The 218,070-nt window shown below is 67.5% G+C and carries 194 protein-coding genes and 3 tRNA genes (1 of these 197 cut by a window edge); 85 read left to right on the forward strand and 112 right to left on the reverse strand.

Annotated features, from left to right (window positions below; translation table 11 throughout):
- The 8 genes from VG561_RS01625 to VG561_RS01660 all read left to right on the forward strand — a co-directional run.
- Window positions 1-586: the 3' portion of an aminotransferase class IV family protein gene (locus VG561_RS01625; protein ID WP_423179312.1), read on the forward strand. Its footprint begins 227 nt before the window's first position; only the last 586 of its 813 coding nucleotides appear in the window; its start codon lies off the left edge, out of view; its stop codon occupies window positions 584-586.
- 99 nt (window positions 587-685) lie between these two features.
- A complete protein-coding gene (gene rpsP, locus VG561_RS01630; protein ID WP_005415733.1) occupies window positions 686-946 on the forward strand; it encodes a 30S ribosomal protein S16 in 261 nt (86 codons plus the stop codon).
- A gap of 44 nt (window positions 947-990) precedes the next feature.
- Window positions 991-1,503, forward strand: coding sequence for a ribosome maturation factor RimM (gene rimM, locus VG561_RS01635; protein ID WP_010483256.1), 513 nt, complete (start codon window positions 991-993; stop codon window positions 1,501-1,503).
- 8 nt (window positions 1,504-1,511) lie between these two features.
- Complete coding sequence (gene trmD, locus VG561_RS01640; RefSeq protein ID WP_329768395.1) at window positions 1,512-2,270, forward strand: tRNA (guanosine(37)-N1)-methyltransferase TrmD; 759 nt, start codon at window positions 1,512-1,514, stop codon at window positions 2,268-2,270.
- A gap of 154 nt (window positions 2,271-2,424) precedes the next feature.
- Window positions 2,425-2,826, forward strand: a complete 402-nt coding sequence (gene rplS, locus VG561_RS01645; protein WP_005415736.1) for a 50S ribosomal protein L19 — start codon at window positions 2,425-2,427, stop codon at window positions 2,824-2,826.
- 82 nt (window positions 2,827-2,908) lie between these two features.
- Window positions 2,909-3,289, forward strand: a complete 381-nt coding sequence (locus VG561_RS01650; RefSeq protein ID WP_032956354.1) for a DUF6404 family protein — start codon at window positions 2,909-2,911, stop codon at window positions 3,287-3,289.
- 79 nt (window positions 3,290-3,368) lie between these two features.
- On the forward strand, window positions 3,369-3,803 hold the full coding sequence (locus VG561_RS01655) for a DUF1801 domain-containing protein (protein ID WP_032956352.1): 435 nt from the start codon (window positions 3,369-3,371) through the stop codon (window positions 3,801-3,803).
- A 38-nt stretch (window positions 3,804-3,841) separates the two neighbouring features.
- Complete coding sequence (locus tag VG561_RS01660; RefSeq protein ID WP_423179313.1) at window positions 3,842-4,249, forward strand: DUF1801 domain-containing protein; 408 nt, start codon at window positions 3,842-3,844, stop codon at window positions 4,247-4,249.
- A gap of 117 nt (window positions 4,250-4,366) precedes the next feature.
- Here VG561_RS01660 and VG561_RS01665 read toward each other — a convergent pair whose 3' ends face one another.
- On the reverse strand, window positions 4,367-5,827 hold the full coding sequence (locus tag VG561_RS01665) for an MATE family efflux transporter (RefSeq protein WP_134808642.1): 1,461 nt from the start codon (window positions 5,825-5,827) through the stop codon (window positions 4,367-4,369).
- A 62-nt stretch (window positions 5,828-5,889) separates the two neighbouring features.
- Here VG561_RS01665 and VG561_RS01670 point away from each other — a divergent pair, with 62 nt between their 5' ends.
- Window positions 5,890-6,129 (forward strand): hypothetical protein, encoded by a 240-nt coding sequence (locus VG561_RS01670; RefSeq protein ID WP_014646407.1) that lies wholly within the window; start codon window positions 5,890-5,892, stop codon window positions 6,127-6,129.
- Between the two features lie 9 nt (window positions 6,130-6,138).
- Window positions 6,139-6,546 carry an RNA-binding S4 domain-containing protein gene (locus tag VG561_RS01675; protein WP_014646408.1) on the forward strand — a complete coding sequence of 136 codons (408 nt, stop codon included), beginning with the start codon at window positions 6,139-6,141 and terminating at the stop codon, window positions 6,544-6,546.
- A gap of 38 nt (window positions 6,547-6,584) precedes the next feature.
- Here the strand turns inward: VG561_RS01675 and VG561_RS01680 are convergent, their stop codons facing one another.
- The 4 genes from VG561_RS01680 to VG561_RS01695 all read right to left on the reverse strand — a co-directional run bounded on the left by VG561_RS01680 (window position 6,585) and on the right by VG561_RS01695 (window position 12,247).
- On the reverse strand, window positions 6,585-7,187 hold the full coding sequence (locus VG561_RS01680; protein ID WP_014646409.1) for a DUF937 domain-containing protein: 603 nt from the start codon (window positions 7,185-7,187) through the stop codon (window positions 6,585-6,587).
- Window positions 7,188-7,295: 108 nt separating this feature from the next.
- Entirely contained in the window at window positions 7,296-8,807 is a 1,512-nt protein-coding gene (locus VG561_RS01685; protein WP_185741883.1) for a catalase, read from the reverse strand.
- 320 nt (window positions 8,808-9,127) lie between these two features.
- Window positions 9,128-11,719, reverse strand: a complete 2,592-nt coding sequence (gene mutS / locus VG561_RS01690; protein ID WP_049441490.1) for a DNA mismatch repair protein MutS — start codon at window positions 11,717-11,719, stop codon at window positions 9,128-9,130.
- A 135-nt stretch (window positions 11,720-11,854) separates the two neighbouring features.
- On the reverse strand, window positions 11,855-12,247 hold the full coding sequence (locus VG561_RS01695; RefSeq protein ID WP_164077463.1) for a barstar family protein: 393 nt from the start codon (window positions 12,245-12,247) through the stop codon (window positions 11,855-11,857).
- A 385-nt stretch (window positions 12,248-12,632) separates the two neighbouring features.
- Between VG561_RS01695 and VG561_RS01700 the strand changes: the two genes are divergently transcribed.
- The 3 genes from VG561_RS01700 (at window position 12,633) to VG561_RS01710 (ending at window position 16,174) form a co-directional block, all read left to right on the forward strand.
- A complete protein-coding gene (locus tag VG561_RS01700) occupies window positions 12,633-12,854 on the forward strand; it encodes a zf-TFIIB domain-containing protein (protein ID WP_423179314.1) in 222 nt (73 codons plus the stop codon).
- A 562-nt stretch (window positions 12,855-13,416) separates the two neighbouring features.
- Complete coding sequence (locus VG561_RS01705) at window positions 13,417-15,639, forward strand: methyl-accepting chemotaxis protein (protein WP_142234430.1); 2,223 nt, start codon at window positions 13,417-13,419, stop codon at window positions 15,637-15,639.
- Window positions 15,640-15,805: 166 nt separating this feature from the next.
- Window positions 15,806-16,174, forward strand: a complete 369-nt coding sequence (locus VG561_RS01710; protein ID WP_014646414.1) for a glycine zipper 2TM domain-containing protein — start codon at window positions 15,806-15,808, stop codon at window positions 16,172-16,174.
- A gap of 129 nt (window positions 16,175-16,303) precedes the next feature.
- Here the strand turns inward: VG561_RS01710 and VG561_RS01715 are convergent, their stop codons facing one another.
- From VG561_RS01715 to VG561_RS01735, 5 genes are all read right to left on the reverse strand, one after another.
- Entirely contained in the window at window positions 16,304-17,431 is a 1,128-nt protein-coding gene (locus VG561_RS01715; protein ID WP_423179315.1) for an ABC transporter permease, read from the reverse strand.
- The gene (locus VG561_RS01720; protein WP_142234431.1) at window positions 17,428-18,615 is read right to left on the reverse strand and encodes an ABC transporter permease; all 1,188 of its coding nucleotides are present in this window, start codon (window positions 18,613-18,615) and stop codon (window positions 17,428-17,430) included. Before VG561_RS01720 ends, VG561_RS01715 begins: the two co-directional genes overlap by 4 nt.
- Window positions 18,600-19,613: an HlyD family secretion protein gene (locus VG561_RS01725; protein WP_423179316.1), complete on the reverse strand. Its 1,014-nt coding sequence runs from the start codon at window positions 19,611-19,613 to the stop codon at window positions 18,600-18,602. The genes VG561_RS01720 and VG561_RS01725 overlap by 16 nt, the downstream gene beginning before the upstream one ends.
- Window positions 19,606-21,006, reverse strand: a complete 1,401-nt coding sequence (locus VG561_RS01730) for a TolC family protein (RefSeq protein WP_423179317.1) — start codon at window positions 21,004-21,006, stop codon at window positions 19,606-19,608. Before VG561_RS01730 ends, VG561_RS01725 begins: the two co-directional genes overlap by 8 nt.
- Window positions 21,007-21,084: 78 nt before the next feature.
- Window positions 21,085-21,978: a LysR family transcriptional regulator ArgP gene (locus VG561_RS01735; protein WP_046429615.1), complete on the reverse strand. Its 894-nt coding sequence runs from the start codon at window positions 21,976-21,978 to the stop codon at window positions 21,085-21,087.
- A 106-nt stretch (window positions 21,979-22,084) separates the two neighbouring features.
- Here VG561_RS01735 and VG561_RS01740 point away from each other — a divergent pair, with 106 nt between their 5' ends.
- Window positions 22,085-22,699 (forward strand): LysE/ArgO family amino acid transporter, encoded by a 615-nt coding sequence (locus VG561_RS01740; RefSeq protein WP_014646420.1) that lies wholly within the window; start codon window positions 22,085-22,087, stop codon window positions 22,697-22,699.
- Here VG561_RS01740 and map (VG561_RS01745) read toward each other — a convergent pair.
- The 15 genes from map (VG561_RS01745) to VG561_RS01815 form a co-directional block, all read right to left on the reverse strand.
- Complete coding sequence (gene map, locus VG561_RS01745; protein ID WP_014646421.1) at window positions 22,696-23,478, reverse strand: type I methionyl aminopeptidase; 783 nt, start codon at window positions 23,476-23,478, stop codon at window positions 22,696-22,698. The genes VG561_RS01740 and map (VG561_RS01745) overlap by 4 nt on opposite strands.
- Before the next feature lie 7 nt (window positions 23,479-23,485).
- Window positions 23,486-23,698, reverse strand: a complete 213-nt coding sequence (locus tag VG561_RS01750; protein WP_014646422.1) for a ParD-like family protein — start codon at window positions 23,696-23,698, stop codon at window positions 23,486-23,488.
- A gap of 68 nt (window positions 23,699-23,766) precedes the next feature.
- Window positions 23,767-24,126 (reverse strand): bleomycin resistance protein, encoded by a 360-nt coding sequence (locus VG561_RS01755; RefSeq protein ID WP_423179318.1) that lies wholly within the window; start codon window positions 24,124-24,126, stop codon window positions 23,767-23,769.
- A 139-nt stretch (window positions 24,127-24,265) separates the two neighbouring features.
- Window positions 24,266-25,150 (reverse strand): arginase family protein, encoded by an 885-nt coding sequence (locus tag VG561_RS01760; RefSeq protein ID WP_032958040.1) that lies wholly within the window; start codon window positions 25,148-25,150, stop codon window positions 24,266-24,268.
- Between the two features lie 3 nt (window positions 25,151-25,153).
- Window positions 25,154-26,218, reverse strand: coding sequence for a GNAT family N-acetyltransferase (locus VG561_RS01765; protein ID WP_053494653.1), 1,065 nt, complete (start codon window positions 26,216-26,218; stop codon window positions 25,154-25,156).
- A gap of 28 nt (window positions 26,219-26,246) precedes the next feature.
- The gene (locus tag VG561_RS01770; RefSeq protein ID WP_111205780.1) at window positions 26,247-27,647 is read right to left on the reverse strand and encodes an aspartate aminotransferase family protein; all 1,401 of its coding nucleotides are present in this window, start codon (window positions 27,645-27,647) and stop codon (window positions 26,247-26,249) included.
- Window positions 27,648-27,711: 64 nt separating this feature from the next.
- Window positions 27,712-28,428: an MtnX-like HAD-IB family phosphatase gene (locus VG561_RS01775; RefSeq protein WP_262093251.1), complete on the reverse strand. Its 717-nt coding sequence runs from the start codon at window positions 28,426-28,428 to the stop codon at window positions 27,712-27,714.
- Between the two features lie 168 nt (window positions 28,429-28,596).
- A complete protein-coding gene (locus VG561_RS01780; protein WP_014646428.1) occupies window positions 28,597-29,805 on the reverse strand; it encodes a DegT/DnrJ/EryC1/StrS family aminotransferase in 1,209 nt (402 codons plus the stop codon).
- Window positions 29,806-29,815: 10 nt separating this feature from the next.
- Window positions 29,816-30,214 carry a DMT family transporter gene (locus tag VG561_RS01785; protein WP_423179319.1) on the reverse strand — a complete coding sequence of 133 codons (399 nt, stop codon included), beginning with the start codon at window positions 30,212-30,214 and terminating at the stop codon, window positions 29,816-29,818.
- Window positions 30,211-30,570, reverse strand: a complete 360-nt coding sequence (locus tag VG561_RS01790) for an EamA family transporter (protein WP_014646430.1) — start codon at window positions 30,568-30,570, stop codon at window positions 30,211-30,213. Before VG561_RS01790 ends, VG561_RS01785 begins: the two co-directional genes overlap by 4 nt.
- Before the next feature lies 1 nt (window position 30,571).
- Entirely contained in the window at window positions 30,572-31,408 is an 837-nt protein-coding gene (locus VG561_RS01795; protein WP_423179320.1) for an alpha/beta hydrolase, read from the reverse strand.
- Between the two features lie 80 nt (window positions 31,409-31,488).
- On the reverse strand, window positions 31,489-32,868 hold the full coding sequence (locus VG561_RS01800) for a sensor histidine kinase (RefSeq protein ID WP_049441505.1): 1,380 nt from the start codon (window positions 32,866-32,868) through the stop codon (window positions 31,489-31,491).
- Window positions 32,865-33,548 carry a response regulator gene (locus VG561_RS01805; protein ID WP_014646433.1) on the reverse strand — a complete coding sequence of 228 codons (684 nt, stop codon included), beginning with the start codon at window positions 33,546-33,548 and terminating at the stop codon, window positions 32,865-32,867. The genes VG561_RS01800 and VG561_RS01805 overlap by 4 nt, the downstream gene beginning before the upstream one ends.
- A 133-nt stretch (window positions 33,549-33,681) precedes the next feature.
- On the reverse strand, window positions 33,682-34,809 hold the full coding sequence (locus tag VG561_RS01810) for a metallophosphoesterase (RefSeq protein WP_197574156.1): 1,128 nt from the start codon (window positions 34,807-34,809) through the stop codon (window positions 33,682-33,684).
- A gap of 73 nt (window positions 34,810-34,882) precedes the next feature.
- Complete coding sequence (locus VG561_RS01815) at window positions 34,883-35,332, reverse strand: winged helix-turn-helix transcriptional regulator (protein WP_126411857.1); 450 nt, start codon at window positions 35,330-35,332, stop codon at window positions 34,883-34,885.
- 89 nt (window positions 35,333-35,421) lie between these two features.
- On the opposite strand from VG561_RS01815, the gene VG561_RS01820 reads away from it, so the two are divergent.
- Entirely contained in the window at window positions 35,422-36,624 is a 1,203-nt protein-coding gene (locus VG561_RS01820) for an MFS transporter (RefSeq protein ID WP_414611939.1), read from the forward strand.
- Between the two features lie 95 nt (window positions 36,625-36,719).
- On the opposite strand, the gene VG561_RS01825 is transcribed toward VG561_RS01820, so the two are convergent.
- The gene (locus VG561_RS01825; protein ID WP_032958025.1) at window positions 36,720-38,135 is read right to left on the reverse strand and encodes a GGDEF domain-containing protein; all 1,416 of its coding nucleotides are present in this window, start codon (window positions 38,133-38,135) and stop codon (window positions 36,720-36,722) included.
- Between the two features lie 286 nt (window positions 38,136-38,421).
- Between VG561_RS01825 and VG561_RS01830 the strand changes: the two genes are divergently transcribed.
- Both VG561_RS01830 and VG561_RS01835 read left to right on the forward strand, forming a co-directional pair.
- The gene (locus VG561_RS01830) at window positions 38,422-40,671 is read left to right on the forward strand and encodes a TonB-dependent siderophore receptor (protein ID WP_197621023.1); all 2,250 of its coding nucleotides are present in this window, start codon (window positions 38,422-38,424) and stop codon (window positions 40,669-40,671) included.
- 183 nt (window positions 40,672-40,854) lie between these two features.
- Complete coding sequence (locus VG561_RS01835; RefSeq protein ID WP_423179321.1) at window positions 40,855-41,835, forward strand: cation diffusion facilitator family transporter; 981 nt, start codon at window positions 40,855-40,857, stop codon at window positions 41,833-41,835.
- Between the two features lie 38 nt (window positions 41,836-41,873).
- Here the strand turns inward: VG561_RS01835 and nfi are convergent, their stop codons facing one another.
- A complete protein-coding gene (gene nfi / locus VG561_RS01840) occupies window positions 41,874-42,548 on the reverse strand; it encodes a deoxyribonuclease V (protein WP_014646440.1) in 675 nt (224 codons plus the stop codon).
- Between the two features lie 93 nt (window positions 42,549-42,641).
- On the opposite strand from nfi, the gene gpmA reads away from it, so the two are divergent.
- Window positions 42,642-43,391 (forward strand): 2,3-diphosphoglycerate-dependent phosphoglycerate mutase, encoded by a 750-nt coding sequence (gene gpmA / locus VG561_RS01845; RefSeq protein WP_014036448.1) that lies wholly within the window; start codon window positions 42,642-42,644, stop codon window positions 43,389-43,391.
- Between the two features lie 111 nt (window positions 43,392-43,502).
- On the opposite strand, the gene VG561_RS01850 is transcribed toward gpmA, so the two are convergent.
- Window positions 43,503-43,964, reverse strand: a complete 462-nt coding sequence (locus VG561_RS01850) for a hypothetical protein (RefSeq protein WP_229653742.1) — start codon at window positions 43,962-43,964, stop codon at window positions 43,503-43,505.
- A 137-nt stretch (window positions 43,965-44,101) separates the two neighbouring features.
- Here VG561_RS01850 and VG561_RS01855 point away from each other — a divergent pair, with 137 nt between their 5' ends.
- Window positions 44,102-46,195 carry a M13 family metallopeptidase gene (locus tag VG561_RS01855; RefSeq protein WP_197604499.1) on the forward strand — a complete coding sequence of 698 codons (2,094 nt, stop codon included), beginning with the start codon at window positions 44,102-44,104 and terminating at the stop codon, window positions 46,193-46,195.
- 200 nt (window positions 46,196-46,395) lie between these two features.
- On the opposite strand, the gene VG561_RS01860 is transcribed toward VG561_RS01855, so the two are convergent.
- From VG561_RS01860 to VG561_RS01875, 4 genes are all read right to left on the reverse strand, one after another.
- Window positions 46,396-47,013: an HD-GYP domain-containing protein gene (locus VG561_RS01860; RefSeq protein WP_014646442.1), complete on the reverse strand. Its 618-nt coding sequence runs from the start codon at window positions 47,011-47,013 to the stop codon at window positions 46,396-46,398.
- A gap of 45 nt (window positions 47,014-47,058) precedes the next feature.
- Window positions 47,059-50,523, reverse strand: coding sequence for a transcription-repair coupling factor (mfd, locus tag VG561_RS01865; RefSeq protein WP_075076202.1), 3,465 nt, complete (start codon window positions 50,521-50,523; stop codon window positions 47,059-47,061).
- 149 nt (window positions 50,524-50,672) lie between these two features.
- On the reverse strand, window positions 50,673-51,218 hold the full coding sequence (locus tag VG561_RS01870; protein ID WP_014646444.1) for a GNAT family N-acetyltransferase: 546 nt from the start codon (window positions 51,216-51,218) through the stop codon (window positions 50,673-50,675).
- A 95-nt stretch (window positions 51,219-51,313) separates the two neighbouring features.
- Entirely contained in the window at window positions 51,314-52,171 is an 858-nt protein-coding gene (locus VG561_RS01875) for a 23S rRNA (adenine(2030)-N(6))-methyltransferase RlmJ (protein ID WP_134967354.1), read from the reverse strand.
- 35 nt (window positions 52,172-52,206) lie between these two features.
- On the opposite strand from VG561_RS01875, the gene creB reads away from it, so the two are divergent.
- The 7 genes from creB (at window position 52,207) to VG561_RS01910 (ending at window position 60,050) form a co-directional block, all read left to right on the forward strand.
- Complete coding sequence (gene creB / locus VG561_RS01880) at window positions 52,207-52,932, forward strand: two-component system response regulator CreB (RefSeq protein ID WP_423179322.1); 726 nt, start codon at window positions 52,207-52,209, stop codon at window positions 52,930-52,932.
- Between the two features lie 3 nt (window positions 52,933-52,935).
- The gene (gene creC, locus VG561_RS01885; protein ID WP_423179323.1) at window positions 52,936-54,396 is read left to right on the forward strand and encodes a two-component system sensor histidine kinase CreC; all 1,461 of its coding nucleotides are present in this window, start codon (window positions 52,936-52,938) and stop codon (window positions 54,394-54,396) included.
- 81 nt (window positions 54,397-54,477) lie between these two features.
- On the forward strand, window positions 54,478-55,797 hold the full coding sequence (gene creD / locus VG561_RS01890; RefSeq protein WP_423179324.1) for a cell envelope integrity protein CreD: 1,320 nt from the start codon (window positions 54,478-54,480) through the stop codon (window positions 55,795-55,797).
- A gap of 10 nt (window positions 55,798-55,807) precedes the next feature.
- Window positions 55,808-56,218 carry a hypothetical protein gene (locus VG561_RS01895; RefSeq protein ID WP_014646449.1) on the forward strand — a complete coding sequence of 137 codons (411 nt, stop codon included), beginning with the start codon at window positions 55,808-55,810 and terminating at the stop codon, window positions 56,216-56,218.
- A 155-nt stretch (window positions 56,219-56,373) separates the two neighbouring features.
- Window positions 56,374-57,966 (forward strand): M20/M25/M40 family metallo-hydrolase, encoded by a 1,593-nt coding sequence (locus VG561_RS01900; protein WP_423179325.1) that lies wholly within the window; start codon window positions 56,374-56,376, stop codon window positions 57,964-57,966.
- A gap of 154 nt (window positions 57,967-58,120) precedes the next feature.
- Window positions 58,121-59,524, forward strand: coding sequence for a glutamate--tRNA ligase (gene gltX / locus VG561_RS01905; RefSeq protein ID WP_197557007.1), 1,404 nt, complete (start codon window positions 58,121-58,123; stop codon window positions 59,522-59,524).
- 34 nt (window positions 59,525-59,558) lie between these two features.
- The gene (locus VG561_RS01910; protein WP_004150412.1) at window positions 59,559-60,050 is read left to right on the forward strand and encodes a Fur family transcriptional regulator; all 492 of its coding nucleotides are present in this window, start codon (window positions 59,559-59,561) and stop codon (window positions 60,048-60,050) included.
- Window positions 60,051-60,161: 111 nt separating this feature from the next.
- Here VG561_RS01910 and VG561_RS01915 read toward each other — a convergent pair whose 3' ends face one another.
- From VG561_RS01915 to VG561_RS01930, 4 genes are all read right to left on the reverse strand, one after another.
- Complete coding sequence (locus tag VG561_RS01915) at window positions 60,162-61,316, reverse strand: HlyD family secretion protein (RefSeq protein ID WP_049420618.1); 1,155 nt, start codon at window positions 61,314-61,316, stop codon at window positions 60,162-60,164.
- Window positions 61,317-61,324: 8 nt separating this feature from the next.
- On the reverse strand, window positions 61,325-62,998 hold the full coding sequence (locus tag VG561_RS01920; protein WP_032956775.1) for an MFS transporter: 1,674 nt from the start codon (window positions 62,996-62,998) through the stop codon (window positions 61,325-61,327).
- Window positions 62,998-63,564, reverse strand: coding sequence for a TetR/AcrR family transcriptional regulator (locus VG561_RS01925; protein ID WP_014646454.1), 567 nt, complete (start codon window positions 63,562-63,564; stop codon window positions 62,998-63,000). Before VG561_RS01925 ends, VG561_RS01920 begins: the two co-directional genes overlap by 1 nt.
- Window positions 63,565-63,763: 199 nt before the next feature.
- Window positions 63,764-65,974 (reverse strand): TonB-dependent receptor, encoded by a 2,211-nt coding sequence (locus VG561_RS01930; RefSeq protein WP_423179326.1) that lies wholly within the window; start codon window positions 65,972-65,974, stop codon window positions 63,764-63,766.
- A 136-nt stretch (window positions 65,975-66,110) separates the two neighbouring features.
- Here VG561_RS01930 and VG561_RS01935 point away from each other — a divergent pair, with 136 nt between their 5' ends.
- A complete protein-coding gene (locus VG561_RS01935; protein WP_008264835.1) occupies window positions 66,111-66,524 on the forward strand; it encodes a MerC domain-containing protein in 414 nt (137 codons plus the stop codon).
- A gap of 110 nt (window positions 66,525-66,634) precedes the next feature.
- Window positions 66,635-66,814, forward strand: a complete 180-nt coding sequence (locus VG561_RS01940; protein ID WP_004150462.1) for a 30S ribosomal protein THX — start codon at window positions 66,635-66,637, stop codon at window positions 66,812-66,814.
- 130 nt (window positions 66,815-66,944) lie between these two features.
- Here the strand turns inward: VG561_RS01940 and VG561_RS01945 are convergent, their stop codons facing one another.
- The 3 genes from VG561_RS01945 to VG561_RS01955 form a co-directional block, all read right to left on the reverse strand.
- Window positions 66,945-68,195, reverse strand: a complete 1,251-nt coding sequence (locus VG561_RS01945; RefSeq protein WP_423179327.1) for an ectonucleotide pyrophosphatase/phosphodiesterase — start codon at window positions 68,193-68,195, stop codon at window positions 66,945-66,947.
- Window positions 68,196-68,299: 104 nt separating this feature from the next.
- Window positions 68,300-68,791, reverse strand: coding sequence for a methylated-DNA--[protein]-cysteine S-methyltransferase (locus tag VG561_RS01950; protein WP_005408696.1), 492 nt, complete (start codon window positions 68,789-68,791; stop codon window positions 68,300-68,302).
- The gene (locus tag VG561_RS01955) at window positions 68,788-70,266 is read right to left on the reverse strand and encodes a DNA-3-methyladenine glycosylase 2 family protein (protein WP_423179328.1); all 1,479 of its coding nucleotides are present in this window, start codon (window positions 70,264-70,266) and stop codon (window positions 68,788-68,790) included. Before VG561_RS01955 ends, VG561_RS01950 begins: the two co-directional genes overlap by 4 nt.
- 471 nt (window positions 70,267-70,737) lie before the next feature.
- Between VG561_RS01955 and VG561_RS01960 the strand changes: the two genes are divergently transcribed.
- The 4 genes from VG561_RS01960 (at window position 70,738) to ubiM (ending at window position 74,164) form a co-directional block, all read left to right on the forward strand.
- Entirely contained in the window at window positions 70,738-71,901 is a 1,164-nt protein-coding gene (locus VG561_RS01960; RefSeq protein WP_423179329.1) for a hypothetical protein, read from the forward strand.
- A 58-nt stretch (window positions 71,902-71,959) separates the two neighbouring features.
- A complete protein-coding gene (locus VG561_RS01965; protein WP_069117380.1) occupies window positions 71,960-72,505 on the forward strand; it encodes a DUF4019 domain-containing protein in 546 nt (181 codons plus the stop codon).
- Window positions 72,506-72,516: 11 nt separating this feature from the next.
- Window positions 72,517-72,906 carry an MAPEG family protein gene (locus tag VG561_RS01970; RefSeq protein WP_046429692.1) on the forward strand — a complete coding sequence of 130 codons (390 nt, stop codon included), beginning with the start codon at window positions 72,517-72,519 and terminating at the stop codon, window positions 72,904-72,906.
- A 79-nt stretch (window positions 72,907-72,985) separates the two neighbouring features.
- The gene (gene ubiM, locus VG561_RS01975; protein ID WP_423179330.1) at window positions 72,986-74,164 is read left to right on the forward strand and encodes a 5-demethoxyubiquinol-8 5-hydroxylase UbiM; all 1,179 of its coding nucleotides are present in this window, start codon (window positions 72,986-72,988) and stop codon (window positions 74,162-74,164) included.
- Between the two features lie 11 nt (window positions 74,165-74,175).
- Here ubiM and VG561_RS01980 read toward each other — a convergent pair whose 3' ends face one another.
- Window positions 74,176-74,397: an RNA-binding S4 domain-containing protein gene (locus tag VG561_RS01980; RefSeq protein ID WP_014036469.1), complete on the reverse strand. Its 222-nt coding sequence runs from the start codon at window positions 74,395-74,397 to the stop codon at window positions 74,176-74,178.
- A gap of 266 nt (window positions 74,398-74,663) precedes the next feature.
- Here VG561_RS01980 and VG561_RS01985 point away from each other — a divergent pair, with 266 nt between their 5' ends.
- The 6 genes from VG561_RS01985 (at window position 74,664) to VG561_RS02010 (ending at window position 84,265) form a co-directional block, all read left to right on the forward strand.
- Window positions 74,664-76,601: a DEAD/DEAH box helicase gene (locus VG561_RS01985; protein ID WP_262093257.1), complete on the forward strand. Its 1,938-nt coding sequence runs from the start codon at window positions 74,664-74,666 to the stop codon at window positions 76,599-76,601.
- A 218-nt stretch (window positions 76,602-76,819) separates the two neighbouring features.
- A complete protein-coding gene (locus VG561_RS01990; RefSeq protein WP_423179331.1) occupies window positions 76,820-79,243 on the forward strand; it encodes a putative bifunctional diguanylate cyclase/phosphodiesterase in 2,424 nt (807 codons plus the stop codon).
- A 109-nt stretch (window positions 79,244-79,352) separates the two neighbouring features.
- The gene (locus VG561_RS01995; protein WP_423179332.1) at window positions 79,353-81,017 is read left to right on the forward strand and encodes a diguanylate cyclase; all 1,665 of its coding nucleotides are present in this window, start codon (window positions 79,353-79,355) and stop codon (window positions 81,015-81,017) included.
- A 34-nt stretch (window positions 81,018-81,051) separates the two neighbouring features.
- On the forward strand, window positions 81,052-81,774 hold the full coding sequence (locus tag VG561_RS02000) for a pseudouridine synthase (RefSeq protein WP_014646467.1): 723 nt from the start codon (window positions 81,052-81,054) through the stop codon (window positions 81,772-81,774).
- A 117-nt stretch (window positions 81,775-81,891) separates the two neighbouring features.
- Window positions 81,892-82,962 carry a sensor domain-containing diguanylate cyclase gene (locus VG561_RS02005; protein ID WP_180835050.1) on the forward strand — a complete coding sequence of 357 codons (1,071 nt, stop codon included), beginning with the start codon at window positions 81,892-81,894 and terminating at the stop codon, window positions 82,960-82,962.
- A 142-nt stretch (window positions 82,963-83,104) separates the two neighbouring features.
- Window positions 83,105-84,265: an AAA family ATPase gene (locus tag VG561_RS02010; protein WP_423179333.1), complete on the forward strand. Its 1,161-nt coding sequence runs from the start codon at window positions 83,105-83,107 to the stop codon at window positions 84,263-84,265.
- Window positions 84,266-84,295: 30 nt separating this feature from the next.
- Here the strand turns inward: VG561_RS02010 and VG561_RS02015 are convergent, their stop codons facing one another.
- The gene (locus VG561_RS02015; RefSeq protein WP_014646470.1) at window positions 84,296-85,243 is read right to left on the reverse strand and encodes a DMT family transporter; all 948 of its coding nucleotides are present in this window, start codon (window positions 85,241-85,243) and stop codon (window positions 84,296-84,298) included.
- Between the two features lie 79 nt (window positions 85,244-85,322).
- Between VG561_RS02015 and VG561_RS02020 the strand changes: the two genes are divergently transcribed.
- Window positions 85,323-85,937, forward strand: a complete 615-nt coding sequence (locus VG561_RS02020; protein ID WP_262093262.1) for a Pr6Pr family membrane protein — start codon at window positions 85,323-85,325, stop codon at window positions 85,935-85,937.
- Here VG561_RS02020 and VG561_RS02025 read toward each other — a convergent pair.
- Together VG561_RS02025 and VG561_RS02030 are read right to left on the reverse strand one after the other, a co-directional pair.
- Window positions 85,858-86,754, reverse strand: coding sequence for a DUF72 domain-containing protein (locus VG561_RS02025; RefSeq protein WP_423179334.1), 897 nt, complete (start codon window positions 86,752-86,754; stop codon window positions 85,858-85,860). The genes VG561_RS02020 and VG561_RS02025 overlap by 80 nt on opposite strands.
- On the reverse strand, window positions 86,730-87,173 hold the full coding sequence (locus tag VG561_RS02030) for a VOC family protein (RefSeq protein WP_014646472.1): 444 nt from the start codon (window positions 87,171-87,173) through the stop codon (window positions 86,730-86,732). Before VG561_RS02030 ends, VG561_RS02025 begins: the two co-directional genes overlap by 25 nt.
- 110 nt (window positions 87,174-87,283) lie before the next feature.
- On the opposite strand from VG561_RS02030, the gene VG561_RS02035 reads away from it, so the two are divergent.
- The 3 genes from VG561_RS02035 to agp all read left to right on the forward strand — a co-directional run bounded on the left by VG561_RS02035 (window position 87,284) and on the right by agp (window position 92,179).
- Window positions 87,284-88,846: a serine hydrolase gene (locus VG561_RS02035; protein ID WP_423179335.1), complete on the forward strand. Its 1,563-nt coding sequence runs from the start codon at window positions 87,284-87,286 to the stop codon at window positions 88,844-88,846.
- Between the two features lie 156 nt (window positions 88,847-89,002).
- Entirely contained in the window at window positions 89,003-90,835 is a 1,833-nt protein-coding gene (smrA, locus tag VG561_RS02040) for a multidrug efflux ABC transporter SmrA (RefSeq protein WP_423179336.1), read from the forward strand.
- Between the two features lie 120 nt (window positions 90,836-90,955).
- The gene (agp, locus tag VG561_RS02045) at window positions 90,956-92,179 is read left to right on the forward strand and encodes a bifunctional glucose-1-phosphatase/inositol phosphatase (RefSeq protein WP_423179337.1); all 1,224 of its coding nucleotides are present in this window, start codon (window positions 90,956-90,958) and stop codon (window positions 92,177-92,179) included.
- A gap of 9 nt (window positions 92,180-92,188) precedes the next feature.
- On the opposite strand, the gene VG561_RS02050 is transcribed toward agp, so the two are convergent.
- Window positions 92,189-93,187: a polysaccharide lyase gene (locus tag VG561_RS02050; RefSeq protein WP_142234453.1), complete on the reverse strand. Its 999-nt coding sequence runs from the start codon at window positions 93,185-93,187 to the stop codon at window positions 92,189-92,191.
- 211 nt (window positions 93,188-93,398) lie between these two features.
- Between VG561_RS02050 and VG561_RS02055 the strand changes: the two genes are divergently transcribed.
- Window positions 93,399-93,635 (forward strand): hypothetical protein, encoded by a 237-nt coding sequence (locus VG561_RS02055; RefSeq protein ID WP_046429698.1) that lies wholly within the window; start codon window positions 93,399-93,401, stop codon window positions 93,633-93,635.
- Window positions 93,636-93,724: 89 nt separating this feature from the next.
- Here VG561_RS02055 and VG561_RS02060 read toward each other — a convergent pair whose 3' ends face one another.
- Window positions 93,725-95,533, reverse strand: a complete 1,809-nt coding sequence (locus tag VG561_RS02060) for a DUF885 domain-containing protein (protein ID WP_032956825.1) — start codon at window positions 95,531-95,533, stop codon at window positions 93,725-93,727.
- Between the two features lie 112 nt (window positions 95,534-95,645).
- On the opposite strand from VG561_RS02060, the gene VG561_RS02065 reads away from it, so the two are divergent.
- Together VG561_RS02065 and VG561_RS02070 are read left to right on the forward strand one after the other, a co-directional pair.
- Entirely contained in the window at window positions 95,646-96,002 is a 357-nt protein-coding gene (locus VG561_RS02065; RefSeq protein ID WP_046429700.1) for a GFA family protein, read from the forward strand.
- The gene (locus VG561_RS02070) at window positions 95,999-96,814 is read left to right on the forward strand and encodes a DUF4349 domain-containing protein (protein ID WP_032956827.1); all 816 of its coding nucleotides are present in this window, start codon (window positions 95,999-96,001) and stop codon (window positions 96,812-96,814) included. Before VG561_RS02065 ends, VG561_RS02070 begins: the two co-directional genes overlap by 4 nt.
- Before the next feature lie 31 nt (window positions 96,815-96,845).
- Here VG561_RS02070 and VG561_RS02075 read toward each other — a convergent pair whose 3' ends face one another.
- Both VG561_RS02075 and VG561_RS02080 read right to left on the reverse strand, forming a co-directional pair.
- Window positions 96,846-97,139 (reverse strand): hypothetical protein, encoded by a 294-nt coding sequence (locus VG561_RS02075; protein WP_423179338.1) that lies wholly within the window; start codon window positions 97,137-97,139, stop codon window positions 96,846-96,848.
- Between the two features lie 68 nt (window positions 97,140-97,207).
- Complete coding sequence (locus VG561_RS02080; RefSeq protein ID WP_014646480.1) at window positions 97,208-98,152, reverse strand: LysR substrate-binding domain-containing protein; 945 nt, start codon at window positions 98,150-98,152, stop codon at window positions 97,208-97,210.
- A gap of 115 nt (window positions 98,153-98,267) precedes the next feature.
- Between VG561_RS02080 and VG561_RS02085 the strand changes: the two genes are divergently transcribed.
- Window positions 98,268-99,140, forward strand: a complete 873-nt coding sequence (locus VG561_RS02085) for a DMT family transporter (RefSeq protein ID WP_014646481.1) — start codon at window positions 98,268-98,270, stop codon at window positions 99,138-99,140.
- Window positions 99,141-99,728: 588 nt separating this feature from the next.
- On the opposite strand, the gene VG561_RS02090 is transcribed toward VG561_RS02085, so the two are convergent.
- Window positions 99,729-100,631: a peptidylprolyl isomerase gene (locus VG561_RS02090; protein ID WP_046429707.1), complete on the reverse strand. Its 903-nt coding sequence runs from the start codon at window positions 100,629-100,631 to the stop codon at window positions 99,729-99,731.
- Between the two features lie 136 nt (window positions 100,632-100,767).
- On the opposite strand from VG561_RS02090, the gene VG561_RS02095 reads away from it, so the two are divergent.
- Together VG561_RS02095 and VG561_RS02100 are read left to right on the forward strand one after the other, a co-directional pair.
- Window positions 100,768-101,133, forward strand: a complete 366-nt coding sequence (locus tag VG561_RS02095) for a PadR family transcriptional regulator (protein WP_046429709.1) — start codon at window positions 100,768-100,770, stop codon at window positions 101,131-101,133.
- On the forward strand, window positions 101,130-102,119 hold the full coding sequence (locus tag VG561_RS02100) for a sensor domain-containing protein (RefSeq protein WP_046429710.1): 990 nt from the start codon (window positions 101,130-101,132) through the stop codon (window positions 102,117-102,119). Before VG561_RS02095 ends, VG561_RS02100 begins: the two co-directional genes overlap by 4 nt.
- A 110-nt stretch (window positions 102,120-102,229) precedes the next feature.
- Here VG561_RS02100 and VG561_RS02105 read toward each other — a convergent pair whose 3' ends face one another.
- Complete coding sequence (locus VG561_RS02105; RefSeq protein WP_014646484.1) at window positions 102,230-103,537, reverse strand: polyhydroxyalkanoate depolymerase; 1,308 nt, start codon at window positions 103,535-103,537, stop codon at window positions 102,230-102,232.
- A gap of 93 nt (window positions 103,538-103,630) precedes the next feature.
- Window positions 103,631-104,221: a class I SAM-dependent DNA methyltransferase gene (locus VG561_RS02110; RefSeq protein ID WP_423179339.1), complete on the reverse strand. Its 591-nt coding sequence runs from the start codon at window positions 104,219-104,221 to the stop codon at window positions 103,631-103,633.
- A 149-nt stretch (window positions 104,222-104,370) separates the two neighbouring features.
- On the opposite strand from VG561_RS02110, the gene VG561_RS02115 reads away from it, so the two are divergent.
- On the forward strand, window positions 104,371-104,826 hold the full coding sequence (locus VG561_RS02115; RefSeq protein WP_014646486.1) for a CopD family protein: 456 nt from the start codon (window positions 104,371-104,373) through the stop codon (window positions 104,824-104,826).
- Window positions 104,827-104,965: 139 nt separating this feature from the next.
- On the opposite strand, the gene VG561_RS02120 is transcribed toward VG561_RS02115, so the two are convergent.
- From VG561_RS02120 to VG561_RS02235, 24 genes are all read right to left on the reverse strand, one after another.
- Window positions 104,966-105,925, reverse strand: coding sequence for an acetyl-CoA carboxylase carboxyltransferase subunit alpha (locus tag VG561_RS02120; protein ID WP_014646487.1), 960 nt, complete (start codon window positions 105,923-105,925; stop codon window positions 104,966-104,968).
- A gap of 113 nt (window positions 105,926-106,038) precedes the next feature.
- A complete protein-coding gene (locus tag VG561_RS02125; RefSeq protein ID WP_014646488.1) occupies window positions 106,039-106,908 on the reverse strand; it encodes a hypothetical protein in 870 nt (289 codons plus the stop codon).
- 64 nt (window positions 106,909-106,972) lie between these two features.
- Complete coding sequence (dnaE, locus tag VG561_RS02130) at window positions 106,973-110,563, reverse strand: DNA polymerase III subunit alpha (protein WP_014646489.1); 3,591 nt, start codon at window positions 110,561-110,563, stop codon at window positions 106,973-106,975.
- Between the two features lie 237 nt (window positions 110,564-110,800).
- Window positions 110,801-111,460 carry a ribonuclease HII gene (locus tag VG561_RS02135; protein ID WP_014646490.1) on the reverse strand — a complete coding sequence of 220 codons (660 nt, stop codon included), beginning with the start codon at window positions 111,458-111,460 and terminating at the stop codon, window positions 110,801-110,803.
- Window positions 111,457-112,659, reverse strand: a complete 1,203-nt coding sequence (lpxB, locus tag VG561_RS02140) for a lipid-A-disaccharide synthase (RefSeq protein ID WP_134967132.1) — start codon at window positions 112,657-112,659, stop codon at window positions 111,457-111,459. The genes VG561_RS02135 and lpxB overlap by 4 nt, the downstream gene beginning before the upstream one ends.
- Window positions 112,660-112,712: 53 nt before the next feature.
- Window positions 112,713-113,504 (reverse strand): acyl-ACP--UDP-N-acetylglucosamine O-acyltransferase, encoded by a 792-nt coding sequence (gene lpxA, locus VG561_RS02145; protein ID WP_014646492.1) that lies wholly within the window; start codon window positions 113,502-113,504, stop codon window positions 112,713-112,715.
- Between the two features lie 16 nt (window positions 113,505-113,520).
- Window positions 113,521-113,979, reverse strand: a complete 459-nt coding sequence (fabZ, locus tag VG561_RS02150; RefSeq protein ID WP_005415845.1) for a 3-hydroxyacyl-ACP dehydratase FabZ — start codon at window positions 113,977-113,979, stop codon at window positions 113,521-113,523.
- Complete coding sequence (lpxD, locus tag VG561_RS02155) at window positions 113,976-114,998, reverse strand: UDP-3-O-(3-hydroxymyristoyl)glucosamine N-acyltransferase (RefSeq protein WP_014646493.1); 1,023 nt, start codon at window positions 114,996-114,998, stop codon at window positions 113,976-113,978. Before lpxD ends, fabZ begins: the two co-directional genes overlap by 4 nt.
- Before the next feature lie 381 nt (window positions 114,999-115,379).
- Window positions 115,380-117,743 (reverse strand): outer membrane protein assembly factor BamA, encoded by a 2,364-nt coding sequence (gene bamA / locus VG561_RS02160; RefSeq protein ID WP_032956838.1) that lies wholly within the window; start codon window positions 117,741-117,743, stop codon window positions 115,380-115,382.
- Window positions 117,744-117,817: 74 nt separating this feature from the next.
- Window positions 117,818-119,176, reverse strand: a complete 1,359-nt coding sequence (gene rseP / locus VG561_RS02165; RefSeq protein ID WP_014646495.1) for an RIP metalloprotease RseP — start codon at window positions 119,174-119,176, stop codon at window positions 117,818-117,820.
- Between the two features lie 55 nt (window positions 119,177-119,231).
- The gene (locus VG561_RS02170) at window positions 119,232-120,422 is read right to left on the reverse strand and encodes a 1-deoxy-D-xylulose-5-phosphate reductoisomerase (protein ID WP_049403801.1); all 1,191 of its coding nucleotides are present in this window, start codon (window positions 120,420-120,422) and stop codon (window positions 119,232-119,234) included.
- A 2-nt stretch (window positions 120,423-120,424) separates the two neighbouring features.
- The gene (locus tag VG561_RS02175; protein WP_014646497.1) at window positions 120,425-121,261 is read right to left on the reverse strand and encodes a phosphatidate cytidylyltransferase; all 837 of its coding nucleotides are present in this window, start codon (window positions 121,259-121,261) and stop codon (window positions 120,425-120,427) included.
- The gene (gene uppS / locus VG561_RS02180; RefSeq protein ID WP_032956844.1) at window positions 121,258-122,025 is read right to left on the reverse strand and encodes a polyprenyl diphosphate synthase; all 768 of its coding nucleotides are present in this window, start codon (window positions 122,023-122,025) and stop codon (window positions 121,258-121,260) included. Before uppS ends, VG561_RS02175 begins: the two co-directional genes overlap by 4 nt.
- A 5-nt stretch (window positions 122,026-122,030) precedes the next feature.
- Window positions 122,031-122,585: a ribosome recycling factor gene (gene frr / locus VG561_RS02185; RefSeq protein ID WP_014646499.1), complete on the reverse strand. Its 555-nt coding sequence runs from the start codon at window positions 122,583-122,585 to the stop codon at window positions 122,031-122,033.
- Window positions 122,586-122,681: 96 nt separating this feature from the next.
- Window positions 122,682-123,410 carry a UMP kinase gene (pyrH, locus tag VG561_RS02190; RefSeq protein WP_075075661.1) on the reverse strand — a complete coding sequence of 243 codons (729 nt, stop codon included), beginning with the start codon at window positions 123,408-123,410 and terminating at the stop codon, window positions 122,682-122,684.
- A 121-nt stretch (window positions 123,411-123,531) separates the two neighbouring features.
- Window positions 123,532-125,070, reverse strand: coding sequence for a sensor domain-containing diguanylate cyclase (locus VG561_RS02195; RefSeq protein ID WP_401730129.1), 1,539 nt, complete (start codon window positions 125,068-125,070; stop codon window positions 123,532-123,534).
- A 258-nt stretch (window positions 125,071-125,328) separates the two neighbouring features.
- Window positions 125,329-126,204: a translation elongation factor Ts gene (gene tsf / locus VG561_RS02200; protein WP_032956847.1), complete on the reverse strand. Its 876-nt coding sequence runs from the start codon at window positions 126,202-126,204 to the stop codon at window positions 125,329-125,331.
- A gap of 125 nt (window positions 126,205-126,329) precedes the next feature.
- Window positions 126,330-127,136: a 30S ribosomal protein S2 gene (rpsB, locus tag VG561_RS02205; RefSeq protein ID WP_005408748.1), complete on the reverse strand. Its 807-nt coding sequence runs from the start codon at window positions 127,134-127,136 to the stop codon at window positions 126,330-126,332.
- A 220-nt stretch (window positions 127,137-127,356) separates the two neighbouring features.
- Window positions 127,357-128,055: a fimbrial biogenesis chaperone gene (locus VG561_RS02210; RefSeq protein ID WP_049403809.1), complete on the reverse strand. Its 699-nt coding sequence runs from the start codon at window positions 128,053-128,055 to the stop codon at window positions 127,357-127,359.
- Window positions 128,055-128,270, reverse strand: coding sequence for a hypothetical protein (locus VG561_RS02215; protein ID WP_041863203.1), 216 nt, complete (start codon window positions 128,268-128,270; stop codon window positions 128,055-128,057). The genes VG561_RS02210 and VG561_RS02215 overlap by 1 nt, the downstream gene beginning before the upstream one ends.
- 152 nt (window positions 128,271-128,422) lie before the next feature.
- Window positions 128,423-129,460 carry a Csu type fimbrial protein gene (locus VG561_RS02220; protein WP_423179340.1) on the reverse strand — a complete coding sequence of 346 codons (1,038 nt, stop codon included), beginning with the start codon at window positions 129,458-129,460 and terminating at the stop codon, window positions 128,423-128,425.
- Window positions 129,457-131,826 carry a fimbria/pilus outer membrane usher protein gene (locus tag VG561_RS02225; protein ID WP_423179341.1) on the reverse strand — a complete coding sequence of 790 codons (2,370 nt, stop codon included), beginning with the start codon at window positions 131,824-131,826 and terminating at the stop codon, window positions 129,457-129,459. Before VG561_RS02225 ends, VG561_RS02220 begins: the two co-directional genes overlap by 4 nt.
- Window positions 131,827-131,833: 7 nt before the next feature.
- Window positions 131,834-132,583: a fimbrial biogenesis chaperone gene (locus VG561_RS02230; RefSeq protein ID WP_049403820.1), complete on the reverse strand. Its 750-nt coding sequence runs from the start codon at window positions 132,581-132,583 to the stop codon at window positions 131,834-131,836.
- Window positions 132,583-133,113, reverse strand: a complete 531-nt coding sequence (locus VG561_RS02235) for a Csu type fimbrial protein (protein WP_032956855.1) — start codon at window positions 133,111-133,113, stop codon at window positions 132,583-132,585. Before VG561_RS02235 ends, VG561_RS02230 begins: the two co-directional genes overlap by 1 nt.
- 230 nt (window positions 133,114-133,343) lie before the next feature.
- On the opposite strand from VG561_RS02235, the gene map (VG561_RS02240) reads away from it, so the two are divergent.
- Genes map (VG561_RS02240) through dapE form a run of 6 tightly spaced genes read left to right on the forward strand, consistent with a single transcriptional unit; the run spans window position 133,344 to window position 140,234 of the window.
- Window positions 133,344-134,129: a type I methionyl aminopeptidase gene (gene map / locus VG561_RS02240; protein ID WP_005412748.1), complete on the forward strand. Its 786-nt coding sequence runs from the start codon at window positions 133,344-133,346 to the stop codon at window positions 134,127-134,129.
- A gap of 2 nt (window positions 134,130-134,131) precedes the next feature.
- Window positions 134,132-136,759: a [protein-PII] uridylyltransferase gene (locus tag VG561_RS02245; protein WP_423179342.1), complete on the forward strand. Its 2,628-nt coding sequence runs from the start codon at window positions 134,132-134,134 to the stop codon at window positions 136,757-136,759.
- Window positions 136,759-137,838: a 2,3,4,5-tetrahydropyridine-2,6-dicarboxylate N-succinyltransferase gene (gene dapD, locus VG561_RS02250; protein WP_049403826.1), complete on the forward strand. Its 1,080-nt coding sequence runs from the start codon at window positions 136,759-136,761 to the stop codon at window positions 137,836-137,838. Before VG561_RS02245 ends, dapD begins: the two co-directional genes overlap by 1 nt.
- Before the next feature lie 2 nt (window positions 137,839-137,840).
- Window positions 137,841-138,707 (forward strand): hypothetical protein, encoded by an 867-nt coding sequence (locus VG561_RS02255; RefSeq protein ID WP_423179343.1) that lies wholly within the window; start codon window positions 137,841-137,843, stop codon window positions 138,705-138,707.
- Window positions 138,708-138,738: 31 nt separating this feature from the next.
- The gene (locus VG561_RS02260; RefSeq protein WP_014646513.1) at window positions 138,739-139,110 is read left to right on the forward strand and encodes an arsenate reductase; all 372 of its coding nucleotides are present in this window, start codon (window positions 138,739-138,741) and stop codon (window positions 139,108-139,110) included.
- The gene (dapE, locus tag VG561_RS02265) at window positions 139,107-140,234 is read left to right on the forward strand and encodes a succinyl-diaminopimelate desuccinylase (protein WP_049403828.1); all 1,128 of its coding nucleotides are present in this window, start codon (window positions 139,107-139,109) and stop codon (window positions 140,232-140,234) included. Before VG561_RS02260 ends, dapE begins: the two co-directional genes overlap by 4 nt.
- Window positions 140,235-140,354: 120 nt before the next feature.
- Here dapE and VG561_RS02270 read toward each other — a convergent pair whose 3' ends face one another.
- Window positions 140,355-141,233, reverse strand: coding sequence for a tetratricopeptide repeat protein (locus tag VG561_RS02270; protein ID WP_423179344.1), 879 nt, complete (start codon window positions 141,231-141,233; stop codon window positions 140,355-140,357).
- A 338-nt stretch (window positions 141,234-141,571) separates the two neighbouring features.
- On the opposite strand from VG561_RS02270, the gene asnB reads away from it, so the two are divergent.
- Together asnB and VG561_RS02280 are read left to right on the forward strand one after the other, a co-directional pair.
- The gene (asnB, locus tag VG561_RS02275) at window positions 141,572-143,263 is read left to right on the forward strand and encodes an asparagine synthase B (protein WP_046429732.1); all 1,692 of its coding nucleotides are present in this window, start codon (window positions 141,572-141,574) and stop codon (window positions 143,261-143,263) included.
- A gap of 101 nt (window positions 143,264-143,364) precedes the next feature.
- The gene (locus VG561_RS02280) at window positions 143,365-144,753 is read left to right on the forward strand and encodes a cation:proton antiporter (protein WP_423179345.1); all 1,389 of its coding nucleotides are present in this window, start codon (window positions 143,365-143,367) and stop codon (window positions 144,751-144,753) included.
- Between the two features lie 82 nt (window positions 144,754-144,835).
- Here the strand turns inward: VG561_RS02280 and VG561_RS02285 are convergent, their stop codons facing one another.
- Entirely contained in the window at window positions 144,836-147,163 is a 2,328-nt protein-coding gene (locus VG561_RS02285) for a penicillin acylase family protein (RefSeq protein ID WP_046429734.1), read from the reverse strand.
- Window positions 147,164-147,287: 124 nt separating this feature from the next.
- Between VG561_RS02285 and bfr the strand changes: the two genes are divergently transcribed.
- Window positions 147,288-147,776 (forward strand): bacterioferritin, encoded by a 489-nt coding sequence (gene bfr / locus VG561_RS02290; protein WP_005408763.1) that lies wholly within the window; start codon window positions 147,288-147,290, stop codon window positions 147,774-147,776.
- Window positions 147,777-148,094: 318 nt separating this feature from the next.
- On the opposite strand, the gene parC is transcribed toward bfr, so the two are convergent.
- Together parC and VG561_RS02300 are read right to left on the reverse strand one after the other, a co-directional pair.
- Window positions 148,095-150,338 carry a DNA topoisomerase IV subunit A gene (gene parC / locus VG561_RS02295; protein ID WP_288494573.1) on the reverse strand — a complete coding sequence of 748 codons (2,244 nt, stop codon included), beginning with the start codon at window positions 150,336-150,338 and terminating at the stop codon, window positions 148,095-148,097.
- Window positions 150,339-150,398: 60 nt separating this feature from the next.
- Window positions 150,399-151,280 carry a helix-turn-helix domain-containing protein gene (locus tag VG561_RS02300; RefSeq protein ID WP_046429737.1) on the reverse strand — a complete coding sequence of 294 codons (882 nt, stop codon included), beginning with the start codon at window positions 151,278-151,280 and terminating at the stop codon, window positions 150,399-150,401.
- 172 nt (window positions 151,281-151,452) lie between these two features.
- Between VG561_RS02300 and emrR the strand changes: the two genes are divergently transcribed.
- Genes emrR through emrB form a run of 4 tightly spaced genes read left to right on the forward strand, consistent with a single transcriptional unit; the run spans window position 151,453 to window position 156,173 of the window.
- A complete protein-coding gene (gene emrR / locus VG561_RS02305) occupies window positions 151,453-151,896 on the forward strand; it encodes a multidrug efflux system transcriptional regulator EmrR (RefSeq protein ID WP_014646521.1) in 444 nt (147 codons plus the stop codon).
- Window positions 151,893-153,386 carry a multidrug efflux transporter outer membrane subunit EmrC gene (gene emrC, locus VG561_RS02310; protein ID WP_046429738.1) on the forward strand — a complete coding sequence of 498 codons (1,494 nt, stop codon included), beginning with the start codon at window positions 151,893-151,895 and terminating at the stop codon, window positions 153,384-153,386. Before emrR ends, emrC begins: the two co-directional genes overlap by 4 nt.
- 11 nt (window positions 153,387-153,397) lie before the next feature.
- Window positions 153,398-154,579: a multidrug efflux MFS transporter periplasmic adaptor subunit EmrA gene (gene emrA / locus VG561_RS02315; RefSeq protein WP_032956867.1), complete on the forward strand. Its 1,182-nt coding sequence runs from the start codon at window positions 153,398-153,400 to the stop codon at window positions 154,577-154,579.
- Window positions 154,580-154,586: 7 nt separating this feature from the next.
- Window positions 154,587-156,173, forward strand: a complete 1,587-nt coding sequence (gene emrB, locus VG561_RS02320; protein WP_005408769.1) for a multidrug efflux MFS transporter permease subunit EmrB — start codon at window positions 154,587-154,589, stop codon at window positions 156,171-156,173.
- A gap of 153 nt (window positions 156,174-156,326) precedes the next feature.
- On the opposite strand, the gene VG561_RS02325 is transcribed toward emrB, so the two are convergent.
- Both VG561_RS02325 and VG561_RS02330 read right to left on the reverse strand, forming a co-directional pair.
- A tRNA-Leu gene (locus VG561_RS02325) sits at window positions 156,327-156,411 on the reverse strand.
- Between the two features lie 50 nt (window positions 156,412-156,461).
- Window positions 156,462-157,361: a LysR family transcriptional regulator gene (locus VG561_RS02330; protein WP_049442196.1), complete on the reverse strand. Its 900-nt coding sequence runs from the start codon at window positions 157,359-157,361 to the stop codon at window positions 156,462-156,464.
- A gap of 98 nt (window positions 157,362-157,459) precedes the next feature.
- On the opposite strand from VG561_RS02330, the gene VG561_RS02335 reads away from it, so the two are divergent.
- The gene (locus tag VG561_RS02335; protein WP_014646526.1) at window positions 157,460-158,206 is read left to right on the forward strand and encodes a sulfite exporter TauE/SafE family protein; all 747 of its coding nucleotides are present in this window, start codon (window positions 157,460-157,462) and stop codon (window positions 158,204-158,206) included.
- A 56-nt stretch (window positions 158,207-158,262) separates the two neighbouring features.
- Here VG561_RS02335 and VG561_RS02340 read toward each other — a convergent pair.
- Window positions 158,263-158,347: transfer RNA gene (locus VG561_RS02340), tRNA-Leu, on the reverse strand.
- 207 nt (window positions 158,348-158,554) lie between these two features.
- Window positions 158,555-158,639: transfer RNA gene (locus tag VG561_RS02345), tRNA-Leu, on the reverse strand.
- 128 nt (window positions 158,640-158,767) lie between these two features.
- On the opposite strand from VG561_RS02345, the gene rnr reads away from it, so the two are divergent.
- The 3 genes from rnr to rlmB all read left to right on the forward strand — a co-directional run bounded on the left by rnr (window position 158,768) and on the right by rlmB (window position 162,615).
- The gene (gene rnr / locus VG561_RS02350; protein WP_049442198.1) at window positions 158,768-161,227 is read left to right on the forward strand and encodes a ribonuclease R; all 2,460 of its coding nucleotides are present in this window, start codon (window positions 158,768-158,770) and stop codon (window positions 161,225-161,227) included.
- An 84-nt stretch (window positions 161,228-161,311) separates the two neighbouring features.
- Window positions 161,312-161,794: a GFA family protein gene (locus VG561_RS02355; RefSeq protein ID WP_126411882.1), complete on the forward strand. Its 483-nt coding sequence runs from the start codon at window positions 161,312-161,314 to the stop codon at window positions 161,792-161,794.
- Between the two features lie 77 nt (window positions 161,795-161,871).
- Complete coding sequence (rlmB, locus tag VG561_RS02360; protein WP_005408775.1) at window positions 161,872-162,615, forward strand: 23S rRNA (guanosine(2251)-2'-O)-methyltransferase RlmB; 744 nt, start codon at window positions 161,872-161,874, stop codon at window positions 162,613-162,615.
- 77 nt (window positions 162,616-162,692) lie between these two features.
- Here rlmB and VG561_RS02365 read toward each other — a convergent pair whose 3' ends face one another.
- From VG561_RS02365 to VG561_RS02375, 3 genes are read right to left on the reverse strand one after another with little or no spacing between them, the layout of a single operon-like run.
- Window positions 162,693-164,132, reverse strand: a complete 1,440-nt coding sequence (locus tag VG561_RS02365; protein WP_164076951.1) for an efflux transporter outer membrane subunit — start codon at window positions 164,130-164,132, stop codon at window positions 162,693-162,695.
- A complete protein-coding gene (locus VG561_RS02370) occupies window positions 164,129-166,087 on the reverse strand; it encodes a MacB family efflux pump subunit (RefSeq protein ID WP_423179346.1) in 1,959 nt (652 codons plus the stop codon). The genes VG561_RS02365 and VG561_RS02370 overlap by 4 nt, the downstream gene beginning before the upstream one ends.
- Window positions 166,084-167,325, reverse strand: a complete 1,242-nt coding sequence (locus tag VG561_RS02375; protein WP_014646531.1) for an efflux RND transporter periplasmic adaptor subunit — start codon at window positions 167,323-167,325, stop codon at window positions 166,084-166,086. Before VG561_RS02375 ends, VG561_RS02370 begins: the two co-directional genes overlap by 4 nt.
- 204 nt (window positions 167,326-167,529) lie before the next feature.
- On the opposite strand from VG561_RS02375, the gene VG561_RS02380 reads away from it, so the two are divergent.
- From VG561_RS02380 to VG561_RS02390, 3 genes are all read left to right on the forward strand, one after another.
- The gene (locus tag VG561_RS02380; RefSeq protein ID WP_041863210.1) at window positions 167,530-168,258 is read left to right on the forward strand and encodes a response regulator; all 729 of its coding nucleotides are present in this window, start codon (window positions 167,530-167,532) and stop codon (window positions 168,256-168,258) included.
- A gap of 6 nt (window positions 168,259-168,264) precedes the next feature.
- The gene (locus VG561_RS02385; RefSeq protein WP_423179347.1) at window positions 168,265-169,674 is read left to right on the forward strand and encodes an ATP-binding protein; all 1,410 of its coding nucleotides are present in this window, start codon (window positions 168,265-168,267) and stop codon (window positions 169,672-169,674) included.
- Between the two features lie 176 nt (window positions 169,675-169,850).
- Entirely contained in the window at window positions 169,851-172,877 is a 3,027-nt protein-coding gene (locus VG561_RS02390) for a two-component regulator propeller domain-containing protein (RefSeq protein ID WP_423179348.1), read from the forward strand.
- A 161-nt stretch (window positions 172,878-173,038) separates the two neighbouring features.
- Here the strand turns inward: VG561_RS02390 and rnt are convergent, their stop codons facing one another.
- From rnt to pstS (VG561_RS02445), 11 genes are all read right to left on the reverse strand, one after another.
- A complete protein-coding gene (rnt, locus tag VG561_RS02395; protein WP_041863214.1) occupies window positions 173,039-173,689 on the reverse strand; it encodes a ribonuclease T in 651 nt (216 codons plus the stop codon).
- A gap of 131 nt (window positions 173,690-173,820) precedes the next feature.
- On the reverse strand, window positions 173,821-174,342 hold the full coding sequence (locus tag VG561_RS02400; RefSeq protein WP_014646534.1) for a DoxX family protein: 522 nt from the start codon (window positions 174,340-174,342) through the stop codon (window positions 173,821-173,823).
- A 24-nt stretch (window positions 174,343-174,366) separates the two neighbouring features.
- Window positions 174,367-175,122 (reverse strand): DNA-binding domain-containing protein, encoded by a 756-nt coding sequence (locus VG561_RS02405; protein WP_014646535.1) that lies wholly within the window; start codon window positions 175,120-175,122, stop codon window positions 174,367-174,369.
- Window positions 175,115-175,990, reverse strand: a complete 876-nt coding sequence (locus tag VG561_RS02410; protein ID WP_032956527.1) for a DUF692 domain-containing protein — start codon at window positions 175,988-175,990, stop codon at window positions 175,115-175,117. Before VG561_RS02410 ends, VG561_RS02405 begins: the two co-directional genes overlap by 8 nt.
- A complete protein-coding gene (locus VG561_RS02415) occupies window positions 175,977-176,330 on the reverse strand; it encodes a hypothetical protein (protein ID WP_014646537.1) in 354 nt (117 codons plus the stop codon). The genes VG561_RS02410 and VG561_RS02415 overlap by 14 nt, the downstream gene beginning before the upstream one ends.
- Window positions 176,331-176,567: 237 nt before the next feature.
- On the reverse strand, window positions 176,568-177,275 hold the full coding sequence (gene phoU / locus VG561_RS02420; protein WP_005408787.1) for a phosphate signaling complex protein PhoU: 708 nt from the start codon (window positions 177,273-177,275) through the stop codon (window positions 176,568-176,570).
- 76 nt (window positions 177,276-177,351) lie between these two features.
- Window positions 177,352-178,182 carry a phosphate ABC transporter ATP-binding protein PstB gene (gene pstB, locus VG561_RS02425; RefSeq protein WP_005408788.1) on the reverse strand — a complete coding sequence of 277 codons (831 nt, stop codon included), beginning with the start codon at window positions 178,180-178,182 and terminating at the stop codon, window positions 177,352-177,354.
- A 19-nt stretch (window positions 178,183-178,201) separates the two neighbouring features.
- Window positions 178,202-179,065, reverse strand: a complete 864-nt coding sequence (gene pstA, locus VG561_RS02430; RefSeq protein WP_014646538.1) for a phosphate ABC transporter permease PstA — start codon at window positions 179,063-179,065, stop codon at window positions 178,202-178,204.
- The gene (gene pstC, locus VG561_RS02435; RefSeq protein ID WP_005412771.1) at window positions 179,065-180,033 is read right to left on the reverse strand and encodes a phosphate ABC transporter permease subunit PstC; all 969 of its coding nucleotides are present in this window, start codon (window positions 180,031-180,033) and stop codon (window positions 179,065-179,067) included. Before pstC ends, pstA begins: the two co-directional genes overlap by 1 nt.
- 79 nt (window positions 180,034-180,112) lie before the next feature.
- Complete coding sequence (gene pstS, locus VG561_RS02440; protein WP_014646539.1) at window positions 180,113-181,201, reverse strand: phosphate ABC transporter substrate-binding protein PstS; 1,089 nt, start codon at window positions 181,199-181,201, stop codon at window positions 180,113-180,115.
- Window positions 181,202-181,616: 415 nt separating this feature from the next.
- The gene (pstS, locus tag VG561_RS02445; RefSeq protein ID WP_423179349.1) at window positions 181,617-182,633 is read right to left on the reverse strand and encodes a phosphate ABC transporter substrate-binding protein PstS; all 1,017 of its coding nucleotides are present in this window, start codon (window positions 182,631-182,633) and stop codon (window positions 181,617-181,619) included.
- Window positions 182,634-183,187: 554 nt separating this feature from the next.
- Here pstS (VG561_RS02445) and VG561_RS02450 point away from each other — a divergent pair.
- Window positions 183,188-184,420 carry a porin gene (locus tag VG561_RS02450; protein WP_014646541.1) on the forward strand — a complete coding sequence of 411 codons (1,233 nt, stop codon included), beginning with the start codon at window positions 183,188-183,190 and terminating at the stop codon, window positions 184,418-184,420.
- An 81-nt stretch (window positions 184,421-184,501) separates the two neighbouring features.
- Here the strand turns inward: VG561_RS02450 and nth are convergent, their stop codons facing one another.
- From nth to VG561_RS02465, 3 genes are read right to left on the reverse strand one after another with little or no spacing between them, the layout of a single operon-like run.
- Window positions 184,502-185,194, reverse strand: a complete 693-nt coding sequence (nth, locus tag VG561_RS02455) for an endonuclease III (protein WP_014646542.1) — start codon at window positions 185,192-185,194, stop codon at window positions 184,502-184,504.
- Window positions 185,194-185,547: a hypothetical protein gene (locus VG561_RS02460; protein WP_262093271.1), complete on the reverse strand. Its 354-nt coding sequence runs from the start codon at window positions 185,545-185,547 to the stop codon at window positions 185,194-185,196. Before VG561_RS02460 ends, nth begins: the two co-directional genes overlap by 1 nt.
- A gap of 4 nt (window positions 185,548-185,551) precedes the next feature.
- On the reverse strand, window positions 185,552-186,334 hold the full coding sequence (locus VG561_RS02465; RefSeq protein ID WP_049407492.1) for an enoyl-CoA hydratase/isomerase family protein: 783 nt from the start codon (window positions 186,332-186,334) through the stop codon (window positions 185,552-185,554).
- Window positions 186,335-186,501: 167 nt separating this feature from the next.
- Between VG561_RS02465 and VG561_RS02470 the strand changes: the two genes are divergently transcribed.
- The 3 genes from VG561_RS02470 (at window position 186,502) to VG561_RS02480 (ending at window position 189,083) form a co-directional block, all read left to right on the forward strand.
- Window positions 186,502-187,203 (forward strand): FKBP-type peptidyl-prolyl cis-trans isomerase N-terminal domain-containing protein, encoded by a 702-nt coding sequence (locus VG561_RS02470; RefSeq protein ID WP_014646545.1) that lies wholly within the window; start codon window positions 186,502-186,504, stop codon window positions 187,201-187,203.
- 177 nt (window positions 187,204-187,380) lie between these two features.
- On the forward strand, window positions 187,381-188,184 hold the full coding sequence (locus VG561_RS02475; RefSeq protein WP_197574663.1) for a CoA pyrophosphatase: 804 nt from the start codon (window positions 187,381-187,383) through the stop codon (window positions 188,182-188,184).
- Window positions 188,181-189,083 carry a sulfurtransferase gene (locus tag VG561_RS02480; RefSeq protein ID WP_046429767.1) on the forward strand — a complete coding sequence of 301 codons (903 nt, stop codon included), beginning with the start codon at window positions 188,181-188,183 and terminating at the stop codon, window positions 189,081-189,083. Before VG561_RS02475 ends, VG561_RS02480 begins: the two co-directional genes overlap by 4 nt.
- Before the next feature lie 268 nt (window positions 189,084-189,351).
- Here VG561_RS02480 and VG561_RS02485 read toward each other — a convergent pair whose 3' ends face one another.
- Window positions 189,352-189,918 carry an N-acetylmuramoyl-L-alanine amidase gene (locus VG561_RS02485; protein WP_014646548.1) on the reverse strand — a complete coding sequence of 189 codons (567 nt, stop codon included), beginning with the start codon at window positions 189,916-189,918 and terminating at the stop codon, window positions 189,352-189,354.
- A gap of 72 nt (window positions 189,919-189,990) precedes the next feature.
- Between VG561_RS02485 and VG561_RS02490 the strand changes: the two genes are divergently transcribed.
- Both VG561_RS02490 and rlmKL read left to right on the forward strand, forming a co-directional pair.
- Window positions 189,991-190,518 (forward strand): alpha/beta hydrolase, encoded by a 528-nt coding sequence (locus VG561_RS02490; RefSeq protein ID WP_032961606.1) that lies wholly within the window; start codon window positions 189,991-189,993, stop codon window positions 190,516-190,518.
- A gap of 145 nt (window positions 190,519-190,663) precedes the next feature.
- The gene (gene rlmKL, locus VG561_RS02495) at window positions 190,664-192,802 is read left to right on the forward strand and encodes a bifunctional 23S rRNA (guanine(2069)-N(7))-methyltransferase RlmK/23S rRNA (guanine(2445)-N(2))-methyltransferase RlmL (protein ID WP_197574665.1); all 2,139 of its coding nucleotides are present in this window, start codon (window positions 190,664-190,666) and stop codon (window positions 192,800-192,802) included.
- Between the two features lie 120 nt (window positions 192,803-192,922).
- On the opposite strand, the gene VG561_RS02500 is transcribed toward rlmKL, so the two are convergent.
- The 6 genes from VG561_RS02500 to VG561_RS02525 form a co-directional block, all read right to left on the reverse strand.
- The gene (locus tag VG561_RS02500) at window positions 192,923-193,252 is read right to left on the reverse strand and encodes a DUF3325 domain-containing protein (RefSeq protein ID WP_046429772.1); all 330 of its coding nucleotides are present in this window, start codon (window positions 193,250-193,252) and stop codon (window positions 192,923-192,925) included.
- The gene (locus VG561_RS02505) at window positions 193,249-194,886 is read right to left on the reverse strand and encodes a PepSY-associated TM helix domain-containing protein (RefSeq protein ID WP_423179350.1); all 1,638 of its coding nucleotides are present in this window, start codon (window positions 194,884-194,886) and stop codon (window positions 193,249-193,251) included. Before VG561_RS02505 ends, VG561_RS02500 begins: the two co-directional genes overlap by 4 nt.
- Entirely contained in the window at window positions 194,883-195,197 is a 315-nt protein-coding gene (locus VG561_RS02510; protein WP_046429774.1) for a DUF3649 domain-containing protein, read from the reverse strand. The genes VG561_RS02505 and VG561_RS02510 overlap by 4 nt, the downstream gene beginning before the upstream one ends.
- A gap of 243 nt (window positions 195,198-195,440) precedes the next feature.
- Window positions 195,441-196,727, reverse strand: coding sequence for a DUF445 domain-containing protein (locus VG561_RS02515; RefSeq protein ID WP_049405926.1), 1,287 nt, complete (start codon window positions 196,725-196,727; stop codon window positions 195,441-195,443).
- Between the two features lie 124 nt (window positions 196,728-196,851).
- On the reverse strand, window positions 196,852-197,730 hold the full coding sequence (locus VG561_RS02520; RefSeq protein ID WP_014646555.1) for a hypothetical protein: 879 nt from the start codon (window positions 197,728-197,730) through the stop codon (window positions 196,852-196,854).
- Window positions 197,731-197,793: 63 nt separating this feature from the next.
- On the reverse strand, window positions 197,794-199,146 hold the full coding sequence (locus tag VG561_RS02525) for an aspartate aminotransferase family protein (protein WP_014646556.1): 1,353 nt from the start codon (window positions 199,144-199,146) through the stop codon (window positions 197,794-197,796).
- A 103-nt stretch (window positions 199,147-199,249) separates the two neighbouring features.
- Here VG561_RS02525 and VG561_RS02530 point away from each other — a divergent pair, with 103 nt between their 5' ends.
- The gene (locus VG561_RS02530) at window positions 199,250-200,746 is read left to right on the forward strand and encodes an aldehyde dehydrogenase (RefSeq protein WP_032961594.1); all 1,497 of its coding nucleotides are present in this window, start codon (window positions 199,250-199,252) and stop codon (window positions 200,744-200,746) included.
- A gap of 200 nt (window positions 200,747-200,946) precedes the next feature.
- On the forward strand, window positions 200,947-202,248 hold the full coding sequence (locus tag VG561_RS02535; RefSeq protein WP_032961593.1) for an MFS transporter: 1,302 nt from the start codon (window positions 200,947-200,949) through the stop codon (window positions 202,246-202,248).
- On the opposite strand, the gene VG561_RS02540 is transcribed toward VG561_RS02535, so the two are convergent.
- The 4 genes from VG561_RS02540 to VG561_RS02555 form a co-directional block, all read right to left on the reverse strand.
- The gene (locus VG561_RS02540) at window positions 202,229-202,690 is read right to left on the reverse strand and encodes a bacteriohemerythrin (RefSeq protein WP_004151683.1); all 462 of its coding nucleotides are present in this window, start codon (window positions 202,688-202,690) and stop codon (window positions 202,229-202,231) included. The genes VG561_RS02535 and VG561_RS02540 overlap by 20 nt on opposite strands.
- An 85-nt stretch (window positions 202,691-202,775) precedes the next feature.
- Window positions 202,776-204,119: a diguanylate cyclase gene (locus VG561_RS02545; RefSeq protein WP_041863220.1), complete on the reverse strand. Its 1,344-nt coding sequence runs from the start codon at window positions 204,117-204,119 to the stop codon at window positions 202,776-202,778.
- A gap of 96 nt (window positions 204,120-204,215) precedes the next feature.
- Window positions 204,216-205,778 (reverse strand): MASE1 domain-containing protein, encoded by a 1,563-nt coding sequence (locus VG561_RS02550; RefSeq protein ID WP_423179351.1) that lies wholly within the window; start codon window positions 205,776-205,778, stop codon window positions 204,216-204,218.
- Between the two features lie 134 nt (window positions 205,779-205,912).
- On the reverse strand, window positions 205,913-206,080 hold the full coding sequence (locus VG561_RS02555) for a hypothetical protein (protein ID WP_157806038.1): 168 nt from the start codon (window positions 206,078-206,080) through the stop codon (window positions 205,913-205,915).
- Window positions 206,081-206,237: 157 nt separating this feature from the next.
- On the opposite strand from VG561_RS02555, the gene VG561_RS02560 reads away from it, so the two are divergent.
- The gene (locus tag VG561_RS02560; RefSeq protein ID WP_049420496.1) at window positions 206,238-206,726 is read left to right on the forward strand and encodes a hypothetical protein; all 489 of its coding nucleotides are present in this window, start codon (window positions 206,238-206,240) and stop codon (window positions 206,724-206,726) included.
- Window positions 206,727-206,884: 158 nt separating this feature from the next.
- On the opposite strand, the gene VG561_RS02565 is transcribed toward VG561_RS02560, so the two are convergent.
- Both VG561_RS02565 and VG561_RS02570 read right to left on the reverse strand, forming a co-directional pair.
- Entirely contained in the window at window positions 206,885-208,477 is a 1,593-nt protein-coding gene (locus tag VG561_RS02565; RefSeq protein WP_046429789.1) for an MASE1 domain-containing protein, read from the reverse strand.
- Between the two features lie 225 nt (window positions 208,478-208,702).
- Complete coding sequence (locus VG561_RS02570; protein ID WP_046429788.1) at window positions 208,703-209,980, reverse strand: NAD(P)/FAD-dependent oxidoreductase; 1,278 nt, start codon at window positions 209,978-209,980, stop codon at window positions 208,703-208,705.
- Between the two features lie 161 nt (window positions 209,981-210,141).
- Between VG561_RS02570 and VG561_RS02575 the strand changes: the two genes are divergently transcribed.
- The 7 genes from VG561_RS02575 (at window position 210,142) to VG561_RS02605 (ending at window position 218,040) form a co-directional block, all read left to right on the forward strand.
- Window positions 210,142-210,903: a gamma-glutamyl-gamma-aminobutyrate hydrolase family protein gene (locus VG561_RS02575; protein WP_014646563.1), complete on the forward strand. Its 762-nt coding sequence runs from the start codon at window positions 210,142-210,144 to the stop codon at window positions 210,901-210,903.
- Entirely contained in the window at window positions 210,900-212,297 is a 1,398-nt protein-coding gene (locus VG561_RS02580) for a glutamine synthetase family protein (protein ID WP_046429791.1), read from the forward strand. Before VG561_RS02575 ends, VG561_RS02580 begins: the two co-directional genes overlap by 4 nt.
- A gap of 91 nt (window positions 212,298-212,388) precedes the next feature.
- Window positions 212,389-213,498 carry a polyamine ABC transporter substrate-binding protein gene (locus VG561_RS02585; protein ID WP_014646565.1) on the forward strand — a complete coding sequence of 370 codons (1,110 nt, stop codon included), beginning with the start codon at window positions 212,389-212,391 and terminating at the stop codon, window positions 213,496-213,498.
- A 189-nt stretch (window positions 213,499-213,687) separates the two neighbouring features.
- Window positions 213,688-214,824 carry an ABC transporter ATP-binding protein gene (locus VG561_RS02590; RefSeq protein WP_014646566.1) on the forward strand — a complete coding sequence of 379 codons (1,137 nt, stop codon included), beginning with the start codon at window positions 213,688-213,690 and terminating at the stop codon, window positions 214,822-214,824.
- Window positions 214,821-215,753 carry an ABC transporter permease subunit gene (locus VG561_RS02595; RefSeq protein WP_014646567.1) on the forward strand — a complete coding sequence of 311 codons (933 nt, stop codon included), beginning with the start codon at window positions 214,821-214,823 and terminating at the stop codon, window positions 215,751-215,753. Before VG561_RS02590 ends, VG561_RS02595 begins: the two co-directional genes overlap by 4 nt.
- A complete protein-coding gene (locus tag VG561_RS02600) occupies window positions 215,750-216,592 on the forward strand; it encodes an ABC transporter permease subunit (protein WP_005415928.1) in 843 nt (280 codons plus the stop codon). The genes VG561_RS02595 and VG561_RS02600 overlap by 4 nt, the downstream gene beginning before the upstream one ends.
- Before the next feature lie 83 nt (window positions 216,593-216,675).
- Entirely contained in the window at window positions 216,676-218,040 is a 1,365-nt protein-coding gene (locus tag VG561_RS02605) for an NAD-dependent succinate-semialdehyde dehydrogenase (protein ID WP_423179352.1), read from the forward strand.
- Window positions 218,041-218,070 lie beyond the last annotated feature (30 nt).

The following is a 218,070-nucleotide window of genomic DNA, read 5'->3' on the forward strand; positions in this document are numbered from 1 at the left end:
CGATGCCTCGCTGCGGGTGACGGTGTACTCGCGCCGCTTCGATTTCCGCAATCCGCTGGCGGCCGTGCCGGTGGACGTGCTGGTGGTAGTTTCAGCGCCGGTGGCCCTGGCCGCGCCCAAGCGCGTGCGCAGCGTGGCCTGGCAGCGCGAAATGCCGCAGATCAAGCATGTGGGCACATTTGGCCTGTTTGCCGAGCGGCGCGCGGCGATGGCGCAAGGATTCGACGATGTGCTGTTCGTAACCGCCGATGGCGACGTGAGTGAAGGGAGCACCTGGAACCTGGCCGTGCACGATGGTGAACGGCTGCTCTGGCCGCAGGCGCCGGCCCTGCGCGGGACCGCCGAAACGTTGCTGAAGCAGCATTGGCCCGGCGCACAGTTGACGCGGCCGTTGGCGCTGGCTGAACTGGACAGTGTGAAGGCCGCTTTTGCCTGCAACGCCAGCGGCCTATGGGCGCTGGACGCCATCGATGGCCACGTGCTGTCTGGCTCGCAGGCCTTGGCTGAACGGGGCAGGGCAGTGCTGGCGGCGGTGCCTTGGGACAGATTGGGGTCAGATCCCTTTTGCGGCGCAAAAGGGTTCTGACCCCGGGCGAGTTCCCCCGGGGTTGGCTCGGCCGGGCTCTGCCGCTATAATCGCCCGCTTACCTCGCCATCCTGGCGACTGGGCAATAGGAAAAACACCATGGTCAAGATTCGACTGACCCGCGGCGGCGCCAAGAAGCGTCCGTTCTACCACATCATCGTCACCGACGTGCGCAGCGCGCGCGACGGCCGCAACATCGAGCGCGTTGGCTTCTACAACCCGGTTGCCCAGGGCGCCGAGAAGCGCATCGAGCTGGACCTGGCCCGCGTTGACCATTGGGTCAAGAACGGCGCCCAGCCGACCGACAAGGTCCGCAACCTGATCAAGGAAGCGACCAAGTCCCAGGCCGCTGCGGCCTGATCCTGACGGGCCACGCTTCGGCGTGGCCCTCTTGGTTGAAGCAGATGAAAGATATCGAGCGCCGCATCCTGCTGGGCAGGGTTGTCGGCGCTTTTGGTGTGCGCGGCGAAATCAAGCTCGAGTCCTGGACCGAGCCACGTTCCGCCATTTTCCGTTACCAGCCGTGGATCGTGCGCAGCCCGTCCGGCGTGGAAACCACGATTGAAGGCGTGCGTGGCCGCGACAGCGGCAAGCACCTGGTCGCCCGTTTCCCCGGCGTCGAGGACCGCGATACCGTCGAAGCGATGCACGGCACCGAGATCTACGTGGCCCGCAGTGCATTGCCGCCACCGAAGCCCGATGAGTACTACTGGGTGGACCTGGAAGGCCTGGACGTGAAGACCACCGAGGGCGTTGCCCTGGGCCAGGTCTCGCACCTGTTCAGCACCGGAGCCAACGACGTGGTGGTGGTCCGCGGTGACCGCGAGCGGATGATTCCGTTCGTGCAGCCGGACTTCGTCAAGTCGGTCGACTTCGAGGCCAACCTGGTCGTGGTCGACTGGGATCCCGAGTTCTGAGCGTGAGCATGCGTTTCGACGTCATCACCCTGTTCCCCGAGTTCCTCGCCCAGTCCGCCGGACTGGGCGTGGTCGGGCGCGCGCAGGAGAAGGGGCTGTTCAGCCTGCACGGCTGGAACCCCCGTGATTACGCCGAAGGCAACTACCGCCGCGTGGACGACCGTCCGTTCGGTGGTGGCCCGGGCATGGTGATGCTGATCGAGCCGCTGCAGGCCTGCCTGCAGGCGATCCGTGAGGCCGATCCGACCCCGGCGCGGGTGATCTACCTCAGCCCGCAGGGGGCGTCGCTGACCCAGGCCAAGGTTCGGGAACTGGCGGCGCTGCCGCGCGTGGTCCTGCTCTGCGGCCGCTACGAGGGCATCGACGAGCGTTTCCTGGAGGCCAATGTCGACGAGGAGATCTCCCTCGGCGACTACGTGCTGTCCGGGGGGGAACTGGGCGCGGCGGTGATCATCGACGCCGTGGCCCGCCTGCAGGACGGTGCCCTGAACGACGCCGAATCGGCGGCGCAGGACAGCTTCGAGGGCGACCTCGGCCTGCTCGACTGCCCGCATTACAGCCAGCCGGCCCAGCACCCGCTGGGTGACGTGCCGGACGTGCTGCGCTCGGGCAACCACGCGGCCATCGCCGCCTGGCGCCGCCAGCAGTCGCTGCTCCGGACCGCCGAGCGGCGCCCGGACCTGCTGGATGAACAGGCACTGGGCAAGGCCGACCGCAAACTGCTGGAGCAGGGCCGTCAGGCCCGGAACCAGAAGGCCAGCCCCTAGCGCAGGGTCGGCTTTATCGGCTATCATGGCCAATTCCCGTCGGCCCTGGTCGGCGCGCGCAGTACCCAAAACAAACGTGCAGCACAGTCCGGTGACTGCATGAGCCTACGTTGTCGATACGACACGCCCACCCGAACAAGAATCGGTGTAACCCATGAGCAAGCTGAACAAGTCCATCGTCGCGGAATTCGAATCCGCCCAGATCACCCGTGAACTGCCGAAGTTCAGCCAGGGCGACACCGTTGTCGTCAACGTGAAGGTGAAGGAAGGCAGCCGCGAGCGCGTGCAGGCCTACGAAGGCGTCGTCATCGCCACCAAGAACGCCGGCCTGAACTCCTCGTTCACCGTCCGCAAGATCTCGCACGGCTACGGCGTCGAGCGCGTTTTCCAGACCCACAGCGCCATCATCGACTCGGTCGAAGTGAAGCGTCGTGGTAAGGTCCGCGCCGGCAAGCTGTACTACCTGCGTGGCCTGGAAGGCAAGGCTGCCCGCATCAAGGAAGACCTGGCTGCCGCTGCTGCCGCCAAGGCTGCCCGTCTGGCCGACAAGGCCTGATAAACAACTTCGGTTGTTGCCGCGACGGCCACCTTCGGGTGGCCGTTTGCGTTTCCGGCATCGCATCGGCCACGATCAGGTGATGAACGACATCAACCTTCGCTATCCGGCCGTGATCCAGTCGGCGTTGCGCTTCCTCGACGGCAAGGGGCTGGCACGCGTGCAATCGGCGCCGTTGCTGCATCGCCTGTTGTGGCGCCTGGGCATCGCACTGCCGCCACCGATCCTGGCCGGCTTTGGCACCAACGCGTTGGTGCAGGGCCTGCTGTTCGGGCTGTTCTGGACCGCGCTGATGTGGCTGATGCTGTGGCAGGGCAGCGAACGTCCGCTGGTGCTGTTGCTGGTGGCCGGTCTGGTGGCCGGCGCGCTGTTCGGCCTTGTGATGGCGGCGCTGATGCGCTCGCTGCGCCGCCACCGCAAGCTGCCGGATTGGCGCCAGTTCCGGGCGCGGCAGGCGGACTGAGCCGATGGCGCACTGCGCCGTGACCGCTGGCTACGGGCCGCGCTAGGCTGCGGTTTCATCCCGATGGACGTGCCGTGCGATGCCTGCCAAGCGAACCGCACCTTCCACCGCGCCCACGCTGTTGTCCGGCGGCAACCCCCGGATCGCCAAGGGCGAGGGCGATGCTCCGGTGCAGGCATACATCGCCGCCATGCCGGACTGGAAACGCCCGGTCGGCGCACAGCTGGATGCGTTGATCGAACGGGCCGTACCCGGCGTGCACAAGGCGGTGAAGTGGAACTCGCCGATGTATGCGGTGGCGCCGGGCGAAGGCTGGTTTCTCAGCTTCCATTGCTTCACCCGCTACATCAAGGTGGCGTTCTTTCGTGGCGCGGTGCTGAAGCCGATGCCGCCCGAGCCGTCCAGGAGTGCCGATACGCGCTACCTGCATATCGCACAGGATGGCGCGCTGGATGAGGCACAGTTCCTCGACTGGGTGCGCCAGGCCGCCGCGTTGCCCGGCGAGCGCATGTAACCCCGACTTTCTCATTCCTTTCCCGACGAGAGCTCCTGATGGCTACGCATGCCCCCAACCCGGCCGATGCCGGAACACCGGCGGCCGAACTGATCGATGCACGCATCGCCGAGCTGGGAGACTGGCGCGGCGAAACGCTGGCACGCGTGCGTGCATTGATCCATGAAGCGCTGCCGGACGTGCAGGAAGCCTGGAAGTGGCGCGGTACACCGGTGTGGGAGCACAACGGCATCCTGTGCACCGGCGAAACCTACAAGCAGGTAGTGAAACTGACCTTCGCCAACGGTGCGGCGCTGGCGGACCCGAAGGGCCTGTTCAACGCCAGCCTGGAGGGCAACACGCGGCGTGCGATCGACATCCATGAAGGTGCGATGCCGGATGCCGCTGCGTTCAAGGCGCTGCTGCGCGCAGCGGCGGCGTTCAATGCGGCGAAAAAGAAACGGTAGAGCCGGCCGCTGGCCGGCTGTTGCGCGATGCTGCTGGAGAGGTGTGAGGTTGCCGGCCAGCGGCCGGCACTACCTTGTCATTGGCCGGTCCATGAGGTTGCCGGCCGGCGGCCGGCACTACCGTGGCGGTGCGGCATCCGGGTCGGCCACCGGCGACGGCGGACAGGCCGGAATCTCCGACGGCGTCGCCAGTTCTTCGGCATGCGAGGGCCTGCCCATCATCTTCGCCTTGCGCCAGCCGCCCCAGCGGTAATACGCCAGCGACAGCAGCATCGACACCAGCGAGCTGACCGGGAAGCTCCACCAGATTGCATCGGCGCCCCAGTACGGCTGCAGCAGTTCGGCGAACGGCACGCGCACGCCCCACAGCGAGCCGGCCAGGATCAGCAGTGGCGGAATCACCGCGCCGGTGGAGCGCACCACGCCGGAGATCACGAAGCTGACGCCGAAGAACAGGAACGAGCCGATCACCACATGGTTGAGGTGGCGGGCGATGTCCAGCGCCTGGCTGGCCGGCGGCAGGAACAGCGCCAGCAGCTGGCGATCGAACACAACCAACGGCAGGATCAGCGCGCCGGTCAGCAGGAAGTTGAACAGCACGCCCTGGCGTGCGGTACCGCGCACGCGGTCCCAGCGCTGCGCACCGACGTTCTGTGCGGCCATCGAAGAACACGCCGCACCGATCGCCATCGCCGGCATCTGCAGGTAGTTCCACAGCTGCAGGGCAGCACCGTAGCCGGCGCCGGTGTCGGTGCCGTACTGGTTGACCATGGTCATCAGCAGGATCACCGACAGCGAAATCAGCACCATCTGCAGGCCCATCGGCACGCCCTTGACCACCAGCGCCTTGAGGATGGTCATGTCGAGCTTGAACAAGCGCAGGTCGGCGCGGCCCAGCCACAGGGTGTGGCGCTTGTGCCGCATGTACAGCAGCAGGCCGGCCAGCGACAACGTCTGCGCGACCAGCGTGGCCCAGGCCGAGCCGGCGATGCCCAGCGCGGGGAAGGGCCCCATCCCGAAGATCAGTACCGGGTTCAGCACGATGTCCAGTGCCACCGATACCATCAGGAAGCGGAACGGCGTGCGCGAATCACCGGCACCGCGCAGGGCGGCGGTGAGGAAGGCGAACGCGTACAGAGTCGGCATCGCCAGGAAGATGATCTGCAGGTAGGCCTCGGCCAATGGCAGCGAGGCGGCCGGCGTGCCCATCGCTGCCAGCAGCGGATGGGCCATGAACCAGCCGGCGATGGCGATGATCACCGACAGGCCGATGAAGAAGGTGGCACTGGTGCCGACCACGCGCCGCGCCTGCGCGATGTCGCGCGCGCCGATCGCCTGTCCGATCAGGATGGTCGAAGCCATGCCGAAGCCGAACACCGAGCCGATAAGGAAGAACATGATGTTGTTGGCGTTCGCGGTGGCGGTCAGTGCCGCCTCACCGAGGAAGCGCCCGACCCAGACCGCATTCACCGAACCGTTCAGCGACTGCGCGATGTTGCCTGCCAGGATCGGCAGGGAAAACAGCAGGAGATTGCGGCCGATCGGGCCGGAGGTCAGGTCAAGCGGCGCTTTGGCCATGGAGTGGTGATCGAATCCCGGGAGGCGCACACTAGCACCAAGCCGGTTTGCGGGATGTGGCAATGCATCAACGACTGCAGGTGAAGTGGAGCCTGGCGCTGGCCTTGATCAGCGTCGTACTGGCCGCATGTTCGACAGGTGACCGGCTGGGCGATACCCAGGTGCGGCCCACCGACCGGCCCGAGTGCCTGGTCGGCAGCCAGCGCCAGGATCTTTCTGCCGGCGTACCCACCCTGATCGGGGGCAGCGGCTGCCGCACCGACCCCGACAACCCGCGTCCCCTGAACAAGCGAACGGAGTAGTCCCTACCGATGACCGAGCTTTCCCCGCTGCCGCCCAGTGTCCGCCTGGACATCTGGCTGTGGGCGGCCCGTTTCTTCAAGACCCGCAGCCTGGCCAAGCAGGCCATCGAGACCGGCAAGGTCAGCGTGGCTGGGCAGCGCCCGAAATCCTCACGCGCGGTGCGCGTCGGCGAGCAGCTGCAGGTGGATCGCGGCGAGGAGCATTTCGAGATCCAGGTGCTGGGGCTGAGCGATCAGCGCGGGCCGGCGCCGGCGGCGCAGCAGCTGTATGCCGAGAGTGAGGCCTCCAGGGCCCGCCGCGCCGAGCAGCGGGCGCTGCGCATCGCCGCACGCGATGGTTTCCAGCCGCCGGAGCACAAGCCGGACAAACGCGCACGGCGGTTGATCCGCGCGCTCGGCGATATCGACGCGTTGTAAGTTGCAGGGCGCCAGACCGGGTCCGGCGCCGCCTTGGCTCAGCGCTTGCCGCCCAGCAGGCTGCCGCCGATCTTCAGCAGATCGCCCACGCCGAGCTGGCCGTCACCGTCCTGGTCCAGCACGCTGCCAAGCAGGCCGCCGGCAAGGCCGCCCTGTTGCTGCACCTGCTGCTTCTCCTGGCCGAGGGCCTGGCTGAGCGAGCCGGCATCGGCCTGGCCACCACCGAGGCGCTGGGCGAGGAAGGCCATCACGATCGGTGCGAGGATCTGCAGCAGCTGGCTGGTACGGCCGCTGTCGAGCTGGGTGGCTTGGGCCAGGCCGGTTTCCACCTTCTGCTGGCTGCCGCCGAAGATGTGGCCGAGGATGCCGGCACCGTCGCTGGCGGCGCCACCGCCACCGCCGCCCAGTACCGAGCCGAGCACGCTGCCCAGGTCCAGGCCGCTGTGGTTGTTCTGCAGTGCGCCGAGCAGCGCCTGTGCGCCCTGCGGCTGCGAGGCGTTGTTGCCCAGCGCGCCCATCAGCACCGGCAGCGCGGCACTGATCGCACCGGAGGCCTGGGTATCGCTGATGCCGAGCTGCTGCGATACCTGCTGCAGCGGGGCGCCCTGCAATTTGGCGAGAAGTTCGTCGGTCAGGCTCATCTGCGGAATCCTTGATTGGGGTTGGGCGTGCAGAAGGTACGACGCAGACCGTTAAAACGGCGACGCCGCCTCACGGGGAGGCGGCGTGGCGTTCACGGGGCAGGGCGATCAGAGCTCAATGTCTTCGGCGCCCGGGGTCGCGGTGGGGAAGTCCGCTTCCGGCTGGGCCGGCTTGAACGGATCGGTCGGCTGGCTGGCCAGCGCCTTCAGCGCCGCGGCAACACCAGCGCCATAGGCCGGGTCGGCCTTGCTGCAGTTGTCGATGTGGCGCTGCTTGATGAAGTCCGGCGCATCGCCCAGGGCACGGGCGGTGTTGGCGAACAGTCGCTCCTTCTGTGCCTGGTTGTAGCTGCGGAACAGCGCACCGGGCTGGCTGAAGTAGTCGGCGTCGTCCTCACGGAAGTTCCAGAAGTCGGCGTCGCCCCGGATCTTCATCGGCGGTTCGCGGTACTGCGGCTGTTCCTGCCACTGGCCGTAGCTGTTGGGCTCGTAGTGCGGCAGGCCGCCGTAGTTGCCGTCCACGCGCATCGCACCGTCGCGGTGGTTGCTGTGCACCGGGCAGCGCGCCGCGTTCACCGGAATCTGGTGGTGGTTCACGCCCAGGCGGTAGCGCTGCGCATCGGAGTAGGCGAACAGGCGCGCCTGCAGCATCTTGTCCGGCGACGGGCCGATACCCGGCACCAGGTTGCTCGGCGCGAACGCTGACTGCTCCACGTCCTGGTACCAGTTGACCGGATTGCGGTTCAGTTCGAACTGGCCCACTTCGATCAGCGGGTAGTCGCTCTTCGGCCACACCTTGGTCAGGTCGAACGGATGGATGCGGTAGGTTTCCGCCTCCAGTTCCGGCATGACCTGGATGAACAGTTTCCACTTCGGGAAGTCGCCCTTCTCGATCGCGGCGAACAGGTCGCGGCCGTGGCTTTCGCGGTCATGGCCGACCAGGATCTGCGCCTGCGCGTCGGTCAGCGATTCGATGCCCTGCTGGCTGACGAAGTGGAACTTCACCCAGAAGCGCTCGCTGTCGGCGTTGGTGAAGCTGTAGGTGTGCGAGCCGAAACCGTGCATGTGGCGGAAGCTGCGCGGAATGCCGCGGTCGCTCATCACCACGGTCACCTGCAGCAGGGCTTCGGGTAGCAGCGTCCAGAAATCCCAGTTGTTGCGTGCGCTGCGCAGGTTGGTATGCGGGTCGCGCTTGACGGCCTTGTTGAGGTCGGCGAACTTGCGCGGGTCGCGCAGGAAGAACACCGGCGTGTTGTTGCCGACCAGGTCCCAATTGCCTTCTTCGGTGTAGAACTTCAGGGCGAAGCCGCGGATGTCACGTTCGGCGTCGGCGGCGCCACGCTCGCCGGCCACCGTGGTGAAGCGGGCGAACATCTCGGTCTGCTTGCCGACCTTCTCGAACAGCTTGGCGCGGGTGTACTTGCTGATGTCGTGAGTGACGGTGAAGGTGCCGAATGCGCCCGAGCCCTTGGCGTGCATGCGGCGCTCGGGAATGATCTCGCGGTTGAGGTTGGCCAGCTTTTCCAGCAGCCACACGTCTTCCATCAGCAGCGGGCCACGCGGGCCGGCGGTCTTGCTGTTCTGGTTGTCCACCACCGGTGCGCCGAAGGCCGTGGTCATCGGCGTGACCGGTTCATCGCCGTGCTTCTGCTTCGGGGTAGTGCTCAGCTCGCGCTGCTGCTGGGCGCCTTCCGCAGGCGACGGCGCGGTGTGATACGGACATTTCGGGCTGTTGTTATCGGACTGGCTCATGGCTGGCTCCTGCGGGTGAAGACGGGATGGAACATCTTCACTCGACTTTAGCTAGGGCCAGATGAAATGAATAATCGAATGATCCGTTCAGTTTGATAGTTTCTGTCAATTGAAACGAAGAATAAGATTTGCCGGATCTTCGATAGGCCTCCCGCGTGGCGGCGGGAAGCCAGGGGTGCGTGCTGCGGTTACAGCAGTGCTTTCAGTCGGTACAGCGCTTCCAGTGCCTGCTTCGGCGTCAGTTCGTCCGGATCGATGGCGGCCAGTGCTTCCTGTGCCTTGTTCGACGGCGCCGCGAACAGGCCGAACTGCTGCGGTGCATCCAATGCCTGCGGCGCCAGCTCGGCGGCATGGCTCTCACCGCCGCGCTGTTCCAGCTCGGCCAGTCGACGGCGCGCCTGCGCCACGGTGGCGCGCGGCAGGCCGGCCAGTGCGGCCACCTGCAGGCCGAAGCTGCGGTTGGCCGGGCCGTCCTTAACGGCGTGCATGAACACCAGCGCTTCACCGTGCTCGACGGCATCCAGGTGCACGTTGGCGATGCCGCTGCGGCCGCCCTCGTGCTGCTCGTCGGCCAGCGCGGTCAGCTCGAAGTAGTGGGTGGCGAACAGCGTGTAGCAGCGGTTCTGGTAGGCCAGGTGGCGGGCCACCGCGTCGGCCAGCGCCAGGCCGTCGTAGGTGGACGTGCCACGGCCGATCTCGTCCATCAGCACCAGCGAATGCGCGGTGGCGTGGTGCAGGATGTAGCTGGTCTCGGCCATCTCGACCATGAAGGTCGACTGCCCGCGGGCGAGGTCGTCACCGGCGCCGATGCGGGTCAGGATGCGGTCGATCGGGCCGATCAGCGCCCGGCTGGCCGGCACGAAGCTGCCGATGTGGGCCAGCAGCACGATCAGCGCGTTCTGCCGCATGTAGGTCGATTTACCACCCATGTTCGGACCGGTGATGACCAGCATGCGGCGGTCCGGATGCAGATCCAGATCGTTGGGTTCGAACGGCTGCTCGCGCACCGCCTCGACCACCGGATGGCGGCCACGCTCGATCTTCAGGCACGGTGCCGTTTCAAGTTCCGGCCGCGACCAGTCCAGCGCCTGCGCGCGTTCGGCGAAGGCGGCCAGCACGTCCAGTTCGCTCAGCGCAGCGGCGCACTGCTTCAACGGTTCCAGCTGTTCGCCGAGGGTGTCCAGCAGCTGCTCGTACAGGTACTTCTCGCGCGACAGCGAACGGTCGCGCGCGGACAGCACCTTGTCCTCGAATGCCTTCAGTTCTTCGGTGATGTAACGCTCGGCATTGGTCAGCGTCTGGCGGCGGGTGTAGTGCACCGGCGCGCGATCGGACTGGCCCTTGCTGATTTCGATGTAGTAGCCGTGCACGCGGTTGTAGCCCACCTTCAGGGTGGGAATGCCGCTGCTCTCGCGCTCGCGCAGTTCCAGGTCAACCAGGAACTGGTCGGCATGGGTGGACAGGCGGCGCAGCTCGTCCAGCTCTTCATCGAAGCCATCGGCCAGCACGCCGCCGTCGCTCAGCTTCAGTGGCGGCATTTCGGCGATGGCGCTGGCCAGCAGCTGTGCGCACGCGTCGTGCTCGCCCAAGGCGGCATGCAGTGCCTGCAGGCGCGGTGAATCCAGCGGCGCCAGCACTTCGCGCACCGCCGGCAGCAGGCCCAGGCCATCGCGCAGGGTGGAGAAATCACGCGGGCGCGCCGAACGCAGTGCGACGCGGGTCAGGATGCGTTCCAGGTCGCCGAGGCGGCGGAACTGTTCGCGGATGTCGGCATCGCTGCCGCGATCGATCAGGGTTTCCACCGCATGGTGGCGCTGCACCAGCACCTCGCGCAGGCGCAGCGGGCGGTGCAGCCACCGGCGCAGCAGGCGCCCGCCCATTGGCGTCACCGTGCTGTCGAGCACGCCCAGCAGGGTATTGCGGGTATCGCCGTCGACGCGCGTATCCAGTTCCAGGTGGCGGCGGGTGGCGGCGTTCATCGCGATCGCCTCGGCGGCGGTTTCCATCGCGATCGAGGTCAGGTGCGGCAGGCGCTGCTTCTGGGTTTCCTCGACATAACCGAGCAGGGCGCCGGCGGCGGCGGTGGCACGTGGCTTGTCATCGATACCGAAGCCGCTCAGATCGTGCAGCTTGAAGAAGTTCAGCAGCTGGCGGCGGCCGCTGTCCGCGTCGAACAGCCACGGCGCACGGCGGCGCACGCCGGTGCGGTGGCGCAGGAAGTCGGGCCAGTTCTCCTCGTCGGGCACCAGCAGCTCGGCCGGCTCCAGTCGGGCCAGTTCGGCTTCCAGCGCGTCGTCGGTCTCGACTTCATTGACCAGGAAGCGGCCACCGGCCAGGTCGGCCCAGGCCAGGCCGTAGCCCTGCTTCGTGCGCGACAGCGCCATCAGCAGGGTGTCGCGGCGTTCGTCCAGCAGCGCTTCGTCGGTGACGGTGCCGGGGGTGACGATGCGCACCACCTTGCGTTCGACCAGGCCCTTGGCCAGCGCCGGGTCGCCGATCTGCTCGCAGATCGCCACCGACTCGCCCAGCGCCACCAACCGCGCCAGGTAGCCTTCATAGGCATGTACCGGCACGCCGGCCATCGGAATCGGCGCGCCGCCGGAGCTGCCACGCTGGGTCAGGGTGATGTCGAGCAGGCGCGCGGCCTTGCGCGCATCGTCGTAGAACAGCTCGTAGAAGTCGCCCATGCGGAAGAACAGCAGCAGGTCCGGATACTCGGACTTGGCTGCGAAGAACTGCTTCATCAGCGGGGTGTGTTCGGCGGACTTTTCTTTGGACATGGGGCTCGTGAATCCGGGGCGTCCGTTCGCGCCGGAGGGCAGCGGCAACGGAGCGGGTACAGGGCCGTCCATGGTAACTGCTGGGGCACAGGGCTGCCGCCACCGGTGGCAGGCGGGTACCGCACAGCAACGAGGTCAGGCCGGGACCAGGGTGATCTGCCGGTGGCTGGCGAAGATATCCATCACGATCTCGAAGTAGGTTGGGCCCTCGCCCTGTTGCAGGGCGTCCAGCTGGCGCGCAATGGTCCGCGTGTTGAAGGTGCCCGGGGCTTCCAGCTTGGACTGCAGCCACTGGCATGTGGTAGTTCGTCCCAGTGCGGCGCGGCTGTGCTCGATATCACTCCAGATCACCGTGGCCCGCTCATGGCCGGCCAACACGCCATGGACGCCATGCAGCAGATCATCCAGGGCGTCCAGGCTTGGCCCGAGCTGCCAGTCCTCGCCGGCCATGAACACGCGGTTGATCTCCGCGTACAGGCTGGGGATGTCGTGAATGGCACAGCCCTCGATCTGCAGGATGAGCGTCATATGTCGACTGTAGCGTTGTTCCCTGTGCGTTGGACATGGCTGAGCGCCGGATGCTTTGGGGACCCATGCTGGGGTTTGGCAAACTTCTTTGCTGAGTCAAGTGCTCGGCACTCCCGTCGTGGCGCGCGCCGGTTTGCAGGGAAGAAAACGACGTGACCCATCGCCAATAGCAGGGCCATCAGCTGGTAGAGAGTTCGCCCGAAGTCTTCTTCTTCATTGATTGGTGCCATCGGCAGCAGGACCCCCTCGGGCGCGTTCAACTTCCACTGTCAGTGATGACTGGCTGGGTGATGGAAATAGATTCTCCTCCTGTATCATCGGCAATAAAGGTCTGGAAAATTGTTTCTGCGATGGTCAGTAACGTTGTATCTGCGTCTCCGGTGAGGTGGGGGGTAGTTTGATCTGTCCCCGTTGCGAGCAGGGTGAGGTGTTGAAAGCTCAAGTAAAGGCGCGCGGCGTTCAGATATTTGTCTGCGACGAGTGCGATGCCGTGTGGTTCTCCTTCGCTGCTATAGGGGTCTCTCCGTTCAGAGACCTTGAGCGGTATCTTGAGGAAATTTCCGTCGCCCCGTCCTGGGAGTCAATTTCCGTGGACAGGCATGAGTAGAAAGTACGCAGTTTCCATGCACTCCTCGATCGTATTGCCTCAGCGCAGCGCGTGGGCCCGTGCAGCATGGGATGACCTTCCCGTCTCCTACTTCCAGAGCGACGAGAATCTCAATGACTGCGGTTTTATTGACTTGAAGGTCAATAAGTGGGAGATCAGTGGCAGTCGATTGTAATGGGGTCTGAACCCCTTCATCAGGGTTGAAATACTCAAGGGTCGGGGCCCTGCGATGGCAGATGCCAGATTGCAGCCCTGACGGTAGTCGCGAAGCAGCGCGTTGTTCCTCTGGACAGAAGGGTGCCGGGATCGATGGGCTTCATCCTCCCCCTCCGTGCATCAAGTGACGGTTTCTGCGGTCACGACTCGCGAGCGCTGCGTGATGACTGCGATTGATGTGCTCGTGCATTGATATGCCCGGCAGGAATAACCACCTCCATTAAGTGTGTCCTTCACACCTGTCTGCATAGTTCCAGAGATTTGGATCGATACAATAATATCGACCCATAAAGTTTCCCCGCGCTGCGCCGCCATCGATCGTACGGCCATGATCAAGGGAATTGAGATGCTCGCCTTACGCAACCTCCGAGTGGGATCCCGGCTGGGTGCCGGGTTTGGATTGCTGCTGCTGTTCATCGTGGCCATCGTTGGCCTGGCGCTGTACGGAAATCACCTGAAGTCCGCCCAGTTCGAGAAAGTGGTGGACGTCAACATGGTGAAGATGCGGCTGTTGAACGACATGCTGGATACCAACAACGCGCTGTTGATGCACCGACGGCTGATGGTGATCAAGCGCGGCGAGGATTTCGACAAGGATTATCAGAAGGCGCAGGAGCTGTCGCAGACCTACGACGGTATCTGGGCCAGGTACATCAGGATTCCGCGCGACGCGACCGGCGATACCCTGGTGGCGAAAATCGACGCGGCACGCAAGGCCACCGACGCCTCCACCCGGCATCTTCACGAGCGCATGAAGGCCGGGGATTTCGACGGCGCGGCCAAGGAACTGCTTGCCGAGCAGGGGCTGGCAACCGCGTGGAACGAAGCGATCTCGACCCTGCTACGGCATCAGGAGACACTGACCGAGCGCAGCCGCGAGGAATACCGTTCAACTGAATCCTGGACCGGCACGCTGTCGATCGTGTTCGGCGTGTTGAGCCTGGTACTGGGCTCGCTAGCCGCCTGGGCCATCACCCGCAGCCTGACCCGCCCGCTGGAAGGCGCGGTGAAGCTGGCCGACGGCATCGCCAATGGGCGGCTGGACAACAGCATTGACGCCTCCGGCAACGATGAGGTCACGCAGCTGCTCAGGTCGATGCAGCGCATGCAGGCGCAGTTGCAGTCGGTGATGGCGGCGCAGGGCGAGTTGGCCCGCCAGCACGATGCGGGCAGCCTCAGCTATCGCATGGACGAGAGTGCCTTCCCTGGTGACTACGGGCGCATGGTGCACGAGACCAACGCGCTGGTCGGCTCACACGTGCAGGTACAGAACCGGCTGATCGAAGTGATGAAGCATTACGCCCGTGGCGACCTGTCGGTGGACATGGATCCGCTGCCGGGCGAGAAGGCGGCGATCACCCAGGCAATGGACGAGACCAAGGCCAGCCTGTCGGCGATCAACAGCGAGATCCGCCGGCTGGCGACGGCCGCGGCGGCGGGCGACTTCAGCCTGCGCGGCGATGAAGATCGCTTCGCCTACGATTTCCGCGACATGGTGGCCGGGCTCAATCGCCTGATGCAGACCACCGACCAGAACCTGGTGCAGGTGTCGAGCCTGCTGCAGGCGATCTCGCGCGGTGACCTCACCGTGCGCATGCAGGGTGACTTCCACGGCGTGTTCGCCCGCATGCGCGATGACTGCAATGCCACCGTCGATCAGCTCAAGCAGATCGTCGGGCGCATCCAGGCCAGCGCGTCCAGCATCAATCTGGCGGCAGGCGAAATCGCCTCGGGCAACACCGATCTGTCGCGGCGCACCGAGCAGCAGGCGGCGAACCTGGAAGAGACGGCGGCGTCGATGGAGGAACTGACCTCCACCGTGAAGCAGAACGCCGAGCACGCCCGCCAGGCCAACCAGCTCGCCATCGGTGCGCACGGTGTCGCCTCGCAGGGCGGCGAGGTGGTCGGCCAGGTGGTCACCACGATGTCGGCCATCGAGGCCTCGTCGAAGAAGATCGCCGAGATCATCTCGGTCATCGATGGCATTGCCTTCCAGACCAACATCCTGGCGTTGAACGCGGCGGTGGAAGCCGCCCGTGCCGGCGAGCAGGGCAGGGGCTTTGCGGTGGTGGCCAGTGAGGTGCGCACGCTGGCACAGCGCTCGGCCGGTGCGGCCAAGGAGATCAAGGGGCTGATCGAGGATTCGGTTGGCAAGGTCGCCGATGGATCGGCGCTGGTCCGACAGGCAGGCACCACGATGGGCGAGATCGTTGCTTCCGTGCAGCGCGTGACCGACATCATGGCCGATATCTCTGCTGCCTCGCAGGAGCAGAGCTCGGGCATCGAACAGGTGAACCAGGCGGTGGTGCAGATGGACGAGACCACGCAGCAGAATGCGGCACTGGTGGAAGAGGCCAGTGCTGCGGCGCGTTCCATGGAGGAGCAGGCGAACCTGCTGGCCGAGGCGGTTTCGGTGTTCCGCACCGGCGCGGTAACGGCGGCTGCAGCCGTGCGTCCGGCCCAGGCTGCGGTGGCCGCGAAGGTCACCCCGGTGCGCAGGGCGGCAACGCTGTCGCCGCGCATCGAGCCGACACTGGCGGCCAATGCCGGGGGGTGGGAAGAGTTCTAGCAGAGGGCAATGCCGGCAGGGAGACGGCGCCCATCACGCTGGCTGATCGTGATGGGTGCGGATTTTCTTCCTGAACGCGCGATGGCCGATGAGGCCGCGGACACGCGCACTTCACTTCCGGTTGCCAGCCGCGGGAGGACACTTGCGCCATACCGGAACCTAGGAGATGGCCATGAAGACCTCGACCCGATTGCTTGTGCTGGGCACCCTGCTGGCGGCTTCGTCGGTGGCCGGCGCGCAGACCTATGGTCCGCGTGATGAAGGACGCCGATTCAACGATGGCAGCCGCGTGGTCTGCAAGAACGTGGAAGTGCAGCGCAACTCGCGCGATCCGAACCGCATCGCCGGTACGGCCACTGGCGCGGTGATCGGCGGCCTGCTGGGCAACCAGGTGGGCGGCGGCAATGGCAAGAAGCTCGCTACCGTGGCCGGTGCTGTTGCCGGTGGTGCGGCGGGCCGCCAGATCCAGGGCAACAGCCAGCAGAAGAACGGCGACCGCGTGGTCGAGCGCCGCTGCGAACGCGTCTATCGCTGATCGATCGCCGACGGCCCCCGTTTTTCCCCTTCCACATCGCAGTACTCGAACGCCGGCCTCGCGCCGGCGTTCTTCATTGCGGGAAAAGGGGACGGAGGGGATTAAGTCGCAATCCCCCCAACCGGCCGCTTACGACTTAATCCCCTCCGTCCCCTTTTTTGCGAGGAGGCGCCAGGTGGCGAGGCTGCCGTAGAGCAGCAGCAGGACGGTGAGGGTGATCAGTTCGTGGCTGACTTCGGCCAGGCTGGCGTCCATCTGGTTCAGGCGCACCATCAGGTTGATGCCGGAGGTGGTCGGCAGCAGCTGCGCCAGCCAGACCAGCGGTTGTGGCGTCATCACCGAGGGCCACGACAGGTTGGCGAGGAAGAACAGCGGGATCGAGGTGGCGATGATGTACTGGAAGGCGCGTTCGCGGGTGCGGAAGAAGCTGCCGACGAACAGGCCGAATGCCACCGTCGCCGCGATGAACAGCGTGCCACCCAGCAGCTGGCCCAGCGGGTTGCCTCCGCGTGGATAGTCCTGCACCCAGGCAGTGAACCCGGCATACCAGAACAGACCGAACAGGCCGATCAGGCCGAAGCCCAGTGCCATGCCGGCCAGGGTCGGCAGGTTGAAGCGCAGGCGCCGGCCGAGCGCGAGGCGGCGGCCGCCGAGCAGGACGCCGATGCCCATCAGCAGCGTCTGGTGCACGATCAGCTCGGCCACGCCGGGAACGATGGCGCTGCCATAGCCTTCCTGCGTGTTGTACAGGGGACGCTGCACAAGCGTGACCGGTGGTGCCTGCGGTGCGCCCATGAAGGCGGCCTGGCCGACCACGGCATCACGCCCGAACGCACCCAGCGCGTCAGCCACGCTGCCCAGCACCCAGCTGGCGCGGCCCAGGTAGGCACCGTTGCCAAGCAGTACCAGCTTGGCCGGGTGGCCGCGCAGGATGTCGCGCTCCAGATTGGCCGGGATCACGACGATCCCTTCGGCATGGCCGGCTTCCAGCTGCCGGCGTGCGCTGTCGACGTCCGCGGGTTGACCGACCACGCGCGCAACGCGCAGTGCGTCGAGCTTGCGCAGCAGCTCGCGGCTGGTCGCGCTGTGGTCTTCGTCCACCACCAGCACCGGCAGGTTGCCGGCCACCTGGTGCCGGTAGGCGGCTGGATAGAAGAACGAGTACAGGATCACCGCCCCGACCATCACCACGATCGCGTAGCGGTCGCAGAGCACTGCCATCAGGGTCTGCCGCAGGCTGCGCCAGAGTGCGCTCATGCGTCGGCCCCTGCGGGCTGTGCGGCGGCAGGTGTGCGCGCAAAGGCGATCAGGCGCAGGCCGCCGACGCCTCCTGCCACCACCGCCATCAACAACAGCGTGGCCAGCGGCCACACCGAAACCTGCAGCGGCGAACCGATGAACTGCTGCTGGGTCTGCAGCTTGATGTAGGCGCTGAGTGGCAGCAGTTGATGCCAGATGCGGGTGAACAGAGGGCCGTCCAGCACCGGGAAGGTGGCGCTGGAGAAGGCCAACGCGGTGCCGATGCTGAGGCCGACTGCGGACAGCGCGGTACCCATGTCGCGGGTGACGCCGACGAAGAACAACGCGTAGGCGGCCGTGGCAAGGTAGAACAGTGGCTGTGCGAGCAGCAGCAGGAGCACGCTGCCGGCCACGCCGTCACCGCGCAGCCAGGCCAGGTAACCGATGCCGAGCGCGCCATACAGCGAGAACAGCAGGATGTATGGCGCGACCTTGCCGGCAATCGCCGGCCATGGCGTGCGGCCCAACGAGGCGGGCAGGGTGCCGTCGCGGATCTCGCGGCCAAGGCTGCCGGCCACTGCAAGTGCCAGTACCAGCGACAATACCGCCGGGAAGATCAACGGCAGCAGGAACAGCTCGTAGCTGCGTGCCGGGTTGTACAGAATGTCCGACTGCACCGCGATGGGTGCCGCGCGCAGCTTGCCCGGGCCGACCTGCAGGCCGATGCGCTCGCGCAGCAGGCGCGCGTTCCAGGCCGAGACCGCGTCGCCGATATCGCGCGACGCGGACTGGCCGGTGGTCATGTAGGTGGCGTTGTAATAGGCGAACACCGTGCCCTGGCGTCCACGCAACGCCTGCCGGGTGACATCGCGCGGCACCAGTACGATGGCGAACACATCCAGCCGACGCAGCTGCGAACGTGCGTCTTCCAGGTCCATCGGCTGGCTGGCGACGCGCACGCCGGGGCTGGCATCGAGCATGCGCAGCAGCAGACGGCTGTCACTGCTGTGGTCGAGGTCGACCACCGCGATCGGGATGTCGCGCATCACCGAAGGCGTGAACATCCACGCCATCACCACCAGCATCAGCAGCGGCAGCACGGTGACCAGCAGCAGGTCGGCGCGGTTGCCGCGCAGCGACTGCAGCTCGCGCCGCCAGCTGGCGGCGAAGCCGCCGCGGCCGGGGCTCAGTGCTGGGGCCATGCGAACAGCACGCTCATGCCGGGGCGGAAGCCCTCGATGCGGCGTACCGGGCGCACCCGCACCTCGAAGCTGCGGACGTCGTAGCCGGACGACTGGCGGGTGGTACGCCAGGTTGCATAGTCGCCGGCCGGATTGATGAAGTAGACCTCGAATTCGCCGTCCAGGCCGAGCGCCGGCACGCTGCCCTGCAGCTTGCTGCCGACCTTCAGGCCCTGCATCTGCGATTCGCGCAGGTTCATGGCGACCCACATGCGGTCGATGTCGACCAGGGTGAACACCGGGTAGCCGGCCGGCACCAGCTCGCCCGGGTCGGCCATGCGCTTGTTGATCTCGCCGGCCACCGGCGCGCGCCCTTCCACTTCGACACGCGCGGCGTTGACTTCGGCCACCGCGCCCTGTGCCTGTTGCACCTGGCCCTGCGCGGCACGCTTGTCCTGCTCGCGCGCGCCGGCCAGGGCCATGTCGTACTGCGCGCGCGCGACACGGGCCAGCTCACGCGAACTGGTGGCCTGGGCATGCGCTTCATCACGCTTCTGCCGGGTCATCACCCCTTCGTTGAACAGGTTCTGCACGCGCTGGTAAGTGGCTTCAGCCAGCGTCGCACCGGCTTCGGCCCGCTTCCAGTTCGCTTCGGCGGCGCGGATGTCTTCGCTGCGTGCGCCTTCGTCGGCCTTGTCGGCCACTGCCTGTGCGGCGGCCAAAGCGCCGTGCGCCTGCTGTTCCTTGGCGGCCACTTCGGGGCTGTCGAGCAGGAACAGCACCTGCCCGGCCTGCACGCGGTCGCCCTCGCGCACCTTCAGTTCGGCCACGCGCGCGGTGATCTTGGCGGCCACGTTGATCGTGTCCGCATCGGCCATGCCCTGGATCTGGTCGGCCGGGCTGCGCCAGGCCAGCCACAGGCCGAGCACCACCACGACCAGCAGCACCACTGCCAGGATCGGTCCCAACCGGCGCTTGCCCGGGGGCGTCGTCGCATCGTCGTGCAGCACATCACTCATGGTCGATCACCTCGTCCGCCCGCCGCCGGAACTCTTCGAAACGGTCCATCTGTCCACTGATCTCCAGCAACTGTGCCAGCGCAATATCGTATTGGTAGGCGGCCTGTGCGCGCTCGACGCGGGCGCCGCCCAGGCCGAGCCGCGCGTCGATCACATCCAGCGAAGTGGCCTGGCCTTCGCGGAACGCCAGCGCCTGCAGGCGCAGGTTTTCCTGCGCCTGGGCGATGCTGCTGTCGAGCAGCACGTACTGCTGGCGTGCGGTTTCCAGCTCGTTCCAGGCCTTGCGCACACCCAGCGCGACCTGGTTCTCGGCCTCGCGCAGGCCCGCTTCGGCCTGGTCCTGCTGCGCACGCGCGGCGCTGATCTGCGCCGGCCGCGAGTTCGGCGACAGGAAGGTGTACTTCAGGCCGATGCCGAACGCCCAGTCCGGATCGGTCAGCATCTCGTCGCGGCGACGGAAGTCGTACTGGCCGAAGGCGAAGATCTGTGGTTTCAGCTTGGCCTGCTGCACGCGCACGCCCTGTTCGGCCTGCGCCACCATCGCCCGCAGGCGCGCGATCTGCGGCTGCCGCGCCTGCGCGGTGCGTTCGAAGCTGGCCACCGGTTCCAGTGGCACGCGCTGCACGAACAGCGGCGACACCGGCTGCACCTCGCCGCCACTGCGCAGCAGCGTGGCCAGTGCGGCCTTCAGCGTGGCCAGGTCGTTCACCGTCTTCTGGTATTCGCGCTCGGCCTTGTCGCGGGCCACGGTGGCCTGCAGGCGCTGCGCGCGGGTGGCGAAGCCCTCGCGTTCCAGCTTCTCTGCGTCGGACAGGTGGCGGTTGAGGCCATCGCGCACATCGCGGCGCACGTCCACCGCCTGCTCGGCCAGGCGCTGGCCGAAATAGGCCTGGGCCAGCTGCACGGTCAGCGATTGGCGTTGTGCTTCGCGCTCGGCGCTGGCCTGTTCGTGGGCGGCACTGGCCGCACGTTGCGCGGCCGGAATCACGCCGCCGGTGTACAGCGGCAGCACTGCAGTCACCACCGGGCGGGTACGCCAGTCGCGTTCGGTGAACGACAGCGGCGAGTCGATGCCAAAGGCCTCGGCCACCGGAGCCAGCGAACCCAGGGGCAGGGTGAGCGTCTTCTGGAACTGCAGCCGGCGCACTTCGCCGGTGATCTCCGGCAGGCGCAGCAGGCGGGTCGCGTCCTGCAGGTCCTGCTTGTTGCGCACGGCGGCGTCGGCAGCGGCCAACGCATCGGAGACCTGCTCCAGGCGTTGCCGTGCCTGTTCCCAGTCCAATGCCGGTGCGTTGCTGGTGGGCTGCGCGGCGGCAGCCAATGGCAGGCAGGCTGCCAGCGCCAGCGCGGCCTTCGCGCGGTGCATCCTTGTACGTCGGCCGATCACGCCCATGCCGTCCCAGTAGTGAAGAAGTGCGCAAACGGTAGTGCGTGCAGCGTGAAGCCCGGGTCTGCGATCATCGGTTTGTTCTCAACGAAGGGTGCCTCTGGCCGCAGTGCGCAGCGCCTGGGTGATGTGCTGCAGCGTGCTTGAGCGCACGGCGGCATGCTGCCAGTACAGCGGCACATCGAGCCAGCGGCGGGGTTCCAGTACCACCACGCGGCCGGCGCGCACGGCGGGCGCGACCAGGGTTTCCGGAGCCATGCCCCAGCCGAGTCCGCAGGCGGCGGCTTCGACGAAACCGGTGGAGGAGGGCAGGTAGTGTAGCGGCGGCTGCAGCCGCGCGCGGGTCAGGCGCCGCACGAAGCGCCACTGCAGTTCATCTTTGCGGTTGAACACCAGCATCGGTGCGTGCGCCAGGGTTGCGGCCTGCATGCCATCGCGGAAGTACTGGCGGGCGAAGCCGGGCGAGGCGATGGCGTGGTAGCGCATCGCGCCGAGCGGGTGCACGTTGCATCCCTTCACCGGTTGGCTTTCGGCGGTGACCGCGCCGAGCACGCTGCCATCGCGCAGCAGCTGCAGGGTGTGGTCCTGGTCGTCCATGCGCAGGTCGAACAGATAGCCGTGGCGCTGGTGCAGGTCGGCGATGGCCGGTACGAACCAGGTATCAAGCGAGTCATCGTTGACCGCCAGGGGGATCGGCGTGCGCGCAGCGTCGCTGCCACGCTCGGGTAGCAGCTCGGCCAATGCCTCGGCCTCCAGCGCCTGCATCGGTCGCACCCGGCGCAGCAGCGCTTCACCCGCGGCAGTCGGCCGGCAGGGTGCCTGGCGCACCACCAGTACCTGCCCGAGCCTGTCCTCCAGGGCCTTGATCCGCTGCGACAGTGCTGACGGGCTGATCGACAGGCGGCGTGCCGCAGCCTCGAAGCTGCCTTCCTCCAGCACCGCGGCAAACGCGGCCAGTTGCGGGTGTACCAGGTCCATGCCGGTGCCTCTTCAGTTTTCCTGCACAGGATAAAGAAAAATCAGTTTGTCTAATCAAGGCGGTTGGCCGCACCCTGCGCGTCCCCTCGCTGCCTGGCCTGTCCCGATGTGGATTGCCGCTACCGCCGCCGGCCTGTTCGCAGGTGCCGGCCTGATCATCGCCATCGGCGCGCAGAATGCCTTCGTGCTGCGCCAGGGCCTGCAGCAGCGCAATGTGGGGACGGTAGTGCTGGCCTGCGCCGGCGCGGATATCGCGCTGATCCTTGCTGGCGTTGGCGGCATGGGCGCGCTGGTGCTGCAGTGGCCGCTGCTGCTGCAGGTGCTGCGCTTCGGTGGTGCGGCCTTCCTGTTCTGGTATGGCCTGCGGGCGGGGCTGCGCGCGTGGCGCGGTGGCAGTGCCCTGGCCGCCGCCGAGGCGCAGGGCGGCAGCGGACGGCAGGTACTGCTGACCTGCCTGGCGTTCACGCTGCTCAACCCGCACGTCTATCTGGATACGGTGGTGCTGCTGGGCAGTCTGTCCACGCGCTACCCCGGTGACCTGCGCTGGGCGTTCGCCGCCGGTGCCTGCGCCGCCAGCGTGGCCTGGTTCTGCACGCTGGGCTATGGCGCGCGCCTGTTGCAGCCGGTGTTCCGCAGGCCGGGCGCCTGGCGGGTGCTGGATGCCGCCGTGGCGGTCTTCATGTCCTGCCTCGCCACGCTGCTGCTGTTGCGCCCGCTCTAGGCCGCGTCCACCGCGCACTGCGGGGTTTCGCCGGGGCGCAGGGTCAGCACGCGCACGCCGCTGCGGGTGACCGCCACGGTGTGCTCGAACTGCGCCGACAGCTTGCCGTCGCGGGTGTAGACCGGCCATTGGTCCGGCTGCTGACGGATGGCCGGCTTGCCCTGGTTGAGCATCGGCTCGATGGTGAACACCATGCCTTCTTCCAGCACCATGCCGGTGTTGGGATGGCCGTAATGCAGGATCTGCGGTTCCTCGTGCATCTGCTGGCCGATGCCATGGCCGCAGTATTCCTTCACCACGCTGTAGCCGTGGCTGCGCGCGTGGCGGGCGATGGCGTGGCCGATATCGCCCAGGCGCGCTCCCGGGCGCACCGCAGCGATGCCTTTCCACATCGCCTGGTAGGTGGCCTGCACCAGCCTGCGCGCGGCGTAGTCGACCTCACCGACCAGGTAGGTGGTGCTGGAGTCGGCGATGTAGCCGTTCTTCTCCAGGGTGATGTCGAGGTTGACGATCTGGCCGTTGCGCAGCACGTCGGTGGTGCTGGGAACGCCGTGGCAGACCACGTTGTCGATCGAGGTGTTGAGCACATACGGGAAGCCGTACTGGCCCTTGCTGGCCGGCCGCGCCTGCAGCTCATCGACGATCATGCGCTCGACGAAGTCGTTGATCTCCATCGTGCTGCGTCCCTGCAGCGGCAGCTGGTCGAGCGCGGCGAACACCTGCGCCAGCAGGCGCCCGGATTCGGCCAGCAACGCGATTTCGTGCGGCTGCTTGATCATCGTCATGTCAGGCCCGCCCGGGCGCCAGCGCCTGCGGCTGCACCCCGGCTGCCCGCAGTTCGCTGGCGACGATGTCCTGGAAGCTCAGCGTGGGGTTCATCTCGCACAGCATGCCGACCCGGATCCAGAAGGTGGCCTGGGCGTTGATCGAACGGCTGGAGACGGTGCAGGCACGGCGCAGCTGGTCGTGCAGGGTGTCATCGATGTTGACGATGCCCATGGGCGGTCCTGGCGGAATGGATATATGAAGCATATATGTTCCGTATATCCGCCTCAAGCCCGCATCGTTCAGTCCACGTGGGTGGCAAAGCGCAGTCGGTTGCCGTCCGGGTCACGCAGGAGCATCTCGCGGCTGCCCCATCCGGTGCCGTGCGGTGGCTGCTCGATCGGTACGTTGGCGGCACTGAAGGCGCGGTGCAGGGCGTCGACGTCTTCAACGATGAAGTACACCGCGCCGCCGACCTCGCAGTCGCCGCTGTGTTCGGTGAGGAAGATCGTCTGGCCGTCGCGGGTGAGCTGGGCGAACAGCGGGAAGCCGGGTTCGAAGCGGTGTTCCCAGTCGACCACGAAACCCAGCCCCTGCACGTAGAATGGCAGGGTGGTGTCGGCATGGCGCATGCGCAGTTGCGGGATGACGGTCTGGGGCATCGCGAGGCTCCGGGGCGGGAGTCCAGTGTAGTGCCGGCCGCTGGCCGGCATCCCGGCGAGCCTGGGAACGATGAGGTTGCCGGCCAGCGGCCGGCACTACCGAAGCCACGCCGGCCAGCGGCCGGCACGACCGACGCGGTCAGCAGGCGGTCGGCACGGCGGCCATCGCCGCCAGCAGTTCGCGATTCACCTGCTGGTGCCGTGCCTGCCACACCGGCAGATCCTCGGCGCTGACGTCAGGTTGGCCGTCCAGCGACGACAGCCAGCGCTTGAAGCGGCTCTGGTAGTTGGCCAGCGACACTTCGCCGGTGATGTCGCTGCCGACCAGGCCGCCGGCGCGCAGCGCTTCGATCACCACCAGTGCGTGTTCCAGCTGGAAGCGGCCCTGGTCCCAGTTGCTGCGGGCGACGTCCTCGGCGAACACATCCTTGTCGATCGACAGGTAGGTCGGTTGCGGCGACTTGGCCTGCTCGGCGGCGAACGCGGCAACCAGTGCCTCCGGGTGCTCGAACCGTCGGAATGCACGGCCGCTGCCGAGGCGGTGGCCCCAGCCCACGTCCACATCCATGCACCAGTAAGTCAGGCGCCCGCCCATCAGCGGGCGCCAATGGTTCTCCCAGGCGTGGCCCAGGCCGATGTCACTGGAGGTGATGCCGAGCACATGGATGTGCGAGATCTGCGGCAGCTTGCTGGCCGCGTTCACCCACGACCCGCAGTGCATGCCGAACGGGAAACGCATGTTGTCCGGATGGTTGTCCAGCACCACCAGCTGGAACGGCTGGTGCGCGCGCATGCGACGCAGCAGCGGCAGGCTGAGGTGGTGGAAGTCGCCACTGCCGAGCATCACCGTGCCGAGCTGGGCCGGCAGCGGTGCCAGCACTTCAGCGGCGAAACGGTCCAGGGTTGAAGTGCTGCAGGCGAAGCGCAGCGGATCGTGCCACTGCGGCAGCGCCAGGGTCTGCGCCTGTGGCAGCGGCAGTACGCCACCGTCCAGGTCCAGGATCAGCGGAAAACGCGACGACATCGTTCAACCGCCTCCATCAGGTTCGCCCTGCAGGTACGGGGCCAGCTTGCGCAGGGCAGCGCGCAGCAGCGGGGAGCGGGCGTGGATCGCGTGCCGGGTGGAGGTGAAGCGGGCGCCCAGCTCGGCCTTGATCCGCGAGTCGGTCCAGCCGGCCACGTAGTGGCTCAGGCCGTGCTGCAGCGCGTACTCGAGGTTGTGCATCCAGCTGACCGCGTACAGGTTGTGCTCGCGTGATTGCGGGTAGGCCAGGCCGATGTACTTGTCCACCAGCTTTCCGGCGTGGATGTAGCACAGGTTCCAGCCGATCAGCAGACCCTGGTGGCGGTACAGGAACATCCGTCCCTGGCCCTGGCTGTCGGCCAGCAGGTGTTGGAAGTAGGGCAGGTCGAGCTGGTCGAAATGCACCGCGCTCTGCGCGAACACGCCCAGGTACAGCGCGTACAGTTCGGCCTGCAGTCGCGGGTCGGCGAGGGCCGGATCGCCGGTGGCGATGCAGTCGATCTGCAGGCCATCGCGCGAGCGCAGCTTGCGCCGGATGTTCTTGCGGCGCGAGGACGACAGGCGTCCGAGATAGCCATCGATCGAATCGAAATCGATCGCCACCCAGGCCAGCGGCATGCCTTCCAGTTCGACGAAGCCGCGTGCCAGCAGCGCCTGCAGGAAGGCGCTGCTGTGTGCATTGGCCGCGTCGTCCAGCAGCGGCGAATCGATTGCCAGGTCCTTGACCACCAGCAGCCGGGAATCGCCGATCGCGTGACGCGTCACGTCCTCGGCCAATGCCTCTGGTGCGACGTGCGCGGGCAACGGGGTGTACTCGGTGCTGGTGGCACCGACGAAGCGGGTCTTCCAGGTGATCCAGGGCCGCCACAGGCGCGACAGCGGCAAGCCAAGCAGCTTGCCGCGCAGGTCGTCGTCCATCGTGGTGGTCAGGTCGAGCGGCGCACGGAAGGTCGGCAGGCCGCTGGGAAGCAGGCCTGCCTCGAATCCAAGCGGCGGGTGGGCCAGGAAGCCCTCCAGCAGCGCGGCCGGTTCCAGCGCGGTGCTGGATGCGCGTGACGTCATCTCCATCGGCACGGGAACCGGCAGCGCATCGACCTCAGCCCTTGGCCTTGGTCAGCGCCTGGTCGAGCAGGGTGATCGCCAGGTCGATCTCTTCGTAGCTGATGTCCAGCGACGGCGCGAAGGTGATCACGTTCTTGTACCAGCCACCCACGTCGAGCACGAGGCCCATGCGCTTGCCGTCGTGCAGGAGGTCACCGGCCAGGCCGATGTCGACCATGCGGTCCAGCAGTTCCTTGTTGGGGGTGTAGCCGTCGGTCTGGCAGATCTCGGCGCGCAGGGCCAGGCCCAGGCCGTCGACGTCGCCGATCTCCGGGTGACGCTTCTGCAGGCCACGCAGGCCGTCCAGGAAGTACGCGCCCTTCTCCGGCACGGTGCGCTCGTAATCCATTTCCTTGCCCAGCTTCAGCACTTCCAGGCCGAGGCGGGTGCCCAGCGGATTGGAGTTGAAGGTGGAGTGGGTGGAGCCCGGCGGGAACACGGTCGGGTTGATCAGTTCTTCGCGCGCCCACAGGCCCGACAGCGGGTTCAGGCCGTTGGTCAGCGCCTTGCCGAACACCAGCACGTCCGGGGTAACGCCGAAGTGCTCGATCGACCACAGCTTGCCGGTGCGCCAGAAACCCATCTGGATTTCATCGACGACCATCAGGATGCCGTACCTGTCCAGCACGCGCTTGAGGCCAGTGAAGAAGTTGCGCGGCGGGATGACGTAGCCGCCGGTGCCCTGGATCGGCTCGACGTAGAACGCGGCGTACTCGGCCTGGCCGACCTTGGGATCCCACACGCCGTTGTACTCGCTTTCGAACAGGCGCTCGAACTGCCACACGCAGTGGTCGGAATACTCGTCCGGGGTCATGCCCTTCGGACGACGGAACGGGTACGGGAACGGGATGAACATCGCGCGCTCGCCGAAGTGGCCGTAGCGGCGGCGGTAGCGGTAGCTGGAGGTGATCGACGAGGCACCCAGGGTGCGGCCGTGGTAGCCGCCCTCGAAGGCGAACATCAGGCTCTTGCCGCCGCGCGCGTTGCGCACGATCTTCAGCGAATCTTCAATGGCCTGCGCGCCGCCGACGTTGAAGTGCACGCGGCCGTCGAGGCCGAACTTCTGGTGCATGTCCACGGCAATGGTCTTGGCCAGCTGCACGCGGGTCGGGTGCAGGTACTGGCTGGCGACCTGCGGCAGGGTGTCGATCTGGTCCTTCAGCGCGTCGTTCAGGCGCTTGTTGCTGTAGCCGAAGTTGCAGGCCGAGTACCACATCTGCAGGTCGAGGTAGGGCACGCCCGCACCGTCGAACATGTAGCTTCCTTCGCCGCGCTGGAAGATCTTCGGCGGGTCGACGTAGTGGACGGTGTCGCCGAAGGAGCTGTAGCGGGCTTCGTCGGCCAGCAGCTGCGCGTCGGAGGCAGCCGCGTCGGCGTTCTTGTCAAAAATGTTCATGCAGTTCGGTTCCGTGAAGGACGTTCGAAAGGGGTGACGGGGGAGCGCGCCTGGAAGGGAGTGCTCAGGCGGTGGCCAGCAGCAGGGGCAGTGCGGCGGGCTGCGGGCTGGCGTCGAGGCGACGTGGCTGCAGCAGGCTGCCATCGAGCAAGCGCGGCAACAGTGCGATTGCATCGTGGAAGGTATCGATGGCGGCATGCTCGATGCCGGCCTTCGTGCAATGGGTGATCAGGCGGCGCTTGGCGAACACGAAGTCGGCATCTTCGGAGACGCAGAAATCCGAGCTGCCATCGCCGATCATCAGCACGCGTGGTGCTTCGTCGACACGCGCCTGCGCGGCGCAGGTGCACTTGCAGGTACCACTGCGGCATCCTTCGGCCTGGTAGGGCGACTCCAGTTCCCAATGGTCTTCGCACCAGCGCAGGTGGTTGGCCACCACCGGCAGTCGCGACAGGCCGTGGTTGGCGAGGATGCGGTGGATCGCATAGTCCAGCCCGTCGCTGACGATGCGCAGCGGCACGCCCAGCTGTTCGGCGCGGCTGACAAAGGCGGCGAAGCCCGGATCGATCTGCACCTGGTCCAGGTGCGCGTCGAGCGTGGCCGGGTCCAGCTTCAGCAGCCGCACCTGGCCCTGCATGCATTCACGCGAGCCGATCTTTCCCGCCTTCCACTGGTCTTCCAGTTGCTGCCAGCCCGGCTGGCCGTACTTCTCCAGCAGCGAGTCGATGACATCTTCGAGGCTGATGGTGCCATCGAAGTCACACAGGATGCTCCAGTGCATGGGCAGGTCCGTCGATGAAAGAAACGTCCGGCACGATGCCGGGGCAGGCTCAATGTAGGCAGGCAGCCTTTCTCGTTCCTTTCCTGTTGAAAGCCTGCACCGCCGGGTGGGGAAAGTGTTCAGGAATCGAGCGTGCTGAATGGGCGTGATGCCGTGAAAACCGCGCTTTCAGGGCTGCGCAGCGGCCAGCGCCCGCAGGATCTGCGCGGTCTCTTCCCGGGTCTGCCAGGCGCTGTTGCCGAGGGTCAGCATGCGTGCGGCGAAGTCGCGCGCGTTCGGCATGTCGTCCTGCGGCACGATGCCACGCAGGTAGGCGTAGTCGGGCAGGGCATGGATGAACATGCGGCTGGCACCGAGGCCGCGCGGCCACAGTTCGTCCAGTGCGGCATCGCGCGCGCGCTGGCTGGGCAGCAGCAGCATCAGCATCGGCCAGGTGCCGCCGGTGCCGGCCAGGCCATCGACCACCTCCACCGCCGGCAGCTGTGCCAGCTGCACACGCAGCTGCAGTGCGCGCAGGCGCCCGGCCTGCAGGAACGCAGGCAGCCGCCGTGCAGCGTGGGCGCCTACGTTCTGCCGCCACTGGCTGACCCGGTGCTGCGGGATGTCCAGCGGGAAAATGTCTCCGACCGCGTCTTCCAGATCGCCGCGTTGCAGGGCGCTGCGCAGCGGATTTCCGTACACCAGCGACAGCAGCGAGGGGCGGTAACAGGCGGCAAGACCCAGCAGCTGCACGCTGCGAAGCAGCTCCCAGCGCAGGCTGAAACGTACCTGTTCGGCGGCATGTTCGGCCAGCGCGGCGCGCAGCTCGTCATCGCGGCTGACCAGCAGGCCGCCTTCATGCAGGCTCAGCCCCTTGCCGGCGGCCAGGCTGAAGAATCCGATGTCGCCACGCAGGCCCACGCTGCTGTTGCCGACCCGTGCACCCAGCGCCTGTGCGGCATCTTCGATCACCCAGGCGCCGGCGCCGCGTGCGACCTCGCAGGCCCGTTCGACATCGGCGATGCGCCCGCCGAGGTGGGTGGGCAGGATCGCCAGCGTCCGCGCGTCGGCCAGGCGCGAGAGCTGTGCCGGATCAAAGTCGAAATGGCCACGCCGGGTATCGCACAGCTGCACGCGCAGGCCGAGGCTGTGTACCGCGATCGGCACCAGCGGACAGGTATAGGCCGGCAGGATCACGGTATCGCGCTTGGGCGCGCGCTTGCGCAGGGTGCGCAGTGCGATCAGCAGCGCGTGGGTGCCGGAACAGGTCAGCTGCAGCGGCGGTGTGCCGAGCTGGGTGGCCAGGATGTCGCGCAGGTCGCCGCCGCCGGGAAGGAAGTCGCTGGCCTGCATCGGCAGGCCAGCGGTCGGCGGCAGTTCGCGCGCGAACAGGCTCATCGCAGCCCGCTCACGAAGTGCTGTCGGCGGGGCTGTGCGGATCATCCGCTTCGGCGCGGCCGAGGCAGACGATGCCAGCCACGATCAGTACCGCACCGACAAAGTGATGCAGGGTCAGCGGCTCTTTCAGCAGCCAGGCCGACAGCAGCAGCACACTGATCACCTCCAGGTGCGAGGCCGCGAACGCCGGGCCGATCGGCGCATGGCGCAGCAGGCTCATCCAGGTGAAGAACGCGCCGACGTAGCCGAGGACCGCGCCGTATACCCACGGCTGCGACAGCACGCGCAGCAGCCACGCGGTGTTGGCCTCGACCGGCAGCGCGGCGTCACCGGCGTACTTGAAGCACAGCTGGGCCAGCGTGTCGAAGGCCATCAGCAGGGGAAAGCCGATCACATACAGGCGCCTCATGAGCCGGCCCCCACCACCGCCACGCCCGCCGTGACCAGCAGCATGCCGGTCACCCGCAATGGCGTGAGCTTTTCGCGGAACAGGATGCGGCCGGCGATCATCAGCGCAACGATGTTGATCGAGCCCAGCAGCACGCCCTTGGACAACGGCACCAGCGACAGGAACGCGATCCAGGCAACGAACTCAAGCACGTAGCAGGCGATGCCGATCCACAGCCAGGGACGGCTGAGCATGTGTTTCCAGCGTTGCAGTCCTTCGCCATCCTGCGGGTCGCTGGCGGCGGCCTTGAAGGCGAGCTGGCCACCGGTATCGAGCACCACATTGGCCAGCCACAGCAGCGTGGCGAGTGCCCCCATCTCAGGCCACCGCCTTGAGCACGCCGCTGCGTTCACCGATTTCGGTGAAGAAACGCGCGCTGCGGCGGATCACCTCGCGGCGTTCGCGGTCGATCGTGATCATGTGGTAGCTGTCTTCCAGCACCACCAGTTCCTTCGGGCCGCTCACCCTCGACATCACCAGTTCGGCGTTGCCCATGCTGGCCACGTCGTCTTCGCGGGCGTGCATCACCAGGCACGGTGCGGTGACTTGGTGCAGGTGGCGGCGGGTCCAGTTGCTCAGGGCGCGCATCTCGGCCAGCGCGTGCCAGGGGTTGCCCGGCAGGCCGGCCGCGGCGCTGTCGCCGGACAGCATGGCGGCACTGACCTGCGCACGCAGGCGCTCGTCACGCAGGCCATAGGGCGGTTCTTCCATGAACATGCAGTCGCGGCCGATGTTGAAGCGCTTGAACCACGGCAGCAGGAACGACAGGCGGGCCACGGCGGGAATGTTCCAGCCGTCGTAGCGGAAGGTGGCGCCATACACGCCGACGCCGGACACCCATTCGGGGCGGCGTGCAGCCAGCGCCAGCGCCAGTACCGCGCCCATCGACAGGCCTCCGACGAACAACTGGTCGACCTTGCCACGCAGGCTCGCCGCTGCATCTTCCACGCCCTGGTACCACTGTTCCCAGGTGGTCGCCAGCAGGTCATCCACGGTGCCGCAATGGCCGGGCAACTGCACGCCGTGTACGGTGAAGCCGGCGTTGTTCAGGCCCTTGCCCAGCATGCGCATTTCCGCCGGGGTGCCGGTCAGGCCGTGGACCAGCAGCACGCCCTGCGGGCCACCGGGGAGGAAGAAGTCGTGCGATTCGGTCACCTGGCGGCTCCGGGACGGCAGTGGGGATGGTCAGGATCGCAAGCGCGATTTTCGCCAGCCTTTCAGCGCCCCGGTACGGGTCAGGGGGCCTTCAGCAGCGGCAGTGTGATGGCGACCTTCAGGCCCCCACCGGCGCGGTTGAGGAAGGTCAGGCGGCCGCCGGAATGCTCCACCGCTTCGTGCGCGATGGCCAGGCCCAGGCCGGTGCCGCTGGCTGCGGTGCCAGGCGCTCGGAAGAAGCGCTCGCCCAGCCGTGGCATCACGTCCTCGGGCACGCCGGGGCCGTTGTCCTCCACGTACAGTTCGACGTCATTGTCATCCAGCGCATGCACGCCGACCGTGACGGTCGCATCGCGGCCGGCATAGCGCAGCGCATTGTCGATCAGGTTGTCCAGTGCTTCCTGCAGCTGGGCACCATTGCCGAGCACGCGCAGCGGGTGGGGGCTGCCGCGGTAGCCCAGATCGATGCCATCGCGGATCGCTTCGGGCACGCGCATGCCGACCCACTGCGGCACCAGCTCGCACAGGTCCAGTGCCTCCACGGTATCGGGCACGGTCTGCGCCCGGCTCAGTGCGAGCAGCTGGGTGCTGACCCGGGCGGTGCGCTGGTTGAGCCGGCGGATGTGCTGCAATGCCTCGCGCACCGTGTCCGGGTCGCCATGTGCCAGTGCCTGGTCCACGTGCAGGGCCATGCCGGCCAACGGCGAGCGCAGCTGGTGCGCGGCGTCGGCGATGAAACGGTTCTGCAGCGTGATCATTTCCGCCTGGCGCGCGAACAGATCGTCGATGGTGCTGATCAGCGGCTGGATCTCTTCGGGCACGTCGGCATCGGAGATCGGTGCCAGTTCGCCGCGGCGCTGCGCCAGGCGGGTCCTCAGCGGTGTGAGGATGCGCAGGCCATGGGTCACCCCGAACCAGACCAGCGCGGCGGTGCCCAGCGCCAGCATGGTCATCAGCGGGATGATGATCATCAGGATCTCGCGCGCGCGCTGGCGTCGTTCGGCCATGCTTTCGGCCACCGTCACCGCCAGCTGGTCCTGCGGATCGTTCATCGCACGCGTGCAGACGGTGGCCATGCGCACCGGCTGGCCGTTGAGAATGCCATCGTACAGGGTGGGGTCCACGCCGGTGCATTCCTGCGAAGGCGCGTAGGCACTGAAATCCGCATTGCCGCTGAGTGTCCCCTGGCGGCTGCTGTCCACGTTGAAATAGCGATGGCCGTCGGGCTCGTATTCGATCAGGAAGCGCGCCTGCGGAGACAGGTCGCTGGTCACCGGCATGGTGCTCAGCATCTGCGCGAACGAGTGCGTGTCGTCGATCAGGTTACGGTCGTGGATGCGGTTGGAATAATCCAACGCAACGTAATAGGCCAGGATCGTATTGAAGGTAAGCAGGCCCAGCATCGGCAACGCCAGGAAGGCGAGCAGGCGCCGGCGCAGGCTGGGGGGGCCACTGATCACGGGGCGCTGTCGTCCTGCGCGTCTTCCAGCATGTAGCCCAGTCCGCGCACGGTGCGGATGCCCATGCCGCCGGGCTGCAGCTTGCGGCGCAGGCGGTGCAGGGCGATGTCCAGGCCGTTGTCGGTCAGGTCCTGGCCCCAGTCGCACAGCGCCTCCACCAGCTGTGCGCGCGAGACGATGCGCTCGGCGCGTACCGCCAGTGCCGACAGCAGGCCGAACTCGCGTGCGGTCAGTTCCAGCGACTGGTCGTCGATCCACACCCGATGCCCGGCCAGATCGATGCGCAGGCGGCCGATGCGCAGGTCCGGGTTGCCATTGCTGGTCACGCGGCGCAGCTGTGCGCGCACGCGGGCTTCGAATTCGTCCAGTGCGAATGGCTTGACCAGGTAGTCGTCGGCACCGAGGTCGAGCACGCGCACGCGTTCGGCCAGGCCGTCGCGGGCGGTCACCACCAGTACCGCCAGGCCATCGCCGCGCTGGCGCAGGCGCTGCAGCACGTCGCGGCCATCCAGCTGCGGCAGGCCCAGGTCCAGCACCAGCAGCGCGTATTGGGTCGAACCCAGCGCGGCGTCGGCGTGCGCGCCGTTGTCGACGTGGTCGACCACATGCCCCTGCCGGCGCAGCGAGGCGCACAGGCCGGAGGCGATGTCCGGGTCGTCTTCAGCAATCAGAACGCGCATGCGCGGGGAGCTCCTTTAACGGTCGGGCCCAGCGGGTGGACGGGGCGGGCCTCTCGGCTGCCGAGGGTAGCCGCAAACCGGGTGAAGGTGGAGCGCGCCGGCACCTCCCGGCACCGTCGCGCTGTCCCGCCATTCAGTCCTGCAGGCCCGGCTCACCCAGTGCCAGCGGCACCCGTGAGCCGTCCAGCAGGCCGCGGCTGAGCCTGCCATCCTCGATGAACAGCAGTTCGCCGTTCTCGCCGTTCTTGATGCTGCTGTCGATGGCGATCACGCGGTCGCCGTGGAAGCTGCTGACGTGTGGCATCGAGGTATGGCCAACCACGATGCGCGTGAGCTGCAGGCGGTCGAGCACGGCCTGTACCGCCGCGGTGTCGAGGCGGCCATCGAAATAGCCGCGGTACCAGATCGGGCTGGTCTTGCCGTCATACAGCGGTGCGGTGGCCGGGTCGGCCTTCACTTCGGCCTTGGGCAGGCCCAGAGAGGCCTGGTAGGCCGCATTGGTGCGTACCGGGTCCAGCGCCAGCTGCAACGCCTCGGGCGAGATGCCGCCATGCAGGAACAGGGTATCGCCGATCTTCAGCAGCACCGGGCGGGTGCGCAGCCACTGCCCGATCACCGAGTCGGCGCCATACAGTTGCGGGTAGCTGCGGCCCAGCAGCTGGGCGCTGCGCAGGTACTTCGGGTTGACGTAGCGCAGGTCGTCGTACAGCACCATGGTTTCGTGGTTGCCGAGCACGAAGTGCACTGCGCCACCGGCGGCGGCGGCCTGCTGCTGCAGGCCGTACAGCAGCCAGAACGCCTCGGTCACCTGCGGGCCGCGGTCGAATACATCGCCAGCGATGACCAGCGTGTCCTTGCCCAGGGCCCAGCGATCCTGGGCGTCGATGACCTGGTGGGCGCGCAGCAGGCGCACCAGCAGCCCGTACTGGCCATGGATGTCCGACAGCGCGACGATGCGCGGCGCGGCCGGCAGCACGGAGACCGAGGCCGCATTCGGCGCGGCCACGTGCACGGTGTGTTCGTAGCCACAGCGCGGCGCGATATCGGTGCCCGTCGTGTTGATGGCCAGCGAGCGCGACTCGACCTTGTCGTCGCAGATCCACTTGGCCTGCAGCTGGTCGCCCTGGCGGAATACATAGGGGCCATCGGCCTGCACGTGGTCGGCGGGCGCGGCAACCTCGCGGGCCTGCGTGGTTGCTGTGGCGCAGGCCAGCAGCGGCAACAGCAGGGCGGTCAGCAGGAAAGGGCGATAGCGCGGCATCGGCGGCGTCCGGCGGCGGAAACCTCCGATGCTAACCGGCGCGGCCGGATCGTGGTGTGCGCGAATGGGCGGATCAGGCGCCGCGCCGGTCGTCCTTGAGCTTGCGCACGCGGGTGGCGGCGGCCTGCAGCGGCTGACCGTCGCGCCCGTGTGGCTGCATGTAGGGCAGTGGTCGCCGCGTGCTGGATTCGATCAACTGCGAATGGGCTTCACCGGCGCTGAAGCGATGGCGTTCTCCCCACTGGCGCAGCGCGACCAGCAGCGGGAACAGTTCCTGGCCGGCGCGGGTGAGCACGTATTCCTGGTAGGCCGAGCCATCGGAGGCCGGTTGCAGTTGCAGGATGCCGGCCTCGACCAGCCTGCGCAGGCGATCGCTGAGGATGTTGCGCGCCGCGCCGAGGCTGCGCTGGAAGTCGCCAAAGCGCGTGACGCCGTCGAAGGCATCGCGGATCACCAGCAGTGCCCAGCGATCACCGAGCAGGTCGGCGCTGCGGGCAACGGGGCAGGGACTGTTGGCGTGCATGCTGTGGCCTCCGAATGTGGTTGCAGTTTAAAACCAATGACGATAGCCTGCATAAAGTTTCAAATTGCAACTACATCATGAGCGCATCGATGTCCCGCCCATTGCTGACCCTGCTCGCGGTCGCGGCCGGCGCCAGCGTTGCCAACGTCTATTACGCGCAACCGCTGCTGGATCGGCTGGCACAGGCCTTCGCATTGCACCGTGCCGTGGCGGGCGCAGTGTTGGCGGCAACCCAGGCCGGCAGTGTGCTGGCATTGCTGGGCCTGCTGCCGCTCGCCGATCGCGGTGACCGGCGACGCCTGCTGCGGATGCAGTTGATGGCGCTGGTGCTGGCCCTGCTGTGGCTGGCAGCGGCACGCACGGCCGGTTGGCTGTTGTCGGGCATGCTGCTGGCCGGGCTGTTGGGCACCGCGCTGACCCAGGGCTTGATCGCCTATACCGCCACGCTTGCGCCGCCCGAGCAGCGCGGGCGCCTGGTGGGCGTGGTGCAGGGCGGCGTGTTCATCGGCCTGTTGCTGGCGCGCGTTGTATCGGGCGCGGTCGCGGCCACCGTCGGCTGGCGGGCGGTCTATCTGCTGTCGGCAGCGCTGATGGCGGCCCTGGCCGTGCTGCTGTGGCGGCGTCTGCCGGCGGTGCCGGTGCCGGCGGTACCACCGCGCTGGCGCGAACTGCTGGGTTCGATGCTGGGCATGCTGCGCCGGGACCGCGCGCTGCGCGAGCGTGGGCCGCTGGCATTGCTGCTGTTTGCTGGCCTCAACGTGTTCTGGGCGGCGGTGCCGCTGCCGCTGTCGGCGCCGCCGTTGCAGTGGTCCACCGCGGCCATCGGCGCACTGGGCCTGGCCGGCGTAGTGGGCGCCTTGATGGCGGCGCGGGTCGGGCACTGGATGGACCGCGGTTTCGCCGGTCGGGTCAGTCTTGGCGCGTTGCTGCTGATGCTGGCCGCGTGGTGGCCGCTGCTGGGCCTGCCGCAGTCGCTGTCGTTGCTGCTGCTGGGCGTGATCGTGCTCGACCTCGGTGGGCAGGCACTGCACGTATCGAACCAGGCGCTGCTGCTGCGTGCACCGGCAGAACAGCATGGACGCCTGGTGGCGTTGTACATGCTGTTCTATGCAGTGGGCAGTGGTGCCGGTGCGGCTGCCGGGCCCTGGATGCAGGCCCGGCATGGCTGGCCTGCCGTGTGCCTGCTGGGTGCAGGCATCGCGGCGCTGGCGCTGCTGTGGTGGGCAGCATGGCGGGTGGTGGCGTCCAATGCATCGGCTGGCGGGCGAATCGGTAGAGTCGACTGTCGGTAGAGTCGACTGTCAGTCGACTGCTCTTCGCCCCGCGTGCGAAAAATCCCGCGCTGCGTGCGATAGTCGACCAGCGGTCGACTCTACCTGTCCTGTCGTCATCGCTGCAGTGCACGCCGTCCCGGTGCTTCCTCAAGGTCCGCGCTGGCCACTACCACGCGGTTGCGGCCGCTGCGCTTGGCCTCGTACATCGCCGCATCGGCCCGTGCCATCAGCCGCTCGTAGTCCGGGTGGCCGTCATGGCCGGCTACGCCGATGCTGGCGGTCAGTGCCAGTACCTGGCCGTTGGCCAATGCCACCGGTGACTGCGCGATCTGCCGCCGCAGGCTTTCGGCGATCACCGCGGCCTGTGATTCGCTGGCCGCGACCAGCACCACCACGAACTCCTCGCCGCCATAGCGGAACAGGTAGTCACTGCCGCGGGTCAGCTGGCCGAGCAGGCCGGCGACGTGCTGCAGCGCGCGGTCCCCGGCGTCGTGGCCGTGGCCGTCGTTGATCGCCTTGAAGTGATCCAGGTCGAGCAGCAGCAGCGAGAACGGCGTGCGGTTGCGCGTGGCCAGCTCGATCTCCCGGCGCAGCACGGTAGGCAGGAAGCGGCGGTTGAGCAGGTTGGTCAGCGCATCGCTGCCGGCATCCAGCTCGCCGATGCGCTCGAACAGCAGCGTCATCAGGGTGCGGATGGCGGCCAGGTCCTCGCGGATGGCCGGCAGCACCGCCAGTCGTTGTGCCGGGGCATCGTTGCTCGCCCGCTGCAGGTTGCTGTCGATGCGGGCCATCAGCTGGCCGACCTGCCGGGTCTCGCTGCTCTCGCCGAAGCTGGGGATGCCCTTGTGGGTGAACCACAGGCCGAACTCGGAAGTGGCCAGGCTGGCGCTGTCGCTGGCCTGTACGTGGCCAGCGAGCGCGTAGAGCAGGGCGTTCTCCCAGTCCAGCAGCAGTGCGCGCTGGCGTTCGCGTTCGGTGCCGACGTTCTGCACCAGCGAGAACAGCCGGTACGCAGCATCGGCGCGGGTCGAGCGCTCGCGTGCATGGGTATAGGCCAGGGTCATGCCTTCCATGGCGATGTCCATGATCGCGCTGAGGCAGTCGATGGCGGCGAACGCAGTGGCACTGTCGGGCGCGTCGTCGTGCAGGCGCACGAACAGTTCGTGCTTGAGCACGCGCGCGCCGCGGGTGACCAGGTCGACCGGAATACCGACCCGGGCATGCACATCGCCGATCACCCGCTGCGAGGCAACGGCGCCGGCAATACCGTCGGCATTGGTGGTCAGCAACTGCACCAGCCAGCGCTGCATGGCCGGCTGCAGGCGCTGCTTGACCTGATCGTGGGACAGGAAGCGGCGTGCACGCCCGTCCTGCAGCAGTACCTCGTAGAAGCGTTGGGCCAGCGCCGGCGGGGCATCGGCGGCGGCGGCGTGCAGCAGCGCGGTGGCGGCAGGGCCGGCCTGTTGCAGGCAGTGCTGCCAGGCCTCGGCCAGCGGTTGGCTGGCATCGTCCAGTTGGGGTGGTTCCACGTCGATCTCTGACTGCGTACGGCAAACCACGGGTATCGGCCGCGGTGGCGCACGGTTGATGGCGGGTTGGCCGGTCAGTTTATGCGCGATGCAGGGTTGCACGGCGCGCAAAGCACGTCGGCGCCGCGGCGGCAATGAGTGAACGCATTTGAGAATCACTCGCATTGATGGGAGAATGCGCGCACGGATCGGCCCGCAGGCGACTGCAGCGACGCTCCGCCTCCCCCTCGTCGTTGCCTCAAGCCCTTTGCCAGAGGCCCCGTTGCCCTGCCAGAAGGTCCAGATCATGTCTCCTGCCGTTGTCCTTTCGCCGCGCCCGCTGGCGCTCGCCGTTGCCGCCCTGCTGGCGGGAAGCGCCCTGACCGCCCAGGCCGAAACCGATGCCACCGATATCGACACGGTGCATGTCACCGCCTCGCAGATTGCCCGCCAGGCACTGGGTACCTCGACCATCACCGCCGAGGACATCGCCAAGCGCCCGCCGGCCAACGACATCGCCGAGCTGCTGCGCACCATGCCGGGCGTCAACCTCACCGGCAACAGCGCCTCGGGCCAGTACGGCAACAACCGCCAGATCGACCTGCGTGGCATGGGCCCGGAAAACACCCTGATCCTGGTCGACGGCAAGCGCATCGGTGCGCGTGACGCCGTGCGCATGGGCCGTAGCGGTGAGCGCAATACCCGCGGTGATACCAACTGGGTGCCGGCGGAAATGATCGAGCGCATCGAAGTGCTGCGCGGCCCTGCGGCGGCACGCTATGGCTCCGGTGCGTCCGGCGGCGTGGTCAACATCATCACCAAGCGCCCGACCGGCGACCTGACCGGCGCGGTCGACCTGTATGGCCTGGTGCCCGAGCACAGCGCCGAAGGCGGCAGCGAGCGCGTCGGCCTGCAGCTGAGCGGGCCGATGACCGACACCCTGTCGTTCCGCCTGTACGGCAACCTCAACAAGACCGACGCCGACTCACTGGACCTCAACCGCCAGTACGCCACCAACCCGAACGCGGTGCCACCGGCTGGCCGCGAGGGTGTCAAGAACCGCGACGTCAACGCGTTGCTGCGCTGGGACATCACCACCGACCAGGTGGTGGAGTTCGAAGCCGGCACCAGCCGCCAGGGCAACATCTACGCCGGTGACCGCGCGGTCAGCACTACCGGTACCTCGACCGGCGTTGACCTGGCGGCGCTGGCCGACGGCGAAGCGGAAACCAACCGCATGTACCGCAACACGGGCGCGATCACCCATCGCGGCCGCTGGGGCGACGTGACCTCGCGGGTGACCGCCGCGGTGGAAGCGGTCAACAACTCGCGCATCAATGAAGGCCTGGCCGGTGGCCCGGAAGGCAGCTTCAATGGCACCGACTGGTCGACCTCGCGCCTGCGCAACTACCAGCTGGATGGCGAAGTGAGCTTCCCGACCTCGCTGGGCAGCGCCGAGAACATCTGGACGCTGGGCTTTGAATACCTGGACAGCCGCCTGACCGACCCGTACTCGATGAGCCAGTCCAGCAGCAGCGGCGGCGGCATCCCGGGGCTGTCGGCCGATCGCGCGCGGGGCAAGGCCGACGCGCAGACCACCGCAGTGTTCGTCGAAGACAACATCTACCTGGGTGAGCGCTGGATCGTCACCCCGGGCCTGCGCTTCGACCACCACAGCCAGTTCGGCAACAACACCAGCCCCAGCCTCAATGCGCAGTTCCGCATCAACAGCGACTGGGTGGTGAAGGGCGGCATCGCCCGCGCGTTCAAGGCGCCGAACCTGTACCAGTCCAATCCGGACTATCTGTACTACACCCGTGGCAACGGCTGCCCGAATGCACTGCCGAGCCTGGGTGCCGGTTGCTACATGCGCGGCAACGCGGACCTGAAGGCGGAAACCAGCCTGAACAAGGAACTGGGCATCGAGTGGGCACCGCAGAGCGGCTGGCAGGCCTCGTTGACCTACTTCCACAACGACTACAAGGACAAGATCCAGGCCGGCTACACCCAGATTGGCCTGACCGCCGACACCAAGGGCCGCATCTTCCGCTGGGAGAACGCGCCCAAGGCGATCGTGCAGGGGCTTGAAGGCAACCTGGTGATCCCGCTGCTGGGCGAGCAGGGCAACCGCCTGAAGTGGAGCAACAACTTCACCTACATGGTGGAAAACGAGAACAAGAGCACCGGCCAGCCGCTGTCGGTGATCCCGAAGTACACCGTCAACACGATGCTGGACTGGCAGGCCACCGACAAGCTGTCGGTGCTGCTGACCGGCACGTTCTACGGCAAGCAGGAACCGGCCACCGCCAACATCAACAATGATCCGCGCTGCACCGGCAGCTGCGATCCCTCGATCGCGCTGCAGGACCGCGGTGCCTACAACATCTGGGGCGTGAGCGCGCGCTACAAGGTGACCGAGACGGTCAGCTTCGGCTTCGGCGTGAACAACCTGGCCGACAAGCGCCTGTTCCGCGAGGCCAACAGCAGCGATGCCGGTGCGGCGACCTACAACGAACCGGGCCGCGCCTACTGGGCCAGCCTGCGCTTCGGGTTCTGACCGCACGCGGACGCCGGTCCGCTGCGGTCGCCAGGCCAGGCCTGGCGCTGCCGGCCACGCTCCGGTAGCGCCGGGCCTTGCCCGGCGACACCGGCGCCGCGCGCCTGCAATGTTATAAACACCGTAATAGTCTCCCCCGCCAGCACGGCGTAGCCTGCACCGCATCGCAAAGGAGCTGTTGCCATGGGCCACGACCACGATCACCTGCCATCCCAGATCCGCCACGAGAAACCCTTGTGGTGGGCGCTCGGCCTGACCTCCACCTTCCTCGTCATCGAGGTGGTGGGCGCGTTCTGGACCAACAGCCTGGCGCTGCTGTCCGACGCGGCACACATGGCCACCGATGCACTGGCACTGATGATTGCGCTGGTCGCGGTGCGGTTGAGCCGACGCCCGCCGGACGCGCGCCGCACCTACGGCTATGCACGCCTGGAAGCGCTGGGCGCGATGATCAACGGCGCCATGCTGTTCGTGGTCGCCGCCTACATCCTGTGGGAGGCGATCGGTCGTTTCCGCGAACCGCAGGAGATCGCATCTTCGGGCATGCTGGTGATCGCCGCCGCAGGCCTGGTCATCAACCTGATCTCGATGCGCCTGCTGCAGGCCGGCAGCGGCGAGAGCCTGAACGTGAAGGGCGCCTACCTGGAAGTGTGGGCGGACATGCTTGGCTCGGTGGCGGTGATCGCCGGTGCGTTGTTGATCAAGTGGACCGGCTGGAAGCCGATCGACCCGATCCTGGCGGTGCTGATCGGCCTGTGGGTACTGCCGCGCACCTACGTGCTGATGCGCGAGGCGATCAACGTGCTGCTGGAAGGCGTGCCCAAGGGCATGGACGTGGCCAAGGTGCGCGACAGCCTGTCCGGTCATGCTGCGGTGCTGGACGTGCATGACCTGCATGTGTGGGCGCTGGCCTCCAGCACGCCGGCGCTGACCGCGCACATCGTGATGCGCGACGGCACCGACGCCGATGCGCTGCGCCGTGAGCTGGGCGGGCGCCTGCACGATGACTTCGGCATCGAGCACGTGACGCTGCAGATCGAAGCGGACCCCTGTGGTGAAGCCTGCGCTGGACCGGCGTCGGCCAAGGGCGGCGCGCAGCAGGGCCATGAAGGCCACGACCACGGTGAGGACGCGCAGGGCCATCGCGGCCACGTGCATCATTGAATGAAAATGAAAGCCGCACCGGGGAATGCCCGGTGCGGTCATTCGTCGCGTCGCGAGGCCAGCCGATCCGCCAGCCGGGTCGGTTCCGGCAGCCGGTAACCGCGCAGCGTGCGCTGCACCCAGTCCAGCGCGGTATCGGCACTGACCCGATGGCCGCCGGCCACGAACAGCGGCTTGCAGCGCACCTTGCTGCGCAGCACCCAGCCCAGTTGTTCGTCGCCATCCTGCAGCGGCGCATGTGCACCGGCCTCGGCGCCCGGTTCGACGAACCGGCCCACCAGCTTTGACTTGGCCACGCCGATGCTGGGCAGGTCGGTGACCACGCCCAGATGCGCGGCCACGCCCAGCCGGCGCGGATGGCTGATGCCATGGCCATCGACGAACACCAGGTCCGGCGTGCGCGGCAGCAGCGCCAGCGCGGCCAGCAGTGCCGGCAGCTCGCGGAAGCTGAGCAGACCGGGGATGTAGGGCATCACCGTGGGGATGCGCGCGATCTCCTGCGCCACGGGCTTCAGCGTCTCCACGTCCAGCAGTACCGCCGCGGCGCGGGTGATGGCGCCGTCGTCTTCAAAGCCAACATCCAGCCCGGCCAGCCAACGGACGTCGCGTGGCAGGCGGTCCTGGCGCTCCACGCGGCCGGCCAGCTGGAGCTGCTGCGCGCGTGCCGCGGAGACGCTGCCTTCCCAACATCCGGGATCGATCACCGTATTCATCGGTCACAGCATCGCACGGGCGGCGCCACGGCCCGGTGAGCGGCGGCCGGGCTACAATGGCGGCCTGCCTTTCCTCGCGTTGGAGACCCTGCAGTGACCCGTAAACTCGTACTGTTGCGCCATGGCCAGAGCCAGTGGAACCTGGACAACCGCTTCACCGGCTGGGTCGATGTCGACCTGACCGAGCAGGGGCGCCGGGAAGCGGCCGCCGCCGGTCGCCTGATGCGCGAGGAAGGCCTGCAGTTCGACGTCGCCCACACCTCCGTGCTCAAGCGTGCCATCCACACCCTGCAGGGTGCGCTGGCCGAGCTGGAGCAGGACTGGCTGCCGGTGAACAAGTCCTGGCGCCTCAACGAGCGGCACTACGGCGGCCTGCAGGGGCTGGACAAGGCCGAGACCGCGGCCAAGCACGGCGAAGAGCAGGTCAAGGTCTGGCGCCGTTCGTACGACATCCCGCCGCCGCCGATGGACCTGGAAGATCCGGGCCACCCGATCCATGACCGCCGCTACGCCGGTCTGGACCGCAACGCGCTGCCGGGCACCGAGTCGCTGGCCACCACCCTGGACCGCGTTCTGCCGTACTGGCACGACGCCATCGCGCCGCAGCTGAAGGACGGCAAGACCGTGCTGGTCACCGCCCACGGCAACTCGCTGCGCGCGCTGTACAAGTACCTCAACAATGTCTCGCGCGAGGAGATCCTCGAGCTGAACATCCCGACCGGCATCCCGCTGCTGTTCGAACTGAACGACGACCTGACCGTGCAGTCGTTCCGCTACCTGGGCGACCCGGAAGCAGCGCGCAAGGCCGCCGAAGCCGTGGCCAACCAGGGCAAGGCGAAGTAAGAAGCACAAGGCCGGCGCAAGCCGGCCTTCGCTTTTGTACAGCCGAGCCCACGCTCGGCCGGCGCTGTCGCAACCCGGTAGAGCCAACCCATGGGGGGCTGCATCAGCCAGCTACGAGGGATCCATGCGGCGCACCTTCGGCGGCCGCAACGCGGCAATGTCGATGACGTGTTCCTGGCATATCACCTGATAGTGCGTGAATGGGCCCGGGTAACTGACATCGGCAAAGGTGCCATGGTCCAGATAATCGAGGAACTTCGAACGGCTGTAGCGGCGGAACAGGTTGCCGCTCCAGGTTTCGGCGTCGTCCCAGCGCTGGTAGGACTCGTTGTGCACGGCGTAGCTGATGTAGTGGTCCCAGATCAGCTCAAAACGCTGCGAGTGGGGCATCACCTCTATCGCACGCGCATCATCGATTGAACGTCCATGAGCGAGCTCCACACGGGAGGGCTTTCCGACCACCAGGCCTTCCTCGACGACCAGGCGCAGACGATTCGCTTCCGGCTCGCCGATGCCCGCCAGGAACAGACACTCACAAGCGTCGATGGCCTGCAGCAGCGCAGCTTCGTCCATGGTCATGAAGTCCAGTGATCGCGGAAGCCAGAGCATAGCGGCATGCAGACGGAGCCGCGCCATGCGCTCGTGACCTTTGGCCGGTCCCCAGCGTCGCTCCCGCGGCTACCCTGTGAAATTACCCGCAGGAGAGCCTCATGAACGTCCGCAACCTGGTCCCGCTGGGCCTGACCATCGCCATCGCTGCCTCACTGGCGGCCTGTGGCAAGAACGAAACCGCCCCGGCGGCCAGTGCCGACGCCAAGCCGGCCTTCGACCTGTCGCAGATCAAGACGCCGCTGATCTCGCTCAACAGCGCCGACCTCGATCCGGCCATTCCGGCCTGTACCGACCTCAATGGTTTCGTCAACAGCAAGTGGCTGAAGGCCAACCCGGTGCCGGGCGACCAGACCACCTGGGGCAGCTTCGAGATCCTGCGCGAGCGCTCGCTGGAAGTGCAGCACGCGCTGGTGCAGCAGGCCGCCGCCAGCCAGGCCAAGGCGGGCTCGGTGGAAGCGAAGATCGGTGACATCTGGAAGACCGGCAACGATGAAGCGAAGATCGAAGCTGCCGGCCTGGCGCCGCTGCAGCCGCAGCTGGACAAGATCACCGCGCTGAACGACACCGCCGCCATCACCCGGTACCTGCGCGACAGCCAGGCCGAGGGCAAGGGCGTGCTGTTCTCGCTGTTCGCCAATGCCGACTACAAGGATTCGGCCAACGTCATCGCCTACGTCGGCCAGGGTGGCCTGGGCCTGCCGGAGAAGGGCTACTACTTCGACGATGCGCAGGCCAAGATCCGCGACGCCTACGTGGCCTATATCGCACAGGTGCTGACCCTGTCCGGCGTGGACGCGGCGCAGGCCGCCGAGCAGGCGAAGGCCGTGATGGCCTTCGAAACCCGCCTGGCCAAGGCCTCGATGTCGCGCATCGAAATGCGTGACCCGGCCAAGCGCTACAACCCGCTCAGCGCGGCTGAGGCCGACAAGCTGACCCCGAACTTCAGCTGGACCGCGCTGTTCGAGACCCTCAAGGTGCCGGCCGCGCAGAAGTTCTCGCTGGCCCAGCCGGGCTTCTTCGCTGAAATGGACAAGATGCTGGCCGATGTGCCGGCCAGCACCTGGCAGGCCTACCTGCGCTTCCACACCATCGACGATGCCTCGCCGTACCTGAGCAGCCAGTTCGAGAAGGCCAACTTCGATTTCTATGGCACCACCCTGCGTGGCCAGAAGGAAATGCAGCCGCGCTGGAAGCGCGTGCTGGAGTCGGTCAACGGTGGCATGGGCGAAGCCCTGGGCCAGCTGTACGTCGACGCCGTGTTCCCGGCCGAGTCGAAGGTCGCCATGCAGCACCTGGTGGAAAACCTGTCGCAGGCGCTGAAGGCGCGCCTGGAGCAGCTGCCGTGGATGGGCGAAGAAACCAGGAAGAAGGCCCTGGAGAAGTGGGCCAGCTTCACCCCGAAGATCGGTTACCCCGACAAGTGGCGTGACTGGGCGGGCCTGCAGACCAACGGCGACAGCTACCTGGGCAACATGCAGGCGGCGCGTGCGTTCAACTACCGCTACATGCTGGACAAGATCGGCAAGCCGGTGGACAAGACCGAGTGGGGCATGACCCCGCAGACCGTCAACGCGTACTACAACGCCACCAAGAACGAGATCGTGTTCCCGGCGGCGATCCTGCAGGCACCGTTCTTCGACGCCAAGGCCGATCCGGCGCTGAACTACGGCGGCATCGGTGCGGTCATCGGCCACGAGATGATGCACGGCTACGACGACTCGGGCAGCCAGTTCGCCGCCAACGGCAACTTCGACAACTGGTGGACCGACGCCGACCGCAAGGCCTTCACCGCGCGTACCGACCAGCTGGTCGCGCAGTTCGACGGCTATGAATCGGTGCCGGGCGTGTTCGTGAAGGGCAAGCTGACCCTGGGCGAGAACATCGGCGACCTCGGCGGCCTGACCGTGGCCTACGACGCGTTGCAGATGGCGCTGAAGGAAGACCCGAAGGCGAATGTCGAAGTGGATGGCCACAGCCAGGACCAGCGCTTCTTCATGAACTGGGCCACCGTGTGGCGCCGCAACTTCACCGATGGTGAGCTGCGCGTCCGCCTGAACACCGATCCGCACGCCCCGGCCAACTTCCGTGCCAACGGCGCACCGTCGAACATGCCGTCCTATGCCGCTGCATTCCAGTGCAAGGCCGGCGACGCGATGGTGCGTGCCGACGACAAGCGCGTGGTGATCTGGTAATCGATCACCCGTGACTGCGTGATGCGAAAGGCCCGGCGAATGCCGGGCCTTTTGTCTTCCAGGCCGGTAGCGCAGCGCCGACTGGTAGAGTCGACTGTCAGTCGACTATCGCGCGCAGCGCGGGATTTTCGCGATCTGGACGAAGAGCAGTCGACTGACAGTCGACTCTACCGACGGGTCGTTTCACCTTCCGGAAGATCTCAGGCCAGCTCCGGCTCCCGCGCCAGCATGCGATGGAAGCGCTGCAGCACGTAGGGATCCACCAGCCCTCCAGACTGCGAATCGATGATCCGCAACGCGGTTTCGTGCTCCATCGCGTCGCGGTACGGGCGCACGCTGGTCATCGCATCGTAGGCATCGGCGATGGTGACGATGCGCGCGCCCAGCGGGATGGATTCGCCGCGCAGCCCATCGGGATAGCCGCTGCCATCGAAGGCTTCGTGATGGGCGCGGATCAGCCGCGCCACGGGCGCGGCGTCGCTGCGGCCGGTGGCCAGGAAGATGTGCTCGCCGCGCACCGGATGCTCGCGCATGATCGCGCGCTCCTCATCGGTATGCCGGCGCGGCGCCAGCAGTACGTCGTCGGGAATGCCGATCTTGCCGATGTCGTGGAAGCGCGCGGCCAGGCCGACCTGCGCACAGGCCTCGTCGTCGAGATCGCAGTGCGCGGCCAGCCGCTGCGCGAACAGGCCGACGCGGTCGCAGTGATGGCGGGTGTAGGCGTCGCGCATCTGCAGCGACATCGAGAGGGCATCGATCAGGCAGGCCTGCGCGTGCAGCAGGTCGGGGGCGGGTACGGCGTCAGGAAACATGGTCATCCGCCCGCACCGGGTGGGGACCGGTGCGGGGTGTTCGGGGGGCGATCAACCCGGGGCGAGGGTGGTCAGAAGGGCGCGGGCCGCGTTGAAGCGGTCTTCCGGCAACGGCAGCGGGTGCTTGATGCGCAGCTTGTCGGGCCCTTCCATGGCGTACAGGTTCGGTTGCTTCTGGATCAGCTGGATCACCGCCATCGGGTCGATGTTCGGCTTGGATTCGAACACGATGCGGCCACCATTTTCGCCCAGGTCCAGCTTGCGGATGCCCAGCGTGTTGGCCTTCAGCTTCAGCTCGGCGATGGCGAACAGGTGCTTGGCCGCATCCGGCAGCAGGCCGAAGCGATCGATCATCTCCACCTGCAGTTCGCGCAGCGCATCGCTGTCGCGCGCGCTGGAAATACGCTTGTACAGGGTCAGGCGGGTATGCACGTCCGGCAGGTAGTCTTCCGGGATCAGTGCCGGCACATGCAGTTCGACCTCGGCACCACGCACTTCCTCGCCGGCATCAAGGTCGGGCAGCTTGCCCTGCTTGATGCTGCGCACCGCGCGCTCCAGCAGCTCGGTGTACAGGCTGAAGCCGACCTCGGCCATCTGCCCGCTCTGGTCCTCGCCGAGCAGTTCGCCGGCACCGCGGATTTCCAGATCGTGCGTGGCCAGGGTGAAGCCGGCGCCCAGCTCGTCCATCGAGGCGATCGCTTCCAGGCGCTTCTCAGCGTCGGGGGTGATCGCGCGGCGGTCGGGCGTGATCAGGTACGCGTAGGCGCGGTGGTGCGAACGTCCGACGCGGCCACGCAGCTGGTGCAGCTGGGCCAGGCCGAAACGGTCCGCACGGTTGATGATGATGGTATTGGCGTTGGGGATGTCGATGCCCGACTCGATGATCGTGGTCGACAGCAGCACGTTGAAGCGCTGCTTCTGGAAATCCAGCATCACCTTTTCCAGCTCGCGCTCGGGCATCTGCCCATGGGCGATGCCGATGCGCGCCTCCGGCACCAGCTCGGACAGCTCGCGCTGCATGCGGCCGATGCTTTCCACGTCGTTGTGCAGGAAATACAGCTGGCCACCACGCGCCAGCTCGCGCTGGAAGGCTTCGCGCAGCAGCGCGTTGTCCCACTGGGTGATGAAGGTCTGCACCGCCAGCCGGTTCGGCGGCGGCGTGGCGATGATCGACAGGTCGCGCAGGCCGGCCATGGCCATGTTGAGCGTGCGCGGAATCGGTGTGGCGGTCAGGGTCAGCAGGTGCACGTTGGCACGCAGCGCCTTCAGCGCTTCCTTCTGGCGTACGCCGAAACGCTGCTCCTCGTCGACGATGACCATGCCCAGGTCCTTGAACTTCACGTCCGGCTGCAGCAGGCGATGGGTACCGACGATCACGTCGATGGTGCCGGCGGCGACCTTTTCCAGCTCGGCCTTGATTTCCTTGGTGGTCTTGAAGCGCGACAGCACCTCGACCTTCAGCGGGTAATCGGCGAAGCGGTCGCGGAAGTTGCGGTAATGCTGTTCGGCCAGCAGCGTGGTCGGCACCAGCACAGCCACCTGCTTGCCGGCACTGGCGGCCGCAAAGGCCGCACGCACCGCCACCTCGGTCTTGCCGAAGCCGACGTCGCCGCAGACCACGCGGTCCATCGGCTGGCTGCTGGCCAGGTCGCGCAGGGTGGCGTCGATCGCGGCCAGCTGGTCCGGGGTCTCCTCGAACGGGAAACCGGCCGCGAACGGCTCGTACATCGCGCGGTCGACCTGCAGTGCCAGGCCGGCACGCGCCTGGCGGCGGGCCTGGATCTCCAGCAGTTCGGCGGCGACGTCGCGTACTTTCTCGGCGGCCTTGCGCTTGGCCTTGCTCCACTGCTCGCCACCGAGCGAATGCAGCGGCGCGGTTTCCGCCGACGCACCGGAATAGCGGCTGATCAGGTGCAGCTGGGCGACCGGCACATACAGGCGGTCGCCCTTGGCATATTCGATTTCGAGGAACTCGCCGGGCATGCCGCCGACGTCCATCGCGATCAGGCCACGATAGCGGCCGACGCCATGATCCTCGTGCACGATCGGCGCGCCCTCGGTCAGTTCACCGAGGTCGCGGATGATCGCTTCCGGCTCGCGGCCGGCACGGCGCGTGCGCCGGGTGCTGCCGGCGCGCTCGGGGAACAGCTGGCGCTCGGTCAGCACCGCGATGCGCGGATCGTCCAGCGCGAAGCCATCCTCCAGCGGTGCCACCGCGATCGCGAAGCGCGCGTCGTCGGCGAGGAAGCTGGGCAGGTCGGCCACCACCGGCGGCTTCAGCTCGGCGGCCTGCAGCACTTCCAGCAGCGCCTCGCGGCGGCCGGGTGAATCGGCGGCGATCAGTACCCGGCCCGGATAATGGCCGAGGAAGGATTTCAGCGCCTCGCCAGCGGGGGCTTCGCGCGCGGCCACCGGCAGCGGTGGCAGCGGCTGGTCGCCCAGCGCGTGCGCGTCGGCGATGCGCGCATGGTCAGCCGACCACACCTCGATGCGCGGGGCATCGTTCAGGCGCTCGCGCAGCAGCTCCGGCGACAGGTACAACGCCGACGGCGGCAGCAGCGGGCGCTCCACATCATGGCGGCGCTGCTCATAGCGGTCCGCAGTCTGCGCCCAGAACGCGACGGACGCTTCATACGCACCGGCACAGACCACCGGCAGGCTGCCGCTGGGCAGGTAGTCGAACAGGGTTGCGGTGCGTTCGAAGAACAGCGGCAGGTAGTACTCGACGCCGGCCGGCGCCAGTCCGGACTTCAGGTCCTGGTACAGCGAACTGCGCCGGGTATCGACATCGAACCGCTCGCGCAGCGTGGCCAGCACGCGGGCGATGCTGGCTTCATCCATCGGCACTTCGCGGCCGGGCAGCATGTGCACCGCCTCGACCTTGTCCAGCGAACGCTGGCTTTCCGGGTCAAAGGCACGGATCGAGTCGATGTCCTCGTCCAGCAGTTCCACCCGCAGCGGCTCGTCGGCACCCATCGGGTACACGTCGAGCAGGCCGCCGCGCACAGCGAAGTCGCCCGGGTCCATCACCTGCGGCACGTTGCGGTAGCCGGCGCTTTCCAGGCGGCGCTTCTCGGCTTCCAGGTCCAGGCGCTGGCCGACCTTCAGGTCGAAGCTGCCACCGATCACGTAGCTGCGCGGGGCCAGCTGCTGCAGCAGGGTCTGCACCGGCACGATCACCAGGCCACGCTTCAGCGCGGGCAGGCGGTGCAGGGCGGCCAGGCGCTGCGAAATGATGTCCGGATGCGGACTGAAGCGGTCGTAGGGCAGGGTTTCCCAGTCCGGGAAGGCGACCACCGGCAGGGCCGGATCGCCGCCGAGCAGGGTGTGCAGGTCGGCTTCGAGCTGGTTGGCACCGTGGTTGTCACGGGCGATCACCAGCAGCGGGGCGTCGTGCGCACGCGCGGCCTGGGCAAGGTACCAGGCCAGGGCGGTCGGCGAGGCGGGGGCGCGCCACCAGGCGCGGAGCTGGCCGGCGCGCGGCAGCGGCGGGGCGGGGTATGAGGTACGCGACATGGACCCCGGATTTTAGCAGAAGCCCGATCGAAGCCCGGTGGGTCGTGCCGGCCGATTGCCGGCAGCCTCATGTGCCGTTGGGGTAACGCAGTTCAGGCCAGCGGCCGGCACTACCGGCAGGCGTCGCCGGGCGGGGCCCGGCGCATCTGTCAGTTGTCCAGCTCCAGCACCATCCGCACCAGGCCTTCGGCACCGGCCGGGTGCGGGACCGGCTTGAAGCCCAGCGAGGCGGCCAGCTGTTTCATCGGCTCGTTCTCGGCGGCGACGTCGCCGTACAGGCGGTCCAGGTACTTGCCGCGGCCCCACTTCACCAGCTTGCGCATCAGCTGCCGGCCCAGGCCCTGGCCAATGAGGAAGCGGCTGATCAGGATCGCGTACTCGGCTTCACGGGTGCCGGGGATGATCGAGGCCCGGGCGACCGCGCCGACCACCGCTTCGCCAGCGGGCAGGGATTCGGCTGCGACCAGGGTGATCTCGGTCTTGGGATTCGGGTGGGTCAGGCGCTGGGTGGTTTCCGGCGAAAGCTCGGTCACCGCCTGCAGGAAACGATCACGGATTTCTTCCGGCCCGAACAGGCTGAACGCCGCTTGCAGCGGTGCGCCATCTTCCGGGCGGATGGGGCGGATCAGCAGCTCGTGGCCGCTGGGAGCCTTGAAGATCTCATGCCAGGGCGGCATGCGGTTGCGAGTGGCCATACCGGGTGATTCCTTGGTGGTCCATCGATTGTGGCATCACCGGGGCTGCATTCCGTGAACGAAAGGCTCACGGCGGTACAGCCTCGTGAAGGCCGTCATTCGGGGGCTTTGAGCCAATCCAGGCGGGTGCTGGCCCCCGGTTCGCCCAGGTGCTGGCGCAGCGCCGGCAGGGCCGGGCCGACCACCCGGTCGAACTGCCACGGCGGGTTGAGCAGCAGCATGCCGCTGCCGTTGAGGCGCAGCGGCGAGTCGTCCGGGCGCACCAGGAACTCGATCGTCATCGCCGATTTCACCGGCAGGGCGGTGGCCTTGCGCAGGAAGTGCAGGATGGTGCGGCGCTGCTTGATCGGGAACCACACCGCGCAGGTCGCCTGCGGCCAGCGCGCCAGGGTCTCGGCCAGAGCGCCCAGCACGGCCTGGTATTCGGCGTCCTGGGCCTCGTACGGCGGGTCGATCAGCACCAGGCCACGGCCGATCTTGCTGCCGTTGAACTTCGGCGGCAGCAGCGAGCGCAGCAGGGCATAGCCATCGCCAGCGCGCACATCGACGCGGCTGTCATGGGCGAACAGGGCCTTCAGCGTGGCCGTTTCGGCTTCCTGCAGCTCGCAGACCGCCATGCGGTCCTGCGCGCGCATCGCCTGTGCGCTCAGCAGCGGCGACCCCGGGTAGTTGGTCAGCGCGCCCACCGGGTTGTCGGCCTGCACCGCCTTCAGGTAGCGCTCGACCACCTCCGGCAGCCTGGGCTGGGCCATCAGCCGCATGATCCCGGATTCGGCCTCCAGGGTCTTGCGGCTCTCTTCGCTGGCCAGCAGGTAGCGGCCGGCACCGCCGTGGGTGTCGAGCACGAAGAACGGGCTGTCCTTGCGCTTGAAGCTGTCGATCAGGGCCAGCTGCACGATGTGCTTGAGCACATCGGCGTGGTTGCCGGCATGGAAGGCGTGGCGATAGTTCATGGGCGGCAGTGTACGGGGCGGCGGCCGCAGCGGCTATGCTGCGCGCCATGACAGCTCCCGTTGCCCATGTCCTGGTAGTCGAGGACGAAGCCGCCATCGCCGAAACCGTGCTCTATGCGCTGCGCAGCGAGGGCTATGCCGCCAGCCACTGCCTGTTGGGCGGGGAGGCGCTGCAGCGGCTGCAGGCCGGGGATATCGACGTGGTGGTGCTGGACGTGGGCCTGCCCGACCTGGGCGGATTCGAGGTGTGCCGGCGGCTGCGCGCGCAGCCCGGGCCGGCGGCGCAGCTGCCGGTGATCTTCCTGACCGCCCGCAATGATGAAGTGGACCGCGTGCTCGGCCTGGAGCTGGGCGCCGACGACTACATGACCAAGCCGTTCTCGCCGCGCGAGCTGGTGGCGCGGGTGCGTGCACGCCTGCGCCGTGCGGCGCCGGTCCTCGCAGCGCCCAGCGCCGATGCAGGCTGGCAGGAACATGGCGCGTTCGCCATCGACCGCGAAGGCCGGCGCATCCGCTTCCGTGGCCAGGCACTGGACCTGACCCGCTACGAGTACGCGCTGCTGGAGGCGCTGCTGCAGCGACCCGGTGCCATCCTCAGCCGTGCCCAGCTGATGGACCGTGGCTGGGACAGCAGCGCCGACAGTGCCGACCGCACCGTCGATACCCATGTAAAGACGCTGCGTGCCAAGCTGCGCGCGGCCGGTGCCAGCGACGACCCGATCCGCACCCACCGTGGCCTTGGCTACGCGCTGGAGGCCTAGCCGATGCGCCTGGTGCTGAAGCTGTTCCTGGGCTTCTTCCTGATCACCGGCATCGCGGCCTTCTTCGTGATGCGCGTGTTCGTCAACGAAGTGAAGCCGGGTGTGCGCCAGGCGATGGAATCGACCCTGGTCGATGCGGCCAACGTGCTGGCCGAGATGGCCGCCGCCGACGTCAAGGACGGCACCATCCGCAGCGGCAGCTTCACCCGCAACCTGGCCAAGGCACGGCAGCGCGACCTGAAGGCAATGGTCTGGCGTTTCCCGAAGCGCTCGCTGGATTACCGGGTGACCATCACCGATGCCAAGGGCATCGTCATCTACGACTCGCTGGGCCGTGACCTTGGGCGCGACAATTCGCGCTGGAATGATGTCTACCGCACCCTGCGTGGCGAGTACGGTGCCCGTTCCAGCCCGGAAATACCAGGCGAAGAAGGCGATACCGTGATGCACGTGGCGGCGCCGGTATACGACCCGGCCGATGGGCGCACCCTGATCGGCGTGCTCAGCCTGGCCCAGCCCAACCGCAGCATCGATCCGTTCATCGCCGCCAGCCAGCGCGCCATCATCGAGCGCGGCGCCTGGTTGATCGGGCTGTCGGCGCTGGTCGGCGTGCTGGTGACGATGTGGCTCACCACCGGCCTCGGCCAGCTCAGCCGCTATGCACGCGCGGTCAGCGCCGGCGAACCGGTGCCACCACCACGGCGCCGTCGCGACGAGATCGGCGATCTCGGCCAGGCGCTGGAAACGATGCGCCGCAAGCTCGAAGGCAAGGCCTACGTCGAGCAGTACGTGCAGTCGCTGACGCACGAGATGAAGAGCCCGCTGGCGGCGATCCGCGGTGCCGCCGAGCTGCTGCAGGAGCCGCTGCCCGAGGCCGACCGCGTGCATTTCGCGCGCAGCATTGTCGATCAGCAGGAGCGGCTGACCGAGACCATCGACAAGCTGCTGGCGCTGGCCGAAGTGGAACAGCACGGTTGGCTGCAGACCCGCGACCCGATTGCATTGCCGGCATTGCTGGCCGATGCGGCCGCTGCCGCGCAGGTGCGTGCACAGGCGGCCGGTGTGCGGGTCCACATCGGCAACGTGCTCGACCTGCGGGTGCAGGGCGACGCCTACCTGCTGCGGCAGGCACTGCATAACCTGATCGACAACGCGATTGCCTTCTCGCCGTCCGGCGCGGAGATCGCGCTGCAGGCCGAGGTGGACGGGCAGGGCGTGCGCCTGCAGGTGGCGGATCGCGGTGCCGGCATTCCCGACTACGCGCGCGAACGGGTGTTCGAACGCTTCTATTCGCTTGCCCGCCCGGGCAGCGGCCGGCGCAGTTCCGGCCTGGGCCTGCCGTTCGTGCAGGAGGTCGCGCGCCTGCACGATGGTCGCGCCAGCCTCGACGCGCGCGACGGCGGTGGCACCGTGGCCAGCCTTTGGCTGCCGTTGTCAGTGCGGGGCCAGCGTCCGCGCCGCTGACTTCACACTCGCTTCAACTTCGCCACAAACCCTGCTCACCGCAGCGGTCCATCCTGCAGCCCTCTCCAACGAGGATGGACCATGAAATCCCTGAAGATGCTGCTGAGGTTCGCCATTGTCGGCGGGCTGATCCTGTTGCTGCTGGTGCCGCTGATGATGATCCGCGGGGTCATCACCGAGCGCAGCCAGTACCGCGACGAGGCCTTTGCCCGGGTGGCCGACAGCCGTGCCGGCACGCAGCAGCTGGTGGGCCCGGTACGGGTGGTGCCGTGGGTGGAACGCAAGCAGGTTGAACTGGTTGACCCGCTGGGCGTCAAGAAGACCGAGATCCAGGTGACCGAGGGCCACTTGCTGCAGATGCCGGCGTCGCTGGAGGTGGGGGGCGAGATGCTGCCGAGCCAGCGCGAGGTCGGCCTGTTCAAGGTGCCGGTGTACAGCTGGAATGGCCAGTTGAAGGCGACTTTCGCCGAAGACGACTATCCGGTGAAGAACGGCCGCACCTATGGCCAGCCCTATGTGGCGCTGGGGGTTTCCGATGTGCGCGGCCTGGTGGGCACGCCGAACCTGCGGGTGGACGGCAAGCAGCTGCGGTTGCTGCCCGGTGTAGGCGTGGCCAGCGAAATCGGACGTGGCCTGCATGCGCCGGTGAGCGGTTTCGCCGCGGATCAGGGCGGCGCGCTGGCCGCCAGCACCGTTGAACTGGAGCTGCGCCTGGATGGCAGCCGCATGCTGTCGGTGGTGCCGGTGGGCGATGACACCCGGATCGCGCTGCGGTCGAGCTGGCCGCATCCGTCGTTCAGCGGCGCCTTCCTGCCCAACGAACGGCGTGTCGATGCACAGGGCTTCGAAGCACGCTGGGCGGTGTCCTCGCTGGCCTCCGATGCACAGCGCCAGCTGCGCAGCGAGGGGACGATCGATTCGCAGGCCGTGACGGTGTCGCTGGTCGATCCGGTCGATACCTACACCCAGGCCGACCGTGCCTCGAAGTACGGCGTGCTGTTCGTGGTGCTGACCTTCGTCGGCTTCATCCTGTTCGAACTGATCAAGTCGCTGCGCATCCATCCGCTGCAGTACCTGATGGTCGGCCTGGCGCTGGCGATCTTCTTCCTGCTGCTGATCAGCCTGTCCGAGCACATCGCGTTCTGGAAGGCCTACCTGGTCTCGGCCGTGGCCTGCATCGGCCTGCAGGCGGTGTACCTGGCCAACGTGCTGGGCCACTGGAAGCGCGGCCTTGGCTTCGCTGCGCTGCTGACCGTGCTGTACGGCGCGCTGTATGGCCTGCTGGTGTCGGAGAACAACGCACTGCTGATGGGATCGCTGCTGCTGTTCGTGATCCTGGCGCTGGCGATGTGGGTGACCCGCCGGGTCGACTGGTACGCGCTTGGCGCGGACCTGAAGTAAGGAGCACGCCATGAGCTGGCGCCAGGGATTGCGGCAACGGGCGCGGCAGGGCATTCCGGCCCTGCTGGAAGTGGATGCACTGCTGCAGGCACATGGCGTGCTGGCGGCCCTGCCGGGGGCACGGATCGCCCCCGGCCTGGTCCGCTTCCAGCTGGCCGCGGTGACCTGCGAGGGATTGCAGGGCAAGGGCCTGGCTTGGTTGCAGGGCGCGCGGCAGGGACGCGGTGCGCTGGCGGGGAAGGTGCCGCGCTACCGGCCATGGAAGGCCGGGGCGGAAGCACTTGCGGAAATCGGCATCGGTGGCCTGCCCGATGACTGGCCCGCGCATGCGGCGGTGTATGGCTGCAGCAGCATCGACCGGCGGCACTGGTTGCTGCTGCTGCCGGAGCGGGCGCAGCTGTGGCTGGGGTGGAGTGGGTGAGGTGGTTTGGCAGATGCGACCCAACCACTCTTCTGTGGGGGCGAACCCTGGTTCGCACGCTTCCGCGCCGCCCATGACCGATGGGACGGTATCGCGGCGCCGCTGCTGGCTAGACTCGATGGGTTGATGAGCAGGCCGGAAGGCAGGGGTGCGATGTGTTGAAGTGGGGCGTGCTGGCCGTAGCGCTGGCAATGGGTGGCAATGCAGCGGCGCAGCAGCGCGAATCAGTGGACCTGGACATGGTCAGCCGCATCCGCCAGGAGGCCTTCCACCGTTCGCAGGTGATGGACACCTTCAGCTATCTCACCGAACGCATCGGCCCGCGGCTGACCAACTCCCCGGCGATGGGCCGCGCCAACGCGTGGACCCGCGGCAAGTTCAACGAATGGAAGCTGGACAACGTCCACGACGAAGCGTTCGATGACTTTGGCCGTGGCTGGGAGTTCACCTCGGCCAGCGTGGAAATGCTGGGTGACCGTGTGCAGCCGCTGCATGCACTGCCCAAGGCCTGGACGCCGGGCACCAAGGGGCCGGTTGAAGGCGAGCTGGTGCAGGTCGAGATCAAGAAGCCCGAAGACATCGAAAAGTACCGCGGCAAGCTGCGCGGCAAGATCCTGCTGCTGGGCGAGGCGCGCGAGTACAAGCGCGGCACCGAGCCGGATTCCCATCGGCATGACGCGACCTCGCTGGAAGGCCTGCAGGCGTTCACCCTGCCGAAGGACCAGGACGCCACCGCCGAGCGCGCCAAGCGGGTCAAGGAGTACCAGGAACGCCAGCAGCTGGCGACCAAGGTTAATGCGTTCTTCGTCGAAGAAGGGGCGCTGGCCTCGATCAGCATCAGCAGCTGGGACAACGGCATCATCCGCGTTGCAGGTGGTGGTTCGCGCAAGGCCGGCGAGCCGGTCGGCATCCCCGAGCTGGCGATGATCAGCGAGCACTTCAACCCGCTGGTGCGCGCGCTGAAGGCCGGGCAGACCATGCGCCTGCGCGTGGATGTGGCCGCGCGCTTCACCGATGACGCCGACCAGCCCGGCTACAACACGCTGGCCGAGATCCGCGGCAGCAGCAGGCCTGATGAAGTGGTGATGATCGGCGCGCACCTGGATTCCTGGCACAGCGGCACCGGCGCGGCCGACAACGCCGCAGGCGTGGCGGTGATGATGGAGGCCATGCGCATCCTCAAGGCCACCGGCGCCAGGCCCAAGCGCACCATCCGCGTGGCGCTGTGGAGCGGCGAGGAGCAGGGCCTGATCGGCTCGCAGGCCTATGTGGCCAAGCATTTCGGCCGGTTCCCGGAGCCCACCGACCCGGCGCAGAAGGCGCTGCCGGCGTCGCTGCGCGAGCCGACCGGTGCACTGCAGAAGACCCGCGATTACAGCAAGTTCCAGGTCTACTTCAACATGGACAACGGCTCCGGCCGCTTCCGGGGCATCTACGCCCAGGAAAACCTGGCGGCGATGCCGATCTTCGAAGCCTGGCTGGCGCCGTTCCATGACGTCGGCGCCACCACCGTGGCGACCCGCAACACCGGCAGCACCGACCACATCAGCTTCGACCGCATCGGCCTGCCGGGCTTCCAGTTCATCCAGGACCGGCTGGACTACTTCACCAATGTCCACCACAGCCACCTGGACACCTGGGACCACGCCGAACCGGAAGACCTGAAGCAGGCCGCAGCCATCGTCGCCTCGTTCGCCTACAACGCCGCGATGCGCGAGCAGCCGTTCCCGCGCAAGGTGGAACCGTAAAAGGGGACGGAGGGGATTAAGTCGCATCTCCCCTCCGTTTCCCGGTTGCAGTGCCCACGGGCTGGGCAATCGCGACTTAATCCCCTCCGTCCCCTTTTTCCGTCGGGGGCGGCGGGCTGGTAAAATCGGGGGATTCCCGTTCCTCGAGCCGTCCATGACCTGCCGCACCCGCTTCGCCCCCAGTCCCACCGGCTACCTGCACATCGGTGGTGCCCGCACCGCGCTGTATTGCTGGCTGGAGGCCCGCCACCGTGGCGGCGAGTTCGTGCTGCGCATCGAGGACACCGACCGTGAACGCAGCACCCAGGGTGCGATCGACGCCATCCTGGAGGCGATGGAGTGGCTGGGCCTGGACTACGACGAAGGCCCGATCTATCAGACCGACCGCGTCGCCCGCTACCGGGAAGTGGCAGAGCAGCTGATCGCCGACGGCAAGGCCTACTACGCCTACGAAACCCGCGAAGAGCTGGACGCGATGCGCGAGGCCGCCATGGCCAGGCAGGAAAAGCCGCGTTACAACGGCGCTGCACGCGAACTGGGCCTGCCGTACAAGGACGACCCGAACCGCGTCATCCGCTTCAAGAACCCGCTGGAAGGTACGGTGGTGTTCGACGACCTGATCAAGGGCCGCATCGAGATCGCCAACAGCGAGCTGGATGACATGGTCATCTTCCGCCCGGACGGCTACCCCACCTACAACTTCGCGGTGGTGGTGGACGACTGGGACATGGGCATCACCGAGGTCATCCGCGGCGACGACCACATCAACAACACCCCGCGCCAGATCAACCTGTACGAGGGCATTGGTGCGCCGGTGCCGAAGTTCGGCCACATGCCGATGATCCTGGACGAGCAGGGCGCCAAGCTGTCCAAGCGCACCGGTGCGGCCGACGTGATGCAGTACAAGGACGCCGGCTACCTGCCCGACGCGCTGCTGAGCTACCTGGCCCGCCTGGGCTGGTCGCACGGTGACCAGGAGCTGTTCAGCCGCCAGGAACTGATCGACCTGTTCGACGTGAAGGACTGCAATTCCAAGGCCTCGCGCCTGGACATGGCCAAGCTGGGTTGGGTCAACCAGCACTTCCTGAAGACCGAGGACGTGGCCGCCATCGTGCCGCACCTGGTCTACCAGCTGCAGAAGCTGGGCCTGGACGTGGCCGCCGGCCCGGCCCCGGAGGATGTGGTGATCGCCCTGCGTGAACGCGTGCAGACCCTGAAGGAAATGGCCGAGAAGGCCGTGGTCTGGTACCAGCCGCTGACCGCGTACGACGAAGCGGCGGTGGCCAAGCACCTCAAGGCCGGTGCCGAGGTAGCGCTGGGCAAGGCCCGCGAGCTGCTGGCAGCGTTGCCGGAGTGGACCGCCGAGTCGGTGGGCGTCGCCCTGCACGACGCGGCCGCAGCGCTGGAGATCGGCATGGGCAAGGTCGCCCAGCCGCTGCGCGTGGCCATCACCGGCACCCAGGTCAGTCCTGACATCTCCCATACCGTGTACCTGGCCGGCCGCGAGCAGGCCTTGAAACGCATTGATGCGGCCATCACCAAGGTAGCAACGGCCTGAGGCATCCTTGCCAGGCCCGAACCGGAGAACACGCATGCCCGCCAAGACCGCCACTGCCTGTACCGCCCCGCACCACCACGTCCACGACGCATCGGATTTCGTGGCGGTGGTCGAGCGTGTCTCGCGCGAACGCGGGCTGCGCCTGACCCCGATCCGCGCCAACGTGCTGAAGCTGATCGCCGAGGCCGGCAAGCCGGTCAAGGCCTACGAGCTGCTGGAATGGGTGCGCAACGGCAAGGGCGTGGGCGCCGATGCCCCGCCCACCGTGTACCGCGCGCTGGACTTCCTGATGGCCAACGGGTTCGTGCACAAGCTGGAATCGGTCAATGCCTTCGTGGCCTGCCACCATCCCAGCAGTGCCGCGCATTCGGTGCCGTTCCTGATCTGCAACAGCTGCCACAGCGCAGTGGAGCTGGAGGACCGCGAGATCGTCACCCAGCTGGAGAAGCGCGCCAAGGAACTGGGCTTCCAGCCACAGGCGCAGACGCTGGAAGTGCACGGCCTCTGCGCGCGCTGCGCCGGCTAACGCAACGGTAGTGCCGGCCGCTGGCCGGCATTTTGGAAACGGGGTCAGATCCCTTTGCCACTGGCAAAGGGATCTGACCCCGTTTCATACCGGTGCGGCAGGGCCTGCGTCCTAGTCCATCGGCTTGGACCGGGTATCCACCCGCACGATCACCGACATGCCGGGCCGCAGCTGCTTTGCCAGCTTCTGATCCCTGTTGATCGATATCCGCACCGGCAGCCGCTGCACCACCTTGGTGAAGTTGCCGCTGGCATTGTCCGGGCGCAGCACGCTGAATTCCGACCCGGTGGCTGGGGCGATCTCCTGCACGCGGCCCCGCAGCACCTGGCCCTGGAACGCGTCCACCGAGAACGTCGCCGGTTGGCCGATCGCCATGCCCCAGGTCTGGCCTTCCTTGTAGTTGGCCACCACCCACAGCGTGTCAGGTACCAGGAACAGCAGCTGCGAACCGGCAGCGACGTACTGGCCCACGCGTACGCTGGCTTCGCTGATCTGGCCGTCGCGTGGTGCGTGGATCACCGTGTTGGCCAGGTCGATGCGGGCCAGTTCCAGCTGCGCCTGCGCGCTTTCCACCTGCGCTTCCAGGCTCTTGCGCGCGACCTGGGTCGACACCAGCGTTTCCTCGGCGATGCGGATCTGCGCCTGCGACTGTTGCACGCTGGCCTGTGCCGACGCCTGGGTGGTGCGGAACTTGTCGCGGTCGTTGATGGACACCAGCTGCTGCGCCGCCAGTTCCTCGTAGCGTTTCAATTCATTGCGCGAACGCTGCAGTTCGGCCTGGCCAGCCGACAGCGTGGCGCGGGCGGAGGCAATCTGTGCGCGGTTCTGCGCCTGTGACTGGTCCGAGTTGGCCAGCGCCGCGCGCGCGCTGTCCAGCGTCGCCTGCGCCTGGGCCACGCGCTGCGCATAGATGCGGTCATCGATGCGCAGCAGCGGCTCGCCCTGCTTCACATGCTGGAAATCCTTCACCAGCACTTCGGTCACATAGCCGTTCACCTGCGGCGCCATCACCGTGATCTGGCCGCGTACATAGGCGTTGTCGGTCACCATCACGCTGCTGGTGAACGGCCACAGGTGCCAGGCGCGCAGGATCAGCGCAATGCCCAGCAAGGCCACTACCACCATCACCACCACGCTGCGGGCGCTGGGCTTGAGGTACTTCGGCGCGACCGCAGGTTCTACCGGCGTGGCCGCGGGCGCCGCGTCGGTCGGCGGCGGTGGGGTGACGTTGTCGGTGTCGTCGGGGCGGGGCGGGACGGGAGGCATGGGAGGACTCAACGGGACGCGGCCGGCGTGGACGCGGTGGAAAGGGCGGGGTGGCGCTTGCGCCATTGCTTGAGCACGGCGGTGCGCAGCGACAGCAGCAGCAACCAGCACAGGAAGCCGATCGCCAGCCAGCCGCTCAGCGTGAACACGTCATTGAAGCCACGCACGTTGGCTTCGCGGCGCGTGGTCTGCGCCAGCTGCGCGCTGCCCTGCGCACTGCGCAGCACCGGGTCGGTGATTTGCGCAGCGTACAGCTGCTGCTGGATGCGCAGCCGTTGCGCGACCACCGGATCGGCCGGATCGAGCTGGCTGGTCAGCGCGCTGGAATACAGCTGCTCGCGATGCAGCTGGAAGGTCCCCAGCACCGCCGAACCTGCCAGGCCACCCAGGGTCTGCGTGATCGACAGCGTCACCAGGAAGGTGATCATGTGGTCGACGCCCTGTTTCAACGCGGCGGAGATGCCGAGCATGATCAGCGGGCCCATGAACATGCCGGCACCGACCGAGGCCAGGAACTGGCTGGCGTAGAAGTCGTGCGGCCGGTCCAGGCTGGTGCGGTGCTGGTCGAAGAACGCGGCGGCGCCCAGCAGCAGGATCGCCATCAGCAGCTGCGCGATCAGCCGCTTCGGTCCGAAGGTGAGCGAGGCGCCGGCGATGCCGACGATCACCCCGGCCAGGATCACTACGAACAACGGCCGCATCTGGTCAGGCCCCATGCCCAGCGTGCGCATCAGGTTGACCACGCCGTAGGACTGCTCGGTGGTCAGGAAGCGGATCAGGAACGCGCCGACGATGAAGTGCAGCACCGGCAGCTTCGACAGCCAGCGGATCTGCAGCAGCGGATTGCGCCGGTAGTGTTCGATGATGAAGGCGGTGGTGGACAGCACGATCGAGGCGACCAGCGCCCAGCCCAGCCATGGGGTGTTGAGCCACCAGCGCGTGTAGCCCTGCGCCAGTACGATCACCAGCAGCGCGACCGCCGGCGCGAGCAGGGCGAAAGTGAGGAAGTCCAATGGCTCGAACGCCTTTACCTGGATGCCCGGCGGCAGCTTCAGCACCACCACTGCCGCGAACGCGCACAGGGCCAGGCCGGCTTCGAAGGAGTACAGCTGGTGCCATTGGCCGGTATCGACCAGGCCTGGTGAAACGATCCAGGCGATCGGCACCGCCAGCTGCGACAGGCCGACACCGACCACCAGCAGATTGCCGGTGAATCGGCGCGGCAGCGCCTGCAGCATGTACAGCGTGCCCAGCGTCGAACAGGCCGCACCCGCGAAGCCGCTGGCGGCTCGGGTCAGCATCGTGGTCTCGAAGCTGCCGACGAACAGGTGCAGCACCGCCAGCGCCGCATACAGGCCCAGGCCGATCTCGGCGAACAGGCGGATGCCGTACTGCTGGCGGAACTTGAAGGCCAGCAGGTTGGCGGTGACATTCACCATCGCATACGCGGCCACCAGCCAGCTGCCCTGGGTCGGAGTGAGCGCCAGCTGGCCCTGCAGGAACGGCAGGTTGGCGGTGACCAGCGCATTGCCGAGGCCGCCGGTGATCGCCACCAGCAACGATACCAGCGCATAGGCCGCGCGCCGGTACGGCGGGTGCCAGGGCATCGACGCCGAGCCGGGCATGGTCGGCTTCTCATGCTCCTCCCAATCCGGAACCGGCTTCAGATACGGCTGGACCATCAACGGGCCTCGCTGGCAGCTCCCTGGAGACCCCCACGCAGCAGCTGCAGGGCACGCCCGGCCAACTGGGCGCGCTCGTCGCGGGTCTTGCCGCGCAGGGCCGCACCCAGCATGCCCGAGATCAGTGAAATATCCGTCTTTTCCAGGTCGTCACGGCACAGCCCGGCGGCCTTGGCGCGCGCGATCGGTTCCTCCAGCAGGTCGCGCACGGTCTCGCGCGCGGCGCGCATGGACGGCACGTCCGAATCAACCGCACGCCAGTAATCGGCCAGTGCCGGCGAATCGATGATGCGCTGGGCCATGCCCTCGAACACCTCGAACAGGGCGTCATCGCGGTCACCGAGCTGTTCGACCTGGCGCCGGATGCGGTCGACCGTGCGCTGCAGCAGCGCCTGGATCAGCGCGGTGCGGTCGGGGAAGTTGCGGTACAGGGTGGCGCGGCCCACCTGGGCGCGTTCGACCACCAGATCCAGCGGGGCGGTGACGCCATGTTGGCCGAAGACATGATCGGCGGCGTCGAGGATGAGGGCACGGCGGGCAGCAGCATCGGCACGTTGAGCGGTCATGGAATCATTTTCGGACAAAAGTGTCCGATTGGCGAGACTTTGAGTGACGGGATTGTCCGGTTGTTGTCGTACGCACACCTTTGTGACGGATGTGTGATGGCGTGGGACGGAATGAAAACGGGGGCCCGAAGGCCCCCGTGGAATGGGGTGGGGCCAGAGCCCTTTCCTTCGGAAAGGGATCCGACCCCGCCGTGCGCGATCAGAAGAACGCGCGGATCCCGAATGCGACACCACGGCCTGGCAGCGGCGAGTAGTCGCGCAGCAGCGAGGTATGCGGGCGCACTTCGCGGTTGGTCAGGTTGCTGCCATCCAGGAACACCTCGTAGCTGTTGCCCGCGTTGCGATCCCAGCGGTAGGCCAGGTGCGCGTCGACCAGCGTGTAGCCGTCGCTCGGGGCTTCGTTCTGGGCAACGTCCTTCTGGCGGCTGTAACGCACCGCACCGACCGAGGCGCGCCAGCCGTCCTTCGACCAGCGCAGGTCGGCACCCACGCGGGCCGGGGCGATACGCGGCAGGTAGCCGGTGTTGGCCAGCTCCACGCTGTAGTTGTGGTTGTGGTCGCCGTGCGGCACGGCAATGTCGAGGTTGCGGCTGCCGCTGCCATCCAGCTTGGCCTTCACATAGTCACCGAACAGGCGCAGATCCCAGTCACCGGCGCCACCCTCGAACAGGTGCACCAGCGCTTCGGCCTCGGCGCCGCGGAACACCGCGTCCTGCTGGGTCCAGGCGCGGACCGGCAGGCCTTCGGTAACACCGGTGTCGGCGAGGTAGATGAAGTCCTTGAACTTCGTCTGGTAGACCGACGCGGAGAAGTCCAGGCGATCGCTGTGGGTATGGATGCCCAGTTCGACGCGCTGGCCGCGCTCGGTTTTCAGGTTGGCGTCGCCGATCTCCAGCGAGCGGGTGGCGATGTGCGCGCCGGCGGCGTACAGCTCTTCGTTGGTGGGTGCACGCTCTGAGCTGTCCACGCCGATGCGTAGGTCAACGGAATCGTTGAGCTTCCAGATACCGGCGGCAGACAGGTTGGTGGCACCGAACGTGCGGCGACGGTAGTCACCGGTCGGGTCCAGCTTGACCTGGTCGTGGCGGCCACCCAGTTCCAGCTTGAACGGGCCGAACTGCTTTTCCTGCAGCACGAACAGGCCGATGTTCCTGGTGCCGGTATCCGGTACGAACGCCTCTTCGCCCTTGGCGCCGAAATCGCTGTTGCCGAACTGCAGGCCGAACGCGCCGTCCCAGCCGCCGATCTGCTGCTGCACGGCTTCCAGGCGCGCTTCGATACCACGGTTGGTGAAGCGCGTCGACGGCGTGCCGGCCTCCAGCTCCACGTGCTCGTAGTCGGTGTAAGCCACGCGTGCGTTGATGTTCTTCAGGAACGAGACCGGGTTGTAGATGCCGGCCTTGGTCTCGAAGCGGTTCTGCACCATGTCGATGCGCACGTCATGCTCGTCGCCGCCTTCCTCTTCATCGCCGTGGTGGTGACCGTGGTCATGGCCATGGTCATCACCATCGGCATGCACGTGCGCGCCGTTGGGAATGCCGTAGTTGGTGCGATAGGTGCTGGCCGACACACCGAAGTAACCACCGTCGCCCAGCCACGTTGCGCCGACGCCGCCGGCGCGGGTGCGGATCGAACTGTTGTCCAGGCGGCCGCGGCGCGGTTCTTCGCCCTCGGCTGCATCGTGATCATGGTCGTGATCGTGGTCATGGTGGTCTTCAAGGCTGTCGATCACCGCGTAGCCGGGAATGCGGTAATCGTCGCCATTGCGCACCAGGCCATCCACGTGCAGCACGACGTTGCCGCTGACACCATCGAGGCGGAACATGCCGCTGCGCTCATTGTTCACCGAGTTGCCGCGCAGCTCGGCGCGACCGCTGAGCGGGCGCTCCGGCAGTTCGCGCGCGATGCGGCCATCCACCACATTGACCGCACCACCGATGGCGCCGCTGCCGAACAGCAGCGTGGCCGGACCCTTCAGCACTTCGATCTGGTCGGCCAGGAACGGCTCGATGCTGGTGGCATGGTCGGCGCTGACCGTGGAGGCGTCCATGTTGCCCATGCCGTTGGACAGCACGGCAACGCGCGGGCCTTCCTGGCCGCGGATGATCGGGCGGCCGACGCCGGGGCCGAAGAAGGTGCTCTGTACGCCCGGCAGCTTGGCCACGGTATCGCCCAGGGTGCCGGCCTTCTGCTCGTCCAGGCGCTCACCGGCCAGCACGTCCACCGGGCGCGCCAGGGATTCGGCATCGCCCTGCAGCGGCGACGCGGTGACCTGTACCGAGGAGAGTTCGGTCAGGTGGCGGTCACGGTGGGAGGTGTCCTGGCCGGCTGCAAAGGCGACGGACGGCAACAGGGCGGCGAGGGCCAAGGCCAGGGAATGCGGCTTGAGCCGAGGGGTGTGGGCGGGCATGGGCAGGTCCTTTGTTACAATGTATCAATCGCAGGGCGCACGAATCCCGTCGAGGGGACAGGGGGAGGGAAAACCGTGCGGTTCGGAGAGGGATGTTATATTATTCCATAACGATTCGCCGACCCTGCTGGAAGTCATGTCCCTGTCCTCACGCCTGCGCCACCTGCTCGACCGTTTCGGTGCCACTGGTTCGATGCTGTGCGCAGTGCATTGCGCGGTGATCCCCGTGCTGCTGGCGGCGGCGCCGTCGCTGGGCCTGTCGTTCTGGCTGAGCGATGGCGTGGAACAGGCGCTGGTGGTGTTCGTGACCCTGCTCGGGCTGTTCAGCCTGGTCTGGGGCTATCGCCGCCACGGTGCGCTGCGTGCGCTCGGCTTCCTGATCCCCGGCCTGGTCGCGCTGTGGGCCGGCGTGCTGTACGACCCGCTGCACCACAATGCGGTGCCGCATGCGGTGGTGATGACCATCGGCGGCCTGCTGGTGGGCGTTGCCCACCTGGTCAACCTGCGCCTCAACCACGGCCACGTGCACGACGCAAGCTGCGCGCACTAGGCACGCCGTGATAGGATTTCCGATCGTGCGCGGGGGCGCCCAGCAAGGCGGCCCCGCCGAACCCGTGTCAGTACGGGGTAACCAGATTTCACACTTGAGGAGTTGAAGACATGGGTAAGGGTGACCGCAAGACCGCCAAGGGCAAGCGCTACAACGCCAGCTACGGCAACGCCCGTTCGCACACCGCGAGCAAGGTCGCCGTAGGCGCCGCCGCCCCGGTTGCCAAGAAGACCGTGGCCAAGGCTCCGGCGAAGAAGGCCGTGGCGAAGAAGGCCGTCGCCAAGGCCTGATCAGGCCGACCGACCGGTCCAAGGAAAACGCGGCGCCTGGCGCCGCGTTTTTTTATGCGTGTTCCTGCAGGGCCGAGCCCATGTTCGGCTGGCGTAATGCAGCCGAGCATGGGCTCGCTCTACAGGGAATTCAGCGCAGGGTCTGCTTCAGCGTTTCCGGATTGCCATCGTTCGGCGCGGCCGGCACCTGCAGCAGGTGGGCCAGCAGCGGGTAGACGTCGACATTGTCGAAGCCGTCGATCACCAGGCCCTGGCGGAACGACGGGCCGCTGGCCACGAACACCGCACGCATCGACGGCAGGGCATTGTCGTAGCCGTGCGAGCCACGGTCCTGCTTCGCGCGCTTGGCGATCTTCTCGCGGTGCAGCGCATCCCAGCCTTCATCCATCGCACAGACGATGGCCGGAACCCGCGGATGCGTGCCGTAGTGCCAGCGCGCCGGCAGGTTCTCCTTCTTCCAGCACTCGTAGTGCGCATGGCGGCCGAGCAGGGCGCGTTCGGCCTCAGCCTCACGACCGGCCACTGGCGCGAAGCCCACCGACTGGCCCTGGCTGACGTTGCGCGCGATGGACGGGTCGGCCATCGATTCGGTGGCGATCACGTGGCCGTCGGCGACGCCGGCCATGCCGTGGTCGGACACCACGATCACATTGGTGGTGGCGACCAGGCCGCGCTGCTGCAGGCCGTCGAGCACCTGGCCGACGATCAGGTCGGCGCGTGCGATGGCGTCGGCGTACTGCTTCGACCCGGGGCCGTAGTTGTGCCCGGCCTTGTCCACGTGCTCCATGTACAGCGTGGTCAGTCGCGGGGCATCGGCGTCGGTCTGTGCCAGCCAGTCGAGCACGATACCGGCACGCTGCTCCAGCGGTTCCTTGCCGTCGTAGATGCGCCACTGGCTGGGGCGCACACCACGGATTTCCGATTCACTGCCCGGCCACGACGTCGTGGCGGTGCGCACTCCGGCGTTCTCGGCGCCGACCCAGATCGGTTCACCGCCCCACCAGGCACTGGTGGTGACGGCCTCGCGGTTGCTCAGCTCGAAACGGCCCAGCGCTTCATCGTCCATGCTGTTGTTGACGATGCCATGGTGGTCCGGGCGCAGGCCGGTGACGATGGTGTAGTGGTTGGGAAACGTCAGGGAAGGATAGGACGGTGTCATCCAGCGGGCGCGCACGCCGCCGTCGATCATCCGCTGCAGGTTCGGGGTCAGCCCGCGGTCCAGCGCATCGGCGCGCAGGCCGTCGATGGAGATCAGCAGCAGCTTCGGCGGTGCGGCCGATGCGACGGACGTGGGAACGGCGGCGGTAGGGGCAGGCGCAGTGGTGCAGGCAGCCAATGGCAGCAGCAGCGCCAGCGAACAGGTCAGGCGTACGGAAGTCATCCGTGCATGATAAGCCGGTGCAATTACCGGCCCAAGACACGGCGCGCCAGGATCGCCCGGGGTCAGATCCCTTTTCCACGGGAAAAGGGATCTGACCCCGATGTTCAGGCGAACAGCGGGGCCTGGCGTTGTTCCAGCCGCAGCAGCGCGGCCTTGGTTTCCAGGCCACCGCCGAAACCGGTCAGTGCACCGTTGCTGCCGATCACGCGGTGGCAGGGCAGGATGATCGGCAACGGGTTGCGCCCGTTGGCCGCGCCCACCGCGCGGGTCGCGCTGGGCTGTCCCAGGTGTTGCGCCAGTTGCAGGTAGCTCCAGGTCTGGCCGAACGGAATCAGCGCCAGCGCCTGCCACACGCGCAGCTGGAACGGCGTACCACGCGGCGCCAGCACAAGGTCGAAGCTGTTGCGCTCGCCGTGCAGGAACTGCAGCAGCTGCTCGCGTGCTTCCGGCAAGGCATCCGGTGCGTAATGCCAGTCATCACGCCCGCGCGCGGGGTGGCGGTTCTCCGGGAACAGCACGTGTGACAGGCCACGCTCGTCGCCGGCGATGGTCAACACGCCGATCGGGCTGTCGAAACGATCGAACAACAGTGTCATGTCGGTTCTCCAACGAATGTGCCGGACAGGTGCCACAGGTGCAGCACGGCGTAGGCGCGCCAGGGACGCCACGGTTGCGAGCGCGCTTCGGTTGCGCGTTCGCTCAGGCGCTGGCCCTGCGCGTGGCCGAGGACCTGCTGCAGTACAAGATCGCCGGCCGGGAAGGCATCGGGTTGGCCGAGGCCACGCAAAGCGATGTACTGCGCGGTCCATGGGCCGATGCCGGGCAGTGCCACGCAGCGGGCAACAAACTCTTCCAGCGCCTGGCCGGGCCCGAAGTCGAGCTGGCCGCTGGCGCAGGCGGTGGCCAGTGCACGCACGGTCGCGGCGCGGCTGCGCGGCAGGCCGATTGATTCCAGAGGCGCCTCGGCCAATACCTCGGGTGCCGGGAACTGGCGATCAAAGTCGGACGACATGCCCGGCAGGTGCGCGCCATAGGCATCGACCAGCCGCCGCGCGAAGGTGGTGGCGGCGGCAACAGTAACCTGCTGGCCGAGCACGGCGCGCACGCCCACTTCGAAGCCATCCCAGCCGCCGGGCACGCGCAGCCCCGGGCGCTCGGCGATGCCGCGCGCCAGCAAGGGTTCCTCACCCAATGCGGCGTGCACCTGCTGCAGGTCGGCATCCAGATCAAACACGCGACGCACGCGGCGCACGATGTCCGGGATCAGGCGCGGATCCACCGCACCCAGCTGCAGGCGCAGCTCCGGGCGCTTCGGGTCGGCAGTGACGCGCAGCAGGGTGGGGCGCTCCGGCGTGCCCAGCACGCGCTGATAGCTGTCCTCGCCAATCATTTCGATGCCGGGCAGGCTGCGCTTGCGCAGGAACGCCAGCATGCGCGGGAAGTCCAGCGGCGGACGGTAGCCCAGGCGCAGCACCAGGCCGCCATCGTCGGCGGCCAGCGGTTGATGCTGGCGGCGCAGTGCGGTGGGGGCCATGCCGCAGCCCTGCAGGAATGCGGTATTGAAGCGGCGCAGGCTGTTGTATCCGGCGGCCAGTGCGACGTCGGTCACCGCCAGCGTGGTCTCGGTCAGCAGTTGCTTGGCCAGCAGCAGGCGATGGGTGGCGTGGATCTGCCCGGGCGTCGCGCCCAGGCGTTCGACGAACAGGCGCTGCAGCTGGCGCGCGCTGAGGCCGAGCTTCGTAGCAAGATCGGCCACCGGCTGCTCCTGCAGGAAGCCCCCGTGGATCAGGGCCAGGGCGCGCTGTACGGTCTGCCCGGCCAGTGCCTGCTGGGCCTGTGGTGCCAGCTCCGGGCGGCAGCGCAGGCACGGGCGATAGCCGGCGGCCGCGGCGGCCGCGGCCGTCGGGAAGTAGGTGATGTTGCGCGGCTTCGGGGGCGGTGCGGGGCAGACCGGGCGGCAATAGATGCCGGTGCTGCGCACGGCGGTGAAGAACACGCCGTCGAAACGTGCGTCGCGGGCCAGGCGGGCGCGGTCGCAGGCGGCGGTGTCGAGGGCGAGGGCGGTGTCCATGGCGGCAGTCTAGGCGGGTGCGGGCGGGGATACTCGCCACATTCGGACATGGATGCTGAAGGGGGTCACGCCGGGCTGCGCCCGGACCCGCGGTAGTGCCGGCCGCTGGCCGGCAACAGCAACAGCAGAAGCGGGATTCCTGTGGGATGGGCGTGGTGGGTCCGGTGGCAGGGGACGCCGTGAACCCCCAGACCGGCCCAGCCGCTGGCGGCTGTGCGTTCGGGCGCTTGCGAAGCAGTGCTTCGCAAGCAAAGCGCCCTCACCCCTTGGGACTTGGTCGCGGCATCCATGCCGCTCGCACCCCTGCCACCGGACCCACCACGCCTTCGACAGGTTCCTGAGGCCGTTGGTAGGTGCCGACCTTGGTCGACACGCTTTCCCAAGGGTCAGAAGGGGTTCAGTGCCACGCGCTGAATGCGCGGCCTGGACGGGTAGACTGTGGCTCTTGGTCCCATGAATCCCGGTTGCCCGATGTCCGCCAAATTCCGCTGGTTGCCCCTGTTGTGCCTGGCCCTGGCGGGCTGCAGTCAGCTGGAGAATCCGGGCAACGTGACCGCTGCCGACAAGGCAGCGCGGGCGCCGGCCAGTGATGGCGAGAACATGGTTTCGATCAATGCCGCCGACGCGCCACCGGCACCGGCACCACCGCGCAGCCAGGCGGGTCGGCCGTGGCCGCAGGCGCAGCTGGAAAATGGGCGTGCGTGGGTCAGTTGCAGCACGGAATATGCGGGCGATGCCGGCGACGGTGCCGAACTGGAAGGGCTGCGGCGCGAGCAGATCACCCAGGCCCTGGCGCCGTGTGCCGAGCGTGGGCTGATGCGCGTGCGTTACGCCGGCAAGATCAATCCGGGCTTCGCCGAAATGATGTGGCGGTTGGCGGTGGTCGCTGACGAACTGAAGATCCACAAGCGCATCCTCGACCTGGACTCCAGTGGTGGCCAGGTGGAGTCGGCGATCGTGGCCGGTGACAGCATCGGTGAATCGGGCTGGACCATCTGGGTGCGCGAAGGCTCCATCTGCCACAGCGCCTGCGTGTTCGTGCTGGCTGCCGGTGACAACCGCCTGCTGTCGGGCAAGGTCGGCATCCACCGCATGATGCGGATCAGCTCCAAGGCCACCTCGCGCGCCGAGCTCAACCGCGAGCTGCACGAAGTCTACGACAACGTGAAGGATTACCTGCAGCGCAATGGCGTGGCGGTGGGCGTGGCCGATCTGATGATGACCGTGCCCAATCGCAGCCTGCGCCTGCTGACGCCGGATGAGCTGCGCCAGTACGGCCTGGATGGCACCAACGCGGTGCAGGACGATCTGGAACGGATCAAGCAGATGCGCGCCTGCGGCGATGACTTCGTGCAGCGCAAGGACGCGTTCCTGATCGCCTTCGACCAGCAGTGCAAGCGCGACGGCGCCGACATGGAATCGATCAACAGCTGCGGCCAGGCCCTGAAGCAGCGCTTCGGTTTCCCGGATGCGGTATGCCCGGACGAAAGCCCGCTGTCGGAGATCGATGTGGCGACGCTGCCACCGGCACCGTCGGAGCCGCCGCCGGTGGCCGAGCAGCCGCCAGCGAACACCGCCGCGCCCGCCGCGCAAGCTGATGCGGCAGCGGTGGAGGGCAACGCTCCGGCACGCTGACGGCGTAGTCACCGCGCTGGCGTAGACTGCGGTTCTCTCCAGAAAACCGGCGGTGTCCATGAAGCGCGCGTTCCTGCTGCTGTCCCTGCTGCCCCTGACCGTGTTGGCGCAGGCCCCTGCGCCGGCCACGCCTGCGCCGGCCCCGGCACGCCCGGCACCAGCCTCGCCGGCAGCTGCGAAGCCCGCTACCGCCGGTTCCCCTGCGTTGACCGCTGCTCAACAGGCGCAGGTGCAGAAACAGGACGCGGAAATGGGCGCCGCCGCAGTGAAGGCAGCGCAGCTGGTCGACGCCAACCGCGCCGGCGAATTGTGGGATGGCGCTTCGGCCGTCGCGCGTCGTGCGGTGCCGAAGGCCGCTTTCGTCAGCCAGTTGGCCGCCGAGCGCACGCGCCTGGGTGCGCTGGCCGGGCGTGGCCAGCCGACCATCACCCGGGTCAAGTACAGCGCCGGTGCAGCAGTGCCGGAAGGGCTGTACATCAACGTCAGCTTCCCGACCCGTTTCGCCAACAGCGCACAGCCGGTGCGCGAGCTGGTCTCGTTCCGTTTCGACGAGGACCAGGTGTGGCGCCTGGCCGGTTACAGCCTGCGCGCGTCGGCACCCTGAGGAGGTGAATGATGGCAACTGAACTGACGATGCTGGCCTGGTCGGTACTGCTGGGCTTCGTGTACATCTTCGCCACCTCCACGGTGGTCACCCGCGAGCGCGGGATGAAGTGGAATGCTTCGGCACGCGATGGCGATGCAAAGCCGCTCAGCCCGCTGGCCGGGCGCCTGCAGCGTGCGCAGGCCAATTTCCTGGAGACGTTTCCGTTCTTCGCCGCCGCCGCCATCGCAGTGGTCGTGGCCGGTCGCGGCAACGACACCACTGCACTGGCGGCGCAGGCCTACTTCTGGGCGCGTGTGGTCTATCTGCCCCTGTACGCCGCAGGCGTGCCCTACGTGCGCAGCCTGGTGTGGCTGGTGTCGCTGCTATCGATCCTGGCGCTGGTGTTCGCACTTCTGTAAGTCGGCCTGATCCAGATCAAGGCCGCTCAGGCGCGCGGCGCTATGCTGGCGCGGACTGGATCAACGGCAGGAGGCGCGCATGCGCAGGATGGACGTGGTGGTGGTCGGCGCCGGACCGGCAGGTCTGTGCTTCGCGCGCGCGCTGGCCGGCAGCGGGCTGCAGGTCGGGCTGGTCGAAGTGCAGCCGCGCCAGGCGCTGGCCGAGGCCGCCTTTGATGGCCGTGAGATCGCGTTGACCCATGCCTCGCGGCAGAGCATGGAGCAGCTGGGGCTGTGGCAGCGCCTGCCGCACGCTGAAATTGCTGATCTGCGCGATGCCAGGGTGATGAACGGCGGCTCGCCGTTCGCGCTGACCTTCGCCAGCAGCCAGGTCGACGGCCAGCCGCTGGGCTGGCTGGTACCCAACCATCTGATCCGTCGCGCCGCGTGGGATGCCGTGCAGGGCCAGGACGGCCTGGAGCTGCTCGACGGGCGCAAGGTGCTGGGCGTGCAGGCCGATGCGCAGGGCCACGTGGTCAAACTCGATGACGGCAGCCAACTGCATGCGCGGCTGCTGGTGGCCGCTGACAGCCGCTTCTCCGCCACCCGCCGCATGCTCGGCATCGGTGCGCAGATGCGCGACTTCGGCAAGTCGATGCTGGTGTGCCGCATGCAGGTCGAGCGCGACCATCACCACACCGCCTGGGAGTGGTTCGGCTACGGCCGCACGATGGCGCTGCTGCCGCTCAACGAGGGCCAGGCATCGGCGGTGATCACGCTGCCGCCGCGGCAGATCGAGGCGCTGCTGGCGATGGACGAGGTAGCCTTCGGTGAGGCCATCAGTGCCTGCTTCGAACACCGCCTGGGCCGGATGCAGCCGGTGGCCACGCCGCAGGCGTATCCGCTGGTGGGTGTGTACGCGGATCGCTTCGTCGGCGAGCGTTCTGCGCTGATCGGTGATGCCGCGGTGGGCATGCATCCGGTCACCGCGCATGGCTTCAACCTGGGCCTGGCCAGCGCACAGCGGTTGGCGCAGGGCATCGTCGCGCAGCAGCGCCGTGGTGCCGACATTGCCGCCGCCGGCATGCTGGCCAGTTACCAGCGTGGTCATCGGCTGGCGTCGCGGCCGCTGTACGAGGCCACCAATGCGATCGCCAGCCTGTACACCGACGACCGTCGCCCGGCGCGCCTGCTGCGTGCGGCCGGCCTGCGCCTGGCGCAGGGCGTGGCACCGTTCAGGCAGCTGATTGCCTCGCACCTGACCCAGCGCGTGGCCTGAACAGCTTCAGATCAGCCTGCAGCCAGCACCCGGATCTGGCTGTCGGCGAATTCGACCACCTGGCCTGCGCGGATCTTGCAGGCCTTGCGCAGTTCCACTTCGCCGTCGACCCGTACCTGGCCCTCGCTGATGACCATCTTGGCCTCGCCGCCACTGGTGACCAGATCGGCCAGCTTGAGCAGCTGCTTGAGTTCGACGTAGTCACCGTCGAGGTCGAATTCGAGAATCTGCATGGAGCGGGGTTCCTGGGAAGAGGGCGCAGGCCAGCGGCCGGGCCGGGAAGAGGGCGCGTATTGTGCGCCAGCACGGGCCCGACGGCATCTGTGAGGAAAGCTGTATGCCTCGTTCAGCATCAATGCGGTATCATTCCGCTCTGAGCGAGTGAAATCTCCTCCGACCGAGCAGCGCCAGGGCACGCGATAAGAAGGGCGCCCAAAGCGCGGACCATCACCTTTTTTATCGCACTGCCAGGAAGACGGCAGTGCCTTCGGAGTTCCCCATGTCCCAAGATTCCCAAGCGCCGCTGCAGTTTGCGCAGCTCGGCCTGTCCGAGCCCGTGATGCAGGCCGTCACCGCCATCGGCTACGAAACCCCGTCGCCGATCCAGGCCGCCACCATCCCGGCGATGCTGGAAGGCCGCGACGTGCTGGGCCAGGCCCAGACCGGTACCGGCAAGACCGCTGCCTTTGCACTGCCGGTACTGTCCAACATCGACCTGCAGCAGATCAAGCCCCAGGCCCTGATCCTGGCGCCGACCCGCGAGCTGGCCATCCAGGTTGCCGAGGCGTTCCAGTCCTATTCGTCGAAGATCCCCGGCTTCCGCGTGCTGCCGGTGTACGGCGGCCAGCCCTACGGCCAGCAGCTGTCGGCCCTGCGCCGCGGCGTGCATATCGTGGTCGGTACCCCCGGCCGCGTGATCGATCACCTGGACCGCAGCACCCTGGACCTGTCCGAGCTGAAGACGCTGGTGCTGGACGAAGCCGATGAAATGCTGCGCATGGGCTTCATCGACGACGTCGAAGCGGTGCTGAAGAAGCTGCCGGAGCAGCGCCAGGTGGCCCTGTTCTCGGCCACCATGCCGCCGCAGATCCGCCGCATCGCGCAGACCTACCTGCAGGACCCGGTGGAAGTGACCATCGCGGCCAAGACCACTACGTCGGCCAACATCCGCCAGCGTTACTGGTGGGTGAGCGGCATGCACAAGCTGGACGCGCTGACCCGCATCCTGGAAGTCGAGCCGTTCGACGCGATGATCATCTTCGCGCGGACCAAGGCCGGCACCGAAGAACTGGCCAGCAAGCTGCAGGCGCGTGGCCTGGCCGCTGCCGCCATCAACGGTGACATGCAGCAGGCCCAGCGTGAGCGGACCATCGCCATGCTGAAGGAAGGCAAGCTGGACATCCTGGTCGCCACCGACGTGGCCGCGCGCGGCCTGGACGTGGAGCGCATCAGCCACGTGCTGAACTACGACATCCCGTACGACACCGAAAGCTACGTGCACCGCATCGGCCGTACCGGTCGTGCCGGCCGCAGCGGCGAGGCGATCCTGTTCGCCACCCCGCGCGAGAAGGGCATGCTGCGCCAGATCGAGCGCGCCACCCGCCAGCCGATCGAAGAGATGCAGCTGCCGAGCGTGGAAGCGGTCAACGACACCCGCATCAACAAGTTCACCTCGCGCATCAGCGAAACCCTCGGCGCCGGTGGCCTGGACTTCTACCGCCAGCTGCTGGAGCGCTTCGAGAACGAGCAGAACGTGCCGGCCATCGAGATCGCTGCCGCGCTGGCCAAGCTGCTGCAGGGCGATACCCCGTTCCTGCTGCAGCCGCCGGTGCGTGCCCCGCGCGAAGAGCGCGCACCGCGCGAGCGCTTCGACCGTGGTGACCGCCCGGAACGTGGTGATCGCTTCGACCGCAACGAACGGGGTCCGCGCTTCGAGCGTGGCCCGCGCCGTGACGACGCCGAAGGTGGTTTTGAACAGCGTCCGCGCCGTGAGGTTCCGCCGCGTGGTGCACCGGAGCAGGGCATGGAGACCTACCGTATTTCGGTCGGTCACCAGCATGGCGTGAAGCCGGCCAACATCGTCGGCGCCATTGCCAACGAAGCCGGCCTGGAAAGCCGCTTCATCGGCCGCATCGACATCCACGACGACTTCTCGCTGCTGGACCTGCCGGCACAGATGCCGCCGGACGTGCTGTCGCACCTGCAGAAGGTCTGGGTGTCCGGCCAGCAGCTGCAGATGCGTGCGCTGGCTCCGGGTGAAGACACCAACCCGGCCCCGCGCCCGTTCAAGCCGCGCTTCGACAAGCGTGGCCCGGGCGGTGCGGGTGGCCCGCGTCGTGGCGGCCCGGGCGGCCAGGGTGGCGACCGCGGCGGTGACCGCGACAGTCGCCCGCCGCGTCGTGACGGCTTCAAGCCGCGCGGCCCGCGCAGCTTCTAAGCCGCACCCGCAGCCGTCCACACCACCGCCAGCCCCCGGGCTGGCGGACAGAAAAAGGGGACGGAGGGGATTAAGTCGTATCTGGCTGGTCATGCGCCTGTGCCAAGAACGACTTAATCCCCTCCGTCCCCTTTTTCGCATGGCCCACACATTGCCGGTCCTAGGCTGAGCCGGTTCCTAAGGAGGTTGTCACCGCAGCACATTCAGGGGGATCCGGGATGGGTAGGAGTGGCACGGACCAACACAGCCGGCGGGTGCCGATGACCCGGGGGCTGGGACTGCGATTTGCGCTGTTGACCGGCATGGCGATCGGACTGGTCGCACTGTCCGCCCTGATCCAGGAACTGCAGGCGGCCTCTACTGCCTGGATCGCCGGCCAGGGCTACTGGTCGCGTGGCCAGCAGGATGCCACCGCCGCACTCAGTCGCTACCTGGCGCGTGGCGATGCCGAGGACCTGGACGACGCACGCCAGGCCCTGCAGGTGCCGTTGGGCGATCTGCAGGCGCGACTGGCGCTGGAACAGGCCGAACCGGACGAGGAGAAGGCCAGGCAGGGCTTCCTGCAGGGCGGCAATGCGCGTGCCGACATCCCACGCCTGGTGTTCTCGTTCCGCTACGCGCGCGACATCGGTGCATTCCGCGAAGCGAGCGCGTTGTGGCGGCAGACCGATGGCGACCTGATGGCGCTGCAGCGACTGATCGATGAACTGCAGCTGCGGCACGACGGCAACCTGGTGCCCGTTGCCGCACGCGACCGCTACCTGCAGCAGCTGCGTGACCTGGACCAGCGGATGAAGGTGCAGAGCCAGGCGTTCTCGCAGGCGCTGCTGCGGATGGCGACGCTGGTGAGGCTGGCCACGTTGATGGTGGCGGGCCTGTCGGTGCTGGCGATCAGCCTGATGGCGGTCGCCCTGGCGCGCCGCGTCGGCAAGGACCTGACCGAACACGAGAGCCGTTTCCGCGCGGCGTTCTACCAGGCCAACGTCGGCATGCTCAAGCTCGATGCCGAAGGCAAGGTGATCGAGGCCAACCAGGCGATGGCCGATATCCTCGACCATCGTCGTGACATGCTGCTGCAGCTGTCGCTGGGCGACCTGCTGATGGACGGCGAGCTGGTCATCGATGGGGTGGGCCGCATCGATTGGGACCGCCAGCTGCGCCCGAGCGAACTGCGCTTCCGCCGTCGCGATGGCAGCCTTGTCTGGGGCCGCTGGAGCGGCACCGGCGTGCGCAGCACCGGCGGTGGCCTGTCGGTGTTCGCCATCATCGAAGACGTCAGCCAGAACCATGCACTGGCGCGCGAGATCGAGCACCACGCCAGCCACGACCCGCTGACCGGCCTGATCAATCGCCGCGAGATCGAACGGCTGCTGGAACGCGCGCTGCTGCAGGTGCGCAGCGAAGGTGGCACGCACGCGCTGTGCTACATCAACCTGGACCATTTCAAGCTGGTCAACGACAGCTTCGGTCACGCCGCCGGCGACCAGATGCTGCGCAGCTTCGCCGACTACCTGGTGGCGGCGGTGCGCGATGGTGACTGGGTGGGCCGGCTGGGCGCGGACGAGTTCGCCGTGTTCCTGGCCCATGCCGGGCAGGACGAGGCCAAGCGCGTGCTGCAGCGGGTAATCCGCAACCTGGGGCAGGCGACGTTCCCGGTCAGCGAAGGCAGCCCGCAGCTGAGCTGCAGCATCGGCGTGGTCGAGGTCAGCGCCGATGCGCCGGATGTGAACTGGCTGATGAGCGCCGCCGACAGCGCGTGCTATGCGGCCAAGCAGGCCGGCCGCAACCGCGTGCACTGCTTCAACGAGAACCGCATGGCGCTGGAGGAACGGCGCCAGGAAGCCGAGCGGCTGCAGGGCGTCAGCCTGGCCATGGCCGAAAACCGCATGGTGTTGTATGCGCAGCGCATCGCCCGCGTCGGCGATCCCTCCTACCTGCACTACGAGGTACTGGTGCGCATGCGTAGCAGCGATGGCAGCCTGCACCTGCCGGGCCAGTTCATGCCGGCGGTGGAGCGCTATGGCATGGCCGTGGCGCTGGACCGGCACGTGCTTGGCCTGCTGTTCCGGCACCTGCAGGTGTGCCCGGCACACGTGCGGCAGCTGGGCCTGTGCAATGTCAACGTTTCGGCGCAGTCGATCGCCGAGCCCGGCTTCCTCGCCTTCGTCTGCGACCTGCTGGAGCGCAACCGCGCGCTGGCCTCCAAGCTGTGCTTCGAGATCACCGAGACCGCTGCGATCAGCAACCTCAGCCAGGCGCGTGCCTTCATCGATGCAGTGAAGGCGCGTGGCTGCCGGATGGCGCTGGACGATTTCGGTTCCGGGCTGTCCTCGTTCGGCTACCTGCGCCAGCTGCCGGCCGACATCCTGAAAATCGACGGGGCCTTCGTGCGCGACATGGATATCGATCCGGTCAGCCATGCCACCGTGCGCGCGATCAGTGAACTGGGGCGCGAGCTGCAGATGGAGGTGGTGGCCGAATGGGTGGAGACTGCCGACGTCGCCGCCGCGCTGACCCGGCTTGGGGTGCAGGGCCTGCAGGGTTATGCGGTCGAGCGGCCGCAACCGCTGGAGCGGATGACCCTGGCCGACCTGCGGCCGGTGCGCCTGGTGGCGGTGAAAGGTCCGCCCGCCGCTGGCTGAACGCCCGTCGGCGACTTTGGTCTACACGTGGGCTGCAGCCGCGGCTGCGATAATGCCCGGCAGGGGCGACGCGCAGTGGGCGCGGGCGTAAGCAGGAACAGGACGTGGCGTGGGCGGCAGGCAGGGGCAGTACGGAACGGGAGCGGTGCTGGTCGTGCTGCTGGTGTGGTTGGCAATGCCGTGGCCGCTGTCGGCGGCCGTAGCCGAAGCCGGGCGTGACTACCTGCTGGTCGGTGCGGCGACCGATGAACCCACCCCGCATCGCGCATGCACGCCGGAGATGCTGGCGGGGCCACGGCAACAGGTGCAGGTGTCCGCGCCAGCGGGCGGCTGGTCGGGCCAGCCGCAGGCACTGGACGTGTTCAATGTGTTCGCGGGCGAAGTCCGCGTGCAGCATGGGGATCGCGAAATCTGCGGCAACATGCACGATGCCCGTACCCGTGATTCCCGGTTCCGCGCAGGCATCGGCCTGGTCGCGGTGCCGCCGGCGGGCAGCCATGAACCGTTCCTGGTGTCATGGCAGACGCCGCTGAAGGCGCGCTGGGTACCGACCCTGCGGCTGGGCGCGCCCAGTCCCGTGCAGCAGAACGATACCGCCCGCCTGCTGGTGCGCGCGGCCTGCATCGCCGTGGCAATCGCACTGGCGTTGTCGGCCCTGATGGCCTTCCTTACCACCCGCGACCGCAGTTTCCTGGTCTACATCGCCGGTACCACCGTGCTGGTGCTGTGGCAGGCCATTCTCGGCGGGCTGAGCGGCTACCCCGAGCCATGGCTGCCGGTGGGTGAGCGCAGCGCGTGGTGGCTGCTGTCGTTGACCGCTGCATCCCAGGCGCTGGTGCTGCCCGCGTTGTGGCGACTGAACGGCGGCGACCGCCTGCTGCCGCGATCGCGCCCGGTGCAGTTGCTGGCGCTGTGGGGATTGCTGGCGCTGGCCGCGTGTGCGCCCTGGCTGCAGCGGGACAGCCTGGCCTGGGTGGCGCAGGGCCTGCAGGTGTCCTACCTGCTGGGCTGCGGCCTGGCATTGATGGCCGGGGTGTGGGCATGGCTGCGCGGCGACCGCTGGGCGCAGGCGGGGTTGGCGGCGCTGGCACCGATGCTGGTGTTGATCCTGGCCGACGCCTGCCGCGCTGCGTGGTTGCTGGAGTACCGCGTGGAGGCACTGCAACTGTCGGTGACCTGGCTGCTGATGATGGCTGCCTATGCGCTGAACCAGCGGCTGGGCCGCCTGCGCCAGCAGCGCGATGAACTTCGCCAGCTGGCCGAGACCGATGGCCTGACCGGTCTGCCCAACCGCCGTGCCGGGCTGCAGCAGCTGGCACGGCATCTGGAACGGGTTGATCGCGAGCGCGGCCCGCTGGTGATCGGTTTCCTGGATATCGACCTGTTCAAGGACATCAATGACCGCCATGGCCACGCCGTGGGTGACCAGGTACTGGTGGCGGTGGCACGTGCATTGCGTGCCGCGGTCCGCAGCCAGGACCAGGTGGTGCGGATGGGCGGCGAAGAGTTCCTGCTGCTGATGCCGGGCATGCCGCGCGAGGCGGCATCGGCGCGCCTGGATCGCCTGCGCCAGCACCTCACCGAGGCGGCCCGGGCGCTGCAGGTGCCCGGTCTGGAGGTCACCGCCAGCATCGGCCTGGCGCAGTGGCGGCCGGGCGAGGACGATCTCGCCGCGCTGCTGCGCCGGGCCGACCACGCCATGTACGTGGCCAAGCGTGCCGGCCGCAACCGGGTATTCGACGGCGAAGAACTCGATCCGCCGCCTCCGGCATGAAGCGCAGCGGGCGGGGATGCCGGATAATAGGGCGATGACCACCCGACTCAACAAACATATCGCCGACACCGGCTTCTGCTCCCGCCGCGAGGCCGATCGCCTGATCGCCGCCCGCCGGGTCACCGTCAACGGCCATCCGGCCGGCACCGGCGCGGTGGTGGGCGAGGAAGACCAGGTGCTGGTCGACGGCCAGCCGCTGCGCGCGCGCGTGGCCCGCAAGCCCGGTGCCCGCCGCCATGTCTACATCGCGCTGAACAAGCCGGTCGGCGTCACCTGCACGACCGAGACCTCGGTCAAGGGCAACATCGTCGACTTCGTCGGCCATGAACAGCGCATCTTCCCGATCGGCCGCCTGGACAAGGAGTCCGAAGGCCTGATCCTGATGACCAGCAACGGCGACATCGTCAATCAGATCCTGCGCGCCGAGAATGGCCACCAGAAGGAGTACCTGGTGGCGGTGAACAAGCCGGTCACCGACGAGTTCCTGCGTGGCATGGCCCGTGGCGTTCGCATCCACGACCAGATGACGCTGCCGTGCAAGACCTCGCGCATCGCCAAGTTCGGTTTCCGCATCACCCTGCAGCAGGGCCTGAACCGACAGATCCGCCTGATGGCGGCCGAGTTCGGCTATCGGGTGACCCAGTTGCGTCGCGTGCGCATCGACAACATCAAGATCGGTGCGCTGAAGCCGGGCCAGTGGCGCAACCTGACCGAGCAGGAGCTGCAGGGCCTGCTGCCGAGGCAGCTGGACTGGTAAACGGCTTCTGTAGAGCCGAGCCCATGCTCGGCTGCTCTTTTGTCCGGGTGCAGCCGAGCATGGGCTCGGCTCTACATCAGCTAGACTTCGCGGTGACCTGCCGGAACGTGACGCTGCATGATCAAGCCCGACAAGCCTGCCAATGAAGCCCTTCGGCTTGAGGCGCTGTACCGCTACCGTATCCTCGATTCGGAGCGTGAAAAATCCTTCGACGACCTGGTGGTGATCGCCAAGGCGGTCTGCGGCACCTCGATGGCGGCGGTGACCCTGATCGACGTCGAGCGGCAATGGTTCAAGTCGATCCAAGGCATCGATGCGGCAGAAAACCTGCGCAGCGAATCGATGTGCGGCCACGCGATCCTGCAACCGCAGCAGGTCATGGTGGTCGAGGACGCGCTGCAGGACATCCGCTTCCACGACAATCCGGTGGTGGTGGGCGATCCGCACATCCGCTTCTATGCGGGCGCGCCGCTGATCAGCTCCGATGGCCTGCCGCTGGGCACGCTGTGCGTATTCGATGCGCAGCCACAGCACCTGGCCAGCGACAAGGCTGAAGCGCTGGCGGCGCTGTCGCGGCAGGTGATGCTGGTGATGGAACTGCGCCGCTTCGCGCTCGACATCCAGAAACACATGCTGGAGCGCGATGACTACGAGCGACTGCTGTCTGAGTACCAGGACGTACTGCTCGCGCAGAATGCCGACCTGGCCGAACAGAGCCGCACCGACGCGTTGACCGGCCTGCCGAACCGCCGTGCGATGGCGGCAGCGCTGGAAGAGGCGGTGGCGGTGAACGGAGACCAGCCCGGGGTGGCCTGCGTCGCGCTGCTGGACATCGACCATTTCAAGCACATCAATGATTTCCAGGGCCACGCCACCGGTGACCGCGTGCTGGCCGAACTGGGCGTGCTGCTGCGTTCGCATTTCGCCGGTCGCGGCATGGCCGCGCGCTATGGCGGCGAGGAATTCGTGGCGGTGATGCCGGCTACCGACCTGCGCACCGCCGAACTGCAGTGCGAGTTCCTGCGCCTGGCCGTGGCTGAACTACCGCTGGGATTCCCGGTCACGATCAGTATTGGAGTGGCCCAGCACCAGCCCGGTGAAAGCGTGGATGACACGCTGGCACGTGCCGACAAGGCGCTGTACCGGGCCAAGGGCAATGGCCGCAACCGGGTGGAAGTGGCCGGCTGAAGCATCTGCCGCCCGCGCGGTAAACGGATGCCGCTCCAGTAGATCAACGCGACGCGTGGATGCTGTCACCGATTCACATCGCGTCGCAGCTCCTGCGATCAGAACCGGGCAGCATGACCCCCTGGTTCCCCGGACGCCGACCATGCTGCAGACCCTGGCCATCGCCCACTATCGTTCGCTGCACGGGCTCGTACTGCCGTTGCAGCAGTTGAATGTGGTGACCGGTGACAACGGCAGTGGCAAGTCCAGCCTGTACCGTGCCCTGCGCCTGCTGGCCGAGACCGCGCAGGGCGGCGTCGCGGCGGTGCTGGCCCGCGAAGGCGGGCTGGGCTCGGCGCTGTGGGCGGGTCCGGAAAAGATGGACCGTCGGGTTGCTGCCGGCGAAATCCCCCTGCAGGGCGGCCCACGCCAGGAATCGGTGGGATTGAAGCTGGGCTTCGCCACTGACGAATTCGGCTACGCCATCGATCTGGGCTACCCGCCGCCCAGTCGATCGGCCTTCGCACTGGACCCGCAGATCAAGGCCGAGGCGATCTGGGCCGGCCCGTTCCTGCGCGGCGCCAACCTGCTGGTCGATCGTCGCGGGGCGATGGTGCGGCAGCGCCATGCGCGCGGCTGGGATCTCGTGGATGACCGGTTGTCGCTGTTCGACAGCCTGTTCACCCAGGTCGGCGATCCGCAGCGCCTGCCGGAAACCATCGCCCTGCGCGAGTACATCCGGCGTTGGCGCTTCTACGATCATTTCCGCAGTGATGCCGATGCCCCGGCGCGGCAACCGGCGATGGCCACGCGCACGCCGGTGCTGCATCACGACGGCCGGGATCTGGCGGCGGCCTGGGTCACCATCCTCGAGATCGGTGACCCGGTGGCGTTGGCACGCAGCGTCGACGATGCGTTCCCGGGCGCCACGGTCGGCTTCGAGGAGCTGGATGGACGCTTGGCGCTGCGTTTCCACCAGCCTGGGCTGCTGCGGCCCTTGTCGATGGCCGAACTGTCCGACGGCACGCTGCGCTTCCTGCTGCTGGCCGCTGCGCTGCACACGCCGCGTCCACCGCCGCTGCTGGTGCTCAACGAGCCGGAGACCAGCCTGCATCCGGACCTGCTGCCGGCGCTGGCGCGGCTGATCATCGCAGCCAGTGCGCGCAGCCAGGTATGGGTGGTGTCGCACGCCAGCCGGCTGATCGCGGCGCTGGAACAGGCGCCAGGGTGCCATTCGCTGCACCTGTCCAAGGAACAGGGCCGCACGCTGTTGAGCGGGCAGGGCCTGCTGGATGCACCTGCATGGCACTGGCCGCAGCGTTGATACGGGCATCCACGTCATGCGTGGATGCACTCAATCGGCGATGTTGCGCGCCTCGGCCGTGCCAAGAATCTCCGGATGCTGCACCGGCTTGCGGCGGTTCAGCAGCGGATGCAGGAACACGGCGCCTACGATGATCGCCACGCCGAGGTAGAACCACGGGGTGACTTCGTGCTGCTCGCGCAGCAGCACCACCGCCAGCACCACCGCATAGACCGGCTCCAGGTTGGTCACCAGCTGCACCGTGTAGGCGCTCAGGTGGCGCAGTGCGACCAGGGCCAGGGCAAACGGCAGCAGCGTGCAGAACCCGGCCAGCACCAGCAGCAGGATGCCGTCGTGCAGGTCCGGGACCACCCACAACGGGCTGGCCAGCGCAGGCAGCAGATAGGGCATCAGCGGCGCCAGCAGGGTCAGGGTGAGGGTGCCCGCACCCAGCTCCAGCGCGGTGACCGTGAGCGGATCGGCGTGGCTGACCATGCGCTTGTTGAGCGAGCCGAACACTGCCACCAGCAGCGCCGAGATCGCGCCGATCAGCACACCCAGGCGCATGCCGTCGGGCACGCCACCGACCACCAGCGCGACACCCGGCAGCACCGCCAGGCCGAACGCCAGTTCACGCAGCTGGAATGGCCGCTTGGCCACCCACGGTTCGATGATCGAGGTGAACACCGGCGCCAGCGCGATGCAGGTGGCGGCCACCGACGCATTGGCCAGCTTTACCGCGCCGTAGAACGTCAGCCAGTGCAGGGCGACCAGGGCGCCGATGCCGGCATAACCGGCCACCAGCCGCACTGGCAGCGTACGCAGTCCACGCCAGACCCGCGGCAGCAGCGCCAGCATCGCCGTCACCAGCAGCATGCGCCACCACACCAGCGGCAGTGCGGGCAGGGTGATCAGCTTGCCGAGGATGGCGGTGACGCCCCACAGCAGGACACAGAAGTGAATCTGCCACAACGCTTTGCGGGTGTCGGGTGTGCTCATCCGCCTATTGTGCGGCAATCGCACGGCCGCCGGCGATGCCTGTGGCATGCTCGCGGAAACTCCCCAGGGGAACCCCGCAATGGCTGCCAACCGTTCCGCCCAGCGTGCATGGGCAGCGCTGACTGCACTGATGGCGGCCACCTCGTTGCTGCTGCAATACCTGTTGCTGCTGCATGGCCCCGGGGCGGCTGCCGGGGGCGGCATGGCGACGCTGCGCTTCGTTGGTTACTTCACGATTCTCAGCAACCTGGCGGTGTGCCTGGGATGCGTCCGGCTGATCCGTGCGGGTGTGCTGAACGCGACTGTCGCCGCGGTGATCGCGTTGTGCATCGGGGTGACCGCGTGCATCTACGTGCTGGCGTTGCAGGGGCTGTGGCAACCCACCGGGCTGCAATGGTGGGTCGATGCCGGCCTGCACTACGCTGTGCCGGCGCTGTACCTGCTGGGGTGGTGGTGGCTGCTGCCGCATGGCGCGCTGCGCTGGCGCGCACTGGGCGGGGTGCTGCTGGTACCGCTGGTGTACCTGGGCTGGGCGATGCTGGTGGCCGAAGTGACAGGACAGGCGCCGTATCCGTTCCTCGAACTGCAACGCCTGGGGCTGGCGGCGTTCCTGCTCAACGTGCTGCGCGTTGCGAGCGTGTTCGTGGTGGGGTGGACCCTGCTGTGGGGGCTGGACCGCTGGCGCTGTCGATGAGGCGCTGCAGGGCCATCGCTGCCGCCGGGTTGCGCGCTTTGCCTGCGCCGATGCACAGCAGGTAGACCTCGCGCGGGGCCTCCGCAGCGGGCCCGGCCAGGCATGGCAGGTCATCCACTGGTTCACCGCGTGACCAGCGGCGCGCGCGTTCGGCCCAGCGTTGCTGCACGGGCGCCGGCAGGCCCTCGTTCAAGCGGGCCTGGCTGCGCTTGATCCGCGCATAGACGAAGCCGGCACTGACATCACCGTGCAATGGCGCCTCGTCGCTGTCCTCGATCACCAGCGCCACGCCATGGCGGCGGGCGGCGTCGACCAGTGCCGGGCCATGTGCCTCGGCGTTGCGGACCTCCAGCGCATGCTGCAGCGGCACCCCGTCCAGCTGCTTAGGCAGCTGTGCCATCAGCGCCTCCAGTGCATCGGCGTCGGCCGGGTGGCGCGGATCGAACTGCCACAGCAATGGGCCGAGCCGGTCACCGAGCGCCAGTGCCGCCTGCAGGAACGGTGTGGCCGCTTCCACGGTGCTGGACAGGTCGCGTCGCTGCACCAGGTAGCGCGGCGCCTTCATCGAGAAGCGGAAACCGTCGGGTGTCTGCGCAGCCCATTGCGCGCACTGGGCCGCAGTTGGCGTGCGGTAGAACGTGCCGTTGATCTCGATGCAGCGCAGGGCGCGGCTGGCGTGGGCCAGTTCTTCCCGCTGCGGCAGGCCTGCTGGATAGAACACACCGCAGCGCCATTCGGGAAACACCCAGCCGCCGATGCCGCAGCGGATCTCTGCCTGCCGGCCGGCCGTGGTCACTGGCCGTGGTCCGTGCGCCATGGGTCGTAGCTGCCGAACCACCACAGGTAGCCTTCCGGGTCGGCGCAGGCGTAGCCGCGTCCGCCATAGTCCTGGTCGGCGATGTCGATGACGATGCGGGCACCGGCGGCCTTGGCCCGCGCGTAGTGCGCATCGGCATCGGTGACGATCACGCAGGCGCTCTGGGTCTGGCGTCCGCCGACCTCGTCAGGCAGGGCAGCGTGTTTGCTCCACGCACTCTGGTTGCTGGCCGAGCCCAGCATGATCATGCCGCTGCCGAAGGTGAGCTGCGCATGGAAGACCGTATCGCCATCGGCGTAGACGGCCTGGGCATGGAAGCCGAAGGCGCGCTGCAGCCAGTCGATGGCGGCCTGCGCGTCGCGATAGCGCAGGCACGGAATGATCGTGGAGCCGCTGCTGGGTTGGCCGTTCTCGCCCATGACACCCCTCCTATGGCACAGGGCAGGATGCGCCGCCGGACGTTACCATCCCGCGAAACCCCGGTGACGGCCTGCACATGGCCGCCACCCCTGTTCGGAGATCGTGCTGGATGAAACCCTGGATCGGAGGAGCCGTGCTGCTGGCGTGCACGACCATGGCGAGCGCGGCGACCCCGCCGCCGCTGCAGGACCTGGATGCGACCGTCGAGCGCGTGCGCGCGCAGTTCGACGTGCCCGGCATTGCCGTAGCGGTGGTCAAGGATGGCGAGGTGGTGCTGGAGCGCGGCTGGGGCGTGCGCGAGCAGGGCAAGCCGGAACCGGTGCAGGCCGATACGCTGTTTGCCATTGCGTCCAACACCAAGGCGTTCACGGCCACCTCGCTGAACCTGCTGGCGGAAGAGGGCAAGTTGAAGATGGACGACAAGGTGATCGACCACCTGCCATCGTTCCGCATGTCCGACCCGTTCGTGACCGGGCAGATGACGATCCGCGACCTGCTGTCGCATCGCAGCGGCCTGAGCCTGGGCGCCGGTGACCTGTTGTTCTGGCCGACCACCTCCTACAGTAATGCCGAAGTGGTGGAACGGCTGGGCAAGGTGCCGCTGAAGGGTGGATTCCGCGAAAGCTATGCCTACGACAACATCCTGTACGCGGTCGCCCAGCAGGTGATCGAGCACGTCTCGGGCGTGAGCTACCAGCAGTTCCTGCAGACCCGCATCTTCGACAAGGTGGGCATGGCCGGCACGCGCTACAACGCCGACCACCTGAAGCCGGGTGACACGGCGGCGGTCGGCCACGCCAAGTACGATTTCAAGGACCTGCGCACCGTCGCACCACTGACCTGGTCGAACAATGCCGGCGCCGGTGGCATTTATTCCAGTGCGCACGACATGGCGCGCTGGATGCAGGTGCAGCTGGCCGAAGGCAAGCTGGCCGACGGCACTGCGCTGTTCAGCGAAAAGAGCCAGCAGCAGATGTGGCGGATGATCACCCCGCAGTCGATCCCGGCGCCGAGCGTGCCGGAGCTGGCACCGGCACGGGCCAACTTTGCCGGCTATGGCGAAGGCTGGAGCCTGAGTGACTATCGCGGCCGGAAACTGGTCTGGCACACCGGTGGCTGGCCGGGCATGGTCTCGCGCTTGACCCTGGTGCCGGGCGAGAAGCTGGGCGTGGTGGTGCTGACCAACCAGGAAGTGGGCGCGGCGTTCAACGCGATCACCCTGAGCGTGCTTGATGCCTATCTGGGCGGCGACAAGCACGACTGGGTGGACGCCTATGCCAAGGCCGTGGCCAAGGGCCAGGACAAGGCCGACGAGGCCTGGGCCAAGCATCAGAGCGCGCGCGACAAGGGCAGCAGGCCGTCGCTGCCGCTGGCCGGCTACACCGGCACGTTCCGCGACCGCTGGTATGGCGACATGCAGGTCAGTGCCGCGGGCAAGGGCCTGCGCCTGCGCTTCATGAAGACCGCGCAGCTGAGCGGCCGCCTTGAGCACTGGCAGCACGACACCTTCATCGTGCGCTGGGATGACCGCTCGCTCAACGCCGATGCGTTCGTGAACTTCAGCCTGGACCCGGACGGCAAGGTGCGCGAGGTGCGCATGCAGTCGATCTCCGACCTGACCGATTTCAGCTTCGATTTCCAGGACCTGCTGTTCACCCCGGTCAACGAATGAAGGTAGTGCCGGCCGCTGGCCGGCAACCTCATGATCTTCCGAAATGCCGCGAGGGTGCCGGCCAGCGGCCGGCACTACCGGAGCGGCGGCGATCATCGGCTGGCGTACACATCCGGCGTGGGATACTTCGCCGCTTGCAAGAGGCGAGGGAGTGCGATGTTCCGTTGGTTTGAATCCCTGATCCCGGTGTTCCCGCCCGTGGATGGGCGCATGCCACCGCGCAAGGTGCTGCCGTTCTACCTGCACTACCTGCGCCCGGTGTGGCCGGTGCTGCTGGCGACCCTGATCGCCGGCCTGCTGCTGGCGCTGGTGGAAGTGGCGATGTTCGATTACCTGGGCCGCATCGTCGACATGGTCGCCGAGCAACCGGGGGCCGATTTCTTCAAGCGCCATGCCAATGAACTGGGCTGGATGCTGTTCATCACGGTCATCGCGCGGCCGATCCTGGTCGGCCTGCACAACCTGCTGGTCAACCAGGCGATCGTGCCCGGCCTGAGCAACCGCTCGCGCTGGCTGATGCACAACTACGTGGTGCGGCAGAGCCTGAGCTTCTTCCAGAATGACTTCGCCGGCAGCGTCGCCAACCGGGTGATGCAGACCGGTACCTCGCTGCGCGAGTCGGCGGTGCAGATGGTCGACTCGCTCTGGTACATCGTGGTCTACACCGGCACCGCGCTGTACCTGTTCGCGCAGGCGGACTGGCGGCTGATGGTGCCGCTGGTCCTGTGGCTGCTGGCCTATGCGGTGATCATGGTCTACTTCGTGCCGCGCGCGAAGGAACGGGCCTGGATTGCGTCCGAAGCGCGTTCCAAGGCGATGGGCCGCATCGTCGATGGCTACACCAACATTCCCACGTTGAAGCTGTTCGCCCATGGCGGGCGCGAGCAGGCCTATGTGGCCGAATCGATCCAGGAACTGGCGGTCAAGCACCGCGCGCAGACCCGGGTGACCACCGGCATGGACCTGACCATCGCCATCGCCAACGGTTTCCTGATTGCCGGTACCTGCGGGCTCGCGCTGTGGTTGTGGAATGGCGGCCACATCACCGTTGGCGCGATCACGCTGGCGACCGGCCTGGTGATCCGCATCCACAACATGTCCGGCTGGATCATGTGGACCATCAATGGCATCTTCGAGGACATCGGTACGGTGCAGGACGGCATCACCACCATCGCCCAGCCGCTGACCGTGCAGGACCGCGAGGACGCGGTGCCGTTGCAGGTGACCCGCGGTGGCGTGCACTTCCAGGACATCCACTTCCACTATGGCAAGAAGGGCGGCGTGATCGCAGGCCTGGACCTGGTGGTGAAGCCGGGCGAGAAGATCGGCCTGGTGGGTCCTTCCGGTGCCGGCAAGTCGACCCTGGTCAACGTGCTGCTGCGCCTGTACGACCTGGAAAGCGGCCGCATCCTGATCGACGACCAGGACATTGCCTACGTCACTCAGGAAAGCCTGCGCCAGCAGATCGGCGTGGTCACCCAGGACACCTCACTGCTGCATCGCTCGATCCGCGACAACCTGCTGTACGGCCGTCCGGACGCGACCGATGAGCAGTTGCGCGCTGCGGTGGCCAAGGCGCGTGCCGAAGCCTTCATCGACACGCTGGTGGATGGGCAGGGGCGTCGTGGTTACGACGCACATGTCGGCGAGCGTGGCGTGAAGCTGTCAGGTGGCCAGCGCCAGCGCATCGCCATTGCCCGCGTGCTGCTGAAGGATGCCCCGATCCTGGTGCTGGACGAAGCGACCTCGGCGCTGGACTCGGAAGTGGAAGCGGCGATCCAGGACAGCCTGGATGAGCTGATGGGCGGCAAGACGGTGATCGCGATCGCGCACCGGCTGTCGACCATCGCACGCATGGACCGGCTGGTGGTGATGGACCAGGGCCGCATCGTCGAGACCGGCAGCCACGCCGAACTGATCGCCGCCGGTGGCCTGTACGCGCGCTTGTGGGCGCGACAGACCGGTGGTTTTGTGGCCGCCGATCAATGATTGCTTTCGGGGTCGGAGCCTTCTCTGCGAGCAGGATCCGACCCTGGCCACGTATGCCTTGGGGTCGGATCCCTTTCCGCAGGAAAGGGCTCTGACCCCAACGTGTCTCAGGAGACCTGCATGATCCGATGCCTGCGCCCGCTGCTGCTGGCACTTGGCTTGGCCACAACGGCCGCAGCCGCGGCACCGACACCGGTGCAAGGCGACCAGCTCGAGCAGGTCGTCCTGCTCAGCCGCCACAACCTGCGCGCGCCGGTGGTGGCGTCGGGCGCCCTTGCCCATGCCACGCCGGAGCGCTGGCCACGCTGGGACGTAGGCCCCGGCGAGCTGACCACCAAGGGCGGCGTGCTGGAAGTCTACATGGGGCGCTACATCGGCCAGTGGCTGCGCCAGGCGCAATTGTTGCCGGCGTCGGGTTGCCCGCAGCCGGCTGACTTCCACGCCCATGCCAACAGCCTGCAGCGTACCCAGGCCACCGCGCAGTTCTTCATTGCCGGTGCGTTTCCGGGCTGCCATGTTGCGGTCGAACAGCGCATGGCGCTGGGGACGATGGATCCGCTGTTCGACCCGGTGATCCACAACGATGACGCGGCATTCCGCAAGCGCGCGCTGGCGGCAATGCAGCAGGCGCTGACAGTATCGGATCTGGCACCCGCACTGTCCGTGGTGGAGGGGATCACCCTCTACCCGCAGTCGGCGGCCTGTGCGGGGCGCAGCGACTGTCATCTGGTGCTGGGCGACACGACCTTCAATGCGGAGCCGGGCAAGGAGCCACGCGCTTCGGGTTCACTGGCACTGGCCAGCGGTCTGGTCGATGCCCTGCTGATGGAGCATTACCAGGGAAGTGGCGTTCCGCGCGAAGGTTGGGGCCGCTTGAACACGGAAGGCCAATGGATGGCGTTGGCGCAGATCCGCAACCGCTACCAGGACATCCTGTTCGGAACACCCGCGGTGGCGCGTGACGTGGCCGCTCCGCTGCTGGCGCGCGTGGATGCGTCGTTCGGTGATCCGGCGTCGCCGAAGGTGATCCTGCTGGTCGGCCATGATTCCAATATCGGTTCGGTGCTGGCGGCGATAGGAATCGGTGACTACAGCCTGCCAGGCCAGTTCGAGAAGACGCCGATCGGTGGCCTGCTGCAGTTCGAGCGTTGGCGTGACCGCCAGGGCGGTGGCGAGCGGTTCCGCCTGGCCTACGTCTATCCGACCACCGCGCAGCTGCGCGATGCCGTGCCGCTGACCGAGGCGCAGCCGCCGGGACGCGTCGCACTGCCCTTGCCGGGCTGTGACCGGCAGGGCTGCAGCCGTGCGCAGTTCCAGCAGCTGCTACAGCGGGCCCGTCGCTGAAACAGGGGGCTATCGCGGCGGCGTGCGCACGATGCCCTGCGCAGCCATCAAACTAAGGTCGCCGCCCAGCCGTGGGGAACGGAACGGTCCGCGTGCATGCGCGGCATCGAACAGGCCGCCATCGGGTGAGCGCAAGCGGTAGAACTCGACCCAGCCGCTGGCCTGCAGGGGCAGCTGTGCAACGCCGGTGTGTTCGTTGAACCATGCAGGGTCCTTGCTGCCTTCGATGACGCGGCGGGCAAGGCGGTCAATGGCGCGATCCCTGCTGGCGTACCAGTCCTGGCCGCGCAGCCGTGCCAGCTCGGCCATCATCACCAGCGGCGCCAATGCGTAGTCGTGGTAGTGCAGGGCGCGTTGCCCGCGCGCCATCTCCAGCGGCAGGCTGCCATCGTCCTGGATGTCATCGACGCCCTTCTGGAAGGCGGCGTGGCCGGCTTGCCACAGGGCATCGTCGTCGGTGGCCAGTCCGGTGGCCAGCACGCCCAGACCGCCCCAGTAGTAGTGGTTGTTGCGGCGCCGTTTCGGATTGTTCCAGTACGCCAGGTTGGCCCGGGCCAGCCTCTGCAACCACGGATCGATGCGCGCGCGCTGCCGGGCATCTGCCTGGTCGTGCACCTTCAGGTAGGCCATCGCTACCGCATCGAGCATCCACTGCCGCATGTAGAACGACTGGTTGTTGTTGACCCGGATCATCTGCCCGAGCATGGCGCCGTCGTCGGCCCACGCACCCAGCCAGTTCAGCGTGCACTGTGCGGCTGCCGGGTCACCGTCGCGCAGGTAGTCGTCGCTCATGCGCGCCACGTCGGCGGCATAGCGGTCCAGCGGCGCAGTGGCGTCCTTGTTCTGCTGGCGAAGTGCCGGGTCGATCACCGAACCAGCCTTGTCGGTGTAGTAGCCCAGGGCACGGATGTCGGGCTGTCCCGCCGGTGGCGGCGGGCAGGCAGCGTAGGCAGGAGTGCTGGCCAACAGCGCGGGCAGCAGCGCAAGACGCAAGAGGGGGAGAGACATGGACGCCGGCGGAAGGGGGAACCTGGCGAAAGATGCGCCCGGAGTTGTTCGCCAGGTGTGAGGTCACGCACGCCCGATGTGCAACGGTTCAGGACCGGAGCGGCTCCAACGTGGCGGGAAGGATGCGTTGCCCTGTAGGCGACGCGTGCCCTTCTGGGCTGCGGGGTTGCGATGTAGTCTGCGGGTGATTCACCTACTCTGGAGATCGACCATGAAAATCACGGACTTTCTGGTAATGGATCACTATGGCGACCAGATCGACGCCGATCCCCATGGCAACAACATTGCATTCTGCTGTTTCGACTGCGGGCATCCCATACTGGCCGTCGCGCTGGAGAACCAACGTGGGTTTGATGAAGTGCATCCGGCGGCATGCCGGGGCTGCAAGGTGAAGTACTTTCTTGATATCCGCAGCAATGCCGGGAAGCTGTACATACACCGGATGTGAGGCCGTCGGGCGCTTCAAACGAGAACGGCCCGGGAAGCCCGGGCCGTGAGGTGCTGCCAGAGCCGCGGGGCATTCAGCCCCGCAGCCGATCACTCGATCGGCTGGTCCAGCATCAGCTGGCGTGCGAAACGCACCGGCGGTGCGCCGTAGGACAGTACCTGGTCGTGGTACGCCTTCAGGTTGAACTTGTCGCCCAGCTTTTCCTGCACCGCCTTGCGGGTGTCGAAGTGTTCCTGCGCACCCACGAAGTAGGTCGGCAGCTGCGCCGAGGTCAGCTGCGCGCGCACCCACTTGCCGGCCGCTTCGCTTTCCTGCTGGAACGCGTCGTGGGTCATCAGGTGCATCGCCTTCTCGCGATCCCAGTTGTCCACGTGCACGCCCTGGTCGAGGATCGCGTTGGAGATCGTGCGCAGGTAGAACTTCAGCTGCACCAGGTGGAACAGCGGGTCGTTGTCGAGGTAGCCCTGCTCCTGCATCATGCGCTCGGTATAGACCGCCCAGCCTTCGGCGAACAGGCCCGAACGCAGCACCGCACGCAGGGTGGAGGGGAACTTGGCCGAGTGCCAGCCTTCCAGGTAATGGCCCGGGGTGCCTTCGTGGATGCTCAGCAGGTGGATCATGCGCGAGTTGTATTCACGCAGGAACGAGTCGACCTGCTTCTCGTTCCAGTCGTCCGGAATCGGCGACACGGCGTAGAAGGTCTTCAGGTTCTTGTCCAGCGGGCCCGGAGAGTCGCAGTAGGCCACGGCCACGCCACGCTGGAATTCCGGCATCAGGATGATGTCCACCGGCGCGTCGGGCAGGGTCACCAGGTCGTGCTCGCGCACGAACGCGGTGGACTGCTCCAGCGCGGCCTTGGCATCATCGACCACCTTGTCGCGCGCCGGCTTGTCGGCGTAGGCCAGTTCCAGTGCGGCCTCGATCGCCTTCTGCTGCTGCTCGTCGGTCGGCTGGGCCGGCATCTCCGGCGCACCCGGCTTGTCCTTCAGTACGGTCTGCGCGATGCCGTACATGTCCTCGCGCACGCGCTTGAGTTCGGCGCGTGCACGCTCACCGATCTCCTGGCGCGACAGCGAGGAGCTCAGCGCGAACTTCAGCTTCTGGTCGTACTTTTCCGCACCAATGCGGAAGTCGCCCTTGGCGTTCGGCACCAGGGTCTTGTCCAGCCAGGTCTGCTGCTCGTCCACGGCCTTCTTCAGGCCGTCGATGGCGGCCTGCAGGCGCTGCTGGTCGGCCTGCGGCAGTTCGCCGATGTGCGGGGTGATGAAGGTATCGACGATGCTGAGGATGCCCTTGTTCTGCTTGGCCACCGTCTCGGCATGGATCTTCGGAACGCGGGCCGGATCCAGGTTCTCGCGTGCCTGGGCGAAGATCGCCGGCAGCTTTTCCATGCGCGCGGTCGCCGACTTCAGGCGTTCCGGCAGCGGTGCGAACTCCCGGGCCATCAGGCCATAGATCGCGCTGCCGGCGATGCCGTTGTACAGCTGCGGGTCCCACTTGCCGGACTGGAGCACTTCGGCGTTCCAGATTTCCGACTGCAGCTGGTTGCGCAGGATCGCCGCGTCCACCTGGTTCTCGCGGCCCAGCTTGGCCACCTCGATCTTGTCCAGCTCGCCCAGCAGCGCCTTGTAGGCGGCCACGGTCTTCTGCTGGCCGGCGGCGCTCAGGTCGTCCAGTTCGCTGTCGTAGCGGTGGTCACCGATCTGGGTGGCGCTGACCGGCGACAGCTGCATCCAGGTGTCCAGGGCGCGCTTGGACAGATCGGCGAAGGCGGCATCGACCGCCGCGTCACCGGCCTGCTGGCTGGTGGCCGGGGTGGAAGCGTTGGTCGGGGCGTCGGCAGGCTGGCAACCGGCCAGCGCAGCGACCAGGGCGAGGGCAAGAAGATGCGGGCGCATCGGCATTCCTGTACGGGGTCAAACCCTGAGCATAGGGCCCCGTCGCTGCTTTGTCCCCGTGCCATAGGATTACCATGGGCGGTTTCAAGGACCCTCCAAAGGAGCGCAGGACATGGAATACCAGGGAAGCTGCCATTGCGGCATGATCGCATTCACCGTACAGGCCGAGGCGCCGATCAGCGACGTCATCGACTGCAACTGCTCGATGTGCCGCCGTCGCGGCAGCCTGCTGTGGTTCGCCCCGCGCGAGGCGTTCCAGCTGGCCACCGATCCGGCTGACGTGGCCACCTACCACTTCAACAAGGCGCATATCGACCACCACCACTGCCGCCAATGCGGTATCGCCCCCTACAGCGAAGCGATCGATCCGCGTACCGGCACACCGATGGTGGCGGTGAACGTTCGCTGCGTGCCGCAGGTCGATCTGGCCGGTCTTTCGGTGACCTCCTACAACGGAGCCGCGCTGTGAGGCCGCTGTGCGCGTGGACGCGCACGCTGGCAGTGCCGGTGCTGCTGTTGGCACTGGCAGCCTGCGCCAAGAACGGTGAGCGCGCTGCAGAGGCGGGCGCGACCGCGGCCGATGCCGCTGTTGCTTCGCCGGAAGGCGCATTCCTGGCCTACGAACATGACGTGCAGGTGCAGCTGGAGGCGGCGCAGATCGCACCGCGCATCCAGCAGATCGCCCAGGCCTGCCAGAGCGCGAAGTTCGGCGACTGTGCAGTGTTGCAGGTCGACCAGCGCGGCGGCGAGCAGCCCAGCGGTGAAGTGAAGGTGCGCATCGCGCCGAAGGGCACCGAGCCGCTGATCGCGATGGCCGGTGAGGGCGGCACGCTGCAGTCGCGCAACACGCGCGCGGAGGACCTCGCGCAGGAAGTAGCGGACACCGCGCTGACCAAGTCCCGGCTGGAGAAGGAACACGCGCGGCTGTTGTCCTACCAGGACCGCAAGGACCTGAAGATCGAGGACCTGATGGCGATCACCACGCGGCTGTCGGAGATCGAAGCAGGCGTCGAGCAGGCCAACAAGGATGCCGCACAGCAGCGTCGGCGCATCGATACCCAGCTGGTGACGATCCACTTCGACACCACCTCGGGCCAGCGCAGCCGCAGCGAGATCGGCGAGGCGCTGAGCGAGTCGGGCAGCATCCTCAGCGGCAGCATTGCGTTCCTGATCCGCGCCGTCGCCGCGTTGCTGCCGGTGGGTGTGCTGGCCCTGGTCGTGGCCTGGGGTGTGCGGGCGTGGTGGCGTCGCCGCCGTCGCACGCTGCCGCCCACCCGCTGAGGTGACGGCTGATGCCGGCAGGGAGCCGGCGTCAGCCCTCGTCGGTCTCGTACTCGACGAACACATCCAGCTCCAGCGCCAGTTCCTGCACCGCGTCGCGCACCTTCTGCGCGGTGCTTTCATTGCCGACTTCCACTTCCAGCTCGTGGATGCCCGGGCCGATGTCATCGGACAGCCCGGCCGAACTGGAATCGTCGTCGTCCATGTGTGGCATCAGGTCGTCGGTTTCCTCGACATGTTCGATGCCCTCCAGGCCGAGCAGCAGGTCGCTGATGGCGCGGGCGTCGTATTCGGTTCCGGTGATGCGCAGTCGCAGCATGGCCATGGCGTAGGTACGTTGTGGAGTTGCCTGCAGCCTAGCCAGCGCCGGGCAAAGAACGGGTGAGGGCGCAGTCAGGCGCGTGTGGCCGGGCGTCCGAGCAGGCTGTCCGGCAATGCGGGAATCGGCGTGCGTTCGTCCTGCGCCTGCTCCAGCAACCAGTCGATGAACAGGCGTGCGGCCGGGCTCGGCGGTTGTCCTTCGGCGTGCACCACGTGATACGCATAGCGCGCCTTCAGCGCCGGGCCGGGCAGGCGTACCACCTCGTAGCGCTGCAGGTAGGGCTGCGCGATGTGGGTACGTGCCAGCACCGCGCCCATGCCGTACACCGCTGCACGCATCGCATCGGTGCTGTCGGCGAAGGTGTGCATCGGCGGCAGCGGCGAGGGCGGGCGCACGCCGGCATGACGGAACCAGTCGCGCCAGCCCTGTGGCGACAGGTCGGTCAGCAGCGGCAGGTCGGCGATGCGCGCCGGATCGACCAGTGCTTCGACCCCGGCCAGCGCCGGCGAGGCCACCGGGAACAGGTAGTCGTCCATCAGGTGCTGCGCACGCAGGCCCGGCCACTGGCCCAGACCGTAGCGGATGCCGACTTCCGGCCCATTGTCGTCGTAGCGATCCAGGCCGCTGCCGGTGTGCAGCTCGATGCGGATGTGCGGATGGGCCTGGGTGAAGCGCGGCAGCCGTGGCAGCAGCCAGCAGTAGGAGAGCGAGCGCAGCGTGGTGATCCGCAACGGCACGCTGTCGGCATCCGGCTGCAGGTGATGGGCGACGGCCGCGACATCGGTGAAGGCGGCGCTGGCGGCGTCGGCCAGTTGCCGGCCCTCGGCGGTCAGGCGCACGCCGCGGGCGTGGCGCAGGAACAGGCGTACTTCCAGCACTTCTTCCAGCCGGCGCACATGGTGGCTGACCGCGCTGGCGGTCAGGTGCAGCTCCTGCGCGGCCTGGGCGAAGTTCTGGTGGCGCGCGGCGACCGCGAACACGGCCAGTGCGGGGAGCAGGGAAGGGCGTAGCTGCATGTCGAGCCTCAAACCATATTTGTGGCTGGCAGCGATACTACGCGCTTGTGCGGCAGGCGTCTGCGCCCGATCCTGTCTGCCTTGACGAGGAATTGACGATGGACGGAGGCGAGGCATGAATGCGGTCCCACAGGCAGCCGAGCGCGACTGGCGCACACCGCTGGAGTTGACCCTGCTGGGCGCCATCTGGGGCTGCTCGTTCCTGTTCATGCGGGTGGCGGTGCCGTCGTTCGGTCCGTTCGCGCTGGTCGAGGTGCGGCTGGTGCTGGGCGCGCTGGTGCTGCTGCCGTTCCTGTGGCGTGCCCGCGCGCAGTTCCCACCGCGGCGCTGGCTGTGGCTGGCACCGATCGGGCTGATCAACTCGGCGCTGCCGTTCGTGCTGTTCGCCTACGCGGCCGAGCGAGCCCCTGCGGCGATCGGCGCCATCTGCAATGCGATGACCGTGCTGTTCGCCGCGCTGATCGCCTTCCTGTTCTTCGGCGAGAAGATCGGCATGCGCCGTGCGGGCGCGCTGCTGGTCGGCTTCGCCGGCGTGGTGGTACTCGCCACGGCCAAGGTCTCGGGCCTGAGCATCGGCACTGCAGTGCTGGCTGGTGCCGCGGCTTCGTTGCTGTACGGCCTGGGCGTGAACCTGGTGAAGCGGCACATGACCGGCCTGCCCTCGGCGGCGGCCGCTGCTGCAACGCTGTCGTGTGCCTCGCTGTGGATGCTGCCGATGGCGGTGACCCACTGGCCGCAGGCGGCGATTCCGCTGAAGGCGTGGGGCGCGGCGATTGCCTTGGGCGTGGCCTGCACCGGGCTGGCGTTCCTGATGTTCTACCGCCTGATCGGTCGTATCGGCCCGTCGCGGGCGTCGACGGTGACCTACCTGATTCCGCTGTTCGGCGCGGCGTTTGCGTGGTTGTTCCTGGGTGAGCCGGTGACGTTGCAGATGTTGATTGCCGGTGTGTTGATTCTGGGCAGCGTGGCGGTGAGTCAGAAGGGCTGAGCGCGCCGACGCACTGGTAGTGCCGGGCGCTGCCCGGCAGCTCTTTTCCACGCCTGCGGAGAGGTGTCACTTTCTTTGCTCGTGCAAAGAAAGTAACCAAAGAAACACGCCGCCAGGCCGCGAGCCGGTGCTGCGCACCGGTGCCCTGCGCTCCTCGGCCCGTCGAGGGACGGCGCGGGAACTCGCTGCGCTCAGACACCCGCGCCTCTTCGCCCTCGCCAGACCTGCGGTGCTCGGCTCGCTCAAGGCGGACTGGAAGGTCAAGATCAACAGCAAAAGCATCCACGCATTGCGTGGATCTTCTGGATGCAGCTGTGGCCTTTGAACTGGGTCCGCCTTGAGCGACCCGAGCATCGCAGGGGAATCAGGGGCGAAGAGGTGCCGATGTCCTGTAGAGCCGACTGCTAGTCGGCTGCCTTGTGCACACCGTTCCCTGATTCACCGAGAAGCGCAGGGGACCGACGTGCGAAACACGGCGGCTCGCGACCTGGCGGCGCGTTTCTTTTGGTTACTTTTCTTTGCGTACAAAGAAAAGTAACGCCCATGAACAGTGAAGCACCTTCAGCACGCGTCACGCGCAGGAAACCATCAGCGAACCGGCACCGGAATATTGCACAGATCGATATGCCCGGCCGGGCGCTTGTAGAAATCATCCACGCGGTTGCGCCGCGCCTCCACCGTATCGGCGAAGGTCTTCGAGTCGGTACGCAGTACCTGGATCGGCGTGCGCTCGGCTGCCGGCACGTCGCTGGCGCGGCGGATCGACACGATCGGCGTGCGCAGTGTCGGGTCGGTGTAGAAGCCCATCGGCGCCGGCCCGCGCGGCGTCGCGCTGAGCAGCTCCATGCCCTTCAGCACGCGACCGACCAGGGTGATGTTGCGGTCCAGTTGGCGCGGCGACTGTCCGGTCACCACGTACAGTTCGGCACCGATGCTGCTGTCTTCCTCGTTGCTGCGGCCCGCGCCCAGCATGCCGTAGCAATGTGCCAGCCAGGCCTTGCCGGCCTGTGGGTCCTGGCCGACCGGGAAGCCGTCGACAAAACCGGTCTGCGCGGCCCAGCCATCGCGGTCCGGCAGCACGGTGACCTTCAGGTCGGCGCTGGCGCGCTCGAACTCGGCCGGCAACTTGCGCGCGGCGCTGCCGAACGGCTTGGCCTTGGCTGCGTCATCGGCGTCGGCATCGCCGAACTGCACCACGAAGTTGTCCTGCGAGCGGTAGATGCTGGTGCCGTCCCAGAAATGCTCGTGGGCGAAGGTCTGGATGTTGGCGACATGGCGCGGGGCGAACTGCGGTGCCAGCTCGATGATGACCCGACCGGCCGGCAGGTCCATGTACAGCAGGTTGGCCGGGTCCGGGGTGCGCCAGTCGCTGGCCGCCGAGGCGTCGAGGATCTGCTGAGGGCTGCGGTAGGGCGTGGCCGCGCTGGCCAGGGCGGGCAGCAGGCAGGCCAGGGCGAGGGCGGTCAGGGCAAGGCAACGGCGGTGCGGCATGGGAACCCCGGAACATGAACGAGGCTTCGATTCTGCGCGAGCCGCGCAGCGGCGCCAACCGGGAGAGTGACTAACGACACATTCGCTATACCGAACTTCGCACTACTGTGGACTTCAACGTAGTGGAGGGCCGGTCATGTCCGAGGACGATGTCCACCTGAAGAAGTTCCAGAAGGAGCTCAGCGCCGGAACGGTGTCGCTGGCCCTGCTGGCGGTGCTGGCCCGGGCCGGGGCGCCGCTGTACGGCTACCTCATTGCCAAGGAGCTGGAGCGGGTGGGCGAGGGCGTGCTGAGCGGCAAGCAGAGCGCGCTGTACCCGGTACTGCGCAACCTGGAGGGCGCCGGCCTGCTGGAAAGCCATGTGGAACCTTCCAGCAGCGGGCCGCCGCGGCGCTACTACCGCATCAACGAACGTGGCCGCGAGGTGCTGGCGCAGTGGCGCCAGGCCTGGCAGGCCACCCGCGATTCCGTCGATTCCGTGTTGGAGGGGGTACCGCAATGAACGACCCGAGCCTGGCAGGCCGCGCCCTGCCTACGACCATCCCGCAGTACCTGGCGCAGCTGCGCGCGGCGCTGGAAGGTGCCGATCCGGCGATGGTGCAGGACGCGCTGTACGACGCCGAGGAATACCTGCGCTCGGAGCTGGCGGCGCAGCCCGGCCGCAGCGAGGCCGAGGTGATCGCCGATGTTGCCGGCAGCTATGGCGCGCCGGACGAAGTGGCCGAGATCTACCGCGAGACCGAAGTGACGGTGAACCGCGCGCTGCGTACGCCGCGTGCGGATACCGCGCCGATGCTGCGTGCAGCGGCGGAAGCCAGTGGCGTCGAGCCGGCCGCACCGCCGCAGGCGCCGGTGCAGCGTTCGCTGCTGGCGCGCTTCTTCGGCGTGGTGACCGATCCGCACACCTACGGTGCGCTGTTCTACATGCTGCTGTCGCTGGCCACCGGCATCTTCTTCTTCACCTGGGTGGTGACCGGCCTGTCATTGTCGCTGGGCCTGCTGATCCTGATCATCGGCATTCCGCTGACCGTGCTGTTCTTCGGCTCGGTGCGCGGGCTGGCGCTGCTGGAAGGACGGCTGGTGGAAGCGCTGCTGGGCGAGCGCATGCCGCGCCGCCCGCGTTATACCGACCGCAGCCGCACCTGGCTGCAGCGCATCGGCGACATGTTCACCGATGGCCGTACCTGGCTGACGCTGTTGTACTTCGTGCTGATGCTGCCGCTGGGCGTGATCTACTTCACCATCGCGGTGACGCTGCTGTCGCTGTCGCTGAGCCTGATCTGGGCGCCGGTCGCGGCGATCTTCAGTGGTGACATCCCCGGCGTGTACATCAACGACGTGAATGTGCTGCCGATGGCGGCCTCGCCGCTGGTGGCGATCGCGGTTGCTGCGGCGGGCGCACTGCTGCTGGTGCTGACGATGCACCTGGCACGCGGCATCGGCAAGCTGCATGGGCTGATTGCCAAGAACCTGCTGGTGCGGTTGTAACAGGCCAGGGGTCGGATCCCTGTTCGCAGAACAGGGCTCTGACCCCGGATCCCATCATGCTGGGGTCAGAGCCCTTTCCGTTGGAAAGGGATCCGACCCCGGGCGGGGCATTACCCCGCCTTGCGCCGCAACGGGGTGACGTTGCTCTTCTTCTTCGCGGCCTTCGCCGCCGGGGCTTCGGCATGCGCGGCGAAGAAGTCGCGCACCTTCGGGTACACCACCTCGCGCCAGCGACGGCCGCTGAAGATGCCGTAGTGGCCGGCACCTTCGACGATGAAATGCTCACGGCGGTCCGCAGTGATGCCGGTGCACAGCGCCTGCGCGGCTTCGGTCTGACCAAGGCCGGCGATGTCGTCCAGCTCGCCTTCGATGCTCAGTAGCGCGGTATCGCGGATCGCCGACGGATCGACCTTCTCGCCGTTGACCACCCACTCGCCACGGGGCAGCAGGAAGTCCTGGAACACCACGCGGATGGTATCGAGGTAGTACCTGGCCGGCATGTCCAGCACCGCGTTGTACTCGTCGTAGAAACGACGGTGCGCGTCGGCGTCTTCCAGGTCGCCCTTGACCAGGTCGGTGTAGAAATCCCAGTGCGAGCTGAAGTGGCGGCTCGGGTTCATCGACAGGAAGCCGGCGTGCTGCAGGAAGCCCGGGTACACGCGACGGCCGGCACCCGGATAGCTGGCCGGCACGGTGTGGATGACGTTGTTCTCGAACCACGACAGCGGGTTCTGCGTGGCCAGGTTGTTCACTGCGGTCGGGCTGCAGCGCGCATCGATCGGGCCACCCATCATCACCAGCGTGCGCGGCGTCGGTTCACCACGGCTGGCCATCAGTGAAACCGCGGCCAGCACCGGTACGGTCGGCTGGCACACGCTCACCACGTGCAGGCGTTCGACGCCGAGGTGGCGGATGAACTCCTGGATGTAGGCGATGTAGTCATCCAGCCCGAACTCGCCTTCGCTGGCCGGCACCATGCGCGCGTCGACCCAGTCGGTGACGTACACGCGGTGGTCGCGCAGCAGCGTGCGCACGGTGTCGCGCAGCAGCGTGGCGTGGTGGCCGGACAGCGGCGCCACCACCAGCACGAACGGCTGGTTGAGCATGGTGTGCAGCTGGTCGGCTTCATTGCTGTGGCGCTTGAAGCGCAGCAGCTTGCAGAACGGCTTGCTCACTTCCTCGTGCACGACGATCGGCACGCGCTCGCCATCGACGTCGATTTCGTTGATGCCCCACTCGGGCTTCTCGTAATCCTTGCCGATGCGGTGGAAGAGTTCATTGACCGCCGCCAGGCGATCAGCACCGGGCATCTGCGACCACCAATGGCCCTGGTTGGCGAAGAATCTGGCGTTGGCCTGGGCCTGGTGCACCCAGGGGGCGAGCAGGTTGCGGGTCAGTTCGTGCAGTTGATAGAGCATGACGACCGAATATGTATGGTCATATGTTGCCGCGCAGCATATCCCATCCAGGTGTCCCGCAGGTTAAGTCGGCTGAAAATAATGAATCCGGATTCACATCCGTTCCAGCGCGGCCGCATCGCCCGCCAGGGCGGGGCCGAGCCAGCAGTGCGACCCTACCGGCTGCAGGCCCTGGCCGGCCAGCGTGCGGCGGTACCAGCGCGCCGGTCGGGCCTGGAAGCCGTCGTGGTCGCCTTCGAACGCGTCCTCGGCGGCGAAGGTCTCCAGGAAGGCCACCCCGCCGGTCAGCTCGGCCAGGCCGGCCAGTCCTACACGCAGCTCGCGGTCGGGCACGTAATGCATCACGTCCGAGCAGACCAGCAGGTCGACCGGGGCGCAGGGCCGCAGCCAGGCGAAGTCGCCGAAGCGGGCCAGGTGCAGGTTGCGGGTCCTGCCGTAGCGGCGCACAGCGTACTCGCTGCTGTCGAAGCCGAGATATTCGACCTTCGGACGCAGCTTCAGCAGCGGCGCGCGCCAGGCGCCTTCACCGCAGCCGATATCCAGCACGCTGCGGATCGGCCGCTCCAGGTAGTACTCGGCGCTGGCCACGGCCAACGCCACCTTGCGCGCCAGGCGGGCGCTGCCGCCGATGTCGGCACGGCGGTACCAGCGTTGGAAGTAGGCGGCGTCGTAGGTCTTGTCCATGGGGCGGTGCGCGATCGGGGAAAACGGCGCCTATCGTACGGTGTTGCGGCGCGCCATGCGTCGATGTGTCGCGGCGGGCGTGCCTGCGGCGGCTTCGCCACGGCATGCGAGAATGGCCGCCAACCTACGCCAGCCGCCGGAGCGAGCGCATGCAGAGCTACTACTGGGTCAAGACCTTCCACATCGTGTTCGTGGTGGCGTGGATGGCCACGGTGTTCTACCTGCCGCGCATCCTGGTGAACCTGGCCGAGACCGCGGGCCAGCCGGCGGTGACCGAGCGCCTGCAGCTGATGGGCCTGCGCCTGTACCGCTTCGGCCACTCGATGTTCGGCCTGGCGTTCCTGCTCGGCCTGGTGCTGTGGCTGGGCTACAAGGTCATCCCCGATTTCCCGACCATGGTGGCGCCGGGAGCTGCCGGCTGGCTGCACGCCAAGCTGGGGCTGGTGGTGGTGCTGCTGGTGTACTTCGGCTGGACCGGCCGCCTGCTCAAGGGCGTGGCCAAGGGCCGGGCGCTGCCGTCGTCGCGCGCGCTGCGCTGGATCAACGAGATCCCGCTGCTGGCGTTCATTCCGATCGTGTGGCTGGTGCTGGCCAAGCCGTTCTGAGGCGGGGTCACCTGCGTCCGGTAGATCCACGCCATGCGTGGATGCTGTCAGGGCGCAAACGAAGGAGCCGGGCAAATGCCCGGCTCTTTCATTTCTGCAATCACCTCGTGTTGCCGGCCAGCGGCCGGCACTACCGGGCTTAGGCCGCTTCGTACGTGCCGTAACTGCGCAGGCGCGTGTAGCGCTGTTCCAGCAGCTGTTCGGTGGACAGCTTGTCCAGCGCGTCCAGTTCGTTCAGCAGCACGGCCTTCAGGCGCTTGGCCATCTGCGTCGGGTTGCGGTGGGCGCCACCGGTCGGCTCGCGCACGACCTTGTCGACCAGGCCGAGGCTCTTCAGGCGCGGCGCGGTCAGGCCCAGCTGTTCGGCCGCTTCCTTGGCCTTGCCCGCGTCCTTCCACAGGATCGAGGCGCAGCCTTCCGGGGTGATGGTCGAGTACACCGCGTATTCCAGCATCACGGTGCGGTCGCCCACACCCAGTGCCAACGCACCGCCGGAGCCGCCTTCACCGATCACGGTGCAGATGATCGGCACCTTCAGCTCGGCCATCTCGATCAGGTTGCGCGCGATCGCTTCGGACTGGCCGCGCGACTCGGCGTCGATGCCCGGCCAGGCGCCGGCGGTGTCGATCAGGGTCAGCACCGGCAGGCCGAAGCGCTCGGCCATCTTCATCAGGCGCAGTGCCTTGCGGTAACCCTCCGGCTTGGGCATGCCGAAGTTGCGCTTGATCTTTTCCTTGGTGTCGCGGCCCTTCTGGTGGCCGATCACCATTACCGCGCGGCCATTGATGCGGGCCAGGCCGCCCATGATCGCCTTGTCGTCGGCGAAGGCGCGGTCACCGGCCAGCTCCTGGAACTCATCGAACATGACGCGGAGGTAGTCGGCGGTGTACGGGCGCGACGGGTGGCGGGCCAGCTGCAGCACCTGCCACGAGGTCAGGTTGCGGAAGATCTGCGCGGTGCGCATGCGCAGCTTGTCCTGCAGCGCGTGCACTTCCGCCTCGACATTGACCGCCGGCCCGGCACTGGCGTTGCGCAGCTCCTGGATCTTGGCTTCCAGGTCGGCGATGGGTTGCTCGAAGTCGAGGTAGTTCGGATTCATCGGAAGCCGTCGTGTAAAGAAGGGGGGAATTCTAGCCGAATGCGTGCAAACCACCCGTACGCCTTCGTCTGGAAGGCGACGGTAGCGCAGCCGGGCAGGGGGCGCCAGTCAGCTCAGGGCACCACCAGGGCGCTGCGGCCCATCAACTGGCTGCGCTGGGAGACGAAGTCGTTGTAGGCCTCGTTGGCTTCCCGGCCAAGGCCGCTGCCCAGGGTGGCAGTGGCCGAGGTGAAGGCCATCTGCGCGGCGAAATCCTGCTTGCGCAGGGCCTTCTGTTCATCGGCGGTGGTGGCCTTCAGCCAGCGCGCGTAGACCTCGCGCAGGGGCGCGGCGTGGGCCTCGAAGGCCGGCACCAGCGCCGGCAGGCTGGCCGGGGCCGGTTCCAGGCTGTAGGCCGGGGCCACGTAGCCACCTGGTTGTTCGCGCTTGAACGCGCCGGGCTCGCCCATGCCTTCTTCCACGTAAGCGATGAAGTCGGGAGCGGTGAACACCTTGGCCACGATCTGGCCGCCGCTGGAATCAACGTGGGCCACCACCTTTTCCTTGGGGAAGGGTTCGCGCACGCCGTAGGTCCAGGTCTTGTCGATGAACAGGTCGTGGCGCTTCTCGAACGGGCCTTCGAAGTCGACGCCGCCGAGCTGGATACCGCTGTTGCCGACGCCGAAGTTCTTCACCTTGCTCTCGTCGGTGACGTAGATCTCGCGGGCGATCACGTACTCGCTGAGGGTCGGATTGATCAGCCCGCCACGACCGTCGACGTAGACGATGAAGCGCACATCACCGAGCTTGTCGGTATGCAGGCGATGCTCGCCGACAGCGAGCGAGACCGGGCGCGAGCCCTGTGCGGCCACCGGCAGGTCCTGGCCGTCGATGCTCAACGCCAGCGGCGTGTCGGTCGGGTTGTCGATCTGGAACTCGATCTTCGACGGGGAGCAGGCGGCCAGGGCCAGTGCGGCAGCGAACGGGAACAGCAGGGTCTTCATCGGCAATCGTCCTTGATACTTGGAACGGGGAAACAGGGGAGACAGGACAGCCAGGGAGCCAGCCTCAGCTGGCCCATGGCGGGCTGTAGCGCACCTTCAGCGTGCGCACGGCCGGGTCGGCGCGCAGCGCCTCCATCAGCTTGGAATCGATGCGTACCGCGCTCTGCCCGGACACATCGAGCATGCCGGCGACGCCGCCGTGCGGCCCCTTCAGCAGCAGGTCCAGGCGCAGTGGCGTCCGTCCCGGGCGATGGCGGTCGAGCAGCGCATCGATGCGCTCCCAGACCGGGCGCTGCTGGCGCAGGTCCAGGCGCAGCGACAGCCGCGTGGCGTAGTTGGCGCAGACCTCATCGAAGTCCCAGCACTGGCGGATGCGCAGCGCGAAGCCGCCATTGAACTCGTCCTCGCGCAGGCCGCCCTTGACCACCAGGATGCGGTCCTTGGTCATCAGGTGGCCGAACTCGGCCATCGCGTCGGAGAACGCGCTGCACTCGACGCGGCCACGTCCGTCCTCAAGCTGGATGAAGATCTGGCTCTCGCCCTTGCGGCGCACGCCGACCACCTGGCCGGCCAGCACCGTCTGCACTTCCGGGCGCCAGCGCTTTTCGCCGCCGCCGCCACCACCGCTGTTGGCGCTCCAGATCTTCTCCACCGAACCCAGGTCGTTGCCGACCAGATCGCGCACATCGTCGCGCCAGGGATCGAACGGGTGGCCACTGAGATAGAAGCCCAGCGTGTCGCGCTCGCCGTTCAGGCGCTGCAGCAGCGGCCACTCCTCGGCTTCGGGCAGGTCCAGCTGGATCGTGGTCGCGCTCGGGTCCGGGCCACCGAACAGCGAGTTCTGTCCCGAAGCCCGCTCGCGGGCCATCTGGTCGGTAGCCTTGATCACCTCCGGCAGCTGCAGCATCAGCGAGGCACGGTTGCGGCCGAGCTCGTCCAACGCACCACAGTTGATCATCGCTTCCAGCGTGCGCCTGTTGAGCTTGGCCGAACCAACGCGCGTGCAGAAGTCGAGCAGGTCCTTGAACGGGCCGCCCTTCAGCCGCTCCTCGACCACCGCCTCGCAGGCACCCTGGCCGACGCCCTTGATCGCCCCGAGGCCGTACTGGATGGTGTCCGGCGTCACCGCTTCGAACATGAAGGCCGACTGGTTCACCTTGGGCGGCAGCACGGTCAGGCCGAGGTTGCGCACCTCGTCGAGGAAGCCGACCACTTTGTCGGTGTTGTCCAGATCGGACGACAGCGTGGCCGCCATGAACTCAGCCGGGTAATGGCGTTTCAGCCAGGCGGTCTGGTAACTGACCAGCGCGTAGGCAGCGGCGTGCGACTTGTTGAAGCCGTAGCCGGCGAACTTCTCCATCAGGTCGAAGATTTCGTCGGCCTTGGGGCCATCGACGCCGCCCTTGGCTGCACCTTCGCGGAAGATCTCGCGGTGCTTGGCCATTTCGGCCGGCACCTTCTTGCCCATCGCGCGGCGCAGCAGGTCGGCGCCGCCCAGCGAGTAGCCGCCGACGATCTGCGCCATCTGCATGACCTGCTCCTGGTACACCATGATGCCGTAGGTGTCCTTCAGGATGGCTTCGGTGCGCGGATCGGGATAGATGATCTCTTCCTGGCCGTGCTTGCGCGCATTGAAGGAGGGAATCAGGTCCATCGGGCCGGGGCGGTACAGCGACACCAGCGCGATCAGGTCTTCGAAACGGTCGGGGCGCGCGTCCTTCAGCAGGCGGCGCATGCCCGAGGATTCGAACTGGAACACCGCGCCGGTATTGCCGTTGGCGAAGATGTCCCTGTAGGTGGGCGTGTCGTCCAGCGGGATCGCGGCGATGTCCACCGGCGGGATGCCGGCGCGCTCATGGCGCTTGTTGATCGCCTTCACCGCCCAGTCGATGATGGTCAGCGTGCGCAGGCCCAGGAAGTCGAACTTCACCAGGCCCACTTCTTCCACGTCGTTCTTGTCGAACTGGGTGACCGGATTCTTGCCGAGGCCGTTCTCGTCGTGTTCGGCGTACAGCGGGCAGAACTCGCTCAGCGGCTCGGGCCCGATCACCACGCCACCGGCGTGCTTGCCGGCGTTGCGGGTCAGGTCTTCCAGCTGCAGCGCCAGGTCGATCAGGTCGCGGACATCGTCCTCGGTCTCGTAGCGCTGGATCAGTTCGGCCGACGCCATCTCAGAGCTCGGGCCTTCCTTGCCCTTGCCCAGCGCATCCTTCAGGTGGATGCCCAGAATGTTCGGAATCAGCTTGGAGACGCCGTCGACCAGGCCGTACGGGAAGCCGAGCACGCGGCCGGAGTCGCGCACCACCGCCTTGGCGGCCATGGTGCCGTAGGTGATGATCTGGCTGACGCGCTCGCGCCCGTACTTGCGGGCGACGTAGTCGATCACCTCGTCGCGGCGGTCCATGCAGAAGTCGATGTCGAAGTCGGGCATCGACACGCGTTCCGGGTTCAGGAAGCGCTCGAACAGCAGGTTGTACGGCAGCGGGTCCAGATCGGTGATCTTCAGCGCCCACGCCACCAGCGAACCGGCACCCGAACCACGGCCGGGGCCGATCGGAATACCCTGGTTCTTGCCCCACTGGATGAAGTCGGCCACGATCAGGAAGTAGCCCGGGAAGCCCATCTTGATGATGGTGTTGAGCTCGAATTCCAGGCGCTCGAAATACTCTTCGCGGGTCTTGCCCGGCGCCAGCGGATTCTTCTCCAGGCGCTCTTCCAGGCCATCGCGCGACATCTTCTGGATCCAGGTGTCCAGCGTCTCGTCGTCCGGCACCGGGTAGTTGGGCAGGAAGTAGGTGCCCAGCCGCATCTCGATGTTGCAGCGCTCGGCCAGCGCCAGCGTGTTGTCGATCGCATCGGGGATGTCGGCGAACAGCGCGCACATCTCCTCGGCCGACTTCAGGTACTGCTGGTCGCTGTATTCGCGCGGGCGCTTGGGGTCGTCCAGCACGCGGCCGGTGGAAATACACACGCGCGCTTCGTGCGCGCTGAAGTCCGACGGCGACAGGAAGCGCACGTCGTTGCTGGCCACCACCGGCAGGCCACGCTGGCCGGCGGCCATCAGCGCGAACTGGTTGAAGGTTTCCTCGCCCTCGCGGCCGGTGCGGGTCAGCTCCAGGTGCAGGCCATCGCCGAACACGCGCTGCCAGTCGGCCAGCTGCTGCTCGGCCAGTTCATGCTTGCCGTCCAGCGCCAGGCGCCCGGCCAGGCTCTGCCGCCCGGCCAATGCGAACAGGTTGGCGTTGCCGGCCTTCAGCCAGTCCGGGTGCACGGCCACGCCGCCCTCGGGGCGATGGCCTTCCATCCAGGCGCGGGTCAGCAGCCGCGACAGGCTCAGGTAACCCTCGCGGTCGCGGCACAGCAGGGTCATCCGCCACGGGTCCTGGCCTTCCTCGGCGATCAGCACGTCGGCACCGGCGATCGGCTTGATGCCCACGCCTTCGGCGGCCTTGTAGAACTTGACCAGGGCGAACAGGTTGTTGAGGTCGGTCACCGCCAGCGCGGGCAGGCCGAGTTCGACCGAGCGCGACAGCAGGTTGGCCTGCTTGGCCTTCTTCGGGTCCGCCTGGTCCGGTTTGGCCGGCACACGGATGGTGGAGTCCGCCAGCGAGAACTCGGTGTGGACGTGGAGATGTACGAAGCGGGAGTTGGACATGCCGGACCAGGTTGGAGCGCGCGGGCCCCGGGTGCTGACGGACGATCGTCGCCGGGGTCGGGAAGCGCTGGAATGCCCGGTCAGGGTAGCGAGGGCAGGGGGTTGCCACAAGGCTTGACAGGGGCACGGCGTGGCGCCGGATTCAGGCGTGCGGGAGGCCGCCTTCTGTAGAGCCGAGCCCATGCTCGGCTGTCCACAGCAGCCGAGCATGGGCTCGGCTCTACAACTCCAGCAGGCTCAGGCGATGGCCGCCGCCTGCGTCAGGCCCAGGCACTCACGCACCGGGGCGAAGCTGCGCCGGTGCTCCATGCAGGGGCCGTGCTCGCGCAGGGCGGCCAGGTGGGCCGGGGTGCCATAGCCCTTGTGCTGTTCGAAGCCGTACTGCGGGTGGCGGGTATGCACGTCCTGCATGTAACGGTCGCGCGAAACCTTGGCCAGGATCGAGGCGGCCATGATCGCGCGGTCGATGCCATCGCCGCCGACCAGCGCCTGCGCCGGCAGCACCAGGCCCTTGGGCACCACGTTGCCATCGATGCGGGCGAAGCCGGCCACATGGGCAACCGCTGCAACGACGTCACGCATGCCCTGCAGGGTGGCCTGGTAGATGTTCAGGCGGTCGATGGTGTCCACGTCCACCAGCACCACGTGCCAGGCCAGGGCACGCTCGATGATGCGGTCATGCAGCTGCTCGCGGCGGGCCGCCGTCAACTGCTTGGAATCGTCCAGGCCGTTGATGCGTGGCCGTGACGGATCGAATACCACCGCCGCCACCGCCACCGGCCCGGCCAGCGGGCCACGTCCGGCCTCGTCGACGCCAGCGACCAGGCGTTCCGGCTCGACCACCGTCGCGCCGTCGAACAGGGCCAGGCTGGCCGCTGCGGCGTGACGGCGGCTCATGCCTGCGCCTGGTCGCGCATCAGCAGTTCGCCGACGGCATCGGCGGCACGCGCCGAAGCATTGCGGCGCAGGCGCTCGTGCAGTCGCACGTACGTGTCCTGCAGGTCGATCACCCGCTGCGGGTGGTCGAACCATTGCTGGATGGCCGCGGCCAGCCTGTCCGGCGTGCAGTCGTGCTGCATCAGCTCCGGCGCCAGGTCCTGGCCGGCCAGGATGTTGGGCAGGGCGAAGCGGTCGACCTTGATCAGGCCCAGCGCCTTGACCAGGCGATAGGTCAGTTCGTTGACGCGGTAACCGACGACCATCGGCCGCTTCACCAGCATGGCTTCCAGGGTCGCGGTGCCGGAGGCCAGCACCACCACGTCGGCGGCGATCATCGCGTTGCGCGCCTGGCCATCCAGCACGTGCGAGTAGGCCACCGGCAATGCCGAGCGCGACAGCTGTTCTTCGATCAGCTGCCGGCAGGCCGGGTTGGCGGCAGGCACCACCACATGCAGGCCCGGAATGCGTTCAGAGACCTGCCAGGCGGCTTCGAAGAAGGGCTCGCCCAGGCGCGAGATCTCGCCCAGGCGGCTGCCCGGCAACACCGCCAGCACCTTGGCCGAGGTCGGCAGCCCGAGCGCGGCACGGGCTTCCTCGCGGTTGCCCTGCAGCGGAATGTCATCGGCCATCGGGTGGCCGACGAAGCGTGCGTCGATGCCGTGCCTGGCATAGATCGGCGGTTCCATCGGGAACAGGCACAGCACCAGATCCGCGCTGCTGCCGATCTTCTCGGCGCGCTTCTCGCGCCAGGCCCAGACCGAGGGACTGACGTAATGCACGGTGCGCACGCCGCGTTGCTTCAGCCAGCGCTCGATGCCCAGGTTGAAGTCGGGTGCGTCGATGCCGATGAACACGTCCGGCTGCCATTCCAGGGCGCGCTGGCGGAACGCCGAGCGCAGCTTGAGCAGCCGCGGCAGGTGGCGCAGCACTTCGGTCAGGCCCATCACCGCCAGCTCGCTGGCATCGTGCCAGGTCTGGCAGCCGGCGCTGCGCATGGCATCGCCGCCAATGCCGGCGAACTCGGCATTCGGGAAGCGCGCCTTCAGTTCACGCACCAGGCCCGCACCGAGCAGGTCGCCGGACGCTTCGCCGGCAACCAGCGCGATCCGCAACGGGCGCTCGCTGAGCACCCGCTGTGCGGGAACGCTGCCGGCCATCGAGGCCAACGGAATCACCGCGGCGCCGGCCGCCGCCTGGCCGGTCGTGCTGCTCATCGCAGCAAGGGCCTCTCGGCGTGCTCGATGAAGTCCAGCATGGCCTTCACGTCATTGCTGTCACGCGCCTGTTCGGTCAGCTGCTGCTTGGCTTCGGCCAACGGCAGGCCGGCCACGTACAGCGTGCGGTAGGCACGCTTGATGGCCGAGATGCGGTCGGCGTCGAAGCCGCGGCGCTTCAGGCCTTCGCTGTTGATGCCGCGCGGGCGGCCCAGCGAATCGGTACCGACCATGGTGAACGGCGGTACATCGCCATTGGTCAGCGCGCCCATGCCGAGGAAGGCATGCGCACCGATGCGGCAGAACTGGTGGGCACCGGCGAAGCCGCTGATGATCACGTAGTCGCCCACGGTCACGTGGCCGGCCAGGGTGGTGTTGTTGGAGAACACGCAGAAATTGCCGACATGGCAGTCGTGCGCCACGTGCGTGTAGGCCAGCATCCAGTTGTCGTTGCCGATGGTGGTGATGCCGCCGCCGCCGCCGGTGCCACGGTTGAGCGTGACGAACTCGCGGAACACGTTGCGGTCGCCGATCACCAGTTCGGTGCGCTCACCGGCGAACTTCTTGTCCTGCGGCTCGCCACCGATCGCGGCGTGGCCGACGAAGCGGTTGTCGCGGCCGATCCGGGTCGGGCCGTGGATGCTGCAATGGGGGCCCACCACCGTGCCGGCGCCGATTTCAACATCGGGGCCGATCAGGGTGAAGGCGCCCACCTGCACATCGTCGGCCAGGCGCGCGGCCGGATCGATGACGGCGGTGGGGTGGATCCGCGGTGCGTTGTCAGTCATTGCTGCCTCCAGTGGATCAGCCCTTGGCGCCGGCGCACATGACCTCGGCCGACGCGACGACTTCGCCGTTGACCTTGGCTTCGCCGTAGTACCAGCCCATGTTGCGGATCAGGCGCTTCATCTGCACGTCCAGCATCAGCACGTCGCCGGGCACGACCTGCTTGTTGAAGCGGGCGTTTTCCACCTTGACCATGTAGAACAGCTTGGACTGCGCATCGCGGCCGAGCGTGAGCTGGGTCATGACGCCGCCGGCCTGCGCCAGCGCTTCGATGATCAGCACGCCGGGCATGATCGGGCGGCCCGGGAAGTGGCCCTGGAAGAACGGCTCGTTGATGCTGACGTTCTTCTGCGCCAGGATGCGCTTGGCCTCGACGTCGAGTTCAAGCACCCGGTCCACCAGCAGGAACGGGTAGCGGTGCGGAAGCAGTTCCTGGATCTGGCAGACATCGATCGGAAGCTGCAGCGAATCGTTCATTCTTTCTCCTTGCCAGCAGCCAGGACGCGGCGAGCCAATGCGTCCAGCTGCTTGAAGCGCGCGGCGTTCTTGCGCCACGTGCGGTTGTCGGTCAACGGGGTGCCGGACGAGTACTCGCCTGGCTCATGGATGGAGTTGCGGACCACCGACTTGCCGGTGATCACGACTTTGTCACAGATTTCGAGGTGGCCGACCACGCCAACGTGGCCGCCAAGCAGGCAGTAGCGGCCGATCTTGGCGCTGCCGGCGATGCCGGTGCAGCCGGCGATGGCCGAATGCGCGCCGATCTGCACGTTGTGGGCGATCTGCACCAGGTTGTCCAGGCGCACATCCTCGTCCAGCACGGTGTCTTCCAGCGCGCCGCGGTCGACGCAGGTATTGGCGCCGATCTCGCAATCGTCGCCGATGCGGACGCCGCCGAGCTGCGGCACCTTGATCCACTTGCCAGCGTCCATCGCCAGGCCGAAACCGTCGGCGCCGAGCACGGCACCGGGATGCACGCGCACGCGCTTGCCCAGCGTGACCCGGGTGACCAGGGTCACGCGGGCGATCAGTTCACAGCCGGCATCCAGGCTGCAGTCCTCGCCGATCACGCTGCCGGTGCCGATGATGCAGTTCTCGCCGACCACGCTGCGCGCACCGACCGAAACGAACGGGCCGATATGGGCGCTGGCGGCCACCTGGGCGCTGGGGTCGATGACGGCGCTGGGGTGGATGCCCGGCGGGCGGGTCGGCGCGATGTCGAACAGCGCGGCGATCTTGGCGAACGCGGTGTACGGGTCCTTGGCGACGAGCGCAGTGCCCGGGGCGGCCTCGGCGTCGTCGGCACGCAGGACCACCAGCGAGGCCTGGCTGTCGGCCAGCTGGGCGCGGTAGCGCGGGTTGGCAAGGAAGGTCAGCTGGCCAGGGCCGGCATGGGCGAGGGTGGCCACGCCATGGATGGCGGTGGCGGGGTCGCCATGGACCTGCAGGCCGAACTGCTCGGCGAGTTGCTGGGCGGTGTAGGTGGGAGTATTCACGGCGGGAGTTTAACGTGTGACGCCATTTCGGTCATGCGGGGGCAGGGCTTGGCGCCTGCCTGGTACGGGCGGGAGGCGGCGGGTGGCCCTGGCCAGGACACGCAAAACCCCCTCCATGGTGCTCGATGGCGCCATCCATGGCGCCAACGGTCCTGTCCAGGGCCATCCGCCGCCTCTGGACAATTTCCCGCAAGCGCGGCCAAAAGCCCGTGCCGTGCAGTGTCATCTGCAAAACGAAAACGCCGGGCAATGCCCGGCGCTTCGCGCCCCGTCTGGTGGAGAGCCCCCCTTTGTTAAGGGGGGCGCGCCAGCGGCGCGGGGGATAGGTGAAATGCGCGGGCAATTCACCGGAGGTGGATCAGTTCTGAGGAACAACGTTCCTCAGAACTGGCCACCGAACGTGAATTGCAGACGCTCGATCTTGTCATCGTCTTCCTTCTTCAGCGGGAAGGCGTAGCTGATCGAGATCGGGCCGACCGGGGCGCGCCACAGCAGGGCCACGCCGGTGGACACGCGCAGCTCGTTGGCCTTGAAGTTCTGGGTGCCATTGTAGACGTTGCCGAAGTCGACGAAGGCCGACACGCGTGCCGACGGGCTGTCGAACAGGCGCGGGAAGTAGGCTTCGACCGAACCGACGGTCTTCAGCGAACCACCCAGCGGCTGGCCTTCCGGATAACCGGTGGTGACTTCGCGCGGGCCGAGGGTGTTGTCCTCGAAGCCGCGCACCGAGTTGGTGCCACCGGCGTAGAAGTTCTCGAAGAACGGCAGGCCGCTGGCGGTGACGGTGCGGGTGGTGCCATCCGGATTGGTCAGCGTACGGGTGTAGTCGTTGCCGTAGGCATCGCCGTAGCCGATTTCCGCGCGGGTGTTGATCACCAGCGACGGCATGATCGGCCAGTACTTGCTGATCTGGTAGTTCAGCTTGTAGTACTCGATGGTCGAACCCGGCAGCGTGGTTTCCAGGCCGATGCGCTGGTAGGTGCCGCGCGTTGGCATGAAGTAGTCGTTGCGCGAGTCGCGCGCCCAGCCCAGCTCGGTGCGCCAGGCGTGGAAGGTGCGCTTACCGACCGCGTTGATGTAGTCGATGATCGACTGCGGGGTCGAGCCCTGGTAGGTGGTGATCTGGTTGCTGTCGATGCCGAACATCAGCGAGACGGTATCGGTCTCGGTCAGCGGCACGCCGAACACCACCTGCGCCGAACCATTGGTGCTGTTGTACTGCGCGGTATTGAAGTCGGAGTAGTCCAGTTCGCGCCAGGACAGGTTATAGCCCAGCGACACGCCGTCATCGGTGAAGTACGGGTTGGTGTAGCTGAAGCCGTAGCGCTGCAGGTAGCTGCTGCGCGAGGCTTCGACCGACACGCGGTTGCCGCCGCCAAGGAAGTTGTTCTGCGACAGCTGCACCGAGGTGGTCATGCCGTAGGACTGCGAGTAGCCCAGGCCGAACACGAAGCTGCCCGAGGTGGTTTCCTTGACGTTGTAGACGACGTCGACCTGGTCGTTGCTGCCGCTGACGGCCGGGGTCTCCACTTCCACCGATTCGAAGTAGCCCAGGCGCTGCAGGCGGATCTTGGAGCGGTCGATCGCGGCCTGCGAGTACCAGCTGTTCTCGAACTGGCGCATTTCGCGGCGCATCACCTCATCGGAGGTGCGGGTATTGCCACGGAACAGGATGCGGCGCACCGACACGCGCGGGCCGGGCACGACCTGCATGTTGATGGCGACGGTCTGCTCGGCGCGGTTGGTGGTCGGGATCGGGTTCACCTTGGCGAACGCGTAGCCGATGTTGGACAGCGAATTGGTGATGGTGTCCGAGCTGAATTCCAGCAGGGCACGCGAGAACGTGTCGCCGGACTTCTGGATCACCATGCGCTCGACGTCCTCCTGCGGGAGGATGGTGTCGCCGCTGACCTTGATCTCGGAGATCTTGTACTGCGCACCCTCGGTCACGCCCGCGGTCAGGAACATGTCGCGCTTGTCGGGGCTGATCGAGACCTGGGTGGAATCGATGCTGAAATCGACGTAGCCGCGGTCCAGGTACCAGGAGTTGAGCTTTTCCAGGTCACCGGACAGCTTTTCCTTGGAGTACTGGTCGTCACGGCGGTACCACGACGCCCAGTTGTGCTCCTTGGACTCCCAGGTCTCCAGGATGTCCTTGCTCTCGAACTTTTCGGTGCCGACCAGGTTGACGTGGCGGATCTTGGCCGCCTTGCCTTCCTTGATGGCGATGGCGATGTCCACGCGGTTGCGGTCCAGCGGGCTCACCGTCGGGGTGATGTCGACGTTGTATTTGCCACGGTCGTTGTACTGGCGGCGCAGTTCCTGGGTCACGCGGTCCAGGCTCAGGCGATCGAAGGTGCCGCCCTCGGTCAGGCCGATGTCGGACAGGCCCTTGAGCAGCTGGTCGGACTTGATGTCCTTGTTGCCGGTCACGGTCAGCTTGTTGATCGCCGGACGTTCCTTGACGGTCACCACCAGGATCGTGCCCTGGCGGTCCAGCTGCACGTCTTCGAAGAAGCCGGTCTTGTACAGGGCGCGGATCGTCTCGCCGACCTTGTTGTCGGTGACCGTCTCGCCACGTTCCACCGGCAGGTAGGTGAATACCGTGCCCGAGCTGATGCGCTGCAGGCCATCGACGCGGATGTCGCTGACAGTGAAGGGCTCGGCTGCCTGGGCCAGGGCGGGAGCGCCGGTGACGGCGGCGAGGGCGAGGGCCAGCAGGCGGCGATTGGGGAGTCGCGTCATGTCACGTCCGGTAGGAAGGTCGATTTCATTGGTGCGGGATGCCGACGCTGTAGACGGCAACAACATGGAAAAGTTCATCGCGGGACCAGGCCGAGGATGTCGTTGTAGAACGCCAACCCCATCAGCCCGGCCAGCAACGCCAGGCCGATGTATTGGCCGGCGGCGATGGCACGCTCGCTCAGCGGGCTGCCCTTGACCAACTCGATAAGGTAATACAGCAGGTGGCCGCCGTCCAAGATCGGGATCGGCAGCAGGTTGATGATGCACAGGCTGAGGGACAGCAGGGCAAGGAACTGCAGGAACCAGTCGAGGCCGCGCTTGGCCGAGACATTGGCCACGCGGGCGATGGTGACCGGCCCGGAAACGTTCTGAAGCGAGGCCTTGCCGGTGACGATGCGGCCCATCATGCCCAGCGAGTCGGCCGCCAGGCGGCCGGTTTCGCGTACCGCGACGGTGACCGAGTCCAGGGGGCCGTAGCGCAGGAGGGTGTCGTAGGGGGGGCTGAACTTGGTCGGGAACTGAACGCCGATCTGCCACGTGGGGCCGCCCTTGGCGTCCTGGCCCTTGCGTGGCGTCACTTCCAGCGCCAGGCGCTCGCCGCCACGCAGGACCTCGATCATGCCCGGGCCACCGGCACGGCCCAGCGCCTGGATCTCGCCGATCACCTGGTCGGCGCCGTCGATGCGCTGGCCGTCAATGGCCACGATCAGGTCGCCCGGCTGCAGTTGCCCGGCCACCACGGAGTCCGCGGTGAGCGACTCGACCAGCGCGGGCTGCAGCCACGACTGCCAGTACATGCCAGCCAGGATCGGCACCCGCCGCTCATCGAAACCCGCCGGCAGCTGCGACAGCGGCAGGGTGCGCGTGCGCACCTGGTCGGCCGTATCCAGCACTTCCAGCTTCACGTCGCGGCGGTCCATCGCGGCCGCGGTCAGTGCCATGCTGGCCTCGCCGAGGGTGACCACCTGGCGGTCGTCCACGCGCAGCACGCGGTCGCCGCTGGCCAGGCCGGCACTGGCGGCGATGCCGCTGACGCGGCCGACGGTGGGCGAGTAATCCTGCTTGCCGATCACGAACATCGCCCACAGCAGGAGGATGCACAGCAGCAGGTTGGCGATCGGGCCGGCGGCAACGATCGCGATGCGCTGCCAGACGGTCTTGTGGTTGAAGGCCTGGCCGCGCTCGTGCGGGTGGACTTCGACCTCGCGTTCGTCGAGGAACTTCACGTAGCCACCCAGCGGAATGGCGGCGATGGCGAACTCGGTACCATGCCGGTCGCGGCGCGACCACAGCGGCCGGCCGAAGCCGACCGAGAAACGCAGGATCTTGACCCCGCACAGGCGCCCGACCCAGTAATGCCCGAACTCGTGGAACGTGACCAGCAGCCCGAGGCTGACAATCATCCACCAGACCGATCCGATGAAGTCAGTCATGCAGGCTCACAGTGGCGGGCAGGGGCGGCGGCGTCATGCTGGGCGAGGCGGTCGTTCAGGCGGCGTCGATGGCGTTCAGGGTGAGCTGGCGTGCCCGCTGGTCGGCGGACAACAGGACCTCCAGTGTATCGGCTGCTTGCGTCGGCAGTGTTGAAAGAGCGTTAGCAACCAGCGCCGGGATCGTCAGGAAACCGATCCGGCCCTGAAGAAACGCTGAAACCGCCTCCTCGTTGGCAGCATTCAGCACCGCCGGTGCGGTGCCGCCGGCCTGCATCGCCTGCCAGGCCAGGGCCAGGCAGGGGAAGGCGTCGGTGTCCGGGGCCTCGAAATCCAGCCGGCCCTGGGCCAGCAGGTCCAGCCCGGCCACGCCCGATTCGATGCGCTGTGGCCAGCCCAGGCCAACGGCGAGGGTGGTGCGCATGTCCGGCAGGCCCATCTGCGCCAGGGTCGAGCCGTCGACGAACTCGACCAGCGAATGGACCAGGCTCTGCGGGTGCACCAGCACTTCGATGCGTTCACCGGGCACGCCGAACAGGTGGTGGGCCTCGATGACTTCCAGGCCCTTGTTCATCAACGTCGCCGAATCGACCGAGATCTTCGGTCCCATCGACCACTTCGGGTGGGCAACGGCCTGGGCCGGGGTGACCTGGGCCAGTTCGGCGCGGCTGCGGCCACGGAACGGGCCGCCGGAGGCGGTCAGCAGGATCCGGCGCACGCCGGCGCCGTCGACGCTGGCGTCGCGCGAGCGCAGGCACTGGAAGATGGCGCTGTGTTCGCTGTCGATCGGGATGATTTCGGCACCGGCACGTTCGGCGGTACGGGTCAGCAGTTCGCCGGCCAGCACCAGCGATTCCTTGTTGGCCAGCAGGATGCGCTTGCCGGCGGCGGCCGCGGCCAGGGTCGAGGACAGGCCGGCAGCGCCGACGATGGCCGCGACCACGGTATCGCAGGCGTCGCTGGCGGCCAGCTGGTCCAACGCGGCATGGCCGGCATGGGCTTCGGTGGCCAGTCCGGCGTCGCGCAGGCCGTCACGCAGTTCGGCAAACAGCGATTCGTCGGCGATCACCGCGTGCGCGGGTTTGTGCTGGCGGCACAACGCCAGCAGCCCCTGCACCTGGCGTCCGGCGGCGAGCACGGTCGCCTGGTAGCGCTGCGGGTGGCGGGCGATCACGTCCAGCGTGGAGGCACCGATCGAGCCGGTGGCGCCGAATACGGCGACCCGGCGCAGGTCTGCAGCAGCATTCATGGTCAGAACCCGAAGATTTCCTTGCCCAGCGCGAACACCGGGACGGCGGCGAGGACGCCGTCGACCCGGTCGAGCACGCCGCCATGGCCCGGGATCAGGTGGCCCGAATCCTTGGCGCCCGCGTGGCGCTTGATGAGGCTCTCGAACAGGTCACCCAGCACCGAGGCGAACACGGCCACGACCGCGGTGATCAGCAGGCCCGGCAGGTGTGCGGTATCGATCCCGGCCAGCCAGCCCAGGCCGACGGCCACGGCGACACCGGCCAACAGGCCGCCGAACAGGCCTTCCCAGGTCTTGTTGGGGCTGATCCGCGGGGCCAGCTTGTGCTTGCCGAAATGGCGGCCGGCGAAGTAGGCGCCCGAGTCGGCCGCCCACACCAGTGCCAGTGCAGCCAGCAGCCACAGGTGGCCCTGCTTGCCCGGCGGATCGCCACCGGCATGGATCAGCACCAGCGCGGCCCAGGCGGGCACGATGGCAAGCGTGCCGGCCAGCATCTTCAGGATGCGCGAGGGCGCCGACGGCTGTGCACCGAAATTGAAGAAGCGCAGCCAGACCAGCGCGGCCAGCCACCAGGCAACGCCGGCCAGCGTGGTTATCTGGAACAGCACCAGCGTACTGCCATCGGCCCAGACCAGCAGCACCATCAGCAGCAGGTTCAGCACCAGAAGTACGGTGCGTGCCAGGGTGTCTTCGATACCGGCCAGCTTCAGCCATTCCCACAGGCCGATCAGCAGCACCGCAGCGGCGGCGGCGGCCAGCCATTGCGTGGGCAGCAGCAGGATCGCCGCAATGGCAACCGGCGCCATGATCAGCGCGGCGAGGACTCGGGTCTTGGTCATGGGCTGGAAGTCTCGGTGGCCAGTGCGGCAATCTGGGCGCTGGTCAGGCCGAAACGACGCTCGCGGCCGGCATAGGCGTCCAGCGCCTGCTGCAGCTGCCCGGCATCGAAGTCCGGCCACAGGGCCTCGGTGAACCACAGCTCGGTGTAGGCCAGCTGCCACAGCAGGAAGTTGCTGATGCGGGTGTCGCCGCCGGTGCGGATGAACAGGTCCGGCGGCGGCAGGTCGGCAAGGGCGACCTGGCTGCCCAGCAGCGATTCGTCGATCTGCTCGGGCAACAGGCGACCGGCCGCCACTTCGACGGCCAGGGCGCGCGCGGCGCGGGCGATGTCCTGGCGGCCGCCATAGCTGGCCGCGATCGACAGGGTCAGGGTGGTGTTGTCGGCGGTGCGCTGTTCGGCCAGCTGCATGCGGCTGACCAGCCCGGCACCGAAGCGCTCGCGTTCGCCGATGAAGCGTACGCGCACGCCGCGCCGGTGCAGCTCGTCCACCTCGCGGTCGAGCGCGCCGAGGAACAGCTTCATCAATGCATCCACTTCCTCCTGCGGCCGGCCCCAGTTCTCGCTGGAGAAGGCGAACAGGGTCAGCGCCGGAATGCCCAGTTCAAGGCAGCGCTCGATGGTGCGGTTGACCGCGCGCGCGCCGGCACGGTGGCCGATCACGCGGGGGCGACGGCGCTGCTGTGCCCAGCGCCCATTGCCATCCATGATGATGGCAATGTGGCGGGGCAGGGCGGCCGGTAACGGAGGCGGGGCTGAAGGCATCGACTTCAGACCGACAGCAGTTCTTTTTCCTTGTCGGCGACGACCTTGTCGACGTCCTTGATGTTGGCGTCGGTCAGCTTCTGGATGTCGTCTTCGCCGCGCTTCTTCTCGTCTTCGCTGATCGCCTTGTCCTTGACCAGCTTGGCGATTTCCTTGTTCGCGTCCTGACGGATGTTGCGGATCGCGATCTTGGCGCCTTCACCTTCCTTCTGCACCTGCTTGGCCAGCTCCTTGCGGCGCTCTTCGGTCGGCGGCGGCATGTTGATGCGGATCGCGGTGCCGAGGGTGTTCGGGGTGAACTCGGCGTTGTAGAGACCCTTTTCGATCTCCTTGATCATGCCCTTGTCGAACGGCGTGACCAGCAGCGAGTGCGCGTCGGCGTTGGAGATCGAGGCAACCTGGTTCAGCGGGGTGCTGGCGTTGCCATAGGCACTGACCGTCACGCGGTCCAGCAGGGCAGGCGTGGCACGCCCGGTCCGGATGGAGGTGAGGGTGTGCTTCAGAGCGTCGATGCTCTTGGCCATGCGCGTCTGCGCGTTGTTCTTGATGTCGTTGAGCATCGCCCGGTCCTGGATGTATCTGGAATCGGGCGATTATAGGCGAATACGGGACGCTGCCGGGCCTGAATCGGCCCGATCGCCGCTTTGCGCTCAGGCTCAGGCCGGGTCGCGGCCCTGGACCAGGGTGCCGATGTTCGCGCCGTTGAGGATCTTCAGCAGCTCGCCCGGCTGGCCCATGTCGAACACGCGCATCGGCAGGTCGCTGTCGCGGGCCAATGCGAAGGCCGCCGTGTCCATCACTTCCAGGCCGCGGCGGATCACTTCGTCGTAGCTCAGGCTGTCGAAGCGGACCGCATCGTTGTGCTTGTTCGGGTCCTTGTCGTACACGCCATCGACCTTGGTGGCCTTCAGCAGCAGGTCGGCGCCGATCTCGATCGCGCGCAGGGCGGCGCCGGAATCGGTGGTGAAGAACGGGCTGCCGACGCCGGCGGCGAAGATCACCAGGCGGCCCTTTTCCAGGTGGCGGATGGCGCGGCGGCGGATGTAGTCCTCGCACACGTCGTTGATCTTGATCGCGCTCATCACGCGGGCCTTGGCGCCCAGCTTCTCGAGGGCATCCTGCATGGCCAGGGCGTTGATGACCGTGGCCAGCATGCCCATCTGGTCGCCGGTGACCCGGTCCATGCCGCCGGCGGCCAGGCCGGCGCCGCGGAAGATGTTGCCGCCCCCGATCACCAGCGCCACTTCGGCACCGGCCTGCTGGGCTTCGATGACCTCGCGGGCCAGGCGATTGATGACCTTCGGGTCGATGCCGTAGTCCTCGTCTCCCATCAGCGCCTCCCCGGACAGTTTCAGAAGGATGCGGCGATAGGCGAGCTTGGACATGAGGACCTCGGGTGCGTGGAAATCGCGGGCGATTCTACGCGCATGCGGCGTCGTGCCAAAGTGTTTTGTGCACTGCGGCGCAGAATCCGGTCGTTCGCCGCGGTCAAACGGGGCTTCCCGTTCAGCCCAGCTCGGCGCCAGCGGTGGCCGACAGCTCGTCGTGGCCGAGGGCACCTGGCGAGCGGGCGATCACCCGGTTGCGGCCCAGGTTCTTGGAGCGGTACAGCACGTCGTCGGCTGCGCGCAGCAGGTCCTGCACGTCGGCGAAGCGCTCGTAGCCACCCTGGGTGGCCACGCCGGCGGAGAAGGTGACGAACAGCGGCCCGCCCTCCAGCTCGGCCATCGGCGTGGCGACGATGTTGGCCAGCACCCGGCGGATCACGTCCAGGGCCACGCTTTCGCTGGTGTTTGGCAGCAGCGCGACGAATTCCTCGCCGCCGAAGCGGGCGACGGTGTCACTGTTGCGCAGCTGGCCCTGCAGCTTGCCGGCGAAGGCGCGCAGTACCTCGTCGCCGGTCAGGTGGCCGTGGGCGTCGTTGATCTTCTTGAAGTCGTCCAGGTCGATGAAGGCCACTGACAATGGCCAGCCCTGGCGGCCGGCGCGCAGGAATTCCTGCTCCAGCACCGCTTCCAGCTGGCGGCGGTTGAGCACGCCGGTCAACGCGTCACGATGGGCCTGGTCGGCGAGGCGCTTGGCGCGCGCCTCGAACTCGTCGGCGCGGCGTCGTGCCTGGTCGGCGTCCTGCAGTTCGCGCAGGTTGCGCAGCGTGGCCAGCTCCTGCGCGTGATCGATCAGCTCGCGCACCCGCGCCGGGGAATTGAGGCCGGCATCAAACAGGCTGGCGATGTCGGGCAGGGCTTCACTGATGCGGGCGAGGACCTGGTCGAAGCGCGCGCTGTCCAGCTCCAGGCGGTCGTGCACCTGCTGCAGGGCGCGCTCACGCGCGGCGTCGGCGTCGCTGTCCAGCCAGATGTCGGCCACCGCGCCGGACAGCTGCACGCAGGCCTGGAACGGCGATTCGGCGGTGTCCTCGTCCTCGCTGTGGCTGATGCTCTCCACCAGGTAGCGGGGCAGGCCCCATTGCTCGGCCACCCACGCGCCGACCTCGGCATGGCTGCAGCCCAGTTCCTCGCGTTCGCGGGCGACCAGGTCGATGTTGTCGCGTGCCTCGCGCAGCAGCGGCAGGTAGCGCTCCGACTCGGCCTGGGCCAGGCACAGTACGCCCAGGTCCTGCAGCAGGCCGGCCAGCATCAGTTCTTCCAGCCGGCGCAGGCCGCGCGCCTGGCCCAGCTGGCTGGCAGCCAGGGCGCTGAGGATGCTGCGCTTCCACGCGCGCTGGCGCAGGTCGTGGTCGGCGCCGGTGCCGCCGGTCAGGCCCTGGGTGACAGTGAAGCCGAGGGCGAGGCTGATCGTGGCGTTCAGGCCCAGCATGGTCAGCGCCTGGCCGAGGTTCTCGATCCGGCGGCGGCTGGCGTACAGCGGCGAATTGGCGATGCGCAGCATGCGAGCGCTCAGCGCCATGTCGATGGCGATGATGTCGGCAGCGGTGGCGATGTCCGCTTCCGGGTCCTGGGCCAGTTCGATGATGCGCAGGGCAATACCGGGTGGCGAAGGCAGGTTGCGGCAGAGCGCCAGGGCAGCTGTCAGCTCGGGAGGCATGTCGGGTCGTTCAATTCCATTAGGACAAGAATACCTAGGAATGCATCACAGTCCGCGATTTTCGTTCCTGCTAAATGACTGTGGATTCCCTGCGCCGAGTATCGGCTTGATTCGCGCGCAACGCAAAGGTGCCGGTTGTGCGCACCAACGGTGCGCACCCACCGGTGGGCCATGGGTTGATCCCTGGGCCCATGCATAAAAAAAGAGCCGCGGTTTCCCGCGGCTCCTTCTGGTCGCTTCACAGCCGGAAGGCTGGAATCAGACCTGCATCGCCTTGGCAACTTCGGCGGCGTAGTCTTCCACCACCTTCTCGATGCCTTCGCCGACGATCAGCAGCTTGAAGCCTGCCACGTCGGCGCCGGCGGCCTTGACCACCTGCTCGACGGTGGTGTCGCCCAGCACGTAGGTCTGGCCGTACAGGGTCACGTCGCTGACGATCTTGTTGATCTTGCCGCTGATGATCTTTTCCAGGATGTCGGCCGGCTTGGCCTTGTCCTTATCGGTCATCTTGGCCAGCTCGATTTCCTTTTCCTTCTCGACGAACTCGGCCGGGACGTCCGCAGCCTTGTTGTGCGGCGGCTTCAGCGCGGCCACGTGCATGGCCAGGCCACGGGCCAGCTCGACGTCGCCGCCGATCAGGTCGACCAGCACGCCGACCTTGCCGTTGGTGTGGACGTAGGCGCCGATGTTGCCGGTGGTGTCGACCTTGACCATGCGGCGGATCTGGATGTTCTCACCCAGAGTCTGCACGGCGGTGGCGCGGGCTTCCTCGACGGTACGGCCGTCGGCCAGAGTGGCGGCCTTCACGGCTTCGACGTCGTTGGCGCCCGATGCCAGGGCAGCAGCGGCGACGGCGTTGACGAAGGACTTGAAGTTGTCATCGTTGGCGACGAAGTCGGTTTCCGAGTTGACTTCGACCAGCACGGCCTTGCCGCCGTCCTGGGCCAGGCCCAGGCGGCCTTCGGCGGCCACGCGGTCAGCCTTCTTGTCGGCCTTGGCGGCGCCGGACTTGCGCATGGCTTCAGCAGCGGCGTTGATGTCGCCGTTGGCTTCGGTAAGCGCCTTCTTGCATTCCATCATGCCGGCGCCGGTGCGCTCGCGCAGTTCCTTGACCAGGGAAGCAGTGATTTCCACGGGATTACCTCACGAAAGAAAGGGGTTGGGCCGGCATGGTGGCCGGCCCGTGTGACACGGTCCTGTCACGCGCCGATGGCTGCGTGCAGGGAGGGTGGACGCCGGGCGTCCACCCGGGGCCTGGATCAGGCCTGGGCGTCGTCGCCCTTCTTGGCAGCCTTCTTGGCCGGAGCGCGGCGGGCCGGCTTCTCTTCGCCTTCAGCAGCGGCTTCAGCGAATTCTTCCTCGCGCACCGAAGCGGCGTGCGGGGCAGCCGCCTTGCCTTCCAGCACGGCGTCGGCAGCGGCGCGGGCGTACAGCTGCACAGCGCGGATGGCGTCGTCGTTGCCCGGGATGGCGTAATCAACCAGTTCCGGGTTGTAGTTGGTGTCGACCACGGCGATGACCGGGATGCCCAGCTTCTTGGCTTCCTTGATCGCGATGTCTTCGTGGCCGATGTCGATCACGAAGATGGCGTCCGGCAGGCGGTTCATGTCCTTGATGCCGCCCAGCGAGGCTTCCAGCTTGTCGCGCTCGCGACGCAGGCCCAGCACTTCGTGCTTGACCAGCTTCTCGAAGGTGCCGTCGGTTTCACCGGCTTCCAGTTCCTTCAGGCGGGCAACCGACTGCTTGACGGTACGGAAGTTGGTCAGGGTGCCGCCCAGCCAACGCTGGTTCATGAACGGCATGCCGCAACGCTCGGCTTCTTCCTTGATGGTTTCGCGGGCGCTGCGCTTGGTGCCCAGGAACAGGACGGTGCCGCGCTTCTGGGCAACCGACGAGATGAAGTTCATCGCGTCGTTGAACAGCGGGACGGTCTTTTCCAGGTTGATGATGTGGATCTTGCCGCGGGCGCCGAAGATGTACGGAGCCATCTTCGGGTTCCAGTAGCGGGTCTGGTGGCCGAAGTGGACGCCGGCTTCCAGCATCTGACGCATGGTGACCTGGGGCATTGCAATACTCCTGACATGGAACCAGCGATTCCGCCCGCGGGGATAGGTATGCGGGACGCGTGGAAGCGCGATCGGTTCCGGGGTTGGGCTTCCCTGTTGCCTCCGTGGCCGAACTCCTTGCGGAGCACCCCGGCACGGATGGGGGCAGCAGGTGTGGATTCACCGGTGACGTCCGGTGTGGACGGGTTCCCGCGCACGCTGGCGGCAGGAATCCGGTCGATTATAGCCCGCTGGGGGCGCTTGCTGCAATTGCAGGGTCAGTTGCGGCCAGATCGACCTCGCGGCCGTCCTGCAGGCGTGCCTGGAAGCGGCCGCCTGCATAGCCATCGGCGCGGGCAGGCAGGGGCCAGCGGCGTTCATGGCCCGCCAGAATGTAGCCGGCCAGGCCAGCCGTCAGCAGCGTTGCCTGGCCGTCCGCCGTGATGAAGCGCAGATCGTGCAGGCGGCCGTGCAGGGTACCGGCATTGCTGAGTCGCAGTACGGCCAGAGACCCGTGGGCCTCGACGCGGCCCAGCAGCCGGGCCTGCAGTGCTGGCCCCGCTGGGCCGCGGAACAGCGGCAGCGAATAGCGCGGCAACCCCGGCAACGTCGGTGCCAGTACGACCCGATAGGCCTGTTCAGCGGCCGCCGCTGGCGGATCGCCTGGCAACAGCCAGACGCGCTGGGTGCTGCCGGGGGCCAGGTCCAGCCGCGCCGGGCTGACCCGGATCTGGTCGCTGGGGTGCAGTCGTTCGGCGTCCAGCTGCTGATCCCACGCCAGCACCTGCACCTGGCCCTGCCAGCGGCCGGGCCCGGGGTTGTGCAACCACAGTTCGGCGCTGCCGCCCTGGGCCGGCAGCTGCAGGGTGGTCGGCAACAGCTCCAGCGCTGCGGCAGGCAGTGCCAGCAGCAGTGCCAGCAGGATCAGCAACGCGCGCATCAGTAGATGAGGGTCACGGAGGGTGTTGCGTTCTCGTCCGTCGCCGGTGGTGCGAGCTCGCGGACCTGGCGCGGCGCCTGGGGTGCGTCACTGCGCTGGTGCGGTGCCGGGCAGCGGATGCCGCCGCCATCGTCGCTGCAGGATTCAACCACGGTCAGCCGGATCTGCAGGGGGCTGCTGGGTTCGGCCCATGCCGGCAGGCTGGCGACCAGCATTGCCCCGATCAGGAATGTGCGAACCACCTGCCATCCACCATGCTGAAAGACTTGCTGCGCGGTATCGGCGGGATGTGCCGGAACTGTAGCGCCGAGCCGGCGCTCGGCACGGCCTTCGTCCGGTGGGTGCCGACCGTTGGTCGGCACGCCGGTCAGTAGGTGATCGTCACCGTCACCAGGTCGTTGTAGGTGCCGGCCGGCGGCTGGCCGCTGACCGGTGGCACCCGGCCATAGATGGTCAATTGCTGCGCGCTGCCGGTACCGGTGCCGCTGGCCGTGTCGACGGTCAGGGTATTGCCCCAGCGCAGGCTCCGCGCCGAGTCCCGGTAGAGCTCGTAGGCGAGGTAATAGGTGCTTCCGCCGAGGGTGGTGGCCATGCGCCGGGTGGTGGTGGCAGTGGGATTGTTCTGGCCGTTGTCGAGGCCGACCTGGAAGGCAGTGCTCTTCAGGCAGGTCAGGGTGAGGGTGGCGGTCCGGTCGATGTTGGCCGGAATGCCGCCGGTGACGTTGCCGAAGTCCATGGTGGTGGTGACGTAGCTGCCACATTGCGGCAGCACGTTGGCGGTGGCGGTGAAGCTGAAGGCTGCACTGGCGCTGTTGGTGCCGGTGGCGCCGCCATTGCAGGTGGCGGGCACGGTGGCGGTACCGAGCAGGACTTCGTTCCAGGCCCAGGTCAGGACCACGTTGGCCCCGCTGAAGGTGCTGCTGTACGCGCCGGAGGCCAGGATCTGGTTGGCCGGGATCTGCCCGAACAGCTGTATGGACTGCGCACCGCTGCCGCCCGTCACCAGCGGCACGTTGTAGGTCATGGTCAGTTCCTGCGCAGGTGGCGTGCCGCGCGGCACCAGTCCGGTGACCTGGCCGAAGCTGGCGTTGTTGTACAGCTGGAAATTCAGGGTGTCACTGCTGGAGGTGGCCATCGTGCGGAAGGTGGAACTGCTGCCGCCGCCACTGCCTGCGCCGATGCCCACGCAGACGCGCACGCCGGTGGTGGCCAGCAGGCTCAGCGCGGCGGTGGTGCAGGTCACCGTGATGTTGAGGTTGGCCGTACTCGGGCCGGGTGCATTGCTGTTGATGTTGCCGAACGGCAGGGTCGGATTGGCGACCGCCGTGCAGACCGCGGTGGCACCGGCGGGCGCCGCTGCCAGCAGGCCGGCCCAGAGCAGCAGGACGAGCAGCAGCACCCTCATGGCGCCACCTCCGGGATGCACTGCTGCGGCGCCGGCTTCGGCCGTGCGCCGGACGCCACCACCTTGGGCAGGTCCGGCACTTTCACGCGGCAGGGGCCGCGGCTGGTGGTGACGTACAGCACGCTGCCGGCGGCAACGTCTTCCAGATAGAGCAGGCCGTCGTAGCCGACCGTGGCCTGGCGGCCATCGGGCAACCGCACCTCGCTGCCGACCTCCAGAGGCTGGCCGTCCATTGCCAGCAGGGTCAGGCTCAGTGACGGCCGCGAGCGCAGCTGGAAGGTCACGCGGGTGCCGGCGCGCTGGCGCGGGGTCACCCAGTCCTCGATGCGGTCGGCGCGCATGTCTTCGGGCAGGTCCAGGGTGTCGATCGAGACCCGGTTGCGCTGCCAGGACAGCAACGGACTGACCAGCAGCAGGCCGCGATCATCGGTGACGCCGATCAGGCGGCTCTCCAGCCGCACCGGGACGCCGCCCACCCCATTGGTGCTGATCACCGCGAACGCATCGGACACCTCGCGCGTGGCGAAGGCGTGCCCGCCCATCCACACCAGGCTGCCGCTGGCGCTGGCGTAGGCATAGTTGAGTCCACCCTGGCGCGAGGCGCCGAACGAGTAGCGACCGACATCGTTGAGGATCCCGACCTCGGCCAGGCCGCCGTTGCCGTCCTCGCCGTGGCGCAGCTGCGCGCGCCAGCCGACGCCGCCGGCGCTGCCATCGCCCGGCACTGGCTGGGTCACGTCCGCCACCCAGCTCTGGCTGTCGCCGTTGCGCTGGCTCGAAAGGCTGGCCTGGCGGTTGTTGCCCAGGCTGGCAGTCACCGACAGGTAGATGCTGCGGTCGTCGCTGCGGTCCAGGTTCTGGTTTACCGAAAGATAGGCCGACCAGCGCTGGCTCCAGGTACGTGACCAGAACAGGCTGGCATAGCGGTTGTCGTCTCCATCCGGGTAGCGCAGGCGCAGATAGCTGGCGCTGAGCGTGCCCAGCCGCAGCAGGTCCAGGCCGAGCGTGGCCTGCTCGCTGATGCTCGGCGGCAGGTTGCCCTGCAGCGCGCCGAGGTCGCGGTAGTCGCCGTGGCTGCGTACGCTGCGCAGATTGACGTTGAAGCGACGGTTGTTCCAGCTGTAGCCCAGCGCCCATTGCCCACCCTGCAGGCCGTGGTAGCCGCTGTGCGCATAGGCGGCATTGAACACGCCAGCGGCGCCGAGCAGCCACCAGCCACCGACACCGGCCTGGGCCAGGCCGCCGCCGCCTTCGGCATGCGCCTCGCCGGTGAACGTGTCGGTGACACCGCCGCGCCAGCTGGCACTGGCCACCGTGCGATCGTCATAGGCGAAGGAGCGCTGGCCAAAGTCCTCGCGCAGGTGGCCGACGCCGGCCGACCAGTCCGAAAGGCCCCTGGCCAGCAGCTGCTGGGTGCCATAGAAACTGAAATCCAGCGTCTGCATGCGGCCGAACGCATCGGTCACCACCACCTGCGCGTTACCGGTGCCGCTGATGCCGGGCTGCGCCGCCAGCTGGAAGGGCCCGACCGGTACCTGGCCGCTGTACTGGCGCAGGCCATCGACATACAGCTCGACCGTGGAGGGCACCACCGCCTGGCCGAGGAAGCTCGGCGTGGGCGTGAGCACGCGGTAGGGCTGCAGGCCGTAGTTGCGGCCGATCTGCAGGCCGCCCAGGCGAACCGGGCGGGTCCAGTCGACGAAGCCGCTGTAGAAGTCACCGACCTCCAGCGTGGTTGCACTGTCCGGGAAATCCAGGCTCCAGCGTGTGTCCAGGCGCACGCTCTCGCCGCGCCAATGGCGGTCGCCGGGTTGCTGGTAGCGGCGGCTGATGGCGGTGTTTTCGAAGGTGCCGTTGCCGATACCAAACACGCGCAGCTCCGCGCTCAGGCTGAGGTTGCCGAGCGTGTCCACCCGGCTGCCGTAGACGTCGTAGTTGAGCAGCGCGCCGGGCGAGGCGTTGCCGGTGGGCGCGCGCGTCTGCGGGCGGCTGAGCACGGTGGTGGGCAGGATGAGCTGGTCCAGCGGCACGTCCAGTGCCAGGGTCTGCATGTGCGCGTCATAGCGCACCACCGCACCGCTGATCTGGTCCAGGTAGACCGGCGCATCGCCGCTGGCGTTGAAGCCAAGCTGGCGCAGCACTTCGGGGCTGGCCTGCAGCCGGCCGCGGTTCTCGGTGAATGGCAGCAGGCCGCGCGGGGTGCTGTTGAGCGACACATCCAGGTACAGCGCCTGGCTGGCGGTCAGCGGGGTCGGGGGAGGCAGGATGGCATCGGCCGACACGCCGGATACATCAACGGCCGCCACGCCGGACACATCGGCGGCCTCGGTCGCCGCGGGAGCCAGGGCCGCCAACAGCGCGCCCATCAACGCCTCAGCGAGCCGGTGGGGGCGACAGTGGCGTCTGTTCCGACTCGCCATTGAGCTTGGCCGTGATCTGGTCGTTGTCGCGGTCGATCGCCGTGCGTTCGATCGGCCAGCGCATCACCTGGCCCGGCAGCACGTAGCCCAGCAGCCCGGGATGGACAATGCGCGGGCGCGCGGCGCTGCCCAGCGCAAGATCGGCGATCTGTGCGTAGCTGTCGCCCGTATTGGCGACTTCCACGCCATTGCGGCCGTCCGCCAGTTTCACCAGGTGCGCCTGCAGCCGTGGGGCCAGGCGGCCGGCCGAAGGCTGCACGAACACCGGGATCGAATAGCGCAGCACGAACTGCATGCCCTCGGCACGGGTGGCCAGGTCGGGTACCTCGTCCACGATCAGCCGGTAGTGCCGCTGTGCAGGCGGGGGCTCGCTGTCCGGACGCATCACCCGCACCAGCTGCTGCTGGCCGGCGGCCAGTTCCTGCATCGGCGGCGTGGCCATCACTTCATCGGTGGGCAGCAGCTGTTCCTGGCCGTCCTGCTGCACCCAGCGGAACACGCGCACCTGCAGCGTCACCGGTGAGGTGCCGCTGTTGGTCAGCCACAGCTCGCCGGCACGCTGGCGGGCTTCCAGCTGCAGGCTGGTCGGGGCGACCTGCAGGCTGGTGGCGCCGGCACCGGCGGGGGCCAGCAGGTACAGGGCGAGCAGCGCCACGCCGGTGGCGCGCCACGGGCGGGGTCCGGCCATGCGGGCGTGCTCCATCAATAGGTGATCGTGGCGGTAACCGTATCCAGGTAGTTACCGGTGGCCGGGTTGTTGGTGCTCAGGTTCAGGATCTGGCCATAGACGATGTAGGGCACGGCCAGGCCAGTGCCGATGCCGGCCTGGGTATTGGTGCCGGTTGTGGCGCCCCAGACCAGGGTATGTGCGGCATCCTGGTAGAGCTGGTAGCCGACATAGTTGTTGGCGGTCACCGCGGCATTGGTGTTCTTCATGCGCCGGGTGGTGACGTCGTTGGCGGTGCCGGCGTTGGCGCCCGCGTTCAGCGCAATCGTGTAGGGCGTCAGTGCCGAGCACTGCGCGGTCACCGTACCCTGGCCCAGGGTGGGCGTGGCGGTGGTCGAGGCCGCCGTGCCGAAGTCGACGTTGGTGGCGGCCGCCGCCGTGATGGTGCAGGCCTTGGTGACCACCAGGGTGACGTTGAAGGTGGTGGTGTCGGCGGCCAGCGCCGGGCTGGAAAGCAGCAGCCCGGCCATGACCCATGTCAGCGGGGATCGAACTGGGGATCGCATGGACAACCTCCCTGACCCGAAGGTCCGTTGAACAAGGCGAAGACGGCACGTTCGGCGCCGCTTTGACGACAGTGGGTCCAGCTTAGGAGGCGTAAGTGTCTGTAATCCGTGATAAATAGGCAGGCGCAAGAGTGGAGGCCATCACGCTTTCACTTTCCTTGCCGGAATCGTGCATGGCCCGGATCGCCAGTTGGGCGGCGTTCGTTCAGATTGCGGCCGGATCGGCGATAATGGGTGCCATGAGCGTGAATCTGAAAACCCCGCAGGAAATCGAGATGATGCGCATCGCCGGCCGCCTGGCCAGCGAAGTGCTCGACATCGTCACCCCCCACGTCAAGCCCGGTGTCACCACCGAGGAACTGGACCGCATCTGCCACGACCACATCGTGAACGTGCAGGGTGCCATTCCGGCCAACGTCGGCTACCGCGGCTTCCCGAAGACCGTGTGCACCTCGGTCAACAATGTCATCTGCCACGGCATCCCCAGTGAAGGGAAGGTGCTCAAGGATGGCGACATCATCAATATCGACGTCACCGTCATCAAGGACGGCTGGCACGGCGACACCAGCCGCATGTACTTCGTCGGCACCCCGTCGGTGATGGCCCGCCGCCTGGTGGAAACCACTTACGAAGCGATGTGGCGCGGCATCCGTGCGGTGCGTCCGGGCGCCACCCTGGGCGACATCGGCCATGCCATCCAGAGCTACGCCGAAGGCGAGCGTTTCAGCGTGGTGCGCGAGTACTGCGGCCACGGCATCGGCAAGGTCTACCACGACGAGCCGCAGGTGGTGCATTACGGCCGCCCGGGCCAGGGCCTGGTGCTGCAGCCCGGCATGACCTTCACCATCGAGCCGATGATCAACGAGGGCACCCGCTACAACAAGGTGCTGCCGGATGGCTGGACCGTGGTGACCAAGGACCGCAAGCTGTCGGCGCAGTGGGAGCACATGATCGCGGTCACCGAGACCGGCGTGGACGTGCTGACCCTGTCGCCAGGCGAGTCGCAGGTTTCCTGAAGATGCTGCCGGCGAGTTCGCTGCTGGACACGCCGGCCGCGTCGCTCAACGACCCGGATTGGGCTGCTGCCGCGCGCCAGGCGCTGCAGCAGGCCGACGCGCGCCTGTACCGCCGCTTCGACCAGGGCGACAACATCGAGCGCCTGCTGGCGTTGCGCGCGCGCGCTGCCGACCATCTGATCCGCCTGGCCTGGCAGCGCTGCCTGCCGGCCGACAGCGGCCTGTCGCTGTTCGCGGTCGGCGGCTATGGCCGCGGTGAACTGTTCCCGCGTTCGGACATCGACCTGCTGGTGTTCGGCGATCCGCCGGCACAACTGGCGCACGAGGCGGCATTGGCGCGCCTGTTCGCGCTGCTGTGGGACTGCGGATTGGCTGTCAGCCATGCGGTGCGTTCTGCATTGCAGTGCCGGGAGGCGGCAGCTGACCAGACCGTGCTGACCGCGTTGATCGAGGCGCGCCCGATCCTGGCCGATGATGCTGCGCGCCGCGCGCTGCGCGAGGCGATCGACGACCGCGAACTGTGGCCGGCACGCGCCTTCTTCCTGGCCAAGCTGGAAGAGCTGCGCAACCGCCACCAGCGCTTCGGCGATACCGCCGACAACCTGGAGCCGGACCTGAAGGATGGCCCCGGCGGCCTGCGTGATCTCAATACGCTGGGCTGGATGGCGTTGCGTGCCTTCGGCGTGCGCGACCTGGAGGCCCTGGTCGGGCTCGGCCACCTGGGCGCCGACGAAGCCGCGGCGTTGAAGCGCGAACGTGCAGTGCTGGCGCGGTTGCGCTTCGGCCTGCACCTGGTCGCGCGCCGTCCGGAAGAGCGCCTGCGTTTCGATTACCAGAAGACCCTGGCCGCGCGGCTGGGCTTCGAAGACGATGCCGAGAACCTCGGCGTCGAGAAGATGATGCAGGGCTTCTACCGCGCCGCGCTGGTGGTGCGCCGGATCAGCGACCGGCTGCTGCAGCGCTTCGAGGAACAGTTCGACGGCGAGGCCCAGCCGGAGCCGCTGACCGTGGGTTTTTCCCTGCGCCGTGGTTACCTGGCCGCCAACGAGGCCGACTGGCCGCGCGGCGACATCGGCCAGGTGTTCGCCCTGTTTTCCAGCTGGGCCAACAACCCGCAGGTACGCGGCCTGCATTCGCTCACTGCGCGTGCACTGGCCGAGTCGCTGCCGCTGCTGCCGGCCTATGACCAGGCCGATGCCGATGCACGCGAGCAGTTCCTGGCCCTGCTGCGCGGCCAGCGTCCGGTCGATACGCTTTCGCGCATGGCGCGGCTGGGCGTGCTTGGCCAGTGGATTCCCGCGTTTGCCCAGGTCAGCGGGCGCATGCAGTTCGACCTGTTCCATGTCTATACGGTCGACCAGCACACGCTGATGGTCCTGCGCAACATCGGCCAGTTCGCCAGCAGCCGCGCCGACGAGCGCTTCTCGATCGCGCACGAAGTGTGGCCGCGCCTGCGCAAGCCGGAACTGCTGCTGCTGGCCGGCCTGTTCCATGACATCGCCAAGGGGCGCGGCGGCGACCACTCGGAGCTGGGTGCGGTGGACGCGCGCGCGTTCTGCCAGGCGCATGCGCTCAGTGGCACCGATACCGAGCTGGTGGCATGGCTGGTCGAACAGCACCTGCGCATGTCGGTGACCGCGCAGAAGCAGGACATCGCCGATCCGGTGGTGATCCATCGCTTCGCCACCCTGGTCGGCAGCCGCGACCGCCTGGATTACCTGTACCTGCTGACCTGTGCCGACATCGCCGGCACCAGCCCGAAACTGTGGAATGCCTGGAAGGACCGCCTGCTGGCCGATCTGTACTTTGCCACCCGGCGCGCGCTGCGCGAGGGGCTGGAGCACCCGGTACCGGCCGCCGAGCGCGTGGCCGAGGCACGTGACAGCGTGCGCGCACTGGTGCGCGAGCAGGGTTACGACGATGCCACCATCGACCGCCAGTTCGCGGTGATGCCGGATGAGGGCTTCATCCGCCTGCGCCCCGAGCAGCTGGCCTGGCAGGCCGCCGCGCTGGTGCCGGTGAAGCAGGGCCAGGCGCTGGTGAAGGTGCGCCGGATCAGCGTCGACGACCCGGCGCTGGAAGTGTTCGTGCACTCGCCCGACCGTGATGGCCTGTTTGCCGCGATCGTGATGACCCTGGACCGCAAGGGCTACGGCATCCATCGCGCGCGCGTGCTGGACGGTCCGGCCGACACCATCTTCGATACCTTCGAAGTGAACCCGGCCGACACCTTTGCCGATGGCAACAGTGCCAACCTGGAAGCGGCGCTGCGCGAGGCACTCAGCGGTGACCTGTCGCGCCTGCGGCCGTCGCGCCGGGTGGTACCGCGGCAGCTGCGGCACTTCCGCTTCGCCCCGCGCATCGAGTTCCGCGATGAACCGGGCGCAACCCGTTTTGCCCTGGTCGCCCCCGACCGTCCCGGCCTGCTGGCCGATGTGGCGTTCGTGCTGCGCAACCAGGGCCTGCGCGTGCATGATGCGCGCATTGCCACGTTCGGCGAACGCGCCGAAGACACCTTCGTGATCAGTGACGAACACGACCTCCCCCTGACTGAACCTGCCCGGCAGCAGCTGCATGACGCGATGCTGGCCTGCCTGGACCCTGATCGAAACGCCGGAGACCCCGCCTGATGGCCACCAAGCCCGCCAAGAAGACCGCCGCGACCCCCAAGAGCGCAGCGGCCCGGAAACCCGCTGCTGCCGCACCGGCCGCGAAGAAGACCCCTGCGCCGAAGAAGGCCGCTGCGGTGAAGGCCCCGGCGAAGAAAACGGCTGCAGTGAAGCGTGCTGTGAAGAAGCCGGCCCCGGCCAAGAGCGCCGAAGCCGTCCGCGCCGAAACCATCGCCCGCAAGTCGCTGCGCAAGCCGTCGGCACCAGGCGTGGAAGAACTCAAGTTCGGCATCGAGAGCGCCTTCGAGCGCCGCGCCACCTTGACCCTGCACGAGCTGGAAGGGTCGACCAAGCCGCTCGTCAACCGCGTGATCGACGGCCTGGAGAGCGGTGAGTTCCGCGTCGCCGAGCCGGACGGCCAGGGCGGCTGGAAGGTCAATGAGTGGCTGAAGAAAGCCGTGCTGCTGTATTTCCGCGTCAACGACATGGCGGTGGTCGATGCACGCCCGGCGCCGTTCTGGGACAAGGTCGAATCGCGCTTCGCCGGCTATGACGAAGCGAAGTTCCGCCGTGGTGGCGTGCGCGTGGTGCCGGGCGCGATCGCCCGCCGCGGTACCTACTTCGGCAAGGACGTGGTGCTGATGCCGAGCTTCACCAACATCGGCGCCCATGTCGGCGAAGGCACCATGGTCGACACCTGGGCCACCGTCGGTTCCTGCGCGCAGATCGGCCAGCACTGCCATCTGTCCGGCGGCGCCGGCATCGGTGGCGTGCTGGAGCCGCTGCAGGCCAGCCCGACCATCATCGAGGACCACTGCTTCATCGGTGCGCGTTCGGAAGTGGTGGAAGGCGTGGTGGTCGGCCACCACAGCGTGATCGGCATGGGCGTGTTCCTCAGCCAGAGCACCCGCATCTACAACCGTGCCACCGGCGAGGTCACCTACGGCTACATTCCGCCGTACAGCGTGGTGGTGTCCGGCTCGCTGCCGAGCAAGGACGGTACCCATTCGCTGTATTGCGCGGTGATCGTCAAGCAGGTTGATGCCAAGACCCGCAGCAAGACCAGCGTCAACGACCTGCTGCGCGGCCTGGCTGACTGAAGATGACGGCGCCGGAGGATCTGGCGCAGTCCGCGATCTACCAGCATCCGTCCGACACCCTGTTCGGGCGGATGCTGCCGCGCCTGCTGCACGCTCCACGCTGGACCCGGCTGCGCCGCGCGCTGTCGCGGCGCTGGCCGATGCCGGCGCTGGTAAGCGATGTGCGCGACGTGGTCTACGTGAGCTGGTGGGTCGACGTACGCCAAGCGCCGATGCCACCACCAGGCCATCACTACGTGGTCCATGCCGGACGCACGCCCTACACCATCCTCAGCTACCGGCACGGCCACTTCGGGCCCGCGCTGGCCGGGCCGCTGCGCTCGATGATGCCGTCTCCCCGGCAGAGCAACTGGCGCTGGTACCTGCGTCGTGACGACGATCGGGATGGGACGCCGGTGGTGCTGTTTGATCGCAACGTGATGGACCAGCTGGCCTTCGTCGCCGGCGCGCGCGCTTTCAGCGATGCCATGCAGCCGCATCTGTCGGTGCGCTTCGCGCACGTGGTGCGCGCCGATGGCGGTGGGTACACCCTGATCGAGGGCGGGCAGGGCAGTGCGCCGGCGCTGCACCTGCAGTGGCAGGGCGCTGCGGGCTGGGACGATGCCGGGTGGGCGGCGGCCTTCGGCGGCCACCAGGCCCTGCTGCGCTTGCTGACCTGCCAGGACGAGGCCATCGCCCGCACCTGCGACCAGCGCTGGGCCAGCACCCGCATTGCCCTGCCGGTGGACATCGCGCAGCTGCAACCGCTGCAGCTGGAAGGCGAACAGCAGTGCCCGCGCCTGCAGGCGATGGGCGTGGCGCTGCACGAGGGGCTGGCCTTCCAGCTGCCAAGGGTACCTTTCCGGGTCGTGTCCGAGCGCCTGTTGTGAGATTCTGGCCCTCTGTTTTCCAGCATCACAGATGGCCATGAGCACCACTGTCTACGGTTTGAAGAACTGCGATACCTGCAAGAAGGCGACCAGGTGGCTGGACCGCTTCGGCGTGCCGTACACCTTCGTCGACTACCGCGACAACAAACCCAGCCCGGAAATGTTGTTGGCGTGGGCCGCGCAGCTGGGTGGCCTGGCCGCGATGGTCAACAGGTCCTCCACCACCTGGCGGCAGCTGCCGGACAACCGCAAGGCCGCCGATTCCGAGGCCGAATGGAAGCTGCTGCTGCGCGAGTACCCGCAGCTGATCAAGCGCCCGCTGGTGGTCACGGCCGATGGCACGGTCAGCCAGGGCTTCAGCGACAACGGCTTCAAGGCCCGCTTCGGCGTGGGTGACGCATGAGCGCGGTGCTCGACCTGACCTGCGAGCTGATCGCGCGGCCCTCGGTGACGCCCGATGATGCCGGTTGCCAGGCGCTGCTGGCGGCACGCCTGAAGCAGGCCGGGTTCCAGTGCGATCACCTGCGGCTGGGTGAGGTCGACAACCTGTGGGCGACCCACGGCCAGGGCGCGCCGGTACTGGTGCTGCTGGGCCATACCGACGTGGTGCCGACGGGCCCTCGTGAGGCCTGGGCCAGCGATCCGTTCAGCCCGCAGATCCGCGATGGCGTGCTGTATGGCCGTGGCGCCGCCGACATGAAGGGCAGCGTGGCGGCGTTCGTGGTGGCCGCCGAGCAGTTCGTTGCAGCGCATCCTGATCATCCCGGCACGCTGGCGGTGCTGCTGACCAGCGACGAGGAAGGCGACGCCATCGATGGCGTGCGCCACGTCGCACGCCTGTTCGCCGAACGCGGCCAGCGCATCGACTGGTGCATCACCGGCGAGCCGTCCTCGACTGCGACGCTGGGTGACCTGCTGCGCGTGGGGCGTCGCGGCAGCCTGTCGGCCAAGCTGCGCGTGCAGGGCGTGCAGGGCCACGTGGCGTATCCGGAGAAGGCACGCAACCCGATCCACCAGGCGGCGCCGGCCCTGGCCGAGCTGAGTGCGCGGCGCTGGGATGACGGCTACGAAAGTTTCCCGCCGACCAGCCTGCAGGTCTCCAACATCCATGCCGGTACCGGTGCCAACAACGTGATTCCCGGCGAGCTCGAGGTGGATTTCAACATCCGCTACAACCCGCACTGGGACGCACCGAAGCTGGAAGCGGAGATCACCGCGCTGCTGGAACGGCATGGCCTGCAGTACACGCTGAAGTGGCACCGCAGCGGCGAGCCGTTCTACACCCCGGAGGGCACGCTGCGCGCCACCGCGCGTGCGGTGCTGGCCGAGCACATCGGCCGTGCACCGGAAGAAAGCACCGGCGGCGGCACCTCCGATGCCCGCTTCATCGCGCCCTTGGGCGCGCAGTGCATCGAAGTGGGGCCGGTCAACGCCAGCATCCACCAGGTGGACGAGAACGTGCGCGTGGCCGATCTGGAGGCATTGCCGGGGCTGTACCAGCGGCTGGTGGAGCGGCTGCTGGCGTGAACCTGCGACGCTGGGTGCCGACCGTTGGTCGGCACGCCTTTCGCCGGCATTGCTTTCCTGTAGGGCCGAGCCATGCTCGGCTGCTTCTGCAGGGAATGCCCAGCCGAGCATGGCTCGGCTCTACTCAGAAAAAATGAAGAATGGCGGCTTGATCGCTTTTTCCCAGTAGCTCGGCGCCGCCATGTAGAAGCGCTGCGCCTCGGCCCGGGCGAACCAGCGTGCGGCTGCGTCGGTGTCCTTCTCCACGCCCGGTGCACCGCGGCCCAGCAGCAGTCCGGCGAAGTACTGGCCGAACACATTGCCCTTCTCGCCGGCACGCTGGTACAGCTGCAGCGCACGTGCGGGATCGCGCGGCAGTCCCATGCCCTTTTCCAGCAGCGCGCCCAGGTCTACCTGCGCTTCGGCATCGCCACGCTCGGCGCGGCGCTGGATCTGCGCAACCAGTGGATGCACGGTGCCATCCTGTGCGGCCACCGCATCCGGTAGCCGTGACGATGAACTCGGGTAGCGCTCGTAGATCATTCCGCGCAGGTCCCAGCGCAGCGCCTGTTGCGCGTCGCCTCGCTGACGATAGGCCTTGGCGAGTTCGTAGAACGCATAGGGATTGCCGTGGTAGGCGGCCGCCAGATACGCGCGTTCGCCACGTCGCCAGGACGCGCGCAGCACCGGTGCCGGGTTGATGTGGGGGCTGTCGGCATGCCGCAGCGTGCCGGAGATCCAGATCCGTCCCAGCGCTTCTTCCGCCTTGGTGTTGTGGAAGGTCCAGGGTGTGACCGCGGCGGCGCGCTCGTAGTAGGCGATGGCGCGCGGATCGTTGAAGCGTTCGAAGGTTTCCGCGGTATCGAAGGCACCCTCGAAGCTGCCGTCGGTGCCGTGTTGCTCCAGGCCCTGCAGCTGGGCCGGCGGCAGGGGCGAGGGTGGGGCCAGGGTCTGGCAGGCGGCCAGGCCCAGGCAGAACAGGGCGGCCAGCGCCACGTTGCGTCCAGTGCGGTGTTGCATTTCCATTACACGTTTCACGGCGCGCCATTATGCGCGCCGGGGAGTGGTTGCCAACGCAACGGTTGCGCTGCGCCGGAAAGCGGGGTAGGGTCGATGCCATGTCGATCCGCCTGGCCACCGCCGTCAATAACAACAACCGCAATAATCTGCGCGCGAATAATCGTGCGCGGCCGATGCGGGACTGCGCCCTGGGTAGATAGATAGCAACACACGCCCGGACACCAGAAAACCCGCATCAGCCGATGCGGGTTTTTTTGTGCCCGGGCGCAGCCTGCCCGGGCCTGGATGGCCGGTCGAACACCTTCCCACCCGTGAAATTCCCCAACAGGAGCTCCCCCATGTGTTCGATCTTCGGAATCTTCGGCCTGCAGGCCGGTGACGATCTTCCCACCCTGCGCCGCCACGCGCTGGAACTGTCGCAACGCCAGCGCCACCGTGGCCCGGACTGGAGCGGCGTGTACCTCGACGAAGGTGCGCTGCTGGTCCATGAACGGCTGGCCATCGTCGATCCGGCCGGTGGTTCGCAGCCGCTGCTGTCGGCCGATGGCCAGCTGGCGCTGGCGGTGAACGGCGAGATCTACAACCACCAGGCGTTGAAGGCGGCGCTGACCACCACCTACGACTTCCAGACCGGCTCGGACTGCGAGGTGATCAACGCGCTCTACCGCCAGGGCGGCGCGCCGGCGCAGTGGCTGGAACAGCTCAACGGCATCTTCGCCTTCGCGCTGTGGGACCGTGACAGTGGACGCGTGCTGGTGGCGCGCGACCCGGTGGGCGTGGTGCCGCTGTACTGGGGCCACGATGCCCAGGGGCGCTTGCGCGTGGCCTCGGAAATGAAGGCGCTGGTCGATACCTGTGCCGATGTCGCGCAGTTCCCGCCGGGCCACTATTTCGACAGTGCCAGCGGTGAGCTGGTGCGCTACTACCAGCAACCGTGGCGCGACTACGCCGACGTGCAGGGCCGCCAGGCCGATCTGGCTGAACTGCGCCAGGCGTTCGAGCATGCGGTGGAGCGCCAGCTGATGAGCGATGTGCCTTATGGCGTGCTGCTGTCCGGTGGCCTGGACTCGTCGCTGGTGGCGGCGGTGGCCGCGCGCTATGCACGTCGTCGCATCGAGGATGGGGGACAGACCGAAGCCTGGTGGCCGCGCCTGCACTCGTTCGCGATCGGCTTGAAGGGCTCGCCCGATCTGGCCGCCGCAGCGATCGCCGCCGAAGCGCTGGGCACCGTGCATCACGGTTTCGAGTACACGTTCGAGGAAGGCCTCGATGCGCTGCCGGAGGTGATCCGCCACATCGAGACCTACGACGTCACCACCATCCGCGCATCGACGCCGATGTTCCTGCTGGCGCGGCGGATCAAGGCGATGGGCGTGAAAATGGTGCTCTCCGGCGAGGGCAGCGACGAGATCTTCGGTGGCTACCTGTACTTCCACAAGGCACCGGATGCGCGTGAATTCCACGACGAGCTGGTACGCAAGCTCGACGCCCTGCACAACTACGACTGCCTGCGCGCCAACAAGTCGATGATGGCCTGGGGCGTGGAGCCGCGCGTGCCGTTCCTCGACCGTGAGTTCCTCGATGTGGCGATGCGCTTCGATGCCGCACACAAGATGGTCGGTGCCGGTTTTGGCGGCCGCCGCATCGAGAAGGCCGTGTTGCGCGAGGCGTTCGACGGCTACCTGCCGGACAGCATCCTGTGGCGGCAGAAGGAACAGTTCAGCGATGGCGTGGGCTATGGCTGGATCGATGGGCTGAAGGCACATGCCGAGGCGCAGGTGAGCGACCGTGTACTGGCGGCCGCCGACAAGCGCTTCCCGCACAACCCGCCGCAGACCAAGGAGGCGTACTACTACCGCCACCTGTTCGAGCAGTTCTTCCCGAGCCGGGCAGCGGCCGAGACCGTGCCGGGAGGCAAGTCGATCGCCTGTTCGTCGCCCGCGGCCATCGCCTGGGACGCCAGCTTCGCCGCGGCGGCAGATCCCTCCGGTCGCGCGATCGCCGGCGTGCACGAGCAGGCACTGGCCTGAGCACCCCCAAAAGGGGACGGAGGGGATTAAGTCGTTTGTGGCACAAACGACTTAATCCCCTCCGTCCCCTTTTTGTATGATCGCCCCCTGCACATTGGGGAATGTTCATGGACGTACAGGCAGGCGGCAACGCGCCGCCCACGAAATGGGGATGGCGCTACCTGGCGTGGGCCGGGGTTCCGTTGCTGGCTGGCGTGCTGCTGGCGCGGTATGCCGGGCCGGCGGCGCCCGAGGCGGTTGCCCGTGCCTCCGTCGCCGCCGAAGGCGGCTGGGTGCAGCATCTGGCGTCTCCGCTGGGCCTGTTCCTGCTGCAGCTGCTGGTACTGCTGCTGGTGGCCAAGGGCGCGGGGGCGCTGCTCAAGCGCATGGGACAGCCGGCGGTGATCGGCGAAATGGCCGCTGGCCTGATGATGGGGCCGCTGGTGCTTGGCAGCCTGCTGCCGCAGCTGCATGGTGCGCTGTTCCCGGCCAGTTCGCTGGGCCCGCTGGGCATGCTCAGCCAGCTGGGCGTGCTGATGTTCCTGCTGGTGGCCGGTGCCGAACTGGACCTGGCGGCGCTGCGTGGCCGTCGGCGTTTCGCCTTTACCGTCAGCCATGCCGGCATTGCAGTGCCGTTCGTGCTCGGCGTCGCCTTGGCGATCTGGCTGTATCCGCAGCATGGCCCACAGGGTGTGGGCTTCACCGCATTCGCACTTTTCGTAGGCATCTCGATGAGCATCACGGCCTTCCCCGTGCTGCTGCGCATCCTGGCCGACCGCGGGATCACACAGACGCCGCTGGGGCAGACCGCGATCGCCTGCGCTGCCTTGGGCGATGCCACCGCGTGGTGCCTGCTGGCGCTGATCGTGGCTGCCGCCCAGGCCAGCGGCTGGTTGCCGGCCAGCCTCAACCTGGTGTGCGTGGTCGCGTTCGTGGCGCTGATGCTGGGGCTGGTGAAGCCGTGGTTCGCGCGCCGGCAGATTGCGCCGGGCCGTGAGGGGCGCTGGCTGCTCGGCATCCTGCTGCTGTCGCTGGGCAGTGCGCTGGTCACCGAGATGCTGGGCATCCACGCGCTGTTCGGCGCGTTCGCTGCGGGTGTCGCGGTATCGTCCAACGCGCAGCTGCGTGACCTGCTGATGGCCCGTGTCGAGCCGTTCGCGGTCACGCTGCTGCTGCCGTTGTTCTTCGCCATGACCGGGCTGCGCATGCGCGCCGATGCGCTGCAGGCCAGCGACATCATGCTGTGCGTGGTGGTGATCGCGGTGGCCACGACGGGCAAGCTGCTGGGCACCTTCAGTGCCGCGCGCAGTGCCGGCATGCCCACGCGCGAAGCGTGGCGGCTGGGCGCGCTGATGAACACCCGCGGCCTGATGGAGCTGATCGTGCTCAACCTGGGGTATGAGCTGGGCCTGCTCGGTGACCGCCTGTTCGCGGTGCTGGTGATCATGGCGCTGGTGACCACGGCGATGACCGGGCCGCTGCTGAACCTGATCGAACGGCGCAGGGCCTGAACGTTGAACGGTAGTGCCGGCCGCTGGCCGGTAACCTGATGATGCTGGACACCCCTGCATGGATGCCGGCCAGCGGCCGGCACTACCGCGCTGGCACCAGTGTCATCACGTGCTGCGTCTTGCCCGGCAGGAACGGTGTCGGGCGCCCATGCACCCAGTCCTCGTGGCCGGCACCCCAGTACGGTGACAGCGGATGGCCGCTCTGGCCGCCGGGCATGTGCACGATGCCGTCGGCCTCGTGGCCGGGCGAGACCACCATGCGCTCGGAGGCGCCGAAGTTCGGCGTCTGCACGCGCGGCATGTCCCGGTCGCCGGGCAGGCGGTCGGCGGGCATGCACAGCCAGCGCTTGGCGATGTCCGGCAGCGCCCGTGCGATGGGGTGGCAGATCGCCGCGGTATTGCGTTCACCCCAGCTGCGCTTGGCCAGCGGCCCCTGCTTGGCCAGCTCACCCTCGGTACGGCGGGCGGCGTCGATCAGCAGCGCATCCCAGCTGTCGAAGGCCGGTGGCAGCAGGTTGGCCGGGCGCTGTTCCAGCATCGGCCAGGCCACGCCTTCCAGCTGTGCCAGGCGTGGGTCCAGGTAGGCATCGCCCAGCTGCGCGTTGGCCGGGGCCAGCAGTGCATCGGACAGCGTGGCCATGACCTGCGTGCGGAATTCACGCACCACCCGGTAGCTGACCGAACTGGCCGAGGCGCGCCCGCCCCATTGATGGCTGGCCTCCTTCAAACGCTTCAGCGCAGGGTCGTCACTGCGTTCGATGACGTCGTGCAGCAGAGCCCACCAGCGCTGCAGGAACACCGCGCGGTCGTCGAGCTGGATCGCCAGCAGGTCGTGCTCGTCGAAGCGCTCCTGGATTGCCAGCAGGTCGCGGATCTGCCGCGCCCGCGCACCCAGGTCATAGCCGCCGTTGCCGACGCTGGCGAGTGCCTCGCCGTCGAGGACGCGTCCATTGGCGGTCCACAGGCGATGGTTGGGGGGATCGATCAATGCCGGCGAGGCATCGCTGCGGATCGGCCACGGCGCGCAGCCCTGGTTGCTGGCGGCATTGAAGCCGGCCGGTGCACAGCCGGGGCCGCGGTCCGGGCGAGCGCCGATCAGGCGCCAGGCTATGCGCCCGCTGCGATCACCGACCACCAGGTTCTGTGCGGGGATGCCGGCACGGTCGGCGAAGTGCAGTGCACCGTCGAGGTCACCGGCGCGGGCCAGGTCAGCGAAATCCAGGCGTACGGCACCGGGCAGGTGTGCGACCCAGCGCAGGGCGTCGCCACTGCCATCGGCATGGGTATGCAGGATCGGCCCCCAGTCGGTTTCGCGCACCGCGAACAGCACGTCGGCCTGGCCGGCCACGGCGATGCGCTCTTCGTGCACGGTCACGGCGGCGTTGGCCGGTTCCGTGCGATAGTCCGCCGTGTCGATGTAGCTGTTGGTGAAGCCCCAGGCGACGTGCCCGTTGCTGCCGACGATCACCGCCGGCAGGCCCGGCAGGGAGAAGCCGGTGACATCGACCTGGCCGCCGGCGGCCTGCGGGTCGGGGTAGCGCAGGCGCACGCGGAACCACAGGCCGGGTGCACGCAGGCCCAGGTGCATGTCGTCGGCAACGATGGCGCGGCCGTCGGCGGTAAGCGCCCCGGCCACCGCGAAGTTGTTGCTGCCGATGACGTCGCCCTCTTCCTGCTCAGTGCCCGTTTTTCCCTTCAATGTGCGCAGGTCCAGCTGGCTGGCATCGGGCAGGGCGGCGTTGCCGGTGGGTTCGCCAAACAGCGGCGCATCCCATTCGGTGCCGTCGTGGGCGATCAGCGCGTACAGCGCCGGCGGCACCACTGCGCGGATGCGGCTGAGCGCAAGCTCGGTCTGGTTGCCGGGGTCCTGCAGGTCGGCATACATGGCCAGCCCGGTCAGCACGCTGTCGCTGGCCTGCCACGGTTGTGGTGATTGCCGCAGCAGCAGGTAGGCCCATGGGCGCACGGAGAGATCGGCCAGGCCTTCGTTGACGCCATCCACGTAGGCGCGCACGGCCGTGCCGTTGTCGCCCAGTGCGGCCTGCAGATTCGCCTCGGTGCGTGCACGCAGCCGGTGCACGCGCATGCGCTTGTCGGCGTCGATGGCCTTCGGCCCGAACAGCGCCGACAGCTCGCCAGCGGCACTGCGGCGCATCAGGTCCATCTCGAAATAACGTTCCTGCGCGTGTACGCGGCCGAGCGCACGCATCGCGTCGGCCTGGCTGCCGGCAGTGATGGTGACCACGCCCAGCCCATCGCGCTCGATGGTGACCGGCTTGGCCAGCCCCGGCAGCGCATGCTCGCCGTCCAGGTCGGCCAGGCTGCCGCGCAGCAGCAGCCACAGCACCAGTGCGGTGACCAGCACGATGGCGATCAACACGCCCAGCACCCAACGCCATGTACGTCGCATCGCACGTCCTTTCCGAACTCGTGGGCCGATTGTAGCCGCAGGCGCAACTGCGACTGATTCCGATTAGATCACCGTATTTTGAAATGCGGCACCCTATGCCGCATCGATTCACAGGAGCCCCCCCATGAAAGGCAACCCGGACGTCATCGCCTGCCTGAAGGAACTGCTGCGCGGCGAGCTTGCTGCGCGCGACCAGTACTTCATCCATTCCCGCCGCTACGAGGACCAGGGCCTGTTCGCGCTGTACGAGCGCCTGAACCACGAGATGGAAGAGGAAACCCAGCATGCCGATGCGCTGCTCCGCCGGATCCTGTTCCTGGGTGGCGACCCGGATATGCGCCCGCATGCCACCGAGCCGGGCAAGACCGTGGAGGAGATGCTGCAGAAGGATCTCGATACTGAATACGCCGTTCGGAACAATCTCGCCGCCGGCATGAAGCTGTGCGAGGAGAAGGGCGATTACGTGAGCCGCGACATCCTGCTGGCGCAGCTGAAGGACACCGAGGAAGACCACGCCTGGTGGCTGGAGCAGCAGCTGGGCCTGATCAAGCGCATCGGCCTGGAGCTGTACCAGCTGAGCAAGATCGACGGCAACGGCGCCCCGGCGCACTGAGCGGGCATCGTTTTTGTAGAGCCGAGCCAATGCTCGGCTGCCTTCCGGTAGAGCCGACCGCTGGTCGGCTGCTCTGCAGAAAGCAGCCGACCAGCGGTCGGCTCTACCAGGAGCCAAAAGCAGCCGACCAGCGGTCGGCTCCACCAGCAGCACAGCGTTCTGTCGCCCGCCAGCACCGGAGCACCGCCAGCCAGCCTTCGCCCGCCAGCCGCTCCACCGCCCGCCAGCCGACAACGAAAAAGCCGGGGAATGCCCCGGCTTTTTCGTGCCTGGGGTCAGAGCCCTTTCCCATGGAAAGGGATCCGACCCCCGTACCTCTTATTCCACCGACAGCCCTTCCACCTTCTGCCAGCCGCGCGGCAGCAGGTGGCCGCGGGTGGCACGGGCGCCGAGGTAGGCGTCGAGCTCGTTGAACTTCAGGCCCATGGTGCGCTGGCCGCTGCGCACCTGCAGGGTCTGCCCCGGGCTGATCGCCACGATGGCGACCACGCGTTCAGTGGCGAGCTTGGCCTTCGGGATCTCGATGATCTTGTTGCCCTTGCCCTTGTCCAGTTCCGGCAGGTCGTTGGCGGCGATCGCCAGCAGGTTGCCGGAACTGGTCACCGCCACGATGCGGTCGGTGGCCACGTTGGCGACCATCGACGGGGTGAGCACCGACGAGCCGGACGACAGGTTCAGCATCGCCTTGCCGGCCTTGTTGCGACCGATCAGGTTCTCGAAGCGGGTGACGAAGCCGTAGCCGTGGCTGGAGGCCAGCACGAAGCGGGCATCCGGCTCGGCACTGGCCAGGGTCACGAAGCTGGTACCCGCTGCCGGCGAGAAGCGGCCGGTCAGCGGCTCACCATTGCCACGCGCGGAGGGCAGGGTGTGCACCGGCGTCGAGTAGGCGCGGCCCTCGCTGTCGAGGAACGCGACCTGCTGGGTGCTGCGCGCACGCACTGCGCCCTGCAGGGCGTCGCCATCGCGGTAGGACAGGGCGGACGCATCGACGTCGTGGCCCTTGGCCGCTCGGATCCAGCCCTTCTCCGACAGCACCACGGTCATCGGCTCGCTCGGCACCAGCTCGGTCTCGTCGATGGCCTGCGCGGCCTGGCGCTGCACCAGCGGCGAGCGGCGTGCGTCGCCGAACTTCCTGGCGTCGGCGGTCAGTTCGTCGCGGATCAGCTTCTTCAGCTTGGCCTTGCTGTCGAGGATGCCGAGGATCTTCTCGCGCTCTTTGGCCAGCTCGTCCTGCTCGCCACGGATCTTCATCTCTTCCAGGCGGGCCAGCTGCTTCAGCTTGGTTTCCAGGATGTACTCGGCCTGTTCCTCGGACAGGCCGAAGCGCGCGATCAGCGCGGCCTTCGGTTCGTCCTCGGTACGGATGATGTGGATCACCTCGTCCAGGTTGAGGAAGGCGACCAGCAGGCCTTCCAGCAGGTGCAGGCGGCGCTCGACCTTCTGCAGGCGGTGCTGCAGGCGGCGGGTGACGGTGTTGCTGCGGAAGGTCAGCCATTCGCTGAGCAGCATCTTCAGGTTCTTCACCTGCGGACGGCCGTCCAGCCCGATCACGTTGAGGTTGACGCGGTAGCTGCGCTCCAGGTCCGTGGTCGCGAACAGGTGGCCCATCAGCTGGTCGGCGTCGACGCGGTTGGAACGTGGCACCAGCACCACGCGCACCGGGTTGGCGTGGTCGGATTCATCGCGGATGTCTTCCAGCCACGGCAGCTTCTTGGCGCGCATCTGCGCGGCGATCTGCTCGATCACCTTCGACGGCGACACCTGGAACGGCAGCGCCGTCACCACGATGTTGCTGGCCTCCTTGGTGAAGGTCGCACGTGCACGCACGCTGCCGTTGCCGGTCTCGTAGATGTTCCGCAGGTCGTTGGCCGAGGTGATGATCTCGGCGCTGGACGGATAGTCCGGACCCTGCACGTGCTCGCACAGGTCGCGCACGCTGGCATCGGGGTTGTCCAGCAGGTGCAGCAGTGCGCTGACGATCTCGTTGAGATTGTGCGGCGGCACGTCGGTGGCCATGCCCACGGCGATGCCGGTGGTGCCGTTGAGCAGCAGGTGCGGCAGCCGTGCCGGCATCCAGGTCGGCTCCTGCAGGGTGCCGTCGAAGTTCGGTGCCCAGTCGGTGGTGCCCTGGCCCAGTTCGCCCAGCAGCACTTCGGCGATCGGGGTCAGCTTGGATTCGGTGTAACGCATCGCCGCGAACGACTTCGGGTCGTCGCTGGAGCCGAAGTTGCCCTGGCCCTCGATCAGCGGATAGCGGTACGAGAACGGCTGTGCCATCAGCACCAGGGCCTCGTAGCACGCGCTGTCGCCGTGCGGGTGGTACTTACCGATGACGTCACCGACGGTGCGCGCGGACTTCTTCGGTTTGGACGCGGCATTCAGGCCCAGCTCGCTCATCGAATAGATGATGCGGCGCTGCACCGGCTTCAGGCCGTCGCCGATGAACGGCAGGGCGCGGTCCAGGACCACATACATCGAGTAGTCGAGGTAGGCGCGTTCGGCGTACTCGCGCAGCGGCAGTTGTTCGAATCCGTGGAACACGGGGCGGGCAAGTTCGGTCATGCGGCGTTGTTACCTGTTGTCGGGAGGCGGCGACGGCGGTCGCCGCTCGCAATCCTGTGATTATCCGGATGCGGCGGGGGATGCCAAGCCGCGCGCAGGGTCCAGCCCGGTTTCCAGGCCGTGCCCGGCCCGTGCCAGGTAGCGCCCGGGCGGCAGCCCGAAGTGGCGGCGGAACACGGTAACGAACGCGCTGGCGCTGCTGAAGCCCAGCGCGTGGGCGATGTCGGCCACGCTGCGGCCGTCGGTCAGCTGGCGCAGGGCCTCTGACAGGCGCGCCTGCTGCCGCCACTGGGCGAAGCTGAGCGTGGTCTCGTCGCGGAAGTGACGGGTCAGGCTGCGCGGTGACAGACCGGCCCAATGCGCCCATTCGGCCAGGCTGCGTTCGTCGGAGGGGTCGGCCAGCAACTGCGAGGCGATCTTCAGCAGGCGCCGGTCGTGCGGCATCGGCAGGTGCATGCGCTGCCGCGGCGCGGTGCGGATCTCGTCCAGCAGCACGTCGATGATGTGCTGGCGCTCGGGCGTGGTGTCATGGCCGAGCGGCCATTCGCAGATGCGGTCGGCCAGCGCCTGCGCCAGCTTGGACAGGCCCAGCACGCAGGGGTCGGCGGGCAGGGTGGCGCAGGCCGGTGCAGCCAGTGCCATGCCCCAGCCGCGCAACGGGCCGTCGAGGGTGACGGTGTGCGGTTCCAGCGGCGGCATCCAGCCGGCCGAGCCCGGCGCCAGCGACCACGTGCCATGCGAGGTGCGGGTGGTCAGCAGGCCGCGTTCGACGCAGATCAACTGGGCACGCTGGTGGTGGTGCCAGTCGACCTCGCGGGCCAGGCCCTGCTGGCTGTCGAAGCGGAAGGCGATGACCGGCGGGCCGTCGTTGCGCTCGAACCAGTCCAGTGCCTCATCTCTGAGTAGGCGTTTGGGAACCTGAATTTCTGCCTTGTTCATCATGTCCGCTGGCTGAAATGTGACATCCATTGGCTGGATTGTACTACCGGGCCACCTGACCAGATCATTAAGGTAGGCGCCTTCACTGATCGAGCCCGCTGCTGCAACACAGCATTCGATGCCAGATCGAATATTTCCATTGAGAAATATTTTTTTTGGAAGAGAATGCTCCCCCATGATCTGTCCTGCAACCACTCCCCCCAGCTTCGGCCTGCTGCTGCGCCAGGTGCGCGACGGCCTGGTGCGCCAACTCGACGCGTCCATGGCGGAAGAAGATCTGGGAATCGGCTTCACCCATTACATCGGGTTGAAGGTGCTTTCCCACATGGCGCCCTGCACCGCCAACGAACTGGCCCAGGCCATCGACCAGGTGCCCAGCGCGGTCACCCGCCTGCTGGACAAGCTGGAGGCGCTGGGCTGCGTCCGCCGCGAGGCGCATGCGCAGGACCGGCGGGCACTGCAGATCGTGCTGACCGACGAAGGCCGTGCGTTGTGGGCGCGGCTGAAGCTGCGCGGCGACGCGGTGATGGATTACGCGCTGCGTGATCTTTCCGCCGACGAGCGCACGCTGCTGCTGTCCCTCCTTACCCGAATCCGCGATTCACTGACGACCCCATGAACCCGATCCCGCATTCCACTCTCCGCCGGTCCGGGCGCGCGCTGCTGGTGTCAGCGCTGGCGCTGGCCCTGGCCGCCTGCGCCAGCAGTCGTGGCCTCAACCCGCAGGGCCACGTGCTTGACGTGGACAGCCTGCACAGCGAACGCACCCTGGCTGACACCGACCTGAGCGCCGCCGGCTTCCCGGCGCAGGACTGGTGGAAGGCACTGGGCGATGCGCAGCTGGACGCACTGGTCGCCGAGGGCCTGGCCGGCCACCCGAGCCTGGACGCCGCCGACGCGCGCCTGCGCCAGGCCCAGGCCCAGGTCGGTACCGCGCGCGCCGACGAGCTGCCCAGCCTGTCGGTGTCCGGCGGCTACACCGGCCTGCGCCTGCCCGAGTCGATGGTCGGCAGCGAGATGGGCGGCCGCTATGGCGGCAGCAGCCAAGTCGCCTTCGATTTCAGCTACGGCGTGGACCTGTGGGGCGGCAAGCGCGCCGCCTGGGAAGCGGCGGTGGATGGCGCGCATGCCGCCACCGTTGAAGCCCAGGCCGCACGCCTGAACCTGTCCACCGGCATTGCCCAGGCCTATGCCGACCTGGCCTACGCGTGGCAGCTCAACGACGTGGCCGAGGAAGAACTGACCCGCTCGCAGAAATCGCTGCAGCTGACCCGCCAGCGCCGCAGCGCCGGCATCGACAGCGATCTGCAGGTGCGCCAGGCCGAGGCCCGCGTGCCGGCCGCGCAGCAGCAGGTGCTGGCCGCGCAGCAGCGCATCGACGCCGCCCGCACCGCGCTGGCTGCACTGGTCGGCAAGGGGCCGGACCGTGGCCTGTCGATCCAGCGCCCGCAGCCGTTGAACCCGATGGCACTGCAGCTGCCGGGCGTACTGCCCAGCGAACTGCTCGGCCGTCGCCCCGACATCGTGGCTGCGCGCTGGCGCGTGGAAGCGGCCGACAAGCAGATCAAGGTCGCCAAGACCAAGTTCTACCCGAGCTTCAACCTGACCGCGCTGGCCGGCGTGGTCGCCCCGAACGTGGGTGACCTGCTGAAGAGCAGCTCGACCTTCGCCTACATCGGCCCGGCGTTGAGCCTGCCGATCTTCGAAGGCGGCAAGCTGCGCGCCAACCTGGCCAACACCGACGCGCAGTACGACCTGGCGGTGGCCAACTACAACCAGGCCGTGCTCGATGCACTGCGCGACGTCGCCGACCAGGTCAACGCGGTGCGCTCGCTGGCGCAGCAGGCGCACGCGCAGCAGCAGGCAGTGGACACCGCACGCTCGGCCTTCGACCTGGCCCAGCAGCGCTACCGCGCCGGCATCGGCAGCTACCTGGACGTGCTGACCGCGCAGTCCACCCTGCTGCAGTCGCAGCAGCAGCTGGCCGGCCTGCAGTCGCAGCAGGTGCAGACCTCGGTGCGCCTGAGCAAGGCGCTGGGCGGTGGTTTCCAGCCCGCCGACACCGACCGCGCACCGATCGCCTCCCATTCCGATTCCTCGCATTCCTGAAGACGCCCGCCATGAGCCAGACCCAAGACACCGCGGCCCCGGCCGCCCCCAACCGCCGCGGCAACCTGCTGCGCGGCCTGTTCGTGATCGTCGTGCTGCTGCTTGCCGCCCTGGCGCTGTGGTACTTCATGTTCGGCCGTTGGTTCGAAGAGACCGACGATGCCTACGTGCAGGGCAACCAGGTGCAGATCACCCCGCTGGTGGCCGGTACCGTGGTCGCCATCAATGCCGATGACGGCATGCGCGTGGAGCGCGGCCAGCTGCTGGTGCAGCTGGACCCGTCCGACACTTCGGTAGCGCTGCAGCAGGCCGAAGCCAACCTGGCCAAGACCGTGCGCCAGACCCGTGGCCTGTACCGCAGCGTGGAAGGCGCGCAGGCGGACCTGAACGCCCGCCAGGTGACCCTGAAGCGCGTGCGCGAGGACTTCGCCCGCCGCAAGGATCTGGCCGCCACTGGCGCCATTTCCAACGAAGAACTGGCCCACGCCCGCGACGAGCTGGCTGCGGCCGAAGCGGCCGTTGCCGGTTCGCGCGAGACCGTCGAGCGCAACCGCGCGCTGGTCGACGACACCGTGATCGCCACCCAGCCGGACGTGCAGGCCGCCGCCGCGCAGCTGCGCCAGGCCTTCCTCAACAACGCCCGCGCCGGCATCGTCGCGCCGGTCACCGGCTACGTTGCCCGTCGTTCGGTGCAGGTGGGCCAGCGCGTGCAGCCGGGCAATGCCCTGATGGCCGTGGTGCCGACCGAGCAGATGTGGGTCGAGGCCAACTTCAAGGAAACCCAGCTGCGCCATATGCGCCTGGGCCAGGAAGTGGAGCTGAAGTCGGACCTGTATGCCGGTGACGTGAAGTACAAGGGCCGCATCCAGAGCCTGGGCCTGGGTACCGGCTCGGCGTTCTCGCTGTTGCCGGCGCAGAACGCCAGCGGCAACTGGATCAAGATCGTGCAGCGCGTGCCGGTGCGCATCGCCATCGATGCCAAGCAGCTGGCCGAACACCCGCTGCGCATCGGCCTGTCGATGAAGGCCGAAGTGAGCCTGCGCGACCAGAAGGGTGAAGTACTGCCGAGCACCCCGGCCAAGGGCACCGTGTTCGACACCGACGTATATGCCAAGCAGCTGCATGATGCCGATGAGGTGATCCACACGATCATCCAGGGCAACCTGCCGCAGCAACAGGCAAAGGTGGGCTGAGGTCGCCATGTCCGCACAAGCTCCAGCCGCACCCGGCGCTCCGGGTGCACCGGCGGCGCCGGGTGCGGCCTCCGGGTTCCTGCCACCCAGCGTCGCCCTGTGCACCGTGGGCCTGGCGATGGCGTCGTTCATGCAGGTGCTCGACACCACCATCGCCAACGTTTCACTGCCGACCATCGCCGGTAATCTCGGCGCCAGCTCGCAGCAGGCGACCTGGGTCATCACTTCGTTCGCGGTCAGCACGGCCATCGCGCTGCCGCTGACCGGCTGGCTCAGCCGTCGCTTCGGCGAGCGCAAGCTGTTCGTCTGGGCCACGCTGGCCTTCGTCATCACCTCGCTGCTGTGCGGCCTGGCGCAGAGCATGGGCATGCTGGTGCTGTCGCGTGCGCTGCAGGGTTTCGTGGCCGGCCCGATGTACCCGATCACGCAGTCGCTGCTGGTCTCGATCTATCCGCGCGAGAAACGCGGACAGGCATTGGCGCTGCTGGCGATGATCACGGTGGTGGCGCCCATCTGCGGTCCGATCCTCGGTGGTTGGATCACCGACAACTACAGCTGGGAATGGATCTTCCTGATCAACGTGCCACTGGGCATCTTCGCCGCGCTGGTGGTGGGCAACCAGCTGAAGGGACGCCCGGAGCAGATCGAGAAGCCGAAGATGGACTACGTCGGCCTGGTCACCCTGGTGATCGGTGTCGGTGCCCTGCAGCTGGTGCTCGACCTGGGCAACGACGAGGACTGGTTCTCGTCGATGAAGATCGTGGTGCTGGCCTGCGTGGCGGTGGTGACGCTGACGGTGTTCCTGATCTGGGAGCTGACCGACAAGGATCCGATCGTCGACCTGAAGCTGTTCCGGCACCGCAACTTCCGCGCCGGCACGCTGGCGATGGTGGTGGCCTACGCGGCGTTCTTCAGCGTGGCGCTGCTGATCCCGCAGTGGCTGCAGCGTGACATGGGCTACACCGCGATCTGGGCAGGCCTGGCGACCGCGCCGATCGGCATCCTGCCGGTGATCATGACGCCATTCGTCGGCAAGTACGCATCGCGCTTCGACATGCGCATGCTGGCCACGGTGGCCTTCATCGTGCTGTCGATGACCAGCTTCCTGCGTTCGAACTTCAACCTGCAGGTGGACTACATGCACGTGGCCGGCGTGCAGCTGATCATGGGCATCGGCGTCGCGCTGTTCTTCATGCCGGTGCTGCAGATCCTGCTGTCGGACCTGGATGGGCGCGAGATCGCGGCGGGCTCCGGCCTGGCCACGTTCCTGCGTACGCTGGGTGGCAGCTTCGCGGCGTCACTGACGACGTGGCTGTGGGCGCGGCGTACCCAGGTGCACCATGCCGACCTGACCGAGCACATCTCGGCCTATCAGCCCGGCATGCAGGACCAGGTGACGGCGATGGGGCAGGGCGACCTGCAACACGGTGCAGCGGTACTGAACAACATGATCAACCACCAGGCATCGCAGATGGGCTTCAACGACATCTTCTTCCTGCTGGGCTGGATCTTCCTGGCGATCATCACGTTCCTGTGGCTGGCCAAGCCGCCGTTCGGCGCGGGTGCAGGTGCTGCCGCCGGCGGCGGGCACTGACCGTTCATTGCTGTTGAAACGCAGAAACCCCGCCGCAAGGCGGGGTTTTTCTTTTGGTGGATCCACGCCACGCATGGATGGATCTCGGGGCGTGAATTCCCAGACCCCGGAAACGAAAAAACCCGCTTTCGCGGGTTTGATCATCTTGAGTCGTGGTGCCCAGGAGAGGACTCGAACCTCCACGGTTTTACCCGCTAGTACCTGAAACTAGTGCGTCTACCAATTCCGCCACCTGGGCGACTCAGGAGATGAATTATGGGGAGCCACAGAAGATGTGTCAACAACATTTCACACTTTTTTCTGGGGCTGCACGCCCAGGTGATGCAGCAGGCTGCGCATCGCCGGTGACAGTCGTGTCCACTCGGCAAAGCACGCGCACAGGCGTCGTTGCGCCCACGCATCGGCGAGCGGTACGGCGACGGTGTGCGTGCTGCGCCGATGCTGGCGCGCGATGGTCCGCGGCACGATGCCGACGCCGATGCCGTGGCCGACCATGATGCACACGCCTTCGAAGGTCTTCATGCGGATGCGTACATCCAGGCGGCGCCCGATGTCGCGCGCCTGGGCCTCGATGTAGGTCTGCAGTGCATTGCCGTCGGCCAGGGCAACGAAGGTCTCTCCGGCAGCCTCGGCAAAAGCCAGGCTGCGCCGGGTCGCGAAGCGGTGGTCGGCCGGCAGCAGCATCACCAGGGGATCTTCGGCGACCACATGCTGCTGCAGGCCGGCAGCGTCGACCGCATCGCTGATGATGCCGGCTTCGGCCTGGCCGGCACTGATCGCGCGTACGACTTCGGGGCTGGTGCGCTCCAGCAGTTCGACATGCAGGCGTGGGCGTTCGGCCAGCCACGGCGCGAGCCGCGAGGGCAGGTAGTTGGTCAGCGCGGCGGTGTTGGCATACAGGTGCAGGGTGCCGCGCGCACCCTGCGCGAACGCCTGTAGTTCGCCACGCAGCTGTGCCTGCTGCTGCAGGATCAGGCGTGCGTGGTGGGCGAGGGCGGCGCCGGCCTCGGTCAGGCTGACGCCGCGTGGGTGCCGGTGCAACAGCGCGGTGCCGGCATCGGCTTCGATCGTGCGCAGGCGCTCGCTGGCTGAACCCAATGCCAGGTTTGCCTGTGCCGCGCCGGCGGTGATGCTGCCGGCTTCGGCGATTGCCAGGAACAGGCGCAGGTCGGCGATGTCCATCCGCATGTCGTGCCTCATTGCTGATCCGGCGCCTTCGGGTCAGCCGAAGGCTGGGCCGGGAAGACCGCATTGTGCGCCTGGCGAGGGCCCGGTCCAATGAAGCCATGCATGAATCGACATACTTCTATTTGCTGCTGGTGGTGGTGTTCGTGCTGGCCGGCGTGGTCAAGGGCGTGACAGGGATGGGGTTGCCGACGGTGGCGATGGGCCTGCTGGGCAGCACCCTGTCACCGGTGGCGGCGGCGTCGATGCTGTTCATTCCAACCTTCGTCACCAATGCGTGGCAACTGCTGTCCGGGCCGTCGCTGGGCCACATCGTGCGGCGTTTGTGGCCGATGATGCTTGCCGTGGTGGTGGTGACGCTGGGTTCGGCCGCACTGCTGGTGCGGGTCGATCGCACCTGGTCGCGCGTTGCGCTGGGCGTGGCATTGGTGGTCTATGCCGCCTATGCGTTGCTCGCGCCGGTGTTCCGCGTGCCGCAGCGGCGCGAGCGCTGGCTGGGGCCGCTGGTGGGTGCGCTGTCCGGCGTGGTGACGGGGGCGACGGGTGTGTTCGTGATGCCGGCGGTGCCGTACCTGCAGTCGCTGGGATTGCAGCGCGAGGAGCTGGTGCAGGCGCTCGGGCTGGCGTTCACCGTGTCGACGATTTCGCTGACCACCGGTCTGGTGCTACACGGTGCGTTCGGCATCCAGCAGCTGGGGCTGAGTGCGCTGGCGGTGCTGCCGGCGCTGCTGGGCATGTGGCTGGGCCAGGTGATCCGGCAGCGCATCAGCGCGCGCGTGTTCCGCGCCTGCTTCCTGGGGTTCCTGCTGCTGCTCGGGCTGGAACTGGTGCTGCGGCCGTTGTTCTGATGCCGGATCCGGGGCATGAAAAAACCCGCTTTCGCGGGTTTTTCTCATTCTCGACGTGGTGCCCAGGAGAGGACTCGAACCTCCACGGTTTTACCCGCTAGTACCTGAAACTAGTGCGTCTACCAATTCCGCCACCTGGGCGTCGAGGAGCGAGATTATGGGGTGCCGTGACGGGGGTGTCAACACTTTTTGCTGATCCCGGGTCGGTTGCCGTTGCGCATGCGAAACGGGCTCTGCCCCCCATCTCACTCGCTTGGGGCCAGAGCCCTTTCCTCTGGAAAGGAATCCGACCCCGGCTGCCGGATCACAGGCAAAAAAAATCCCCGCCGAAGCGAGGAGTTCTTTCGTTGGTGCCCAGGAGAGGACTCGAACCTCCACGGTTTTACCCGCTAGTACCTGAAACTAGTGCGTCTACCAATTCCGCCACCTGGGCGTTCCAGAGGCGCAATTGTGAAGATGAATCCGCAGGCTGTCAACGACTTCCTGAATATTTTTGACGCGATCGCTTGAAGGCGACCGCTGACCCGTTCTGCACGCCGCCAGCGGCTACCATGTAGGGCGATGACTACCAAAAAACCAAGCAAGGGCGGGAGCAAGTCCCGCAGCCAGGCCCCGAACAAGGGCGCCAAGGCGGGTGCAGCCCGCACCACCAAGCCGGGCAAGCCGCTGCCGGGCTGGTTCCCCGAATTGAATGAAGGCGGTGCACCGCCACGCGGCCGCAAGGTCCGCAGTACCGATGCACCGGGCCCGGCCCCGGGCCGCAAGCTGCCGCCGGCCGGCAAGGTGATCGACGATCCCTATGCCGCCCGCGAAGCGGAGAAGTACGAACAGCCCATCGCCAGCCGCGAGGCCATCCTGGCCCTGCTGGAGCGCTGCGAAGGGCCGCAGACCGCCGAGGAACTGGGCGCGCGCCTGGGCCTGACCGCTCCGGACCGGGCCGAAGCGCTGTCGCGCCGGCTCGGTGCGATGGTCCGCGACGGCCAGCTGGTGCAGAACCGTCGCGGCGGTTTCGCCCCGATCCAGACCCTGAACCTGGTCACCGGTGTGGTGATCGCCAACCCGGAAGGGTTCGGCTTCCTGCGCCCGGTCGAGGGCGGCGACGACCTGTTCCTGCCGCCTTATGAAATGCGCAAGGTCATGCACGGCGACAAGGTGCTGGCCCGCGTGACCGGCATCGATCACCGTGGCCGTCGCGAAGGCAGCATCGCCCGCGTGCTGGAGCGCGGCATGACCCGCCTGATCGGCCGCTTCAGCATCGAGATGGGCATCAACTACGTGGTGCCCGACGACAAGCGCGTGCAGCGCAACGTGCAGGTGCCGCCGGACCAGACCGGTGGTGCGCGCGACGGCCAGCTGGTGGTCTGTGAACTGACCCAGGCGCCGGACAGCCGCCGCCCGCCGATCGGCCGCATCATCGCGGTGCTCGGCGACAAGCTGACCGCGTCGCTGGTGGTGGAGACCGCCATCCATGGCCACGAGCTGCCGTTCGAGTTCCCGCAGGAGGTGCTGGACGAAGCGGCCTCGGTGCCGCTGGTGGTCGAGCCGGCGATGATTGGCGACCGTGTCGACCTGCGCAGCACGCCGCTGGTCACCATCGATGGCGAGGATGCCAAGGACTTCGACGACGCGGTGTACTGCGAGCCGAATGCCGAGGGTTTCCGCCTGGTGGTGGCGATTGCCGACGTCTCGAATTACGTTCGCCCTGGTACGCCGCTGGATGAAGAGGCGCAGAAGCGTGCGACGTCGGTGTACTTCCCGGGCTTCGTGGTGCCGATGCTGCCGGAGACACTGTCCAACGGCATCTGCTCGCTGATGCCGAAGGTCGACCGCATGTGCTTTGTCTGCGACATGCAGATCGACCGCGATGGCCTGGTCACGCATTCGCGCTTCTACGAGGCGGTGATGAACTCGCATGCGCGCCTGACCTACACCCAGGTGTGGAAGGCGGTGGGCGAGGACGATGCCGATACCAAGGCCTGGATGGGCGACCTGCTGCCGCAGGTGCAGCGCCTGCACCAGCTGTACAAGGTGCTGTCCAAGGCACGCGCCAAGCGCGGTGCCATCGAATTCGAAAGCAGTGAAGTGCGCTTCGTGCTGGACAACCGTGGTGAAGTGACCCAGGCCGGCATGCTGGTGCGCAACGACGCGCACAAGCTGATCGAGGAGTGCATGATCGCGGCCAACGTCGAGGCCGCCAGGTACCTGCTGTCGCGCCATGTGCCGGCGCCGTACCGCATCCACGAGAAGCCGCCGGAAACCAAGTACGCCGACCTGCTGGAATTCCTCAAGGAGTTCAAGCTGAGCCTGCCGCCGTGGTCGAAGGTGCGCCCGGGCGATTACACCAAGCTGCTGAAGAAGATCCGCGACCGCCCCGATGCCACGCTGCTGGAATCGGTGTTGCTGCGCAGCCAGAGCCTGGCGATCTACAGCCCGGAGAATCACGGCCACTTCGGCCTGGCGCTGGAGGCGTACGCGCACTTCACCTCGCCGATCCGCCGTTACCCCGACCTGCTGGTGCACCGTGCGATCAAGCATGCGTTGTCCGGCAAGCCGCTGGACAAGTTCACCTACAACGCGCGCGAAATGGCGGCCCTGGCGCTGCAGTGTTCCGAGCGCGAGCGCCGTGCCGACGAAGCCGAGCGCGAGGTCGACGAGCGTTACCGCGCGGCGTGGATGGAAAAGCACGTGGGCGGCCAGTTCGACGGCGTGATCAGCGGCGTGACCAGCTTCGGCCTGTTCGTGGAACTGGACGAGTCCAAGGTGCAGGGCCTGGTGCATGTGACCCAGCTGCCGCAGGACTATTACAAGTTCGACGCCACCCGCAAAACGCTGACCGGCGAACGCCGCGGCAGCAGCTACCGGCTCGGTGACCGCGTGCGGATCCTGGTGCTGAAGGCCAGCATGGAAGAGCGCAAGATCGACTTCCGCCTGGTCGAGCACAAGGGCGAGGACGAGGGCGATGGCCTGCCGCCGCCGCCCGAGCGGGGCAAGCCGGCCAAGCGCACCAAGAAGAAGTATTGAAAGGTGTGCCGACCAACGGTCGGCACCTACCGCAACTGGTAGGTGCCAACCTTGGTTGGCACGACGTTCCGGAGGAACCCCAGCATGCAAGGCCAACCCGAATACAGTGGCGGCTGCCAGTGCGGCGCGGTCCGCTTCCAGGCGCGTGGCGAGCTCACCGACAGCTCGATCTGCCATTGCCGGATGTGCCAGAAGGCGTTCGGTGCCTATTACGCGCCGCTGGTATCCGTGCGCGGCGTGCAGTTCAGCTGGACCCGCGGCCAGCCGCGCCATTTCCAGTCGTCCAACGTGGTGCGGCGTGGTTTCTGCGCCGACTGCGGTACACCCCTGACCTATGAAGCCCCGGATGGCGTGGCCGTGGCTGCCGGCGCCTTCGATGAGCCGGAACGCCTGCCACCGACGATCCAGTACGGGGTGGAGCGCAAGCTGCCGTTCGTCGACAGCCTGTCCGGCCTGCCGGCGCGGCGCACCGAGGACGACGTCGCCGCGCTGGAGTTCCTGGCCACCATCGTCTCCCACCAGCACCCCGACCACGACACCCCGCACTGGCCGCCGCGCAGTCGGTAACGCCCCTCTGCGGCCGGTCGCAGCGCCCGGCCTGCCGATGCTCTACCATAGCCACCCCCTTTCCGGTCCCCGCCCGCATGAGCAAGAACAGCCAGTGGATTGTCGGCGTCAACGCCGTCGCCTCCTCCATCGAGAACGACGCCGAGAACGTCCGCGAAGTGCTGGTCGAGGCCGGTGCGAAGAACCCGCGCCTGACCGAGATCGAAGAGAACGCCCGCCGCAAGGGCATCGATGTGCGCAAGGTGAACAGCCAGGCGCTGGACGGTGTTGGCGGTTCGGTGCGCCACCAGGGCGTGGCCGCGCGCTACGCCGCCGCCCGTACCTACAGCGAGAACGAGCTGGAAGGGCTGGTCACCGCGGCCGAGGGCAAGGCCCTGCTGCTGGTGCTCGACGAGGTGCAGGACCCGCACAACCTCGGCGCCTGCCTGCGCTCGGCCGCTGCCGCCGGGGCGACCGCGGTGATCATCCCGAAGGACAAGTCGGCCACGGTCAATGCCACTGTGCGCAAGACTTCGGCCGGTGCCGCCGACCTGATCCCGGTGGTGGCGGTGACCAACCTCTCGCGCTGCCTGAAGGACCTGCAGAAGCAGGGCGTGTGGATCTACGGCCTGGCCGGTGAAGCCACGGCCTCGCTGTACCAGCTGGACCTGAAGGGCAACATCGCGCTGGTGCTGGGCGGCGAAGCCGATGGCCTGCGCCGCCTGACCCGCGAGAACTGCGATGGCCTGGTCAAGATCCCGATGCCGGGCGAGATCGAGAGCCTGAACGTCTCCGTCGCCGCCGGCGTCAGCCTGTTCGAGGCCGTGCGCCAGCGCGGTTGATCGGCCAGCGCGATGTGATCGGGGTCAGATTCCTTTTCCAATGGGAAAAGGGATCTGACCCCGTTTCATGTCCCGCCTCACCCCGCGCTGCCGCCCAACGCCTTGAACAGCGTCACGTCGTTGTTGAGCTGGCCCTGGCGCGCGCGTGCCAGCGACAGTTCGGCATCACGCCGGGTCTGCTGCGCTTCCAGCCAGGTGCGCAGATCGGTGGCACCCACGCGGTAACGCACTTCCTGCGCGCGTTCCACTTCCACCGCTTCGTCGTATGAAGCCTGCGAGGCCGCCACCTGGCGCGCCAGCTGCTCGCGCGCCGACAGTGCGTTGTCCACTTCCGAGAGCGCGGTATACAGCGTCTTGCGGAAGTTGCTGGCGGCGATCTGGTAGGTGGTGCCGGCGATATCGGTATCCAGCTGCGCACGCTGCAGGTTGAGGAACGGCAGCGACAGGCCGGCGCCCAGCGTGGCCACCGGGTTGCGCAGTACATCGCCCAGCGAGGTCGCGCTTGAACCGAGGCTGCCGGTCAGGCTCAGCGCAGGGTAGTACTGGGTGGCGGTGACCTTGATGGTCTTCAGGCTGTTGCGCAGGCGAAGTTCGGCCGCGCGCAGATCGGGGCGGCGGCCGAGCAGATCGGTCGGCAGGCCTTCGCTGATGGCTGGGCTGCGTGCGCCCAGCAGGTCCTGTGGTTCGTCCTGCTGGGGCCAGGGCGTGCCGTCCAGCAGCACGGTCAGCGCGTTGCGCACCTCCACCCGCTGCTGTTCCAGCGCGCTCTGCGAGGACCGCTGCGACTGCAGGTTCTGCAGTGCCTGGCGCACTTCCAGGCGCGATACCGCACCGGCGTCGAAGCGGGCCTGCACCAGTTCGCGGGTGCGTTCCAGGCGCTCCAGGTTGGCCTGGCCGGTGGCGATCGACTGGTTGAGGTAGGCCAGGTTCCAGTACTGGGTGATGGTGTCGCTGATCACCAGCAGCGCGGTGTTCTGCCGGTCTTCCTCGCTGGCCTCGGCTTCCCAGCGGGCGATGTCGCGCTGGGTGCGCAGGCGGCCCCACAGGTCCACTTCCCAACCCAGCGAGACGCCGGTGGAATAGCTGCGGCGCCAATCATCAGACTGGTCGGTGGCGCGGCTGGCGCTGCCGCTCACGCCGGATGACGAGGGCTGCGGCCACAGTGCGTTGCTGGCCAGGCCGGCTTGCAGGCGCGAACGCTGCACGGCCAGGCCGGCGGCGGCCAGATCGCTGTTGGCGGCCAGCGCCTGCGCCACCAGGCGGTCCAGGCGTTCATCGCCGAAGCCGGTCCACCAGGTGTCCTGGCGGATGTCGCGGCCCGGTGTATCCAGGCTGCTGCGCGGGTCATCGGCTGGCGCGTTGAGGGTGGCATCGCCACGTCCATACTGCGCCGCCACGGCCGGGTCGTGCACCGGGTAGCGGCCGACCGACGCGCAGCCGGACAGGGCGAGTAGAACGGCACCGGCCAGCAGCAGGTGCCGGGGAGCGGGGAAGGGCAGTCGGGTCATCATCTTCATTCGCGGGCCAGGGCCTCCACCGGGTCGAGCTGCGCGGCGTTGCGCGCTGGCAGGAAGCCGAACGCAACGCCGATCAGGGTCGAGCAGGCAAACGCGGCGACGATCGAGGCGGTGGAGAACAGCACCTGGAAGTCGCTGGCGAAGCGGCCGATCATCGAGCCCAGCAGCAGGGCCAGGCCGATACCGAGCACGCCGCCGAGCAGGCAGACCAGCACCGCTTCAATCAGGAACTGCTGGCGGATATCACTCTGCCGTGCACCGACGGCCATGCGCACCCCGATCTCGCGGGTGCGCTCGGTCACCGATACCAGCATGATGTTCATCACGCCGATGCCACCGACCAGCAACGCGATGGCGGCGATGGCACCGATCAGCAGGGTCATCGTGCGCGTGGTCTGCTCGATGGTCTCGCGGATCTCGGCGCTGTTGCTGAGGAAGAAATCCTCGGTGCCATGGCGCAGGGTCAGCAGGCGGGTGATCGCTTCCTGCGCGGCGTCCATCGGCGTGTCATCGTCCACGCGCACGGTGATGCTGGACACGTGGCTCTGGCCGAGCATGCGCGACATCACCGTGGTGTACGGCACCCACACGCTGAGGCTGGTGCTGCCGCCGAAGCCGAAACTCTGCCGCTTGGCCACGCCGACCACGCGCGCCGGCACGTTGCCGAGCAGGATCACCTGGCCGACCGGGTCGACATCGGGAAAGAACTGGGACTGGGTGTTCTCGTCGATCACCGCCACCTGGCCCAGGCCCTTGACCGCATCGGCATCGAAGAAGCCGCCGCTGAGCAGGGTCACGCCCTTGACCCGGAAGAACTGCTCGCCAACGCCGCTGACCTGGGCGGTGGACGACTGGTTGCGGTAACGCGCGGTGACCGAAGTCGATACGCTGGGGGTGGCGCTGTCCACGTAGCTCTGCCTTGCCAGTGCCTCGGCATCGCTGGCCTTGAGCGTCTGTACGCGCGCCGAGCGCATGTCGCCGAAACCGCGGCCGGGATAGACGTCGATGGTATTGGTGCCGAGCGCGCTGATGTTCTGCAGGATCTGCTGCTGGGAGCCATTGCCCAGCGCCACCACCGAGACCACCGAGGCGATGCCGATGATGATGCCGAGCATGGTCAGGAAGGTTCGCAGCCGATGTGCGTTCATCGCCAGCAGCGCCATGCGGAACGCTTCGGTGAAGCGGTCGCGCGCGGCCCGCCAGCTGTTGCCGCGGGCGACGCCGGTACTGGCCTCGCGCTGCGCACGGTAGGTCGGCGCATTCGGGTTGGCGCGGTCGGCGATGATCTCGCCATCGCGGATTTCGATGATGCGCTGCGCGTGCTCGGCCACGCTCATGTCGTGGGTGACGATGATGATGGTGTGGCCTTCGGCATGCAGTTCGCCGAGGATCGCCATCACTTCCTCGCCGGATTTCGTGTCCAGCGCGCCGGTCGGTTCGTCGGCCAGGATCACCTCGCCGCCGTTCATCAGGGCGCGTGCGATCGACACGCGCTGCTGCTGGCCACCGGACAGCTGGCCCGGCTTGTGATGCATGCGGTCGCTCAGGCCCAGCCGCTGCAGCAGTTGCTCGGCACGCGCGTTGCGCACCGGGCCGGGGCTGCCGGCGTACACCGCCGGCACTTCCACGTTGCCGCGCGCATCCAGGTCGCCGAGCAGGTGGTAGCGCTGGAAGATGAAACCGAAATGCTCGCGGCGCAGTTCGGCCAGTTCGTCCGGTTGCATCTTCCCGGTTTCGCGGCTGGCCACCTGGTAGCTGCCACGGGTGGGACGATCGAGGCAGCCGAGGATGTTCATCAGCGTCGACTTGCCCGAGCCGGACTGGCCGACGATGGCCACCATCTCACCGGCGTGGATGTCGAGATTGACGTCGCGCAGCACGGCGATCACATCATCGCCGGCCGGGAATTCACGTCGCAGGTCGCGCAGGCGCAGCAGCGGCGCCGTCGTGCTCATCGGCGCCCCATGCCCGGGCCGCCAACCCGCATCTGCATGCCGCCGCGGTTGCCGCCGCCGGCGCTGGCACCGGCCGCACCCGCTTCTCCAACCACCACGCGCTCGCCTTCCTTCAGCCCGGACAGGATCTCGGCCGAGGCGCCATTGTTGATGCCCACCGTGACCTTGCGCGGCTGCGGCTGGCCCTTGTCGTCCAGCACCCGCACCATGCGCTCGTCGCCACGGCGCTTCGGCCCCAGCGCCACTGCCGGCACCATCAGCACGCCCTTGGCCTGCTTGAGCAGCACCGAGACCTGCGCGGTCATGTCGATGCGCAGCGTGCCATCCGGGTTCTCCACGTCGAACAGCGCGTTGTAGTAGACCGCGCTGCTGGAACTGGAACTGGAGGAGCTGCTGGAGCTGGATGAATTCTCGTTGGCGATCGAGGCTGGCGCCGGATTGATCTGGCGCAGCGTGGCGTGGTACTTGCGGTCCGGGTCGCCGAGCGTGGTGAAGTACACCGGCATGCCGGCCTTGATCTTGACCACGTCGGCCTCGGAGATCTCCGCATTGACGGTGACCACGTCCAGCCGCGCCAGCATGACGATGGTCGGCGCGGTCTGGTTGGCGTTCACCGTGCGGCCTTCCTCGGCCACCACCGCCACCACGGTGCCGTCCATCGGCGCGGTGATGCGGGTGTAGGCCAGGTTGGCGCGGGCGGTGCCCAGCTCGGTTTCGCGGCCCTTGATCTGCGCCTCGTAGGACTGCAGCTGGGCACGGGCGGTCTTCAGCTGCGCCTCGGCGGCATCGTATTCCTGGCGCGAGGTGGCCTCGGCGGCCAGCATCTGCTGCTGGCGCGCGAATTCCAGTTCGGCCTGGCGCAGGGTGGCCTGCTGGACGGCGCGCTGGGCGGTGACCTGGTCCAGCGAGGCCTGCGCGTTGAGCACCTGGTTCTGCTGGGTGGTGGCGTCGATCTCGGCAATCAGGTCGCCTTCCTTCACGGTGTCGCCCAGCTGCACCTTCAGCGACTTGATCTGGCCCGAGGCCTGCGCACCGACGCTGACCAGCTTGTAGGCATCGATCACGCCGGTGGCGTCCACCGTCTGCTCGATGTCACCGCGGCTGACCGGCGAGGTGGCCACCGCCGGCGCGGCGGGCTTGCGCAGCAGCCACCAGGCGGTCGCGGCGACGATCAGGGCAAGCAGGGCGATCAGTATCAGGCGACTCCGGCGGGTCGCGGGCAGCAGGCGGAACGTCACGTCGTGGCTTCACTCTCGGGGCCGCGCGTGCGGCGTTGGCGGGCATTGTGAAGACCGGGCGATGGACGGCTCAATCCTCGGGGTATGTCTGTATGTAACACTGTCGGTGAATACGCGTAACCACAGGTATCCCGCCCGTGGGTGGATACACTGGTACGCATTGCCCCGGATGCGGTTCAGCTGCCGACACGGGATGATCGCGACATGGAGACTGAAAACCCGATGCATCGACTGCTGATCGTCGACGACGACAACGACATCCGCACGCTGCTGGCCGAGCAGCTCGGCCGCGCCGGTTACCTGGTGAGCACGGCGGCCGATGGCACCGCCATGCGCCAGCTGCTGGACCGCGAGCACGTGGACCTGATCGTGCTCGACCTCAACCTGCCGCGCGAGGATGGCCTGACCCTGTGCCGTGACCTGCGTGCGCGTTCGAACACGCCGGTGATCATGCTGACCGCACGCGCCGAGCCGATCGATCGCGTGCTGGGCCTGGAAATGGGCGCCGATGACTACCTGGCCAAGCCGTTCGAACCGCGCGAGCTGCTGGCACGCATCCGCAACGTGCTGCGCCGGACCGAGGCGCTGCCGGCCAACCTGGAGCCGCTGGCGGTGCGCCGTGCGCGCTTCTCGCGCTGGGTGTTCGACCTGGAGCATCGCCACCTGGTCGATCCGGATGACCGCGTGGTGGTGCTGTCCGGCGCCGAGTTCCGCCTGCTGCGGGTGTTCATCGCGCACGCCAACAAGGTGCTGTCGCGCGAGCAGCTGGTCGCGCTCAGCAGTGGCCGCAACTACGAGGCACAGGACCGCGCGATCGACCTGCAGGTCAGCCGCCTGCGCAACAAGCTGGGCGACGACGGTGGCCCGGACGGACTGATCAAGACCGTGCGCAACGAGGGCTACGTGCTGGCCTCCGCGGTCAACCTGGAATAAGCCGCGATGAAGCGCCTGCGCCATTTCCTGTCCTCGATGGTCGGGCGGTTGTTCGTGATCCTGCTGCTGGGCATGGCGGTGGCTGCGATCTGCGCGACCATGCTGGCCACTTCCAAGCGCCAGCAGGAGTTCGAGCGGCAGAACCTGAACCGCATCGCCGACCGCCTGCAGGGCTACGTCAACCTGCTGGACGGCAATCCGGAGCTGCGCGAGCGCCTGCTGGCGATCGGCGGGCCGAGCGTGCGCGCGCTGCAGCCCGGAGCCCGCCTCGGGCGTGCCGACACGGCGCTGATGGAAGTGCTGGAAGACCGCCCCGGACCGGTGTCGCGCGCGCATGTGCACTTCGCTTCGTTCCGCTCCTGCATTCCCAAGCTGCAGGACCTGCTGCCGCCGCCACCGCCGGGTCACCGGCGGCCGCCGCGCGAACGCGACCCGGCGTTCATCCCGCCCAAGTGCCGCGCGGTGGACGTGACCCTCAACGACGGCACGCTGCTGAAACTGGCGCTGGACTCGCCGGCGGTGGCGCACAACGGCATCCTCGCCGTGGACCCGTGGTTCCTGACCCTGCTGGTGCTGGCGATTGCCGTGCTGGCCTATATCGTTGCGCGCATGGCCAGTGCGCCACTGCAGGAACTGGCCGCCGCTGCCGAGGATCTCGGCGACGATCTGCAGCGCGACCCGTTGCCACTGCGCGGGCCGCGTGAAGTGCAGCGCGCCGCCGAAGCCTTCAACGCCATGCAGCACCGCCTGCAGCGGCACCTGGCCGAACGCACGCAGATGCTGGCGGCGATCACCCATGACCTGCAGACGCCGCTGACCCGGTTGCGCCTGCGCCTGGAGAATGTCAGCGACGAAGCCCTGCGCGAGCGCCTGATCGGTGACCTGGCGGCGATGCAGGCGCTGGTGCGCGAGGGCCTGGAACTGGCCCGCAGTGCCGAGAGTGCCGAGCAGCGCGCCGCACTCGACCTGGATTCACTGCTGGAGAGCATCGTCGAGGACACCGCCGAAGGCGGCGCCGACGTGGTCTTCGAGGGGGGCAGTGGTTCGGTGCTGATGCTGCGTCCGCTGGCCATGCACCGCCTGTTCTCCAACCTGGTGGACAACGCGGTGATGTACGCGCAACGGGCGCGGGTACGGGTCGAGCGCAGCGGCGGTGCGATCACCGTAGTGGTGGCCGATGACGGCCCCGGCCTGGCCGAAGAGCAGCTGGAGGCGGTGTTCGATCCGTTCGTGCGGGTGGAAACCTCGCGTTCGCGCCAGACCGGCGGGGCCGGCCTGGGCCTGACCATCGCCCGCGCCCTGGCCGAGAAGGACGGCGCGCGGCTGTGGCTGCGCAACCGGGCCGAAGGTGGCCTGGAGGCGGTGGTGCAGTGGCCGGCCAGTGCCCAGGTGGTGGCGCCCGGCCGCGCCGGCTGAGCCGGCGGGCCGCGGACGGTGACGCCGGGGCCGGGGTTTGGCCTATCATCTGCCCATCTCCCCAGTCTCCCCTCGATGAGCCAGCCCGTTCCCGCCGGCATGCCAGTGCGCGCTGCCCGGCTGTTCCCGCACGCTGCCGCGCCCTGCAGCCGCACCTGGCCGCCGCTGCTGCGGTGATGGGCGGGCAGGGGGACCAGGGGCGCTGGGTGGAGCGCCGCGCATCAGGATTCAGGCGGGCACTGCGGCAGGGCCTGCTGTGGTTGCTGCTGGCCCTCGCGCTGCCGCTGGCGGCACAGGAGGGCGCGCCCCCGCTGCGCGACTACGCCATCGACGTATGGACCTCGCGCAACGGCCTGCCGCACAACTCGCTGCGCGACATCGCACAGACGCCGGAGGGCCATCTGTGGTTCGCCACCTGGGAAGGGCTGGTGCGCTACAACGGACTGGACTTCACCGTGTTCGACCGCAGTACGCGCCCGGGCCTGCGCGACAACGGCATCGGCGCACTGTTCGTCGACCGCCAGGGCGGGCTGTGGATCAGCGATTCGCGCGGCAACGTCAGCCACCGCGGCAGCGACGGCCAATGGCGGGTCTGGGAGCACCAGGCCGGTACACCGCAGGTGCTGATCCAGTCCATGCAGATGGACAGCCAGGGCCGGCTGTGGCTGCTGTACGAAGGCAAGGGCATCGGCTACCTGACGCCGGATGCCGGCATCGTCTACCAGGCACCGGCGGCGGACCTGCCGATGGCGATGAGCTTCACCAAGCTGGTGGTCGATGCACAGGACCGGGTATGGGTCGGCACGCTCGACGGGCTGGTGCTGCGCGACAACGACGGCGTGCTCAAGCGCGCGCCCGCCGCGTGGGGGCTGGGCGCCGGCAGCGGCCTGTCGTGGCCGTACCGGGCACCGGATGGCGCGCTGTGGATCGTCGCCGGCGAGCGCCTGTACCGGGTGGAGGACGACGAGCTGGTGCTGGTGCACCGCCTGCCGGGCCAGCTGCACATGACCTCGATGCTGCAGGACCGGCATGGCGATCTGTGGCTGGGTACCGAGAACCAGGGCCTGCTGCGCATTTCCGCCCATGGCCTGGAGCGGCTGCCGGCCGGCCTGAACCTGCCGGGCGGACGCGTGGTCAGCCTGCGCGAGGATGCCGAAGGCAGCATCTGGGTGGGAGCCAATGGGGGCCTGTACCGCCTGCGCGAAACACTGTTCAGCAGCTTCACCGAGCGCGATGGGCTCAGTGGCGACTACGTGCGCACGGTGTTCGAGGATCGCGACCGCCAGCTGTGGGTCGGCAGCGCCAGCGGCCTTGACCTCCAGACCCGCGACGGTCGTTTCCGCGCGGTGCCGCTGCACAACCGCGGCGGCAAGGCGCCCTCGGTACTGAGCCTGGCACAGGGGCCGGACGGTGACCTGTGGGTGGGAACCTTCGGCGACGGCGTTTACCGGCTGGGTCGCGATGGGGGCCTGCGCCACAACTATTCGGCGGCTGACGGCATGCCGGGCGGCAACATCCGTGCGATCACCGTTGACCCGCAGGGCGTGGTCTGGGCCGGCACGCAGAAGGGCGTGGTGCGCATCGACGGCGACCGGGTGCAGGTCTCGAACGTGCCGGGCATGCCCGGCGGCCTGATCACCGCGCTCGAGCATGACCACCAGGGCAACCTGTGGATCGGCACCATCGAAGGCATCCGCGTGCTGCGTGGCGACCACGTGCAGTCGATCGACCTGGCCCCGCTGGGGGGCGGCCGCAGCGTGTTCGGTTTCCACCAGCTGGGCGATGCGATGTGGATCAGCAGTGATCGTGGCCTGTACCGCTGGCGCAACGGTGCGCTGGCGCGGGTCGGCCTGGAGCAGGGCATGCCGGTGGACGCGGTGTTCCAGCTGGTGCCGGACCGCCTCGGCAATGTCTGGATCAGCAGCAACCGTGGTGTGCTGCGCACCGACATGGCCACCCTCAATGCGGTGGCCGATGGCCGCACGCCGCGGGTGGTGCTGGAGCGCTACAACGAGATCGACGGCATGGCCAATGCACAGGCCAATGGCAGCTCCAGTCCATCGGCGATCCTGCGCCAGGATGGCACGTTCTGGGTGGTCACCGCCGGTGGCCTGAGCACGGTCGACCCGCAACGCCTGCAGCGTTTCCGCGAGCGGCCATCGCCGCCGGCGGCGATCGAGAGCGTGCAGGTGGATGGTGCGCCGGTGCACTGGGAGGGACCGGATCGCAATTACATTCCCGGTGGCCGCCGGTTGGCGGTGAGCTATGTCGGCCTGAGCTACCTGATGTCCGACCGGATCCGCTACCGCACGCGGCTGGACGGCCTCGATGCCGGCTGGGTCGAGCGTGGCCCGCAGCGCAGCGTCGAGTTCGTTGGCCTGCCGCCGGGCGACTACACCCTGCATGTGGCTGCGGCGCATCCGGGCGGCAGCTGGGGCCAACAGGAGGCGGTGTGGAGCTTCAGCGTCGAGCCGTTCTGGTGGCAGCGGCGCAGCGTGCAGGCGCTGGGCGGGCTGTTGCTGCTGGCCGGCCTGGTGGCACTGTACCGCCTGCTGCTGCAGCAGCTGAAGGCCAGCAACCTGCGCCTGGCGCGGCGGGTGGACGACGCGACCTTCGACCTGCAGGCCAAGACCGTGCACCTGCAGGCGCTGAACCAGGAAAAGACCGAGCTGGCCGAGCGCCTGGCGCGCCAGGCCGAAGCCTTCGAGCGCCAGGCCCGCGAGGATGCGCTGACCGGGCTGGCCAACCGCCGCGGCTTCGACGAGACGCTGGCGCGTGACTTCGCCCGTTCGCAGCGCAGTGGTCATCCACTGTGCCTGGTGGTGCTGGACATCGACCATTTCAAGGACGTCAACGACCGCCACAGCCACAGCATCGGCGATGCCGTGCTGGTGCAGGTGGCGACGCTGATCGCAGCCGCCAGCCGCGACTCCGACCTGCCGGCGCGCACCGGCGGCGAAGAGTTCGCGCTGCTGCTCAACGACACCCGCCTGGAGGAAGCCGCGCAGCTGTGCGCGCGCCTGCGCGGCCTGTTCCATGACCACCCCGACTGGGCCGGTGTGGAAGGCCTGCGCGTGACCTTCAGTGCGGGGCTGGTGGAGCTGGATGCCGACGACCGCACCCCGGCGCTGCTGTACCAGCGCGCAGACCGCGCGCTGTACCGCGCCAAGAGCGACGGCCGCGATCGCACGAGCATTGGTTGATCGCATCCACGCATGGCGTGGATCTACTGTGCGGCGATGATTCGCCACCATGCATCGATGGAACGACGTCGGCCTGTAGAGTCGAGCCGTGCTCGACCACCGCGCGGCAGCGCGGAAAAAGGTGCAGCCGAGCATGGCCCGGCTCTACAGAAAGCGCTGTCTTACCGCGGCCAGGCGTTGGCGATGGTGCAGAACAGCCGCGCGGTCTGCTCGGTGTCATATACCGCGCTGTGCGCTTCATTCGCATCCCAACCCAGCCCGGCGGCAGTGGCCGCACGCGCCAGCACGGTCTGGCCGTAGGCGATACCGGCCAGGGTGACCGTGTCGAACACGCTGAACGGATGGAACGGGTTGCGCTTGTGGCCTGTCCGCGCCACGGCCGCGTTGACGAAGCCGAGGTCGAAATGGGCATTGTGGCCAACCAGGATCGCGCGCTGGCAGCCGTACTTCTTCATCGCCGCACGCACCGGAGTGAAGATGTGGTCCAACGCCGCTTTTTCTTCCTTGGCCAGCCGGAACGGATGGTCGAGGATGATGCCGGTCACTTCCAGCGACTTCGGGTCGATCTCCAGGCCCTCGGCCGGGACCACGTGGGCACTGGCGGTCTGGCCGGGGTAGAGCAGGCCGTTCTCGTCCATCTCGATCGGCACCGCAGCGATTTCCAGCAGCGCATTGCGCTGGCTGTCGAAGCCGCCGGTTTCCACATCCACCACCACCGGCAGGAAGCCGCGGAAGCGTTGTGACATCGCGCGCTGCGCCTGGGGAACTGCGGAATCGGGAACGGCGGCAGGTGCGGGGATGGGGTCAGTCATGCGTGAATTCTATCAGAGCATCCCTGAGCGCCCGGCCACGCAGCCCATGCCAGCCACCGTGGTGGCACGAACGCAGAACCCGGTAGGTGCCAACCTTGGTTGGCACATGACGCGCCGACCAAGGTCGGCATCTACCGAACCGCTGGCCGCGCAGGTGTGGCCGAGGGAGACCACCGCGCCAACCAGGCGTCCACGCTCAGCTTGCCGGCGCCGGTGAAGATCAGCGGCAGCAGCATGGCCATGAACAGCACCGGCAGCTTGAAGTTGCCGAAGCCCTGGTCGCTGATCGCATAGCCCATGGCCAGGTCGGCCAGCGAGTTCCACTCCATCGGCCAATGCACCGCATAGGTGGCCACCACGGTCAGCACCAGCAGGCTCGCGGCGGCGAAACGGGTGCCGAAACCGAACAGCAGGCAGGCCGCCCCGAGCAGTTCGAACCAGGTCGCCAGTTGCCAGTTCAGGGTGGCCGGCAACTGGTCGAACGGGAATGGAAAGGCGTCCTGCAGGTCGGCGAACCAGTTCTGGCCGCGCAGCTTCTCGCGGCCGGATTCGAAGAATTCCCAGGCCAGCAGCAGGCGCAGGCCGAGCGGGGCCAACCAGGGGGCGAGACGGTCCAGCTGGCCACGCGCGGCGGCCAGGGTCGGAAGGTTCATCAGGGGATCTCCGCAAATGGGGTGTCAGGGCGGGGCGGTGAGCGGGCCGATCACGCCGGCCTGCAGGAACTGCCGCAGCAGCGCGGCACCGGGGCCGGCCAGCGCGTCTTCGGCCAGCCCATGCGTGGTGGCGAGGCGTTGCAGGTACGTACGGCCTTCCAGCCCAGGCTGTTCACCGATGCTGGACAGCAGGTGCACCGCCAAGGGGCTGAGCGCGGCGAATCGTACTTCACCGTCGGCTTCGCGGCGGACCAGCAGGCCGGTGGGTTCTGGGAGGGGCTGGGTCGGCGCATCCTCTGCACCGAGACGGTGCACCGGCCACTGGTACAGCAGCGGCCACGCCAGCGGCGAACGCTGCAGCGGCACCCGCAGCGGATCGACATCGCCAGGCGCAGGAAGTGGCTCGGCCTGCAACTGGTACAGCGCGGTTTCCACCCACTCGTAGTGGGCCAGTTCGGCCAGCGCCGGGTGCGGCAGCTGCGGCTGTGCCTGCAGCCACTGCACGAACTCGGCGGCCAGCTCGGTGAACAGGGGGGTCTGGCAGCGATGGGTGGCGAAGTAGTGGCGCACCAGTGCGCTCCATGCCGGTTCGCCGAGCAGGCGGACGCAGACCGGGAAACCGTTGCTCAGGAGCCCGAGCAGGTTGTTGAACAGCAGGTGCTGGTACACCGCCAACCGGCGTGCATCCAGGCCGGCCGGTGCCGGCACCGCCTGTGGATCGCGCAGGTGCGCGGTGAACGCGTGCTGCTGCGCGCGCAGGGTGTCGATAGCGTCAGCCATGTGCAGCCCCGGCGTGTGCGGCCTGCAGGCGGCGGATGGTCTGCAGTTCGCCCTGCAGTTCCGCATAGGGCGGGAAATTGAAATCGCGTTCGAGCAGGGTGGGGCGTGGGCCGATGCGAGCATAGGTACGCGCCAGCAACTCCCAGACCGGATCAATCACCGCGCTGCCATGGGTATCGATCTTCAGGTCGGGTGCCTCGTCCAGGTGCCCGGCCACGTGCAGGCAGACGATGCGCTGCGCGGGCAGGCCGGCGATGAAGGCATCGGCATCGTAGCCGTGGTTGCAGGCGTTGACGTAGACGTTGTTGACGTCCAGCAGCAGGTCGCAGTCGGCTTCGGCGAGCACCGCATTGGTGAACGCCAGCTCGTCCATCGCCGGTTCCGGCGCCAGGTAGTAGGACACGTTCTCCACCGCGATGCGGCGGCCGAGCAGGTCCTGCACGCGGCGGATGCGCTGCGCGGTATGGCGCACGGCTTCGTCGGTGAAGGGGATCGGCAGCAGGTCGTACAGGTGGCCGTCGTCGCTGCAGTAGCTCAGGTGCTCGCTGTACAGCGGCACGCGGTGCTTTTCGAGGAACCGGCCGACCTGCTCCAGCAGCGGGGTGTCCAGGGCGGCACTGCCGCCCAGCGACAGCGACAGGCCGTGGCAGCTCAGCGGATGGCGGTGTGCCAGTTCGGCCAGGGCATCACCGGCCGGGCCGCCGACATGGATCCAGTTCTCCGGCGCGCATTCCAGGAAGTCGAAGTCGCCTGCCGGAGCGTCACGCAGATCCTGCAGCAGCGCCCGGCGCAGGCCCAACCCTGCAGCCGCCGCGCGAAGCGGCGACTGCGGGTGGACGAGGCTGGCGCGGACGTCAGTGCTTGCCACCGCACTTGCCTTCGCCGCACTTGCCTTCAGCCGACTTCGTGTCGCCGGTCTTGGCCTTGGCGCCCGCTGCGCCGGCAGCCTTGCCCTTGTCGGCACCGCACTTGCCTTCGCCGGTCTTGCCGTCGGCACCACACTTGCCTTCGGCGTGCTTGGTCGCGTCGGCTGCCATCTTGGTATCGGCGGCCTTGGCATCGGTGCTGGCCTTGGCTGCCTGGCCGGCCACCAGGTAGCCCTGGGCGAGGTCGCTCATGCTCAGCGCCGAGGCGCTGGCGGTCATGCCCAGGCCGGCGGCCAGGGCGGTAGCGGTCAGCAGGGACAGGGTCTTGTTGGAACTGCTCATCGGTCTTACTCCTGGGTGGCGGGCAGGTGCCCGGGGTGAATCGATGGTGCAGCGATCCTACTCAACGAATCCTCGCCAAGAACTCAAATTTTCGTGAGATCTGTTACAGAAGCATCCGGCAGGTCCGCACCGGGCACGCGTGGCGCCCACAATGCGGATGAAACACCCCAAAAAAGAAGGCCGCTGTCACCAGGACAGCGGCCACCTTGGAGTCGACTCCGGTGTTGCAGTGCAGCGTCAGGGCTGGCCGGTGCTGGAGGTCTCGTCGCGCTTTTCACGCGGTGGCAGCGGCTGCTCGCCATGCACCAGGAACCATACGTTCTCGGCGATGTTGGTGGCGTGGTCGCCCACACGCTCCAGGTTCTTGGCCATGAACAGCAGGTGCGTGCACGGGGTGATGTTGCGCGGGTCTTCCATCATGTAGGTCAGCAGCTCGCGGAACAGCGCGGTGTACTGCGCGTCCAGGCGGGCGTCGTCCTCACGCAGTTCCAGCGCGGCATCAGCATCGTTGTCGCGGTAGGCGGCAATGGCACGCCGGACCTGCTGCGCGGCCAGGCGGCCCAGCGCACGCAGGCCCTGGATCTGCGGCAGCGGGGGCACCTTGCCCAGCGCGATCGAGCGCTTGGCGACGTTGGCAGCGTAGTCACCGATGCGCTCGATGTCGGCCGGAATGCGCAGGCCGGCAAGGATCTCGCGCAGGTCGCGCGCCATCGGGCCACGCAGCGCCAGGCGCATCACGTCGTGGCTGATCTGCTGTTCCAGCGCATCGATCGCCTCGTCGTTGGCGATGATGCGATGGGCAGCGTTCTCGTCGCGCTTCTCGATCACGTCCATCGACGCTTCGAGCTGGGCGACGGCCATCTCGCCCATGCGCACGATCTCGGCCACCAGGCGCTGCTGCTCTTCGTCGTAGCTCTTGACGATGTGGTCGTTGGGAAGGTTCATGGTTGTTCCACTCTGTAGAGTCGAGCCACGCTCGACTGATGGTGTCTGCAGGGTCGAGCCGTGCTCGACTGACGTTTCAGCCGAAGCGGCCGGTGATGTAGTCCTCGGTCTGCCGCTGCGACGGCTGCGAGAAGATCACTTCGGTGCGGTCGTGCTCGATCAGGTCGCCCAGGTACATGAAGGCGGTGTAGTCGGACACGCGAGCGGCCTGCTGCATGTTGTGGGTGACGATCACGATGGTGTACTCGTGTTTGAGTTCTTCCACCAGCTGCTCGATGCGGCTGGTCGAGATCGGATCCAGCGCCGAGGTCGGCTCGTCCAGCAGCAGCACCGACGGGCGCAGGGCCACGGCACGGGCGATGCACAGGCGCTGCTGCTGGCCGCCGGACAGGCCCAGTGCGCTCTGCCCCAGCTTGTCCTTCACTTCGTCCCACAGCGCGCCCTGGCGCAGCGCCTGCTCGACGCGGTCGGCCATGTCGGCCTTGCTCAGCTTCTCGTGGTGGCGGATGCCGTAGGCCACGTTCTCGAAGATGGTCATCGGGAACGGCACCGGCTTCTGGAACACCATGCCGACCTTGCTGCGCAGGCGGTTCATCGGGTACTTCGGCGACAGGATGTTCTCGCCGTCCAGCAGCACTTCACCGCGCGCTTCCAGCTTCGGGTACAGCGCGTAGATGCGGTTGAAGATGCGCAGCAGGGTCGACTTGCCGCAACCGGAAGGACCGATCAGCGCGGTCACGCGCTTTTCCGGGATTTCCAGGTTGATGCCCTTCAGGGCGTGGAACTTGTCGTAGTAGAAGTCCAGTCCACGCGCAGCCAGCTTCACCGGCGACGGCGTGTGCAGGCTCTCGTGCGAGGACGGCACGGCGATGCGCTGCATCGGCACGGCGTTGGAAAGGTCGTTCATGGCGTTATCCACGGAAAGGTCAGTCATGGGAGATACGGTTGCGCAGCAGGATGCCGCGGGCGGCAAGGCTGACCAGCAACACGAAGACAGTCAGCACCAGGGCACCGGCCCAGGCCAGCACCTGCCAGGATTCATACGGGCTGCCGGCGAACTGGTTCATCACCACCGGCACCGAGGCCATCGGCTGGAAGATGTTGTTGTTCCAGTACTGGTTGCCGAAGGCGGTGAACAGCAGCGGTGCGGTCTCGCCGGAGATGCGGGCCAGTGCCAGCAGGATGCCGGTGATGATGCCGGCCGAGGCACTGCGGTACAGCACCTGCACGATCACCTTCCACTGCGGGATGCCCAGCGACAGGGCCGCTTCGCGCATCTGCGAGGGCACCAGGCGCAGCATCTCGTCGGTGGTGCGTACCACCACCGGCAGCACGATGAAGGCCAGCGACAGCGCACCGGCGAACGCCGAGAAGTTGCCGCCGGTCTGCATCACGTACAGGGTGTAGACGAACAGGCCGAGCACGATGGACGGGGCCGACAGCAGGATGTCGTTGACGAAGCGGACCACGGTGCCGGCCTTGCGGGCATTGCCGTACTCGGCCAGCCAGGTGCCCGCCAATACGCCCAGCGGGGTGCCGATGCCGATGGCCAGCGCACACATCACGGCGCTGCCGAAGAACGCGTTGGCGAGGCCGCCTTCCTGCATCGGCGGCGGCGTCATCTTGGTGAACAGATCCAGGTTGATGCCGGCCAGGCCCTTGGAGGCCAGGGTGAACAGGATCCAGCCCAGGAAGAACAAACCGAACAGCGCGGTGGCGCAGGAGGCGGTGATCGCAACGACATTGCCGATGCGGCGGCGCAGGTACAGGGAGTCAGCGGTGCTGGACATCAGTTGCCCTCCTTGCGGGACAGGCGCATCAGCATCAGGCGGGCGATGGCGAGCACCACGAAGGTGACGATGAAGAGGACGAAGCCGAGCAGCAGCAGGGCCGAACGGTAGGTTTCAGTGGCTTCACCGAAATCGTTGGCGATCAGCGCAGCAATGGTGGTGCCCGGTTCCAGCAGCGACGGCGACAGGCGCACGCTGTTGCCGATCACGAAGGCCACCGCCATCGTCTCGCCGAGGGCGCGGCCGAGGCCGAGGAAGATGCCGCCGATCACCGCCGAGCGGGTGTAGGGCAGCACGATGTCCCAGCTCACTTCCCACTTGGTGGAGCCCAGCGCATAGGCCGATTCCTTCAGGCGGGTCGGCACGGTCAGGAACACTTCGCGCATCACCGAGGAGATGAACGGAATGACCATGATCGCCAGCACGAAACCGGCGGTGAGCATGCCGATGCCCAGCGGCGGGCCCTGGAACATCGGGCCGATGATCGGCCATTCGCCCAGGGTCTCGTTGAGGAACGGCGTGACGTACTCGGTCATCACCGGCACCAGCACGAACAGGCCCCACATGCCGTAGATGATCGAGGGAATGCCGGCCAGCAGTTCGATGGCTGTGCCGACCGGGCCACGCAGCCAGCGTGGTGCGACTTCGGTGAGGAAGAAGGCGATGCCGAAGCTGACCGGCACGGCGATGACCATCGCGATGACGGCGGTGACCAGGGTGCCGTAGATCGGGGCGAGCGCGCCGAACTTGTTTTCGACCGGATTCCAGTCGGCGGAGAAGAAGAAGCTCAGGCCCTGCATCTGCAGGGCATGGCGGCCGCCCCACAGCATCGACAGCGCGGCGCAGGCCAGGGCGATCAGGACGAAGATGACGGTGCCGACCAGCACCCATCGGAACAGTTTGTCGTTGCGGGCATCACGCGCATCACGCGTGGACGGGGCGGCTACAGGCTGGGCGATGGCATTCATGGGGACGGCAGGGCCAGGAAGGGGCGGGGCGGCACGGCGTGGAAGCGGTGCCCGCGCGGGGCGGGCACCGTCGAGTCCGTCACTTCAGGTCGGTCGCCCAGTAGGCCTCGATCTGCTTGACCAGTTCGGCCGGCAGCGGCACGTAGTGCAGCTCGTTGGCCTGGGCCTGGCCGTTCTCGAAGGCCCACTTGAAGAAGGCCAGGGTGTCCTGGTTGCGCTTGGCGTCCTTCGGCTGCTTCTGCATCAGCATGAAGTTGGTGGCGGTGATCGGCCACGCCTGCTCGCCCGGGGCGTTGGTGATGACCAGGTTGAAGTCCTTGGCGCTGGCCCAGTCGGCGCTGGCGGCCGCCGCGGCGAAGGTTTCCGCGCTGGGCTCGACCCAGTTGCCGGCGGCGTTCTGCATGGCGGTGTACGGCATGCCGTTCTGCAGCGCGTAGGCCAGCTCGACGTAGCCGATGGAGCCCTTGATCTGCTTCACGTACGAAGCGACGCCTTCATTGCCCTTGCCACCGACGCCGTCCGGCCACTGCACCGAGGTGCCTTCGCCGACCTTGCTCTTCCACTCCGGGCTGACCTTGGACAGGTAGTTGGAGAAGTTGAAGGTGGTGCCCGAACCGTCCGAACGGTGGACCAGGGTGATCTTGCCGTCCGGCAGCTTCACGCCCGGGTTGGCGGCGACGATGGCCGGATCGTTCCAGGTCTTGACCTTGCCCAGGAAGATGTCGGCCAGCAGGGCGCCGCTCAGGCGCAGCTTGCCGGCTTCCAGGCCTTCGATGTTGACCACCGGCACCACGCCGCCGATGGCCGACGGGAACTGGGCCAGGCCGGCCTGTGCCAGCTCTTCGCTGCTCAGCGGCTTGTCGGAGGAGCCGAAGTCGACGGTGCCGGCCTTGATCTGGGCGATGCCGCCGCCGGAGCCGATCGACTGGTAGTTGATCTTGGCCCCGGTGGTGGCGTTGTAGTCGGCCGACCACTTGGAGACCAGCGGGAAGATGAAGGACGCGCCCGCGCCGGACACTTCGGCGGTCACCTTGGCACCGGCAGCGGCCGGGGCAGCGGCACCGTCGGCCGCCGGCTGCTGCGCGGCCTGCTTGTCGCCACCGCAGGCCGACAGGCCCAGGGCGATGGCCAGGGAAAGGGCGGCAAGGCCGGCCGAGTGCAGTTTCATGGTCACTCCATAGCGGGGAAGAGCCGACGTGGTCGGCGGATGCGGCTATGAAATGATGTTTTTGTTACAGCCGTATTACGACCATGACAGAGGTGTCCTGGATCACGTTCTGACAAGGGTTTCACCGGGTTGGCCCCCATCCGGCAGAGCCCCGGAGACCCCGGATCTGCGCACCGGTATGGCGGCCGGTTGGCCCTTGTGGAGTCAAGCCATGTTCGACGGCTCCCTGCCCTCGGTAGGTGCGGACCGTCGGTCCGCACGCTCCAGCACCCAGCCGAGCGTGGGCTCGGCGCTGCAGAGGCAGATGCATGCATCCCCGAAAACAGAAGAGCGCGAGATCTCGAGGATCTCGCGCCCGGTTGGGGCCGGCGGGGGAGAGAGGACCCGCCGGCCCCGTTCCTGCGGGGGAACGTGCTTACTTCAGGTTCTGCGACCAGTAGGTCTCGATCTGGCGGACCAGGCTGTCCGGCAGCGGCACGTAGTCCAGCTGGCGGGCCTGGGCGTCGCCGCTCTTGTAGACCCAGCGGAAGAACTCCTGGGTGGCCTTGCCGTTGGCAGCGTTCTTCGGCTTCTTGTGCACCAGGATGAAGTTGGTGGCGGTGATCGGCCAGGACTCGGCGCCCAGGGCGTTGGTCATCACCAGGTAGAAGTCCTTGGCGCTGGCCCAGTCGGCGCTGGCGGCAGCGGCGGCGAACGATGCATCGCTCGGCTGCACGAACCTGCCGGCAGCGTTCTTCATCGCCGTGTACGACAGCTTGTTCTGCAGTGCGTAGGACAGCTCGACGTAGCCGATGCCGCCCTTGATCTGCTTCACGTAGGCAGCAACGCCTTCGTTGCCCTTGCCGCCGATGCCGGCCGGCCACTGGACCGAGGTGCCTTCACCGACCGAGCTCTTCCACTCCGGGCTGACCTTGGACAGGTAGTTGACGAAGTTGAAGGTGGTGCCCGAACCATCCGAGCGGTGCACGACGGTGATCTTGGCGCTCGGCAGGGTCACGCCCGGGTTCAGCGCGGCGATGGCCGGGTCGTTCCAGGTCTTGATCTTGCCCAGGAAGATGTTGGCCAGCACGGTGCCGTCCAGCTTGAGTGCGCCCGGGGCGATGCCGGCCACGTTGACCACCGGCACCACGCCGCCGATCACCGACGGGAACTGGGCCAGGCCCGAGGCGGCCAGTTCTTCCGGCTTCAGCGGTGCATCGGAAGAGCCGAAATCAACGGTCTTGGCCTTGATCTGCGCAATGCCGCCGCCGGAACCGATCGACTGGTAGTTGACCTTGTTGCTGGTGGCAGCGTTGTAGTCGGCCGACCACTTCGACATCACCGGGTAGATGAACGAGGCGCCCGCGCCGGTGATTTCAGCGGCGTTGGCGGCGAACACGGACGACGCTGCGAAGACGGCAACGGCAACGCGCGACTTGAAGGCGTGGATCACGGGGTGGCTCCTGGGTTGATTGGAATGCGGGGTTACCCGCCCGGCGCACATTCCATAACGGTTCGATGACAGCGCGGGGACCGTTGTATGACGCATCCGTTACAGCGCTGGCTGGCGCTTGCGCAGCGCGGGCCCTGAAGGTTTCGCGCAGCGGCTGAGGCGGTCGTGCGGGCACAAGGGAGGTGCGCCGGCGCCGGTTGCGGTCACCTTGCATAGGTGGCCGGTGAGATGACGGCTGCCTCCCTTCGCGCGGTCTGCGCCTGGCGTTGCGCAGGGATTCCGCGTCATCCGCGCGAAGCCGGGCGGTGCGGACCAGGGTCACCCGGCGGCTTGCCCGCGTGTCGGTGCCGATACACCACGCCATGGGGCGCAAGGGATCGATAAGCATGTGCGCGCAAATGAGTCGTACGCATGACCGCACGAAGAAATCTGGGGTTGGTGCTCAATCTGTCATTCGGCTGTCATGGTTTTAACGGAACGTTCGCAAAACGCTTGACCGGCCTGCCGGCGTGGCGTTCTGCCCAAGCCATTCCAACCCTCTGGAGAAATCCAAAATGCGTTCCCATTTGCTCGCCGCCGCGGTCGTTGCAAGCCTCGGTCTGGTTTCCGCCGACGCCTTCGCAGCCCCCGCCAGCTCGGGCGTGTCCCAGGCACAGTTGCAGCAGCTGCAGGCACAGATCGCTGCGCTGCAGGCCCAGGTCCAGCAGTTGCAGAACGATTCGCAGGCGCTGCAGGCGCAGTCCGACGCGCAGTCCGAAGTGAACATCACCCAGGCGCAGGCCCTGGAAGGTGCGCAGAAGACCCAGACCAGCGTCGACAAGCTGGCCAAGCTGGTCAATGACAACAAGATTGGCGGTCGCATGTTCTTCGACCTGACCAACATCGACAAGACCAGCAACGGCAAGGACACCGCCGCCAGCGGCACCGGCCTGGACGTCAAGCGCTTCTACCTGACCGTCGACCACAAGTTCAACGACATCTGGTCGGCCAACCTGACCACCGACTTCCAGTACAGCTCGGCCATCGGCAACACCGAACTGTTCGTCAAGAAGGCCTACGTGCAGGGCAGCTTCGACCCGGCCTTCAACCTGCGCGTCGGTGCCGCCGACATGCCGTGGATCCCGTACGTCGAGAAGTTCTACGGCATGCGCTATGTCGAGAACACCCTGACCGACCGCCTGAAGTACGGCAACTCGTCCGACTGGGGCCTGCATGGCTTCGGCAACCTGGGCAACAACTTCAACTACGCCGTCTCGGTCGTGTCCGGCGCCGGCTACAAGAACCCGACCCGCAGCAAGGGCATGGACGTGGAAGGCCGCGTGGCCTACACCCCGAACGAGAACTTCGTGGTCGCCGTCGGCGGCTACAGCGGCAAGCTGGGCAAGGAAACCGACATCCAGAGCGCCGAGAACACCTACACCCGCGCCAACGCGATGGTGGCCTACGCCGACAGCAACTTCCGCGTCGGCGGCGAGTACTTCCAGGCCAAGAACCTCAACAACGTGCTGACCGTTGCCACCGACAAGACCAGTGGCTGGTCGGTGTGGGGCAGCGTGCGCGTGACCGACGGCGGCATCAACGTGTTCGGTCGTTACGATGACACCGACGTCAGCAAGACCCTGGACCCGACCCTGAGCGACAAGTACTGGAACGTCGGCGTCGAGTTCCCGGTCATGAAGAACCTCAAGCTGTCGACCGTGTACAAGTACACGCACCTGGCCAACGCCAGCGACAAGAAGAACGACAAGACCAAGGAATTCGGCGTCTGGGGCGACCTGTCGTTCTGATCTCCTGAAGCACCCTTGTCCATACACGCGGACGGCGGGCCTGGTGCCCGCCGTCTTCGTTTCGTCACAACACGATCCGTGTCACGTCTCGGCCGTGGTCTTTTCCTTGAACCGGCACAGGTCGGCGATCACGCAGCCCGGGCAATCCGGCTTGCGCGCCTTGCACACGTAGCGGCCATGCAGGATCAGCCAATGGTGCGCGTCGAGCAGGAACTCGGCCGGAATCACCTTCACCAGCGTGTCCTCCACTTCGCGCACGTTCTTGCCGGGGGCCAGGCCGGTACGGTTGGAGACGCGGAAGATATGCGTATCCACCGCCATCACCGGCTCGCCGAAGGCGGTGTTGAGCACCACGTTGGCGGTCTTGCGGCCCACACCGGGCAGCGCTTCCAGCGCTTCGCGGTCGCGCGGCACTTCGCCGCCGTACTTCTGCAGCAGGATCGCGCAGGTGGCGATCACGTTCTTCGCCTTGGCGTTGAACAGCCCGATGGTGGCGATGTACGGCTTCAGGCCATCCTCACCGAGCGCGAGGATCTTCGCCGGCGTGTTGGCGACCGGGAACAGGCGGCGGGTGGCCTTGTTGACGCCGACGTCGGTGGCCTGGGCGGACAGCGCCACGGCCACCAGCAGTTCGAACGGCGAGCTGTACTCAAGCTCGGTCTTCGGGTGCGGATTGAGCTCGCGCAGGCGGGTGAACATTTCCACCACGTCGGCGCGCGGCATGCGGCCGCCGCGCCGCGCCGGTGCGCGGGCAGTCTTCTTCGCGGTGGCCATTACGGCTCCTTGCCGGTGACGCGGGCCTTGGCCCGGGCGAGAATCGCGGCCGCCGCGGCGGGCAGGGGGGGCTTCACGTCCGGCGCCGGGGGCGGGGTGCGACGTGCATCGCGCTCGGCTTCGCGGCGGGCCAGGCGCACCGCGCGGGCGCGATAGCGTTCGCGTGCGGCCCAGGCCGTACGCAGTTGCTGCTGGGCCTGCTGCAGCCGCTGCGGAAGGTCCGGGTGGCCAAGCAGCAGCTGTTCGTCGCCGGCTCGGGCGACGTAGTCCATCAGCCCCGCCTGCAGGGCGCCATCGAGATCGTCTGCCTGGACCCGGGCGAACAACTGCGCGGGGTTGGGTCGGGATGCCATGGCGTCAGCGGTTCTGGAAGGCCGGCGGGCGGCGCTGCAGGAAGGCACTGGTGCCTTCACGCATGTCCTCGGTGGCGAACAGCAGGCCGAACTGCGCACTTTCGTATTCCAGCCCGGCCTCCAGGCTGCACTCGCCGCCCACGTGCACCGCGTCGAGCAGGCCACGCAGGGCCAGCGGCGCTGAGCGTGCCAGCTGGCGGGCGACGTCCTGTACACGGTTGTCCAGCGCGTCGGCCGGCACGACTTCGTTGACGATGCCCAGTTCCAGCGCACGCGCGGCGTTGATCGGCGCCCCCAGCAGGCACAGCTCCAGGGTGGCGGCGCGGCCACACAGGCGCAGCAGGCGCTGGCTGCCGCCGAAGCCGGGAATCAGGCCGAGATTGATTTCCGGTTGGCCGACCTTGGCGGTATCGGCGGCGATGCGCAGGTGGCACGCCATCGCCAGCTCAAGCCCGCCGCCCAGCGCGAAACCGTTCACGCGCGCGATGACCGGCTTGGGCATGCGTTCGATCTGGCGCATCAGGGCCTGGCCCAGCAGCGAGAAATCACGTCCCTGAACGGCGCTGAGGGTGTTCATTTCAGCGATGTCGGCACCGGCTACGAAGGCCTTCGGGCCCGCCCCGGTCAACACCACCACGCGCACCTCCGGATCGGCAGCGGCGTCCCTGAAGGCATCGGCCAGCGCCTGCAGGGTCGCGGCGTTCAGGGCATTGAGCTTGTCCGGGCGCTGGACGGTCACGGTGCGGATGGCGCCTTCGTCGGCAACAGCGATCAGGGCATCGGCCACGGGGAAACTCCTGGAACGTTAAAAAAAAGTGATATTGAACTCTGCAAACGCAGACGGGTCATAGCCTGCATCGTGAGTAGCGGTTACACGTTGCGCCCGTTATCCTAACCCGTCGCCTCAGGGCGGCGAAGAACGTCCCTGAGTTACCACCCCTGGAGAACTGTTTGATGAAGTTGCGTTCTATCGCGGTCGCCGTCGCGGCCCTGGCCCTGACGGGCAATGCCTTCGCCCAGGACATCGCGTCCGAGAAGGGCAAGCTGAGTTATTACTTCGGTTACGACTACGGCAACAACCTGGCGGAGCTGACCGGTCGCGGTGAGCAGCTGGACATCAACTCGGTGGTGAAGGGCCTGCAGGATGCCTACGCCAAGAAGCAGCCGGCGATCACCGCCGAGCAGCTGAAGCCGGCCGTTGAAGCGTTCCAGAAGCGCGAGCAGGGCCGTGCCCAGGCTGCCAAGGCCGAGTACGAAAAGGCGGCTGCCGAAAACAAGACCAAGAGCGATCAGTTCATCGCGGCGAACAAGGCCAAGGCCGGCGTGCAGTCCCTGCCGAGCGGCGTCCAGTACCGCGTGATCGAAGCCGGCAAGGGCGCCAAGCCGACCCAGGCCAGCACCGTGCAGCTGGAAGTGGCCGGTCCGTTCCCGTACGGCCAGCGCCCGACCGAAGCCCGCCCTGCCCAGCAGATCCCGTCGATCAAGGTCAGCGAAGTTGAAATGAAGGCCATGCGCGAGACCCTGCTGCAGATGCCGGCCGGCTCGAAGTGGGAAGTCACCCTGCCGCCGGACCAGGCCTACGGTGCCGACCCGCGCACCCCGTTCCCGCCGAACGTGGCTGTGCAGTTCGAGATCAAGCTGGTCAGCGTCAAGTAAATCGAAACAGCAAACGAAACGCGCCGGTGATCCCACCGGCGCGTTTCTGTTTGTGCAGCCCCTGGCGGTGAAACGCCCGCGCTGCGCGCGAGCGTCGACTGACAGTCGACTCTACCGTTGGGCCGGGCCACCCGCGCAAATTCAGCCCGATCGCGCTACTGTTGCCGGGTGCAAACAATGGAAGAAACGGCGCGTGTTGTCGCAAGTCCCTGCATCGGAGTGTGCACGCTGGATCCGCACCGGCAATGCACCGGCTGCGCGCGGCATATCGATGAGATCGCGCGGTGGTCGTCGATGAGCAACGAGGAACGCAGCCGCATCCTGCGCCGCGTGCAGCCCCTGCGCGAACAACTGCAGCAATCGCTGCGTGGCTCGCTGGCCGACCACGAGCGACTGATGCGCGCGCTGCACCCCTTGGCCCAACCGCCGGCCGGCGACGGCTGGAACCGCAGTGAGCTGATCGACCTGCTGCCGCCCGGGCCTCCGGTGGAGGCTGCGGTGCTGGCCGGCATCGTCCCGCGCGCCAACGGCGCACAGGTGATCCTGACCCGCCGCACCGAAACCCTGCGCACGCACGGGGGCCAGGTCGGATTCCCCGGCGGCCGCACCGAACCCGATGACCGCGACGCATTGGCGGCCGCGCTGCGCGAGAGCCAGGAAGAAATCGCATTGGCGCCCGGCCAGGTGCAGGCGCTGGGGTATCTCGATCCCTTCGTCACCATCACCGGCTACCGGGTCACGCCGGTGGTGGCGGTGGTCGATCCGGACTTCGTGCCGGTGCCGCAGCCCAGCGAAGTGGCCGAAGTGTTCGAGGTGCCGCTGGATTATCTGATGGCGCCCGACAGCCTGCGCCAGGTCGAAATCACTCATCGCGGCCGGGTCCGCCACGTCCTGGAGTATGGCTGGCCGGGGCAGCGCATCTGGGGCGCGACCGCCGCCATTCTCTACAACCTGCGTCGTCGCCTGGAGCAAGTGAAATGAAGCCGATCGATCCGCCGTGGACCACCCTGGTCGATGTCACCACCCTTGCCGCTGCGCTGGGCGCAGGCGTGCGCGTCGTCGACGCGCGTGCCACCGCCAGCACCGCCGTGCGCGTGGTCGATGCGCGTGCTTCGCTGGCCGATCCGCAGGCTGCGGGCGGCCAGTATCTGGCAGGGCACATACCGACTGCGGTGCATGCCGATCTCAACCGTGATCTGTCGGATCTGACCCGAAGCGGCCACGGCCGGCACCCGCTGCCGGACAGCGATGCGTTCGCCGCGAAGCTCGGCACGTGGGGCATCGGTCCCGAAACCCAGGTGGTGGTCTACGACGGCAGCGACGGCAGCATGGCCGCCTCGCGCCTGTGGTGGCTGCTGCGGCTGATCGGGCACACCCGGGTGGCCGTGCTCGACGGCGGTATTGCCGCCTGGCAGGCCGCCGGTCACGCGCTGGCGAGCGGGCCGACTGAAGTGACGGCGTTACCTGCCTACCCGGGCCGTTTCGACACCACCCAGATCGCCAACGCCGATGAAATCAGCGCACGGCTGAAGCACGCGCCGGGCTGGTTGGTCGACGCGCGCGCGGGTGAGCGCTTCCGCGGTGACGTCGAGCCGCTGGACCCGGTCGCCGGCCACGTGCCGGGCGCGGTCAACCGCCCGTTCGCCTTGAACGTACTCGATGGCCACCTGCGCGACCCACAGGCGCTGCGCGCCGAACTGCAGGGCGTGATCGGCAACCGCGATCCGCAGCAGGTGGTGCTGATGTGCGGCTCCGGCGTGACCGCCTGCCATCTGCTGCTGGCGATGGAAACGGCGGGCCTGTCCGGCGCGCGCATCTACGCCGACTCCTGGAGCGGGTGGGTCAGCGACAGCAGCCGCCCGGTGGCGACCGGCGCCTGAGCCGCGCGGGGTCGGATCCGTTTTCCAACGGAGAATGGTTCTGACCCCATCAACCGAAAATCGGGTCAGAGCCCGTTGCGTAGCAACGGGATCCGACCCCGTGTCGATTCGAAGGATCGCGGAGAACTGTCGAAGGCGGGGTGGGGCCGGTTGCGGGGGTGTCCGCAACCGGACCCACCCCGCCATCCCACGGAATGCCAGCGTTTGACGTTGACGTTGACGTTGACGTTGCCGTTGCCTCTGCGGGTGCAGGGCGCAGCCCTGCCGCTTACCCAACCGGCTGCAACGGCACCTTCGCCAGCACCCGCGCCCACGGGAACAGCGGCCCCGGATCGCGCTTGCGCGCCACCGTCAACGTCGCATCGTCGCTGGCCGGCACCCGTTCCAGGTCCAGCTGGTCATGCCCGGCAATCCGTCGCAGCGACGGGTAGTGCGCCACCAGCGCCAGCAGCAGCTGTTCCAGCGCCTGCAGCTGTGCCTCGGTGTAGGCCTCGTCCATCGCCTGGTGGCGGCTGTCGAACCAGTCTGGATAGCGCCCGGTATTGACCAGCTCGATGCCCAGCGTATGCGCGTTCATGCCGCGCACGTGATGGGCCACGCGTTCCGGTGCCACGTACTGCACCACGCTGCCATCGCGGTCGATGTAGAAGTGCCCGCTGTTGCCGGCGCCGCTGTCGTACAGTACGCGCTCGCCGTACTCGCGGGCCGTCGCCAGATCGGGCAGTTCGGTGCAGTGGATCACCACCATCTCCAGCGTGGCCGGGTCGCGCAGCGGCAGACGGTCTTCGTAGGGCAGGGGCTGCAGCTGCAGGCCGGGCAGGAGCGGGTTGGGCATCCGGCGATGCTAGCATTGCGGCATGAACCTGCCTTCTCTTTCCTCGTTGGCCCGCTCGCACGGAGCACGTGCATGAGCCGCGGCCACTGCATCCTGTCGCATGGCTTCGAGAGCGGCCCGGAAGCGACCAAGGTCACCGCGCTGGCCGACGTGGCGCAGCGCCTGGGCTGGACCCATGAGCGCCCGGACTACACCGACCTGGACGCGATGAGCGAGGTCAGCCGGGTAGGCGACGTGCCGACCCGCCTGCGCCGCCTGGTCGAGCGCGCCGCCATCGCGGCCCGGCAGGGGCCGGTGGTGCTGGCCGGTTCCAGCCTGGGCGCCTACATTTCCGCCATCGCCTCGTTGCAGGTACCGGTGGCCGGCCTGTTCCTGATGGTGCCGCCGACCACGATGGGCCCGATGCCGGCGCTGGACGCCGCCGCCGTGCCGACCACCGTGGTCCAGGCCTGGCATGACGACGTGGTGCCAGCAGCGGGAGTGATCGCGTGGGCGCAGGCGCGCTCGGCGCAGCTGCTGCTGGTCGACGACGGCCACCGCCTCGAGCGCCACGTGGAGGCTTCCGCGCAGGCCTTCGAACGCTTGCTGCGGCAACTGTGAAGCCCGGGCGCACGGCGCGCCCGCCCGCATTGACTACAATGGCAGCCCCGCCGCCCCCGGCGCGGGCCTGCCGGCCGTGCCTACGGCCCTCCTTTCCGACCGGCCCGGCCCCTGTGCCGCGCCCGACCACCTGCGAACCGATCCCGTGAAATTCTTCGTCTCCTGCGCCAAGGGCCTGGAATACCTGCTTGCCGATGAACTGTCGGCCCTGGGCCTTGGCAAGGCCACTGCCACCATTGCCGGCGTCAACGCCGAGGGCGAACTGGCGCAGGCGCTGCGGATCGTGATGTGGTCGCGCCTGGCCAGCCGCGTGCTGTGGCCCATCGACGAGTTCGAGTGTCCGGATGAGCAGGCCCTGTATGACGGCGTGCGTGCGCTGCCGTGGCACGAGCACATCACGCCGGAGATGACCCTGGCGGTGGACGCGCACGTGTCCGGCGACAAGATCACCCACGCCCGCTTCGCCGCGCAGCGGATCAAGGACGCCATCGTCGACCGCATGCGCGATGAAGGCCTGGAACGCCCCTCGGTCAACACCGATCTGCCCGACGTGCGCGTCAACCTGTCGCTGCGCAAGGGCCGTGCCTCGTTGTCGATCGATCTCGGCGGCGGCCCGCTGCATCGCCGTGGCTGGCGTGGTGCTGCCCACGAGGCACCGCTGAAGGAAAACCTGGCCGCCGCGCTGCTGCTGCGCGCGCAATGGCCGCGCCTGCACGCTGCCGGTGGTGGCCTGCTGGATCCGATGTGCGGCAGCGGTACCCTGCTGATCGAAGGTGCGCTGATGGCCGCCGACGTCGCTCCCGGCCTGATGCGTCATGGCAGCCTGCCGCCGAGCCGCTGGCTGGGCTTCGACAAGTCCGTCTGGAAGACCATCCAGAGCGAAGCGCGTGACCGTGAGGCCGCTGGCCTGGCCGCGCTGAAGCCGGTCATCCACGGCAGCGACATCGATCCGACCGCGATCCAGGCGGCACGCGAGAACGCCGAGGTCGCGGGCGTCGCCCACGCGATCCGCTTCACCCGCGCCGATGTGGCCGACCTGGCCGCGCCCGAACAGGAGATCGGCGCGGTGGTCTGCAACCCGCCGTACGACGAACGCCTGGCCGCCGATCCGGCGCTGTACCGCGCGCTGGGCAACGCCCTGCAGAAGGCGGTGCCGCAGTGGCGCGCCAGCCTGCTGTGCGGCAACGACGAACTGGCCTTCGCCACCGGCCTGCGCGCCGGCAAGAAGTACCAGATGTTCAATGGTGCCTTGGAATGTGCGCTGATCGTCTGCGACCCGATCGCCGTGCCGGGCCGTGACCCGGCGCAGCCGCGCGAGCTGAGCGAAGGCGCGCAGATGGTGGCCAACCGCCTGCGCAAGAACCTGAAGAAGTTCAAGAGCTGGCGTGCCCGCGAAGACATCACCTGCTTCCGCGCCTATGACGCCGACCTGCCGGAGTACGCGGCCGCCATCGACGTCTACGAGGAAGACGGCGGCAAGCGCCGTACCTTCCTGCACGTGCAGGAATACGCCGCACCGGCTGCCATTCCCGAGAACGACGTGCGCCGCCGCCGCAACGAGCTGCTGGCCGCTGCGCGCGAAGTGTTCGGCGTGCCGCCCGAGCAGGTCTCGATGAAGTCGCGCGAGCGCGGCAAGGGCGGCAGCAAGTACGGCCGCTTCGAGCAGCGTGACGAATTCATCGTGGTGCGCGAGAACAATGCACTGCTGCAGGTGAATCTGTTCGACTACCTGGACACCGGCCTGTTCCTCGACCACCGCCCGCTGCGCCGGATGATGGCCGAGCAGGTACGTGGCAAGCGCTTCCTCAACCTGTTCTGCTACACCGGCGTGGCCAGTGTGCAGGCGGCGGTGGCCGGTGCCGCCAGCACCACCAGCGTCGATCTGTCGGCGACCTACCTGCAGTGGTGCTACGACAACCTGGCGTTGAACGGGCAGGGCGGCAACCAGCACCTGCTGGTGCAGGCCGACGCGATGGCGTGGCTGGAGGGCGACCGTGGCCAGTACGACGTGATCTTCTGTGACCCGCCGACCTTCTCCAACTCCGCGCGCGCCGATGACTTCGACGTGCAGCGCGAGCAGATCAAGCTGCTGCGTGCAGCCGTGGCGCGGCTGGCGCCGGGCGGCGTGCTGTACTTCTCCAACAATTTCCGCCGCTTCAAGCTGGAAGAGAACGCCATCGCCGAATTCGCCCAGTGCCGCGAGATCACCGCGCGCACCATCGGCCCGGACTTCGAGCGCAACGCGCGCATCCACCGCGCGTGGGAATTGAAGCGGTTGGGGTAACGCGACGCCCGGGGTCGGATCCCCTGCGCGAAGCGCAGGGGCTCTGACCCCATCCGGATCTACGCACCAGGGGTCAGAGCCCTTGCGCTTCGCGAAAGGGATCCGACCCCGGTGGCCCGGCTACAGCACCGCCACCACCAGCCCCAGCACCGGCAGCACGATCGCCAACGCCGCGATCCACTTCGGCCGGTACGGGTACAGCCCGAACGACAGCGCCAGACCGCCCAGTGTCATCGTGCCCAGCCACAGCACCGGGCCCATCGCCCAGCCGTGGTCGATCACGCACAGCGCGAACGCCACCGTCAGCAGGGCCCAGCCCAGCACGCGCCACTGGGTGCGCCGTGCGGGCGTGGCTGCGGCGCTGCCGTGCAGGTCGTGCTGGTGCTTTTCCATCGCCAGCGACAACGCGGTGAACGCGGAGAACGACAGGGCCAGTGCCAGCAGCATCATGCGCTGGCCTCCGCTTCGGCGGTTTCCGCAGCGTCCACCGGGGCCCTGGGTGCTGCTGCGGCGGCGGCGCGCTTCTTCTTCTCGGCCGCGCTCAGCGGTGGCGTCCAGCGCTGCATGCGCCAGCCGCACAGCGCCAGCATCGCACCGAACGCGATCATCGACAGATCGACGCCAGCCAGTACCCAGTCACCGCTGCGCAGTGTGATGCCAAGATGCGCGTGCGTGGTCAGCGCGTTGACCACCGGTACCAGCGCGAACGCAGCCGCACCCAGGTACAGCTGCCACGCCCACATCATCCGCTTCGGCCAGATGAAGGCGGCCAGCAGCGCGCCGCCCCAGGCGTAGAAGAACACGTTGGCCTCCGCACTCGCGCGCCCGGCGACGTCCAGCGGCAGCAGGCGGTTGCCCCAGAAGTAGGCCGCGAAAGCGATCGGCAGGCCGGCCACGGTGCCGATGTTCAGCGCATCGACCAGGCGCAGGCCGAAGCCGGTGCGCCCACTCTTGGCATGCTTCGGCCGTTCCTTCACCGCCCACAGCACCACGCCGCTGGCGACCATCAGGCAGCCGACCAGGCCGGACAGGAAGAACAGTGCACGCAGGCCCCAATCGGCGAAGCGTGCCAGGTGCAGGCCGTACAGCACGCCACGGGTGGCGGTAGCGCCGCCGGATGGAGGCGTTTCTTCCAGCAACGTGCCGTTGACCATGTCGTAGCGAACGGCGGGAGTGTCGGTGGACAGGCGCTTGCCGTCGCGTTGGCGGATGTCGATCACCGCATTGGCCGCCCCAGGGTTGGACACGGTGAAGCCGGCCACTTCCACGCCGTGCCAGTGCGCACGTGCGCTGTCCAGCAGCTGCGCGATCGGCAGCGGCGTGGCGCGGCCTTCGGCCGGCGCGGTCACCTCCGGCATGCCGCCGAAGGCTTCGCTGAAGAACTTGTCTTCGTCCTGCGGGTAGGCGACTTTCACCCCCCACGGCAGGTACATGACCATCAGGGTGACGATGCCGGTGTAGGTGATCATCGCGTGGTAGGGCAGGGCCATCACCGCGCTGACGTTGTGGAAATCGAGCCAGGAACGCAGGCCCTTGTCCTTGCGGAACGTGAAGAAGTCCTTGAAGATTTTCTTGTGGGTGATGACGCCGGTGATGATCGCCACCAGCATGAACATCGCGCAGAAGCCGACCAGGTAGCGCGCCCACAGCACCGGGATGTAGTGCAGGTCGAAATGCAGGCGGTAGAAGAAATCACCGCCCCGCGTTTCGCGTGCCTTCAGTGCCTGGCCGGTATTCGGGTCCAGCGTGGCTTCGCCGAAGCCACCGCGACGGCCGCGACTGGGATCGGCCAGCTCCGGTGGCAACCGCCAGAACATCTGCATGGCCGGGTTGCGCGGCTGCGGCAGGGTGACGAACCAGTTCCCGGCCTGCGCCGCATTGGCCTGCAGGTAATCCACGGCGCGCTGCGCGGCGACATCGATGCTGACCTGGCTGGACGGAAGTTCCGGTCGCATCCAGCGGCTGATTTCCTCGCGATAGTAGCTGGCGGTGCCCGCCATGAAGATCAGCAGCAGCAACCAGCCGACCAGCAGGCCGGTCCAGGTATGTAGCCAGGCCATCGACTGGCGGAACCCGTTCTTCATGCCCAGGCCCCCAGCAGGCGCGCAATGGCGGCCATCAGCAGCGCGGGCGCGAGGATGCCCACCCAGGCGCGCAGCGCGCTGCGGGTCGCGAACGCCCACAGCGCTGCGCAGGCGGCCACCAGGATGGCCAGCAGCATGCCGGTCAGCACGGCCTGGCCGCGCGCACCGGGCAGCGCCACCGCGCAGAACACGCTGGTGGCCGAAGCCAGCGCGTAGCCGCCGAAGATCGCGGCCAGCGAGCGTGACAGCACGCCCCAGCGTGGATTGGAGAAGAAGGTGCGGGGGCTGGCGGTTGCGGGCGAGCGGTCCACGGTGTTCCTGCAGGTAGGGGAGGGGATGGAACGCGTCCGCGGCCCCCTTGCGCCCTGCGCATGTCGCCCAGCGTGTCCCATCGACGAAGCACTGCCCGCGCAGGCGGGCAATCCAGAGGTCGGGGATGTACACGGGCGATGGGCGCGTCTTCCGCGCCCGCTTGGCTAAGCGTACAACCGATCAGTAAATGATAGGCATTCGCATTTTATGAATCAAGCATGATGATCCGGGCGCACCGAGGCCTAGAACCTGAACACCACTGTCGCCGCATGCAGCAACAGGCCGATCAGCCCACCCACCAGCGTGCCGTTGAAGCGGATGAACTGCAGGTCGCGGCCCACGCTCAGTTCCAGCTGTTCGACCAGATGGCGCTCGTCCCAGCCCTTCACGGTCTGCGCGATATGCGTGGTCACACCCTCGCGCAGGCGGCCGGTCAGGCGTTGCGCACCTTCCAGCAGGTGCTGGTTGAGGGCCTCGCGCAGGGCCGGGTCGGCCTGCAGGCTGGCGCCCAGCGAGGCGAGGCTGCGCTGCAGGTGTCCGACCAGCGCCGAGTCCTCGCGCTGCAGGTCGTCGCGCAGGCTGGCGTGGATGCGCGCCCACAGCCCTTGCACGTAGTCCTGCAGGGCCGGATGGTCGATCATTTCCTGCTTGAGCTGTTCGATGCGCTCGGCCAGGGCCGGGTCCTCGCGCAGGCGCTGCACGTAGTTCTGCAGCCAGGTCTCGTAGTCCTGGCGCAGCGGATGCTGCGGCTCGGCCAATACCTGCTGCAGTTCTTCCAGCACCGCCCGCGCCAGGCGCTCGGCCAGGCTGTCGCCGATCTCATCGATCGGCTTCACCCAGTTCACCGTGCTCGAGAGCGTCGGCCATTCGCGCTGGATGTAGCGCACGATCAGCTGCGAGGCGCGTTCCTTCACTTCTGGCTGTTCCAGCCAGCGGCCGAGCCGCTGCAGGCCCTCGTCCAGCACGCGCTGGTGGCGCCCGTCGGCGGTCAGCAGGGCAAGCAGCTCACCGGCGGTGGCGGCGGCATTCCACTGCCGCAGCTGCTGCACCACGAACGCATGCAGCTGCCGGCGCACCGCTGTCTCGTCGAAGAAGTCCAGTGCCTGCAGGGCCCAGCCGCGTGCCATGTCGGCCAGCATCCGCGAGCGCGCCGGGTCGGCCAGCCAACTGCCGAGGCGGCTGGCCGGATCGAACACCTGCAGCTTGGCCAGCAGCACCTGCGGTTCCAGGAACTGGTCACGCACGAACAGGGCGAGGCTGTCGCCGATGCGTTCCTTGCTGCGCGGGATGATCGCAGTGTGCGGAATCGGCAGGCCCATCGGGCGCCGGAACAGCGCGACGACGGCGAACCAGTCGGCCAGTGCGCCCACGGCTGCGGCCTCGCAGAACGCCGAGACCCAGGCCCAGATGCCGCGTTCGCCCTGCCAGTGGCTGACCGCGAATCCGGCCAGCATCAACAGCAGCAGGCCCAGTGCGAGGGCTTTCAGGCGTCGCAGCTGAGCGCGGCGCGGATCGTGGGCAGGCGTCATGCCGGAAGTCTAACCGCAGCCCGGTGACGCCTGTCTGTAGAGCCGAGCCCATGCTCGGCTGCCTTGCGCGTGGCAAAGAGCAGCCGAGCATGGGCTCGGCTCCACAGAAGCGCGTCGAGAGCGCTTACAGCGCTTCCAGTTGCTTGCGCAACGCAGCCAGCTGCGCGCGCAGGGTGTCGTTCTCGCGGGTCAGCGCGACGACGCGGCGGCGCAGTGCCGGGGCATCCTCGCCCAGTTGTTCCAGCGCCGACAGCACCTCGGCGTCGCGGCTGGCGATCTGCTCCTCGTCCGGTTCCTCGAAGTCCATCTCGGCCGCTTCCGGCTTCGGTGCGCGCGGCTTGCGCTTGGACTCGCGCACGCGCTTGGCGGCCTGCTTCAGCTCGTCCTTGCCACCGGCGGCGGCGGCGCGCTGCTCTTCTTCCGGCAGGTCGGCCACGGCGGCGGCGGCGCTGATCGAGATCACGCCGGCCTTGACCGCTTCCACCACCTCGGCGGCGGCCTGGGCGTGGATGCGCTCGATCATGCCGACCTGGCTGGTGCTCAGCTTGGCTTCGCGCGCCAGCTCGGCGCGGCTGATCTTCGGTGCCGGTTCCCACGGCGGACTGTCTTCACCGGTCTCATCGGCGACGTCGGCGGTGCCATCGCTCTCGCGCTGCAGCTGCGCCTGCTCGACCTGCTTGCGGGCGGCCAGGATGTCGCGCTTGCGCAGCGCCAGCACGCCGCGCTGGAAGTCGGACACGCTGCGGCGGCCCAGATGCTGTTCGATCATCCACAGGTGCACGTCTTCCATGCTCTGGAAGCGGGTGTTCTGCACGGTATTGAAGGGCAGGCCATGCTTCTGGCAGATGCCGAAACGGTTATGGCCATCGACCAGTACATTCCCCCACAACACCAGCGCATCGCGGCAGCCTTCGGCCAGGATGCTGCGCTCCAGCGCGTCATGTTCGTCCGCGGTCAGCGGGTCGATGTAGGCCTTGAGTTCTTCTTTGACGACGATATCCATGGGCACGGCAGCGAGCAGGAGCGGAACCGCCCATTGTACCCGCTCGCCACCACCGGCCCGGGCTCAGGCGGTGGCCCGGATCATCTCGCCCAGGGTGCCGGTGATCTGGTCGATCTGCGCCTTGTCCACGATCAGCGGCGGCGACAGCGCGATGATGTCGCCGGTGCAGCGCACCAGCAGTCGGCCGTCGTGGAAGCAGCGCCGGTAGACCTCGTAGCCCCGGCTGCCCGGCGCATCGCGGCGAGGCGCCAGCTCAACCGCGCCGACCAGGCCGAAGTTGCGGATGTCGATCACGTTGGGCAGGCCCTGCAGCGCATGCAGTCGTTCCTGCCAGTACTCGCCCAGCTCGATGGCGCGCTCGAACAGACGCTCCTCGGCATAGACCTCCAGCGTCGCCAGCGCCGCGGCGCAGGCCAGCGGGTGCCCCGAACAGGTATAGCCATGGAAAAGCTCGATGGCCTGTGGCGGTGCCTGCATCAGGGTTGCATGCACGGCGTCGCTGGCCAGCACGCCACCCAGCGGTACCGCGCCGTTGCTGACCGCCTTGGCGAAGGTCAGCAGGTCCGGGGTGACCCCGAAGCGCTGCGCGGCGAAGGGCATCCCAACCCGGCCGAAACCGGTGATGACCTCGTCGAACACCAGCAGGATGCCGTGCTGGTCGCACAGTTCGCGCAGGCGCTGCAGGTAACCCGGTGCGGGCAGGATCACCCCGGCTGAGCCGGCAATGGGTTCAACGAATACGGCGGCAATCGTCGAGGCATCATGCAGCGCGATCAGCCGTTCCAGGTCATCGGCCAGCTCCGCGCCCTGGCGTGGCAGGCCCCTGCTGAACGCATTGCGCGGCAGGTCCAGGGTGTGGCGCAGGTAGTCGACGCCGCCCAGCTGCAGGCCGAACGGCTTGCGGTTGTTGGGCAGCCCGCCCAGCGCCATGCCGCCGAAACCCACCCCGTGGTAGGCCTTCTCGCGGCTGATGAAGCGCGTGCGCTGGCCCTCGCCGCGCTGGCGGTGGTAGGCCAGCACGATCTTCATCGCGGTATCCACCGCCTCGGAACCGGAGCTGGTGAAGAACACATGGTTGAGCGGGCCCGGCGCCAAGGCGGCCAGCCGCTGCGCCAGCGCGAAGGCCGGCGGCGAGCCCATCTGGAAGGCCGGCGAATAGTCGAGCGTGCGCGCCTGCTCGACGATGGCCTCGACGATGCGCGGCCGTGCATGGCCCGCGTTGCAGCACCAGAGGCCGGCGGTGCCATCGAGGATCTGGCGGCCGTCGACATCCTCGTAGTGCATGCCCTCGGCACGCACCAGCACACGCGGCGCGGCCTTGAACTGGCGGTTGGCGGTGAACGGCATCCAGTACGCCTCCAATGACTCCGGGCGTCGGGTGGCCAGATCGTGCAGGTCGCTCGCGGAACGCTTCATGCCAGCTCCATCGGGTCCGATGGGGGAAATGTAGCGCAGCCACGTCACGGTGGAGTCGCGGCCGCGCCGATATAACCGGGGAAACTGTTCCGAGGAGCCCGACATGGCCGACTTTCCCGACCGCAGCCACTGGCAGGCGCTGGCCCAGCAGCTTTCGATACCCGGACAGGCCTTTATCGAGGGTCGTTACACCGACGCTGCCAGCGGCGCGCGCTTCGACTGCATCAGCCCGATTGATGGTCGCGTGCTGGGGGTGGTCGCCGACTGCGATGCACAGGACGTGGAGCGCGCAGTGGGCGCGGCGCGGCGTGCCTTCGATGCGGGCCACTGGTCACAGGCCAGCCCGGCCCATCGCAAGCGCGTGCTGCTGGCGTTGGCGGCGTTGGTGGAAAAACACGCGGACGAGCTGGCCCTGCTGGAAACCCTGGACATGGGCAAGCCGGTGCGTGATGCGCGTCGTATCGACCTGCCCGGCGCGGTGCGCTGCCTGCGCTGGACGGCCGAAGCGGTGGACAAGCTGTACGGTGAGGTCGCGCCCACCGGCCCGCATGAGCTGGGCCTGGTCACGCGCGAGCCCGCCGGCGTGGTGGCGGCGATCGTGCCGTGGAATTTCCCGTTGCTGATGGCGTGCTGGAAGATCGCGCCTGCATTGGCCATGGGCAACTCGGTGGTGCTCAAGCCTTCCGAGCGCTCGCCCCTGAGTGCGTTGCGGCTGGCGGCGCTGGCCGCCGAAGCGGGCCTGCCGGAGGGCGTGCTGAACGTGCTGCCGGGCCACGGTGCGCGCGTCGGTGAGCCGTTGGCCCTGCACATGGATGTGGACGTGCTGGCGTTCACCGGCTCCACGGCCACCGGCGCGCGGCTGCTGCAGTATTCAGGGCGGTCCAACCTCAAGCGGGTCTGGCTGGAGTGTGGTGGCAAGAGCCCGCACGTGGTGTTTGCCGATGCCCCCGATCTGGATGCCGCTGCGAAGGCGGTGGCACGGGGCATCTTCTTCAACCAGGGCGAGGTCTGTACTGCCGGGTCACGGCTGCTGGTGCAGCGCTCGATCCGCGAGGATTTCGTGCACCAGGTGGTTGCCTACGGCCAGCACATGCAGCCGCGCCACCCGCTTGACGCCGACGCACCGATGGGCGCGCTGGTGGATGCCGCGCATCTGGACAAGGTGATGGGGGATATCGTGCGTGCCGAAAGCGAGGGCGCCCGCCTGCTGCTGGGCGGTCATCGCGCCGATGTCGAGGCGGGCGGTTGTTATGTGCAGCCCACGGTGTTCGATCAGGTGAGCCCCGACCAGGCATTGGCGCGCGAGGAAGTATTCGGGCCGGTGCTGGCGGTGCTCGGCTTTGACGACGAAGCCGAAGCGGTGCGCCTGGCCAATGACAGCCGCTACGGCCTCGCCGCCGGCCTGTGGACGCGCGATCTGGGCCGCGCCCACCGCGTCGCACGCCAGCTGCGCGCCGGCAGCGTCTGGGTGAACGGCTGGGATGGCGGTGACATGACCGCCCCGTTCGGTGGCTACAAGCAGTCCGGCAATGGGCGCGACAAATCGCTGCATGCGTTCGACAAGTACAGCGAGATCAAGGCCACCTGGATCCAGCTGTAACGGCGTCGGGGCTTGCGCCCACATGTAGAGCCGAGCCGATGCTCGGCTGCATTTCGTGGAATGTGGTCGAGCAGGGGCGAGAACCTGCAGAACAATGGCGCCTGCCACCCTCGTTGGCATCGGTGTCGGCTGAAACCATCGTCCCGTGCGGCCACCGGCCCGTGGCAGAATCGGGCGATCCGCCGTTACCCGTGTTGCCGATGTCGACGATCACCGCTGCCGCACCGCCCGTGAACTCTCCCCGCCGCGTCCTGTTGGCCAGCCTGATCGGCACCACCATCGAATTCTTCGATTTCTACATCTACGCCACGGCCGCAGTGCTGGTGTTCCCGCACCTGTTCTTCCCGGACAGCAGCGAACAGGCGGCGCTGTTGCAGTCACTGGCGACCTTCGCGGTGGCGTTCATCGCACGGCCGGTCGGCTCGGCGGTGTTCGGCCATTTCGGCGACCGCATCGGCCGCAAGGCCACCCTGGTCGCCGCGTTGCTGACCATGGGCCTGTCCACGGTGCTGATCGGTCTGCTGCCGACCCACGCGCAGATTGGCCTGTGGGCGCCCGCGCTGCTGGCGCTGTGCCGCTTCGGCCAGGGCCTGGGGCTGGGCGGCGAGTGGGGTGGGGCGGTGCTGCTGGCCACCGAGAACGCGCCGCCGGGCAAGCGCGCCTGGTACGGCATGTTCCCGCAGCTGGGCGCGCCGATCGGTTTCCTGTTGTCGGCGGGCATTTTCCTGGCGCTCGGCCGCTGCCTGAGCCAGGACGACTTCCTGCAGTGGGGCTGGCGTATTCCGTTCGTGGCCAGCGCGCTGCTGGTCGGCCTGGGCCTGTGGGTGCGCCTGAACATCCATGAGACGCCCGACTTCAAGCAGGCACTGGAGCGCAAGGCGCCGGTGCGGCTGCCGATGTGGACGGTGCTGCGTGACCATCCGGTGGCGATGCTGCTGGGCACGCTGGGGGCGTTCGCCACCTTCGTGCTGTTCTACCTGATGACCGTGTTCAGCCTCGGCCATGGCACCGCCGTGCTGGGCTACAGCCGCGAGCAGTTCCTGCTGATGCAGATGGCCGGCATGCTGTTCTTCGCGCTGGGCATCCCGTTGTCGGCGCGCTATGGCGACCGCTGGGGCACGCGTCGCACGATGATCGTGGCCAGCGTGCTGATCATCGGCTTCGGCGTGCTGTTCGCTCCGCTGTTCCAGCCGCACAGTCCCTGGCTGGTCACGGCGTTCCTGTGCCTGGGCCTGTTCCTGATGGGGCTGACCTACGGCCCCTGCGGCACCTTCCTGGCCGAGATCTACCCGGTGGAAGTGCGCTACACCGGCGCCTCGCTGTCATTCAACCTGGCCGGCATTCTGGGTGCGGCGCCGGCGCCGTACCTGGCCACCTGGCTGGCGGAACGCTTCGGCCTGGTCGCGGTCGGCTACTACCTGTGCCTGACTGCGGCAGCGACCCTGTGCGCGCTGGTGGCCCTGCACCGGCGCGCGCTGCGGCTCAGCCAAAGAAGCGCTTGAGCGTGCGCCCCAGCCAACCGCCGCCCTGGTGTTCGCGGGCGAACTGGTTCAAGTGCGCCTTGACCTGTTCGGCGTAGGCCTGGTCATCGCCGCGGATGTGGTTGAACAACCAGCGCGAGAGCATGGTGCGCAGTTCATCGCTGATGTCCTCGCCGGCCTGGAAGCGCATGCGGTACTCCGATACCCGCTTGATGAAGACTTCATGCACGCGCTTGTGCGCGGCACAGAACGGATAGCCCGCTTCCTCCATCAGTTCTTCCTCGAACGCGAAGTGCGACATGGTGTAGTCCACCACTTCGTCGATCACCTCGCCCACTGCCGCACGCTGCATGCTGGCCTGGGCCACGTGCAAATGGTTGAGCATCTCGATGATGCGGCGGTGTTGTTGGTCGATCACATCGATGCCGATGTTCAGATCGTCCTGCCAGACCAGTAGTGCCATCCCCGGCTCCCCTTCATGCGTATGTCGGGGCTGACTGTAGAGCTGCCGCGCTGGCGCGGCGTTGATCTGGATCAAGGCTGCCCGGTCAGGTCAGCGCGGGCTCGCGCGGGCGCAGCGGGCTGGCCACCGTGGTGCAGCTGACCCGGTTGCGGCCGCCGGCCTTGGCCAGGTACAGCTGGCGGTCGGCTTCGGAGATCAGCCGATGCAGTGCATCGCGCTGCGGGCGCAGGCAGCACAGGCCGATGCTCACCGTCATGCGCAGGCTGGCGGTGCCGATGTCCACTTCCAGCGCGGCGATGCGCTGGCGCAGTTCCTCGAAGTACAGCAGGGCCTCGTCCTGCTCCATGTCCGGCACCAGCAGGCAGAACTCCTCGCCGCCGAAGCGGGCGGTCAGGTCGTGGCTGCGGGCATGCGCGGCCACCGCACCGGCCACCGCGCGCAGCGCGTCATCGCCGGCTTCGTGACCGTAGGTGTCGTTGATGTGCTTGAAGTGGTCGATGTCGATCATTGCCACCGCCACGCACTGGCCATGCAGCTGCAGTTGCGGCAGCTGGCGCTGGCTCTGTTCCAGGAAGCAGCGACGGTTGGGCAGGCCGGTGAGGAAGTCGCGGGTGGCCAGGTCCTGCAGCGTGCCGATCAGCTCCAGCTGATCCACGTTCTGCGAGACCCGGCAGAAGAACTCCTCGCGCGAGAACGGCTTGCGCAGGAAGTCGTTGGCGCCGTTCTTCAGGAAGCGCGGGATCAGCGAAGCGTCGGTGTTACCGGAAATGCCGATCACCGCCACCTTGTCGCGCGAGCGCAGGGTGCGCAGGCGGCGGGTGAACTCCACGCCCTGCATGCCGGGCATTTCCTGGTCGACCACGGCCAGGCGGATCGCAGGATGCGCGTCGATCGCGGCCAGGCCCTCGTTGCCGTCAGCGGCCTCGTGCACCTCGTGGCCGTACATGCGCAGCAGGGCGGCGGCATAGCCGCGCGCGGACGGCGAGTCGTCCACCACCAGTGCCGCAATGCGCCGGTTGCGCTCCAGGCGCTGCACCAGCCACACCAGGTAGTCGATGCTGCCCGGCGTGTTCTTCAGCACGTAGTCGATGATCTGCTGCTGCAGTACGCGCTTGCGCAGATCCTCGTCGTAGACGCTGCTGACCACCACGGTGGGCAGGCCGCGCCTGAGGAAGAACTCGACCACCGCGTCGCGGTCGCCGTCGGCCAGCACCAGCCCGGTCAGTACCAGGAACCAGCCCCCATCCTCGCTCAGCAGGCGATCGGCCTCGGCCAGGGTGGAAGCGATCACCACCGGCAGTTCCAGGCGCTGCTCGATGGCCTCGCGCAGCATGCCGGTGAACGCACGGGAGTTTTCGACCAGCAGGATCCGCTGCGGCAGCGGATCGGCCAGGTCGCCATCGACGGCGGCCTGCGGCAGGACGGGCATGATGCGGTGGCTCACGAGGGAGGGACTCGGCACGGATAGCGGCGGTTTCGGGCGCAACTTTAGCCGGAGCAGCGTGCCCTGCGCGTCGTTCACCGATCAGGCAGGCGATGCGAATGCCGCCGCTGTACCCGCAAGCGATTCGTGCAGGACGAGCCGGAGCCGGTTGCCACGGCAATGCACCGTGCCGCCGTAGGCCATTATCCGGCCGGCCAGACGCTCGATGGCCTGCTGAACGGTCCGGTTCGACAGCGTGCGACCGCGGTCAAGCAGGCCAACGACCACCACGATGCCGCGCCGGTCGCCCGCCTGGCCGCTCCGGGCGCGCACGCTGACCTGTCCCGACGCCAGTTCCAGCAGCAGCGACACCGCCTCGATCAGCGAGCGATAGATGGCGAGCTGCAGGTCGACAGTCAGCAGGCAGGGGTTGCCCTCCAGCCGGGGCGGAATCACGCGATGGGAGTTGTCCCAGCTTTCGCATGCGCCGCTAACCCGCAGCGCGATATACAGCCCAACCTGCTCCAGCCCCGTGGGGTAGACCAGACTGGCCTGTTCACGGAACAGCCGCGAGTGCACGGATGAGGCGTGCTGCAGGCTGTTGGCCACCGCATGATGCCCCTGCGCCTTCAGCCAGCTGACCATCTCGCCGAGCGAGCTGTCCATGCCTTCGCCGAGTTGCTTGAGATGGGAGGCGCGCTCGCGAAGCTCACGCTCACGGGTCTGGTGCGAACTACGTGCCAGGCGCAACGTGGTTTCCTCTGCCAGTCCACGGCACCGTGCACGCTCATGGTGATAGCTGATGCTGGACCCCAGGGCGAGCAGTGCGACACTCATCACGGCCATGTTCTGCTGGGTGGCGAAGGTGCCCAGGTCGAACGAGGACGGTAGGCCGGTGCTGGGTGTGGCGAAATGGAGTGGAAGGTTCAACAGCGGAATCGCGATGGCAGCGCCACGCCACCCATGCATGAAGGTCAGGGCGATCGCTGGGAGGGAGGACAGCAGCACCAGGTGGGTGCGTGTGGTGTGGGCGCTGATGGCCGTAAGCTGCATGCACAGGCCCAGGACCAGCATCACCAGGATGGCCGTGACCGTAGGCGCAGCAAAGCGGCGCGTCCAATTGGGGGCCGCGTGTCGTCGCGACCAGAGGAATGCCAACGGCACGAGGGTGATGATGGCGGCGAAGTGGCCAAAGATCGTGCGATCAACTGCGCTAAGCAGGTTGCTCGGCGGTGGGTTCGACCACAGAGCAAATGAAATGCCCATATTGAGAGCCGGGACGAACAACGCCGTGCAGAAGGTCAACGACAGCAACCAGAGGCCGGTGGCGGACTCCGATGGCATTCTCATGCGATGCAGGTAGACCACCAGCATCGCCACCGGCATCAGCAGCGTCGAGGCCAGGATGACCCAGGCCAGGCCGTAGCTGTCGATCATGGGAATGCGCAAGGTTGCGAAGTACGCGTACTCGCCAAGCAGCAGGTAGGGCCACAGGCGGGTCGGGACGATCAGTAGTGCCGCTGCCCGGATGCCCGCGGGCAGGAAGAACTGATCCAGCGAGAACTGACGCGAGGCAAGGCAGCCCAGGGCGTAGACGGCCGCGAGTGCGATTCCGACGGGTCGGATCCGGAAGCTCAGTTCAACTGCTTCTTTGAATCGGTCCAAGCCCGCGCCTCTCGTCTCCCGGCCAATGATGACTGACCACTTCCGCAGACACTATCGACAGTTGGAGATGGGTGCAATCGAGGTGTCTGGCCTCCCTTTGCGCTGCAATCGGCGGCTTCCCATGCTTCGAGGCCCTACATGCCCGGCAGTGCGGCGGCATAGCCACCAGAGGACGGTGAATCATCCACAATCAGTGCGCCCATGTGTCGATCGCGTTTCAGCCGTTGCACCCGCCACATTCGGCGGTTGATGCTGTCCGCTGTGTTCGCCGTCACACAATCGACGACATCCTGCTGTTGCACGCGCCTGTCCAGGTCCTTGTCGCAGATGCCGCTGACCCGCACCGTGCGCGGGTTTCGCCGCGGGTATTGGCGATTTCGGAGGCAGCTTCGGCGTGGCATGGGTTTGCATCGATCCAGTGGATTATCTCCGACAGGCACTGCGGAGTCCGCCCGGTATATGCTGATGCGATTGGCGGTAGCATCCTTCTTGATCCGTATTGCATCCAACCTGGAGGTCAGTGTGAGAAGTTTCCGAATTCATGCATTTGCTGGTGCATTGATGTTGGTGCCGGTATCCGTTTTTGCTTTTGCCCCGAGTGACGACCATGGAATCAAGTTGGCCGGCCAAGGACTCGGCCAGTCGACTCCTCAAGCACAAGACCTGAGCGTGGATCCCGGCTGGTTGGTCTATGGGTTCGAGCGCGATGGCATGGATTATTTCCAGGTAAACGATCTCGCAGGGCACGTGCACATCGTGATCGGCAATGCTGCCGGCACGTTCTGGGTGCTGCCGGCAGGTGACCCGTCTGCGAAGGTGTCGTTGCCGGAGCAGCGCCTGCCTGTTCCCGCCAAGGCCACCAGAACGGTTGTCTATCGGGCCCCCGCATTCACGCTGGTCAGATATGCAAGCGGAGCTGATGTGTTGTGGGCAGTAGAGGCACCCTGATACTGACAGTTGCCGGGATATCGGCCAGCTTCAGTATCAGACTGCATGGGCACCCGGTGTTCGCCGGGTGCCCATGACGCCCTGGGCCAGGGGGACGAGCGGGACGTTATGCGATTCTGCTGTGTTGGTTCGATCCGGTCGCTTGACTGTGAAATGCACTACTGCAGCGCAGAGGGTGCGGGGCAGCCGTACCGCGATGGAGTACTGGCTACTGCCTCCAGTCTGGTTTCGCGGTCGAGGAACAGAATCCTGACCCGGTTGCGATAGCAGTCAACGGTCCCGTCATAGGGGAGGGTTCGCCCGGTCAGTCGCTCGAACGCTGCCATCGTTGTCTGCTTGGAAAGGCGTCTGCGCTGTTCCAGCAGTGACACGACCATGAGGATTCCGCGCCTGGAGCCCATTCCGCCGCACCTTGCACGAATGCGAATCTGACCACCTTCATGCTTGAGAAGAATGGAGACCGCATCAATCAGTGTCCGGTAAGCGGCCAATTGGAGTTCCACGCTCAGGTTGCAGGGGTCGCCTTTCAGATCCGGGCGGAGAACGCGCTCCGTCAGCTTCCACGACTCACGGATGCCACCCGCCTGCAGGGCCACGTAAAGCCCAAGATGCTCCAGGCCCGAGGGATAGACCATGCTTGTCTGTTCGCGAAAGAGCCGCGAATGTACATTCGAGGTATGCAGAAGGCTGTTGGCCACTGCGTGATGTCCCTGGGCCTTGAGCCATTCGGCCAGCTCAACCAGCGACGTATCAATGCCGTCGCCGAGCTTGCGAAGGTGCAGGGCACGTTCACGCAGCTCCATCTCGCTGGCCAATTGCGAGCTCCTCGCCAGATGGATGGCGTCCCTTTCCCCCATCTCGCGCAGCCTGTAACGGTGGTAGAAGTGGGTGATGCGTGATCCGAGCAGCAGCAATACGATGCCGCTGATCGCCATGATCTGCTGGGTGATGAAGGCCGCTGGATCGAATGCGGTGGGATGGGTGTTGGGCGTGGTCAGGCCGATGACCATGTTGAGCACCGGCACTGCAAGGGCAGCCCCCTTCCAGCCATACAGGCAGGTAAGCGCGGCCGCGGGGAGTGCCAACAGCAGCAGGAACGTTGCCTTCAATGCAATCCAGTCTGCGGGCAGTTGAGTCGCTGCTATCCCGATCAGCAGCATCGATGAAAGTGCTGCCAGCATCGGGGTCTTTCGTCGAGCGTTCCACTCCTGCCCCACGTCCTGCCGCGCCCACAGCATGGCGATGGGGGCCACCGTCAGAATGCCGATGAAATCACCCACGCTGAAGCGCGCGGCATTGGTCAGGAAGGGTGTGGAAGGAGGTGTTGGCCAGAGCAGATGGGAAAAGCTGAGGTTGAGCAGAGTAATAACGACGCTGGAAGCGGCGGCAATCAACAAGAGGCCGATCGTCTGCGACTCCGCCATCAGTCGCCGTTGCAGCTTCACAATCAGCATCACCGCTGGCATGAGGAATGCGGAGGCAACAATGACCCATGTCAGGCCGTACTTCTCGATCATCGGCACGCGGGACTGTGCAAAGTACGCATATTCGCCCAGCAGCAGGTAGGGCCACAGGCGCGGCGGGCACAACAGCACGGCTGCCACCCGGATGCCGGCTGGCAAATAGAACTGATCCAGCGACAGCTGTCGGGTTGCCCAATAGGCAACTGCATAAAGCAAGGCAATCATCAGGCCAGCCGGACGAATGCGCACCTTCAGCAACAATCCTTCTTTCCACCAGTCCAATCGCACGTCCCCCTCTCCTACGTGTCCCCTGTCAGCATCCATTCGCCGCGGGGCCCGGTTTCTCAGGACGGTATCGGTCTGCGAACGATTATGCAATTGCATAGCTGCGCATTTAGGAAATTGTCCAGCCATCCATCACAGATGTCGCGTGAAAATCTGTGACGTGTGCAGCACGATCAGCGCTGCGGTACGTTTGTCAGAACGTTCAATACAGGTGGAGATGCAGAATCTTCACCACAATGCATCCCGCAGCTTGTACCAGGACATCGCCGCCACCAGCAGCGGCGTGCGCAGCAGCCGGCCGCCGGGGAAGGGCGCATGCCGAAGGCGCTGGAACACGTCCAGGCGCTCGCTCTGGCCGGCAATGGCGGCGGCGATCACCTCGCCGGCCAGCCCGGCGGCGGCCACCCCGTGGCCGGAGAAGCCCTGCGCGAAGTACAGGTCGCCGTCCAGCCGGCCCCAATGCGGGGCGCGGTTGCGGGTGATGTCCACGTAGCCGCCCCATACCTGGTCCAGTGCCACGTCGGCCAGCTGCGGGAACACCTGGTGCATGCGCCGTTGCATCACCCCACGCAGGCCGGGTGGGGGCAGCGCCGAGTAGCTGGCGCGCCCCCCGAACAGCAGGCGATGGTCGTGGCTGAGGCGGAAATAGTCCAATGCCCAGGCGGTGTCGGCCACGGCCATGTCGTTGCCGATCAGGGCGCGGGCGCGCTCGGCCCCCAGCGGCGCGCTGGCGCCGATATAGGTGCCGACCGGCATGATCCGCCGTTCCAGCTCGGGCAGCAGGCCCTGCAGCCAGGCATTTCCGGCCACCACCAGATGCGCGGCGCGTACGCTGCCGTGGGCGGTGTGCAGGGTCGGCTGCGGTCCGCGCTGCACGCGGGTTACCGCCGAATGCTCGTGGATCACCACGCCGGCCGCGCGCGCCGCATCGGCCAGACCGCGCGCATAGGCCAGCGGGTGCAGGTGCGCGCTGAGCGGATCGAACATCGCGGCACGATAGCGCGGGCTGTCCAGCTGCGCGCGCAGGGCGTCACGGTCCCACCACTGCATGGGGTAGTCGTAGTGGCGTTGCAGGTGCTCGCAGTGGACGCGCAGTTCCCGTTCATGGCGTTCGCGGATGGCGACGCTGGCGTGGCCTTCCACCCAATGGCAGTCAATGCCGTGGCGATTGATGCGGGCGCGCATCGCCTGCACCGCGTCGCGCGACCAGTCAAACAGGTGGCGCGCATCATCACGACCGAGCTGACGCTCCAGTTCGTCCACCTCGCAGCCATAGCCGACCAGCGCCTGCCCGCCGTTGCGGCCGGACGCGCCCCAGCCGATCCGCTGCGCTTCCAGCACTACCACGCGCCGGCCACGTGCCGCCAGTTCCAGGGCTGCGGTCAGGCCGGTATAGCCGGCGCCCAGCACCGCAACGTCGGCCTGCACATTACCCTGCAGCGGGGGCAGTGCGGGCGGTTCGGGCAGGCTGGCGGCGTACCAGCTGGGCGGGAACGCGGCGCTCACTGCAGGCCTCGCGGGTGCAGGGCGGGAGGGCGGAGCGGGGCAGGTCGATCGGCGTTCACCCCGGTAGTTTCGCCGATGCGTGACGGCTGTGGTGTGACGGCACCGACTTGCCGGCTTCGCCGGGCGACGGGTAACGTGTTGGCACGCCAAGGAGTTTTCCCATGCGCCGCCTGCCCTGGGTGGGCCTGCCCACCGACAGCACCGTGCTCGGCCATCACCGTTTCGCGGTGGCCGGCGAGAAGTACGTGCGCGCGCTGGCCGAGGCGGCCGAGGTGACTCCGGTAGTGTTGCCGAGCCTGCAGCCACCGCTGCCGGCCGGCGACTGGCTGCAGGGGCTGGATGGCCTGCTGCTGACCGGCGCGGTCAGCAATATCGAACCGCAGCACTACGAAGGTGGCCGCAGCTGGCCAGGCAATCCACATGACCCGGCCCGCGATGCCAATGCCTTTGCGTTGCTGCACGAGGCACTGGCGCTGGACCTGCCGGTGCTGGCGATCTGCCGCGGCTTCCAGGAGTTGAACGTCGCGCTGGGCGGCAGCCTGCATCCGCAGGTTCACGCGGTGCCTGGCCTGGCCGACCATCGCGAAGAACCGCAGGCGCCGGTGGAGGTGCAGTATGGGCCGGCGCACGCGGTCACGCTGGCCGCCGATGGCTGGCTGGCGCAGTGGCACGGCAGTGGCCGGGCGCAGGTCAATTCGGTACACGGGCAGGGTGTCGCCCGCCTGGCGCAGGGGCTGCAGGTCGAGGCCGTGGCCGACGATGGGCTGGTCGAAGCGGCACGCAGCCTGCACCATCGTTTCGTGCTCGGCGTACAGTGGCACCCGGAGTGGCGTGTCATGCAGGCGCCGTTCTATCACGCTATTTTCCGTGCGTTCGGCCAGGCTTGCCGGCAGCACCAACAGAACCGACTGGATTCCCGATGAGTTCCCGAACGCGCCCGCGCAAGACGGCCACGCCCCCCGCACCGCAGGAAAGCACGCTGCTGCGCTGGCTGAAGGAGCGGCGCATCACCGAGGTGGAATGCCTGGTGCCGGACATCACCGGCAACGCGCGCGGCAAGATCATTCCCGCCGACAAGTTCTCGCACGACTACGGCACGCGCCTGCCTGAGGGCATCTTCGCCACCACCGTCACCGGCGAGTTCCCTGACGATTATTACGAGCTGACCTCGCCGTCCGACTCGGACATGATGCTGCGCCCCGATCCGGACACGGTGCGCATGGTGCCGTGGGCGGCCGACGCCACCGCGCAGGTCATCCACGATTGCTACACCAAGAGCGGTGAGCCGCACGAACTGGCGCCGCGCAACGTGCTGCGCCGCGTGCTGGCAGCCTACGCCGAGCTGGGCCTGCGCCCGGTGGTGGCGCCGGAACTGGAGTTCTTCCTGGTGCAGAAGAACACCGACCCGGACTTCCCGCTGCTGCCACCGGCCGGCCGCTCCGGGCGCCCGGAGACCGCGCGGCAGTCGTACTCGATCGATGCGGTCAACGAGTTCGACCCGATCCTCGACCTGATGTACGACTACGCCGATGCGATGAAGCTGGACGTGGACACGCTGATCCACGAGTCCGGCGCGGCGCAGCTGGAGGTCAACTTCACCCATGCCGATGCGATGGACCTGGCCGACCAGGTGTTCCTGTTCAAGCGCACCATGCGCGAAGCGGCGATGCGCCACGGGGTGTATGCCACGTTCCTGGCCAAGCCGATGGAAAACGAGCCGGGCAGTGCCATGCACATCCACCAGAGCCTGGTGCGGGTGAGCGATGGCAGCAACGTGTTCGCCGGCGAGACCGATGCCGAGGGCGAGTTCAGCCCGGTGTTCGGCCACTACCTGGGCGGCCTGCAGAAGTACGCACCGCAGGCGATGGCGTTCTTCGCGCCGAACGTGAACTCCTACCGCCGGCTGGTGTTCGGCGAAGTCTCGCCGAGCAACGTCCACTGGGGTTTCGACAACCGCACCTGCGGCCTGCGCGTGCCGCTGGATACGCCGGAGAACATGCGCGTGGAGAGCCGTTTCGCCGGGTCCGATGCCAATCCCTACCTGGCGATGGCCGCGACCCTGGCCTGCGGCCTGCTGGGCATCCGCGAGCGGCTGGCACCGGATGCGCCGGTGACCGGCAGCGCCAAGGAACTGGGCTACGACCTGCCGCGCTCGCTGGGCGAGGCGCTGGACGGGCTGGAGCGGTGCAGCGAGCTGCAGGCCCTGCTGGGCGAGCGCTTCTGCCGGGCCTACATCTCGGTCAAGCGCAAGGAATACGAGACTTTTTTCCGCGTCATCAGCTCGTGGGAGCGCGAGTTCCTGCTGCTGAACGTCTGAGCATCCGGAATAGAAAAATCCGCCGCCGGGGGGTAGGCTGGCACCCGTCGCCGGCCCCGCCGGCCCCCCTTCCCGCATTCTGGAGCACCCGATGAAGCTGCGTATCCTCACGCTCGGCCTGGCCTCCGCCATGCTCGCCGCCTGTGGCGGTGGCAATGGCGGCGCGCAGGACAGCCAGGTCCTGAACGTCTACAACTACAGCGATTACATCGCCGAGGACACCATTCCGACCTTCGAGAAGGAGAGCGGGATCAAGGTGACCTACGATGTGTTCGACAGTGACGAGATGGTCGAGACCAAACTGCTGGCCGGCAACAGCGGCTATGACGTGGTGGTGCCGACCCTGAACTTCTTCGGTCGCCAGATCCAGGCCGGTGTGTTCCTGCCGCTGGACAAGAGCAAGATCCCGAACCTGGCCAACCTCGATCCGGCGGTGATGAAGCGCATCGCCACCCAGGACCCGGGCAACCAGTACGGCGTGCCGTACATGATCGGCACCACCGGCATCGGCTACAACGTGGACATGCTGAAGCAGCGCTTCGGCGGCAGCGCCGACATCGCCAACAGCTGGGACCTGGTGTTCAAGCCGGAGAACATCAGCAAGATGAAGGACTGCGGCGTGACCATCCTGGACACGCCAGCGGACATGATCCCGATCGCACTGCATTACCTGGGCCTGGACCCGCACAGCGGCGACCCGGCCGAGCTGCAGAAGGCCGCCGACCTGCTGAAGTCGATCCGCCCGTACGTGCAGAACTTCCACTCCTCGCAGTACGTGGGTTCGCTGGCCAACGGCGGTACCTGCCTGGTGGTCGGCTGGTCGGGTGACATCATCCAGGCCCGCGACCGCGCCGAGGAAGCCAGCAATGGCGTGCACGTGGCCTATTCGATCCCGAAGGAAGGCGCACCGCAGTGGTTCGACATGCTGGCGATCCCGAAGGACGCCAAGCATCCGGAAGCCGCGTACGCCTTCATCAACTACCTGCTGCAGCCGAAGGTTGCCGCGGCCAACACCAACTTCATCCACTACGCCAACCCGGTGCCGACCGCGACCCCGCTGGTGGACGAGGCGATCCGTACCGACCCGACCATCTACCCGCCGGCCGACGTGGCCGAGAAGATGTTCACCTACTCGATCAACACGCCGGAGACCGACAAGCTCTACACCCGGCTGTGGACCGAGGTGAAGACCGGGCGCTAAGGGCTGGCTGGCAGGTGGGTGCCGACCGTTGGTCGGCATGCTTTTCCGGCGGGGCCGACCAACGGTCGGCCCCCACCAGATCTGCAGATCCCCCCGGCCCGGTGGGTGCCACCCGTTGCCGTCATATCCCCTGCAGCCCCCGGCCGTTAGAATGGCGGCCGCTGTCCACCGCCCGCTCCCGGAGCCCCCATGCCCGTTGAAGCCCAGCCGGTAGCCGCCGTCGTCGACACGACCGGTGCGCCCGGCTATCTCTCCATTCGTGATTTGCGCAAGGAATTCGACGGTTTCGTCGCCGTCGACGACGTCAATCTGGACGTGCGCAAGGGCGAGATCTTTGCCCTGCTCGGAGGCTCCGGCAGCGGCAAGTCGACCCTGCTGCGCTGCCTGGGCGGCTTCGAGACGCCCACCAAGGGCAGCATCACCGTCGATGGCCAGCGCCTGGACGCGCTGCCGCCGTACCAGCGGCCGGTCAACATGATGTTCCAGTCCTATGCGCTGTTCCCGCACATGACGGTCGAACAGAACATTGCCTTCGGCCTGAAGCAGGATGGCCTGGGCAAGGACGCGATCAGCAAGCGCGTCGGCGAGATGCTCGACCTGGTGCAGATGGGCCACCTGGGCAAGCGCAAGCCGCACCAGCTGTCCGGTGGCCAGCAGCAGCGCGTGGCGCTGGCGCGGTCGCTGGCCAAGGGGCCGAAGCTGCTGCTGCTGGACGAGCCGATGGGCGCGCTGGACAAGAAGCTGCGCTCGCAGATGCAGCTGGAACTGGTCAGCATCATCGAGTCGTCGGGCGTGACCTGCGTGATGGTCACCCACGACCAGGAAGAAGCGATGACCATGGCTACCCGCATCGCGGTGATGGATGCCGGCTGGATCCAGCAGGTCGGCAAGCCGGACGAGGTCTACGAGCAGCCGGCCAACCGCTTCGTCGCCGAGTTCATCGGTTCGGTCAACCTGTTTGACGGGGTGATCGACGAGGACCTGCCCGAGTACGTGACCGTGCGCTCGCCGCTGTTCCCGGCACCGATCTACATCGCCCATGGCATCACCTGTTACGAAGGGCAGCCGGTCGCATTCGCGCTGCGCCCGGAAAAGGTGATGATCGGCAAGGACGAGCCGGAAGGCCACACCAACAAAGCGCAGGGCGTGATCGAGGACATCGCCTATTTCGGCAGCCATTCGGTCTACCACGTGCGGCTGCCCAGCGGCGCCAAGGTGCTGGCCAACTTCGCCAACTCGCAGCGCTGGGCCAGCGACGGCCTGACCTGGGGTGACAGCGTGTGGGTGCACTGGCGCGACAACGACGGCGTGGTGCTGACCTCATGAGCGTCGCCGGCCTGAAGCGCTGGCTGCCGGGGCTGCGTGCCACGGTGATCGGCATTCCGTACCTGTGGCTGCTGCTGTTCTTCGCAGTGCCGTTCCTGATCGTGCTGATGATCAGCTTCTCGCTCAGCCGGGTCGGCTCGCCGCCGTATACCTGGCTGCTGCAGTACGCCGACGGCGGCTTCTCGCTGAAGCTGAACCTGGAGAACTACCTGGCGCTGTTCCGCGATTCGATCTATGCGCAGGCGTTCCTGAGCTCGATCAAGATCGCGGCGATCTCCACCTTCTTCACCCTGCTGATCGGCTATCCGATGGCCTATGCCATCGCGCGCCTGTCGCCGGCCGCACGCAACGTGGCGATGATGCTGGTGGTGCTGCCGTCGTGGACCTCGTTCCTGATCCGCGTGTATGCGTGGAAGGCAATCCTGGACCGCAATGGCCTGCTTGACCAGTTCCTGCAGTTCACTGGCCTGCAGACGCTGATGACGTCGATGGGGCTGCCGAAACTGCAGCTGATCGATACGCCGACCGCCGCCTATATCGGCATCGTCTACTGCTACCTGCCGTTCATGGTGCTGCCGCTGTACGCCAACCTGGTCAAGCATGACCACCGCCTGCTGGAAGCGGCCTACGACCTCGGCGCCAAGCCGTGGCAGGCGTTCCTGCGCATCACGTTGCCGCTGTCGAAGGCCGGCATCATCGCCGGCTGCATGCTGGTGATGATCCCGGCGGTGGGTGAGTTCGTGATCCCGGAAATGCTCGGTGGTTCGGAGACGCTGATGGTCGGCCGCCAGCTGTGGAACGAGTTCTTCAACAACCGCAACTGGCCGGGCGCTTCGGCGATGGCGGTGGCGATGATCCTGTTGCTGCTGGTGCCGATCCTGCTGTTCAACCGTTCCCAGCAGCGCCTGCTGGAAGGGAAGCAGGCATGAGCCCGCGTACCGCCAAGGGCCTGGGGCTGGGCGTGCTGCTGCTCGGCTTCGCCTTCCTGTACCTGCCGATCCTGTTGTTGATGTTCTACTCGTTCAACAGCTCGCGGCTGGCGATGGTCTGGGCCGGGTTCTCCACCCGCGCCTACAGCGACCTGTTCGCCGACCGCGCGCTGATGGACGCGATGTGGACCAGCCTGGTGGTGGCGTTCTGGACCGCCTGTACCGCCACCGTGCTGGGTACGCTGGCGGCGATGGTGATGACCCGCTTCAAGCGATTCCGTGGCAAGCCACTGTTCGGCGCGCTGGTGACCGCGCCGCTGGTGATGCCGGACGTGATCCTGGGCTTCTCGCTGATGGCGCTGCTGGCATCGATGGGCGCGATTCCCGGCTTCCCGGCGCGTGGCCTGGCCACCATCTGGATCGCGCACGTGACCTTCACCCTCTGCTTCGTCACCGTGGTGGTGTCCTCGCGCCTGCAGGAAATGGACCTGTCGCTGGAAGAAGCGGCGATGGACCTGGGCGCCAGCCGGTTGACCGTGTTCACCCGCATCACCCTGCCGATCATCGCGCCGGCGCTGGTGGCGGGTTGGCTGCTGGCCTTCACCCTGTCGCTGGATGACGTGGTGGTGGCCAGCTTCGTGGCCACGCCGGGCTCGACCACGCTGCCGATGAAGGTGTTCGCTTCGGTGCGCATGGGCATCAGCCCGAAGATCAACGCGTTGGCCACGCTGCTGGTGTCGGCGGTGTCGATCGCTGCGGTGATCGGCTGGTACATCAACGCCCGCGCCGAGAAGCGGCGCCAGCGCGACCTGCAGCTGGCGCGGCAGGACAACGGCTGAGTACACGGCCTGTCGACAGCGCCGGCAACACCCGGCTCACGGACAGCGGCGCACAATGGGGGTCTTCCAGATGGAGATCCCCCATGACCGTCGAGATCATCGACCCGGCCACCGGCCAGGTGACCTACCGCCATGAACTGATGGGCGCTGCTGACATCGAGCAGCGCCTGCAGGCTGCCGCCGATGCCTTCCCCGGCTGGGCCGATCGCTCGCTGCAGGATCGCGGTGCCGTCCTTCGCCAGATCGCCGCGCAGCTGCGCACGCGTCGCGACGACCTGCAGCAGGCGATGACCCATGAGATGGGCAAGCTCAAGGCCGAGGCGCTGGCCGAGGTCGACAAGTGCGCTGCCGCCTGCGAGTACTACGCCGACCACGCGGCCGACTATCTCAAGCCGCAGCTGATCGATACCGAAGCCCAGCGCAGCTACGTGCGTTACGAGCCGATCGGCTGCGTGTTCGCGGTGATGCCATGGAATTTCCCGGTCTGGCAGGTGTTCCGTTTCCTGGCCCCGGCGTTCATGGCTGGCAACGTGGCCCTGCTCAAGCACGCCAGCAACGTGCCGCAGTGCGCCGACCTGATCCTGGCGGTGTGTCGTGACGGAGGCCTGCCTGAGGGCGTGTTCGACGTGCTGCACATCGACAACGACCAGGCTGCCGAGGTGCTGCGCGACGCACGGGTGAAGGCGGTGACGCTGACCGGCAGCGAACGGGCAGGGCGCTCGATCGCGTCCACTGCAGGCAGCCAGCTGAAGAAGTCGGTGATGGAGCTGGGTGGCAGCGATGCCTTCGTGGTACTCGACGATGCCGACCTCGACAAGGCCGTGGCGGCGGCGGTGAAGTCGCGTTTCGACAACAGCGGGCAGACCTGCATTGCGGCCAAGCGCTTCATCGTGGTCGATGCGGTGGCCGATGACTTCACCCGACGCTTTGTTGAAGCCGCGGGCCAGCGCCAGTATGGCGATCCCAGTGAGCGTGGCACCACGCTGGCGCCGATGGCCCGTGCCGATCTGCGCGACGAACTGCACAAGCAGGTGCAGGCCAGCGTCGCCAAGGGCGCGCGCGTTCTGGTCGGCGGCGAGCCCATTGCCGTCACCCATGCGGGCTATCCGGCGACCGTGCTCGATCAGGTCGGCCCAGGCATGCCTGCCTACGACGAGGAGCTGTTCGGGCCGGTGGCTGCGGTGATCCGGGTCAAGGATGAGGCCGAGGCGCTGCGCGTGGCCAACGACACCCGCTTCGGCCTGGGCGGCAGCGTGTGGACGCGCGACCCGGTGCGCGGCGAAGCCTTCGCGCAGCGCATGGAATGCGGCGCCGCGTTCGTCAACGCCATCGTCAAGAGCGACGCTCGGCTGCCGTTCGGTGGCAGCAAGCAGTCCGGCTTCGGCCGGGAGCTGGCCGACCACGGCATCCACGAGTTCATGAACATCAAGACCGTCTACGTGGCTTGATGCCGAAGGGTAGTGCCGGCCCCTGGGCCG

Origin of the sequence: Stenotrophomonas sp. CASM110, from assembly GCF_049384345.1 — a bacterium.
Lineage (GTDB): Bacteria > Pseudomonadota > Gammaproteobacteria > Xanthomonadales > Xanthomonadaceae > Stenotrophomonas > Stenotrophomonas muris.

Excerpts from the sequence above, each read along its gene's own strand:
- rpsP (WP_005415733.1), top strand. The coding sequence starts at position 686 with ATGGTCAAGATTCGACTGACCCGCGGCGGCGCCAAGAAGCGTCCGTTC.
- rimM (WP_010483256.1), top strand. The coding sequence starts at position 991 with ATGAAAGATATCGAGCGCCGCATCCTGCTGGGCAGGGTTGTCGGCGCT.
- trmD (WP_329768395.1), top strand. The coding sequence starts at position 1,512 with ATGCGTTTCGACGTCATCACCCTGTTCCCCGAGTTCCTCGCCCAGTCC.
- rplS (WP_005415736.1), top strand. The coding sequence starts at position 2,425 with ATGAGCAAGCTGAACAAGTCCATCGTCGCGGAATTCGAATCCGCCCAG.
- VG561_RS01650 (WP_032956354.1), top strand. The coding sequence starts at position 2,909 with ATGAACGACATCAACCTTCGCTATCCGGCCGTGATCCAGTCGGCGTTG.
- VG561_RS01655 (WP_032956352.1), top strand. The coding sequence starts at position 3,369 with ATGCCTGCCAAGCGAACCGCACCTTCCACCGCGCCCACGCTGTTGTCC.
- VG561_RS01660 (WP_423179313.1), top strand. The coding sequence starts at position 3,842 with ATGGCTACGCATGCCCCCAACCCGGCCGATGCCGGAACACCGGCGGCC.
- VG561_RS01665 (WP_134808642.1), bottom strand. The coding sequence starts at position 5,827 with ATGGCCAAAGCGCCGCTTGACCTGACCTCCGGCCCGATCGGCCGCAAT.
- VG561_RS01670 (WP_014646407.1), top strand. The coding sequence starts at position 5,890 with ATGCATCAACGACTGCAGGTGAAGTGGAGCCTGGCGCTGGCCTTGATC.
- VG561_RS01675 (WP_014646408.1), top strand. The coding sequence starts at position 6,139 with ATGACCGAGCTTTCCCCGCTGCCGCCCAGTGTCCGCCTGGACATCTGG.
- VG561_RS01680 (WP_014646409.1), bottom strand. The coding sequence starts at position 7,187 with ATGAGCCTGACCGACGAACTTCTCGCCAAATTGCAGGGCGCCCCGCTG.
- VG561_RS01685 (WP_185741883.1), bottom strand. The coding sequence starts at position 8,807 with ATGACCACGGCCTTCGGCGCACCGGTGGTGGACAACCAGAACAGCAAG.
- mutS (WP_049441490.1), bottom strand. The coding sequence starts at position 11,719 with ATGTCCAAAGAAAAGTCCGCCGAACACACCCCGCTGATGAAGCAGTTC.
- VG561_RS01695 (WP_164077463.1), bottom strand. The coding sequence starts at position 12,247 with ATGACGCTCATCCTGCAGATCGAGGGCTGTGCCATTCACGACATCCCC.
- VG561_RS01705 (WP_142234430.1), top strand. The coding sequence starts at position 13,417 with ATGCTCGCCTTACGCAACCTCCGAGTGGGATCCCGGCTGGGTGCCGGG.
- VG561_RS01710 (WP_014646414.1), top strand. The coding sequence starts at position 15,806 with ATGGCCATGAAGACCTCGACCCGATTGCTTGTGCTGGGCACCCTGCTG.
- VG561_RS01715 (WP_423179315.1), bottom strand. The coding sequence starts at position 17,431 with ATGAGCGCACTCTGGCGCAGCCTGCGGCAGACCCTGATGGCAGTGCTC.
- VG561_RS01720 (WP_142234431.1), bottom strand. The coding sequence starts at position 18,615 with ATGGCCCCAGCACTGAGCCCCGGCCGCGGCGGCTTCGCCGCCAGCTGG.
- VG561_RS01725 (WP_423179316.1), bottom strand. The coding sequence starts at position 19,613 with ATGAGTGATGTGCTGCACGACGATGCGACGACGCCCCCGGGCAAGCGC.
- VG561_RS01730 (WP_423179317.1), bottom strand. The coding sequence starts at position 21,006 with ATGGGCGTGATCGGCCGACGTACAAGGATGCACCGCGCGAAGGCCGCG.
- VG561_RS01735 (WP_046429615.1), bottom strand. The coding sequence starts at position 21,978 with ATGGACCTGGTACACCCGCAACTGGCCGCGTTTGCCGCGGTGCTGGAG.
- VG561_RS01740 (WP_014646420.1), top strand. The coding sequence starts at position 22,085 with ATGTGGATTGCCGCTACCGCCGCCGGCCTGTTCGCAGGTGCCGGCCTG.
- map (WP_014646421.1), bottom strand. The coding sequence starts at position 23,478 with ATGATCAAGCAGCCGCACGAAATCGCGTTGCTGGCCGAATCCGGGCGC.
- VG561_RS01750 (WP_014646422.1), bottom strand. The coding sequence starts at position 23,698 with ATGGGCATCGTCAACATCGATGACACCCTGCACGACCAGCTGCGCCGT.
- VG561_RS01755 (WP_423179318.1), bottom strand. The coding sequence starts at position 24,126 with ATGCCCCAGACCGTCATCCCGCAACTGCGCATGCGCCATGCCGACACC.
- VG561_RS01760 (WP_032958040.1), bottom strand. The coding sequence starts at position 25,150 with ATGTCGTCGCGTTTTCCGCTGATCCTGGACCTGGACGGTGGCGTACTG.
- VG561_RS01765 (WP_053494653.1), bottom strand. The coding sequence starts at position 26,218 with ATGGAGATGACGTCACGCGCATCCAGCACCGCGCTGGAACCGGCCGCG.
- VG561_RS01770 (WP_111205780.1), bottom strand. The coding sequence starts at position 27,647 with ATGAACATTTTTGACAAGAACGCCGACGCGGCTGCCTCCGACGCGCAG.
- VG561_RS01775 (WP_262093251.1), bottom strand. The coding sequence starts at position 28,428 with ATGCACTGGAGCATCCTGTGTGACTTCGATGGCACCATCAGCCTCGAA.
- VG561_RS01780 (WP_014646428.1), bottom strand. The coding sequence starts at position 29,805 with ATGAGCCTGTTCGCGCGCGAACTGCCGCCGACCGCTGGCCTGCCGATG.
- VG561_RS01785 (WP_423179319.1), bottom strand. The coding sequence starts at position 30,214 with ATGAGGCGCCTGTATGTGATCGGCTTTCCCCTGCTGATGGCCTTCGAC.
- VG561_RS01790 (WP_014646430.1), bottom strand. The coding sequence starts at position 30,570 with ATGGGGGCACTCGCCACGCTGCTGTGGCTGGCCAATGTGGTGCTCGAT.
- VG561_RS01805 (WP_014646433.1), bottom strand. The coding sequence starts at position 33,548 with ATGCGCGTTCTGATTGCTGAAGACGACCCGGACATCGCCTCCGGCCTG.
- VG561_RS01810 (WP_197574156.1), bottom strand. The coding sequence starts at position 34,809 with ATGCCGCGCTATCGCCCTTTCCTGCTGACCGCCCTGCTGTTGCCGCTG.
- VG561_RS01815 (WP_126411857.1), bottom strand. The coding sequence starts at position 35,332 with ATGCACGCCAACAGTCCCTGCCCCGTTGCCCGCAGCGCCGACCTGCTC.
- VG561_RS01820 (WP_414611939.1), top strand. The coding sequence starts at position 35,422 with ATGTCCCGCCCATTGCTGACCCTGCTCGCGGTCGCGGCCGGCGCCAGC.
- VG561_RS01830 (WP_197621023.1), top strand. The coding sequence starts at position 38,422 with ATGTCTCCTGCCGTTGTCCTTTCGCCGCGCCCGCTGGCGCTCGCCGTT.
- VG561_RS01835 (WP_423179321.1), top strand. The coding sequence starts at position 40,855 with ATGGGCCACGACCACGATCACCTGCCATCCCAGATCCGCCACGAGAAA.
- nfi (WP_014646440.1), bottom strand. The coding sequence starts at position 42,548 with ATGAATACGGTGATCGATCCCGGATGTTGGGAAGGCAGCGTCTCCGCG.
- VG561_RS01850 (WP_229653742.1), bottom strand. The coding sequence starts at position 43,964 with ATGGACGAAGCTGCGCTGCTGCAGGCCATCGACGCTTGTGAGTGTCTG.
- VG561_RS01855 (WP_197604499.1), top strand. The coding sequence starts at position 44,102 with ATGAACGTCCGCAACCTGGTCCCGCTGGGCCTGACCATCGCCATCGCT.
- VG561_RS01860 (WP_014646442.1), bottom strand. The coding sequence starts at position 47,013 with ATGACCATGTTTCCTGACGCCGTACCCGCCCCCGACCTGCTGCACGCG.
- mfd (WP_075076202.1), bottom strand. The coding sequence starts at position 50,523 with ATGTCGCGTACCTCATACCCCGCCCCGCCGCTGCCGCGCGCCGGCCAG.
- VG561_RS01870 (WP_014646444.1), bottom strand. The coding sequence starts at position 51,218 with ATGGCCACTCGCAACCGCATGCCGCCCTGGCATGAGATCTTCAAGGCT.
- VG561_RS01875 (WP_134967354.1), bottom strand. The coding sequence starts at position 52,171 with ATGAACTATCGCCACGCCTTCCATGCCGGCAACCACGCCGATGTGCTC.
- creB (WP_423179322.1), top strand. The coding sequence starts at position 52,207 with ATGCTGCGCGCCATGACAGCTCCCGTTGCCCATGTCCTGGTAGTCGAG.
- creC (WP_423179323.1), top strand. The coding sequence starts at position 52,936 with ATGCGCCTGGTGCTGAAGCTGTTCCTGGGCTTCTTCCTGATCACCGGC.
- creD (WP_423179324.1), top strand. The coding sequence starts at position 54,478 with ATGAAATCCCTGAAGATGCTGCTGAGGTTCGCCATTGTCGGCGGGCTG.
- VG561_RS01895 (WP_014646449.1), top strand. The coding sequence starts at position 55,808 with ATGAGCTGGCGCCAGGGATTGCGGCAACGGGCGCGGCAGGGCATTCCG.
- gltX (WP_197557007.1), top strand. The coding sequence starts at position 58,121 with ATGACCTGCCGCACCCGCTTCGCCCCCAGTCCCACCGGCTACCTGCAC.
- VG561_RS01910 (WP_004150412.1), top strand. The coding sequence starts at position 59,559 with ATGCCCGCCAAGACCGCCACTGCCTGTACCGCCCCGCACCACCACGTC.
- VG561_RS01915 (WP_049420618.1), bottom strand. The coding sequence starts at position 61,316 with ATGCCTCCCGTCCCGCCCCGCCCCGACGACACCGACAACGTCACCCCA.
- VG561_RS01920 (WP_032956775.1), bottom strand. The coding sequence starts at position 62,998 with ATGGTCCAGCCGTATCTGAAGCCGGTTCCGGATTGGGAGGAGCATGAG.
- VG561_RS01925 (WP_014646454.1), bottom strand. The coding sequence starts at position 63,564 with ATGACCGCTCAACGTGCCGATGCTGCTGCCCGCCGTGCCCTCATCCTC.
- VG561_RS01930 (WP_423179326.1), bottom strand. The coding sequence starts at position 65,974 with ATGCCCGCCCACACCCCTCGGCTCAAGCCGCATTCCCTGGCCTTGGCC.
- VG561_RS01935 (WP_008264835.1), top strand. The coding sequence starts at position 66,111 with ATGTCCCTGTCCTCACGCCTGCGCCACCTGCTCGACCGTTTCGGTGCC.
- VG561_RS01940 (WP_004150462.1), top strand. The coding sequence starts at position 66,635 with ATGGGTAAGGGTGACCGCAAGACCGCCAAGGGCAAGCGCTACAACGCC.
- VG561_RS01945 (WP_423179327.1), bottom strand. The coding sequence starts at position 68,195 with ATGACTTCCGTACGCCTGACCTGTTCGCTGGCGCTGCTGCTGCCATTG.
- VG561_RS01950 (WP_005408696.1), bottom strand. The coding sequence starts at position 68,791 with ATGACACTGTTGTTCGATCGTTTCGACAGCCCGATCGGCGTGTTGACC.
- VG561_RS01955 (WP_423179328.1), bottom strand. The coding sequence starts at position 70,266 with ATGGACACCGCCCTCGCCCTCGACACCGCCGCCTGCGACCGCGCCCGC.
- VG561_RS01960 (WP_423179329.1), top strand. The coding sequence starts at position 70,738 with ATGTCCGCCAAATTCCGCTGGTTGCCCCTGTTGTGCCTGGCCCTGGCG.
- VG561_RS01965 (WP_069117380.1), top strand. The coding sequence starts at position 71,960 with ATGAAGCGCGCGTTCCTGCTGCTGTCCCTGCTGCCCCTGACCGTGTTG.
- VG561_RS01970 (WP_046429692.1), top strand. The coding sequence starts at position 72,517 with ATGGCAACTGAACTGACGATGCTGGCCTGGTCGGTACTGCTGGGCTTC.
- ubiM (WP_423179330.1), top strand. The coding sequence starts at position 72,986 with ATGCGCAGGATGGACGTGGTGGTGGTCGGCGCCGGACCGGCAGGTCTG.
- VG561_RS01980 (WP_014036469.1), bottom strand. The coding sequence starts at position 74,397 with ATGCAGATTCTCGAATTCGACCTCGACGGTGACTACGTCGAACTCAAG.
- VG561_RS01985 (WP_262093257.1), top strand. The coding sequence starts at position 74,664 with ATGTCCCAAGATTCCCAAGCGCCGCTGCAGTTTGCGCAGCTCGGCCTG.
- VG561_RS01990 (WP_423179331.1), top strand. The coding sequence starts at position 76,820 with ATGGGTAGGAGTGGCACGGACCAACACAGCCGGCGGGTGCCGATGACC.
- VG561_RS02000 (WP_014646467.1), top strand. The coding sequence starts at position 81,052 with ATGACCACCCGACTCAACAAACATATCGCCGACACCGGCTTCTGCTCC.
- VG561_RS02005 (WP_180835050.1), top strand. The coding sequence starts at position 81,892 with ATGATCAAGCCCGACAAGCCTGCCAATGAAGCCCTTCGGCTTGAGGCG.
- VG561_RS02010 (WP_423179333.1), top strand. The coding sequence starts at position 83,105 with ATGCTGCAGACCCTGGCCATCGCCCACTATCGTTCGCTGCACGGGCTC.
- VG561_RS02015 (WP_014646470.1), bottom strand. The coding sequence starts at position 85,243 with ATGAGCACACCCGACACCCGCAAAGCGTTGTGGCAGATTCACTTCTGT.
- VG561_RS02020 (WP_262093262.1), top strand. The coding sequence starts at position 85,323 with ATGGCTGCCAACCGTTCCGCCCAGCGTGCATGGGCAGCGCTGACTGCA.
- VG561_RS02025 (WP_423179334.1), bottom strand. The coding sequence starts at position 86,754 with ATGGCGCACGGACCACGGCCAGTGACCACGGCCGGCCGGCAGGCAGAG.
- VG561_RS02030 (WP_014646472.1), bottom strand. The coding sequence starts at position 87,173 with ATGGGCGAGAACGGCCAACCCAGCAGCGGCTCCACGATCATTCCGTGC.
- VG561_RS02035 (WP_423179335.1), top strand. The coding sequence starts at position 87,284 with ATGAAACCCTGGATCGGAGGAGCCGTGCTGCTGGCGTGCACGACCATG.
- smrA (WP_423179336.1), top strand. The coding sequence starts at position 89,003 with ATGTTCCGTTGGTTTGAATCCCTGATCCCGGTGTTCCCGCCCGTGGAT.
- agp (WP_423179337.1), top strand. The coding sequence starts at position 90,956 with ATGATCCGATGCCTGCGCCCGCTGCTGCTGGCACTTGGCTTGGCCACA.
- VG561_RS02050 (WP_142234453.1), bottom strand. The coding sequence starts at position 93,187 with ATGTCTCTCCCCCTCTTGCGTCTTGCGCTGCTGCCCGCGCTGTTGGCC.
- VG561_RS02055 (WP_046429698.1), top strand. The coding sequence starts at position 93,399 with ATGAAAATCACGGACTTTCTGGTAATGGATCACTATGGCGACCAGATC.
- VG561_RS02060 (WP_032956825.1), bottom strand. The coding sequence starts at position 95,533 with ATGCGCCCGCATCTTCTTGCCCTCGCCCTGGTCGCTGCGCTGGCCGGT.
- VG561_RS02065 (WP_046429700.1), top strand. The coding sequence starts at position 95,646 with ATGGAATACCAGGGAAGCTGCCATTGCGGCATGATCGCATTCACCGTA.
- VG561_RS02075 (WP_423179338.1), bottom strand. The coding sequence starts at position 97,139 with ATGGCCATGCTGCGACTGCGCATCACCGGAACCGAATACGACGCCCGC.
- VG561_RS02080 (WP_014646480.1), bottom strand. The coding sequence starts at position 98,152 with ATGCAGCTACGCCCTTCCCTGCTCCCCGCACTGGCCGTGTTCGCGGTC.
- VG561_RS02085 (WP_014646481.1), top strand. The coding sequence starts at position 98,268 with ATGAATGCGGTCCCACAGGCAGCCGAGCGCGACTGGCGCACACCGCTG.
- VG561_RS02090 (WP_046429707.1), bottom strand. The coding sequence starts at position 100,631 with ATGCCGCACCGCCGTTGCCTTGCCCTGACCGCCCTCGCCCTGGCCTGC.
- VG561_RS02095 (WP_046429709.1), top strand. The coding sequence starts at position 100,768 with ATGTCCGAGGACGATGTCCACCTGAAGAAGTTCCAGAAGGAGCTCAGC.
- VG561_RS02100 (WP_046429710.1), top strand. The coding sequence starts at position 101,130 with ATGAACGACCCGAGCCTGGCAGGCCGCGCCCTGCCTACGACCATCCCG.
- VG561_RS02105 (WP_014646484.1), bottom strand. The coding sequence starts at position 103,537 with ATGCTCTATCAACTGCACGAACTGACCCGCAACCTGCTCGCCCCCTGG.
- VG561_RS02110 (WP_423179339.1), bottom strand. The coding sequence starts at position 104,221 with ATGGACAAGACCTACGACGCCGCCTACTTCCAACGCTGGTACCGCCGT.
- VG561_RS02115 (WP_014646486.1), top strand. The coding sequence starts at position 104,371 with ATGCAGAGCTACTACTGGGTCAAGACCTTCCACATCGTGTTCGTGGTG.
- VG561_RS02120 (WP_014646487.1), bottom strand. The coding sequence starts at position 105,925 with ATGAATCCGAACTACCTCGACTTCGAGCAACCCATCGCCGACCTGGAA.
- VG561_RS02125 (WP_014646488.1), bottom strand. The coding sequence starts at position 106,908 with ATGAAGACCCTGCTGTTCCCGTTCGCTGCCGCACTGGCCCTGGCCGCC.
- dnaE (WP_014646489.1), bottom strand. The coding sequence starts at position 110,563 with ATGTCCAACTCCCGCTTCGTACATCTCCACGTCCACACCGAGTTCTCG.
- VG561_RS02135 (WP_014646490.1), bottom strand. The coding sequence starts at position 111,460 with ATGAGCCGCCGTCACGCCGCAGCGGCCAGCCTGGCCCTGTTCGACGGC.
- lpxB (WP_134967132.1), bottom strand. The coding sequence starts at position 112,659 with ATGGCCGGCAGCGTTCCCGCACAGCGGGTGCTCAGCGAGCGCCCGTTG.
- lpxA (WP_014646492.1), bottom strand. The coding sequence starts at position 113,504 with ATGACTGACAACGCACCGCGGATCCACCCCACCGCCGTCATCGATCCG.
- fabZ (WP_005415845.1), bottom strand. The coding sequence starts at position 113,979 with ATGAACGATTCGCTGCAGCTTCCGATCGATGTCTGCCAGATCCAGGAA.
- bamA (WP_032956838.1), bottom strand. The coding sequence starts at position 117,743 with ATGACGCGACTCCCCAATCGCCGCCTGCTGGCCCTCGCCCTCGCCGCC.
- rseP (WP_014646495.1), bottom strand. The coding sequence starts at position 119,176 with ATGACTGACTTCATCGGATCGGTCTGGTGGATGATTGTCAGCCTCGGG.
- VG561_RS02170 (WP_049403801.1), bottom strand. The coding sequence starts at position 120,422 with ATGAATGCTGCTGCAGACCTGCGCCGGGTCGCCGTATTCGGCGCCACC.
- VG561_RS02175 (WP_014646497.1), bottom strand. The coding sequence starts at position 121,261 with ATGACCAAGACCCGAGTCCTCGCCGCGCTGATCATGGCGCCGGTTGCC.
- uppS (WP_032956844.1), bottom strand. The coding sequence starts at position 122,025 with ATGCCTTCAGCCCCGCCTCCGTTACCGGCCGCCCTGCCCCGCCACATT.
- frr (WP_014646499.1), bottom strand. The coding sequence starts at position 122,585 with ATGCTCAACGACATCAAGAACAACGCGCAGACGCGCATGGCCAAGAGC.
- pyrH (WP_075075661.1), bottom strand. The coding sequence starts at position 123,410 with ATGTCCAAGCTCGCCTATCGCCGCATCCTTCTGAAACTGTCCGGGGAG.
- VG561_RS02195 (WP_401730129.1), bottom strand. The coding sequence starts at position 125,070 with ATGCCTCCCGAGCTGACAGCTGCCCTGGCGCTCTGCCGCAACCTGCCT.
- rpsB (WP_005408748.1), bottom strand. The coding sequence starts at position 127,136 with ATGCCCCAGGTCACCATGCGTCAGATGCTGGAAGCCGGCGTCCACTTC.
- VG561_RS02210 (WP_049403809.1), bottom strand. The coding sequence starts at position 128,055 with ATGCGCGCGTTGCTGATCCTGCTGGCACTGCTGCTGGCACTGCCTGCC.
- VG561_RS02215 (WP_041863203.1), bottom strand. The coding sequence starts at position 128,270 with ATGCTGGTCGCCAGCCTGCCGGCATGGGCCGAACCCAGCAGCCCCCTG.
- VG561_RS02220 (WP_423179340.1), bottom strand. The coding sequence starts at position 129,460 with ATGAGGGTGCTGCTGCTCGTCCTGCTGCTCTGGGCCGGCCTGCTGGCA.
- VG561_RS02225 (WP_423179341.1), bottom strand. The coding sequence starts at position 131,826 with ATGGGCGCGCTGTTGGCGGCCCTGGCTCCCGCGGCGACCGAGGCCGCC.
- VG561_RS02230 (WP_049403820.1), bottom strand. The coding sequence starts at position 132,583 with ATGGAGCACGCCCGCATGGCCGGACCCCGCCCGTGGCGCGCCACCGGC.
- VG561_RS02235 (WP_032956855.1), bottom strand. The coding sequence starts at position 133,113 with ATGCGATCCCCAGTTCGATCCCCGCTGACATGGGTCATGGCCGGGCTG.
- map (WP_005412748.1), top strand. The coding sequence starts at position 133,344 with ATGGGTGCCATGAGCGTGAATCTGAAAACCCCGCAGGAAATCGAGATG.
- VG561_RS02245 (WP_423179342.1), top strand. The coding sequence starts at position 134,132 with ATGCTGCCGGCGAGTTCGCTGCTGGACACGCCGGCCGCGTCGCTCAAC.
- dapD (WP_049403826.1), top strand. The coding sequence starts at position 136,759 with ATGGCCACCAAGCCCGCCAAGAAGACCGCCGCGACCCCCAAGAGCGCA.
- VG561_RS02255 (WP_423179343.1), top strand. The coding sequence starts at position 137,841 with ATGACGGCGCCGGAGGATCTGGCGCAGTCCGCGATCTACCAGCATCCG.
- VG561_RS02260 (WP_014646513.1), top strand. The coding sequence starts at position 138,739 with ATGGCCATGAGCACCACTGTCTACGGTTTGAAGAACTGCGATACCTGC.
- dapE (WP_049403828.1), top strand. The coding sequence starts at position 139,107 with ATGAGCGCGGTGCTCGACCTGACCTGCGAGCTGATCGCGCGGCCCTCG.
- VG561_RS02270 (WP_423179344.1), bottom strand. The coding sequence starts at position 141,233 with ATGCAACACCGCACTGGACGCAACGTGGCGCTGGCCGCCCTGTTCTGC.
- asnB (WP_046429732.1), top strand. The coding sequence starts at position 141,572 with ATGTGTTCGATCTTCGGAATCTTCGGCCTGCAGGCCGGTGACGATCTT.
- VG561_RS02280 (WP_423179345.1), top strand. The coding sequence starts at position 143,365 with ATGTTCATGGACGTACAGGCAGGCGGCAACGCGCCGCCCACGAAATGG.
- VG561_RS02285 (WP_046429734.1), bottom strand. The coding sequence starts at position 147,163 with ATGCGACGTACATGGCGTTGGGTGCTGGGCGTGTTGATCGCCATCGTG.
- bfr (WP_005408763.1), top strand. The coding sequence starts at position 147,288 with ATGAAAGGCAACCCGGACGTCATCGCCTGCCTGAAGGAACTGCTGCGC.
- parC (WP_288494573.1), bottom strand. The coding sequence starts at position 150,338 with ATGACCGAACTTGCCCGCCCCGTGTTCCACGGATTCGAACAACTGCCG.
- VG561_RS02300 (WP_046429737.1), bottom strand. The coding sequence starts at position 151,280 with ATGATGAACAAGGCAGAAATTCAGGTTCCCAAACGCCTACTCAGAGAT.
- emrR (WP_014646521.1), top strand. The coding sequence starts at position 151,453 with ATGATCTGTCCTGCAACCACTCCCCCCAGCTTCGGCCTGCTGCTGCGC.
- emrC (WP_046429738.1), top strand. The coding sequence starts at position 151,893 with ATGAACCCGATCCCGCATTCCACTCTCCGCCGGTCCGGGCGCGCGCTG.
- emrA (WP_032956867.1), top strand. The coding sequence starts at position 153,398 with ATGAGCCAGACCCAAGACACCGCGGCCCCGGCCGCCCCCAACCGCCGC.
- emrB (WP_005408769.1), top strand. The coding sequence starts at position 154,587 with ATGTCCGCACAAGCTCCAGCCGCACCCGGCGCTCCGGGTGCACCGGCG.
- VG561_RS02330 (WP_049442196.1), bottom strand. The coding sequence starts at position 157,361 with ATGCGGATGGACATCGCCGACCTGCGCCTGTTCCTGGCAATCGCCGAA.
- VG561_RS02335 (WP_014646526.1), top strand. The coding sequence starts at position 157,460 with ATGCATGAATCGACATACTTCTATTTGCTGCTGGTGGTGGTGTTCGTG.
- rnr (WP_049442198.1), top strand. The coding sequence starts at position 158,768 with ATGACTACCAAAAAACCAAGCAAGGGCGGGAGCAAGTCCCGCAGCCAG.
- VG561_RS02355 (WP_126411882.1), top strand. The coding sequence starts at position 161,312 with ATGCAAGGCCAACCCGAATACAGTGGCGGCTGCCAGTGCGGCGCGGTC.
- rlmB (WP_005408775.1), top strand. The coding sequence starts at position 161,872 with ATGAGCAAGAACAGCCAGTGGATTGTCGGCGTCAACGCCGTCGCCTCC.
- VG561_RS02365 (WP_164076951.1), bottom strand. The coding sequence starts at position 164,132 with ATGAAGATGATGACCCGACTGCCCTTCCCCGCTCCCCGGCACCTGCTG.
- VG561_RS02370 (WP_423179346.1), bottom strand. The coding sequence starts at position 166,087 with ATGAGCACGACGGCGCCGCTGCTGCGCCTGCGCGACCTGCGACGTGAA.
- VG561_RS02380 (WP_041863210.1), top strand. The coding sequence starts at position 167,530 with ATGGAGACTGAAAACCCGATGCATCGACTGCTGATCGTCGACGACGAC.
- VG561_RS02385 (WP_423179347.1), top strand. The coding sequence starts at position 168,265 with ATGAAGCGCCTGCGCCATTTCCTGTCCTCGATGGTCGGGCGGTTGTTC.
- VG561_RS02390 (WP_423179348.1), top strand. The coding sequence starts at position 169,851 with ATGGGCGGGCAGGGGGACCAGGGGCGCTGGGTGGAGCGCCGCGCATCA.
- rnt (WP_041863214.1), bottom strand. The coding sequence starts at position 173,689 with ATGACTGACCCCATCCCCGCACCTGCCGCCGTTCCCGATTCCGCAGTT.
- VG561_RS02400 (WP_014646534.1), bottom strand. The coding sequence starts at position 174,342 with ATGAACCTTCCGACCCTGGCCGCCGCGCGTGGCCAGCTGGACCGTCTC.
- VG561_RS02405 (WP_014646535.1), bottom strand. The coding sequence starts at position 175,122 with ATGGCTGACGCTATCGACACCCTGCGCGCGCAGCAGCACGCGTTCACC.
- VG561_RS02415 (WP_014646537.1), bottom strand. The coding sequence starts at position 176,330 with ATGAGCAGTTCCAACAAGACCCTGTCCCTGCTGACCGCTACCGCCCTG.
- phoU (WP_005408787.1), bottom strand. The coding sequence starts at position 177,275 with ATGAACCTTCCCAACGACCACATCGTCAAGAGCTACGACGAAGAGCAG.
- pstB (WP_005408788.1), bottom strand. The coding sequence starts at position 178,182 with ATGAACGACCTTTCCAACGCCGTGCCGATGCAGCGCATCGCCGTGCCG.
- pstA (WP_014646538.1), bottom strand. The coding sequence starts at position 179,065 with ATGTCCAGCACCGCTGACTCCCTGTACCTGCGCCGCCGCATCGGCAAT.
- pstC (WP_005412771.1), bottom strand. The coding sequence starts at position 180,033 with ATGAATGCCATCGCCCAGCCTGTAGCCGCCCCGTCCACGCGTGATGCG.
- pstS (WP_014646539.1), bottom strand. The coding sequence starts at position 181,201 with ATGAAACTGCACTCGGCCGGCCTTGCCGCCCTTTCCCTGGCCATCGCC.
- VG561_RS02450 (WP_014646541.1), top strand. The coding sequence starts at position 183,188 with ATGCGTTCCCATTTGCTCGCCGCCGCGGTCGTTGCAAGCCTCGGTCTG.
- nth (WP_014646542.1), bottom strand. The coding sequence starts at position 185,194 with ATGGCCACCGCGAAGAAGACTGCCCGCGCACCGGCGCGGCGCGGCGGC.
- VG561_RS02460 (WP_262093271.1), bottom strand. The coding sequence starts at position 185,547 with ATGGCATCCCGACCCAACCCCGCGCAGTTGTTCGCCCGGGTCCAGGCA.
- VG561_RS02470 (WP_014646545.1), top strand. The coding sequence starts at position 186,502 with ATGAAGTTGCGTTCTATCGCGGTCGCCGTCGCGGCCCTGGCCCTGACG.
- VG561_RS02475 (WP_197574663.1), top strand. The coding sequence starts at position 187,381 with ATGGAAGAAACGGCGCGTGTTGTCGCAAGTCCCTGCATCGGAGTGTGC.
- VG561_RS02480 (WP_046429767.1), top strand. The coding sequence starts at position 188,181 with ATGAAGCCGATCGATCCGCCGTGGACCACCCTGGTCGATGTCACCACC.
- VG561_RS02485 (WP_014646548.1), bottom strand. The coding sequence starts at position 189,918 with ATGCCCAACCCGCTCCTGCCCGGCCTGCAGCTGCAGCCCCTGCCCTAC.
- VG561_RS02490 (WP_032961606.1), top strand. The coding sequence starts at position 189,991 with ATGAGCCGCGGCCACTGCATCCTGTCGCATGGCTTCGAGAGCGGCCCG.
- VG561_RS02500 (WP_046429772.1), bottom strand. The coding sequence starts at position 193,252 with ATGATGCTGCTGGCACTGGCCCTGTCGTTCTCCGCGTTCACCGCGTTG.
- VG561_RS02505 (WP_423179350.1), bottom strand. The coding sequence starts at position 194,886 with ATGAAGAACGGGTTCCGCCAGTCGATGGCCTGGCTACATACCTGGACC.
- VG561_RS02515 (WP_049405926.1), bottom strand. The coding sequence starts at position 196,727 with ATGACGCCTGCCCACGATCCGCGCCGCGCTCAGCTGCGACGCCTGAAA.
- VG561_RS02520 (WP_014646555.1), bottom strand. The coding sequence starts at position 197,730 with ATGGATATCGTCGTCAAAGAAGAACTCAAGGCCTACATCGACCCGCTG.
- VG561_RS02525 (WP_014646556.1), bottom strand. The coding sequence starts at position 199,146 with ATGAAGCGTTCCGCGAGCGACCTGCACGATCTGGCCACCCGACGCCCG.
- VG561_RS02530 (WP_032961594.1), top strand. The coding sequence starts at position 199,250 with ATGGCCGACTTTCCCGACCGCAGCCACTGGCAGGCGCTGGCCCAGCAG.
- VG561_RS02535 (WP_032961593.1), top strand. The coding sequence starts at position 200,947 with ATGTCGACGATCACCGCTGCCGCACCGCCCGTGAACTCTCCCCGCCGC.
- VG561_RS02540 (WP_004151683.1), bottom strand. The coding sequence starts at position 202,690 with ATGGCACTACTGGTCTGGCAGGACGATCTGAACATCGGCATCGATGTG.
- VG561_RS02545 (WP_041863220.1), bottom strand. The coding sequence starts at position 204,119 with ATGCCCGTCCTGCCGCAGGCCGCCGTCGATGGCGACCTGGCCGATCCG.
- VG561_RS02560 (WP_049420496.1), top strand. The coding sequence starts at position 206,238 with ATGCTGATGCGATTGGCGGTAGCATCCTTCTTGATCCGTATTGCATCC.
- VG561_RS02575 (WP_014646563.1), top strand. The coding sequence starts at position 210,142 with ATGCGCCGCCTGCCCTGGGTGGGCCTGCCCACCGACAGCACCGTGCTC.
- VG561_RS02580 (WP_046429791.1), top strand. The coding sequence starts at position 210,900 with ATGAGTTCCCGAACGCGCCCGCGCAAGACGGCCACGCCCCCCGCACCG.
- VG561_RS02585 (WP_014646565.1), top strand. The coding sequence starts at position 212,389 with ATGAAGCTGCGTATCCTCACGCTCGGCCTGGCCTCCGCCATGCTCGCC.
- VG561_RS02590 (WP_014646566.1), top strand. The coding sequence starts at position 213,688 with ATGCCCGTTGAAGCCCAGCCGGTAGCCGCCGTCGTCGACACGACCGGT.
- VG561_RS02595 (WP_014646567.1), top strand. The coding sequence starts at position 214,821 with ATGAGCGTCGCCGGCCTGAAGCGCTGGCTGCCGGGGCTGCGTGCCACG.
- VG561_RS02600 (WP_005415928.1), top strand. The coding sequence starts at position 215,750 with ATGAGCCCGCGTACCGCCAAGGGCCTGGGGCTGGGCGTGCTGCTGCTC.
- VG561_RS02605 (WP_423179352.1), top strand. The coding sequence starts at position 216,676 with ATGACCGTCGAGATCATCGACCCGGCCACCGGCCAGGTGACCTACCGC.